Source organism: Massilia sp. Root351, from assembly GCF_001425045.1.
Lineage (GTDB): Bacteria > Pseudomonadota > Gammaproteobacteria > Burkholderiales > Burkholderiaceae_D > Rugamonas.
The window spans coordinates 1-229159 of record NZ_LMDJ01000034.1 but is presented as its reverse complement, the minus strand read 5'-3'; the positions used below and the strand labels follow the sequence as shown (position 1 = coordinate 229159).

The window sequence follows — 229159 nt, the reverse complement described above, 5'->3', positions numbered from 1 at the left end:
GGCGTACCGGGCCGGGGTGCCGTTGCGGTGTCCTACCGCCTGCCCCAGGTCGTTCACGCCGTAGGCGGCGGAGACCAGCGCGCTGCCTGGGTCGAGATTGGTCATCACCCCGGCCTTCCATTTGAAGGCCTTCTGCACGCGCGCCGCGTCGTGCGCAATGCCGACCACGGTGCCGTCTTCGGCCAGGCCCAGCACCTGGCCGGCCCCATTGGCCGCGCCCAGCGAGCCAAGCACCTGCAGCTGGCCGTTGACGTAGGCGCTGGGCTTGCCGCCCACGGTGCCGGCGATCATGCCGCTGTTATTGATAAACCAGGGAACGTCCACGCTCGCATGCGGGCCGAGGACTTGCGCCCGGTAGCTGGGGGCTGCGAGGGCCAGCAGCGGGACTGCCAGCAAACTTGCGAGCAACATGCGATTCAGCATTTTTCACTCCACGATGTGCGTATCGGGAGGTCCATGCTACGCTTGCCGGGCTGCTCAGCGCACACCGTAGCGGGTGCGGATGGCGGCCAGTGCGCCGGTCTGTTCCAGGTGCGCGATGGCGGCGTTGATGCGCTCCAGCTGCAGCGGCGTGGTGCTGGCCGCGTTCAGCATCAGGTGCACCGGCGCGCGGAAGGGGACGAACGGCAGTGCGGACAGCGCCACGCCGAGGCGGCGCGCTTCATGCCGCACGGCGGCGGCGTCGCCCATGATCAATTCGCCGCGTCCGGCCTTGAACATCAGCAGCCCTTGCTCGAAGGTGGCGAAGGTGCTGCGGCGCGCGGCTGCCTCCAGTGCCGGGATGGCTTGCTGATAGCTGTCGCCGTACCAGCCCGCGCGCGGCGCGAGCAGGGACAGGCCGCGCGCGGCGATGGCGTCGAAGCCGGCCAGGTCGCGCAGGCGGGCGGCGTTTTCAGGACTGGTGAACAGGCCCACGGTTTCATTGCGGTAGGCCGTGCTGAAGCGCGCGTAGGCGCGCCGTTCGGGTGTGTCGGAGGCGGCCAGCATCAGGTCGATCTGGCCCTGCCGGAACAGCAGCTGCCGCCGCAGCGCCGGCAGCTCGGTCGCCACCCGCAGCGTGCAGCCGGCCTGCTTCAGGATGGCTTGCACCAGCTCGTAGTCCAGGCCCGACAGCTGGCCCCGCGCATCGATGAAGATGTAGGGAGGCCAGGCTTCGGGCGCCATGGTCAGGCTGCACGCCTGCGTGGCTGCGCCCTGGAAGCACAGCGCGGCGGCAAGAAAAATGGTGCGGGCGTACATGGTCGAATTCGCCAGCCGGTAAAGCTTCAATGTGACAGAACCGGCTGGAAAGTCAAGCTTGCAAGCAGGGAGTTGCCCTTGGCTGCACGCGCATCAGGGGCGCGTCAGCGTCCACTGCTGATTGGTGCCGTTGTTTTGCGTGTACTGGATGATCTGCGCATTTTCCGCCGTGCTCTTGTTGGCGACATCCAGTACCATGCCGCTAAGCAAGTTCTTCACGACGTAGTAGCCGCTGGCCGGGCTGCTCACGCTCCAGTGCTGGCCGTTGCCGGCCCAGTAGCCCCACTGCGCGATATTGGTGCCGGCGCTGCTGGAGTTGCCGTAGTTGTCCAGGCTGAGCAGGCTGTTGGCGTTGATGAAGCTGTACTGGCCGTCGCCGTGCGCCACCGCGTACCACTGCTGGTTCCTGGCGCCGCTGTAGCTTTGCTGCTGCACCATGGCGCCGTTGACGGTGGACGAACCGGCCACCGCCAATGCCTTGCCGCTCAGGCGCGAGGTCAGCACGTAGCGCGCGTCGCTCAGGCCGCCGCAGCCGTTGAAGTCGGTGAAGTTGCGGGTCAATACCGGCCAACCGCCGCTGTAGGTCAGGCGCTGGATGTCCAGCTTGGCGTTGCCGCCGTCGTTCAGGTCGTAGTAGTGGATGGAGGCGAAGTTGCAGCCGTCCTGTTTCAGCAAGCCGACGTGGCCCGGGCCTTTGTATTTGCCGTCCACATTGGGCAGGATGGTGCGCGTGCCGGTGTAGGGGCCGGTCACGTTGGTGGCGCGCTGCACCTGCACGTAGTAGGTGCTGTCGGCCCCCTTGCAGCAGGCGCCCCGGTTCACGTACAGGTAGTAGTAGCCGCCTTCACGCACAATGTAGGGCGCTTCGATATCGGCATGGCCGCCGCCCAGGATGGGCGTGACATTGCCGGCCAGCTTGCCGGTGGCCTGGTTGATCTCGGCCACGCCGATGCCGCCGAAGAAGGAGCCGTAGGACATGTAGACCTTGCCGTCATGGTCGCGCAACAGGGCCGGGTCGATGGCGTTGATTTCGCTGGCGCCGCCGAACGATTCCACCACGATGCCCAGGTCGGTCCAGCTGGGATTTTTCAGCGAGGCTGAACGCGCCACCCCGATGGCCGAGGTGGACGTGCCGAAGGTGGACACCGAGTAGTACAGGTAGTAGTAGCCGTTCATGTGGATCACGTCCGGCGCCCAGAACGAGCCGCTGAAGTTGGGCACCTTGGCCGCGATCCAGGACGGGTAGCTGCTGAACACTGGCGCCGGGCCGCCCTGCCAGTTCACCATGTCGGTGGATTTCGAATACCAGATGCCGGTGCCGGTGGTGAAGTTGAACCAGGTATCGCCGTCCTTGGTGAGCGTGCCGGGATCGTGGGCGTTCTGCAGGCCGCCAAGGCTGATGGCGTGGGTGGCGGGGGCGGCGAGCGCGCACAGCGCCAGGCACAGGCGTGCCAGTAGCTTTTTCATAAGGTCTCCGTTTGATTTTTTATGGTGGTACTTCTTGTGCATTGCGCAGCCAGCTTAGGCCTGCCGTGCGCGCGCCACCAATCACATTTTTTTGGCGACCGATACCGGCTTTGGTATCGCGCTTTGCGACTATGCATATACGAAATGGCAAGTTGGGATTTGGATTTGCGGCGGTTAAGATCGCTGCAACCATCTTGCAAGGAGCCGCATGAACCGCCCCGCCATTCCCCAGCATTCCGTGCCAGCCACGCCGCGCCGCCTGGCGCTCGCGTGCGCCGCCTTGTTTGCGGCCGCCAGCACCGCCACCGCCGCTTCCGCCGAACTTGCCTCACCCGCCGTGCTCGAGCCGCAAGCGCCCGCAGGCGGGACCGCGGATGCCGCGCCCATGGACCAGGTGACCGTGGTTGGTTCGCGCGCTCGCAACCGCACGGTGTTCGACAGCACGGTGCCGATAGACCGCTTCGGCGCGCGCGAAGTGGGCAACGCGCTGGCCTCCGGCGACGTGGGCGCCGCGCTGCAGAACCTGTCGCCCTCCATCAATTTTCCGCGTATCGAATCGAGCGGCGCATCGGACTCGGTGCGCGGCATCCAGCTGCGCGGCCTGGCGCCCGACCAGGTGCTGGTGCTGGTGAACGGCAAGCGCCGCCACGCCAGCGCACTGCTCGACACCGAGAGCAGCTTCGCCGGCACCGTGCCGGTGGATATCAACGCCATCCCTGCGAACGCCATCGGCCACATCGAGATCCTGCGCGACGGCGCCGGCGCGCAATACGGCAGCGATGCGGTGGCGGGAGTGATCAATATCGTGCTGAAGAAGGCGCGTAGCGGCGGCGCCGCATCGGTGGGCTACGGCGCCAACCATACGGACTTCCAGCCGACCGGCCGCACGCTGACTGACGGCCGCACCAGGACCGCCAGCGCCGACTACGGCGTGGCGCTGGGCGAGGCTGGCTATCTGCGCTTCGGCGCCGAAACGCGGCGCCGTTCGCCGACCGAGCGCGCCGGTCCGAGCGACGCCGCCTGGACCTCGTGGAACGCCACACCGGCCGACATGGCCCTGGACGGCCAGGTGCTGTTCAAGTCCGGCGATGCGAAACAGGACAATGGCTCCGCCTTCTATAACGCGCTGTTGCCGCTGGCGCCCGGCGTGGACGCGTACTCCTTCGCCACGCTGAACAAGCGCAAATCCGACGGCAGCGCGTGGTTCCGCTTCCCCGGCGATCCCGCTAATGTGCCGGCCATATACCCCAACGGCTACCGTCCCGTGACGCACGGCGACAAGACCGACGCCAGCCTGGTTGCCGGCCTGCGTTTTGAGCGGGGCGCCTGGCGCCTGGACCTGAGTGCGCGCCAGGGCAGCGACAAGTTCGAATACGGCCTGTCCAATTCCGTCAACGCCTCGCTGGGCGCGCAAAGTCCCACCAGCTTCCACCTCGCCGGGTTCCGCTTCAGGCAGGGCGCCCTGAACCTGGACGCCACGCGCGAACTGGCGCTGGGCCTGCCGGCGCCGCTCAGCGTGGCGCTCGGTGCGGAGTATCTGCGCGAAACCTACCGCAGCAGCGCGGGCGATGCCGCCTCCTATGCCGCCGGCCCGTTCACCGATGCGCCGCCGGGCGCGCAGGCCGGGCCCGGCCTGCGGCCTGCGGACACGTTCGACGGCGGCCGCCACGTGGTCTCGGTCTACGCCGACGCCGAGAGCGAGCTGACCGCGCGCTTGCTGGTGGGTGCGGCCGCGCGCTATTCCGACTACAGCGATTTCGGCAGCGCCTCCACCGGCAAGCTATCGGCGCGCTACAAGCTGGCGGACGACTTTCTGCTGCGCGGCGCAGTCTCCAACAGCTTCCGCGCGCCCGCGCTGGCGCAGACCGGCTTCCGCTTCGCCACGCTGAACTTCAACGCGGACGGCAGCGGCCTGCAGACGGCGGCGCTGCTGCCAGCCGCCGATCCGCTGGCGCGCGCATTCGGCGCGCAGCAGCTCAAGCCCGAGAAGTCCACCAACGTCTCGCTCGGCCTGGCGTGGCGGCCCGCCGCCGCCACCAGCGCCACGCTGGACGCCTACCGCATCCGCATTCGAGACCGCATCACCCGCAGCAGCGATTTGCAAAGCGGCGCCGTTACCGCCTATCTGGCCGCCCAGGGCCGCCAGGACATCCAGTCCGTGGCCTTCCTTGCCAACCTGCTGGACACCAGCACGCGCGGCGTGGATGCGGTGCTGAACCACGAGCTGCCGGCGGCGGGCGGCAAGCTGAACCTGAGCGCCGCGCTGAACGTCAACAAGACCACGCTGGAATCGGTGCGCCGCAGTTCGGATGCGCTGGCGAAGATCGATCCCGGACTGTCGCTGCTGGCCGACACCAGCCTGTTCCGCATCCGCCACGCCTCGCCGAAATCGAAGCTGATCCTGGGCGCGGACTGGCAAGGCGGCGCCTGGGGCGTGCAGGCCAAGGCCACCCGCTTCGGTGCGCTGAAGGACTTTGTGTTCGACGAGGAAGCGCCGCTGGTGGATGGCGTGAACGCGCAGCACTTCGGCGCGGCGTGGTCGGTGGACCTGGAAGCGCAGTTCAAGCTGAACCGGCAGCTGACGCTGAGCGCCGGCGGCAACAACATCTTCGACCGCTACCCGGAGCGCGTGCGCCAGACCAATGCCGCCACCTACGGCGGGGCGCTGCCGTACAACTTCATCAATCCGCTGGGCGTGAACGGCGCCTACTTCTACGGTAAGCTCACTTACACTTTTTAACCAAGGAAATCCATGAATTCCCGTATCGCCAAACTGCTGGCGCTGGCCTGCTTCAGCGCCGCCTTCAGCCAGTCTCCCGCCAGCGCCGCCGACGCGCTGGTGCTGATGACCGACTTCGGCACCTCCGATGGCGCTGTCTCCGCCATGCGCGGCGTGGCCTACGGCGTCGATCCCAAGTTGTCGGTGTCGGACCTCACGCACCAGATTCCCGACTACGACATCTGGCTCGGCGCCTACCGCCTGTATCAGACCGCCAACTACTGGCCGCAGGGCAGCGTGTTCGTGTCGGTGGTCGACCCCGGCGTGGGCACCAGCCGCAAGTCGGTGGTGCTGAAGACCCGGGGCGGCCGCTATTTCGTCGGCCCCGACAACGGTTTGTTTACGCTGATCGCGGAGCGCGACGGCGTGGCCGAACTGCGCGAGATCGACGAGAAAGTGAACCGCCTGGCCGGCTCCGCCGAGTCCTACACCTTCCACGGCCGCGACGTGTATGCCTACGTCGGCGCGCGGCTCGCTTCGGGTCAGATCAGCTACCAGCAGGTGGGGCCGCAACTGCCGGTGGAAGCGGTGGTCAAGCTGGACTACCAAAAGCCTGCGCGCCAGGGCAATGTCCTGCGCGGCATCATCCCCGTGCTCGATGAAAAGTACGGCAATGTGTGGACCAATATTCCCAAGTCGCTGCTGGACGAGTTGAACGTGGGCGTGGGCGACCAGGTGCAAGTGCGCATCCTGCACAAGGGGAAACAGGTTGGCAAGTACGTGGCGCCGTTTCACCACACCTTTGGCGGCGTGCCGAAGGGACAGCCGCTGGTGTACCTGAATAGCCTGCTGGAAGTGGCCGTGGCCATCAGCCAGGGCAGCTTCGCCGCCAAGCACCATGTCGGCTCCGGCCTGGATTGGCAAGTGGAGCTGAGCAAGCCCGGCAAATAAGGTTGTGCCGCCGCCGCATTCCGCTAGAATGGGGAAAAAAGCGGGAGGCGAGGGGATGACGGAAACCACAGCTGGCGCCAGCGCGGGCACCCATGTCCATCATTTGCGGCAGGTGCTGCTCTGGCCCCTGCGCTTGATGCCGGCCACCGGCGCCGACCATACCCATCAGCGCCCCTGGGAGGTGCTGCGCGCGCTGGGCAAGGCGGACGGCGGCTCGCCGTGGCGCGAAGTGGTCGACGAATTCAATGGCGACGCCGCCAATTTCCACGAACGCCACTACAACGAGTTCGTCACCTTTCTGCCCTATGTGCAGCGCTTCCTGTACGGCGAAGCGCGCAGCGGACGCGGCGAAACCTCGGGCGCCGGCATGCGCGTGTTCCGCCGCCACGACGTAGCCAAGGTGCGCGTGACAGCGCGCGCCGGCGACGCGCCCTTGACGCTTTCCATCGTCCACACCGACCTGTACTTTTTCTTCGACGTCGACGTGGTCATGCTCAACCTCGAAGTCAGCGCCGACAACCTGGCGCTGGAGGAAGCGCAGGAGCTGCTGTACCGCTTCGGCCGCGGCTACCCGGCAGGCTGGGACGGCGAAGGCAAGGCGCTGCACTGCATGCACAGCGTGGAATGGCTGGACGCGCAGGAGCGCGTTCTGTCCCGCTCCGATGCGCAGCAGCGCGACGCTTTCCTGTCCCATGTTTGCGAAAAGCGCGCGCCGCGTATCGCCGCGCACTGGCAGTTCATGCTGGAGCCGCTGGTGTACGACCTGAGCGACCAGGCCGGCGCGCTGCGTTACCGCCAGATCGAGTACTACCGCATGCCGGTGATGGCTTACCTGTCGCTGGAAGACCCGCGCGCCTTGTCGCGCGAGGACTTCATCCGCCTTGGACTGGTCACCGGGCAGGGGCGCGGCTCGCTGCCGTACTCGGAGCAGCACCTGAACGACTTCGAGCGGCAGGTGTGCTACGACCGCTTCTGGGGCGGCAGCGGCGCCGCGCCGGACACGCGCTACCTGTGCAGCGGCCTGTCGCTGATCGTGGTGGGCGCGGCCCGCTCGGACTTCTTCTGCTGCCGCGACCGGGGCGTTCTGGCGCAGTTCCGGCACCAGCACTTCCTGCTGTTCCTGATCGCGCACTTGCAAAAATCTTCGCTGCTGATGTTTTCGGACCGCTTGGCCGAAGCGCTGAACTGCCTGAACGTGGTGGATGCGAACAGCGTGCGCCGCTTCAAGCGCCGCATCCGTTCCTCGTTCGAGGGCTTCCTGCGCTTTACCCACCGCTACTGGTTCAAGGACATCTCGGAACAGACGCTGGTGCGCGCGCTGTACGGCATGTGCGCGGCCCAGCTGGGCCTGGAGCGCCTGCACGCCGAAGTGAAGGTGCGGGTGGAGGACATGAACGGCTACCTCGAAGCGGACAGCCTGCGGCGCCAGGCCAACACGGTGGTGCGGCTGACGGTGGTCACCATCTTCGGCCTGATCGGCACCGTGACCACGGGCTTCCTCGGCATGAACCTGCTGTCCGAAGCGGACGCGCCGATGAGCCGGCGGCTGTGGATTTTCGGCGCAGTGTTCGGCGTCACCACGGTGCTCACGGCCTACACCATGATCAAGTCCAAGCGCCTGTCGGACTTCCTGGACGTGCTGTCGGACGAGCGCCTGCCGTTCTGGACCAAGATGAAGGCGCTGGCGGCGGTGTGGCGCACGGAGCAGAACTGAATCGGCGTTAACGCGGCCTGTGCGCCCTCTGCCAGCCGGCCCTCGCCCCATGCGGCCGGGGGGCGGTGCGCCGAGAACCAGGGTGCGTATCATCACTTTCGCTGTTTTTGACGTTACAGGAAAAAACACCAGCGTTTTCAGTGACAGTCACAGGGTGAATGGCCGGCCGTTCTGGTAAGGTGCTGTTTTTGACCGAACCGAAGCCGCGCCATGTCATCACAAAGCCACCGTACCAGCCAGCTGCTGCAACAAGCCGTGGGCTTGCACCAGCGCGGCGACCTGGCGCAGGCCGAGGCGCTGTATGCCGAAGTTCTGCGCCGCGAGCCGGATAATTTCGATGCACTGCATCTGATGGGCGTGCTGGCGCGGCAGGGCGGGGCGCCGCAAGCGGCGATCGGGCTGATAGGCCAGGCCATCGCCATCGATGCGGGCAAGGCCATCGCCCATTGCAACCTGGGGGCGGCCTTGCAGGACGCCGGGCGGCAGGCGGAGGCGCTGGCCAGCTACGAACGCGCGCTGGCCCTGCAGCCAGCGTATCCGATGGCGCTGGCCAACCGCGGCAATGCATTGCGCAAGCTGGGCCGCGTGGACCAAGCGCTGGCCAGCTACGATGCCGCGCTGGCCTTGCAGCCGGCGTACCCGGAAGCGCTGGGCAATCGCGGCATTGCGCTGCACCTTCTGGGACGGCGCGCGGAGGCGCTGGAGAGTTTCGGCCAGTCACTCACCCTCAATCCCAACCTGGCCGAATCCTATTGCGGCGCGGCCGTCACGCTGCAAAGCCTGGGCCGGCACGAGGACGCCAGGCAGGCCTACCGCAACGCGATCGAGGTCAAGCCGTCGTACGCCGAGGCGTGGACCAGCTACGGCACGCTGATGCAGCGCAGTGGCGACTACGCCGGAGCGCTGGACTGCCACGAGCATGCGCTGGCGCTGCAGCCGGGCAGCGCGCCAGCGCATCTGCACCGCGCCAATGCGCTGCGTGCGCTGAACCGCGCCGGCGAGGCGGCTGCCGCTTACCGCGACGCGCTGGCCTGCGGCGCGGATGCCGCGTCGGTGGCCTACCAGCTGGCCGCGCTGGGCGAAGAGGCCGCACCGGCCATGCCGCCGCCGCAATACGTCGCCGCGCTGTTCGACCAGTACGCGGACGATTTCGACCACCACTTGCAGGACCTGCTGCAATACCGCGCACCGCAATTGCTGCTGGCCGCGCTGGACGAATACGCCGGACCGTCCGGCTTGGCCGGGCTGGCCGTGCATGCGGCACCGGCGGCGCAGGCCGTTGATGGCGCTGCCGCCGCCGCGCCCGATCGCGCCGCGCGGACCGGCATCGACGTGCTGGACCTGGGCTGCGGCACCGGCTTGTGCGGCCCGCTGTTGCGGCCATACGCGCGCACGCTGGCCGGTGTCGACCTGTCGCCGCAGATGCTGGAGCAGGCGCGCCGCCGGGAGGTCTACGATGAACTGGCTTGCGCCGACATCGTCGAGTTCCTGCACGCGCGCGGTACGCCATGCGGACTGCTGGTGGCGGCCGACGTGCTGGTCTACTTCGGCGACCTGCAGCCCGTGTTCCGCGCCGCCCGCCGCGTGCTGCTGGACGGCGGCGCCTTCGCCTTCACGGTGGAAGCGCAGGAGGACGGCGCGCAGCTCATCGATTACTCCCTGCGCCCATCGGGCCGCTACGCGCACTCCCGGGCCTACCTGGAAGCGCTGGCGCAAGCCCACGGCTTCCAGGCGCGCAGCATCGCCGAACAAGTGCTGCGCAAGGACGACGGCCAGGATCTCACCGGCCTGGTCGCGGTCTTCGTCCGTTTATCTTGATCAGCCTCAACATGTAGCAGAGGCCGCTGCGTCACAGCAGGGCTTTTCGCCATTCCTGATGTGATGTAATGCATCACCATTCATGTGATAATTCGCTTCAGCATTTTGCTGCGCGATGTATTGCCGGCGCTTGATATGACTTGCACTGAATTTGCGCGCCGTCTTGGTTTTGCACGGGAAACGCTTTCTCGCATCATGCATGGCGGGGCGCCGGTTAGCCCGGATCTTGCGGTCAGGCTGGAGCGAGCGGGCATCAGTACCGCGCGTGTGTGGCTGGCTGTCCGGGCGGACTACGATTTATGGCATGCGGCCCGCAAGCTGCATCCGCCTATAGAAAAATTCGCAGCAGTCAATTAGCCAGCGCTTGCAGCGCCAGGTGCAGGCGCGGTGCGGCGTGGGTGTAGCCGTATTGGGCGGATTGCGCGTGCAGCAGCCCGAGGTGTGCGCGCAGGGTCTCGGACGGGGCCCGCAGCCAGTCGGCGTAGGCGTGGATCAGCGCGGTGTGGTGCTCGATCCAGTTGCATGACTCTTGCGCCGCGTAGACGGCCAGCTGGCCGGCATAGAATTCGGCGGCCACCGTGTCGCCATCGAGCAGCGACACTTCGGCTGCGCTCAGGTGGAAGCGGTAGGCGTTGTGCGCCAGGCAGTCGCGCGTCAAATGGGCCGCGCCTTGCAGCAGGGCGCGCTTGCGCACGGCGCCGTCCTGCGAGAACAGCGCCAGCGTGCCCAGCACCCATGGGCCGATGAAGTTGTGCAGATGCAGCCGCTCCATCTGCTGTGCCGCCAGCAGGATCTGGCGTTCGGCCAGCGCGCGGTCGCCGCGCAGCCAGGTAATGCGGGCCTGGCTCTCCATCAGGAAGGTTTCGAAGCGCGAGCTGCCCAGCGAGCGCGCCAGTTCCAGCCCGGTTTCCACCTCTTCCGTGGCCTGGTCCAGCAGGCCGTCCGCCACCAGCGCCCAGCCGGCTGTCATGCGCGCGAAGGTCTCGGCGCGGCGGTTGCCGACCCTGCTCGCGATGGCGGCCGACGCTTGCGCATCGCGCACCGCGCCGGCGGCGTCGCCGAGGTAGATGCGGGTGGAGCCGAGCGCGGCGCGGTTCGACGCTTCGATCTGCACGAATCGGTCCTGCTCGCACATGGCCAGGCATTGCTCGAACAGGTCGAAGGCTTTGCGCATGCGGCCTTGCGCGTAGTACGAGTCGCCCACGCCGCTCAGGGCGCGCGCCTGCGTCTCGCGCATGTCGCTGGCCTGCGCGTAGCGCGCCGCGTCCTCGTGCAGGCGGCGGCATTCGTTGTAGTTCCCGCGCGGGAAGTAGATATTGCCCTTCAGGTAAAGCAGCTTGCCCAGCGCGGCTTCGGCGCCGATCTCCAGGGCCAGCGGCACGGTTTCGTCCAGCAGGCGCTCTTCTTCCTCCAGCTCTTCCAGCACGTTCAGCGTGGCGGCCAGGCCCACCACGGCTTCGATCTTGTCCTGCGGCCGGCCGGCCAGCAGCATGGCGTGCTGGTAGTAGCGGCGCGCGTTGCCCATGTGGCCCATGCCGGCGCTGGCGTGCGCGCGCAGCAGCGCGAGCGGGAAGCTGCTGAAACTGGTGGAATCGGCGGTGTTGCAGGCCGCTGTCAAATCCAGCGCCGCTTCGAACTGGTGCTGTTCCAGCCTGGCGCGGATGGCCGACAGCATCATCTCGAGCGCGCCCGGGTCGGCGGCGCGGTACAGGTGGTGCGCGCACTGCACGGCGTCCCGCCCGCGCCAGGCTTGCGCCGCAGCGAGGTGCAGGCGGCGCTGCTGGGCGGGGTCGATGGCGTCGTAGATGCAGTGCATGACGAGGTCGTGCACGAAACTGTAGCTGTCGCCGCCGGCGCTGCCGGAACCGACCGCCGCGCGCAGCAGGCTGTCGCGTCCGGCCGCTTGAGGCTGGTAGTCCGGCTGGCCGAGCGCGTCGCGCAGCAGCGCCAGGTCGAAGCGGTGGCCGAGCACGGACGCCATGCGCAGCGCGTGCGCGTGCTCGGGCGGCATGCTGTCCAGGCGGGCCTGGACCAGGTGGCGCAGGCTGTCCGGCAGGTGCTGGCCGGGACTGGCCAGCAGCTGGGTCAGGAACAGCGGATTGCCTTGCGCGCGCTCCACGCAACGGGCGCGGTAGGCCGGATCGACGTCGCCGAACTGGTCGGCCAGCACCGCCGCCTCGCGCGGCGCCATCGGCGCCAGGTCGAACACGGACAGGCCCAGGTCGTCCATCTGCTGGCGCAGCGCCGATTCGAGCGGATCGTTCTCCACGCGCGAGGTGATTACCCACAGCACAGGCGCTTCGCGCGACAAGGCCAGCAGCGGGCCGAGCGCGTCGAACAGGTAGGGATCGCCCCAATGCACGTCCTCCAGCGCCACCAACTGCGGCTCGGTCATGGCCTGGCGCAGCAGCAGCGTTTGCAGCGCGTGCGACCAGCCCTGCTCACGCACCTCTTGGCTCATGGCCGAATACAGCGCATGCTGTTCGGGGCCGAGCGGCACACCGGCCAGCACATGGTAGAACAGTGCCGAGTCGGCCGGCAGGTAGAGCCGCGCTACGGTGTCGGCGATGGCTTGCGGGTTCGCGTGCGCCAGCGGCGAGCCCAGGCCGAGCAGGCTGCGCGCCAGCTGTTCCAGCGGCGCGCGCCAGCCGGCGTCGGCGCCCAGGTCCTGCACTTCGGCACGGTGGCAGCGCATGCCGTGCTGGCGCCCGATGTCGGCGAATTCCTGCGCCAGCCTGCTCTTGCCCACGCCGGCCATGGCGCGCAGGTAGATGATGTGGCCGCACTGGCTTTCTTCCATGCTCTCCACCACGGCCTTGAACTGGCGCGTTTCGGCGTAGCGGCCGATCAGCGGCGGCAGCTGGCTGGCATCGCTGGCGGCCGGCTTGCTGAAGGCCAGGTAGCCGGGATGGCGCGGTGCGTGCTGCTCCTGGTCCTGCTGTTCCTGCTCGAACAGAAAGCGGTTGTCGAGCAGCGGCAGCAGCTTGCGCTCGACATACAGGGGCAGGCGGAAGGCACGCACGCCCGGCGCGGCATGTGGCGCGTCGCCCTGGCGCAAGTCGGGCACGGGGGCGGCCGCCGTCGCGGTGGCCGCGGCGCCGCGTTCCCAGCGCGCCATGCGCAGGGCCATGGCGCGCCCGCCGTGGGTCAGCAGGTGGCGGTTCAGTTCCAGCGCGCAGCGCATGGCGCGCTCGGCGTCGCTGCGGAAGGCCTGGGGCAGGCCGAACACGGCGGACACCCGGCAACCGTCCACCTGCGCCAGGCGGCCGCCGAATTGCTGCGCCACGTAAGCCAGTTCGTGCACCGCTGCGCTGCCTGCGGTTTGCGGCGTGGCCAGTTCAATCTCCAGCATCACCACGTGACGCAGCACGCCGTCCGCTTCGGCTGGCTGGATTGCGGAGGCCTGCGTTGGCGGGAACTGCACGGTGGAAGGCAGCGCGCCGGAAACGATGGCGGCGGACGCAGACAAGGGCGGCGCGGACGCGGCCGGCACGGACGGCCCGGCCGCCAGTTCTTCCAGCGCCACGCCGAACACCTGGGCCAGGTGGCGCGCGGTGCGGTAGAGCACGATCTTGCCGGTTTCCGCGCGCTTGATGGAGGCGATGGAGACGCACAATTGCTGCTGAAAACACAAGTCCGCCAGCGCTTCCTGGCTCAGCCCGCGCGCTTTGCGCAGGCGTTTCAGCAAGGTGGCGTCGAGCAGCACGCGTCCGTCTTGCGGCAGCGGCGCTTCGGCGGGGTGGAAGGAGGGCAGATCCAGACTCATGACGCTGCCACTATAGCATTGCAATGCGGGCCGGCGCGTGCCCGCCTTGCGTTGCCTAACCGCAATATTAGTGAACGATCATTCCTGTCAGCGGCCGTAAAGGACGCAATATCCGCTTGCTGTGATTGGGCGTGGGGTCGTGCGGCGTGAAGCTGGCGGTGAGGCTGTGGGCGTTGGTGCCTAAGTAGTTTCCGCGTATCGCGCCTACAACACGGGCGCCCGATTCGAAGCGCAGCTGGCCCAGCAGCACGTAGGGCACCGACACGGTGGAATAGGTCAGCGCGATGGCGGCCCGCATCGAGGTGTGCGGCGCCACGGTGTAGGGCGTGTCGAACGCCCAGTCGGTCAGGCGGGTGGAAGCGCAGTTGGCCACGTAGAACACGGCAGCGTCCGACAGGACGAATTCGTCGCCGGATACGGCCGGCACGGCGTAGAAATACTCCACGTCCGGGCCCAGGGTGGCACCGGGCAGGTTGGTCCATGATGACGTTTCGGTCACGGCGATGGACCCGGCCAGCGTATGCACCGACGCTTCGCCGGCGTGGTTGGTGACGGTTTCGGTGTATTGGCTGGCCGGGCTGGTGCGCAGCACGCAGGCTGCGCTGAAGTCGTACTCGATGTGCAGCACTTCTTCGATGCTGATCACGCGGTCGGTCACGGTGGAGGCCCAGATCACGCCCCGGCTGTCGTCGGGGCCGGTGCCGGCGCGTACCGAGAAATTGCCGTCGTCCTGCATGGCCACGTAGAACTCCTGGCCTTGCGCGGTGACTTGGGTGCCCCAGTGCCAGCCGCAGTTGTGCGCCAGGTCGGAGCCCTGGTAGACGCAGAAGTTGCCGTCGCTCTGCACCAGTGCGAAGTAGCGGCCGTGCTGGCCGCCCTTGCGGCTGCTCCACAGCAGGCCCTGCTCGTCGTCGCCGTCCATGCCGCGGTATACGCGCAGCGTGCCGTCGCCCAGCAAGGTGGCGAAGAACAGGCCATTGGCCGACACGATGCTGTCGCCCACCTGCAAGATCTGGTTCATCGGCAAGAAGGTGTGGAAGCGGCGGCCGCCGTGGGTAGGGCGGGGCGGGCTGGCGATGGCTTCGGCGGCGATCTCGTATTGGTGCAGCAGCATGGCGGAGTCCGGCGGTGTGGAAATGGCGCCAGTATGCGGGCGCGCCATGCCGCACAACAGGGCAGCGCGGTCTCAGTTCGGTATCAGCGCCTCCGTTTTAGCAGCCGATGTAACCGCAGGTATTTTAATTCCTTATAAAGCTTTATTTTTTTGAAAACTAATTTAGAATGCCGCACGGAAATGGGGAATGAAAAGTGGAACTGGTATATAAACATGAACGCATGCTGCTCAGGGCGCTGCTGGCGGCCTCGCTGCTGATCTGGTGCGGGCTGGCGCTGGCCACGCTGGGACAGGCGCTGGCCTGTCTTGTTTTTATTTTTGCAATCACCGTATTCATGCAAGCGGCGCTTGCGGCATATTTAAAGGGCACCGGCGTCCATATCAGTTACCAGCAGTTTCCCGACCTGAAAGCGCGCATTGACGTCTGTTGCCGCCGGCTCGGGCTGGAGCGCATACCGGAAGCGTATCTGCTGCGCAGGCCCAGCGCCTTGACCGTCATGCTGCTGGGACGGCGCTACATCGTGCTGCAGGCCGGCGTGCTCGACGCGCTCGAGGAGCGGGCCGACGCCATCAATTTCTACATCGGCCACGAGATCGGCCACATCACGCGGCGCCACCAGCGCTGGCTGCCCCTGCTGCTGCCGGCCGCCGCGCTGCCGCTGCTGGGCGCGGCCTATGCGCGCGCCTGCGCCTACACCTGCGACCGCCACGGCCTGCACGCCTGCGACGACCTGCGCAGCGCCCAGAGCGCGCTGGCCGCGCTGGCGGCGGGCGGACGGCGCTGGCGCCAGCTCAACCTGGATGACTACGCCGCGCAGGCGCGCCAGGCGTGCGGCTTCTGGATGTCCTTCCTCGAACTGGTGAACAGCCAGCCCTGGCCGGTCAAGCGCATGGCGGCGCTGCGGGCGCTGGCCAGCGGCGCCGAGGCGCTGCCGGCCGCGCGCCACCGGCTGGCCTGGCTGGCGGCCATGCTGGTGCCGCGCCTGGGCCTGGCCGGCGCCGCCGGCGGCCTGCTGGCGCTGGCGCTGCTGGCCGCGGCCGCCGCGCTGGCGCTGCCACGGCTGGGCGAATTCGAGGCGCGCACCCAGCTGGCGCGCGCGGTGCGCGTGGGCCAGGACGCCACGGCGGCGGTGGACCGCTATTACTACGCCAACGGCCGCATCCCGGCCAGCCTGCGCGAGGCCGGCTTCGCGCTGGCCGATCCCGGCCTGGCCGTGGTCGACGCGCGCATCGACGGCGACAGCGGGGTGGTGCGCATCTATCCGGCCGACTTTGCGCTGCGCGGCAAGGCTATTGCCTTCACGCCCGCGCTGGCAGAAAATAAGCGCGTCGCCTGGCGCTGCGCCGGCGAGGACATTCCGGCCCGGCTGCTGCCGCCGGCATGCCAAAGCAACCAGCCTGCCGGGACTTTTTTTGACAACTAATCTGGAACTGGCCGCCAACGCGGTGATGGCGCTGTCCATCGTGCTGGCCGGACGCAACAATATTCATTCCTGGTGGATCGGCATCGTCGGCTGCGCGCTGTTCGGCGCGCTGTTCTATGGCGTGCAGCTGTTTGCCGACGTGGCGCTGCAGCTGTTCTTTATCGTCACCTGCCTGATCGGCTGGTATGAATGGGCGCGCGGCGGCGGCGGCAAGGCGCTGCCGGTCACCTCCGCGCGCAGCAGCACGCTGGCGTGGATGGGGGCGGCCGGCGTGGCCGGCACCGTGGGATATGGCTTGATGCTGCACCACTACACCAGCGCCTATGCGCCCTTTGTCGACTCGGCGGTGCTGGCCTTCAGCATCATCGCCCAGCTGCTGCTGATGGCGCGCCGGGTGGAAACCTGGCCCGTATGGCTGCTGGTGAACGCGGTGTCGGTGCCGCTGTATTCCAGCCGGGGCCTGTACCTGACGGCGCTGCTGTACGCCGCCTACTTCGTCAACGCGCTGGTTTCCTGGCGCTGGTGGCGGCGCCAGATGAGCGCGCCGGCCGAAATTGGTATATGATGACCATCATGAAGAGTAAAACCCCACCGGCCGGCGCGCGGCGCGCGGCCTCCAGCCGCAAGGAAGCGACGCACGAGCGCATCGTCGAGGTGGCCGCGCGCGCGATCCGGCGCAGCGGCTACGACGGCACCGGGGTGGCCGACATCATGAAGGAAGCCGGGCTCACGCACGGCGGCTTTTACGCGCATTTCGCCTCGCGCGAGGCCTTGCTGGCCGAGGCGGCCGACCGCGCCGGGGCCGATGCGGTGCGCGCCTCGGCCGACATCGCCGCCGCCGCCGCGCCGGGGCAGTCGCTGCAGGCGCTGATGCGGGCCTATTTGTCGCAGCAGCACCTGGAGGCCGTGGAGTATGGCTGCCCGGTGTCCGCGCTGGGCTCCGAGATGCACCGCCAGGCGCCGGAGGTGCGGCATGCCGCCACCCGCCATATCAAGGAAATGATCGACCTGGTGGCGCGCCAGCTGCCCGGCTGGGGGACGCCTGAGGCGCACCAGCAGGCCATGTTCATGGTCAGCGCCATGATGGGCACCATGGTGATGGCGCGCGCGGTGGACGATCCCAAGCTGTCCGAGGCGCTGCGCGAAGCGGCGCTCAAGCATTTTACGGAAGCAGGCAAAGCAGCAGAATAAGGCCGGCCCGGCGGCTGCGCGCCCCGGGCTTTTTTTGTATCATCAATATGATGATCGTCATATGGAGAAGTGAAATGGACAGCAAAATTGCAATCGTCACCGGCGCCTCGTCGGGTATCGGCCAGGCCGCCGCCGAGCGGCTGGCGCGTGCCGGCTACAAGGTATACGGCACCAGCCGCCGTGGCGCGCAAGGGATGCAAGGCCGGCGCGGCTTCGAGATGCTGGCGCTGGACGTGACCAGCGACGAGTCGGTGCAGGCGGCAGTCAGCCAGGTGCTGCAGCGGGAAGGCCGCATCGACCTGCTGGTCAACAACGCCGGCTTCGGCGTGGCGCCGGCCGCAGCCCAGGAAAGTTCGATGCGGCTGGCGCAGTCCCTCTTCGACACCAATTTCTTCGGCATGGTGCGCATGGTGCGCGCCGTGCTGCCGCACATGCGGCAGCGGGGCAGCGGGCGCATCATCAATATCAGCTCGGTGCTGGGCTTTGTGCCCATGCCCTATATGGCGCTGTACTCGGCCAGCAAGCACGCCATGGAAGGCTATTCGGAATCGCTGGACCAGGAGTTGCGCACGCAGGGCATCCGCGTGTCGCTGGTGCAGCCGGCCTACATCAACTCCGGCTTCGACGCCAATCAGATCCAGCCCGACGAGGCGCTGGACGAATACCGCGCGCTGCGCGCGGGACTGGACCGGCGCGTCAAGCAAGCCGTGGCGGGCGCGGACGGCCCCGGCGTGGTGGCGGACACCGTGCTGCGGGTGGCGCTCGCGGCTGCGCCGAAAGTGCGCTACACCTCGGGCGCGCTGGCCGGCCGCCTGCGCTTCCTGCGCCGCTTCGCTCCCGCAGCACTGATGGAAGCCGGCGTGCGCAAGGACTTGCGGCTCGATTCGCAGCCTGCGGTGGGCAGGCGCTAGCGGGCGCGCCGGCCAGTCATATATCCAGGCTGAATAAGCTATGCAGTTTTAATTCGTTCTATCCTGGAAACTGCGCCGGTATAGTGCTTACTTCCGCACCACCCGATTGATCCCGTTTATGTTCCGTTTCGCTCCGCTGCCCATCGTCCCAAGCCGCCACGTGCTGTACATGCTCTGCATGGCCCAGTGCATGTGCCGCGCCGCCTCGCGCTAGTCCGCGCCAAGCCCGCTCTAAAACACCAAGCCTTGCTGCATCCCGTTCCGGCCCACCAGGCCGGGATGGCTGCGCTTACCCCGGTCTTATGCGGACCGGGGCCGCCGTTCCATTCCCACCCAAGAGGAAACCCATGTTCAAACCTTTAGCCATCTCGCTCGCCGTCGCCGCGGCCTTCCCATCCTTCGCCGCTGCGCAGGAACTGGAGCGGGTCATCGTCACCGGTTCCAATATCCGCACCACGCAGAAAGAGGGCGCCAGCGCGGTCCAGGTCATCAGCGCCAGGGAAATCGCCGCCAGCGGCAAGGCCAGCATCGCCGACGTGATCCGCTCGATCTCGGCCAACAGCGGCAACAGCTACAACGAGCAGTACACCGGCAGCTTCTCGGCCGGCACGGCGGGCCTGTCGCTGCGCGGCATCGGCCAGAAGAACACGCTGATCCTGGTGAACGGCAAGCGCGTGAGCCCTTACGCCACGGCGCAGGACCTGCAGGAAGTGTTCGTCGACCTGAACAGCCTGCCGATGGCGGCGGTGCAGCGCATCGAAGTGCTGAAGGACGGCGCGTCGTCGGTGTACGGCTCGGACGCGGTGGCCGGCGTGGTCAACATCATCCTGTACAAGGAATTCAAGGGCACGGAACTGAGCGCGCAGTACGGCAGCTCGACCGAGGGCACCGGCCAGTCCGAGAAGAGCGCGGCGCTGCAGACCGGCGTCGGCAGCCTGGCCAAGGACGGCTACAGCGTGGTGTTCTCGCTGGACGCGCAGCAGCGCGACCGGCTGCAGCAGGACCAGGTGGCGTGGATGGCCGGCAGCGATTTTCGCGGCAACGCCAATGGCGCGCTGGCCTGGGTGCCGGCCAACTACCTGAACAACGATCCGACGCGCCTGCTCGGCGGCCAGCAAGGCCCGCTGCAGCTGCAGCCGTACGGCGCCATCACCCCGGGCAAGGGCGGCACCGTGCAGGCGTATAACAACGCGCAGTTCAAGACGCTGATCCCGGCCATCAGCCGCATCCATTCCTCGCTGCGCGGCACGCTGAAACTGAACGACGACACCGAAGCCTACGCCGACCTGCTGTACGGCCACTCGCGCGCCGACCAGACCTTCGGCGCCCCGCTGACGGTGGGCAGCGGCCTGCGCGCGTGGAACAACGCCAGGCAGCAACTGGACAACATCAGCGTGCTGCTGCCGGTGGGCCACCCGAACAATCCGGGCGCCACGCCGCTGCCGTTCACCGCCACCCTGTTCGACCTGGGCGCGCGCACCAAGCGCGACAGCGTGGACTTCTTCCGCGCGCTGGCCGGCGTGAAAGGCTCGCTGGCAGGCTGGGACTACGATGCCTCGGTGGGCCGCTCCGGCAGCGCGCTGGAAGAAACCGTGAACAACTTCGTCAACCGCTACGAATTCGAGAAGGTGCTGGCCGAGGGCAGCTACAACTTTGCCGACCAGTCGAAGAACAGCGAGGCGGTGCGCAAGCGCCTGCGCCTGTCGACCTTGCGCCCGGCCGAATCGACCCTGGCCACGGTGGACTTCAACGCCTCGAAGGAACTGGCCGAGCTGCCGGCCGGGCCGCTGGGTTTCGCCTTCGGCGCGCAGTGGCGCCGCGAGGCGATGGACTCGCAGACCTCGGCCGCCGTGCTGAGCGGCACCGAGCTGCGCCCGGCCATCAACATTATCCAGGGCAAGCGCGACGTGGCCGCGCTGTTCGCCGAGTTCAACGTGCCGGTCGTCAAGGACCTGAACCTGAACCTGGCCGGGCGCGCCGACCGCTACAGCGACTTCGGCTCGGCCTTCTCGCCCAAGGCCAGCGTGCGCTACCAGGCCGCCCAGTGGCTGCTGTTGCGCGGCACCGTGTCGCGCGGCTTCCGCGCGCCGTCGCTGCCGGAGATTACCAGCTCCACCTCGGTCAGCTACGGCAGCGTGATCGACCCGCGCGACCCCATCACGCCGACCCAGGCGCGCGGCGTGACCAACCTCACCATCGCCAACGCCGCGCTGCGTCCCGAGCGTTCGGGCAACCTGAACCTGGGCCTGGTGATCGCGCCCAGCGCCGACAGCAGCGTGGGCGTGGACTACTACCGCATCCGCACCAAGGGCGTGATCGACACCGAAAGCGCGGACAACATCATCGCCAACGAAAAGGCCGCGCCGGAAAAAGTGGTGCGCGATGCGCAGGGCCGCATCCAGACCCTGTACCGCCAGTACGCCAACCAGGGCGACCGCCTGGTGTCGGGTATCGACATCGACCTGCGCCACCGCATCGGCCTGCAGCAATGGGGCAAGCTGGCGCTGAACGCGCAGCTGAGCCATGTGTTCAAGTTCGAGGCGCCGCTGGCGCTGGGCGAGCCGCTCACCAACGGCGCCGGCAACAACTACTTCGGCTCCATCCCGAAATGGCGCGGCGTCACCAGCGCCACCTGGGATATCGGCGCCTGGGCCAGCACGCTGACCTGGAACTATGTGGACGGCTACGGCCAGACCACGCGCGAAAACGAGCGCGTGAGGCCGGTCGGCACGCTGGATGCGAACGTGGCGTGGAAGCTGACGCCGGCGGCGACGGTGAGCTTCATCGTGCACAACCTGGGGGACAAGCGGCCGTCGTGGGATTCGTCGACGGCGTTCTTCGATTTCACCCAGGCCGACCCGCGCGGCCGCACCGCGGCGGTGAAGCTGAATTACAAGTTCTGAGCTACTGCTTCTGATCCTGGTTGTGGTCCTGCCCCTGGCCCTGGCGGAAAGCGCTGGGGGTGACACCCATGCGTTCGCGGAAGGCGGTGGCGAAGTTGCCGGCGTTGTTAAAGCCGATCAGCAGCGCGATGTCCTGGACATCGATGTCGGTCTCGCGCAACAGCTGCACGCCGCGCGCGATGCGCTCTTCGCGGATGAAGGCGAACACCGTCATGCCGGTCTGCTCGCGGAACAGCTGCGACAGCTTTTCGCGGTAGGTGCCCACGCTGCGCGCGATCTCGGCCAGGCTGGGCAGGGCGCTCAGGTTGTCGGAAATGAGGCGCTTGGCGGCGTTGACGATCACCGCGTCCGGGTCGGGCTGCGGCGCAGGGAGCTGCACGGCGGCTGCCGGTTCCGGCTCGGGCTCGCCGCGCGTGCGCCGCATCAGGTTCAGGTGCACGTGGATGCGCGCGGCCAGTTCGCCCGGCGTGAACGGCTTGGATACGTAATCGACGCCGCCGATCGACAGGCCCATGATGCGGTCTTCGGCGGCGTCGGCGCCGCTGAGGAAAATCACCGGGATGTCGTAGGTGGCCGGATTGGCCTTGAGCAGGCGGCAGCAGGTGTAGCCGTCCATATTGGGCATGCGCACGTCCAGCAGGATCAGGTCGGGCTGGTTGGCCAGCGCCAGTTGATAGCCCTGCATGCCGTTGAACGCCACCGACACCCGATAGGGCAGCTCGCTCAGCAGATCGACCAGCATGCGCTGTTCGAACGCGGAATCGTCCACGATCAGGATGCTGCGTACATTGGCGTCGCTGGTTAAATACATGGTCGGCTGGTCAGGTTGGAGCTACCGCTGTTGCGTATTATGCCTATCTTTTAAATTTTTTTAATAGATTTCTCCGCGTGCAAAACATCTGTCGCGTCTAGCAAAAGCGTAGTTTCTCAGGATAGACAATAATTGAATCGGGTGTTGAGCCGATGCAACCAAATGTCGGCTCATAAACTTGGTTATCATGAGTTCACTCTCAGTACATGGAAAAAGAAGGTGCATGCAGCACCCAAGATGCAAGTTAGCGAAGTTCTTGCTGGCCAGTTGGTCGCGGAATGTGACTTTTAGTTTTCAGACTAATCTTGATCGAAGGAGTTGCAAAATGAAACACACTGACTTTGGACGTATGCCATGCCCGATCGCCCGCAGCCTGGGCAAAGTGGGCGAGTGGTGGAGCATCCTCATCCTGCGCGATGCATTCTATGGGCTGACCCGTTTCGACGAGTTCGAAAAAAGCCTCAAAATCGCCCCCAATATGCTGACCCGCCGCCTGGCTGGCCTGGTCGAAGGCGGCCTGATGGAGCGCCGCCAGTACAGCGCCCGTCCGCCCCGCTACGAGTACGTGCTGACCAAGGCCGGGCGCGATTTCAAGCCTGTGCTGCTGGCCTTCGTGGCCTGGGGCAACGACCACCTGGCACCGGAAGGCGCCAGCCTGCTGGTGGTGAGCCGTGAAACCGGCAAGCCTGCCGACCAGGTGCTGGTCGACGCGCGCACCGGACTGGCCATCAACGACGAGGACTACATGTTCGCGCCGGGCCCCGCCGCCAATGAATTGATGCGCATGCGCCTGGACGACATGGGCCGGCGCGGCGTCCAGTAACCCTTCATCGCCGTAGTTCAAGGCTGCAGCTGTTCGTAGACCGCGTTGGCGATCTGCGACAGCTCGGCCTTCCCCAGCGCGCCCGAGAGCGCGTATCCGTAGCTGCCATCTATCCAGTAAAACACACTGAGCGCGCCATCCCTGGCGTAGCGGAACCCGGTGTCGCGGCTGCCTGCCTGTCCCGAGGACACGTACAGGGTCAGCCGCTGTCCGCTGGCGTCGGTGTACATGAATTGCGCCACCGGGCCGTTATCGCCCGGCAGCAGCCTGCCGCCCACCAGTTCGTAGCCCAGCGGCGCCAGCCGGGGCGGATGCAGCGGCGTGCCCAGCCGTTTCGACAGCCAGGCCACCAGGTGTTCCTGCTGGTCCGCGCCCACTTCCACCGGATGCCGCACTTCGGGCGCGTACACGCGGTGCGCCAGCGCGGCGCGGTGCGCCAGCGCCGCGCTGCCGCGTGCCTCCGTTGCCAGGCCGCCGCCGGCCGCGCCGCGCGGGTCCGCAGCCGCGGCGCGGGCCAGGTCGCTGTCAGCGGTGCCCGGCTGCCCGCCGAAGCTGCCGTGCGCCACCCAGCCGAGCGCCGCACTCGACAGCATCAGCGCCACGCTGGCCGCGTAGCGCCGCAGCGGCCAGCCGTAGCGCTGCCAGCCGCGCGGACGCAGCATGCCGCGTGGAATGGCTTCGTCCAGCACCGGGCTGTACAGCGAGCGCAGCGCCACGTTCTGCTGGCGGTAGGCGCGCAAGCGCGCGGCCTCCTGCGGGTGGTGCTCCAGGTAGCGGTCGATGTCGGCGCGGCGCTCCTGCGCCAGGCGGCCGTCCACCCAGGCCTGCAGTTCGGCTTCGGTGACCGGATTCATGGCAAGGCCCTCATTTCACCACCTTCAACGTTGAGATCGGCGCCTGGCCCAGCATCAGCAGCCGCAGCCGTTCGCGCGCGCGCGACAGGCGCGACATCACGGTGCCGGGTGGAATGTTCAGGACGGCGGCCACTTCCTCGTAGCTCATGTCTTCCAGCGCCACCAGCAGCAGCACTTCGCGCTGCTCGGCCGGCAGCAGTTGCAGCGCGGCCTGCATGTCGCGGATTTCCAGGCGGTCGCCGGCGGCCGGCGCGCTGAGCGAGCCCTGCAGCTCCTCGCTCAGCTCCACCGTGTGCAGCGCCGGCTGGCGCAGCCGGTCCACATGCAGGTTGTGCATGATGCCGAACAGCCAGGCCCGCATGTCGCCGCCGCGCCGCCAGGACGGCAGCTTGTGCCAGCCGCGCTCCATGGTGTCCTGCACCAGGTCGTCGGCGCCGGCGCGGTCGCCCAGCAGCGCGCGCGCGTAGCGGCGCAGGCGCGGGATGCAGGCGGTGAGGCTGGCGCTGTCGTCTTGCATGATGGCGGGCGTGGTTGAGCGGCTGTGCGGCTTGGCGCCTAGTCCTTGACCACGTGCCACACGTCCTTGAAGTTGTCGCCGCTGCGGTCGCCGGCCTTGGCGTCCTGGACGAAGGTGTACAGGGGCTTGCCCTTGTAGGCCAGCTGCTTGCTGCCGTCGTCGCGCGTCACCACCGAGTAGGGGGCGGCCACTTTCTCCGGCGCGGCCACGGCCGGCCAGTTCTGGATGCAAGGCCCGTTGCAGGCGCTCTTGCCGCTGCCGGCCGTGTCCTTGTCAAAGGTATAGACGGTCATGCCGGAACCGGTGACAAGCACGCCGCCGTCTTTTTTCAGGTCTTGCGCGTGGGCTGCCCCGCCCGCGAGCAGCAGGGCGGCGATGGCGATCATGGTCTTCATGGATATCTCCTTGGTTTGGGTGAGTGGGTGCAACAATTGCGTATACGTAAGCTGCGGCCCCTTTATTCCATCGCGCGTAAAATTTTCTCTCCACACCTTCAAGGATAGGAGATCCCCATGAACAAGGCAAAACTGGCATTGATCACGGCTGCCCTGCTGGGCGCGTTGTCGGCACAGGCGCAGAACCTGGCCAAGTCGGACCAGCAGATGCTGCTGCAGCTGGCGCAAGGCAATATGGCGGAAATCGAAGCGGGCAAGATCGCACTGCAGAAATCGCAGAACACCGAGGTGAAGGCCTTCGCGCAGCAAATGATCGACGACCACACCAAGGGGCTGCAGGAGGTACAGAGCGTGGCCCAGAGCAAGGGCGTGACCTTGCCGTCCGAACCGGACGCCAAGCACAAGGCCATGGCCAGCAAGCTCAACAACCTGTCCGGCGACGCGTTCGACCGCACCTATCTGGCCCAGGCGGGCGTGGCCGACCATAAGAAGACCCACGCCCTGGTGCAAAAAGTGCAGTCCAGCGCCAAGGATGCCGATGTCAAGGCGCTGGCCGCCAAGCTGGAACCGACCGTGGCGCAGCACCTGACCCATGTGACGCAGCTGAACGCCAGCATCAAGGGCAGCAGCGGCACTGCCAGCGGCGCCAGCGGCAGCGAGGGCGCGACCGGCAGCGGCGCCGACGGCGCCATGGGCAGCAAGACCGACAGCGCAGCCAAGCGGCCGCGCGCCGTGCCGGACAAGGCCAGCGGCAACACCGATAATCCGGAGAACAAGCAGAATCCGACCACCCAGCCACCCGCGCCGATCAAATAGGGCGGGCTGCTGCATGGCAAGCATGGGTACAATGAGCGCCCATGCTCGCCATTCTTTCCGTCACCTTTCCTTTCTTTGCGCTAGTGCTGTGCGGCTACGTGGCCGTGCGGCGCGGCATGCTGCCGCAGTTGGCGATTCCCGGCCTGAACAGCTTCGTGCTGTATTTCGCGCTGCCGTGCATGCTGTACCGCTTCGGCGCGGGCACCCCGATTTCGCAGCTGCTGGACGTGGGCGTGTTCAGCGTCTACCTGCTGTGCGCGCTGGCCATGGTGGGCATCGCCATGGCCGCCACGCTGCGCCGCAGCGGCTGGAACGACGCCGCCTTCGGCGCACTGGTGACGGCCTTTCCGAACACCGGCTTCATGGGCGTGCCGCTGCTGCTGGCGCTGGTGGGGCCGCGCTCGTCGGGGCCGGCCATCGTCGCCATCGTGGTCGACATGATCATCACCAGTTCGCTGTGTATCGCGCTGTCGCGCATGGGCAGCGGCGCCGGGCGGGAGGCCCTGGGCCGGGCGCTGCGCGGCATGCTGGGCAATCCCATGCCCTGGGCCATCGCGCTGGGCGGACTCAGTTCGGCGGCCGGGCTGGCCTTGCCCAAGCCGGCCATGCAGACGGTGGGCCTGCTGGCCGACGCCGCCTCGCCGGTGGCGCTGTTTACCATCGGCGCGGTGCTGGCGCGTTCGCAGATGAGCGTCGGCACCGGCGCCGCCGCGCCGCAGCCGGTGCGTGCCTTGGCGCATGGCGGCAGGGACACGCGCCACGGCCCGCACGACTACGTTGCGCTGGCGCTGATGAAGCTGCTGCTGCATCCGCTGCTGGTGGCCGGCGCCGGCCATGCGGCCATGGCGCTGGGCGTGCCGCTGGACCCGGCCGCGCTGACTGTCATCGTGCTGGTCGCTTGCCTGCCCAGTGCCAGCAACGTGGCGCTGCTGTCCGAGCGCTTCGGCGCCAACACGGGGCGCATCGCGCGCATTATCCTGGTTTCAACTAGCTTGTCTTTTTTGACATTTTCAGCGGCCGTCGCTGTCCTGCGCTGAACTGTGGAATAATGCGGCATTGCGCATAGTGCGTTGCGGCAATATGGTAGAGAAGGACACGATGTAGTGGACATGTTTGCGCTCGATGAGGAATTGGCGCGCTGGGACGCGGAATTGCCTTCCCTGCAAGGCGGATTGCGCCTGCGGTGCCTGGCCAAGCTGGCCTGGCACTTGCGCCAGCGCGACGTCGCGCGGGCCCGGCAGCTGGCTGCCGAAGCGGCCGCGCTGCTGCCGTCCCTGGATGGGGAGCATGCCCATGACGACGGCCTGGACCGGTCCGTTCCGGCTTCGCTGGCGCCGCGCCTGCAATTGATCGAAGCCGAAGCCCAGTGGCTGCACGGCGCGCTGGACGCCGGCCAGGCGCTGGCGGCGCAAGCGCTGCATGCCTTCGAGCGGCAGGGCGACCTGCTGGGCTGCGCCGACGCGCACTGGCTGCTGGCCTGGATCGCCACCGACCGCGGCGACTCCGCCGCCAGCGATGCCGAGCTGGCCATCGCCTCGGCCGAAGCGCGCGCCGGCGGCGACCTGGTGCGGGCCGATATCATCGACGCCGCCGCCGCCATCTTCAGCGTGTTCCACAGCCTGCAGGAAGCCAGCCAGCGCTGGGGCCAGCGCTTCCCGGCCGACGCCGCGCTCGACCCCGGCGTCCACCCCGCCGTGTCCGGCTGGATCAGCGATTTCGACGGCATTGCCGCCTTCCAGGCGGCCGACTTCGGGCGCGCCGTCAGCCGCCTGATGGTGGCCTTCGAAGCGGCCATCGCCACCGGCCAGGTGCGCCGCGCCATCATTATCGCCACCAATATCGGCAACGGTTTCACCAGCCTGAACGCGCACGACGCCGCGCTCGAATGGATGCAGCGCGGCCTGGCGCTGGCGCGTCCCACCGGCTGGCCGATGAGCATCGGCTCCTGCCTGATGCAGAGCGCCGAGACCTTGCGCCAGCTGGGCCAGCGCGAAGCGGCCCAGGAGCTGCTGCGGGAAGCCATCCAGTTGCTGGCGCCGCTGTCCGGCTCGCGCGCCTACGCCGTCTCGCTGGAATACCAGGGCGACCTGGCGCTCGACCTGGGCGACGCGCCCGGCGCGCTGCACAGCTTCACCTTGCTGGAGCAGCGCGGCGATTCGCTGGGCCAGAGCGACTTCAAGAGCGGCGCCCGGCGCGGCCAGGCGCACGCGCTGTCGCAGCTGGACCGGCCGCAGGACGCCTTGTCGGTGGCGCTGTCGGCGCTGTCGCTGGCCAGCGAGCACCGCGACGTGTACAACCAGATCGCCGCGCTGCGCGTGCTGGCGCAGATCCACGCGCGCCACCGGCTGCCGCAGCCGCTGGGCATGGCGGCGCCGAACGCCGTGCTGCACTACCTGCAGCTGGCCATGAACCTGGCCGCCACCATCGCCGGCTATGCGGTGCCGGCGGCGCTGCTGGATGCCGCCGCGCGCGAGTACGCCGCCACCGGCGACCACGCGCGCGCCTACGACATCGCGGTGCAGGCCAACGCCGCGCGCGACCGCACCCACAGCCAGGACGCCACCAACCGTGCCATCGCCATGCAGGTGCAGCACCAGACCGAGCGCGCGCAGACCGAGGGCGAGCACCACCGCCAGCTGGCGGCGGCCGAGGCGCAGCGTGCCGCAGTGCTGCAGCGGACCAACGCCACGCTGGCGCACCTGAGCGCCATCGGCCAGGAGATCACCGCCCACCTGGACGCGGCAGCCGTGTTCCGCGCGCTGGACCGCCACGTGCACGGCCTGCTGGACGCCACCCATTTTTCCATCTTCATGCTGGAGCCGGACGGCGAGCACCTGCGCTGCGCCTTCGGCATCGAGGCGGGGCAGGAGTTGCCGGCCTCGCGCTTCGCGCTGTCCGACCCGCACGCCAATTCGGTGCGCAGCGTGCGCGAGCGGCGCGAGATCCTGATCGAGATCGACGAGAACGGCAATACGCCGAATTTGATCCCCGGCACCTTGCCGACCCTGAGCCTGCTGTTCGCGCCGCTGGCCGTCGGCGAGCGCGTGCTGGGCGTGATGACGGTGCAGTCGCTGCACGCGCGCGCCTACGGCGAACGCGAACGGCTGATCTTCCGCACCCTGTGCGCCTACGGGGCCATCGCGCTCGACAACGCCAGCGCCTACCGGCAGGTGGCCGCCACCCAGGCGCAGCTGCTGGAAAAGAACGTGGAACTGGAACGCGCCTACAAGGCGCTGGAAGAGGTGAGCTTGACCGACCAGCTGACCGGCCTGCGCAACCGCCGCTTTTTCCTGCAGCACGTGGACGCCGACGTGGCCATGGCGCTGCGGCAGTACGATTGCCCGGACGGCCAGGACCATGAGCGTGCAGCCTGCATGCACAAGGACCTGGTGTTCTTCATGGTGGACCTGGACCACTTCAAGGAAGTGAACGACCGCTACGGCCACGCGGCCGGCGACGCGGTGCTGGTGCAGATGCAGGAGCGCCTGCGCGAGGTGTTCCGCGAATCGGACTATTTGATACGCTGGGGCGGCGAGGAATTCCTGGTGCTGGCGCGCGCCACCGACCGCGAGGAAGCCAAGGTGGTGGCCGAGCGCATCCGCAGCGCGGTGGCGTTGCGCGAGTTTCGCCTGCCGGACGGCAGCCCGCTGCGCAAGACCTGCTCGATAGGCTACGCCTGTTTCCCCTTCCTGCCGTCGCAGCCGCGCCTGCTGACCTGGTCGCAAGTGGTGGAGCTGGCCGACATGGGTTTGTACATCGCCAAGCACTCCGGCCGCGACGCCTGGGCCGCGCTGTACAGCACACCGGCCACGCAGCCGGAGGATCTGTTTACGCGCATGATGAAGCAACTGGAACAGACCGTGGCCAGCGGCCAGGTGAAGATCGTCACCAACCTGGCGAACCCGCCCAACCTGGGCGGCGAACGGCGCCGCGTGGGCCTGTCCAGCGACCTGGCCTGATTACACCGGGTCCTCGATGGTGATTTCGGCGCGCAGCGAATTGGCGATGTAGCACTTGTCGTGCGCCTCGTGGTGGATGGCGTCCAGCTCGTCCTGGTCGGGCCAGTCGGTGCCGGCGAACACGATGGCGGGGCGCAGCGTGATGCTGGTCATGGCCATGCGGCCGCGCTCGTCCTTTTCCAGCAGGCCCACCGCGTGGTCGTTGTAGCTCTCCACCACGTGCCCGCGCCGGGCGGCGATGGACAGGAAGAACAGCATGTGGCAGCTGGACGCGGCGGCAATCAGCGCCTCCTCGGGGTCCACATTGTCGGCGTTCGACATCGGCAGCGGCACCGACAGCGGCGACGACGAGGCCGGCACGCGCAGGCCGCCGTCGAAGATCCATTCGTGGGCGCGGCTGTAGCGCTGGTCCAGGAAATCCTGCCCGTTGCGCTGCCACTCCAGTTTTGCTTCGAATTGCATGCCTGCTCCCTGGCTGTGTGGAAGCCCATATCTTAATGTAAACTGCGGCCATGAACCTACACCGCTGCAGCTGGGCCAATCCGGCCAATCCCAGATATATCGCCTACCACGACGAAGAGTGGGGCTTGCCGTGCCACGACGAGCTGCGCCTGTTCGAGATGCTCAATCTCGAAGGCGCGCAGGCCGGACTGAGCTGGGAAACCATCCTGAACAAGCGCGACAGCTACCGTGCCGCCTTCGACAACTGGGACGCGCGCAAGATCGCCGCCTACGGCCCGGACAAGGTGGCCGAGCTGCTGGCCAATCCCGGCATCGTGCGCAACAAGCTCAAGGTGGCGGCGGCCATTACCAACGCGCAGGCCTATCTGCGGCTGGTGGATGAGGGGAGCGGCCTGAACCAGTTCCTGTGGGCCTATGTCGGCGGCCAGCCCATCGTCAACCACGTGCAAAAGCAGGGCGACCGGCAGGCCAGCACCGAGCTGTCCGACCGCATTTCGAAGGATCTCGCCAAGCGCGGTTTCAAATTCGTCGGCTCGACGATTGTGTATGCCTACATGCAGGGCATCGGCATGGTGAACGACCACGACCACGCCTGCTTCCGCCACGCCGCATGCCAGGCGCGATGAAGCACGTCCTGCTTGCCACCGGTTTCGGCAAGGGCGAGCACTTCCTCGCGGCGCGGCTGGCCTGGCGGGGGCGCGGCGCGCTGCACTACATCGCGCTGTTGCCCGCGCTGCCGGCGGCGCAGGATGTGGCGCCGGAGCTGCGGGACGGCTGGCCGGTCAACGTGCCCGGCCTGCACCGGCTGGCGTTCGACCAGGGCCGCGTGACGCTCGATTTGCTGGCCGGACCCATCGAGGCCACGCTGCCGCAGATCGCGGCGCGCGTCGACGCGTTTTATTTGCCCGCGCCCATCGAACCGATGCGCGCCCTGGCCAAGCTGGCGCTGCCCGGCGCGACCCTGGCGCTGCACGGCGCCGGCGATGTGGCCCTCAAGGCGCTGCGCTCGGCCGGCTTCGAGTGGCAGCCGGATGACGGCCAGGGCGGTGCACCGGCCACTGTGCAAGCCGTGTTTACCAGCCGGAAACCGCAGCCGCCAAGGGCGCCGGAGCCGCTGCGGCGGGCGGTGGTGATCGGTGCCGGCATGGCGGGCGCGGCGGCATGCGAGCGCCTGGCCGCGCGCGGCTGGGAGGTGACGCTGGTCGAGCGCCACCGGCAGCCGGCGCAGGAGGCGTCCGGCAACCGCTCCGGCATCTTCATGCCGCTGCTGTCCCGGGACGACAATATTCCCACCCGCCTGAGCCGCGCGGCCTATTTGTACGCCATGCGCCATTGGCAGCAGCTCGGCGGGCTGGACGCCAATGCCAGCTTGCCGCCCGCCGAGGCGGGCGCGGCCGCCCCAGCCGCCGCGGCTGCGCGGCCGGCCATCGCCGGTGCCCAATGCGGCGTGCTGCAGCTGGCGCGCGATGCCGGGCACGCGCAGTTGCAGAAGGCGGTGGCGGCGCATTGGAACTATCCGCCCGAATTCGTGCGCTGGGTGGATGCGCAGGAAGCCGGCGCCTTGCTGGGGGCGCCCACGCCCGACGGCGGCTGGCTGTTCAGCCAGGGCGGCTGGGCCAATCCCGCGTCGATCTGCCGCGCCATGCTGGACGCGTGCGGCGCGCGGCTGACGCGCGTGTTCCACGCCGAAGCGCTGCAGCTGGTGCGTACCGGCGACCAGTGGCAGGTGCGCGCGCACGGCGGCGCCTTGCTGGCCGAAGCGCCGCATGTGGTGCTGGCCAACGGCGCCGGCGCGCTGGCCATGGCGCACACGGCAGAATTGCCGCTCTACACCATGCGCGGCCAGGTCACCCATTTGCAGGAGCAGGATTTCCCCCGCCTGCCGCTGGTGGTGTGCCGCGAAGCCTACCTGACGCCGCCGGTGCAAGGCATCGTCAGCATCGGCGCCACCTATGACAGCGATACCGGACGCGCCTTGCGCGAGGCTAGCCAGCAGGAGAATCTGTCTCGCGCACGCGACATCCTGCCCGGCGCGCTGCCGCAGGATGTGGCGCGCCATCTGCCGCTGGCCGGCCGGGTCGGCTTGCGCTGCATGGCGCCGGACCGCCTGCCGCTGGTGGGCGCGCTGCCGGACTACGGTGCCGCCTTGCGCAGCGAGCGGCTGCGCGACGTGCCCCGCCACGCCGGGCTGTATGGCTTGCTGGGCTATGCCTCGCGCGGCCTGATCTGGGCCCCGCTGGCGGCCGAGTTGCTTGCAGCGCAACTCGAGCACGAAGCGCTGCCGCTGGAGGCCAGCCTGGCCGCCGCGCTTGATCCGGCGCGATTTCTGCTCAAATCCCGCCGTGGCGGGCAGGTATAATCGCTATTCAGAAATAATTGCCCGTGGAGGCCTTATCAATGGAAGATCAAGCGGGCTCGCCCGAGCTGTTCCTGTTCCTGGCTTCAACCGCCCATGACATGAAAAATTCGATCAGCGTCCTCAGCGGCACGCTGGAGAATTTGCTGGGCAATGCCGACGAGAACGACGCGAACCATCCCGCTTATCCCAGCCTGGCCCAGATGCTGTATCAGACCAAGCGCCTGAACGACAACCTGATGCAGCTGCTGGCGCTGTACAAGGAAGTCGGCAAGCCGTCCTACCCATTCGATCCGCGCCCGCAACAGGTGGCCGAGCTGGTGCAGCAAGTCAGCGCGCAAGCCAAGGTGCTGCTGGCTTCCCGCCGCATCGCGCTGCAGACCGATTTCCCGGCCGACCTGATCTGGACCTTTGACGAGGACCTGGTGATCGGCATGCTGGCGCACGCCATCAACAACGCTGTGCGCTACACCGGCGACACCATCCGTATCGCCATCGCCGAGCGCGGCGGCGACCTGGAGCTGCGCGTGGAAGACAACGGCAGCGGCTTCCCGCAGGCACTGATCGACGCCGGCGAGTCCGCCATGAGCGGTAACACCAGCGGCGTGAACTTTCTCACCAACAGCAGCGGCCTGGGCCTGTACTTCGCGTGCGAGGTGGCCAAGATGCACAAGCACCGCCAGCGCAGCGGCAGCGTGCACCTGGAAAACGGCGGCACACTGGGCGGCGGCTGCTTCGTGCTGCGCTTACCTTGAGCGGAGGCGAGATGTCGTTTCCCACCGTCGCTCCCACCGTGCCCGACAACGTCACGGCCGCCATTGCCGCGATAGACTGGACCGCCAAGCAATACCTGATCGTCGACGATTTCGTCGGCATCCGCCAGCTGCTGCGCGAGTCGCTGCGCAACCTGGGCGCCAAGCATATCGACCAGGCCGCCAGCGGCGGCGAGGCCATGATCATGCTGGCCAAGACCCATTACGACGTGGTGCTGTGCGACTTCAACCTGGGCGAGGGCAAGAACGGCCAGCAGGTGCTGGAAGAAGTGCGCATCCGCAACCTGATGACGCCGTCCAGCGTGTGGCTGATGGTGTCGGCCGAGAAGAGCGTGGAGTCGGTCATGGGCGCCGCCGAGCACCAGCCGGACGCCTACATCATCAAGCCCATCACCGAAGGCGTGCTGCTGACACGCCTGAACCGCGTGTGGCAGAAGAAGCAGATCTTCCGCGAGATCGACCACGCCTTCGTGGAGAAGGATTACCTGCGCGCCGCGCGCCTGTGCGACGAGCAGATCGCGCACAACAAGCTGCACGAGATCGACCTGCTGCGCATGAAGGCGGCGCTGCTGCTGAAAGCCGGCGAGCCCGACAAGGCGCGCGCGGTCTACGAGCTGGTGCTGGACGACCGCGACTACAACTGGGCCCGCACCGGCCTGGCCAAGATCCGCATGGGCAACGGCGACCACGAAGCGGCGCGCCAGATGTTCCAGGGCGTGATCGCCGACAACCGTTTCTACATCGACGCCTACGACCAGCTGGCCACGGCGTTCCAGCTGATGGGCAAGCTGGAGGAATCGTGCGACGTGCTGGAGAAGGCGGCCAAGCTGTCGCCCAACTCGGTGCCGCGCCAGCGCAACCTGGGCAACGCGGCGCTCAAGCTGGGCAATATCGCCTTGGCCGAGCGCGCCTTCCGCAAGTGCATCGCCATCGGCGAGTACTCGATCATGAAGACGGTCGATGCCTACTTCGGCCTGGCGCGCGTGTGCGGCCAGAAGAACGACCCCAAGGAGGCGCTGCAGGTGCTGGCCACCGCGCAGCGCGAGTTCACCGGCGACCAGGTGCAGCTGCGCGCCAAGATCACCGAGGGGCTGGTGTACCACGAGAGCGGCGACTACCGCCGCGCCCGCAAGTCGGGCGACGAGCTGGAAGCTATGCTCAACGAAGACCCGGAACGGCCGGACACCGAGACCTGCATCGAGATGGCGACGCTGCTGTTTGCCGTCGGCGTGAAGGACGCGCCGGCCGAGCTGCTGTGCTACGTAATCCGCAACAACCACGACAACACGCTGCTGCTGGAGGAGGTGCAGAAGATATTCGACAAGGCGCGCATGAGCGAAGAGGGCGCCGCGCTGATCCAGGCTTCCCGCAAGGAAGCGGCGGACATGATGAACAAGGGCGTGCTGCTGTGGAAGACCGCCAAGCTGGGCGAGGCGGTGGCGTGGATGCGCACGGCGCGCGCGGCTTTGCCCAACAATATGCGCATCCTGTTCAATTCGGCGCAGATCCTTATTTCGCACATGCAGCAGAACGGCTTCAGCCAGCAGCTGATGGACGAAGCGAACGGCGTGCTGATGCATGTGGACCGGGTGGCGCCCGGCCAGCAGCGTTTCGCTCAGTTGATCGAGCAGCTGGCCTTGCTGATGCCCAGCCGGCAAGCGGCGGAGCCGGCACCGGAAGAAGACCCGGAACAGAGCCAGGAAGAGCAGGACGACGAGGTGTAGTTTCTTAGCAACTGAGCGAAACTTGTTTCCTGGCATTTCAATGATTACACTAAAACACAACGAGGAGAGAACCTATGCGCGATATCGCCAAAGAGGTCTACGAGAAAATGAAAGTCGGCGCCGCCGCCTGGATACGGCCGGTGGCAGTCAAGGGCGACACGCTGGAATCCTTCCAGTCCGCGCATGACGGCGCCAAGGCGCTGGCCGAGGAAGGCTTGATCAAGATTGTAAAAATACAACGCGACGATGGCGGCCTGATCGACGCGATCCGCATCCAGCGGCTGGCGTAGTTGGCACAATGATTGTATGATTTGACAATGTAGTTCGTTCTTGCAACACTGGCTGCGCTGCCGTCATCGGGACGGCGGCCCACCCTGAACAGGAGCGAACATGCGTCGTATCAAAACTGCCGCGCGTCTCACCGTGCTGGCCTTGATGTTGCAAACCCTCCCGGGCGCCATGGCCGCTGCCGCCAAGCCCCCCAAGCAATACACCATCGAGCAGTTCATGGCCACCACGTCGATCTCGGGCGCGTCGTTCAGCCGCGACGAAAAGCAGATCCTGTTTACCAGCAACGAGAGCGGCATCCCCAACGTCTACACCCAGCCGGTGGGCGGCGGCAAGCCGGTGGCGCTGACCAAGTCCACCACCGACAGCACCTACGCGGTGGGCTATTTCCGTAACGATGACCGCATCCTGTTTACGCGCGACAAGGGCGGCAACGAGCAGAACCATTTGTACGTGCGCGAGCTGGACGGCAGCGAGAAGGACCTGACGCCGGGCGACAAGCTGAAAGCCATCTTCGGCGGCTGGTCGGTGGACGGCAAGGTGTTCTACGCGCTGACCAACGAGCGCGATCCCAAGTTCTTCGACTTGTACCGCTACGATGCGAAGAGCTACGAACGCACGCTGCTGTACAAAAATGAGAACGGCATGACCCCGAGCGAGTTGAGCCGCGACGAGCGCTGGATTGCGCTGTCCAAGCCCAACACCACCTCCGACAGCGACATTTATCTGTACGACCTGCAGAAGAAGGAACTGAAGCACATCACGCCGCACCAGGGCACGGCCAGCTACAACGCGGCCACCTTCGACCCGGCCTCCAAGCGCCTGTTCTTCACCTCCAACGAGGGCGGCGAGTTCAACACGCTGCGCACCTACGACCTGGCCACCGGCGCCATCGCGGTGCACGAGAAGGCGGACTGGGACGTGTTCGGTTCCGGCTACTCGCTGGACGGCCGCTTCCGCACCACCGTGGTGGACCACGACGGCAGCCAGGTGGTGCGCGTGGTGGAAGGACCGGAAGAAAAGCCGGTGGCGCTGCCCAAGCTGCCGGGCGGCGAAATGCGCGGCGTGACGTTCTCGCCGAGCGGCAAGCTGATGGCCTTTTACCTGAACGGCGACCGTTCGCCCAGCAATCTGTTCGTCTACGACCTGAAGACCAAAAAGACCGCGCAGCTGACGCAAAGCCTGAACAAGGAAATCGATCCGAACGATTTGGTGGAAGCGGAAGTGGTGCGCTTCAAGTCCTTCGACGGCATGGAGATTCCTTCGATCTACTTCAAGCCTAAGGGCCTGGCGCCCGGCGCCAAGGCGCCGGCGGTGATCTTCGTGCACGGCGGTCCCGGCGGCCAGACGCGGCGCGGCTACAACGCGCTGATGCAGTACCTGGCCAACCACGGCTACGCGGTGCTGGGGATTAACAACCGTGGCAGCTCGGGCTACGGCAAGACCTTCAACACGGCCGACGACGGCAAGCATGGCCGCGAGCCGCTGTGGGATTGCATCGAGGCCAAGACTTACCTGGCTAGCCTGGGCCATGTCGATCCGGACCGCATCGGCATCATGGGCGGCAGCTACGGCGGCTACATGACCCTGGCGGCCATGGCCTTCCGTCCGGAAGCGTTCAAGGTGGGCATCGACATTTTCGGCGTCAGCAACTGGGTGCGCACGCTGGAGTCGATTCCGCCGTACTGGGAATCGCAGCGCAAGGCGCTGTACCAGGAGATCGGCGATCCGGTCAAGGACAAGGAGTTCCTGGTGGCGACCTCGCCGCTGTTCCACGCCAAGGAAATCCGCCGCCCGCTGATGGTCATCCAGGGCAAGAACGACCCGCGCGTGATCAAGCCGGAAAGCGACGAGATCGTGGAAGCGGTGAAGAAGAACAACGTGCCGGTGGAGTACGTGGTGTTCGACGATGAAGGGCACGGCTTCAGCAAGAAGAAGAACCAGATCGTGGCCAACGCCAAGATGCTGGAGTTCCTCGACAAGCACCTGAAGCCGGGACTGGCCGCCAGCGCCGGCAAGGCTGGCGCGGCGCAGGCCAAGCCGTAATCGGAGATCGCCCAACGGACCTGTGCCATGGTCCGTTGGGGCCGAGGGCAGATCAGGTCGAGGCAGGTCGGGGCGCAGCCCTGGCCGTAAGCCGCAGTAAGCCGCTGCCGCGCGCCGCCGGGCTTACTCCTTGGGCGGCTTGACGCTGCCGGCGCGCTTGACAGGCGCCTTGCGCGCTGCTGCTGCGGCGCTGTTCTTGCCGCCATCGCCACCGCCGGCGCCATTGCCATTTCCGTTGGCCTTCTTGGCCGCTGCCGGCTTGTCCTGTCCGGCCGGCAAATTATCCTTGTCCGCCTTGGCCAGCGGCTTGCTGGCCGCCGCCGCGAACTTGCTGGCCGCTTCCGTCGCGCGCGCCGCCGCGCCGCTGACCACGTCGGTGGTCATGGCCGTGCTCACGGCCTGCTTGAACTGTTCCTGCAGCAGATTCCACCACGCCGCCGCATTCACCATGGGCGCTGCGGCAGCCGCTGCCGCCTCGGCATCCGACATGGGCGCCGCTGGCGGAATTGCCGACGCTGCCGGCTCCGGCTTGGCTGCAGGCGACTCGGTGGGCGCCGCCGTGGCCGGAGCCGTTGGCGCTGCGGCAAACTTGAACGTATCGCCGGCCGGCCCCGGTCCCGCCGCACTCGGCGCCAGCGCGTCGGCCGCATGCTGGAAGAACGCCGACGCATACGGAATCGACTCGAACAGCGACTTCTCCTTGGCCGCCCCGGGTTGCTGCTGCACCGCGTCGGCCAGCGTCTTGCCCATGGACTTCAAGGTGGCGATGGTATTGCGCTGCACTTCCAGCGCCTGGATACTGCCGCGCACCATGCTCGAATTCAGGTTCAGCCACGCCTCCACGGCGCGCAGGTCGTTGATCTTCTTGTCCAGTTCATCGACCGACAGCGTCGGCGCGGCGATGCCGGGCACGACGCCCATGCTGCCCCACAGGTTCTTCACGAAATCGAGCGTATCCGTCATCACAGCGGCGCCCGGAATATTGGGCATTTGAGGCATGGGCATAGCGAGTCTCCTGGTGGATGGTAGGTTAGCGTAGCAGATTTGACTATGGCTGTCAGCGAACCGGGCTTGACACGCGTTAAACTAGCGTCATGACGATAGTTTCCTTCCTTGCCCGGCGCCGCCGCGTACTCGCCTTGTGCGCGGCCACCGTGGCCCTGCACTTCGTGACGATAGACTGGCTGGGTTCGCGGCTCGGCCCCCAGCAGAGCAGCGCCGTCAGGCCGGTGCCCTCCGTCATGCAGGCGCAGTTGCGGCTGGCGCTGCCGCGCCGCGCCGCGTCCGCCGAGCCGCCGCCGGAAATCAAGCCGGTAGGCCCGGCCGCGGCCAAACCGGCCCCTCGCCCGCCCGCCCGCAGGACGCTGCGCCCGGCGCCGCTGCCGCAGCAATCGGCCGTGGCCGAGCCGGCGGCGCAGGAGAGCGGCGCGCTGAGCGATCCGCTGGCCGGCATCGGGCAGGCGCTGGCCGCGCCGCCGGACCTGGCGCAGCCGGGCGCCGCTTCCGCGCCGGCTGCCGTACAATCGCCGCCGGACGCTGCGGCAGCCGTCCCTGCGCCCGGCGCCAGCGACAAGCCGGCCGCCGCCGCGCCGCCGGCGCCGCTGGCGACCCGCCGCTACAAGGTGGACCTGCCGCCGTCGGCCGAGTTCGAGATGGAATTGAAGCGCACCGACGCCAACGGCACCAGGTGGAGCGGCGTGGCGCACATGTCGTGGCAGACCGACGGCAGCAAGTACAAGGTGGGCATGGAGGCAGGCATCAGCATGCTGGTGACGCGCGTGAACCTGCTGGTGCTGGGCAGCGAAGGCGAGATCGACGATGCCGGCATCGCCCCGCTGAAGTTCACCGAGAAGCGGCGCGGCCGTTCGCAGACCGCCACCCATTTCGTGCGCGACGACGGCCGCATCACGTTTTCGGCCAGCGAGCGCAGCTATCCCTTGCTGGCGGGCGCGCAGGACAAGGCCACGGTGCCGTTCCAGCTGGGCGCGATCGGCCGGGCCGACGTGAACCAGTTCGGCAGCGACATCGACATCCTGGTGGGCGACGAGAAAGAGGCCAGCGTTTACCGCTTCCTGCTGGTGGGGGAGGAGGAGCTGGACACGCAGCTGGGCCGCATCGTCACATGGCACCTGGCGCGGCCGCCCAAGCCGGGCTCGTACTCGGCGCGGCTGGACATCTGGCTGGCGCCCGGCATGAACTGGTTCCCGGTCCAGATCCGCAATACCGAAGCGAATGGTGCGCTGACGACGCAGACCATCACCAAGATCACCCTGAGCGGCAACGCTGGAAAGTAAACATGCGCAACACAGTATTCAGCATCCTCCTCGCCACGGCCACGGCCACGGCCACGGCGGCAGGCGCAGGCGCCAATGGCGCCGCTGCCGAGCACCCGAGCGCCAAGCGCGCTTTCAGCCTGCCGCCCTCGGCGGACCTGGGCTACACCATCAAGGCGCGCCAGAAGGGCCTGGCCATCAGCGGTGACGCGCTGGTGCAATGGCGCCAGGGCGACGGCAAATACAGCATCGCCACCGAGAGCCACGCCGGCATTTTCGGCAAGATCCTGGAAAACCGCAGCGAAGGCGCGGTGGACAGCTACGGCCTGGCGCCGGCCACCTTCTACGAGAAGCGTTTCCGCAAGGAGGCCACCACGGCCACCTTCAAGCGCGATGTCAAAACCATCACGTTCAGCAAAGGCGACGAGAGCTACCCGATCAAGGGCGGCGAGCAGGACCGCACCAGCGCACCGTGGCAACTGGCCGCCGTCGCCCGCAGTTCGCCGGAGAAGTTCACACCTGGCTCCGAGTGGGCCTTCTTCGTGGCCGGCCGGCGCGACGCCGAACCATGGGTGTTCAAAGTGGTGCGCCGCGAGCCGGTGCAGACCGGCATGGGCGAGCTGGACGCGGTGCACTTCAGCAAATCGCCGCCCAAGGGCGACCAGGGCCAGCAGGTGGACCTGTGGCTGGCGCCGTCGCTCGACTGGTATCCGGTGCGCATCCTGTTCGACGACGACGGCGACACGGTGGACCAGCTGCTGGACAAGGTCACCCGCAAGTAGGCGCATCGCACCGCGCCCCTTGTAATTCCCACGCCACGCCGGGTGCCGGACGCATCCGGCGAACTGCTATACTGACGCCCCCCGCGCGCATTGCCTGCGCGGCGTGTACAAAATGGCAACTCGGAGCAGAATGATAGACATAATGGCAAATGCGGCCCTGGCCGCAGACGCAAACCCAAACGACCAGGCAACGCAGGACGCCCTGCAGGCACACTTCCAGCCGCACGTGGCGGTCGACGAGATCGAGCAGGTGTACCACCTGAAGCGCGCCCAGCCCCTGCTGCAAGTCTTCACGGCCCTGTTCCACGGCGGCTTCGAGGGCGTCGCCGTGCGCCTGCTGGTATTGCGCGAGCTGGCGTCCGACACCGCCTCCTCGACCTTCTCGCGGGCCGACATCAACACGCGCCTGGCCTATTTGCTGCCGGAAAGCCTGGAAACGGTGCTGATGCGCTTGCGCACCAACCAGCTGCTGGCCTGGGACGCGCAGCAGGCCGTGTACCGCGTCACGCCGATGGCGCGCAACGTGCTGTCGGCCATCGACAGCCTGCTGAACCTGAACCAGAACGAAGACGAAGCCGAAATGGGCTTCCTGCTGTCGCAGGTGGCCGGCGCCCAGGCCGTGGGCGGGGTCACCGTGGAGCAGCTGCAGCACCTGCTGGGCCGGCTGGTGGACCTGACCGAGGAATTCCGCGACGCCATCGCCTCCGGTTCCGAATTCCGCCTGCGCGCCTCGCAGGAAAAGTGGCACATGGCCTGCGACTGGGTGGAGAAGGGCTCCGAGATCCTGCGCGCCATCACCTCCGACGAGCGGGCCGACGCCGCCACGCACCGCGCGGCGCAGGCCATCGGCCGCGCCCAGAGCGCGCTGCTGAACATGCAGGGCATGTTCTCGCGCGCGCTGAACCAGATTGAACGCCAGCGGGTGCACCTGGGCCAGTCCGGCCTGTCCACCACCGACATCAAGCGCTGGCTGCTGGCCCATGAAGACCTGGCCCAGCTGGCCGAAGATGCGATCGACCAGCCCGTGGTGCCGCTGTTTATTACCCCTGCCGAGATGATCGACGTGGCTGAAACCGAATTACTGTCCGACCGCGCCGGCAACACGGCGCCGGGCGGCCTGCCGAGCGGGCAGGACGCGCCCACCACCATCAACGACACCCCCGCCATGCAGCGCGAGCTGGATGACTGGCTGGCGCGCCTGTCCGACTTTGCCGCGCCGGCCAGCTTCCCGAACGGCGCCGACGGTGCGCCGCAGGCCAAGCCGGTGCACGAATCGCTGCTGCCGGCCAGCTTCGCCGTGGCCTCCTACCGCGCCTCGATGCTGCCGCTGCTGGGCGACCAGTCCGAAGCGAGCCTGCAAGGCGCCACCGGCAACCTGGCGCGCCTGCCGATCTCCTTCGAGCCGACCGACGACATGGTGCAGCTGGCCGACCCGGAAGTGGCCGCCATGAGCATCGCCTCGCTGTCGCTGAATATCGATTTGAACCTAGAACAACCTGTGGACAAGGGAACCCAAGATGAATGACGATTCCCAGATCCTGATCGCGCGCCTGCTGACGCACCAGACGCTGCGCCGCGACGACCGCCTGGTCAAGCGCGTGCTGTCGGACGAACTGTTCCGCGCCGAAGTGGACCTGCGCCTGGCCAATTGCGGCATGAAGCTGCTCGACAACGTGTACGCGGACCATGTGACGCTGGCCCTGTCGCGCACCATCGAGCCGAAGATCTTCGGCGCGCGCGACGTGTGGCAGAACAATAACTTCGGCCTGGCGCGCGACGGCGTGGCTTTGCTGGTGGTGCTGTGGGCGCAGATCATCCTGCCCAAGCGCGAGCGCCAGGAAACCCACACCCACGCCGAGGACGACCAGGACGACATGTTCGGCATCGACAAGCCGCTGCCGCGCGCGGAAGACTCGTCGATCGGCATCCCGTACAAGGCCCTGCTGGCCGACTTCGGCGACAAGCTGGGCAAGAAAACCCGCATGGACATGAACCTGGGCATCCTGGGCAAGCTGGGCTTCATCGAGCGCCGCGGCGACATCATCGTCGAAGGCCCGCTGCTGGACCTGCTGATGGATACCGACCTGCTGAAAGAGCGCATCATCAACGGCGCGCTGTCGGAAGTGTTCAAGCGCGCCCCGGCGCAAGTGGTGCACATCCCGCGCGCCGCGCTGGCCGAGGCGGCCGCCTCGGCCGCCGCTGAAAACGCCGCCATCGCCGCCGCCGCCGCGGCCGACGCCGCAGGCGGCGACGCTTCCTCCGACACCCCGAACCGAGACTAAGCCATGTTTCATATCAAATCGCTAGAACTGGTCCACTGGGATTACTGGCAGCGCATCAAGAATATTCCGCTGGACGCGAAGATCATCACCATCGCCGGCCAGAACGGCTCCGGCAAGACTACCTTGCTGGACGCGCTGCGCACCCTGTTCGGCCTCGATTGCTCGATGGGCCGCACCTACAAGCACTACGCGCGCCATGCCGGCCAGCAAACCTCCTGGCTGCGCGCCGTGGTGGACAACAAGGCCATGGGCAAGCAGCTGTCGAACCGTCCGTTCCGCAGCTCGGGCTTCTTTGCCGAAGACGAAGTAACGCTGTTCTGCCAGATCCAGAAGAACGGCGGCGACTGGAAGCGCCAGTACCTGATGCGTCCGGGCAATGTGCAGATCGAGGAAGTGACCGAGGCGAACGACTTCCTCGGCGTGGAAAACTACCGCAAGCGCCTGGCCAACGCCGGCCTGTCGCCGGCCATGGCGAAAGTGCTGGCGCTGGAGCAGGGCGAAACCGACAAGCTGTGCGAATACGCGCCGCGCCAGTTGCTGGACCTGGTGTTCCAGGTGTTCGGCGACAAGGAGGTGCTGGACGCCTACGACGAAGCCAAGCGCCACCAGCGCGACACGGAAATCGAGCTGAAACGCTTCGAGGCCGAACTGGAAGGTTCCAAGACCAACCTGGAAGGCCTGCGCCTGCGCGTGGCCAACTACCACCAGTGGGAAGGGCTGACCAAGGAACGCCGCGAGCTGCAGGAAGAAGTGCTGCCGACGCTGGAATACCACGAGGCGCGCGAGAAGCAGGCCAACATCACGCGCCAGCTGCGGGAAGCGCGCAAGCCGCTGATGCTGGCCGACCAGCAGCTGTCCGACAAGCGCGCCCACGTGGCCGCGCAGGCGCAGGCGTTTACCGAGGCGCAGCAGCACGAGACCGTGCTGGAACAGGAATCGACCGTGCTGCAAGGCCGCCTGAACGCCATCAACGCCAAGCTCAAGCCGCTGGACAGCCTGCTGGAGCAGAAGGCGCGCCTGCAGAAGCTGGCCGCCGATTCGGGCTCGGATATCGCCGAGGTCAGTGCGCAGCTGGAGACCAAGGAAGCCGAACTGGCGCGCCAGAAGCAGGGCCGCGACATCATCATGTCGCGCATCGCACAAGATAAGGCCACGGTCTCCGCGCTGCAGGGCAAGACCGCCATGCCGGAGCCGGACAATGTGCGCGCCATGCGCCGCGCGCTGAACGACGCCAGGATCGGCCACGCCATGCTGTCGGACATCGTCGAGGTGACGGACCCGAAATGGCAGGGCGCGGTCGAGGGCGTGCTGGGCGGCTACGCTTCGGTGGTGCTGCTCGATAAAGCCAGCGACGCCGCCGCCGCCTACCGCCTGGCCGAGAAAGAGCGCTACCGCCACTTCATCGTGCCGGACCTGATCAGCGCGCCGAGCACCAAGGGCGACAGCCTGATGTCGGTGGTGAAGTTCTCCGACAAGGCACCGGGCTGGCTGATCGAGCAGCTGATGCGCATCACCCGCGTGGACTCGGTGGAAGAGGGCGCGCGCCAGAGCCATATCGAAGAATGGATCACGCCCGAGGCCTACCACAAGGAACGCCGCGGCGGCCGCTCGCTGTTCGTGGAAGCGTCGCGCTACCGCTTCGGCGCTGCCGGCAAGTCGCAGCGCATGGAAGCGATCCTGAAGAACCTGCCGTCGCTGGAAGCGCAGGAAGACGCCTTCACGCTCACCATCAGCAAGCTGGCCTCCGAAGTGAGCGCGCTGAAAGCGCGCCTGGCCGGCGTGGACGCGGCCAAGGAGCTCAGTGCGCGCCAGGAGGAATTCGACGAAGCGGCGCGCGCCGCCGTGCCGCTGAAGGCCGAGCGCACCGAAGTCGGTTCGCGCCTGGGCGAGCTGCAAGGCCTGATCAAGAACGCGACGATTGCACGCACCCGCGCCGACACCACCTGGCAGAACGCGCGCTTTAACCTGTCGGAGTCCGAAGCCGGCCTGCGCCTGAACCACAAGCGCGTGATCGAGCAGCGCGCCGAGCACGCCAAGTCGCTGCTGGCGCTGCGCCGCCAGTGGCGCCACATGCCGTACAACTGGCGCCGCCCTGCGCGCCGCCAGCGCCTGGTGACCGAATACGTCAACGCGCACCAGACCATTTTGCGCATCCACAGCCTGGAAGCCAGCCTGGCGCGCAGCGACTGGGAACTGGACGCGACGGTGATCGACCAGTACGCGCGCCTGAACGACCAGCTGAAGAACCGCGCCACCGAGACCGAAGAGCGCCGCTACCAGAACAACCGCGCCATCGAAGCGACCACCAATGCGCGCGGCGCCTACATGGAGCGGCTGCGCTACACGATCAAGACGTATAGCAAGAACATCAAGGAGCTGGGCGAGCTGGCCAACATCGAGGTGCATACCGACCCGGTCAAGCTGGAGAACGACGACCTGGCGCTGGCGCAGGCCGGCCTGCACGTGCGCTTCAAGTTCGACGGCAAGGGTCCGATCGGCATGAACGACGGCGAAGCCTCCGGCGGCCAGCAGGTGATGAAGTCCCTGGTGCTGCTGATCGGCCTGCTGAAGTCCGAAGACGGCTCCGGCGGCTTTGTGTTCATCGACGAACCGTTCGCCCACCTGGACATCCGCAACATCCAGCTGGTCGGCGAATTCCTGAAGAACACCGAAGCCCAGTACCTGATGACGACGCCGCTGACCCACAACACCGACGTCTACGACCCATCCGAGCTGACGCTGATCACCAGCAAAAAGAAAAAGGACACGCAATGGGCGCAACCCATCTTCGTGCTCCAGCGCCGCACGCCCGACAAGGCGGCAGCGTAGCCCTCCGGCGGACCTCCTGGTCCGCTTTTTTTTCGCCCTGGCTTTCCGAATTCGATTGACTTTGCCGGCCGGGTGGTCTTTAATTTCTGTAATGACAGAAATAAAGGAATTGCCATGCAGCTGACGCCCACCATGCAGAAGTACATCCTCCACTGGGGCGAGATGGGCACGCGCTGGGGCGTGAATAGGACCGTGGCGCAGATCCATGCGCTGCTGTTCCTGGTGAACACGCCGCAGACCGCCGAGGACATCGCAGAAACGCTGAACGTGGCGCGCTCGAACGTCAGCAACAGCCTGAAGGAGCTGCAAAGCTGGGGCCTGATCCGCGTCAGCCACGTGATGGGCGACCGGCGCGACCATTTCCTGGCGCTGCAGGACGTGTGGGAGATCTTCCGCGTCATCATCGAAGAGCGCAAGCGGCGCGAGATCGATCCCACCTTGTCGGTGCTGCGCGAGTGCGCCATCGAGGCCGAGCAGGACGCGGACCTGGAAGCGGCCACCAGGGAGCGCATGAACAACGTGCTGGAGTTCATGGAGATGCTGGGCACGACCTACAACGACTACAAGAACCTGCCGCCGGCCACCATGCTGCGCTTCCTGAAAATGGGCGGCACCGTGGCGCGCTTCCTCGGCCCCGACGGGAAGGAGAAGTAGATGAGCGTCCTGCCATCGGAGGGCGAGCTGTTCAAGCGGGTACTGGGCGCCGAGTGGAGCAAGCTGCACCCGGATATCCAGCGCCGCTTCGACAAGAACCCGGAGCCCGGCAAGCCTTTGCTGTACCACGGCCGCCTGGGCGAGCTGCGCGCGTCGCGCTTCGGCAAGCTGCTGGGCCATCTCACCCGTCCGCTGATCCAGGGCGCGCTGATCCCGTACAGCGATACCGACGTGCCGGTCGACATCCAGGTGTACTCGAAGCACGGCAGCCGCAATATCTACAAGCAGCGCATCTACCGCCTGCGCGGGCGCCAGCCGATCCAGTTCACGTCCTACATGGCGGAGAGCGACAAAGGCGAGGTGCTGGAGTACGTCGGCATGGGGCTGGGCATGAAACTGCTGCTGCGCGTGGAGGATGGCAATCTGCATTTCACCAGCGACGGCTATTTCTGGGACGTGCTGGGCTGGCGCATGCCGCTGCCCGGCCTGCTCACGCCGGGCAAGACCTTCCTCTGCCACCGCAACAACGCGCCCAACCAGTTCGACATCCGCATCGAGATCCGGCATGCGCTGTTCGGCACGGCTTTTGTGCAGGCGGGGGTTTTCCACGAATGTGAACAGGTGAAGGAAGCGGCATGAGTACGCACAAACTGGCTTTGCAGCTGATGGCTGCCCAAGGCGCGCTGGGCGCGTTCGACACGCTGTATCACCACGAGCTGACCGAGGCGCTGCCGCAACGCGCTTCTGCACGCATCGAGCTTGGCATCCACGCGGTGCGGGCGCTGATCTACAGCGTGCTGTTCGTCGGCCTGTCCGCCTGGGCGTGGCACGGCATGTGGGCGCTGGCGCTGCTGGCGGTGTTCGGCGTGGAGATTGTGCTGACGCTGTGGGACTTCGTGGTGGAGGACAGGACGCGCCTGCTGCCGGCCACCGAGCGCGTCACGCACACGGTGCTGGCCATGAACGGCGGCGCCTTCATCGCGCTGCTGGCGCTGAACACGCCGGCGTGGCTGGCGCAGCCCACCGCGCTGGTGTGGCAGACGCACGGCTGGCTGAGCGTGTTCCTGGCGGTGTGCGGCGTGGGCGTGGGCCTGTCCGGCGTGCGGGATGCCTTTGCGGCCGCCGCGCTGGGCAAGGCGGAGCGCGCGGCCGCCGGCGCCGGTGCGGATGGGGCCATAGCGTTCGGCGTGCGCAAGGAGAGCGTGCTGGTGACCGGCGCCACCGGCTTTATCGGCCAGCGGCTGGTGTCGGCATTGCTGCGGGACGGGCATCGCGTCACCGTGCTGACGCGCACGCCGAAGCAGGCCGGCTGGCTGTTCAACGGCACGCTGCGCTGCGTCGACAGCATGGATGCGCTGGCGCCGGCCGAACGGATCGACGTGGTCATCAACCTGGCCGGCGCGCGCATTCTCGGTTGGCGCTGGACGGCGGCGCGCAAGGCGGCGCTGCGCCGCAGCCGGGTGGCGCTGACCGAGCGGGTGGTGGCTTGGATCGCCAAGGCGGAATGCAAGCCGCGCCTGATGCTGTCGGCCTCCGCCATCGGCTACTACGGCGTGCAGGCCATGGGCGACAAGACGCCGCTGGCGGAGGAGGCGCTGCCGCAGCCGGTGTTCATGTCGCAGCTGTGCCAGGAGTGGGAGGTGGCCGCGCGCACGGCGCAGGCGCATGGCGTGCAGGTGGCCTGCATGCGCTTCGGGATGGTGCTGGGCGAGCAGGGTGCGCTGCCGCCGATGCTGTTGCCCATCAAGCTGGGCATGGGTGGGCCGATGGGCGGCGGCAAGCAGCGCATGTCGTGGATACATGTGGACGATTTGCTGCGCGCGATGGCGCACCTGTGGCGCCTCGGCGCGGAAGGTGGCCAGGGCGGTTCGGGGCGCACGCTGCGCGAGGCGTACAACTTCACCGCGCCTGAACAGGTATCGCAAGCGGAGTTCAGCTGTACGGCGGCGTCGCTGCTGGGGCGGCCATGCTTCATGCCGACGCCGGGCTGGCCGGTGAGGATGCTGCTGGGAGAGCAGGCGGACCTGCTGCTGGAAGGGCAGACGGTGGTGCCGGCGCGTCTGCTGGAAGAAGGCTTCCAGTTCCGCTATCCGGCGTTGCGCGGCGCCCTGGCCGCGCTGCTGGCGAAGTAGCTCAGTCCAGCTCTTTCGGCTCGGGCAGCGGCTGCTGCGTGCGGCGCCAGCGTATCATGCCGATCGAGAAGGCGGCGCAGTAGCCGGCCACCAGGCCCAGCACCACGGCGGTGGCCGGGCTTTGCACGAATTCGGTTTGCGACATCAGGTTGGGCGTTTCCACGCGGCTGATCATGTACAGCTCCAGGCCGCGATACAGCATGCGCGCGGCCAGCAGCATGAACACGGTGATGCCGATGCGCAGATTGGGCGTGAAGAAGTAGCGCTTGCCTATGGTCTCGAAGCGCGTGCCTTTCAGGCCGAACACGCCCAGCCACGCGCCGGCCAGGGCGCCCGCCGCCAGGCAGGACAGGCCCAGCACATTGTCCAGCATGGACAGCCCCAGCCACGCCGCGAGCACGGGGAAGGCGACGGCCGACAGCCAGTGGCGCCAGATCAGCGATTCCTGCCGTTTCAGCATGCTCTTGATGCGCGAATAGATGCGCCATACCAGCAGCGGTATCAGGACAAGCAGGGCTATCGTGGTCATTTCCATATCGGGTCTTCTGTGCGTGCAAAACCTCGATTGTAAAGCAAGGCGGCGCGCCATCCGCTATGCGCCACGCTGTGCGACAAATCGATACATGCCGTTGATTGACTTTCGAGTTATCAATAAGCAATATGTTCTGTCCTCTGACTTGTCCACGAGATAATAATGACCGTACGGAATTCCCTGCTGCCGCTGGCCTTGGGCCTGATGGCGGCTGCGCCGCTGGCCGGCGCCCAGAACGGCGGCTACCAGCTGCCGCCAGCGCCGCTGCAAGCCATCGTCGACGCGCCGCGCGCGCCGCTGCTGAACCTGAGCCCGAAACGCAACCTGGCGGTGATGGTGGCGCAGCCTGCGCTGCCGGGCATCGCCGAAGTGGCGCAGCCGGAGCTGAAGCTGGCTGGCTTGCGCGTCAATCCGCTCACCTACGCGGCCAGCCGTTTTTCGTTCGGCACCGATCTGACGCTGCTCGACATCGAGACCCAGAAGGAAAGCAAGATCACTGGCCTGCCGAAGGAGCTGCGCGTAACGGAACTGGCGTGGTCGCCGGACCAGCGCTACCTGGCGTTCACGCATACCAGCGATGGCGCGGAGTCGGGTAAATACGCGGGCAAGAACGCGGGCGTGCAACTGTGGCTGGTGGACGTAGCTGCGCGCAGCGCGAAGAAGCTGGCCACGCAGCCGCTGTCGGCGGTGTTCAGCCGCGGCTTCCAGTGGCAGCCGGACGGCAAGGGCTTGCTGGTGCAACTGCGCCCCGCCGGCCAGGGGGCTGCGCCGCAATTGACCGGCATCCCGTCCGGTCCCGCCACGCAGGACAGCCAGCCGGGCGCCGGCACGCGCCTGATCCGCACCTATCCGGACCTGCTGAAGAACGAGGACGACGCCAGGCTGTTCGAGCACTACATCACTTCCCAGCTGGCGCTGGTGGACCTGTCCGGCAAAACGCGCCTGATCGGCAAGCCGGGCCAGTACTCGCGCGCTTCGCTGGCGCCGGGCGGCAAGCACCTGCTCACCGCCAGCATCGCCCGTCCGTACTCCTACATCGTGCCGGTGTCGAGCTTCGGCGAGCACTTTGAAGTGCGTGAACTGGACGGCAAGCTGCAGCACACGGTGGCCAACACGCCGCTGCGCGAAGGCCTGCCGCCGGGGAACGACGCGGTGCCGACCGGCCAGCGCAACATCAGCTGGCGCGTGGACGCGCCGGCCACGCTGGTATGGGCTGAAGCCCAGGACGGCGGCGACCCGGCCAAGGCGGCCGAGATCCGCGACATCGTCTACACGCAGGCTGCGCCGTTCACTGCCCCGCCTGCGGTGCTGGCCAAGCTGGGTTCGCGCTACGCCGGCATCGCCTGGGGCCGTGGCGACGTGGCGCTGCTGAACGAGCGCTGGTACAAGACGCGCGCCGTCAAGCAGTGGAAGATCGCGCCGGACCAGCCCGCAGCCGCACCCGAACTGATTTACGCCGGTTCCGCCGAGGACCGCTACAACGCGCCCGGCTCGCCGGTGATGCGGGCCGACGCCGCAGGCTTGCCGCGCTTGCTGATCAGCGCCGACAATGCGATCCTGCTGGACGGCCCCGGCGCTACGCCGGAAGGCGATCGTCCCTTCATCGACCGCCTGAACCTGTCGACCAGGAAGAAGGAACGCCTGTTCCAGAGCGCCGCGCCGTACTACGAGAACGTGGTGGCGGTGCTGAATGAAGACGGCAGCAAGCTGCTGTCAACGCGCGAATCGCCCACCGAACGTCCCAACTACTACGTGCGCAACCTGGCGCAAAAGGGTGACGCGCAGCTGACCGCCCTGACGCATTTCCCGCACCCGCTGCCGCAGCTGAAGGACGTGCAGAAGGAGCAGATCCGCTACAAGCGCAAGGACGGCGTGGACCTGACCGCGACCCTGCTGCTGCCGCCGAAGTATGACGCCAGGCGCGACGGCCCCCTGCCGATGCTGATGTGGGCATATCCGCAAGAGTTCAAGTCGGCCGAAGCGGCCAGCCAGACCACCGGCTCGCCGTACAAGTTCAACGCGGTGAGCTACTCGGGCCCGGCGGCCTTCCTGGCCATGGGCTACGCGGTTCTGGACAATCCATCCTTCCCTATCGTGGGCCAGGGCGAGCAGGAGCCGAACGACACCTATCTGCCGCAGCTGGTGGCGGACGCGGAAGCGGCGGTCGATGAAGTGGTGCGGCGCGGCGTGGCCGAGCGCCACCGCATCGCCATCGGCGGCCACTCGTATGGCGCTTTCATGACCGGCAACCTGCTGGCGCATACGCGCTTGTTCAAGGCCGGCATCGCGCGCAGCGGCGCTTACAACCGCACGCTGACGCCGTTCGGCTTCCAGTCCGAAGACCGTCCGTTCTGGAAGGCGCAGGACGTGTACCAGGCCATGTCGCCGTTTAACAACGCCGACAAGATCAAGGATGCGATGCTGCTGATCCATGGCGCCGACGACAATAATCCGGGCACTTTCCCGATCCAGAGCGAGCGCATGTTCCAGGCGGTGAAAGGCCTGGGCGGCACGGCGCGCCTGGTGATGCTGCCGAACGAGTCGCACGGCTACCGCGCGCGCGAGTCCATCATGCACATGCTGTATGAAACCAACAGCTGGCTGGATAAGTATGTAAAAGCTGCCAAGCCGTAAGGTATGGGATGCCGCCGCCAGGCGGCGTAGAATGGGGCCATTGTTCTCACTTCGGAGTGAACCATGGCCCCGTTTTCATCCCCAGACGCCGTTCAAGCCCACCGCGCGCCGGATCCGGCGCCGGTCGATGAGCCCTTGCCGGAACCGATCCCGGCCCATCCCCACCATCCGAATCCCCCCGTGCCGCAGGACGATCCGGTGCCGGACCATAATCCCAGCTAGCCGCCGGCCTTCAATCGAAGGCCCAGGTGTACAGCACGTCAAGCGCGTTGTTGGTGCCGGTCTGGAACTGCAGCGTGATGCGCGGATTGAGCTTGTAGCGCAGCTTGACCAGGCTGGTGGCGGTGCCGGCGCCCTGTTCGAAGCTGAGGTAGGCGCGCGACGAGAGCCGCTTGCCGACCGTGACCACGGTATTTTCCAGGCCCTTGGCCTGCGAGCTGCCCGCCGCCTGCGTCACGCCCAGTTCGTCTAGCCCCAGCTTGCCGGCGATGCCGCCGCCGGTGCCGCCGAACAGCGCGCCGGCGGCCGTGCCCAGCAGCGCCATCTCGTTGCCGCCGGCGTCCGCGATGCCGTGGCCGAGCACCAGCCAGGATAGCTTGTCGCTGTCCGGCACGGACGGCGTGGACACCAGCTTGGCCTGCGGCGCCAGCGCGGTGCCGCGCACCTGCACCCCCGCCTCCACATTGGTTTCGCTCAGCTGTTCGCCCTCGGGGCGCTTGCGCACGGCCAGGATGTTCAGGCCGGGGTTGTCGTAGGCGCCGGTGAAATTGAGCACGCCGCGTTCGATGCTGAGGTTCTGGCCGTAGGCCTTGTAGGTGCCGTTGTCGACGCGTATGCTGCCGATCACGCGCGGAGGACGGCGGTCGAAAATGCGCAGGTGCACGGTGCCGGACAGGTCGGCGTCCAGTCCCTTGCCTTTCAGGTGGAAGTCCTGGCCGAGGTCCGCTTCCAGGTCCACATTGAGCGGCATGGCTTGCACGGCGGCCACCTTGCCGGGCGGCTTGCCGCGGCCCAGCACCACCACGTCGCTGCTGATGGTGGGGCCGTTTTCGGAACCGAGTTCGATGCGGGCGCGGTCGGCCTTCACCTTGCCGTCGAGCTGGAAGTGCTTCTGGTCGCGCACCAGGGTGGCCTGGCCGGTGACGGCCAGCGTGCGGTCGGGGCGGGCCAGCACCAGCAGCTTGTCGGCCACCAGCTTGAGCTGCATGGTGGCCTCGGTGTTGGCCAGCTTGACCCAGCCTTCGGCCTGGGCGCGGCCTTGCTCGCCGTCGAAGGACAGTTTCTGCAGGTTGAGCTGGTCGCCTGCCAGCCTGGCTTGCAACTGGCCGTTGCGCAGTTTGATGCCTTGTTCTGCCCAGTTCACCAGCAGCCTGTCGCCGCTGATGTCGCCGTTCAGCACCGGGTCGGCAATGGTGCCGCTGCCGGTGGCCGATACTTTCAGGGCGCCGTCCAGTTCCAGCCCGAATACGCCGGACAGGGGCGCGAGCCAGGCGATGGACGGCATATTGACGCTGCCGGTCAGGGCCAGCGGACTGCTGTTGGCGACGCGGCCGTTCTGCAGCTGGGCGGTGGCGTCGATGCGGGCTACGCCGGCGCGCGTGCCGTCCAGGGTGAGCTGCGTGCGCAGCGCGCCTGCGGCGGCGTCGGCGCGCAGTTCGAACTGGCGCAGGCCGAGGGCGATGGGCTTGTCGCCGCTGGTGACGGTGATGTCGCCGGCCTCGCGGTAGATGCGCAGCATGCCTTCAATGCTGGCGATGGCCGGTGTGGCGCTGCGTGCCGCTGCCGCAGGCGCTGTCGCGGTGCCCTTGGCCGGTGCGCCCGCCGTGGCTGGCGGCGGCAGCGTCGCTGCCGCTGCCGATGCCGGGGCGGCCTGCAGGTCGAGCGCCCAGGCGGCGCCCAGCGTGAGGTCGCTCACCACGTTGTCGCGCCATAGCTCGGACAATTGCGCCAGGTAGCTGACCGGCACGCCGGCGGCGCTGCCTTTACTGCGCCAGCGCGGGCCGTTCTTGTCCAGCGTGTCAATGCGGATACTGCCGTCCGGCAGCTTGATCACGGCGCTGGACAGCGACAGCTGCTCCGGCTTGGCCAGGCCGGCCGCGCCGCCGCCGGCTGCCCCGGCGATACGCAGCGTGGCGGGGGCTTGCAGGGTGAAGGCGTAGCGGCCCTTGTTCTGCAGCGTTTCGATGGTGCCGGTCCAGACGCTGTCGTCGGCGATGCTGCCGCCTGGCGCGGTCCGCGCCGTGGCGCCGGCGCCGCTGCTGCCGCCGCGTACTTTGATCAGCGCGTCGAACTGCGGATTGCTGCCGCTGAGCTGCAGCGTGTGCGCGGCACGGGTGCCGCTGGACTGGAAGCGCGCCTTGTCGATGCTCAGCCCGGGCGAAACGTAGCCCGCCAGTTCCACATCGCTGGTGAGCGGGTCGGCGCCGCCGAAGCCGGTGCCGATGCTGGCGCTGGCCTTGATGCTCTTGATCTGGTGTTCGGTGAACAGGCGCAGGTTGGCGCCGTCCATGCTGAACGCGAGCGCAGGCTGCGCCATGCTGCCGGTGAGCGAGCCGGTGCCGCGCAGCACGCCGCCAAAGCCCGCGCCCAGGGCGTTCAGTTGCGGCGCGTCGACTTTCCAGTCCAGCCGGTCGCGTGCGCTGCCGAAGCCGCCCTTGGCCTGCAGGCTGTTGGCCCCCAGGTGCAAGTCGATGTCGGCGCTGTCGATGCGGGTGTGGTCGGCCGCCAGTTTGGCGTAGCCGGACAGCGCCGCGCCGGACAGGGTGGACGGCTGCAGTTTCAGGTCCAGCACCGCGCGCCAGTCGGCTGCCAGCCTGGCGCTGCCGCTGAAGTCGGCGTTGATGCTGCCGGCCGTGTAGGGACCGAATGCGGCCGGGTTGACGCGCTGCGCGCTGCCCGATACGGTCAGCTCGCCGTGCTTGCCCGGCTTGCCCGGGGCGCCGGCCAGCCACACTTCGCCGGCCGCGTGCAGCACGCTACCCAGCGCGCTGTCGGGCGCCGGGCGCTTGCCGGCGCCCTGGCCTTGGACCAGGCCCAGGCCTTTGGCATCGGCCTCGAAGGTGCTGCGCGGCGCGGCGTAGGTGCCGCTGGCCACGCCGTTTGCGGCCAGTGCGCCCTGCAGGCCGCTGCCGATGGCGGACAACTGGTGCGCATCCACGCGCCACACCAGGCGCTCGGCCGGCGCGCCGAAGCCGCCGCGCAGGTCCAGCGTGTTCTGGCCCAGCGCCAGTTTGGCGTCCACGCCGCTCAGGCGCGTGGCGTCCGCCTGCAGCTTGCCGGCGCCGGACAGCGGCTGTCCCAGCAGGCGGCTGGCAGCCAGCTTGAAGTCGGCCGCCACTTGCCAGGCGGGCAGCAGTTTGCCGCCCGCGTTCAGTTCGCCGTTCAGGTCCGCCGCCGGCAGCGCGCCCAGCGCGGACGGGTCGAAGCGCGCCAGGCTGGCGTTGGCCTTGAAGGGCTGCTGGTCTTTCAGGCTGGCTTCGGCGCTCACGTTGATGCTGCCTTTGCCGGCGGTCAGGCGGGCCTGCTTGAGGCGCAGCAGGGCGTCGGCCAGCGTGGCTTGCGCTTCCAGGCGCAGTCCGGTCTGCGCCAGGTTGACCGTCAGCGTTTGCGTTTTGCCGGTACTGCCCAATGCGATGTCGCCCGCGATCCTGGTGGCGTTGACGGCGCCGTGGATGGCGTGCAGGTCGAGGCGGTCGGTGTGCAGCTGGAAGGTGGCTGCGTCCACGCCGCCGTCCACCGCCACGCGCTGCACGCGGCCGCCGCCGGTGAATGTGCCGGCCGCGCCCAGGTCGATCAGCACCTGGCCGATGGTGATGGCGGTGAGCGTTCCGCCCAATTGGCCGCTGACGGCGCGCAGCGGAATCCGGTGCTGGTCGAGCGGGCCAGCCTGGCCCCGGTTCTGTATCGATAGCTGGCCGCTGACGGCCTGATTGGGCGCGATCCTGGCTTGCAGGTTCAAGCTCAGATCGGCCTGCGGCCAGGCGGGATCGAACAAGGCCGGATTGATGCCGCGCCCGTTGATGTCGGCCGCGCGCAGGATGATGGGATCGAACGGCGCCAGGCTGATTTTGGCGTCGCCGGCGGCGTTGCTGGAGGCGCCTTGCGCGGCCAGTTCGATCAGCGCCAGGTTACCGCCGGCGGCCAGCGCGAGCTGGGCGGGCTGGGCGCCTGCGGGAATACCGGTGGTTTGCGTCAGGCTGGCCTTGGCGTCGAGCTTGAAGGGGCGCTGGGCGGCGACGCTGCCGTCCAGGGCCACGCGGCCGATGGGTGTCATGGCGCTGGCTTCGCGCACGCGCCAGGCCTGGCTGTCGCCGTCGAGCTTGAGGCGGATCGCGCTGATGACGGTGCCAGCGCCGGCGGCGGTGTCGGTGGCGGCCAGCAAGGTGAGTTTGTCGAGGCGGGCATCGGCCACGCTGAGGCGGAACGGCGGGGCCAGCGTGTCCGGCAGCTTGGCCGGCTCGCCCGGCTTGAGCGTTTGCGATACGGCGCTGGCGATGTGCAGTTCGCTGATGGCGATGCCTTCGCTGAAGTACTGCAGCGGCGACCAGTCGATCGTGATGTCGTTCGCCGTCAGCACGCTTTCCGGCGTGCGGTGAACGATGCGGTCGATGTGCATGCGGCCGTACAGCGAGCCGCTGACGCCGGTGGCGACAATCTGGCCGCCGCTGGCGCTGGCCACGCGCCGGACTATCTGCTGCAAGGTGGACTCGCGGCCCAGCAGCCATGCCAGGCCGGCCAGCAGCGCGAACAGTAGCGCCAGCGCGATCAGCGCGCGGCGCAGCCAGCGGCGCGGCGGCTTGCCGCCGCCCGGGGGCGCGCCCGTGTCGCGGGCATCGCCGCCGCCTTGGTTGCCGCCGCCGTGGCCGGGAACAGTAATGTCTGCCATCAGAACGTGAATCCCAGTGAGAAGTGCAGACGCGCCTTTTGCACGGCATGGCCGTAGGCGACATCGACGTTGATCGGGCCGACCGGGCTTTTCCAGCGCGCGCCGACGCCGTAGCCGGACTTCGGATGCAGGCCGGAGAACGAGTCGGAAGCGTTGCCGGCGTCGTAGAACACGGCGGCGCCCCAGGACGGCTTGAACCAGTACTGGTATTCGGCGCTGCCGGTGGCCAGGTAGCGCCCGCCTACGGTGGCGTCGCCCTTGCGCACGCCCAGCTCCTGGTAGGCGTAGCCGCGCACGGACTGGTCGCCGCCGGCGCGGAACTGGTAGGTGGTGGGCACGCCGTCCTTTTGCCTGGACGCCAGCGCGCCCAGCTCACCGCGCAGTATCACGGTGCTCTTCGTCCCGAAGGGGATGTACCACATGGCCTTGGTGCTGGCGCGCAGGAAGGGTTCGTCGGTGAGCAGCGGCAGCAGCGCGCCGCCCACTTGCCAGTTCAGCACATGGCCCTTGGTGGGGAACAGAAGGTTGTCCAGCTTCCTGCGCGTGACCGAATAGGTCAGCGGCAAGCTGGTGCTGCGCACATTGGGCTGGCCGGCCACGGTCTTCTGTTCGGTCAGCAGTTCCACGCCCAGGCTGCGTTCGAGCAGCGGCGTGCCCCAGGCGCGCTTGGCCGACACGGTGAACACCGTGGTTTCCTCGCCCTCGATGTCGCTGCGTTCGTAGGCGCCGCCGAAGCTGTCGCTGTAGCCGTCCGGCGTGATGGGGAAGTAGAAGTCGCCGCGCGCGGTCTGCTTCTTGGTTTCCAGCGTCAGCGCGCTTTTCATTTTCAGGCCGAAGATGGCCAGGTCGTCGTAATTGAGCTGGACGCGGTTGCCGGTGTTGGTACTGAAACCCAGGCCGGCGCTGACGTTGCGGCGCTTGTTTTCGACCACGCGCACCAGCAGCGGAAGCGGAGCCATTGGGGCCATTGCGGCCGGCGCCGGCTGCGGCGCTGCGGCGGCCGGCTGCCCGGCTTGCTCCGCCTGCTGCTGGTCCTCCTGCTTCTTCTCGGCCACTTCCAGCTGCTCGTCCAGGATGGCGCTCAAGTCGGCGCTTACCTCCACGCTGGCGAAGTAGCCGGTGTCCTGCAGGCGCGACTGGTAGGCTTGCAGCGCCGCTTCACTGTAATAATCGCCCGGCTTGATCTGGTTCAGGTTGGCCACGATGGAGGCCGGATAGCGCTTCAGGCCTTCGATGCGCAGCTCGCCGAAGCGCAGTTCCGGGCCGCTGTCGAGCACCACCCGCAGCGCGGCGGTGCGCAGGTCCGGATCGACCGTGGCCAGGCTGTCGCTGAGCTGGGCGCGCGGGTAGCGCGTCTGCACCACCTGGCGCAGCAGCGCGCGCTTGGCCTGCTCCCACGCGTCCTGGCGGAAGATGTCGCCCTTGGGCAGCGGCCACGCGGCTTGCAGCGCGGCCTTGTCGAACGGCTGCTCGCTGCTGGAGGCGAAGCCTTGCAGCACGATCTCCACGCTGCCCACCCGCACCGGCTCGCCCGGCTGCACGTCCACCACCACGGTCGGCGTGCCGCCTTCGCCTTCGCGCAGGCCGTCAATGCGGGTGCTGACCACCGGCGAATAGTAGCCGGCCGTGGCCAGCAGGGTTTTCGCCTGTTCCGGCGCGCTGCGCGCCATGCGCTGCAGCTGTTCGCGGTCGATGCGCGGGTTGCCGCGGAAGCGCAGCAGGTCCAGGTTCTCGGTCAGCAGCTCTTCCAGTTCGCCGGGCGCATTGACCCTGACGTTGTACTGCATGCCCTGCGCCAGCGCCGCGCAAGGCAGGGCGCAAACCAGCAGGAGGGCGGCCCAGGCACGCTTGCCCATTGCTTTTGTGATGAGTTGTGCCAAAATTCGAGGTCCCGCCGGTTCTTTTGATAGGGAAAACTATTCAGCATGTTACCGGATAGTCCCGAAAGATGGCGTACTACTAAGATTTATTGAAGGCAACGAAATGATCAAGACAGATGCGGCGCTGGTGCTGTTCAGCGGCGGCCAGGATTCCACCACCTGCCTGGCCTGGGCGCTGGAGCGCTATAGCCGGGTGGAGACCATCGGCTTCGACTATGGCCAGCGCCACGCCATCGAGCTGACAGTGCGGCCGCAGGTGCTGCAGGCGCTGCGCGCGCACAAGCCCGAGTGGGCGGCGCGCCTGGGCGAGGACCACATGGTGGACCTGTCGCTGATTTCGGCGCTGTCGCAGACCGCGATGACGGAGGATATCGAGATCGTGATGCAGGAAAACGGCTTGCCGAACACCTTCGTGCCGGGCCGTAACCTGATGTTCATGACGGTGGCGGCCACGCTGGCGTACCGGCGCGGCCTGAACGTGCTGGTGGGCGGCATGTGCGAGACCGATTTCTCCGGCTATCCGGACTGCCGCGACGACACCATGAAGGCGCTGCAGGTGGCGCTGAACCTGGGGATGGACACGCGCATCAAGCTGGAAACGCCGCTGATGTGGCTGGACAAGGCGCAGACCTGGACGCTGGCCGGGCAGCTGGGCGGCACGCCGCTGGTGGACCTGATCCGGGAAGCCACGCACACCTGCTACCTGGGCGAGCGCGGCGCGCTGCACGACTGGGGCTATGGCTGCGGCAGCTGCCCGGCCTGCGCACTGCGCGCACGCGGCTACCGCCAATACGCGGACGGCAGCCCGGCCGCAGCCTGAGGGATTCCTAGGGGATTCCCTTACAATCGGGCCCTGAGGCCCGATTGGGAATGGCAATGCGGCATATTGTATTGCCGCTAATCCACAACAGGGACATTGCGCGGGGCGGTCCCGGTAACGTACTATCAAATCCACTGGTATTTTGTCCCACCGCAGTTTTCCCCGCGAAAACCATGGACTCGACCGATTCCCGGCCCCAGCCTCGCCGGACGCCGCAAGACCTGCTGAGCCCAATTGTCGTGGCCGGCCTGGTGCTGGGCGTGTGCCTGGGCTCGACCTGGTGGCTGTGGCGCAACGCCAGCGCCGACGCGGCGCAGGAAATCCAGGCCGATTTCGACTTCCGCGTGCGCGAACTGGTCAACAGCATCGCGCAGCGCATGCAAACCTATGAGCAGGTGCTGTACGGCGTGCAGGGGCTGTACATCAGTTCGGATTACGTCGACCGCGAAGAATTCCACCGTTACCTGGACAGCCAGAACCTGAACCAGCATTTCCCCGGCATCCAGGGCGTGGGCTACATGCGCCTGGTGGGCGGCGGACAGCGCGAAGTGCACACGCTGGCCGTCCGGCGCGACGGCTTTCCCGGCTACGCGGTGCGCCCGCCCGGCGACCGGCCGCAGTACGCGCCCATTATCTACATCGAGCCGTTCAGCGGCAGCAACCTGAAGGCCTTCGGCTACGATCCGCTGTCCGAGCCGGTGCGGCGTGCCGCGCTGGAACGCGCGCGCGATTCCGGCTTGCCCGCCATGAGCGGCAAGATCCGGCTGGTGCAGGAGGACCAGCGCGAGGACGACGAACAGGCCGGCTTCCTGCTGGTGCTGCCGGTGTACCACAACGCGCAGCCCCGGCACACCATCGAGCAGCGCCGCGCCGCGCTGACCGGCTGGGTGTACGCGCCGTTTCGGCTCGGCGACGTGATGGCAGGCCTGGGCGGCGAGCGCGCCGCCAAGCTGGACGTGGAAATCTATGACGGCGAAGCGCTGAACGCGGGCAGCCGCATGTACGACAGCCGTCCCGGGCCGCCGCAGCCGGGCATGCGGCATACCATGCAGAAGATCAGCCTGGCCGGGCACCGCTGGACGGTGCGCATCAGCGGCCTGCCGGGCAGCGGCGTGGGCGCGGAGCGCGACGGCAAGGTGCAATTGATCGGGGGCGCCGGGGTGGTGCTCAGCGGGGTGCTGGCGGCACTGGCCTGGATGCTGGCGCGCAGCAGCCTGAAGGCGCGCCGCGCGCTGAGCCGGACGCGCCAGCTGGCCGACGAACTGAAGGAGGGCCAGGCCAGCCTGCTGGCCATGGCCGACAGCGCCCAGCGCAGCCAGGCCGTGCTGCGCAGCATCCTCGACTCCACCGTGGACGGCATCCTGGTCGACAATTTCGAGGGCGGCGTGCTCAACTCCAACCGCCGCTTCCGCGAATTGTGGAACGTGCCCGAGCACCTGGACTGGCAGCAGGACGGCGCCATCCTGCTGCAGCAGGTGGCCGAACAGCTGGCGCAGCCGGCCGTGTTTTTGGCGGCGGTGGCGCGCCGCCAGGGCGAGAACGAGGTGCAGCACGAACTGCTGCACTTGCGCGACGGCCGCGTGATCGAGCTGTTTACGCGCGGCCTGAAGCTGGGCAGCGCGCCGGCGCGATTGTGGTCCTTCCGCGACATCACCGAGCGCACCCAGAGCGAGCGCCGCGAGCAGACCCGGCGCCAGGTGCTGGAACTGCTGGCCACCGGCGCGCCGCTGCAGACCATACTCGACAGCGTGGTGCACGGCGTCGAGGACGGCCATCCGGAACTGCGCGGCGCCATCCTGCTGCTGGACGAGGAGGGGCGCCGGCTGCATGTGCGCGCGGCGCCCAGCCTGCCGCCGTTCCTGAGCGCGGCCATCGACGGCCAGTCGGTCGAGCAGCCGGGCGGCTATTGCGGCCAGGCGGTGCAGCTGGGGCGGCGCGTGATCGTGGCCGACATCGCGCAGGACGCGCTGTGGTCGCAGTACCGCGACCTGGCGCGCCAGGCCGATGTGCAGGCTTGCTGGTCCGAACCGATCCGCGCCGCCAGCGGCGCGATACTGGGCACCTTCGCCATCTTCCACCGCGCCGCGCAGGCGCCCGGGGTGGCCCAGCTGGCGCTGATGGAACAGGCGTCGCGCCTGGCCGGCATCGCCATCGAACAGGCCCAGGCGGCAGTGGCGCTGCGCGCCGGCGAGGCGCGCTTCCGCAGCCTGTACGACCACGCGCCGGTGGCGCTGTGGGAACAGGACTGGTCGGCGGTGCGGGCCGCGCTGGCCGAGCTGGAGCAGTCCGGCGTGGACGACGTGCCGGCCTGGCTGCGCGCCAACCCCAGCCAGGTGGCGCGGCTGGCCGGCCTGGTGCGCATCATCGACGTCAACGCCGCCGCGCTGGCCCAGGTGGGCGCGCCGCCCGGCAGCAAGGACGCCGCCGCGCTGACGCTGGCGCAGAATTTCGACGCCAGCGCCATGCCGGCGTTCGCCCAGGCGCTGGGCGCGCTGGCCCAGGGCGCCCACCTGTTCGCCTGCGAGAGCAGCTTCGAGCGGCTGGACGGGGTGCAGCGCCAGAACGAGCTGACCCTGCTGGTGATGCCGGGCCACACGCACAGCCTGGACTTCATGATCGTGTCCACGCTGGACATCACCGAACGCAAGCGCATGAACGACGAGCTGCTGGTGCTGGCCACCACCGATTTCCTGACCGGCCTGCCGAACCGGCGCGAATTCATGGCGCGCCTGGACGACGAGCAGGCGCGCCTGCAGCGCGACGTCGGCGAGCAGGGCGCGGTGCTGATGCTGGACCTGGACCATTTCAAGCGCGTCAACGATGAATACGGCCACGCCACCGGCGACGCCGTGCTGCGCCACCTGGCGGCGCTGATGCGCGACAGCCAGCGCAAGATCGACACGCTGGGCCGGGTGGGCGGCGAGGAATTCGCAGTGCTGTTGCCGGGCGCCGACATGGCGGCCGCCACTGCCTTCGCCGAACGGCTGCGCCAGCGCATCGCCAACACGCCGCTGGAGGCGGAGGGCCGCACGCTGCCGGTCACGGTGAGCATCGGCATCGCCGCGCTGGACCCGGCCGACGCCAGCGGCGACACGGCCCTGGTGCGGGCTGACAAGGCCTTGTACTGCGCCAAGCGGGGCGGGCGCAACCGGGTGGAGCGGGTCGACCAGTGCGGGCCGGAGGCGGAAAAAAAGCGGCCGCAGGACTTGCCCCCGGCCGCTTGACTGTGTGACTTGATCGCTGCGTCTGTCAGATGGCTGCGTGCGGGTCCATGTCCTTCAGCTTGCTCTCGCGGGCACGCTGCTTGCGGTTGCGCGCCACGATGAACCAGATGATGGCGGCGGGTATCAGCACCGGCAGCATCAGCGGCGACATCACGGCCACCAGCACCACCGCCAGCATCAGCAGGCCGGCCACCATCAGCACGCCCAGGCCGGCGAACAGGAAGCCCAGGAACACCGCCACGCAGACCATGACCACGGCGCCGATCAGCAGGCCCAGGCCACCGAAGGTGATGCCCAGCAACACACCCAGCGGGCCTTCGAATTCTTCGTCGCCCAGGTGGACCACCATGCCGCTGCTGTCCAGTGTGTTCCAGGCGGCAATAAAGAGCAGGGCGATAAGCAGGATGGCGAGCAGTTTTTTCATGAGGGTTCCCCTGGTTTGGCGAGTGATGCCGTGGTTGGTATGGGGTAACTTTACGGTGCAGCGGGGCGCCGGGCCACCGGATTGCGATGGAGCGCAGAATTCACGGGATCAATGGCGGACGGCGGCGATAAGCTGCGAAGCTTGCCCCGCCCGCGGAAAAAACCGGCGGATCCGTCCTTGAATTAAAGATATCGTTGCCTATACTGAATACCTATCCTGCACATGGAGGGCAATATGGCTTGGCTAGAACTGAGCGAGGGTCAATCGATATCCTCGGGATTCGGCAGTGCAATGCGCCAGCGTAGCGCGACTGAGTGTTCGGGCGGACCCAAGGGGCCGCCATCGGCGCCGCCTACCATTCCGCCGATCATCATCAATCCCTACACCTACCATATGCCGGAGCCGGCGATCGATCCACGCCGCACCCCGCTGGGACCGCCGATCGCGCCGCCGCCCCGGCCTGCTATGTCGCTGCTGGCTGCCTAGCGCGGCCATTCGGGAATAAACCCACTAAATAAAAAGCCCGCATCATGCGGGCTTCCGCGTTTACGGCGCTGGCCGATCCCGCGCTAGAACGCGTGCCGCATGCCGAAGGCGGCGCCCTGCAGCGTGGCCCCGGCGCTGACCGTCAGCGCGTTGATGGCGAAGTCGTGCAGCGCGTTGGCGTCGTTGTCGAGCCGCGTGTAATACGCGTACAGGCTGCTGCGCCTGGACAGCGTGTAGTCGTAGCCCAGCGTGACGTGGCTGGCGCCGGTGTCCGGCCCGCGCTTGAGGTAGCCGATTTTCTGCGTCGAGCCGCCCTTGCCGTCGCCGGCGTGCGCAAAGCCCAGGCGCAGCCCGTGCGGGCCGGCCTGGTGCGTTGCAGAAACATAGTAAGCCGTCTGTTCCAGCTTGCCGGTGGCGGTTTCGTACTTGAGTTTCTCGGCAATGACGGCCAGCCGGGTCTCGCCCAGCCGGTGGCTGAAGCGGTAGGCGGCGGCCAGCTTGGTGCCGCTGTCGTCGCGGCCCTTGCCCTGGTAGTCGTGGTGCCGCTCGTGGGCCAGCGCGGCGTACCACGGCCCTTGCTCGTAGACGCCGGCCAGCGAGGTCAGCGACGGCTTGGCGCCGCCGGCCGGACGTTCCTCGCTGATGCCGTGCGCGGTGCGCAGCGTGATGCCGTGCCAGGTGGGCGAGTACCAGCTGATGCTGTTCTGCTGGCGGCGGTCGAAAGAGGACAGGTTGCTCAGGTTGTCCACCGTCGAGCCGGCGCCGTTGCCGATGATGCTCATGTAGCCGGCCGTGGTGGGGTAAAACGGGTCCAGCCCGGAGGTGCTGTTGTTGTAAGGGGTGGTCCAATGCCCGAGGAACAGCTGGCCGTAGCCGCCTTCCAGGCCGACGCGGGTGTCGCGCTGGGCCGGGCTGCCTTCGCCGGTGTCGGGCGACAGCGTGCCTTCGATCTGGAAGATGGCCTTGTTGCCGCCGCCCAGGTCTTCGGCGCCCTTGAAGCCGAACACGGAACGGTTGTTGACCAGGCGCGTGACGGCGAGCCGCTTGCCATTGCTGGCGGCGCCGGCGGCCGAGGTTTCCATGTGTTCCATGGCCACGTTCAGGCGGCCATAGACCGTGACATTGCTCTGCGCGGCGGCGTGGCCCGCCGCGGCAGCCAGGGCCAGGGCGGCCGCGGCGGCGCAGCGCGAGGAGGTATTCGTATTCTTCATATCGTTGTCCTTAGCGGATGGCGGCAAGTTTGTCGCGGTCCAGTTCACCTTCCCAGCGCGCCATGACCACCGTGGCGACGCCGTTGCCTATCATGTTGACCAGCGCCCGCGCTTCGCTCATGAAGCGGTCTATGCCCAGGATCAGCGCCATGCCGGCCACCGGGATGGTGGGCACCACCGCCAGCGTGCCGACCAGCGCGATGAAGGAAGCGCCTTGCACGCCGCTGGCGCCTTTCGAGGTCAGCATGGCCACGCCGAAGATGGCCAGCTGCTGCAGCAGGCTCAGTTCCGTGTTGGTGGCCTGGGCCACGAACAGCGCCGCCATCGTCATGTAGATGCTGGTGCCATCGGTGTTGAAAGTGTATCCGGTGGGGACGATCAGGCCTACCAGCGGTTTGGAGCAGCCCAGCCTCTCCATTTTGGCCATCAGCGTGGGCAGCGCCGTGTCGGACGAGCTGGTGCCGAGCACCAGGAAGATCTCTTCCTTGATGTAGACCATGAACTTGATGATGCTGAATCCGGCCACCCGCGCGACCAGTCCCAGTACGATCAGCACGAACAGCGCGGAAGTCAGGTAGAAGGTGCCGATCAGCTTGAGCAGCGGCCCGAGCGACACCACGCCGTACTTGCCGACCGTGAAGGCCATGGCGCCGAACGCGCCGATGGGGGCGAAGCGCATCAGGAAGTTGATCACGCCAAAGACCGCCTGCGAACCCATATCGATCAGCTCCGTCACCGGTTTGGCGCGGCTGCCCATGGCCGACAGCGCGAAGCCGAACAGCAGGGAGATCAGCAGTACCTGCAGCACGTCGCCCCTGCCGAAGGCGTCCGCCACGGTGTTGGGAATGATGTTGAGGAAGAAGTCGGTGGGCGTCATGTGCTTGGCTTTGCCCACGTAATCGGTGACGGCCTTGGCGTCCAGCGTGGCGGGGTTGACGTTGAAGCCGTCGCCCGGGCGCACCCAGTTGCCGACCGCCATGCCGATGAACAGCGCGAAGGTGGACACCAGCTCGAAGTAGAGCAGCGCCTTGCAGCCGATGCGGCCGACCTTTTTGATGTCCTGCATGCCGGCGATGCCGCTGACCACGGTGCAGAACACGATGGGGCCGATCAGCATCTTGATCAGCTTGATGAAACCGTCGCCCAGGGGCTTCATGTCGATCGCCAGCCTGGCGTCGAAGTGGCCCAGCAGGATGCCGAGCGCGATGGCGAACAGTACCTGCACGTACAGGATGGCATAGAACGGCTTGCGGGTGCGGACGGCGGGCGGCAGCGCGCCCGCCCCGGTGGGGCTGGTGGTAATCATGTGTCTCCTCCAATGCTTCGTCGTGTGCTTCGATCAAGGTCTAGCGTATTGTTTGCGACTTATGTAGATTGGTATGGCATGGCGAGCAGGATGCTGGCCGGGTGGTTGGTATGGTTCTTTAACGCTCGCTTTTCCCCGGGCGCCAGGCGCGCGGAATCGTATTGGCGCAGCACGTGTTCGCGTAGCTGCGCGCCGTCTTCGGTGACGATGGTCACTTCGCCTTCCAGCACCAGGTACAGCTTCTCCACGCCGGAAGCGTCCAGCGTGGTGCCGCCGCCGGGCAGCAGGTGCGATAGCCCCAGCCACACCGTGTCGGACGGCCCCGCCTCGTGCCCTTGCAGCCGCAGGCAGTGCATGCCTTCGTGATTGGACGGGAAGTAGGCGGGGGCGCCGCTGTAGCGGGTGACGTTCATGGCTGCGGAGCGGGCTGCTGAACAGGCTGCAGCACGACGCGCTCGCGCGCGCCGCCCAGCACCGCGCGGTAGCCCTGCAAGGCGTCCTTCAGCGCGTAGACGGTGTCCGCCAGCACCGGGAAGGGCTTCAGCGTGCCGTCGGCGAAGCCGGGCGCCAGCGCGTCCAGGATGCGGGCGCAGGCCAGCGAATCGAGCGCCAGGGTGTCGATGCCGACATAGGTGTGCTGGCCGCGGTAGAAGGCGAAAATGTCGAACGGCACGGCGCGCTCGATGGTAGAGATGAAGATCTGCCGCCCGCCGGTGGCCAGCGCCGCGTTGGCCTGTTCGAAGTAAGGGCTGCCGACTGTGTTGTAGACGATGTCCGCGCCGTGGCCGCCGGTCTTGTCGCGCACGTAGGCGGCGATGTCCTGGCTGTCGGCGGCGATCATGTCGACCGCGCCGCTGGCGTGGCCGATGTAGGCTTCCTTGCCGCGCTCCACGGCGAACACGCGGGCGCCGGCGCGGGTGGCCAGCTGGATGGTGGCCTGGCCCACCTTGCCGTTGCCGCCCATGACCAGCACCACGTCGCCCGCCTGCGGCAGGCCGGCGCGGCGCAAGCCTTCGTAGGCGGTGATGAAGGGCACGCCCACCGCGCCGGCCTCCAGCATCGAGATGGCGGCCGGCTTGGCGCGCACGGCGGCCGTGTCCAGCACCAGGTAACGCGCGTGGGTGCCGTCGCGGCGGATGCCCAGCTCGCCGCCGCTGCCCCACACCTCCTTGCCGATCCATTCCGCCGGGCCGTCGATAACGACGCCGGCGTAGTCGCGGCCCGGGGTGCGCGGCCATACGGCGTGCGGCATGGCCCCCAGCGCGGCCTTCACGTCGCTCGGGTTGATGCCCGCGCTGTGCACTTCGATGACGCACTGGCCGGGCTGCGCCACCGGCCGCTCGGTGGTGGACAGGGAGGGGGCCAGCAAATCGATGCTGGCGGCTTTTTCGGATACGCGTACGGTGTTCATGTGGTTCTCCTCGTTGTGATCGGTTGTTCGGTCTTGCCGGGCGGGTTGGCGGCGACGCCGCGTCACCCGCGATGCAGGTTCAGCATGGTTCGCGCTTCGGCCGCGCTGGCAATGGCGCCGCCCAGCGATTCGACGATCAGCCGGGCGCGCGCCACCAGTTCCGCGTTGTCGCGCGCCAGCTTGCCCTTGGCGATGTACAGGTTGTCCTCGAAGCCGACCCGCACATGGCCGCCCAGCAGCCAGGCCTGCGCCACCATGGGAAACTCGTGGCGGCCGATGCCGAAGCCGGTCCAGGCGGCGCCTTGCGGCAGCAGGCCGCGCGCGTAAGCCATGGTTTCCGGGCTGGCGTTGAAGCCGTAGTGCACGCCCAGCACGAAGCTGAACAGGCCGGGGCCGGCCAGGGTGCCGTCGGCGATCAGGTCGCGCGCCAGGTGCAGGTCGCCGGAGTCGAAGATTTCGATTTCCGGCAGCACGCCGGCCTCGCGGATGACCTTGGCCATGCGGCGCACGTTGGCCGGCGTGTTGATGACCACATCGGCGCCGGAGTTCATGGTGTTCAGGTCCAGCGTGGCGATGTCGGGACGCAGCGCGGCGATGTGGGCCACGCGCTTTTCGGGCAGCATCAGCGTGCTGCCGGGCGCTGCCACCTGCGGATCGTCGGTGCTGGGGATGTAGCGGCCGCCCGGGCCGGTGGTGAGGTTGATCACCAGTTCGCGGTTCTGTTCGCGGATGCGCTGCATCACTTCGGCGTAGTGGTCCAGCTCCATGGACGGCAGGCCGGTGTGCGGATCGCGCACGTGGATGTGGACCACGGCGGCGCCGGCGTCGGCGGCGTCCAGGCAGGCTTGCGCGATCTGGCGCGGCGTGACCGGCAGCTCCGGGTGCTGCCCGGGCTTGACGATGTTGCCGGTGACGGCGCAAGTGATGATGGTCTTGTGCATGTGCTCTCCTTACGCCGCGCCGAGGTGGCGGCCGCCGTCGATGCGGATCACGCTGCCGGTGGCGAACAGCAGCGTGGTGGCGCAGGCTTCCACGGCGGCGGCAATGTCGTCCGGCTGGCCGATGCGCTGGAGCGGGGTGGTGGCGGCCTGCTTGTTGTTGAAGGCGGCGTCGCGGCCGGGCACGAAGTGGCTGTCCACCACGCCGGGCGAGACGTTGATGACGCGGATGTGCGGCGCCAGGGCCCGGCCCAGCGAATTGGCCATGGTGTCCAGCCCGGCCTTGGCGGCGCAGTAGGCCACGTTGCTGCCGATGCCGGTGCTGGCGGCGATGGACGAGATGTTGACCACCAGGCCATGCCCGGACGCGCGCAGCAGCGGCGCGAAGGCGCGGATGGCGGCGAACGGCGCACGCCAGTTGGCGGTGAAGATGGCGTCGATCAGCTCATCGTTCAGCGCGTCCAGGTCGGCGTGCGGCACCGGCTGGGTGAAGCCGGCCGAGTTGACCAGGATATCGGCGCGGCCGTAGCGCTCGCGCACCTCGGCGGCGGCGCGGGCCAGCGCGGCGCTGCCGGCCAGGTCGGCCTCGAGGGCGCAGTGGGCGCCGCCGGCGGACGGCACAGCGGGCAGCGCGGCGGCCTTGGCGTGCGCGTCGCCGCCGGCGCGGCCGAGCAGCACGATGCGCGCGCCCTGCCTGGCCAGCCGCTGCGCGCTGGCGTAGCCGATGGCGCCGGCGCCGCCGGCGATGACAGCCACCTGGCCGGCGAGTGGAAGTTGGGATGGCATGTATGGTTCCTTATTTGATGGGCGCTTCGGGGAAGCAGCTCTCGCCCTGTTCCAGCACGAAGTCGTAATTGAGGGTGTAGTACGCGTCCTCGCCGGGGGGGGCGTGGCGCACGAACTGTCCCACCAGCGGCTTGGTCACGCCGAAGGAGACGTCGCTGCCGAGGTGGTCGCAGTCGTCGGCGAAGACCTGGGTGATCAGCGTCTTGCAGCGCGGGTGCGACACCATGAAGTGCACGTGCGCCGGCCGCATGCAGTGGCGCTGCTGCAGGCGCAGCAGCACGCCCACCGCGCCGTGCGTGGGCACCGGATAGCCGGACGGGCGCACGGTGCGGAAGCTGTAGCGGCCGTCCTCGCCGGTGATGAAATAGCCGCGCAGGTTCATCTCGGGCTGGTGCGGGTCCTGGTTTTCATACAGGCCGGCGGGCGAGGCCTGCCACACGTCCACCTTGGCGCCGGCGATGGGCTGCCCGTCCAGGCCGCGCACCTGGCCGAATACCCGCATCGGGGTGCCGGGCGTATCGCCGCGCGCGATGGAGGCGCCGTTGTCGCACAGCGGCGCCGCGGCGCGCCAGAACGGCCCGAGCAGCGCGGCCGCGCTCTGGCCCTGGTTCTGCGGGTTGTTGCGCAGCGCCACCAGGGTGGAGATGCCCAGCACGTCGGCTGCCAGCACCACTTCGTTGTGCACGGCGTTGGTCTGCTGGCCGATGTCGGCGACGAATGTCAGCACCGTGTCGAATTCCGCTTCGGTCAGGTTCACTTCGCGTATCAGCGCGTGCATGTGCTCGACAAAGGCGGCCACCAGCTGGCGCAGGCGCGGGTCGGGCGTGCGGGCCATGGCGGCGTGCGCCACGGCGGTGACGGAGGCTTCGCCGTCGATGATATTGGCGGTGTTCATGTCCACTTGCTGTCTCCTTCAAGCTGGTTAGAATTTATGCGAACGTTCGCATCAATCTGATACTAGCAGATCGACAATCCAATTCAAGAACAAAGCGAAAATATTTGCGAACGTTCGCATCGATTCTTCCGTTTACGCTGGGCGGCAGCGGCGTGCGAAAATACGACATCGCTTATTGGAAGATGCTATGCAGCAAAAAAAGATGACGCTGAAGGGCCTGGCAGAGATCCTGGGCGTGCACACCTCCACGGTCGGCCGCGTGATGGACCCGGAAACGCGGCACATGGTGGGCGAGGAGGTGGCGCAGCGGGTGCTCAGGGAAGCGGCCAGGCATGGCTACCGGCCCAACAAGATGGCGGCGGCGCTGCGCACGCGGCGCTCCAACATCGTCGGCGTGATGCTGCCCGACATCACCAACCCGGTATTTCCGCCCATCCTGCTGGGCATCGAGGACGAGCTGCGCAAGCACGGCTATGTGGCGCTGGTGACCAATGCCGGCGAAGACCCGGAACAGCAGCGCTTCGTGGTCGACCAGCTGCTGGCGCGCCAGGTGGACGCGCTGATACTGGCCACCGCTACGCGCGACGATCCGGTCATCGGCCACTGCCTGGAGGCCGGGGTGGCGCTGGTGACCGTCAACCGCAGCGAGGACCGGGGCCGCGTATCGAGCGTGGTGAACGACGAGTATGCCGGCATGCGGCTGGCGGTGGAGCACCTGCTGGCGCTCGGCCACAGCCGCATCGTGCACCTGGTGGGGCCGCAGACGCTGTCCACCGGCCACCTGCGCCGCGAGGGCTACGAACTGGCGCTGGCGGCGCACGGCGTGGCGCGCGCCGACATGTGGCTGTTCGACTGCAGCGCCTACACGCGCGAGGCGGGACGCGCCGGCTGCCTGGCGGCGCTGGAGCGCTACCCGCAGGCGACCGCCATCCTGGCCGGCAACGACCTGCTGGCGCTGGGCTGCTACGACGCGCTGCGCGAGCGCGGCCTGCGCTGCCCGGAGGACGTGTCGGTGGTGGGCCACAACGACATGCCCTTTGTCGACATGGTCAATCCGCCGCTGACCACCATACGCATCGGCCACCACGCCATGGGCGTGCAGGCGGCCCAGCTGGTGCTGCGCCGGCTGAAGGAGGAGAAGGACGAGCAGGGCGGCGGCCAGGTGGAAATCCGGTTGAAACCGGAACTGGTGGTGCGCAATTCGACAACAGTTCCGCGCAAGGCGTAAATTGCGATATGATACGGTTTTTAACTGTATATATATCCAGTAAAGCGAGCGCCCATGACTGACGATATCCTTCTTTCCGACGACGAACAAGACGCCCTGGTGCAGGAAGACCGCCTGTGGCAAGCCAACGGCTGGACCGCGCGCGTGATCAAGAACGACGAAGACGAGGGCTGGGCCGTGGCCATGATCAAGGACGGCGAGCCGGAGCCGGCGCTGGTGGGGCCGTGGACCATGGGGCGCGACAAGAAAAACCCCAAGCCGCTCGACATCAACGCCTTCAACACCCTGGTCAAGACCGCCAACGAGGTGCTGCGCCGCCACGAGCAGCAGCTGCACGCGCAGTTGCACAAGAGCGTGCGCGTCAACACCGAGGGCGCCGCCTACATCACCGTCAACTTCGACATCACGCCGGACGAGGACGAGCCGTACGCCACCCTGACCGCGTTCGACCCCTACGGCGAAGAACTGGCCCAGGTGCGCGCGCTGCCGACCTTCAAGCTCAGTGTGGCCAGCGCCACAGCGTGGATAGAAAGCGGCTACCGCCGGCCCGGCTGAACTGGTACCATTCCTATGCTAACTTGCTCATAGGAAAATCGATGGAAAGCCGTCTCAGCCGCCTGGAAGCCGTACAAAGCATCCTGCTCGAAATCGGGCAGAAGTCGAGCACGTGCACCGACATCGCCGAATTCGTCCAGGCCGTGCACGAGGCGCTGGGCCGCATCATGTACACGGCCAATTTCTACGTGGCGCTGAGCGATGAAGGCCGTCCCAACTCGGTGCGCTTCGTGTATTTCGTCGACGAGGTGGACGAGGCGCCGGACCGCAGCGAAGTGGTGGAGCTGGCCTCGCCGGAGCAGTCGCCGACCGCCTGGGTGATCCTGAACCGCCAGCGCCTGATCATGACTGCCGAGGAGCACAACTCGCGCGGCGTGGACGGCAGCACCTGGGGCCTGGGCACCACCGCCGAGCACTGGATGGGCTGTCCGCTGGTGGACCACAACCACCAGGTGCTGGGCGCCATGGTGATCCAGAGCTATGACAAGCAGCACACCTTCAACGAGGAAGACCAGGCGCTGTTCCAGCTGATCGCCAACCACGTGTCGGGCGCGCTGCAGGGGCTGCAGAGCATGGACCGGCTGGAGCGCGCGGTACACGAGCGCACCGCCGCGCTGGAATACGAAGTGGCCGAACGGCGCCGCGCGGAAAACCTGCAGCGCGCGCTGTACGAGATCGCCAGCCTGTCCGGCGGCGCCTGGGACCGCGCCACCATGTACCAGCGCCTGCACCAGGCCATCAGCGAAGTGCTGACCGTGCGCAATTTCCTGATCGCGCTTTACCACCCCAGCAACAACGAGATCACGGTACCCTACTTCGTCGACGAGAAAGACCCGACGGCGCCGTGCACCAGCTTCTCCTACGGCGTGGGCATGACCTCCTACATCCTCAAGCAGCGCCAGCCGGTGCTGCTGGACCGCGAGGGCTACCTGGCGCTGATGGCGTCGGGCGACGTGGAGCGGCCGCTGGGCAACGAGGACATCGTCAGCTGGATGGGCGCGCCTATCCTGCTGAACGACTACGCCTACGGCGTGCTGGTGGTGCAGAGCTACGACGAGGACATGATTTACTCGCAGTCCGACCTGGACGTGCTGGCCTTCATGGCCAGCCATGTGGCGGTGGTGATCTCGCGCCTGCAGGCCGACCGCGCCATCCGCCGCGCCAAGACCGCGCTGGAAGAGCAGAACGCGGCGCTGAACACGGCGCTGACGCAACTGCAGACCGCGCAGGGCGAGCTGGTGCGGCAGGAAAAGCTGGCCTCGCTGGGCCGCCTGGTGGCCGGCGTGGCGCACGAGATCAATACCCCGCTGGGCATCTGCGTGACCGCCACCAGCCACCTGGTGCAGGAATTGAAATTGACCAAGGAAGACCTGGCCAGCGGCGCGCTGGACGAGGAGGGCTTGAACCAGTTCTTCGACATTGTCGACCAGACGCTGCGCATCATGACCACCAACACCCAGCGCGCGGCCGCGCTGGTGCGCAGTTTCAAGCAGGTGGCGGTGGACCAGTCGTCCGACAATGTGCGCAGCTTCAACCTGCGCAAATACCTGGACGAAGTGCTGCTGTCGCTGCAGCCCAAGCTGAAGGGCAAACCCATCGAGGTGCAGGTGGACTGCCCGCCGGACATCCAGATGGAAAGTTTCCCGGGCGCGGTGTCGCAGATCGTCACCAACATGGTGGTCAACTCGCTGGTGCACGGCTTTGGCGACGGCCAGTCCGGTTCGATCAAGATCAAGGGCCGGATCGAAGGCGAGCATGTGCACTTCGACTACAGCGACGACGGCATCGGCATGGACCAGGGCACCTTGAGCCAGCTGTTCGACCCCTTCTTCACCACCAAGCGCGGCTCCGGCGGCAGCGGGCTGGGCGCCCACATCCTGTATAACCTGGTGACCGGACCACTGGGCGGCACCATCAAAGTGGTCAGCGCCCCCAACATGGGCCTGCACTACAACCTGCGCTTCCCGCGCGTCCAGCACGGCAAGCCCCAGGTTTAAATACCTGGCGAAGGGGCGGTGCCAGCCCAGCGAGGGGCAGCTGAGGGACCTCGCCGGCGGTGCGCGGCAGGCGAAAGAAAACCGGCGGCAGCCGGTTTCCGCAGGGCGGGCCGGCTTAGTCCGGGAAGCGCTCGTTGATGGCCAGCGCCTTGTCGATGTTGTTGATCAGGTGCTCGACATAGACCGGGTCCAGGTGCTGGCCGGCCACTTCGCGCAAATGGCTCACCACTTGCTCCACCGGCCAGGCGTCCTTGTAGCAGCGCTTGTGCATCAGCGCGTCGAACACGTCGGCCACGGCCACGATGCGGGCGTACAGGTGGATGTTCTCGCCCCGCAGGCCCTGCGGATAGCCGCTGCCGTCGAATTTCTCGTGGTGCTGGTGCGCGATCACGGCGGCCGCCTTCAGGATCGGCCGCTGCGAGCCGTCCAGGATGGACAGGCCCACCGCCGGGTGCTGCTTCATGATTTCCCACTCCGCCGCGTCCAGCTTGCCCGGCTTGAGCAGCACCGCGTCCGGCGTGGCGATCTTGCCGATGTCGTGCATCGGCGCGGCGTGCCGCAGCACGGCCACTTCGTCGTCCGGCATGCCGCTGGCCACGGCCAGCAAATGGCACACTTCGGACATGCGCCGCACGTGGTTGCCGGCTTCGTTCGAGCGCGATTCCACCACGTCGCCCAGGCGCAGGATCAGCTCGGCCTGGGTGTCGGTGATTTCCTGGGTCAGCAGGATATTGTCGAAGGCGATCGCCACGCCGGAGCAGAACACTTCCAGCAGCTTGGTGTCGATCTCGGAAATTTCTTCCACGCCCTTGAGCACCAGCAGCGACGCCTTGCCGCTGCTGTTGGGGAAGTAGCCGACATAGGTGTCGCCCTGCACCTTGGAAATGCGGTTGCTCTTGGCGTCGTCCAGCTGGGCCAGCAGTTCGGGCGTCAGGATGTTTTCCTCGTCGCCGATCTTGGCCAGGATTTCGTATTCGTTCTCGCCGCTGATGGCGGTGGCCGCGCGCAGGCGCAGCAGCATGCTGTTTTCCAGGCGCAGCAGCGCCACCACTTGCTGCAGCAGGCCGTTGGCGAAGTCCTTCAGGTTGCGCTGCTGGAAGATATGGGCCGAGGCGGCAATCACGCGCTCCAGGCCTTCGCGGTAGTTCAGCTGGGCGATGCGGGCCTCCTCCACCTTCATGATGTCGCGGTAGGCGCGCAGCGCGGCGAAGGTGGTGGTGAACAGCTTGGTGCGGTCCAGCTCGGTTTTTTCCTTGTAGTCGTTGATGTCGTAATTGACGATCACGCGCTCTTCCGGGGCCTGGCCCGGCTGGCCGGTGCGCAGCACGATGCGGGTGAACTGGTTGTCCAGTTCCTGGCGCATCCAGCGCGCCACTTCCAGGCCGCTGTCCTCCTGTTCCATCACCACGTCCAGGAACACCAGCGCGATGTCCTGCTCGCGCGCCAGCACTTCCTTGGCCTCGGCGCCGCTGTAGGCGTGCACAAAGCTGAGTGCACGGCCGTCGAGGCGGAAGCGGCTCAGCGTGAGCTTGGTGACGTCGTGGATATCGGGTTCGTCATCGACCAGCAGAACTTTCCATGGCGCAAGCTTGGGCGACGGTGAGGACAAAAAAGACATAAGGCGTATTTCCGCAAAAAGACACTTGTATGCGCAATTTTTAGGCGCACTCTTTTGATTGTAGTCCCACAGCCAGTGGATTAACAACAGGCAATAAAAATTACACGTAAGCTTAACAACAATCGAGCAACTGCGGCAAATTTTTATACACTTTTTGACAACGTTCGCAATAGAAGCTGCGCCGCCTGGTGCGCCCCAGATGCCCCTTTGTCAAAGGGTTCTTGCACTTGGGACACATCTTTTTCGTATGCACCAGCCAGTGCTTTTTCAGTTCACAGGCTTGCTTCCAGGCCTTGAATTCGAAACTGTACTCCCGCGCCTGTTTGACGAGCGCACGCAGCTTTGCCGGCGGCAGCGCGCCCACCTCGGACAGCGGGTGTATGCGCACACGAAACAGTACTTCGTTTTTGATGATATTCCCCACGCCGGAGAAAATATTCTGGTCCAGCAAGGCGTCGCAGGCCAGCATGGCGGGCGCGGCGCGCAGCTTTTTCAGCGCCAGGGCCGGCTGCCACCGGTCCGACATGACGTCGGCGCGCCAGTCGTACAGCGCGTCCAGGCCGCCCTCCCGTCCAGTCTCGAGTGCTGCACCGAGCACGCGTAGAAGTTGAACTCGCCGCCGCCCTGGAATTGCAGGCTCAGGCGCGGCATCGCGTCCTTGCGCGCATTGATGCGGTAGCTGCCGAACAGCAGGAAATGGATCCTCAGCACCAGCTCCGGCAATTCGATCAGGAAGTGCTTGCCCCAGCTGTGCAGGGCCAGCACGGGCTGGCCGACCAGGCGGGCGTAGTCGACCGCCTTGCTGTTGCCGCCGGCGGCGGCGATGCTGCGGCCGCTGAAAGCGGCCGCTTCTTCCCTCAGGATGACGATGGATGGACCTTCGGGCATGGCGCCTCCCGCATGCGATGGCCCAGTGTGCGTGAAGTCCCGCCGCGTCCGCCGTGCGCTGACGCACCATGCAAGTCACAATGTTGTCATTTTCCTTGCATAGAATGGCCGGCGTCGCAGCCCCTCCACTCTAAAAGACAAGAACCATGAACAGCAAAGACCGCGTGCCAGCTTCCATCGATCCAGACGACATTGGCTACAACGATACCCCGAACGAACATTTCAGCACCGTGCTGGAGCAGCGTATCAGCCGCCGCAGCCTGCTGCGCGGCGGCGCCGCCAGCGCCGCCACGGTGGTGCTCGGTTCCATGGGCTTGAGCGCCTGCGGCAGCGACAACATCGTCTCGCCCACCGTGCCCGATCCGGTGATCCCGCCGCCGCCGGCTGAAAAGCTGCTCGGCTTCACCGCCGTGGCCAAGAGCCTGGCCGACGTCGTCACCGTGCCGGTTGGCTACACCGCCAGCGTGCTGTACGCGCTGGGCGATCCGCTGACCGCCAGCGCCACCGCCTTCAAGAACGACGGCACCGACGCCGACTTCGAAAACCGCGCCGGCGACCACCACGACGGCATGGAATTCTTCGGCCTGAGCGCCGACGGCAAGCCGTCCGCCAGCGCCGTCGAGCGCGGCATCCTGGCCGTCAACCACGAGGCGACCACCAACCAGCAGCTGTCGTCCTTTTTCATCCACGCCAACGGCGGCACCAACACGCTGCCGCGCCCGGCCGCCGAAGTGGACCGCGAAACCGCGCTGCACGGCCTGTCCATGGTCGAAGTGCGCAAGACCGGCGGCAAGTGGGAATACGTCAAGGATTCGGCCTTCAACCGCCGCGTCACCTGCCTGACCGAATGCGAGATTTCCGGCCCGGCGCGCGGCAACGCGCTGCTGGTGACCAAGTACTCCAAGGACGCCACCAAGACGCGCGGCACGCTGAACAACTGCGGCACCGGCAAGACCCCATGGGGCAGCTTCGTGTCCGGTGAAGAAAACTGGTCCGGCTACTTCGTGCGCGGCGCGGCCGACAATGCCGCGCGCGGCAACGACAAGAGCGTGGCCTCGCTGAACCGCTACGGCCGCAGCCAGGGCGCCGCTTCGCGCCACGCCTGGGAAACCGGCGGCGCCGACGACAAGTACGCGCGCTGGAACAACAGCAAGCTGGGCGCGTCCGCCGACGGCAGCGACGACTACCGCAATGAAATGAACGGCATGGGCTACATTGTCGAAGCCGATCCGTACAACAAGGCCAAGGCCGTCAGGAAGCGCACCGCGCTGGGCCGCTACGCGCATGAAAGCGCCGCCTTCGGCAAAGTGGTGGCCGGCCAGCCGCTGGCAGTCTACATGGGCGACGACTCGCGCAACGAGTACATCTTCAAGTTCGTCTCCAGCGCCGTCTGGAGCGCGGCCGACGCCAACCCGGCCGACATGCTGGCCACCGGCGACAAATACCTCGATTCGGGCAAGCTGTACGTGGCCAAGTTCGCCGCCGACGGTTCCGGCAGCTGGATCGAGCTGTCCATCAGCAACCCGGCCATCGCCGCCTACGCCGGCTACAAGTTCGCCGACCAGGCCGACGTACTGATCAACGCCCGCCTGGCTGGCGACGCGGTCGGCGCCACCAAGATGGACCGTCCTGAATGGTGCTCGGTCAACCCGGCCAACGGCGAGGTGTACTTCTCGCTGACCAACAACAGCAACCGCAACGTCAACCCGACCGGTTCGTCGGCGCTGGCGCCGGACAGCGCCAATCCACGCGCCTACACCGACATGAAGGGCACTGCGTCGCAGAACGGCAACCCGAACGGCCACATCCTGCGCGTGAAGGAAGCGCTGGCCGGCTCCACCGCGCTGAGCTTCACCTGGGACGTGTACCTGTTCGGCGCCGAAAGCGGCGCCGACGCGGGCAAGGTCAACCTGTCGAGCCTGACTTCGGACCAGGACTTCTCCAGCCCGGACGGCCTGGCCTTCAGCCCGTCCACCGGCATCTGCTGGATCCAGACCGACGACGGCGCCTATACCGACGTGACCAACTGCATGATGCTGGCCGGCCTGCCGGGCCAGGTGGGCGACGGCAAGAAAGTCACGCTGAGCTACCCGACCACCGGCGGCGGCACGCTGGCCGTGGACACCTACGTCGGCAAGGCGGCCACCGCCGACACGCTGAAGCGCTTCCTGGTCGGCCCGGTCGACTGCGAACTGACCGGCATCTGCGAAACGCCGGACGGCAAGGCGCTGTTCGTCAACATCCAGCATCCGGGCGAAGGCACCAGCCAGGCCAACCTGGCCGACCCGAGCAAGTACACCAGCCAGTGGCCGGCCAGCGCCGGCTACGGCGCCGGCAAGCGTCCGCGTTCGGCCACCATCGTCATCACCAAAAATGACGGCGGCCGCATCGGCAGCTAAGCGCTAACTGGCCGTAAAAAAGGCCGGCGCCAGCGATGGCGCCGGCCTTTTGTATTAATCGTAAGAAATCATTTCAAGGCGGGGCAAGGCGGCGCAAACGGAGTATATTGAAACGATCCGCTATGCTCTATGTGAAAGGAATCATCATGCGTGCATTCCGTTATACCGCCGCCGCCGTGCTGGCGGCCCTGGCCGCGCTGGCCAGCGGCGGCGCCCTGGCCGGCGCCACCGTCACCTATGTCGAACCCGAGAAGTTCCCGGACATGCCGTTCTCGCCGATCGACCGCGAGCGCGTGCTGGAAGACCTGAGCGCGCACTTCGCCGAGCTGGGCAAGCTGCTGCCCGCCGGGCAGGAACTGAAGGTGGAAGTGACCGACCTGGACCTGGCCGGCCGCATCGACATGAGCCGCCGCGGCGCCAATGAAATCCGCGTCATGCGCGGCATGGCCGACTGGCCGCGCATGGAACTGCGCTACACGCTGGAAGAGGGCGGCAAGGTGCTGCGCAGCGGCGACGCCAAGCTGTCCGACATGAACTATATGGACCGCGCCCGCATGGCCACCGCCAACGAGCCGCTGCGCTATGAAAAGCAGATGCTGGACGACTGGTTCAGCAAGACCTTCGGCGTGAAGGTGCGCGGCGCGCGCGGCTGAGCCTGCAATGCTTAGTCCAGCCAGTTTACCCGGGGGAACTTCGCCAGGAAGTCCTCCGGCATCGGCACCACCTGGCTGCTCTTGTAGTTAAAGAAGACGAAACCCGACTTGGCCATCGCCACCAGCGCCTGGTCCAGCGGGCGCGTGATGCGGAAGGTAATGTCGCCGCCGTATTTATTGAAGTCCATCACGCCCACCTCGAACAGCAAATGGTCGCGCGCATGGGCTTCGGCCTTGTAGGTGGTGGCCAGGTCGGTGACGATGATGCCGTTGCCGTCGCCCTCCGTCTCGCGCACGCCGAACTCGTACAGGAAGCGCGCGCGTGCCTCCGAGATCATGGAGATCATCGAATCGTTGCCCAGATGGTTGGCGCCGTTGATGTCGGTGACGCGTACGGTCAGCTGGGTGGAAAAGTAAAACTGGTCTTCCGGGAATTCAAGTTTCAGGCGGGCCATGGCGAAATAAGCGAAATGAGCGGGAGGGCGGGTTGCAATCCCCGCCATTTTACCTCGCGCCGCCTCAGCGGCGGACGATGCGGTATACCTGGCCGCCGCCGGCCAGCACGTACAGCTCGCCCTGCGCGTCCTGTCCGAACGACAGCACATTGCCTGGATTGTCCACCGCCCATTCCTGCGCCGCGCTGACCGTGCCGTTGCGGTAGACCAAGCTTTTCAGGTAACCCTTGCAGTAGTCCGAATAGAAATAGGTGCCCGCCAGTTCGGGGATGGCCGCGCCCCGGTACACATAGCCGCCGGTGATCGAGCAGCCGTTCACGTCGCTGGCGCCGTGCAGGTATTCAAATACCGGCAGGGTCAGGCCGGCCCGGTCGCAGCTGGCGGCGTTGTAGCAGGCCGTGCCTTCCATGATGTTCCAGCCGTAGTTCTGGCCGCCCTGCGTGGCCGCCACCGCGTTCACTTCCTCGCGCTGTTCCTGGCCCACGTCGGCGATGTACAGCAGGCCGTCGGCGCGGTCGAACGAGAAGCGCCACGGGTTGCGCAGCCCGGCAGCCCAGATTTCGCCGCGCCGTCCCGCCTGGCCCGCGTAGGGGTTGCCGGACGGGATGCCGTAAGTCTGGCCGGGCACGATGATGCCCACGTCCAGCCGCAGCAGCTTGCCCAGCAGCGAGCCGAGGTTCTGGGCATTGCGCTGCGGATCGCCACCGCCGCCGCCGTCGCCGGTGCCGATGTACAGGTAGCCGTCCGGCCCGAAGGCCAGCTGGCCGCCGTTGTGGTTGCTGAATTCGCGGTGCGGGATGGTGATGACGCGGCCCGCCGTGGCGGGATCGGCCAGGTTGGCGTTGTTGGCCGACACCTTCATGCGGTCCACGGCAATGTCGCCGTTGAGGTCGGTGTAATAGAGGAAGAAGCTGCCGTTCTGCGCGTATTGCGGGTGGAACGCCATCGACAGCAGGCCGCGCTCGCCGGTGGTGCTGGTGCGGCTGCTGATATCGAGGAAGGGCGTGGCCAGCAGCGTACCGTTGGCGATAATGCGGATGCGGCCCGGGCGTTCGACCACGAACAGGCGGTTGTCGCCGGCCGGCGCGGTCAGGTACAGCGGCTGCGCCAGCCCGCTGGCCACGCTCTGCAAGGCCAGCTGCACGGTGGCCGGCGGCGTGGGCGGCGGCGTCACGGGAGGCGCGGTGACCGGGGGCGGCGCCGGCACCAGCGGCGCGCTGACGCTGCCGCCGCCGCCGCCGCCGCCACACGCGGCCAGGCCCGCCAGGGCCAAGGACAGAACCAGCATTCTCAGCGCAGTCGATCGCATGGCAGCCTCCATATCCGTGGCAGCCATTGTAGCGGGCCGGCGCGGCCGGCGGCGCGCAGCACGGCGCTGCTTCAGGCGGTACCGGCGCTGCCTTTGCGGCGCGTCAATGCGGGCCCATTTTGCGCATGTACTGCTCGAGATAGGACTTGAACTGCTGGCCGGCAAAGGCGGCGCTGGCTGCCTTGTTGAAGCGCGCGATGGCAGCCGCGTCGGCCCGCGCCGAATACGCCCTGCAGCGGCGCCGGCACCGTGGTGCCGCCCACCCAGCCGAGCTCCATGCCGGCCAGCTGCTGCAGCGACTGCACTCCGTTCAGCGGCGCATCCCGGCGCACGGCCAGGTGCGGCTGCGTGCGCAGATAGGACCAGTTGAACATTGCCACCTCCGGCAGGTGGTCATAGCGTTCGCTGGTCACCAGCAGGATGTCGATGGCGCCGTTTTTCAGGCGCTCGATGGCGCGCCCGGCGCGCCCGTGATGATGGGCGCCACCACGAAGCCGCCCACGCGCAAGGGGCCGGCGGCGGCCGGCGGCGGCAGCAATGCCGCGAGGAATAGGAGTTTCCGTAAGGACATTGCATGATGTTAGCGCAGCGTCAGCCCATCCCTGCCTTTTGCCATAAGACGGCGCAGCGCAACAGGACTAGCATGGCTTGGCAGCGTGCTCGCTGCGCACCCCCACCATTTTGCTAAGGACCGACATCATGCTTGGACTTACACCGCTGGGCGCCGTCCACACTGCCATCAGCCTGGTCGCAGTCGCGGCCGGCCTGATCGCCTTCTGGCGCGACAAAGGCATCACCCCCGCCAACCTGCTGGGCCAGGTTTACATCTGGACCACCGTGCTCACCTGTTTAACCGGCTTCGGCATCTTCGAGCGCGGCGGTTTCGGCAAGCCCCACGCGCTGGGCGTGCTGACTTTGCTGGTGCTGGGCCTGGCCTGGCTGGCCGCGCGCGGCAGCCTGTTCGGCGCCCGGTCCGCCGCCGTGATGACGGTCAGCTACTCGCTGACCTTCTTTTTCCACATGATTCCGGCCATGACGGAAACGGCGGTGCGCCTGCCGGTGGGCAAGCCGCTGGCCGACAGCCCGGAAGCCGAATGGCTGAAAGTGGCCGCCGGCATTTTGTTCCTGGTGTTCCTGATCGGCGCCACGCTGCAGCTGCGCCGGCTGCGCCGGGCGCCGGGCGGCGAGGCGGCGCCGCGCTACGACAGGCCGGGTGGCGCGGTGGATTCCAATATGTAAGCAAGACCGTTCTGTGTCACCATGGGGCTGCCCGCAAGGGCAGACCATGGTGAAGGATGCCGGCACCCTGGCAGCGTAGCTGGGGTCGGCCGCCGGCCTGCCGGCGCTGCCGAAACGGCGGCGTGCCCGGCCAGCGGCGCCAGCCTGCGCACCATGCTCAGGGAGTGTTGAGCTGCCTCTACATCATGCCGGCGGCGACATAGCCGGCCGTCATGGCCACCACCAGCAGCGCGCCGACCGGCGTCGGCGGCGACGGGGAGGGGATGTCGAACCAGCGGCATACGCCGCCAACGGCCAGCCCCAGCAGGGCGCCTATGAAGAGCGGGCTCATTGGTTCGCCTCCTCCTGGCCGCGCTCCAGCGCGTGGCCGCCGCAGTGCTGCTTGTTCTGCGCCGGCTGGCGGGCCTGGCTGCCGGCCAGGTAGCGGTCCACCAGCCAGTAGCCGCTGCTCATGGCGAACACCAGCAGCGCGCCGCTGAGCACCGGCGGCGACGCGGCCGGAATGCCGAACAGCTTGCAGCCGGCGCCCACCACAAAGGACAGCACCAGGCCCAGCCCGATTTTCGTGTAGTTCATGGCCGCCCCCGTCAGAACGCGAAGCAGCTGCAGCCCAGCGCGCCCCAGAAGCCGCTGAAGTCCGATACCGGCACCGACGAGCGGCGCGCGCGGTCGTGCGCGTGCGCGTGCACGCCGCACGGCCCCTGGCACTGGTGCGGCAGCGCGGCGGCTGCCTGCGGCGCGGGCGCGGCCCGGCGCCAGTGTCCCGGCGTGCTGGCCACTGGCGACCAGTCCGGCAGCACCGGGATGGCCGGCGGCGCCAGCGGCGTGAACTCGGCCTGGCCGTGGACCACCTTGCCGCCGACGATGGTCAGCACCGATTCGATCGATTTGATGGCGTCCTCGTCCACCGTGAAGAAGTCGGCCGACAGCACCGCCAGGTCGGCCAGCATGCCTTCCTGGATGCGGCCCTTCTTGCCCTGTTCATTGGAGAACCAGGCGCTGCCGGCGGTCCACAGTTCGATGGCGGTGTCGCGCGAGAGCTTGGCGCCGGCGTCGTACAGGCGCATGCCGCCCACGGTGCGGCCGGACACCAGCCAGTACAGCGCGGTCCACGGGTTGTAGCTGGCCACGCGGGTGGCGTCGGTGCCGGCGCCCACCGGCACGCCGTTCTCCAGCATGCGCTTGACGGGCGGCGTGGCCTTGGCCGCTTCCGTGCCGTAGCGCTCCACGAAGTACTCGCCCTGGAAGGCCATGCGGTGCTGGATGGCGATGCCGCCGTTGAGCGCCTTGACGCGCTCGATGTTGCGCGGGCTGATGGTCTCGGCGTGGTCGAACATCCAGTGCAGGTCGCCGAAGGGGATGTCGCGGTTCACTTTCTCGAACACGTCCAGCATGCGCGAGATCGATTCGTCGTAGGTGGCGTGCAGGCGGAACGGCCAGCGCTTGCTGACCAGGTGGCGCACCACCTTTTCCAGCTCCGCTTCCATGTCCGGATTCAGGTCCGGACGCGGCTCCAGGAAGTCCTCGAAGTCGGCCGCCGAGAACACCAGCATTTCGCCGGCGCCGTTGTGGCGGTAGAAGTCCGTACCCTGGCCCGGCGTGACCATGCCGGTCCATTTCTCGAAGTCTTCCAGCTCCTTGCCCTTGTTTTGCGTAAACAGGTTGTAGGCGATGCGGATGGTGAGCTGGTCGTCGCGCGCCAGCTGGTCCACCACCGAGTAGTCTTCCGGGTAGTTCTGGAAGCCGCCGCCGGCGTCGATGGCGGAGGTCACGCCCAGGCGGTTCAGTTCGCGCATGAACTGGCGCGTGGAATTGACCTGCAGGTCCAGCGGCAGCTTGGGGCCCTTGGCCAGCGTGGCGTACAGGATCATGGCGTTGGGACGGGCGATCAGCATGCCGGTCGGGTTGCCGGACGCGTCGCGCTGGATCTCGCCGCCGGGCGGATTGGGCGTGTCCTTGTCGTAGCCCACCACGCGCAGCGCGGCGCGGTTGAGCAGCGCGCGGTCGTACAGGTGCAGCACGAACACCGGCGTGTCCGGCGCGGCGGCGTTGATCTCGTCCAGGGTCGGCATGCGCTTCTCGGCGAACTGGAATTCGTTCCAGCCGCCCACCACGCGCACCCATTGCGGGCTGGGCGTGCGCAGGGCCTGCTCCTTGAGCATGCGCAGCGCGTCGGCCAGCGAGGGCACGCCTTCCCAGCGCAGTTCCAGGTTGTAGTTCAGGCCGCCACGGATCAGGTGCAGGTGCGAGTCGTTCAGGCCGGGCACCACGCTGCGTCCGTTCAGGTCGATCACCTGGCTGGTGGGCGTGTGGTGGCGCATCACCTCGTCGGCGTCGCCCACGGCGAGAAATTTGCCGCCCTGGATGGCGACCGCGCTCGCTTGCGGCTGGGATTTATCGACCGTGTGGAAACAGCCGTTGATGAGGATCAGGACTGGGTCGGTGTCGGGCGTGGGATGGCTGGCTTGGGTACTCATGCGGTTCTCCTGCGGACTTTAGCGGTAGCCTGCAGTATGCCGCCGCGCGCGGCGGCATACTATGCGCCATTGGGGAGAGACGCGCTGCGGACGGCGGCTCAGATGGTTTCGCTGAGGAACACCAGCGTGTGGCCGTGCGCCAGGGCGGCCGGCTGCTGGCGGTAGCTGGCGCGGTGGCCGCAGTTGAAGCCGTGTTCGGCTTCGGTGTAGACGTGCACTTCCACGTTGTCGCGGTCGTCGAAGCGCTCGGCGATTTTCTTTACCGCGTCCAGCGGAATGTGGCTGTCGCGGGCGCCGAAGTGCATCATCAGCGGCACATGGATGTCGCCGGCGCGCTCGAGCGCGTTCTGGATGCCGCCGCCGTAGTAGGCCACGGCCGCGTCCACGTCGCCATTGGCGGCCGCGTGGTAGGACAGCAAGCCGCCGTAGCAAAAGCCGAGCGAGGCGATCCTGGCGCCCACGCCGGGCAGGGCGCGCAGCGCTTGCGCGGCGGCGCGGATATCGGCCTGGGCCTGGGCGACGCTGCTGGCCTGCTTGAGCTGCACGGCGCGCTGCCAGTCGGCCTCCCCGTAGCCCAGTTCGATGCGCGCGCCCTGGCGCCAGAACAGGTCCGGCGCCAGCACCACGTAGCCGTCGGCCGCGTACTGCTCGGCTACGCCGCGTATGTGTTCATTGACGCCGAAAATCTCCTGCAGCAGCACGATGCCGGGCGCGCCGCCGCTGGCGGCCGGGTTGCGCGGCAGCGCCAGGTAGGCGCCGAACACGCCGCCATCGCCCTGTATCTCTATCCACTGGGAACTGCTGTTCATGCCCGCTCCTTTATCGTTGGTGGGAAAAACGGCCATGCTACCGCAGTTCCGGCACTGCGGTAGCCGCGCAGGCTCAATGCAGTTCGCGCAGGTAAATCACCGGCGAACGGTACACGCCGTAAGTGAGGACGCCGCTGGTGCTGGGCAGCCAGGGGAAGGCATCCACGCTCAGGTTCGCTGTGCCGTTGCGGCCGGCGCCGGGTGCGGCGACGCGCAGCGAGGAGCGGCCGCCCACGAAGTTCAGCTTGGCCGCCGCGTCGGCCGCCGCCAGCCCGGCATAGCAGGCTGTGCCGGCGGCCAGGTTTTTGGTGCAGCCGCTAAATTTAAGCACGTTGAGGCCTCCCAGTGCGGTGGCGCCCTGGGTGACGTCCACTTTATTGTGCAGGAACTGGCTGCCGGTCCAATACTGCGCTTCCACGTTCACCTGGCGCCGGAGCAGTTCCGAGCCGTAGCTGTGCGCCACTTGCAGGCGGCCGGCCACCACGGCGACGCCGGCTTCCACCGCGCCGCTGCGCTGCGAACTCACGTTGTCGGCGTCGGTTGCGCGGAAGAATACATTCGTTGGCCGGGAGATGGTGTTCAGCTGCACGCCGGGAGAGGCGCTTGCGCTGAAGGCGTACTTGATGTCGCCCTGGCCAAGGCCTGCGGCGAAGGCGAACTGCCTCTCCACGGACGGGCCACCGGCACCGCTGATGCTGGTGGCCGCATTGTCCACCGGCCGGAACTCCGGATTGTCGTTGGCCGCGCCGGTGGCGCCCGCCGCGTTCCAGGCGGTGATGGCGATCGGCCGCGCGTAGCTGCCCGCGTAGTTCTGGGTCAGCGTGGGCGCAGCGCCGCCGCTCATGGCATTGACGGTCAGGCCGAACGGTTGCGCCGAGTAGACAAAGCGGTTGGCGGCGCAGGTGACGGGGAACACGCCCGCAGGGCAGAGCATGACGGGTGCCGCGTCCGGAGCGGTGAGGGCGGTGTCGAAATGGTCCGGAGTGAAGCGGCCGATATTGTAGTTGGGGAGGGTGGCCAGGCTGCCTTCTTCAAGCTTGTCTTTGTCGACCGATGCGTACAGCCCCACCTGTTCCGTAAAGGCGGTCAGCGAGATGATGCCCACCTCATTCCATGCCAGCCCGCCAATCAGGAAACGCCCCGGGGAGCCGCCATTGGCGCCGGCATTGATGGCGGCTCCGAAGGCCAGCTCATTTGGCACCGACAGCGTGCCCTTGTAGCCGCTCGCAGGCGCCGGATCGACCAGCTGGTGCGTCAGCCTGAAGCGGCCGGGCGAACTCTCTTTGCCGAAATTGGCGCTGATGACATTGTTCTTGCTCAGCGCCGTTACCCGCACCGTGAACAGGGCACTGGCCTTGGCGAACACCGGACCGGCGGCGCTGGTGGCGCCTGGATTGGCCACGCCCGCTGCGCTTGCGTTGTCGATGCCGTAGTGGTGCGGCGCCACGACGAAGGCGGCGCTTTTCCCGTCCGCGGTAACGAAGTTGGCGCCGCTGGCGGTGTATTCGGCCGACAGGGCCAGTGCGCCCACGTCGTCGTAGGCCAGCGTGCCCGAGGCCCTGCCGCTGGCGTCGAACGCCAGCGGCAGGCTGACCCCCTGGGCCGCGGTGAAGTCGCCGCTGCCGCACACCAGCGCGGCACTGGCGCCGCTGCCGTTGGTCAGGTTGACGTTGCGGCTTAGCGTATTGCTGTTGGCGGCCGGGTCCTTGTAGGCGCAGCGCATCACCACGGGCCTGGTGCTGTTGGCGATCAGCGGTATGCAGCTGGCGGGCGCCAGCTCGTTCTTTTTCAGGGCCTCGATCCTGAAACTGTCGGCCACGCCTGCCAGCCGCGGATCGGCGAATACCTGAAAGCCGGCGTCGGCGAATTTCATGGTGCACGATGCGCCGGACGGGGCGGAGCAAGTGGTGGCTGTCGCCGCTGCAGGGGTGGCGGCCGTGACAGCGAGCGCAACGTCGCCCTCGGTAGTCTTGCGCACATAGGCGCTGGCGGTGCCGCTGGCCAGGCTGAACGCGGGGGCCGGCGATTCCACCGTGTTGGGCGACAGCGTCACTTGCGCTGCGCCGGTGTACAGCGAAGTGCAGGCGGCGTTGGCGCAGGCTTTCACCGTGACGCTCTCCGGCTGGCAGGTCAGCCCCTGGCCGTCGTGGGTGATCTGGTAGTGGTGCACCGTGTTGCCGCCCGGCGGCGTGCAGACGGTCTTGTAGCTGGTGTTGGCGTAGCCGCTGTCGTCGTCCACGCAATTGCACGGGCTGGCGCTGGTGCCGTTGCGGCAGGTGACGGCCTGGTACACGCGGCCATGCCAGTTCAGCTTCAGCGTATCGACCAGCGCGGTGCCGGTGATGTAAGCCTCGGACGATTGCAACACCACCGCGCCGGCCACCACGTTGCCGTTTACGCTGCTGGCCGACGCGATGGTGAGCGAGGTGCTGGCGGTGACGTTGCCGTTGACGCGGGACGGCGACGCGTCCAGCGACACCACCGGCGACACCAGGTCGCCGGTCAGCGTGCTGCCCGAGGACAGGTTGAACGACACGCTGGCCGTCACGTCGCCCGTCAGCGAAACCGGGGAGCCGGTGGTGACCTTGCCGCCGCTGATGTCGCCGATGATGGTGGCGTGCGAGGCGATGTCGATCTGGCCGGTGGCCGTCAGCGTGCCGGTTACCTTGGTGTCCGAGCCGGTGCCGATCTTCATGCTGGCGGCGCTGATGTTGGCCGCGATGGTTTGCACCTGGGCGCCCATCCTGAACTCGCCGCTGGAGATCAGCGAGCCGCCGGTGATATTCAGGTTGCTGGTCTTGACGCCGCCGATATCGAGGTTGCCCGCCACCTGCAGCTGGGCCGTGCCGCTCATGTTGAGCTGCTGGTTGTAATCGAAGTCCATCGGCCCCGTCAGCACCACCTTGTAGCCGCTGGCGATGGTGACGTCCTGGGTGGACGAGAACGGCGCGCAGGTATAGGTGGTGGTGGCCGGCGCGTAGCTGCAGCCCACCACCAGCCCGCCGTTGAACAGCACGGCGGTGTTGGCGCGGGCGGGACCGGCCGGCCACAGCAAGGCCAGTGCCAGCACAGCGCCCAGGCAGGCGATCGAGCGTGCGAAGGTCCAGCGTACGAAGTAAGAAGCCATAGTTGACAAGCCGGGTTGTTCCCGAATGTACACGGTGACGCCATTATATGCCCAGCGGCACGATCTGATGCCGCCGCGCCAGCGCCATCCATGCTAATCTTGTGGTTTTACCAGCATCCACGACGGGTGAATCCGATTAGTGCTTCCCCCACTCCGATTTCCGCCACTTCGCAGCCGCTGCCGGGCCGCTTGACGAACTACCGCCCCATGGCGCTGGCGCTGCTGTGCGGCCTGGGCTGCACGGTGCTGCTGTCGGCCGGTGTCAGCAGGCTGGAGCGGGACAAGGTGTCGCTCGCTTTCATGCAGCGCGCGCACGCGCGGCTGTTCGTCCTGCAACAGGGCGTGGGCAACGCGCTGGCCGGCCTCAACTCGGTCAACCAGCTGTTCGCCAGCCACCAGGAAGTCACGCGCACCGAATTCCGCCTGTTCACCCGTCCCATCCTCGAGCGCGCGCCCTATGTGCAGGGCATCAGCCATCTGCGCCTGATCAGCCACGCCGAGCGCGCCGCGCTGGAAGCCGAGCTGGCCGCCGTGATTCCGGGCACCGCGCTGACTGAAATGCGCGACGGCCGGCCGGTGCCCGCCGGAGAGCGCGCCAGTTACCGCGTGATCGACTTTATCGAGCCGCTGGCCGGCAACGAGGCCGCGCTCGGCCTGGACACGGCCTGGCCGGCGCTGGACGGCGGCGCGCGCCAGCAGTCCTACGACACCGGCCTGCCCACCGCCGGCAAGCTGGTGCCGCTGGCGCAAGGTCCGGAGCCGCGGCTGGGCGTGGTGGTGTCGATGCCGGTGTACCGCTTCGGCGCGGAACCGGCCGATCCGGCCGCGCGCCGCGCCGCGCTGGAAGGCGAGACGGCGATGGTGATGCGTCCCGGCCCGATGATAGAGAAGATTTACGCCGCCGCCGGCGTGCGCGCCAGCATGGGGCTGAACCTGAAGGTGTACGCCAGCCCGACGCAGGACCCGCAGGCGCTGGTGTTCGAGGCGCAGCTGCCGCCGCCGGCGCAGGCCACGCTGCCGCGCTGGCTGTACCGTGGCGAACCGGCGCGCATGGAGCAGCCCTTCGACGTGGCCGGCAAGACCTGGCTGATGACGGCCAGCCAGCCGGACGCGGTGTACGTCAGCGACCACCTGGCATCCCTGTTCACGCTGGCGCTGGGCGCCCTGGTCAGCGTGCTGGGCGCGGCCTACGTGCACACGCTGGCCAGCCGCAACCGCGATGTGCAGCGCCGCGTGGACCAGCGCACCGCCGAACTGAAGGACGTCAACCGCGCCATGCGGCTGCGCGAGCGCGCCATCGAATCCAACGTGAACGCCATCATCATCACGGACGGCCCGCCGGGCTACGCCATGGCCTACGTCAATCCCGCGTTCGAGCGGCTGACCGGCTACAGCAGCGCGGAGCTGGTCGGGCGCAGCACGCGCCTGCTGGCGCGCGATGACCTCGACCAGCCGGGCGTGAGCGAACTGGTGGCGGCCGCGCGCGAGCAGCGCGAGGGGCACGCCGTGCTGCGCCACTACCGCAAGGACGGCACCATGTTCTGGAACGATGTCTACGTTTCGCCGGTGCGCGACGAGCACGGCGAGGTGACGCATTTCGTCTCCTTCATGCACGACATCACCGCCATCAAGGCTTACGAGACGGAGCTGCACCACCAGTCCACGCACGACGCGCTGACCGGGCTGCCCAACCGCGTGCTGCTGCTGGACCGGCTGCGCCAGACCATCACCCACTCCGAGCGCAAGGGGCATGCGCTGTGGGTGGTGTCGATCGACCTGGACCGCTTCAAGTTCACCAACAGCCGCCTGGGCCACAAGGGCGGCGACCGGCTGCTGCAAGCGGTGGCCGAGCGGCTGCAGCTGGCGCTGCGCCCGGTGGACACGGTGGCGCGCATCGGCGGCGACGAGTTCGCGCTGATGCTGCTGCCCGAGCAGGGCGCGCTGTCGCCGCGCGCCGACCAGGTGCAGCGCGTGCTGGACTGCCTGGCCGCGCCGCTGCTGATCGACGGCCAGGAACTGTTTTTCACTTGCAGCGCCGGCATTGCCGTCTACCCGGCCGACAGCGCCGACCCCGGCGTGCTGATGGAGCGCGCCGACATCGCCATGTACCGCGCCAAGGAAATGGGCGGCAACAACTACCAGTTCTACACGCCGGCCATGAATGAGCAGCTGGGCGAGCGCATGCTGATCGAGGGCGCGCTGCGCACCGCGCTGGAGCGGCGCGAACTAGTGTTGCATTACCAGCCGCAGGTGGATACGGCCAGCGGCCGCATCGTCGGCATGGAGGCGCTGGTGCGCTGGCAGCACCCGGAGCTGGGCATGGTGGCGCCGAACCGCTTCATTCCGCTGGCTGAGGAAACCGGCTTGATCCTGCCGGTGGGCGCCTGGGTGCTGCGCACCGCGTGCGCGCAGCTGATGGCCTGGCGCGCCGGCGGCGCCGTGGACGGCGCGCGCGACGCGCTGCGCATCGCCGTCAACGTGTCGGCGCGGCAGATGGCCGAGCCGGACTTTGTGCAGTCGGTGGCCGACGTGCTGGCCGAAACCGGGCTGCCGCCGGCCTGCCTGGAGCTGGAACTGACCGAGAGCCAGGTGATGAACGATGTGGAGCATGCCATCGCCGTCATGCACGAGGTAAAGAAGCTGGGCGTGCTGCTGGCCATCGACGATTTCGGCACCGGCTATTCCAGCCTGGCGCACCTGAAGCGTTTCGAGATCGACGTGCTGAAGATAGACCAGACTTTCGTGCGCGACCTGACCGTGGACCCGGACGACGCGGCCATCGTCACCACCATCATCGCGCTGGCGGCCAACCTGAAGCTGGATGTGATTTCGGAGGGCGTGGAGACGCTGGAGCAGATGGCCTTCCTGCGCCAGCATGGCTGCCGCCAGATGCAGGGCTACTACTTCAGCCGTCCGGTGCCGGCCGCCGCCTTCGAGGCGGTACTGGCCGAGAACGAGGCCCACGCGGCGGCGCAAGGGCGCAGCGTGGCGGACCGGGCGGCCGGCCAGGCCATTTGAGGACGGCGCATGGCTGAACTCCCGTCCCCCGCCTGGCGCCGCGCCGACCGCGCGGCCGAAGCCGCGCCCGCCGCCTGCGACACGCCGGAAGGCGTGCTGGCGGCCTTGCTGGACAGCGTGGAAGGCGGCGAGCTGCATGTGCGGCCGCTGCGCGCGCTGCTCGACAGCGGCCGCTTCGCGCGCTTCGCCGAGATCGGCCTGGCGCTGCGCCGCGCCTTCCGCGACCCGGCGCGGCGCGACTATTTCCTGTCCCGCCTGAGGCCGCATCTGCGCTACGTGATAGGGCTGCTGCCGGCCAGCATCCAGCGCCACGGCATGCTGCCGCCGGAGCCGGCCGTCTTGCCGCCGGACGCCTTGCAGCTGGAGCAGGTCAGCGATGCGGAGCTGCGCCAGTGGCTGGTGGACGACGGCAGCCTGATTTACGGCGAGTTCCAGCGCTACGAGCTGGAGAATTACTTCGACGCGATAGCGCCCTATGTTGCGCCGGGCGGGGAGATGATGGACCTGGGCAGCGGCCTCGGCAAAGTGGTGATGTCGGCCGCGCTGGCCCTGCCGTTCGCGCGCTGCACCGGCGTCGAGCTGCTGCCCTACCGCCACGCCATGGCCATGGAGCGCCGCGCGCAGTTGCTGGCGCGCGCCGCCGGGCTGCTGGCCGGGCTGGCGCAGCCGGCGCCGCCGTCCCCGGATGTCCCGCTGGCACTGCCCTCGGGCGGCGCCGCCACGCTGCGTCACCTGCTGGAACTTGAAGCCCGCATCGCACTGCGCGAGCAAAACATGTTCGAGGCCGACGTCAGCCGCGCCAGCCTGGTGTTCATCTACAGCACCTGCTTCGCGCCGCTGATGGACGCGCTGGCGGACAAGCTGGCGCGCGAGCTGCCGCAAGGCTGCCTGGTGAGCTGCACCACCTTCCCGCTGTCGCATCCGGCGTTCCGGCTGCTGCACCACTTCCCGTCGAATTCGGTGGCCTGGACCAGCGTGTTCGTGTACCAGCGCATCGGCGCGGCGGACGGCCCGCCGCCGTCGCCCGCCTACCTGTACGCGCCCGACCCGGACGAGTGGGAAGCCAGCGCCCGTGCCGAGTGCGCCGCCTACGACGCGGCTTAGGCGGCTCCCCTTAGCGCTTCACCTTGGCGAACGCGTCGCCCTTCCTGAAGCTGGCCATGGCCGGCGCGTTGGCCACCGCGTAGCCCAGGTTCAGCGTGAACTGCGCCTGCTGCACCATGCCCGACAAGTCCCAGTCCGCGCGGTACTCGTCCGTCACCTGGTGGTAATCCTTCTTGAACGACACCAGCCGCTCGCTGGAGGCCTGCTGGTTCTTCTCGAACTCGAAATGGCCGTCGCCGGAAAACACCGCCGAGCCCACGTTGAAGGCCGGGATGCCGGCCTTGGCGAAGTTGAAGTGGTCGGCGCGGAAGTAGGCGCCCGACAGGTCCGGAATCAGCGGCGCCAGCTTCAACCCCATCTTCCTGGCCACCTGGCCGGCCGTCTCGTACAGGCTGCTGCGCTCGGCGCCGGCCACGCCGATGTCCTTGGTGCGGCCGGCGAAGTTCATGCTGTCCAGGTTGAGGTCGGCGCTGGTCTTGTTCAGCGGCCAGGCCGGATTGGCCACATAGGCCGCGCTGCCCAGCAAGCCCTGTTCCTCGGCGGCCGGCCACAGGAAGACCTGGGTGCGCTTGGCCGGGTGCTTGACCGCTTCGGCCGCCATGGCCAGCAGTGCCGCCACGCCGGAGGCGTTGTCGATGGCGCCGTTGTAGGTATGGTCGGTCTTGTCGTCGCGTTTGACGCCCTCGTCGATGCCGAGGTGGTCCCAGTGCGCCGAATACACCACCGCCTGCTCTTTCAGCTTGGGATCGGTGCCCGGCACGATGCCGGCCACGTTGAACTGCTCCACCTGGCGGATGACGCTGCGCAGTTCCACCTTGGCGGTCGCTTTCAGGTCCACCGGCTGGAAGTCGCGCCGTTCGGCGCGGCGGCGCAGTTCGTCCAGGTCGAAGCCGGAGGCGCCCACCAGGTCGCGCGCGGTGTCCTCGTGCAGCCAGCCCTCGATGTTGTTGCCGCCTGGGTTCAGGTGGAAACGCTCATGGCTGAAGCCATTGGCCGGCACCGTCCACGGATAGGAGGCCGATGGCGTGGTGTGGATCAGCAGTGCGCCGGCCGCGCCGCGCCGCACCGCTTCCTCGAACTTGTACAGCCAGCGGCCGTAGTAGGTGTAGGCCTTGCCGGCGAAGCGGTTCGGTTCCTCGGCGGTGGGCTGCGGGTCGTTGACCATCATGACCAGGATCTTGCCCTTCACGTCCACGCCCTTGTAGTCGTCCCAGTTCTCTTCCTCGGCCTTGACGCCGTAGCCGACGAACAGCAGCGGCGCTTCGAAGCTCACGCTGGCCTTGCCGCTGCCGGTGCCGTACACGATGCCCTGGCCGGGAAGCGGCGTCAGGCGCGTGCCGCTGCCGGCGTGGAAGGCCACCGAGCTGCCGGGCAGCAGCTTGGTGCCCTGGAAGCGCACCGGCTGGCGGTAGCTGCCGTCGGCCAGCGGCTTGAGGCCCATCAGCGCGGCCTGGGTTTCCAGGTAGCGCACCGCCAGGTCGCCGCCGCGCTGGCCGGTGCCGCGACCTTCAAGCAGGTCGTCGGCCAGGAAGGACAGGTGGGCGCGCAGCGGCGCTTCGCGCACGGTGGCCTGCTGGGCGTGGACGGTGTGGGCGGCCAGGCTCAGGCCGGCGGCGATGGCGAGGGAGGTAAGACGCATTGCGGCTCCAGGTTGGTTGCTCGGGTGGCGGCTATCTTACTCCGGCCGGGCGGCATCGTGGGACACGCGGCGGTGGAAATTGGTGAGAATTCGGCTTTGCCTGCCCCGATATAATCGCCTGCTCCACGGAAATTCACAGGAGTACCATGCCCGACCACGCTGAACCCGAGGCCCAATTGCAGGCTTACCTCGACATCGGCCGCGCCGGGCTGGCCGCCATCGTGCGCCACCTGGGCGGCAATCCCGGCGCCGCCTCCACGCTGGCGCAGCTGTTCCAGCGCCTGGAGGGGCTGCGCAACCAGGCCGGCGGCTGGGAAGCGCTGGGCCAGCGCCTGGGCCTGGACCAGCAACAAACGGATGACTTTACCAAGGCGGCGCGGCGGGTGATGCGTATTGAGGGGAGTGCGGAAGGCAATACGGCCCCCGCCGCCAGCGACGAGATCGCTGCGCTGCGCTGGCTGAACTGGCTGGAGCGCGTGCAGGAGAACCAGCCGGCGGCCGGCATCGCCGTGCCGCTGCCGCCGCCGGGCGAGCCGGAGCTGCGCAGCGGCCAGCAGCAGGTGCGGGCGCTGGAACTGATACTGCGCGGCGTCATCGGCGAGAAGCATGGCGACCAGCAGCGGCTGCTGGCGCGGCTGCGCGACCTGTCCGGCGATGCCGCCGTGGAGCGCTGGCTGGCCGCAGCGGATCCGGGCGATGTGCTGAGCGGTACCATGTTCAGCGACCTGGGCAAGATCTTCGCCCACAAGCGCGAGTATCCGCAGCAGTACGAGGCGCTGTTCGCGCACAAGCCCTTCCTCACGCTGTTCAAGGACAAGCGTGAAACGCTGGCCTTGTTCCTGGAGGATGTGCGCGAGATCCGCAACCGGCTGGCCCACCACAAGCGCGTCACGCCGGTGCAGATCGCCCTGCTGGGGCACTACTACCACGAGGTGGTGAGGCCGCTGCAGGACGCGCACGACGACGGTGAACTGCGCACCAACCCGGACAGTTATTTCGACGCCACCAAGGAAGAACTGGAGCGCCACTTCAGGCGCGTGGCGGACAGCTTCGACCGCCTGGGCGAAGACGTGCAGGCGATCCGCGACGACGTGGCCGCGCTGGGCGGCACGCTGGAGGGCGTGCGCCAGACCACCGAGCGCACAGCCAGGGGCGTGGACGTGGCGGTGGAGAACACCAGCTGGCTGCGCCGCCACCAGCGCTGGCTGGGCATCGGCGTGCTGGCGCTGGGCGCCGCCTCGCTGTTTACGCTGCGCAGCACCGAGAGCATGCGCGGCTCGGTCAGCAGCATCGACAAAAAGATGGACACCGTGAAGAAGGAGGTGAGCGCAGACCCGCGCAAGGAGCTCGCCAACAATGGCGTGGCGTGGAAGGAAAGTGAATTCATCGGCGCCATCAGCCGAGGCGACACCCGCAACGTGGCGCTGTTCCTGGACGGCGGCATGCGCTGAAGCGCATGCTGAAGCAGTTCTGCAGCCGGCCGGCCGATATCGCCTACGCGCAGAACGAGTACGACACCCAGTTGAAGTACCACCGCGAGGCGCGCGCCGAGTACGACCGCCAGAAGGCGGCCGTGAAGCCGGCGGCGCAATGCGAGGCCGCTGAAATGGCAAACGAGGGCGGCCTGCTGCTGGAAGCGGGCATGTTCAATCCCATGCGTGCCGACAACAGCAATCCGCGCACCCAACTGCTGCGGGATCTATACCCCGGTGTCGCCACCGGTCTGATGGACCGCTCCAAGCTGCGCAGCACGGTGCACAAGTACTGCACCGGCCTGGTGGAAAACGAACCCAATATTGACATTAACGACTGGCTCGTGCGATCGAACGAACAAATCCTGAAGGCGGTGAAACCATGAACGACCACGTAGCGGCAATGCAGGCGCGCCTCGGCGGGCAGGCCGGCTGGTGGCTGGCGCCCGGCATCACGGTTGAGCTGAATGCTGGCGCCCGGCAGGGCGGTCCCGGCACCTTGCTGGTGGGGCTGGGCCATCCCGATGCCGATACCGGGCCAGGCGGCCAGGCCGTATGCCTGAACTACAAGGGCGACGCCGGCGGCGCGCGCTCGGTGGCTGAGCTGGTGGCCCATGCCGGGCCCGCGCGTTGGGAGGACTGGCGTGAGCGCCTGCCTTCCACGGCGGCGATCCGCACCATCGTGCTGGAGGACCTGTCGCTGGACACCTGCTGCGCGCTGCTGCTGTTCGGCGCGGCGCTGGATGGGCAGCCGCTGCCCGACCCGGCCGCCTGGGTGGCCTATGTCAGCGCCTGGGAGGGCGGCGACTACCTGGACGGCGCCGACCTGTCGCGCTCGGCCGCCTGCCTGCTCAGCGTACTGGGGCACTCCTATCTGCCGCAGCACGCCGCAGAAGTGGTGCGCGACGGCTATGCGCGCGCCGGCCTGCAAGCCTGCCTGGCGCTGATGCAGCGCATGATGGCCAGCCAGCCGCGCCCGGAGTCCGGCATCGGCTACCTGGCAGGCGCGGACTACAGCCGCGCGGTGGCCCACCTGGCGCATGAGCGGCAGATGTACGAGCTGGCGCTGCAGCAGGCCAGCCGCTGCCAGCTGCTGGTGGACCTGGCCGGCTCGGGGCGCCAGGTGCTGCTCGATGCGCTGATCCTGTCGGAAGTGTTCCCGTCCGGCGTGCTCAAGGTGATGGCGCGCGCCGACTCGGCCAACAGCTGGACGCGCAAGGGCTACTCGGTGCTGGCGCTGCACCGTCCTGGAGAAGCGGGCAACGGCAACGACATGGTGCTGTCGGTCGATCCGCGCTGTGGCGCCACGCTGGAAAGCCTGTGGCGCGCGCTGGAGGCGCTGGAGGTGCAGCGCTGGAACGGCGCCCGTCCGTCCGACGCGCCGCGCTTCCTCGCTTCCTACCGCGACCCGGCCGAGCCGTCGCGCATGGCGCCAGGCGCGCCCAACCAGCCTTGGTATGACGACAATGGCCGCCACACGCTGCTGGCCGCGCCCAAGCAGCTCGACAGCGGCGTGGCCGGCACGCGGCTGGACTGGCGGGCCGACGTGCTGCCCGCGCTGTGGCAGCAGTACTTCCTGCGCCCGGCGGCCGCGCTGGTGGAGGCGCTGCCGGATGGCCAGGCCCCCGCCGGGCTGGCGCCGGCGCAAGGACAGGGGCAAGGGCAGGCTCGGACCGTACGCGTGCTGCGCTGGAACGCCTCCGGCGCGGCGGCGCAGGGCCTGCATCCGGACCTGGCACTGCTGGAAACGCCCAGCTTCCAGGCCTGGCTGGCTTCGCACAGCCAGTCCGGCGGCCCGGCCGCCAGTCCGCTGGCGCTGCCGCCGCAGGACAGTTACGAGGTGCTGCGCTACGGCGCGGTGCAGGTGCTGGCGCACCGGCAGGGGGTGACGCTGTTCGAGGGGCCGGGGGCGCAGGGCGGGGCGCAGCGCCTGGCCCGCGTGGCCGCCGCCGTGGCCTCGGTCAGCCAGGCCTATAGCGGCTTTTTGCGCGACTACGCGGACAAGCTGGCGGAGTGGACTGCAGAGCTGGGCAGCCACCACGGCGCCGCCGCCGGGCGCGACGCGGCCAGCTGGAGCGGGCAGATGCACGAAGTGAAGGCGCGCGCGCTGGCGGTGATCGCCGGCGGCAGCATGCTGCGCGACGACTTCGACGAGAACCGCCTGGGCGAAGCGCTGCAGCGCTGGTGGGGCGTGTCGCAGCAGCGCGGCGAACTGCTGGACCTGATCGACCGCATCGACGGCCTGATGCAGCACGCCATCGCCGCCCGCACCGAGCTGCGGCAGCGCGTCTACGGTTCCATTTTCTCGGCGCTGGGCCTGGGGCTGGCGGCCAACCATATCTGGGAGCCCATCCGCGAGTGGCGCACCATGAACAGCTATGAATGGCAGCTCAAGCTGTTCAAGGAAACGCCTGCGCCGGACCTGCAGGAACTGGCTGCGATCGCGCACCAGGTGGCCAGCTACGAGCTGGCCACCGTCGGCGTGGTGGTCGGCTTCTCGCTGCTCGGCTTCGTGCTGTACTGGCGCTTCGGCATCCGGGGCGAGAGCCACTAGGAGGCCAGCGTGTTGGCCTGCATCAGGTGGGCTCGCCGTGGAAAGCCTTGTTGGCGATCTTCCAGCCTGCTTCCGTTTTCAGCAGCACGAAATAGTCGGTGAAGGTGGTGGCGCCATGCACCAGCGTGATGCGGGCGCAGGCCGCGCTGCCCTGCACGTCGATCCAGTCCACGATGCGCTCGCGCTCGGCCTCGTCGGCGGCTGGCGTGCCCTTGAACCGTTCGCAGTACACATCCAGCGGCCAGGACGTGAACACGCCTTCGCGCATCGACTCGATATGGGCGGTCGGCAGGAAGGCTGCGCGCATGTGGGCCGCGTTGTCGTTGGCGTGGCCGGCGAAATACTGGTTGATCGGGTCCAGCACCGCGGCTTGTTCTTCGCTGAACGGGGGACGGAAGATGTTGTTCATGTTCATGGGAGGCTCCTTTGTGGAGGCCCATCATGCCGGGCCGGCGCCGCGCCGAACCGCAGCGCGCGGCCATACCGGGTATGCGTCTGCACGCATGGACAAGCCGTGATAGCATTCGGCCGATGATCCGCAATGCCCTTTTTGCCGCCGTCGCGCTGGCCGCCGCGCTGCTGTCCGGCCGCGCCGGCGCCTCCTGTTCGCGTCCCATCGTGGTGCCGGCTTCCTCGCTGGGCAAGATGATGACGGTGAACCAGGCCAGCGGCGACGTGGGCGGTGTCTATCCGGAGCTGCTGCGCGAGCGTGGCCGCCGCGCCGGTTGCGAGTTCGTCTTCCCGGTGGTGCCGCGCGCCCGCGCCGAAGCCATGCTGCGCCAGGGCGACGCGGACCTGCTGGTGGGGGCGGTGCAAGTGCCGGAACGCGACCAGTGGGGCCGCTACATCCCCATGATCGGCACCGAGTGGATGCTGATCTCCACCGACCCCGATCCGCCGCGCAGCACGGAAGCGCTGCTGGCGCGCCCGGGCATCCGCCTGAACGTGGTGCGCAGCTATAACTACGGTCCGGCCTACCTGGCGCTGCTGGCGCGGCTGGACAAGCAGGGCAAGCTGGAATATGTGAAGGATCCGCAGACCATCGCGCGCAAGATGGAGATCGGCCGCGCCGACTACGCCTACATGCCGTCCAACACCTTTGCCGGCACGCTGGAGGAACTGGGCCTGCGCGATTCGCTCGGCCAGCGGGTGCATTACACGCGCCTGGCCGGCATTCCGGCCTCCACCAGCGGCGTCTACATCTCGCGCAAGACCGCGCCGGACGACGCGGCGCAACTGGCGGCCATGCTGGAGCACCTGCGCCGGGACGGCGAGCTGCTGGCGCGCACCCGCAAACTGTTCACCCCGGCCGAAATGTCGAGCAGTTTCCCCCTGCCGCGCAGCCGCTAGCGGCGCATAACCGCGCCTGGGATTTCCGAACAATTGGGCATTAGGCCGCCGGAGGGAGTAAACTAGCGCTTTTGTTTCGCATTGGGCGATTCGAACATACTTGTGAGTGACGCCATGTCTGGAACACCGAATACCGAAGTTACGCTATTTTCCGACCTTAATCTCAGCCCCGCGCTGATCAAATCGCTGAAAGAGGTCGGCTACGAGTCGCCGTCGCCGATCCAGGCCGCGACCATCCCTTATCTGCTGGACGGCCGCGACGTGCTGGGCCAGGCCCAGACCGGCACCGGCAAGACCGCCGCCTTCGCGCTGCCCATCCTGTCGCAGATCGACACCAGGCTGACCGCGCCGCAGGCGCTGGTGCTGGCGCCGACCCGCGAACTGGCGATCCAGGTGGCCGAGGCCTTCCAGCGCTACGCCGCCTACATTCCCGGTTTCCACGTGCTGCCGATCTACGGCGGCCAGAGCTACGGCCCGCAATTGTCGGCGCTGCGCCGCGGCGTGCACGTGGTGGTGGGCACCCCCGGCCGCGTGATCGACCACCTGGACAAGGGCTCGCTGGACATCTCCAAGCTGAAGACCCTGGTGCTGGACGAGGCCGACGAGATGCTGCGCATGGGCTTCATCGACGACGTCGAGCGGATCCTGAAAGAGACCCCGGCCACGCGCCAGACCGCGCTGTTCTCGGCCACCATGCCGTCGGTGATCAAGCGTATCGCCACCACCTACCTGAACAAGCCGGCCGAAGTGACCATGGCCGCCAAGACCGGCACCGCCGAAAACATCCGCCAGCGCTACTGGCTGGTGAGCGGCATGCACAAGCTGGACGCGCTGACCCGCATCCTGGAAGCCGAGCCGTTCGACGGCATGATCATCTTCTCGCGCACCAAGATGGGCACCGAGGAGCTGGCCGAGCGCCTGAACGCGAGAGGTTTCTCGGCGGCCGCCATCAACGGCGACATGCAGCAGGCCGCGCGCGAACGCACCATCGCCCAGCTGAAAGACGGCAAAATCGACATTCTTGTCGCCACCGACGTGGCCGCGCGCGGCCTGGACGTGGAACGCATCAGCCACGTGGTGAACTACGACGTGCCGCACGATCCGGAAAGCTACACCCACCGTATCGGCCGCACCGGCCGCGCCGGCCGCAGCGGCGAAGCGATCCTGTTCATCACCCCGCGCGAGCGCCCGCTGCTGAAAGCCATCGAGCGCGCCACGCGCCAGCCGGTGTCGGTGATGGAACTGCCGTCGCTGCAGGCGGTCAACGACGTGCGCGTGGCCAAGTTCAAGGACGAGATCACCGCCGTGCTGGCCAAGGGCGGCCTGGAGCACTTCCAGGGCCTGATCGAGGATTACGAGCGTGAACACAACGTGCCGGCGATCGAAGTGGCGGCGGCGCTGGCCAGCATGGCGCGCGGCGGCAAGTCGTTGCTGCTGGACAAGAAGAAGGAAACCGGCTGGCACGACTCGCCGCAGGCGGCCGCTGCGGCCCAGGCCGCGCGCGGCGACCGCCCGGAGCGCGAGCGCTTCGACCGCGGCGACCGCTTTGAGCGCTCCGACCGCATGGACCGCCCGGACCGCGGCGAGCGCGCCTTCCCGAAAAAGGAACGTGTGATCCGCGAGCCGGAAGCGGGCATGCAGACCTACCGCATTGAAGTGGGCTACCAGCACGGCGTCAAGCCGGGCAACATCGTCGGCGCCATCGCCAACGAAGGCGGCATCGACTCCAAGTTCATCGGCCGCATCGAGATCTACGACGACTACAGCGTGCTCGATATGCCGAGCGACCTGGCGCAGGACACCATCAGCCACCTGCAAGGCGTGAAAATCGCCGGCCAGGTGATTCGCCTGAGCCGCGACGGCGAGCAGGCGCCTGCCGCCGCCCCGGCCCGCGTGCCTGCCGCGCCGCGCTCCGCCCCGGCTGAACGTGCCGAGCGCGCAGCCCCGGTGGAACGCGCGCCGGCGCCGACAAAGGCCGCCAAGGCTGAACCGGAGCTGGCCCCGAAAGCCGACGACGGCGAGCCGGCCTTCGACGACGAGGCACCAAAGAAGAAAAAGAAGGACAAGCACAAGGTGACCCTGCCGATGAGCGCCTTCCGCATCGAAGTGGGCAGCAAGCATGCGGCCACGCCGTCCAACATCGTGGGCGCCATCGCCAACGAAGCGGGCATCGAAGCGAAGTACATCGGCCGCATCGAGATCTTCGACGACCACAGCGTGCTGGAACTGCCGGACGGCATGCCGGACGACGTGTTCCAGCACCTGGGCAAGGTGTGGGTGGGCGGCCAGCAGCTGCGCATCAGCCACGCCGACGCCATGCCGCCGGAATCGGCCAAGCACACGCCGCCGAAAGCGGCGCCGGGCAAGGCGCCGGCCAAGAAGGTGCCGGGCATGGACAAGCCGCTGCGCAAGCCGGGCAAGTTCAACAAGTTCAAGTAATCCGCAAGCGCCGCAAGCGCTGGCAACGCAGTAAACACGAGGGGGCCGCATGGCCCCTTTTTTTATTTCGCGCGCCTTTGCGCCAAGCCGGCAACTCAATATCGCTAAACGCGGCCCGCGCCTTGATGGACGCACGCTGGCGGTGCGCCGGCTGCTGCGGCGCACCAAAAGAATCCCGGGAAAGGGGCGGCGTTTGCTAGCGCTAACCCCGCCACGCCCCGCAAGCACTGTTTTTTGCCATCTGGCCTGGAATTTGCTTCTACAGCACTATTTTCCTGTCCAGCGAGGGTGACGTGATATCCCGAAATGACCTTCTTGAATATGCAGGACCGGATCGCAAAACGATCCGCGTGCTGTGGATAGACGCGGCGCAAACCGCCGCCTATGTGTACGACGTGCAGGCCCACAGCGCCGAGGCGGAGCTGGTGCGCATGGCAGTGCTGCAGGCCGACCTGGCGTCCGGCCGTGCGCGGCTGCTGCCGGACGATCCTTATATGGTGGTGGTCAACCAGGAGCTGCTGCCGGAGAAGCATCTGCAGCTGCGCGCCCGCGCCTGGGAGATCGTGCGCGAGCTCACCGCAATGGAGCCGGCGATCTATGAACCGCGCCGGCGCGGCCAGCTGGTGTCCGAGTACACGCTGCGCCATGGCGTCTCGCACCCCACCATCTACCGTTACCTGCGCCGCTACTGGCAGCGCGGCCAGACCCCGAACGCGCTGCTGCCCGACTACGCCAATTCGGGTGGACGCGGCAAGACGCGCGCGGCTTCCGAAGGCGTCAAGCGCGGCCGCCCGCGCAAGGAAGGCGCCGCGCCCGGCGTGAACGTGGACGAGCCGATGCGGGCGGTGTTCCGCGTCGCCGTGGCGCGCCACGCCGCCACGCATCCCATGCTGTCGCGCCGCGCCATCTTCGACCAGATGCTGCGCGACTTCTTCTGCCAGCGCAGCATCGCCTGCGCCAGCTTGCGCGTGCAGCGCGGCGAACCGCTGGCGGCGCTGCCGACCTTCGGCCAGTTCAGCTACTGGCTGGAACAGGACCACTTGCTGGAGTCGCAGCGCATGGCGCCCGCGCTGCCGGCCGACAGCGCCATTGCGCGCGCGGGACGTCCCGGCGCCGCCTTCCGGGTGGAGGCCATGCAGGCCGACGTGCAGCTGGTGTCGCGCGCCGACCGCAGCCAGGTTACCGGCAAGCCTTACCTGTATGTGGTGACGGACATCTTCAGCGGCGCCGTGGCCGGCATTTACGTCAGCATGGAGCAGCCCAGCTGGCGGCACGCGCAGATGGCGCTGGCCAACAGCGCGGCCGACAAGCGCCGCTACTGCCTGCGCCATGGCCTCGACATTCCTTCCGGCGCATGGCAGTCGCGCCACCTGCCCGAGCTGCTGTTCGCCGATGCGGCGTTGCTCGACAATGCCGACGACTGCGACGACGGCACACTGCTGAACAACTTCAACGTGCGCTGCCTGGTTGCGCCGGCGGCCGCGCCGTCGCCCTGGAGCGCGGAGCTGGGCAAGCGCTTTGCGCTGCTGCCGCACGATGCCGCCGCTGCCACCGACCCCACCGCCGCCGCTACCGCCGCCTCGGCCCAGCCGGCCGCCGGAGATGAAGCTGGCGCACTGCTGCCGTGCGGCCGCCTGGACGCGGTGCTGGACCTGGAACAGTTCACCCGCGTCGTCATCGGCAGCGTGCTGGCCTACAACCACGCGCGCCAGGCGGACGGCTACACGCCGCAGCAGCTGTGGGACTGGGGCGTGGCGCAGCGCGGTACGGCGCTGCGCCAGTACGCCGAGGAGCTGGTGCATTGCAGCCTGCTGCCAGTGCACGATGCGGTGGTCACGGCCGAAGGCATCTGCCTGCACGGCACCTACTACAGCTGCGCGCGGGCCCAGGAAGGGCGCTGGTTCGAGCGCGCCGCCCAGCGCGGCCAGTGGCACGTCAAGGTGGCCTGCGACAGCGCCAGCCTGGACACCATCTACCTGCTCGACCCGCAAGCGCCGATGCACTTCCACGCCTGCCATATCGCCGAGCGCAGCGTGGCGCACCGCCGCCTGTCGTCGGCCGAAGTGGCGCGGCTGCGCGCCGGCGACTTCCTGGCGCGCCAGCACGTCGCCCCGCCCGGCCAGTACGCCAGCTTCGAGCGCATGGTGGCTGCGCTGGCCGGCTAGCGCTTCACCCTTCCGGCGCATCGGGATGGTGCGCCGCATCAAAATAGCACATCGATAGCACATCGATAGCACATCGATAGCAACAGGCCGTGACGCTTACCCGTCACGGCCTTTTTTATCGTCCTGCACAAACTTATGCTGCGCTGAAAAATAGAGTTGCACGCGCCCGAAAAGAGTCCGTTCGCCGCCGCCGCGCCGCCGCCGAAGCGCCGCCAACGCGCCGCTCTGGCGCGACGCCGCCACGCAGCCACATTGTTTGCCCGGCCGTCCGCATCTTTATTTTATTTCGTATATGTATATTACATTTATGATTTATTGGCACGGCGATTGCTAAGTCCTCAGGGTAGTTCCAACTACCAGGAGGTTGCCGATGATAAGCAGGAGAGATTTCTTGTACCGCGCCGCAGCAGTCGGCGGCACGGGTCTGATGCTGAACACGATGAGTGCCTGGGGCATGGGCATCGAGTCGACGATGTCCGCGCCGCCCGTGCTGGGCGGCAGCGGCAAGGGCAAGAAGGTGGTGATCCTGGGGGCGGGCCTGGCCGGCATGACCGCCGCCTTCGAGCTTGGCAAGCTGGGATACCAGTGCCAGGTGCTGGAAGCGCGCGCCTTCGCCGGCGGCCGCTGCCAGACCGCGCGCAAGGGGTTCGCGCTGACGGAGCTGGGCGGCGAGGAGCAGCGCTGCAGCTTCGACCAGGGCCACTACATCAACCACGGCCCGTGGCGCATTCCGCTGCACCACCAGTCCACGCTGCACTACACGCGGCTGTTCGAAGTGCCGCTGGAGGTGATGGTCAACGATAACGACCATTCCATCGTCTACCTGGAGAACGGCGGCCCGCTGGCCCGGCAGCGCCTGCGGCCGGCGCAGATCAAGGCCGACATGCGCGGCCACGTGGCCGAGCTGCTGGCCAAGTCGGTCAAGTCGAAACAGATCGACCAGGCGCTGACCGAGCAGGACCAGCGCCTGCTGCTGGACTACCTGGCGCACGAGGGCCAGCTGGACGCCGGCGACCTGCGCTACAAGGGGCGCAGCGGCCGCGGCTACGCGGTCAACCCCGGCGCCGGCATGATGCCCGGCGCCGGCAAGGAGTCCGACCCGCTCGGCTTCAAGGAGCTGCTGGAATCGAAGGTCGGCAATATCTACAGCGCCGTGCAGGACTTCCCCATGCAGAACACCATGTTCCAGCCGGTGGGCGGCATGGACCAGATTGCGAAAGCGTTTGAAAAGCGCATCGGGAAGAACATCCGCTACCGCGCCGAGGTGCAGACCATACGCCACGGCGAAAAGCATGTGGCGGTGACCTACAAGGACACCGCCAGCGGCAAGTTCACCACCGTGAACGCCGATTACTGCCTGTGCACCATCCCGCTGTCCGTGCTGCGCATGATCGACACCGACTTCTCGCCCAAATTCAAGGCCGCCATCAAGCAGGTGGCCTACGCGCCGGTCGGCAAGATCGGCCTGCAGATGAAGCGCCGCTTCTGGGAAGAGGACGACCAGATCTACGGCGGCCACGTGCTGACCGACATCAAGGGCATCAACACCATCTCGCTGCCCTCGTCGAGCTGGCAGAAGCAGAAGGGCGTGCTGCTGGGCTACTACAACTACCAGACCTCGGCCATCGAAGTGAGCGCCATGACACCCGGCGAACGCGCCGAATTCGCCGTGGCGGCGGGCGAAAAGATCTTCCCCGCCTACCGCGAATCGTTCGAGAGCGCCTTTTCCGTGGCCTGGCACCGGGTCCAGTACAACCTGGGCGGCTGGGCCGACTGGAATGACGAGAGCCGCAAGCACGCCTATCCGGTGCTGCTGGAAGGCGAGGGCCGCGTGCTGCTGGCCGGAGAGCACCTGAGCTATCTGACCGGCTGGCAGGCCGGGGCCATCGAATCGGCCTGGCAGCAGCTGGCCAAGATCCATGAAAGGGCCAGCGCATGAAGCGTCTTTTGGCAAGCACGATGCTGGCCGCATCCGCCATCGCCGCCCTGGCAGCGGCGCCGCAAGCGCGCGCCGACGGCAAGGCGCTGTTCCAGAAGAACTGCGCCGCCTGCCACCAGGCCAGCGGCAAGGGCATACCCGGCGCCTTCCCGGCGCTGGCGGGCAATCCGCTGGTGCAGGGGCCCGCGCCGGACGTGGCCATGGTGCTGCTGCAGGGGCGCGGCGGCATGCCCGACTTCAGCGCCAGCCTGAGCGACGACGACATCGCCGCCGTGCTCAGTTTTGCCCGCAGCGCCTGGGGCAACAAGGCGCCGCCATTGAAGGGAGAGCAAATAGGCGCGCTGCGCGGCCAGCTCGGCGTGCCGCAATTCGCGAACGGCCAGATGTCCAACAAACACTGAAAGAGACCATGTACAAAGCTACCGTATCGAATGCCTGCGCCATGCTGGCGCTGCTGTCCACGTCCATGATCGCGCCGGCGCAGGCGCAGGACATCATCCGCCACAAGATTCCCGGTTCGGACTTCCCCATCGCCCAGGCGGTGACCTTGCCGCCGAGCGCCACCATCCACTTCATCAGCGGCCAGGTGCCGCCCGTGATCGACAAGGCCGCCGCGCCCGACTCGCTGGCCGCCTACGGCGACACCAGGACCCAGACCATGGGCGTGCTCAAGAAGATAGACGAGATCCTCAAGGGCATGAACCTGGCCATGGGCGACGTGGTGAAGATGCAGGTGTTCCTGGTGGGCGATCCGGCCAAGGGCGGCCGTGCCGACGTCAAGGGTTTCATGGAGGCCTACACCCAGTACTTCGGCGGCGCCCAGCCCAACCTGCCCGCGCGCGCCGTGATGCAGGTGGCCGCGCTGAACGTGCCGGGCTGGCTGGTGGAAATCGAAGTCGTCGCCGCAAAAAAATAAGCGTAAAAAAGCCAATACAACATTGAAGGGGTATCGTTATGCAGAAGGCCAGACTGAAAGCATGCGCAGCAGCCATCATGGTGCTGTACTCGGGATTGTCGTATGCGGTGGATGACGCTGCGGCCGCGGCGGCCAGCGGGGTGCAAGCCGACGCGGTGGCCGGCGCCGCCGTCACGCCCTCGTCGGCCGGCGCGGTGATCGTCACAGGCACCCGCGCCAGCGGGCTGAAAGTGGAAAACAGCGCCTCGCCCATCCAGGTGCTGGACAACGCCTCGCTGGCCCGCACCGGCCAGCCCGACCTGATGCAGGCGCTGGCGCAGAACCTGCCGTCCTTCACGGCCCAGGCCTTCGGCGGGGATACCGCCAACCTCACCCTGTCGGCCCGCCTGCGCGGCCTGAGCCCGAACAACACCCTGGTGCTGGTAAACGGCAAGCGCCGCCACGGCACCTCCAACCTGGCGGTGCTGGGCGGGCCGTTCCAGGGCGGCGCGGCGGCCGACCTGAGCTACATCCCGGTCGCCATGATCGACCACATCGAAGTGCTGCAGGACGGCGCGGCCGCCCAGTACGGCACCGACGCCATCGCCGGCGTCATCAACATCATCCTCAAGTCCAACAGCAAGGGCGGCAGCTTCAACGTCAACGGCGGCGGCTTCTCTGATGGCGGCGGCAAGACCGCCGACGCCATGGGCAACGTCGGCTTCGAGCCATTCGAAAAAGCCTTCGTCAGCCTGAGCGCCGAATCGAAATACCACGACTTCACCAACCGCGGCGGCCTCGATCCGCGCGTAGTGGATCCGGCCAACCTCAAGCGCCTGCCACTGCTGCAGGCGCCCGGCTATCCCCACCTGAACAAGATCAGCGGCGACGCGCAATACCACCTGACCGTGTTCGGCCTGAACGCCGGCTACGACATCGACGACGACACCTCGCTGTACGCCTTCGGCACGGTGGGCCGCAAGGAGGCGCGCGCCTACGAGAACTACCGCATGCCGGACCGGCTGCCGCAGGTCTACCCGCTGGGCTTCAGCCCCAAGGAAACCATCAAGGACCAGGACTACGCACTCACCGCCGGCATGAAGGGCAAGCTGGGTGGCGCCTGGAACTGGGAACTGAGCACCACCTATGGCCGCGACAAGGCCGAAATCGGCGTCGAGGACTCGGCCAACGTGTCGCTGTACCAGGACAAGGGCTTCACGCCGACCGTGTTCGCGGCCGGCGCCTTCATTGCCGGCCAGTGGACCAACAACCTGGACTTCAGCCGCGAACTGAGCCTGGCCGGTTCCAGGCCGGCCACCTTCGCGCTCGGCCTGGAGCACCGCGTGGACAAGTACGAGATCCAGGCGGGCGACGAATTCTCGCGCTACAAGGAAGGCTCGCAGTCCTATCCCGGCTTCTCGCTGACCGACGCCGGCAAGCACGACCGCAACAACAAGGCGGTGTACGCCAACCTGATCGTGTTCCCGGTGGACGCGCTGACGGTCGACCTGGCCGCGCGCTACGAGCACTTCAGCGACTTCGGCAACGCCAAGGTGGGCAAGGTCACCAGCCGCTACGACTTCTCGCCCGCCTTCGCCCTGCGCGGCACCGTCAGCAACGGCTTCCGCGCGCCGACGCTGGCCGAGCAGTACTACTCGGCCACCAATGTGTCGCCGCGCAGCGCCTTCGTGCAGCTGGCGCCCAACTCGCCGGGCGCCGCGCTGGTGGGGGTAAACGGCCTGAAGCCGGAGAAGTCCACCAACTTCAGCGCCGGCCTGGTGCTTAACCCGGCCAGCAACGTCGCGCTCACGCTGGACGCCTATCAGATCACGATCCGCGACCGCATCGTCGGCAGCGGCTCGCTGTACGGCTCCGGCGGCGCCGACAACTCGCCGGCGGTGACGGCGGCCATCCTCGCCAACGGCAACGTGCTCGACCCGACGGTGGTGCAGACCGGCATCAACATCTTCTCCAACGCCGTCAACACCCGTTCGCGCGGGCTGGAGTTCGTGGCCACGGTAAACAGCAACTACGGCGACTACGGCCGTGTGGACTGGTCGGCCGCCGCCAATTACAACAAGGTCACCGTCATCAAGGTGAACCAGGCGCCGGTGCAGCTGCGGCCGCAGACCCTGCTCGACAGGACCGCCATCTCGGACATCGAGACCGCCTCGCCGAAGGCGCGCATCAACCTGGGCGCCTTGTGGAAAAAGGGCGCCTGGAGCGTCAACCTGCGCGAAGCAATCTACGGCAAGTCGTCCGAGTGGGGCACGCCGGACGGCGCGGACTACTACAAGACGGAGATCGGCGTCACCGCCATCACCGACCTGGAGGTGAGCTACCGCATGAGCAACGGCTGGACCTTGTCGGCCGGCGGCAACAACCTGTTCAACAAGTATCCGGACCAGGTGAACGCCCAGCTGCTGGCGGTGTACCGCGCCAACCTGGACAACTCGGCCGTGACGGTTTATCCGTCGTTTTCGCCGTTCGGCATCAATGGCGGCTACTACTACGCGCGCGCCAGCTATAAGTTCTAAGGCCGCATGACAGGCGGGGCGAGGCGCGGTATGCTGCGCCTTGCCCCGTTTTTTTATGGATCGCCCATGCTGACCAACCTCCGCAAGACCCTGTGCGCCGCCGCCATCGCCGGCGCCGCCGGCGCTGCCGCTTCCTCCCACGCCGCCGCCCCCATGACGCTGCAGGACTACCTGGCGCTGTCCGGCCCCAAGCCGGACTTGCACATCGCCTATGGCGGCGCGCCGTCGCAGTTCGTCGAGCTGTTCAAGCCCGCCGGGCCGGGGCCGTTTCCGGTGGTGATCCTGATCCATGGCGGCTGCTGGACCGTGCATTTCGGCGGCATCGCGCAGATGCACAACATGGCGGGGGAGCTGATCAAAAACGGCATCGCCGTGTGGAACGTGGAGTACCGCCGGGTGGACGAGGAGGGCGGCGGCTACCCCGGCATGTACCAGGACGTGGCCACGGCCGTGGACCGGCTGCGGCAGGAAGCGGCGGCGCACCGGCTGGACCTGACGCGCGTGGCGGCGGTGGGCCACTCGGCCGGCGGCCACCTGGCGCAATGGGCCGCGTCGCGCCACATGCTGCCGCAGTCCAGCCCCGCGTGGCGCGCCGCGCCGCTGGCCATCCCGCACGTGATCAGCCTGGGCGGGCTGGCCGATTTGCGCAACGAGGAGCAGCTGATCAAGACCAGCTGCGAGCGCGACATGGTGCAGCTGACCGGCCTGCCGGGCGCCGGGCGGCCGGACGTGTTTGCCGATACGTCGCCTGCCGAGCTGCTGCCGGCCGGCGTGCGCACGGTGCTGATTACCGGGGAGCTGGACACGGTCTCGCCGGTGCGCGTGGCGCAGGACTACGCGCGCCGCGCCCGGGCCGCCGGCGACGCGGCCGAGGTGGTGGTGCTGCCCAACGCCAGCCACTACGACGAAGTGGCGGCCACCTCGCCGGCGTGGCAGCTGGTCTACGCCGAAATCCGCAAGGCGCTGGCGCTGCCGTAGCCCGCCGGCCTCAGTACTCGGTGTACTTGCGGGCGTCGCCGCGCACTTGCGCGGCCGGGTACTTGGCGCGGTTCAGTTCCATCTTCTCCAGCACCGCGCTGCGCAGGTCCACGCCGGTCTTGTCGGCCAGCTGGACCAGGTACAGCATCACGTCGGCCAGTTCGTGCCGGATACCCTCGCGCTTGCGTTGGTCCAGCTCGTGCTCGGCGCCGGTGGCCAGCCACTGGAAATGCTCGGCCAGCTCGGCCGCCTCCACCGTCAGCGCCATGGCCAGGTTTTTCGGCGTGTGGAACTGGCCCCAGTCGCGCTCGGCCGCGAAGGCGCGCGCCAGGTCGCGCAACTCGATCAGGCTGTCCTGTGCCTGCGCCGGCTGCGCCATCACTGCACCGCCTTGCGCATGAAGACGCTGAGCGGATCGTCGCGGTAGTCGCCGTAGGGGCCGCAGCGCTGGTAGCCCAGCCGCTGGTACAGCGCGATCGCCTCCGGCTGCGACGGCCCGGTTTCCAGCGTGTACAGCGTGCTGCCGCGCTGTGCCGCCTCCTGCTCCAGCAGCGTCAGCACGCGCTTGGCCAGGCCCCGGCCGCGCGCTTCCGGCCGCACATACATGCGTTTGACTTCGGCGAACTCCGGCGTCACCACCATCGCGCCGCAGCCCACCGCCGCGCCGTCGGCATCGCGCGCCACCGCGAACAGCACATTGGGCTGCTTCAGCGACGCCAGGTCCAGCGCGTACACGCTTTCCGGCGGATACAGCGTCAACTGGTAAGCGTCCAGGTCGGCGATGAGGGCGATGATGTCGGGCTGGTCCGGCGTTTCGAATGCGATATTCATGGGCGTGATGGAAGTGGGAAACGGGTGTGCCTGTCATTGTAGCGCAAGCCTGCGCGGCGCTCTGCGGGGCCCTATGCAAGGGCGCTATGCACCCCGCGCGGGGGCGAGAAAAATACTATCTCGCTGCGGCGAAAGCTCGCTATATTGAATCTTAGCGGGGCGCGAAAGCGCACCGCGCGAGCCGCAAGGAGAGCATCATGAAAAACCTGCTGTTGTTCGCGTTGCTGGGCCTGGCCTGCGGCGCCGCCGCCGTGGCGCAGAGCGTGCAGAACCCGCCGAGCGAACAGAATCCGCAAGTGCTGGAGACGGTGACCATCCCCGCCAGCGCACCGCTGAGCATCGAGGTGCCGGCGCGCCGGCTGCCCGCGTATGCGATCGATTTCGGCGCCTACAAGGGCGCCTACGACTTGAGCAACGGCGGCCTGCTGCAGCTGAGCTCCCAGGGCCGGCGCATGTATGCGCAGCTGGACGATGGGGAACGCACCGAAATCGTCGGCACGGGCAAGCACAGCTTCGTGGCGCTGGACCGCAGCGTGCAGATGCGTTTCGAACCGAAATCCAGCGGCGAGATGGGCGGCGAACTGCTGCTCGCCAGGCAGCCCGCCATCGCCGGCCAGCCGGTGCAGTACCTGCTGGTGTCGCTGCGCTAGCGATTTTTGTAGCAAGCCCCGGGCGTGTCCGCCGTCCGGGGTGTCTCCCTTTTCCGCCGGCTCCTGCGGGAGCCGGCGGCCCTCTTTCGTCCGCGAATCTTGGTATCATGTCCGACTGCGCCAGCCACAAGCTGGCCTTTTTTATAACGATGTCGGAGATAACCGCATGAAATTACGTCTGCTGGTATTGGCGGCCGCGCTTGCCGCGTCCGGTGCTCAGCACGCACAAGCCGCCCCGCGCGGCTTTACCGTGGAAGACCTGGTGAAAATGGAACGCGTCGGCAGCCCGCTGCTGTCGCCGGACGCGTCGAAAGTGGTGTACACGGTGCGCACCACGAATATGGACAAGAACCGCGGCAACACCCAGCTGTGGATGCTGGACCTGCGCGCGGCCAAGCCGGCGCCGGTGCGCCTGACCCAGGCCGACGCCAGCAGCACCGACCCTGAATGGTCGCCGGCCGGCGACGCGGTCTACTTCCTGTCGGCCCGCAGCGGCAGCAACCAGGTGTGGCGCCTGCCGCTGTCGGGCGGCGAAGCGGCGCGCGTGACCGATCTGCCGGTGGACGTGGAAAACTTCCGCCTGTCGCCGCAGGGCGACCGCCTGGCCATGAGCCTGGCCGTGTTCCGCGACTGCGCCGACCTGGCCTGCAGCAAGGCGCGCGTGGAAGCGCAAGCCAAGGACAAGGCCACCGGCAAGGTCTACGACCGCCTGTTCGTGCGCCACTGGGACACTTGGAAGGACGGCCGCAACAACGTGCTGTACAGCGCGCCGATCGACGCGGCCGGCAAGGTCAGCGCCGCGCCGGTCAGCCTGAGCGGCACCATCGACGGCGACGTGCCGTCCAAGCCCTTCGGCGACCACGAGGAGTACCAGTTCAGCCCGGACGGCAAGACGGTGGTGTTCTCGGCCCGCGTGGCCGGCAAGACCGAAGCCTGGTCGACCAACTTCGACCTCTACAGCGTGCCCGCCACCGGCGGCGCGCCGCGCAACCTGACCGCCGAGAATCCGGCCTGGGACACCAAGGCGCAGTTCTCGCCGGACGGCAAAACGCTGGCCTACACCGCCATGCAGCGTCCGACCTTCGAAGCGGACCGCTTCCACCTGGTGCTGATGGACGTGGCCACCGGCAAGAAGCGCGCGCTGACCGGCGCCTGGGACCGTTCCGTGTCCGACTACCGCTGGGCGCCGGACGGCAAGTCCCTGCTGGCCACTGCCGACGACGTCGGCCAGCACCGCCTGTTCAGCATCGACGCCGCCAGCGGCAAGGCCAGCGCCGTCTCCGGCCTGGGCTACGTGTCCGCCTTCAGCGTGGCGCGCGACACGGTGGTGATGGCGCAAGCCTCGCTCGCTGCGGGCGCGCAGCTGTACAAGTTCAAGCTCGGCGCACCATCGAAGGCCGACAAGCTGACCAATGTAAACGAGGCCGCGCTGGCCGACGTGCGCTTCGGCGAGTACGAGCAGTTCTCCTTCAAGGGCGCCAACGGCGACACGGTGTACGGCCATGTGATGAAGCCGTGGAACGCGCAGCCGGGCCAGAAATATCCGATCGCCTTCCTGGTGCACGGCGGCCCGCAGGGCAGCTTCGGCAACTCCTGGAGCTACCGCTGGAACCCGCAGGTGTACGCCGGCGCCGGCTACGCCACCGTCTTCATCGACTTCCACGGCTCCACCGGCTACGGCCAGGCCTTCACCGATTCGATCAGCGGCGACTGGGGCGGCAAGCCGCTGGAAGACCTGAAAAAGGGCATGGAAGCGGCAGCGGCCAAGTTCCCGTGGCTGGACCGCGAGCGCAGCTGCGCGCTGGGCGCGTCCTATGGCGGCTACATGATGAACTGGATCGAAGGCAACTGGTCCGACGGCTTCAAGTGCATCGTCAACCACGACGGCGTGTTCGACATCCGCGGCATGGCCTACTCGACCGAGGAAATCTGGTTTACCGAGTGGGAATACGGCGGCCCTTACTACAAGGCCGTGGAGTCGCACGAGAAGTTCAACCCGGTGCACCACGTGGCCAAGTGGAAGACGCCGATGCTGGTGATCCAGGGCGACCTGGACTTCCGCATCCCGACCGCGCAAGCGCTGGGCACGTTCACCGCGCTGCAGCGCCAGGGCGTCGACAGCAAGCTGCTGGTGTTCCCGGACGAGAACCACTGGGTGCTGAAGCCCGCCAACTCGGTGCAATGGCACCACACGGTGCTGGACTGGCTCAACACCTACACCAGGAAGTAGGCAGTTTAGAACCCCGCGGCTGCGGGGTTTTTTCTTAGTACCACTCCAGGTTGGCCACCGCGTTGTTGCGCTTGTTGCCGTCCTTGTGGCGCACGCGGCTATGGCGGGCCGGGTTGGGCAGGTGGGCTTCGGCCACCAGGTCGTGCACGAAAAACTGGCCGGTGCGGCTGCCGTTGCTGAGCGTGACGCGCAGGCCTTCCGGCATGGCCAGCGCGCGCAGGCATTTCACCTGCGGCCCGCGCGTGCGCAGCACGCGGCCGTCGCGCGAGACCACGTAGAAATCGCTGCCCTTGACCGGCTTGGTGCCGGCGGCGCGCAGCGAGTACGCCAGTGCGCCTATCAGCACAGCCACGGCGGCAAGGATCAATTCCATGCGCAGTCTCCGCTCAACCTGCCAGCCGCGCCAGCAGCGCGTCCAGCGGGGCGGGGCGGGCGTACAGGTAGCCCTGCATGCCGTGGCAGTCGCTGTTGATGAGGAAGTCCGCCTGCGCCTGCGTCTCCACGCCCTCGGCCACCACCTTCAGGCCCAGGTGGTGCGCCATCGCCAGGATGGTTTGCACGATGGCCGTCACCGACGCGTCGGCCGGCGTGTCCTGGATGAAGCTGCGGTCGATCTTCAGTTCGTACAGCGGCATCTTCTTCAGGTAGGCCAGGCTGGAATAGCCGGTGCCGAAATCGTCGATCGAGAAGCGGATGCCCAGCGCGGCCAGCTGGCGCATGCGCAGCACCGTGTCCTCCAGTTTTTCCACCAGCAGCCCTTCGGTCACCTCGAAGATCAGCAGCTCGGCCGGCGCGCCGGTTTCGGCCAGCAGCGCGCGCACCTGTTCGACGAACTGCGGCTGCCGGAACTGGCTCGGGCTGACGTTGACCGACAGCGGCAGCGCATGTCCGGCCGCCTTCAGGCGCAGCACCGCGTCGCAGGCCTGGCGCATGGCCCACGCGCCCAGCGCCAGGATCTGGCCCGACTCCTCGGCCAGCGGAATGAACTGCGCCGGCGACACCCAGCTGCCGTCGGCGCGCTGCCAGCGCATCAGCAGTTCGGCGCCGATGATCTTGCCGTCGCAGTCGACTTGCGCCTGGTAGTGCATGGCCAGTTCGCGCTGCTCGATGGCCAGCGCCAGGTCGCGCTCCAGGTTCAGGCGCTGCTCCACCTCGGCCTGCATGGCCGCCTCGAAGAAGGCGATGCCGTTGCGCCCGTCGGCCTTGGCGCGGTACATGGCGATGTCCGCCTCGCGCAGCAGGTCCTGCGCGTTCTGCTCGCCCGATGCGCCCGCCGCGCCCTTGGGCAGCAACGTCACGCCGATGCTGGCCGAGCTGCTGTAGCTCTGGCCGTCGATCACGAAGTCTTCCGCGATGGTGGCGCGGATCTTCTCGGCCACCACCAGCGCCGAATGGGCGGCCGTCGCGTACACGCCGCTCAGGTGCGCCAGCAGCACCACGAACTCGTCGCCGCCGATGCGCGCCACCGTGTCGGCCTTGCGCATCAGCTGCGCCAGCCGCGCGGCCGCGTTCTTCAGCAGCGCGTCGCCGGTGGCGTGGCCGCGCGCGTCGTTGATGTACTTGAAGTTGTCCAGGTCGATGAACATCACTGCGCTGTACTGGCTGTTGCGTTCCGAGCTGGCCAGCAGCTTGTCGATGCGGTCCATCAGCAGGCGCCGGTTCGGCAGGCCGGTCAGCACGTCGAAGTAGGCCAGGCGGTGGATGTCGTCCTCGGACTTCTTGCGCTCGGTGATGTCGCGTTCCACGGCCACCCAGTGCGTGTTGGTGCCGCCCTCGTCGGAGATCGGCACCAGCTCGCGCTCGACCCAGTACGGCTCGCCGTAGCGCGTGTAGTTCAGCAGCTCGGCGCGCACCGCTTCGCTGCGCGCCATGGCCTGGTTGATGCGGTCCAGCGTGCCGGTGGCCGTCTCCGGCCCTTGCAGCAGGCGCAGGCTGCCGCCCAGCATGGCGTCGCGGTTGTAGCCGCTGCGCCGCTCGAAGGCGCGGTTGACGAAGATGATGCGCTGCTCGGTGCCCGCCACCTCGGCGATGCTGACCATGTCGTTCAGGCGCGCCACGGCGGCCGCCGTCAGGCGCAGTTCGGCGTTCAGCGCCGTCAGCTCCTGCTGCCCCTGCTCCAGCGAGGCGGCGGTGGCGCGCAGGTCGCTGATGGATGTCTCCAGCCGCTGCAGCAGCACGCCGCAGGACAGCGTCAGCACCGCCGTGATGAACAGGTAGTTGGAGGTGATCACGCTCCATTTGAGGAAGGCGGTCAGCTCCAGCCCTTGCAGGTCGGGGATGGTGTTGGTGTAGAAGCCGATCACCAGCAGCGCCACAGTGTCGAGCGCCAGCGCCCACAGGCCGGCGCGCAGGCCGAGCAGCAGCGCGGCCAGCACTGGCACGGCCATCAGGTAGATCTGGCTGACCGGTCCCACCTTGACCAGCAGGCCGACGCCGAAAATGAAGGTCACGGCCAGGAAGTTGAGCACCCGCGCGCCGTAGGAGATGCCGGGCAGGCGCAGGATGCCGAAGATCCACACCAGCGCCACCACGTCCAGCACCACCACCGACCACAGGTTCTCGGAGATGCTCAGCAGGATGCTGGGCACGGCCGTCACCACGCCCAGCCCGAGGACGAATTGCAGGATGCGCTTAAAGATCTGGCCGCGCCAGTGCGCGACGTCGTTTAGCGCTGGCAATCGCAGCCCTCCTTCGTGGCGAGTAACATGATTATTCTTGGTGTTGTTGCTTACCAGACATGTTACCTGCAAACCCGCATGCTGTCACGGTTTGGAAGGCGAGCCGCGGTCCCGTCAATCCGGTTTGTAGATGCCGCAGCCGACGATCAGGTCTTCGTATTTTTCGATATACATCGATTTCGGCTCGATCTTCTTGGTCAGCGGATCGAGGAATTTGTAGTCCTGCCAGCCCTTGCCCTTGGTCTTGATGATCTCGATGCGCTCGCGCATGTAGTACTTGCCGTCGCCGTCGCGGATGTCGATCAGGTCCTTGCCTATCATGCGCGCGTTCTGGCCGTGCGCCAGGTTTTTGCCGTTCAGGTCATATACCACCACGTACAGGTCGCGGTCGGTGAACTGGCCGCGCGGATCGTTGATCTCGGCGAAGGCCTTTTCCCTGCCGTTGGCTTTCAGGTAGGCGATGGCCTTCTTCGCCATGGCCATGGCTTCCTCGGCCGTGCCGCGTTCGGCGGCGTGCGCCGGCAGGCGCGCCAGCAGCAGGGAGGTACCAAGAGTTAGTAGCATCAGCCGTCGTTTCATGGGCGCACCTCCGAACGTTGTGGATGTGGGTATATCTTAGCTGAAAAAAAACGCTGAAAAAAAAAGATGGCATTCGCAATAATTGGTGAGTATCTTTTGCGACGCAACAGGCAAAATTGCTGATTCGGCAAAAAAGCCGAACGCTCTATCCCTATCAGAAAGGTTGAACCCTATGCGCATGCGCCAAATTCCCGCCCTGCTGGCCGCCGCCCTGCTCACGCTGTCCGCGCAAGCGGCCAGCACCGACCGCTGGGACGTGCCGGTGCACGTCAACAAGCTCGACAACGGCTTGACCGTCATCGTCACCGAAGACCACAGCTCGCCCACCGTCGGCGTGAGCGTGGTGTACAAGGTCGGCATGCGACTGGAGCCGAAGAACCGCACCGGCTTTGCCCACCTGTTCGAGCATCTGATGTTCCAGGGCACGCCGAACGCGCCCAAGGGCGTGTTCGACAAGACCATCACCGCCGGCGGCGGCCGCAACAACGGCTCGACCCGCGCCGACTTCACCAACTACATCGAGACCGCGCCGGCCTCCGCGCTGGACGCCATCCTGTGGCTGGAGGCGGACCGCATGAAGACCCTGGACTTCAACGAGAAAACGCTGAAGAACCAGCAGGACGTGGTCAAGGAGGAGATCCGCGTCAACGTGAAAAACCAGCCGTACGGCGGCTTCATGTGGATCGACATCGGCCAGCACGCGTTCCAGAAGTGGGAGAACAACCACGACGGCTACGGCAGCTTCCAGGATCTGGAAGGCGCCAGCCTGGACGACGTGCGCGCCTTCCACCGCGACTACTACGGCCCCAACAACGCGGTGCTGGCCATCGCCGGCGACGTCACGCCGCAGCAGGGCTATGCGCTGGCCAAGAAATACTTCGGCGCCATCCCGAAACGCGCCACGCCGGCCTTCGGCGACTTCAGCGAAGGCTTGAACACGGCCGAGAAGCGGGTGCAGCAGAGCGACACGCTGGCGCAGGTGCCGGCGCTGGCGGCGGCCTGGAAAATGCCGGACCGCGGCAGCAGGGACCAGGCGCCGATGGCCGTGCTGGGTGAACTGCTGGCCGGCGGCGACGCCTCGCGCCTGTACCAGGGCCTGGTCAAGGGCCGTCAGCTGGCGCTGAACCTGTCGCCGCTGTACGGCCTGACCGGCCCGTGGGAATACGACGGCCCGACCCTGTTTACCGTATTCAGCATGTACAAGCCGACCAGCAATGCCGACGCGGTGCTGGCCGCCATGGACGAGGAAATCGCCAAGGTGGTCAAGGACGGCGTGGACGCGGCCACCCTGCAGCGCGTCAAGACCGCCATGCTGGCCGACTGGTACAACAAGCTGGAAAGCTATATGAACCGCGCCGACACGCTGGCCAAGCTGCAAACGCTGTGGGGCGACGCCAAGGTGGTCAACCGGATCCCGGACTGGATCGACGGCGTGAAGTCGGAAGACATCCAGCGCGTGGCGGCCACTTACCTGACCCCGGCCAACCGCACCGTGATCGACCGCAAGCCGGCGCCGAAGGAGGCGCCCGCCGCCCCGGCCGCCACCCCGGCACCGGCCGCCCCCGCACCCGCCACGACCGGCACGAAATAAGGACAGCACCATGAAGAAACTGATACTGGCCGTGGCCATCTCCACGTTGTGCGCCCCCATGCTGCACGCCCAGACTGCCGCCGCCACCGCAGCGGCGCCCGCTGCATCCCCGGTGCCGCCGTACGGCGCCGACAAGCCGCTGCCGGTGCCCAAGATCGGCAGGAAGACCCTGGCCAACGGCCTGGAAGTGTGGGTGGTGCCGCGCGCCGGCCTGCCGCGGGTGGACTTCGTGCTGGCCGTGCGCGGCGCCGGCTACGCCGCCGACGACGCCCGGCACCCGGCCATGGCCAGCCTGCTGGCCAACCTGCTCAACGAAGGCACCGCCAGGCGCGACTCGCGCGCCATTGCCGAAGCGGCGCAGGGCATGGGCGGCAGCGTGGCCGCCTCCACCTCCAACGACGGCATCACCGTCTACGGCAACGCGCTGGCCTCCAGTGCCGCTCCGATGGCGGCCCTGCTGGCCGAAGTGGCGCGCGAACCGGCCTTCCCGGACGAGGAAGTCAAGCTGGCCAAGACCAACGCCCTGCAGGCGCTGAAGGCGGCCGAGGCGCGTCCCGGCTTCCGCGCCGACCGCGCCATCTCGCGCGCCGTGTACGGCGACCATCCGTACAGCCGCACCACCGCCACCGCCGAATCGATCAACAGCACCGACGCGGCGCTGCTGCGCGCCGAACACGCCAAGCGCTTCCGCCCCGAGCGCAGCCTGCTGGTGATCACCGGCCGCATCAAGGAAGCCGAGGCCATGAAGCTGGCCGCAGCGGCCTTCGGCAGCTGGAAGGCCAGCGGCCCGGCGCTGCCGGAAACGCCGGCGGCGCCGGCCGCCGCGCCGCCGCAGCGCCTGCTGCTCGAGCGCGCCGGCAGCGTGCAGTCGACCCTGCGCCTGGGCCGTCCCGGCGCCGCCGCCAGCGTCGAGGATCATGTGCCGCTGCGCCTGGCCAGCACCATCCTGGGTGGCGGCTTCAGCAGCCGCGTCAACCTCAACCTGCGCGAAGAGAAGGGCTACACCTACGGCGCCTCGGCCGGGGCGCGCATGAGCCGCAACGGCGGCGCCATCATCGGCGGCGCGGACGTGCGCAACGAAGTGACCGGCGCCGCGCTGGGCGAGTACTTCAAGGAGTACCGCAAGCTGGGCACGGAGCTGGTGGGGGACGAGGAGATGAGCATGAACAAGCGCTACGTGGCTGGCTCCTACCTGATCACCAACCAGCTGCAGGGCTCGGTGGCCGCCACCCTGGCCGGCAACTGGCTGGTGGGCCTGCCGCCCGAATTCCTCGGCAGCTTCGTGCCGAAGATTCAGAAAGTGAGCGCTGCGCAGGTGCGCGAGATGGGCCGGAAGTATTTCGCGCCGGAGAGCCAGTCCATCGTGGTGGTGGGCGACAAGGCCGCCGTCGCCGAACAGCTCAAGGAGTTCGGCGAATTCACCGTCACCGACAAGTAGGCCTCACGCCAGCCTCACGCGATGGTGCGGCGGAAGTCCAGGTAATCCTGCGCGGTGCGCCTGGGCGCTTCCAGCATCGGCAGGTGGCCCACGCCCGGCATCATCACGGTGCGGCTGCGCGGGAACAGCTGGGCGAAGGCGGCCGCGCCGGACGGGTGCAGTATCCGGTCCTGCTCGCCCCACACCACCAGCGCCGGGATGGCGGCGTAGTGCGGCTGCGGCTGCAGCACCGGCGAGGCCGACACCTGGCGCAGGATGGCCGTGTGCAGCGCGAAGTCGGCCGCCGCGCGCCGGCCCAGCGCGGTGAGCACCGAGTGCGGCACGAAAGGGCGCTCGGCGGTGCAGGCGTCGACCAGGTTGGCGTAATCCTGCTCCTCGCGCACCAGCAGCGGCATGTCGCCGCTGGCCTCGTAGTGCTGCAGCACGGCCGAGCTGTGCGAGGCGTCCGTGCCGGCCGCGTCCAGCAGCCACAGGCTGGCCACGCGCTCCGGGTGGGCGGCGGCAAATTGCGCGGCGATGAAGCCGCCCATGGAGTTGCCGCCCAGGTGCACCTTGCCCGGGGCGAGCTGGTCGAGCAGCGCGCGCAGGCGTTCGGCCTGTTCGGCGATGCCGTAGCCGGCCTGCGGGTCGCGCCCGGCGTCGCCGAAGCCGGGCAGGTCGGGACAGATCACGCGGTAGTGCGGCGTGAGAAAGCGCGCCATGCGGGTGAAGTTGTCCTTGTCGCCGGCGAAGCCGTGCACCAGCACCAGGGTGTCGCCGCGGCCGCCTTCCAGGTAGGGCATGCCGAAGCCGGGCACGCTGGCCTGGCGCAGGCGCAGGCCGGAGCGCAGCCGCTCCAGCCCGATGCCGGCGCGGGCGGCGGCGGCAGGCGCCAGGCGGTCGAACAGGACCAGCGCCATCAGCAGCGCCGCGCCCAGCGAGAGCAGGGCGCTGATGAAGTAGACCAGTTGTTGTGCGTCCATTGCAGATTTCCTTTTGTTTTAACTTTGTAACTTTAACCCACACCCACCAGGAGAGCATCACCGTGAACACTTCCAATCCCTACTCGGCGCCCGGCGCCGTCTTGTCCGGCATGGATGCCGGCAAGGACAGCTACGAGCCGAAACTGTGGGCCTGGCGCGGCCGCATCGGCCGCCTGCGCTACATGGCTTACCTGTTCCTGGTCTCCATCCTGAACATGCTGCCGGTGACCATCGTCATGGGCGTGCTGGGCGCGGCCGGCATCCTGTCGGACAACCCGGACGCCATCGTGGCCATCAGCACCCTGATGTATTTGCCGCTGCTGGTGTTCAGCTTCGTGCTGGCCAAGCGCCGCTTCAACGACGTCAACCGCTCCGGCTGGTTCTCGCTGCTGCTGTGGGTGCCGCTGGTAAACATCATCGTTTCGCTGTACCTGCTGTTCGCGCGCGGCGACGAGGGCGGCAACGATTTCGGCGCCGCGCCCTCGGCCAACACGCTGATGGTCAAGATCTTCGGCCTGGTGGTACCCCTGCTGTGCATCGTGACCATGATCGGCATCATGGCCGCCTTCGGCGTGCCGGCCTACCAGCAGTACAAGGAGCGCGCGCAGGCCGCGCAGGGCAGCCAGGGCCTGTAAGCCGGCCTACAGCTGCCCGCTTTCCTTGATGTCCAGGTAGCGCCCGATCAGTGAAGCACCCAGCTGGCCGGGCGCCACGTCCACCAGCGCGTTGGCGCGCAGGCCCAGGCGCCGTATCGCTTCGCGCCGCTGCTGCAGGTACAGCATGGCGGCCGGCTGGCGCAGCGCGTCCTGGAAGCCGGTCACCGGCGCGGCGGCGGCGCGGTCCAGCGCCTGTTCGCGCAGGCTGGCGCACAGCACCATGTGGCGCGTGCCGAGCAGTTCGCAGGCGCTGCGCATGGCCTGGTCGTCCTCGTCGCGCAGGTTGGTGATCAGGACCACGAAGGCGCGCTTGGACAGTTTCTTCATCAGCGCGCCGGCCGCCTGCGTGTAGTCGGGCGCGGTTTCATCCGGCTGCACGTCGTACACCCCGGCCAGCAGGCGGTCGAAGCCGGCCCGGCCCTTGGCCGGCGCCAGCCAGCGCCCCTCGGCTGCGGCCCCGCCGAAGCACATCAAACCCACCGAATCGCCCTGTTTCTGCGCCACGAAGCCCAAGGTCAGCACCGCTTGCAGCGCGTGGTCGAAATGGCTGCCAGGCTCGCTGCCGCCAGGTCCGCCGCCGCCTTGCTCGCGGGCCAGCATGCGCCGGCCGCAGTCGAGCAGGAACACCACCTGCTGGTCGCGCTCCTCCTGGTACTCGCGGGCGATGGGCTTGCGCTGTCGCGCCGTGGCCTTCCAGTCGATCGAGCGCAGGCTGTCGCCCTGGCGGTATTCGCGCAGCTGGCGGAAGTCGGTGCCCTCGCCGCGCCGCCGCTTGCGGATGGCGCCGGCCGCCGGCGCGCGGCGGTCGGTCGCCTGCAGGGTCTGGCCCAGCAGGCGCGAATAGTCGGGAAACACCTTCACCTCCTGCTGCGGCCCGATGCGCCGGGTGCGCTGCCACAGGCCCCACGGCGTGGCGATGCGCACGTGCGGCTGGCCGAAGCGCGCGTTGCCGCGCCGGTCGGGCTTGACGCGGTAGGCCACCGACACGAAGGCGCCGCCGTCCACGGTGCAGGCGTGCGGCATGCCCTCCATGGCCCACGCGGCCGGGTAGTCGTCGAACAGGTCCAGGCGCAGCGCGCGCGCGCCGCCGTTATGCACCGTCAGCGTCACGCCGTGCCACAGCTCCACCGGCAGCACGCCGGGCAGCTGGCGTTCCAGGCGCAGCGGCGGCGCGCGCAGCGACTGCCAGGCGTCGGCCAGCGCGGCGGCCAGCAGCGCGGCGCCGGCCAGCCACCAAGCGCCGGCCAAGGCCGTGGCGAGTCCCGCCGCGGGCGCCGCGGCGAACACCAGCGCCGCGCTGGCGGCGGCGCCGAAGCCGGCCCAGGCCAGCACCAGCAGCAGCAGGCGGCGCGAAGGCGTCATGCGCGCGGCGCGGCGATCTGCTGCACCAGCGCCGCCAGCAGCTGGTCGCTGTTCAGGCCATCGAGCTCGCTTTCCGGCGAGATGGCGATGCGGTGCCGCAGCACCGGCAGGCTGGCCTGCTTGATGTCGTCCGGCGTCACGTAGTCGCGCCCGCCCAGCAGCGCCATGGCGCGCGCCATGCGCACCAGCGCGATGCTGCCGCGCGGGCCGGCGCCGATGGCGATGCCGGGCCAGTCGCGCGTGGCGCGCACCAGGCGCACCGCGTAGTTGGCCACGCTGTCGTCGACCCGGATGCGGGCCACCAGCTGCTGCAGCGCCAGCACGGTTTCCGGCTTGACCAGCGTGGCCACGGCGGCCACGTCCAGGCCGTCGCCCACGCGGTTGCGGGTCACCGTTTGCAGCATGGCCTGCTCCTCGCTTTCGCTCGGGTAGGCGATGCGCACCTTGATCAGGAAGCGGTCCAGCTGCGCCTCGGGCAGCGGGTAGGTGCCCTCGTTCTCCAGCGGATTCTGGGTGGCCAGCACCATGAACGGCGGCGCCAGCGCGTGCGCCTCGCCTTCGATGGTGACCTGGCTTTCCTGCATCGCCTCGAGCAGCGCGGACTGGGTTTTGGCCGGCGCGCGGTTGATCTCGTCGGCCAGCAACAGGTTGGCGAACACCGGACCCTTGCGCACGCTGAAGGTCTGGTTCTTCAGGTCGAACACGGCGTGCCCCATCACGTCGGCCGGCATCAGGTCGGGCGTGAACTGGATGCGCGAGAATTCGCCGGCGAAGGTCTTGGCCAGCGCCCGCACCAGCAGCGTCTTGCCCAGCCCCGGCACGCCTTCCACCAGCACGTGGCCGCCGGCCAGCATGCAGGCCAGCACCTGGTCGATCACCTCCTGCTGGCCGACCACGGCGCGGCGGATTTCCTCGGCCATGCGGCGCGCGATGTCGAGCGCCTGCTGCAGGCGCTCCGGGCTGATGTCGCTGCCGCCGGCTGCGCCGGCTACCGTGCTGTCGGCTGCGCGGTCGTCGTTGGAGACCGCCTGGTTACTGTCGCTCATAATGGATTCTCACTTGTTGGAGTAGCTGGATCTGGCGCGTGAACGCGGCCGGATGGGACGCGGCCGGGCCGTACAGGGCGCCGCGCATGTCGATCTGCTGGGTATTGCACAGGCGCGCCAGGCGCGCGGCTTTCTCGTCGTCGCCAAGCTGCAGCAGCTCCGGCGCGCGGCGCCGCAGCAGCGCCTCGGTTTCCTGGCGGGCGGCGGCCAGCAGCACCCCGCGGCCGCCTTTGGCGCGCCATAGCCAGTTGCCGCTCGCTTCGATGTGCTCGAGCAGCGAGCGGCGCTCGCCGGAAGGCTGCGGCAGCAGCGGGCCGAAGCGGCGCCCGGCGCGCCACAGCAGCAGCGCCAGCAGCACCGCCAGCGCGGTCAGCGGCATCCACGCGGCGCGCCACAGCATGGCGTACCACGGCGCCGCGTCGGCGTGCAGCACCAGCATCACGTTGCGGCCTTGCTGGTTCAGGCCGGCCACGCCCAGCAGCAGCTCGGCGTGGTCCAGGCGCGGCAGGCGCTGGTTGTTGAAATAATTGTCCGATACCATGACGACGTGGCCCCGGCCTTCGCGGTAGGCGCGCACCGACATGCCGTCGAAATCGCTCCACAGCGGCTGGTGGACCTCGCGCAGGGTATGCAGCACCTCGGTGCCGGTGTCCAGCGCGAGCGGATACTGGCCGCCGGGCAGGGTCACGCAGGTCAGCTGGCGCAGGTCCTTCGGCTTGTCCGTGGCCGTGTTTTCGTCGTCGCCGGCATGGGCGCCGTCCGCGCCGCTTGCCTGGTCGCCGGCTTCCTCGCCGGCCTGCTCGTCCTCGTCCGGCACGTCCTCGCCGTCTTCCGGCGGCAGGGCCTCGGCGGCGCCATTGACCGTGTCGCAGTTGGCGCGCAGCTTGTTGCGGTAGCTCAGGCCAACGCCGAAACGCGCGCCCAGCGGGTCCGGCTCGGTCAGCGGCGACAAGCGTTTGCCGCTGTCGGGGCGGCGCGCGTTGTCTTCCGCGCGGTACTGCACCGGCACCCACTTGGGCTGCAGCACCACGGTGTTGCCGCGCCGGGCCCAGTCCATTAGCTGCGCGGCCTGCACCGGATCGACCTGGCCGCCGTTGTCGGCCAGGATCAGCGTGCCGGCCGGCAGCCGGGACAGGCTCACGCCGCTCAGCCGCTGCTCGACCTCGACGCTGTAGCCGTGCTGCGTGAGCAGGGTGCCGGCGGCCAGCATGGGGTTGTTGATGGCCAGCGGGGACACATAGGGCACCGCAGTCGGCGAATGTTCCATGACGGCGTACCACAGCCACACGCTGCCGGCCAGCGCGCCCACGCAAGCCAGGGCGAGCAGCGTGCGCGCGCCTCGGCCCGGACGGCGCGGGACTGCTGTCTTGGCGGTGCTCATGGGCGCTCCAGGTGCGCGGCGGACGGTCCGCCAGGCAGCCCGCCGGCCTGCGCGCCGGGCTGTGCTTCAAACTGCGCCCGCCACGCGCCGCAGGCGGCGTACAGCGCGGCGCTATCGGGCCAGCGCGCACCGTAGGCGCCGTTCAGCCACAGCGTGGTGGCGGTGGCGGCGACCTGGTAGCGCGCGGCAGGCAGGGCGGCCTGCTGCGCCAGGCGCAGGCAGTCGCCCTCGGTGGCGCCCTGCGCCAGCAGCAAGCCATCCTGCTGCACCAGGCGCGACAAGGTGGCGCGGTACAGCAAGGCCAGCGCGCCGCGCCGGTCGCCCTGGTCCCACAGGCGGCGCACCGCTCCCGCCACGTCGCCGGGCAGGCTTTCGGCGCGGATGTCCAATCCGGCGATCTCGGTGGCGGCATGCATAGCCGGGGCCGGCAGCAGCCACGCGAATTTGCCGCGATAGCGGTACAGCAGCCATGCCACCAGGGCCACGCCGCCGGCGATCAGCAGTACTTTGATGACCAGGGCCAGCACGCTCAGGTCCGGCAGCTTGGGCGGGCGCTCCGGCTTCTGCTCCGCTTCGTCGAAATCCTTGAAGTGCCAGCTGTCCTCGCACTTGTAGCCGCGCAGGTCGTCGCTGTTGTACAGCCGCCGCAGTTCCGCGCGCAGCGCAGCCTGTTCGGCGCTGCGCACCGGCGCATGCTTGCCGATCTGCTCCTCCAGGTGCCGTGGCCGCTCGCACTGCAGGTCGCCCGGCGCTGCGGCGGGCGGCGGCGCGGCCGCTTGCAGCGGTTCGGCGCCGGCCGGCGCGCACAGCAGCCCAGCTGCCAGCAGCACGCTGGCCAGCGCCGCCAGCAGGGCCAGCAGCTGCGGACTGGCGCGGCCGGCCTGGGCCGATACCGGCGTTGCCGCCGGCGCAGGCGCGGCCTGCTGCGGCTGGTGGCGCGCCGCCGGCGCCTGGATCTGGCGCAGCGTGATCTCGATATCCCATGCTTCCAGCGTGGCGCGCCGGTTCAGGTACAGGGTGAAGCAGCAGGCGGTGTAGACCGGCCCCACGATGCCGCCCGAGACGGTATAGGCGGCCATCACCACCAGGTCGAGCCAGGTGCCGTTGCCGCCCGAGACGAAGACGGCCAGCGGATTGATGGCAGGGCCTTCGCTGAAGAACAGCCCGACCAGGGCCACCAGGCCGAAATTCAGCACCGCGTCGAAGTGGGCGCAGGCCAGGCCGAAGCGGTAGGCGGCGGCGCCGGTGCCGTTGCGGCCGATGACGTTGCGGCGCTCGCTGGCAGTGGCGCCGCGCGCCTGCTCGAGCTGCCAGACCGGCTGGTACAGGCCGCGTCCCGGCATGAAAAAACGCCACCAGGTCAGCAGCCGGAACCAGCCGCCGCCCAGCTGGCGCGGCCAGGCACGCAGCGCCTGGCGCCACGTCACGTCCTCGCCGAACACCTGGCGCGACAGCACGTACAGCGGGCCGCGTTCGAGCAGCGGCCGCAGCCACCAGGGCAGGAACATCCACAAGGCCGCGTAGCCGGGCGCGGCCCAGATCAGCAGCTGCGACAGGGCGCACAGGGGCAGCCACAGCGCCAGCCAGGTCTTGTACACCGGCCCGGCGTGCGCGCGCAGCAGCGCGAAGCCCAGGTCCAGCGCCTGCGGCGCGGGGCGCGGCCGCAGCGCGATCTGCAGCTTGTCAATCCGCATGCGGTGCTCCCCGGCCATGCGCGCCGCTGCGGCGGCCGGCCAGCAGGAAGAAGGCGATCACCGCCGTCCAGCACACGCCGCCCACCGCGTACTTCACTTGCGGCGGCACGGCCGCGCTGGCGGACCAGAACGCTTCCACGAAGGCGGCCAGCAGGGTCAGCATCGCCGCCCCCACGATGACCGGGAACATGGCGCGGCTGCTGGCGTACAGCGCGTGGCGCCGGCTCAGGCGCCCGGGGGCGATCAGCGCCAGCCCGAGGCGCATGCCGGACAGGCCAGCCAGCACCAGGCCGGTGATCTCGAAACTGGAGTGGGTCACCACGAAGGACCAGAAATTGGTGCGCGTCAGCGGGTCCATGCTCAGCCAGCTGGCGATCACGCCCATGTGCATGCCGTTGAAGGCCAGGCTGAGCAGCGACGGCAGGCCGCCGAAGATGCCGCCGGCGAACGTGCGGAAGCAGATCGACACGTTGTTCCAGATGTAGTGGCCGAACATTTGCAGGTCGCCTTCCTGCCCGCGCCCGATGTCGATGCGGCCGGGCTTGTACATCTGGCGGTATTTTTCCAGCTGCGCCGGATCGATGAAACTGTGCGCCCAGTACGGCTGCTGCCACACCAGCAGGCCCAGGGCCAGCGCCACGCCGAACACCGCCAGCGCCGCCAGCAGCAGCAAGCGCCATTCTGCGCGCACCCGGCACGGGAAATCGACCAGCATCCATTGCAGCAGGGCGCGCGGGCGCTCGGCCACGCTGCCGTACAGGCGCAAGTGGCAGGCTGCCGCCTGCGCGTGCAGATAGTCGGTCAGGGCCGGGGAATAGCCGCGCTGGCCGGCCAGCGCCAGGCACTGGCACAGGCGGCGGTACAGCGACGGCAGGGCGGCGGCGTCGTCCGAGCGGTTCTGCAGGATGGCGTCGACCGCTTCCCACAGCGGCGCGTGCTGCTGTTCAAACTGGGTTTGCTTCATGCAGCCGGCCTCATTGCTTCAGTCCCGCTGCGTAGGAACGCAGGCGGTCCAGCGAGGCCGCGCCGGTGAGGCCGGTGAGCGGCTCGGCGATGCTGCCCAGTTCTTCCAGCCGCGCCGGCGGCAGGCCCTGTTCGCGGTCGAACAGGTCGGCCAGCGCGCGCTGCTGCGCGGACGTGAGCGGGAAGGGCAGCGGCAGCGGCGCCGCCTCGCGCACCGCGGGACGCGGCGGCGGCCGGTCGCGGTACACCACCAGCGTGCCGGCCACGATGTCGCCCAGGCGACGGAACTGGCGGTCATACAGCATGCAGGCCAGGCCGGTGGCGTAGGCCAGCGGCAGGAAGTCGGCCACCAGCAGCAGGTTGCGCAGCGCCGATTCGCGCCAGCCCACCGGCAGCCCGTTGTCGCGCCGGACCTGCAGGCCGAGCGCGCGCTTGCCCACCGTCTGGCCCTGGAAATGGACTTCGCAAATGACGGGATAGCCCCAGTAGCTGACGAAGGCCAGCACCGCCAGCACCCCCTGCGCCATGCGCGGTCCGCTCAGCAGCCAGCTGGCCAGGCCCATGAAAGTCAGCCACAGCGCCACGTCCAGCGCCCAGGCCCAGGCACGCGGAGCCGGTCCGGCCGGGGTCAGCAGCAGGCGCGTGCCTTCCGGCGTGGTCAGCGAGAGGCGGCCGTCGATCAAGGCCGTGCGGGTGGGGTGTTCATGGGATGGTATTGTATCCAAGAACGGCTGCGGAGTTGCAAAAAAAGAAAACAGGGCAGCTTGCCAAGCTTCCCATGGCTTGTCCGGCTACGGTTCCTGCACTCCCGCTTCGCCGGCCAGCCGGCGATATTCGGCCGAGCCGCGCACCGCCGCGATGGCGTGCCAGATGGCGTCCGCGCGCTGCGCGTTGCGGCGGTAGGTGGCGCGGTTGAAGACCAGGTGCAGGTCCAGCACCCGGTAGGGCTGCGCGGCCTGCGTGATATGGCCCTGGAAGCGCGGGTCGTTGCGCACCAGCTTGCTCGCTTCGATGCCCTGCAGGATGGCGACGTCGAACATGCCGGTCAGCAGCAGGCGCAGCGCGTCGTCGGCCGACTTCACCAGTTCGCGCGGGCGGTAGCCGCGCTCGCGCAGCACGGTGCCGATCAGGTAGCCCGACTGTACCGCCACTTCCCGGTTGGGCGCCTGCAGCGTGTGCCCGTCCCAGCTGCCGCGCCCGCCCGTGCGCAGGAACACGTGGTGGCTGTCCGAATACAGCGCGCGCGCCGGATCGGCGCTGCCGTCGGCCAGCAGCGGATAGGCGCCGAAGCTGCGCCTGGCCTGGTCGTCGGCGGCGGCGATCACCGCGTCCACCGTGCCCAGGCGCAGTTCCTCGATACAGCGCCGCCACGGCTTGGCGGCGTACACGAAGCGCTCGCCCAGCTGCTTTTCCACGCGCCGCAGCAACTCGAAATTCAAGCCTGTGCCGTCGGGCGAACTCCACGGGCGCTGCGCCACATCTTCGTAGCACATGACCAGCGGCGCCGCCTGGCGTGCGCCGGCGGCGTGCGCCGCCACGGACGGCAGCGCTGCTGAGAGCCAGGCCAGGGGCAGGCACACGGACAGGAACAGGCGGGGGCGCAGGTGCGGCATGGCTCAGCGGTCCTTGTAGCTGGCGTGGATTTTCTGCAGCTCGCCGCGCTGGGCCAGCGTTTGCAGCGCCTGCCGCAGCTGTTCGGCGGCGGCCGGCGCCAGCTTGCGCGAGACCACGAAGTACAGCGCCTCCTCGCGGAACACGGTGGGCAGCAGCCGTATCATGCCGGTCAGGTGCTCGTCCGCGATGGTGCGCTGCAGCGAGCTTTCGCTGTGGTAAAAAAAGCGCCCGCGCTTGTTCAGCAGTTTGCGCAAGTTCACCTCGGTGTCGCGGCTGCTGGCGTCGAGCTCCAGCCCGGTCTCGCCTTGCAGCAGGCTTTCGTGCGCCGTGCCCCGGGAGACGATGATCACATTGCCCGGGCCCAGCTTGCGGATTTCGTCCAGTGTCTGGATCGCCACCTGGTCGTCGGCGCGCACCGCGATCCTGTGGCGCACCGTGTAGACCGGGATATCGATGTAGGTGAACCTGGCCGCGCGCGCCTTGGTGCGGATCAGCGCGCAGAACACGTCGAGCTGGCCCTCCATCAGCGCCGACTCGATGCGCGGCAGCGACATGGGCTGGGTCCAGCCGGTCAGGTGCAGCCCCGGCGACACCTGCTCGACGGCCTTGATGACGTCCACGCAGATGCCTTTGCGCTTGGCGTTCAGCTCGTACTTCAGGGGATTGTTGTCCTGCGCCGCCGTGCGCAGCACCAGCGGGGCCGCCGCCGCCGTGGACAGCAGGCCGCAGGCCAGCGTGGCGGCCAGCGCGGCCCGCGCCCGCAGAGGCAATTGCGCCGGCGGCACGGCAGGAGGCGCGGTTGGTGGCATCGCGGCGCCGCTCATGCCACGGCGGCCGCGCTGTGCTCGTCCATCCAGCGCAGCAGTTCGCGGCCCAGCACGCGCAGGCGCGCCGTTTCCACCTGGCGCCGCTTGTAGGCTTCGTGGCTGGCCGGCCCGCTCAGGCTGAGGTCGTGGCTGGCCTTGTCCATCAGCTGGATCTCGTACTCGAAGAAGAAGCCGACGTCGTAGTCCGGCTCGGCCGATTCCTGCGCGGCGGCATCCTGTGCGGCGAAAATGGGCAGGCTGCTGCCGCCGGCGTCGCTGGCGTGCAGATGGATCATTTTGCGCACCGTCACCTGGATGCTGCTGAAGCCTTCGCCGCTGTGCGGATTGTCGCTGCGGGTCTGCTGCTCCGAGTGCGCCAGCAGCTCCTGGTCCATGCGCTGCAGCAGTTCGGCAGGGTACGCCTCGCTGCGTTCCAGCATGGGCCGGTACTTGCAGAACACCTCCTTGGCGGCCTCCATGTCCAGCAGCGTGTTGCGGGTGCGTTGCGAATCGACGTTGGTGACCGACAGCAGGTGCGCGCGCTGCAGGGTCTGCAAGGCCAGCAGGCACTCGAAGCGCGTGTTGAAGATCATCCGCACGCCCAGGTGGTCGTACACGTCCGCCGCCAGGTAGGCCGCCTTTTGCAGCAGCTTGAGCAGGATGCTGTTGCGGCCCTTGTTGTTCTTGCGGTCAAAGTGCAGCAGCGGCAAGCAGGTGTCGCCGTGCGTCAGGTAATACTGGCCGCCGTCGCTGCGTATCACTTCGTCCAGCGAGGCGAACACCTGTTCGCGGATGGTGTTGAAGTGGCGCAGCTTGAGGTTGTTGTCGATGTAGAAAATGCCGTGCATGACCTTCAGCACCGCGCACGACCACATGCGCAGCGCGTCCGCCTGCAGGCCGCGCCGCGAGGCGTACACCAGCAGCTGCAAGGGGTCGTCCGGCGTGCGCACCTCGGGCGGAATCAGGGCGGCCTGGCCCGGTTCCAGGAAGGTGCTGGCGATGAAGCCCACCGCTTCGCGGTGCGCGCGGGCAATAATGGCGGGCGCGGCCGGCTGCGCCAGGTCGAAGCCGTACTCCAGCACGAACTGGCGCGCGTCGTGCAGATTGCGCAGCGCCAGCGCTCCCAGGTCGATGGCGGACACGCCGCTGGCGATGGCGTTAAGGTAGCCCCAGTTCAGCGAGAATTTGTGCGCGCACTTGAGTGACGCATGCAGTTCGGTCATGTCTCTATGCCATCAGCGCTATCCAATGAGCAAGTATCCCCCCGTGCCGGGCGGCGGTCAATCGGCGCCGCGCATCAATAGGGCCGCCGTTGCAAATGCGCCGCGAGCCAGATTCAGGCTTGATGCGCCGCAACAAGCGCAGCAACGGGCAACCAAACGGGCGTCGCACGGAGCTGGGCCGCGCTATATTTACTGCCATGAGTTCCAATCTGACAGGCACAAGCGATCCTGGCCAGCCCGGCTTGGCCCCGCCTACGCGCGCCCTCATGGCCTGCCGCGAGGAAGTGGTGAACGCGTGGATGGAGGCGATGCGCATCAACGTGCCCAAGGCGGTGCCGCTGCACGTGGCCATCCTGGCCAACACCCTGCCGGCCATTGTCGATACGCTGGCCATGCTGCTGACGGAGCCGGAACGCGCCCACGCCACCAGCGACCTGGTGGTGCTGGCCGCCGAGCACGGCGGCGAACGCGCGCGCTTGACGCCTTACGACATCACCACCCTGATCCACGAGTTGCAGCTGTTTAAGCAGGTGCTGTTCGCGCAGATGGAACAGGCCGGTACGCCGCTGGACCTGGAACAGCGCGCGCTGATCGCCGGCAGCATCGACAACATGGTCCGTGACAGCGCCAACGCTTTTGCTGCGGTGCAAGCGGCGCTGCGCGAGCAGTTCATCGCCGCCATCACGCACGACCTGCGCACGCCGCTGTCGAACGCGCGCATGGCTGCCGAGCTGATCGAGCGCATGGCCGGCGACGAGGACGTGCGCCAGCTGGCGCAAACCATCCTGCGCAGCGCTGAAAGAATCGACACCATGACGCGCGAGCTGCTCGACAGGATAGTCTTCGGCGGTTGCGGCAAGCTGGCCTTGCGCATCACCGAGTTCGACCTGGCCGGGCTGGCGCGCGAAGTGGCCGGCGCCATCGACGCGGCGCAACGTGTGGAGCTGGACTTGCCGCAGCAGCCGCTGCAGGGCCACTGGTGCCGCGAGACGCTGCGCCGCGCGATGGAAAACCTGGTCGGCAACGCCATCAAGTACGGCCGCCCCGGCGCGCCGGTACAGCTGAGCGTATGCAGCCGCTTCGAGCGCGCCAACATCGCGGTGCACAACGACGGCGACCCGATCTCGCCGGACGAATGCGAGAGCATTTTCCAGCTGTACCGCCGCGCCGCGGGCGGCAAGGCCGGGGTGCAGGGCTGGGGCGTGGGCCTGCCGTTCGCACGCAAGGCAGCCGAGGCGCACGGCGGCAGCATCGTTGTTGCAAGCAACCCACAGGACGGCACCACCTTCGTCATCGACATCCCCCTCGACGCACGCCCCTACCAGGGTGCGGCCTCGGCGGCGTGAGCCCCTGCCAAGTTTTTCCTCAATCAACAAGTTGACTATTTGACCTCGCCGCGCGCCGGGCGAAATGAATCCGCATATGATCCCAATCGCGTTGGGACGCGCTCATTTCCGAACAAAATAGATCACAAGGAAACACAATGACTAGCCGGCACCGTAGCATCACCACTCCTCCAGCCTCTCCCGCTTCACCGTCTTCTCCTGGACTAAAGCCGACCTTGATGGCCCTGGCCGTGTTCTCGCTGGCCGCCTCGCTGCAGGCCCAGGCGCAGGAAGCCAAGGCGGATGACAACGTGGTGGTCGTGACCGGTTTCCGCGCCAGCCTGAACAGCGCGCTGAACACCAAGAAGAACAGCGACGGCATCGTCGACGTGATCAAGGCCGAGGACATCGCCAAATTCCCCGACGCCAACCTGGCCGAATCGCTGCAGCGCGTGCCGGGTGTCTCGCTCACGCGCGGCGACGGCGGCGAAGGCAAGCAGATCACGGTGCGCGGGCTGAATGCGGGCTTTACGCGGGTGCGCATCAACGGCATCGAGGGCGTGACCGCCACCGGCGCCTCCGACATCAACGGCAGCACCAACCGCGGGCGCGGTTTCGACTTCAGCGTGTTCGCCTCGGAACTGTTCAACAGCCTGGAAGTGCGCAAGACCTCCGAAGCCGGTGTGGAGGAAGGCTCGCTGGGCGCCACCGTGGACCTGCGCACCGCGCGCCCGTTCGACTTCAAGGGCCAGACCTTCAGCCTGGGCGGGCAAGGCACCTGGAACGAGCTGTCGCGCAAGGCCGAGCCGCGCGTGACCGCGCTGTACTCGGACCGCTGGGACACGCCGATCGGCAAGATCGGCGCGCTGGCCTCGGTGGCCTACTCCAAGCGCACCATCCAGGAAGAGGGCTACGAGGCGGTTGAACTGCTGAGCGCCAGCCAGGACGGCGGCTTCTGCTCGCCGCTGGGCTACGCGCCGCAGAACCCGGTCAACACGCCGTCCAAGGGCATCACCGCCACCCACTGCGGCACCGGTGTGCCGCGCACCTCCAGCCTGGCCGCCTACAACGACGTGATGGGACGCACCGACAACTACGGCGGCACGGTCGCCAGTCCGGCCGCCGGTTCGGGCGCCTTCGCGCCGCGCATTCCGCGCTACCGCCGCTCGCTCACCAACTATGAGCGCACCGGCATCACCGCGTCGGCGCAATGGCGTCCGGACACCAAGACCGAGCTGAACCTGGACTTCATGGGCGGCAAGTTCGAGAACGACCGCTACGACAACTATATCTCGGCCATTTCCTTCGGCCGTACGCTGGGCCAGTCCAACGGCAAGCCGCAGTCGTCCATCGTCGATGCGCACTTCGACAGCAACGGCAGCTGGGACTACGGCAAGTTCAACGCGGTCGACATCCGCACCGAGGGCCTGCTGGACAAGTACACCACCTTGTTCCGCCAGCAAGTGCTGTCCGGCAGCCGCGAGATCACCGACCGCTTCAAGGTGGACTTCCTGACCGGCGTGTCGAACTCCGACCTGGACGAGCCGATGCGCGCCACCGTGCAGTTCGACACGCCGAACGTGAACGGCTTCGCGTTCGACTTCCGCAACAACCGCAACGTGCCGACCTTGAACTTCGGCATGGACGTGGCCAATCCCAACCTGTTCACCTTCGCGCCGCAGGAGGCGGACGGTACCTTCCACGGCCAGTTCGTCGGCCGCTACCTGCACACCAAGAACAAGCTGCGCACCAACGCCATCAACGCCAGCTTCGAGGTCAACGACAACATCACGCTGCGCGGCGGCCTGTCAAACCGCAAGAACACCTGGACCAACGTGGAGATCGGCTCGGGCGGCAACGGCCTGGCGCTGCCGGCCGGCACCACCATGGCCAGCATCACGCGCCAGATCGACGGCTTCGGCCGTGGCCTGGGCGGCAGCGGCGTGCCCACCTCGTGGACGGCCGTGGACCTGGACAAGTTCCGCGCCGTGTACGACATCGAATGCCACTGCTCGAAAGTGCCGGGCTCGGAGTACAACTACCTGGGCCAGGCCAACCGCGGCGTGGAAGAGGGCATCAACGCGCTGTACGGCATGGTCGACTTCAAGTACGACGTCGGCCCGGTCGGGCTGCGCGGCAACGTCGGCGTGCGCGGCGCCGAAACCAAGGCCACTTCGTTCGCGCTGATCAACGCCAACGGCGTGCTGACCCCGGCCACGGTCGAGCACAAATACCGCGACGTGCTGCCGGCGCTGAACGTTACCGCTTCGCTGCCGAAGGACGTGATGCTGCGCTTCTCGGCCGGCAAGACGCTGTCGCGCCCCGAGTACACCGACCTGGCGCCGTCGGCCACCCTGTCGACGCAGAACCAGTCGGTCACCATCGGCAATCCCAACCTGGACCCGATCCGCGCCCGCACCTATGACCTGCAGGCCGAGTGGTACTACGCCAAGAATGCGCTGGTGTCGGTGGGCTACTTCCGCAAGGAGATCAACACCTTCATCCAGGGCGTGTCCGAGCGCGCCGTGTTCTCCTCGCTGGGCCTGCCCGATTCGGTGCTGATCGGCGGCGGCTGCAGCATCACCGGCGGCACGCCGGCCTGCCCGACGCTGCCGGACACCGTGGTGACGGTGGGCCGCAAGGTCAACACGCCGGGCGGCCCGCTGAACGGCTTCGAAGTGAACCTGCAGGCGCCGTTCAGCTTCCTGCCGGGAGTGTGGAGCAACTTCGGCCTGCTGGCCAACTACACCCACGTCGATTCCAAGATCACCTACGTGACGCGGGTGGACAATCCGAACACGCCGGCCAACGAGCTGCTCAGCAAGACCGCCAACTTCACCGGCCTGTCGCCGAACGCGCACAACATCACGCTGTTCTACGAAGATCCGAAGTTCAGCGCGCGGGTCTCGGCGGCGCACCGCTCGTCCTACCTGCTGAACGTGCTGGGCGACGTGGCCGGGCACGACTTTACGGTGGTGGACGGCTCCACCAGTGTCGACTTCAGCCTGTCCTACAACCTCACGCCGAAGCTGCGCGTGAGCCTGGAAGGCCAGAACCTGACCGATACCCCGCTGCGCTACGGCCGCGACCTGCAGCGCAACGACACGCTGCTGTACGTCCACTCCGGCCGCACTTTCGTGCTGGGGCTGACGTACAAGTACTGAGAGGAATCGAGCGGGTCTAGCGCGCCATGCTGACGGGGGTGACCTGGCGGATGAAGAACAGCACGTCCCAGTTTACGCCCAGCCGGCCGCCGCGCTGCAGTTCGTATTCGTAGCTGAACTGGGGCTGCGGTTGCTGCGGCTGCGGCAGGGCGGCGGCGGTCAGGCCGAGCAGGGCGTGCGGCTGCTTGGCCAGGCTGGCTTCCAGGCTGTCCGGCGGTATGGCGGGCAGGGCCAGCGGACGGTTGCTCACGAAGTCCAGGATCCGGCCGCCGGCGCCGCTGAACTGCACGATCTTGTAGTCGGCGCCCCAGTGGCGGTGCATCACTTCCCCCGCTTGCAGGTTCACCGGCGTGCGCTGAAAGCCGCGCGCGGTGTGCACCGTGTGCGCCCAGATCACCACCTTGCGGCCCGGGTAGAGCCGGTCCGCCAGCCAGATGGCGTTGTCGCCCATCTGGTTGTCGCGCTGGTAGTCGTGGTCCGCGCTCCAGTAGCTGGCCGCTTGCGCGTCCACGCTCTTTACGGCTTGGCACCAGAACGCCGGGCCGCTAAACACGCTGCCCGCCGCGCCCATGCCGGCGCCCGGAGGTGCTGCCTGGCACAGGGCAGTGCGCAGCGCGGCGGCGTGTTGGCGGAAGGCTGCCCGCGCCTCGGCGGGCGGCGGCGTGCGCTGCATCTCCAGCAGCGGCTGGGCTGCTTGCAAATAGCGCTGCCATGCTTCGCCTTCGGCCAGCGCCGGCGCGGCTGTCTTCAGATAGGCCTGCAGGCGTGGCAGCAACTCCTTCTTGCTGGTCTCGCCGGTGTGCTGGCTGTCGATGCCGCCCAGCGCCATCGGCTTGCCCTGCGCCCGCTGGCGGTCGAAGTACTGCAGCATGCCGCGTCCTTCGCTGGTGTTGGCGTACATGAAGAACACATTGCCGGGCGCGATGTCGTCCAGCTTCTCGCCGCGCTCCACGCGTTCGGCCAGGCGCGCCATGTCGTACAAGCCGCTCTCGAGCAGCAGCACGTCGAAGCCCATTTTCTCGTGCAGGAATTTGAGCAGGCGCGTTTTCAGAAGGTACTCTTCGCGCCCGCCATGGGTCTGTTCGCCCAGCGCGACGATGCGGGCATGGCCGATGGCTTCTGCAAAGGGCTTCAGGTCGCCATAGTCCTCGTGCTGCGGACTGGTGCTGGCGACAGGCCAGGGCTGGCTGGCCTGCGTCTGTGCTTGTGCCTGCGGCAAAAATGCCGCCAGGGCCAGGGCGGCCAGGGCTGTGCGCTGCATGCTTCCTCCGAATATCTGAAAATACCAATGTAATACCAATATTCGGCGGAAGCAATAGTTTAGTGATGCAACTGGGCCGCGCTCGCGGCCTGGCCCGGTTGTCCGACATGCAGCGCGCGCTCGCTGGCAGCGGTGTCGTAATAGGATTGGAAGCGCTCTACCTTGCCCTCGCGCAGGGTAAAGACGTGGACCCAGGGGCTGTCATAGGTGAGCCCGGTCTGCCTGGCCAGCCAGGTCGATTCGCCGGTCACCACCACCATGTCGCCCTCGGCGATGAACTGTTTGGGTTCGAAACGGACCGATTTCACGGCCTGGTCCAGCTTCTGGAAGAACTGCGCAATCTCCGCCTTGCCGTGGAAGCGGCCGGCGAACGGTACAAACTCCGAATCGGGCCCGATCCACTCCGCATCGTCGTGGTAGCGGTCCAGCAGGTTGCGGATATCCCCGGTTTGGAACAGGCGATAGCCGTCCATCACCAGCTTTTTGTTTTCCTGTATACCCATGACATGCCTCCTGATAAGCCGGCAGTCCAACAGCAGTCGCGGATGGTCGTGCCGCAAAGAGCCGGTGTGTTCAGCCTAGTGCTAGCAAACCGGAAGTCAAGGACGGCGCCAAGGTTTGCTATGCTAGCGTCTTTCGTAGGGAGTAATGAATATGGTTTCGTTGGCAGATCAACTGCTCAAGGCCGGCCTGGTCGATAAAAAGAAGGTCAAGGTAGTCCAGCAGGACAAGAGCAAGCAGAAGAAGGAAGAGCGCCGCACCGGCACCGAAAGTGTGGACGAGGCACGCCTGGCGGCGCAGGAAATGCAGCGCAAGCAAGCCGAGCGCGCTCGCGAGTTGAACGCCCAGCGCGACGCGGCCGCCGCCCAGAAGGCGATCCAGGCGCAGATCGCGCAGATGGTGCAGCAGAACCGCCAGAACAAGGGCAAGGGCGACGTGGCCTACAACTTCACGCACGGCACCAAGATCGAGCGCATCTACGTGTCGCCGGAAGTGCAGGCCCACCTGATCGCCGGCCGCCTGGTGATCGTGTGCCTGAACGGCGCGGTGGAACTGGTGCCGCGCGTGATCGCCGACAAGATCGCCGAGCGCGACGAGTCCCTCGTGGTGCGCGTGAAGCAGACCACCACCGAAGTCGACGAGGACGATCCGTACGCGGCCTTCAAGATTCCCGACGACTTGATGTGGTAAGCCTGAAGCAGGCAGCTTAACGCACCGGCAGCTCCAGCACCTGCCCGGTGCTCATGACGGGGCCGAAAGCATCCGAGATGGCCGCCAGCGCGGCGCGGTGCAGCACTGCATGCGGCAGCGCGCCGCCCGGGCCGTCCAGGTCGCGCGTGGCGCAGGCGTCGTCCGGCACGATCACGGCGTAGCCCAGCGGCACCGCGTCGCGCGCGGCGCCGGTCACGCACATATGGGTCATCAGGCCCGACACGATCAGCGTCTTCACGCCGGCCGCCTTCAGGCGCTGGTCCAGGTCCGTGCCCTGGAAGGCGCTCACTTGCGACTTCTTCACCACCGCATGGTGCGGCGCGGGCTGCAACTCGCTGTGGAACCGCACCGTGTCGCCATCCTCCGCAAAGATAGGGCTGCCGGCCGGCGTCACATGCTGGATATGGAACACCGGCATGCCGGCGCGGTCCGCGTGCGCCACCAGGCGCTGCGTGTTGCGCAGGGCGGCCAGGCCGTCCGGGATCGGCATCCTGCCGCCGAAATACTCATTCTGAAAATCGATCACCAGCAGCGCGGTGCTGTTGGCTTCGATGCTTTGCGGGGCGCTGGCGCCGGCCATGGTGCGGATGGTGGGATGGTTCATGTGATCTCCTGGTTGGTTGTGCAGTGGGATCAGTATCGCGCCGCGGCGTGCGCCGCGAAAGTGTCCCGCAGGACAACATGTGATAGGATCGGGCCATGCCTGTATCCACTTTAGCCGCCGGCCACAGCGTCGCCATCGTTGCCTTCGAAGGCATCAGCCCCTTCCACCTGTCCGTGCCCTGCATGGTGTTCGGCGACGACCTGGCCCGCCTGGGCGGACCGCGCTACGAACTGCTGATCTGCGGCGAGCAGGCCGGCCTGATTCCCACCATGTCCGGCTTCAGCATCGACGTGCCGCACGGCCTGTCCGCGCTGGCGCGCGCCGACACCGTCATCGTGCCGGCCTGGCGCGATCCCGATGAACGCCCGTCGGAAGCCTTGCTGCAAGCCTTGCGCGTGGCGCACGCACGCGGCGCCAGGGTGGTGGGCCTGTGCCTGGGCGCTTTCGTGCTGGCCGAAGCCGGCCTGCTGGACGGCCGCGCCGCATCCACCCACTGGGTATGGAGCGAGGACTTCGCCCGCAAATACCCCAAGGTCAAGCTGGACCAGAAAGTGCTGTACGTGGACGACGGCGACATCCTCACATCCGCCGGCACCGCCGCGGCCATCGACTGCTGCCTGCACCTGCTGCGCTGCGACCACGGCGCCGACGTGGCCAACCGCGTGGCGCGCCGCATGGTGGTGGCGCCGCACCGTGACGGCGGCCAGGCCCAGTACATCGAGCAGCCGCTGCCCAAGGCCGACCATGGCGACCAGCTGGGCGCCGTGCTGGCGTGGGCGCTGGCCCACCTGGACCAGCCGCTGTGCCTGGACCTGCTGGCCGAGCGCGCCGCCATGAGCCGGCGCAATTTCACGCGCCGCTTCAAGGCCAAGACCGGCGCCACCGTCAGCCAGTGGCTGCTGAACCACCGCCTGGCCGCCGCCCAGCGCCTGCTGGAAACCAGCGACCAGGCCATCGACCGCATCGCCGAAATCGCCGGCTTCGGCTCCACCGTCTCGCTGCGCCAGCAATTCACGGCCGCTTTCGCGCTGTCGCCGGCCGCTTACCGCAAGCAGTTCCGGCCGAAATAAGCAGCCCCGAAATGAACAAGCCCCCGCGCTGGATACAGCGCGGGGGCTTGCGACCGTTTGCCTTGTGGGCGAGGGTAAAACTAAAACTGGCTGCGGCTTAGAACTGGTTCATGGTGTTGTCCTTACCGGCCGCTTTCAGGGCCGCTTCACCGCTGAAGTAATCCTTGTGGTCATCGCCGATGTCCGAGCCGGACATGTTCTGGTGCTTGACGCAGGCGATGCCCTGGCGGATTTCCTTGCGCTGCACGCCGGCCACGTAGCCCAGCATGCCTTGCTCGCCGAAGTATTCCTTGGCCAGGTTGTCGGTCGACAGCGCGGCGGTGTGGTAGGTCGGCAGCGTGATCAGGTGGTGGAAGATGCCGGCTTCGCGGGCTGCGTCGGCCTGGAAGGTGCGGATCTTCTCGTCGGCGGCGGCGGCCAGTTCGGTGCTGTCGTATTCCACGCTCATCAGCTTGCTGCGTTCGTAGGCCGACACGTCCTTGCCTGCTTCCTTCATCGCGTCGTACACCTGCTGGCGGAAGTTCAGGGTCCAGTTGAACGACGGGCTGTTGTTGTACACCAGCTTGGCGTTCGGGATGACCTTGCGGATTTCGCTGACCATGCCGCCGATCTGGGCGATATGCGGTTTTTCGGTTTCAATCCACAGCAGGTCGGCGCCGTTCTGCAGCGAGGTGATGCTGTCAAGTACGCAGCGCGCTTCGCCGGTGCCGGCGCGGAACTGGAACAGGTTGCTTGGCAGGCGCTTCGGACGCAGCAGCTTGCCGTCGCGCTTGATGATCACGTCGCCGTTGCCCAGCGCGTCGGCCGACACTTCTTCGCAATCGAGGAAGGAGTTGTACTGGTCGCCCAGGTCGCCCGGCTGCTTGGTCACGGCGATCTGCTTGGTCAGGCCGGCGCCCAGCGAGTCGGTGCGGGCCACGATGATGCCGTCGTCCACGCCCAGTTCCAGGAAGGCGTAGCGGATGGCGCGGATCTTGGCCAGGAAGTCCTCGTGCGGCACGGTGACCTTGCCGTCCTGGTGGCCGCACTGCTTCTCGTCCGACACCTGGTTCTCCACCTGGATGCAGCAGGCGCCCGCTTCGATGAACTGCTTGGCCAGCAGGTAGGTCGCTTCGGCGTTGCCGAAACCGGCGTCGATGTCGGCGATGATAGGCACCACGTGGGTCACGTGGTTGTCGATCTGTTCCTGGATGGCGGCCTTGGCAGAGCCTTCGGCGGCGTCCAGCTGGCGGAACAGGCCGCCCAGTTCGCGTGCATCGGCCTGGCGCAGGAAGGTGTACAGCTCCTTGATCAGTGCCGAGACGGCGGTTTTCTCATGCATCGACTGGTCCGGCAGCGGGCCGAACTCGGAGCGCAGCGCGGCAACCATCCAGCCCGACAGGTAGAGGTAGCGGCGGTCGGTGCTGTTGAAGTGCTTCTTGATGGAGATCATTTTTTGCTGGCCGATGAAACCGTGCCAGCAGCCCAGCGATTGCGTGTACTTCGACGGATCGGCGTCATAGGCGGCCATGTCGGCGCGCATGATCTTGGCGGTGTATTTGGCGATGTCCAGGCCGGTCTTGAACTTGTTCTGGGCGCGCATGCGGGCGGCCGATTCCGGGTTGATCGCGTTCCAGGCGCTGCCTTGCTGTTCTTTCAGGGCGCCGATGGCGTTGATGTCGTCTTGGTACTTGGACATGTGAATCTCCTAGGTAGTAATGCAAGAAAGTGAAACCGCATGCATTAATAGTAGGCCTTTTTATTGCGGCGCACCAGAGTCTTATATAAGACATATAACTAGATTTTTTTTGTTTAAATTCAATGTGTTGAGTTGCGTATTTCAGGATGCGAAACAAACTTTCAAAAAATGAGATGAATTCCACTGGGGTTTTTTTGCGCGTGTTTCACGCTATGAAATGCTTTTTCGCCTATTGAGGATGAGCGCCCGGATCGGGCGCTCCGGCGACGGCTGGCCGCGCCTCACACCCCCCACATGATGTATTCGTTTTCCCGGCTGGCCGAGCGCAGCATTTCCAGCAGCGGATAGGAGCGGGCGGAAAAGCTCACCCGCTGCAGCAGCGCGTGTTCCGTGCTCTCGCCTTGTTCCTGCTCGGGCGTATGGGCGTCATGTTCGACGTCCTGGTCCGGGTGCTGCCGGGTGTAGGCCACCTCCTGCTCCAGCAGCGCCAGTGCCTCGCTCGCTTCGGCCGCCGTGATCACGCCGCGCTGCGGGCTCTTGTGCAGCAGCCGCAGAATGCGCTCGGCGTGTTCCTGGTACATCAAGACCTCCGGGGAGGATTTGGATTTGAATGAAATTAGCATACGAACTCTTCCTGGGCCGTGTCATCGGTATGACGTTATAAATGCACTACGTTTGCCCAGGCAGCCGCTGGGATTGGTGCTGCCTGTTGCGTAGACATTAGACCCGTTCGCTTGAATTCCCAAACGAAATCCGGCCGCTTAAGCGGCTTTTAAGGCAGGGGCCGCATTGCCTGGAACCGGCTTGCAAATCCTGTTTTGCCAACTATGCTTCCTCTTTAACCTAGGGGACTATCATGAGCGAGCCAGACTATGCGGCGATCAAGGTGCGCCAGCAGGGAACGTGGGCCAGCGGCGACTTCGCCGTCATCGGCGTGACGCTGCAGATGGTGGGCGAGTCGCTGGCCGAGGCGGCCGACATCCGCGCCGGACAGCAGGTAATCGATATCGCGGCGGGGAACGGCAACGCCACCCTGGCCGCCGCGCACCGTTTTGCGAAAGTGACCTCCACCGACTATGTGCCGGCGCTGCTGGAAAAAGGGCGCGCCCGCGCCGCCGCCGAGGGGCTGGCGGTGGAATTCCAGGTGGCCGACGCCGAGGCCTTGCCGTTCGGCGACGCCAGCTTCGACGCGGCGCTATCGACTTTCGGCATCATGTTTGCGCCCAACCATGCGCAGTCCTCCAGCGAGATGCTGCGCGTGCTGCGGCCGGGTGGCCGCATCGGCATGGCCAACTGGACGCCGGAAGGCTTCATCGGCCAGCTGTTCAAGACCATAGGGCAGCACGTGCCGCCGCCGGCCGGCCTGAAGTCGCCGGCCATGTGGGGCACCGAGGGCTATCTGAACGAGTTGTTCGGCGCGCAGGCGGCCAGCATCCAGGCACAGCGCAAGGTGTTCAACTTCCGCTACGCTTCCGCCGCGCACTGGCTGCAAATGTTCCGCGATTTCTACGGTCCGGTGCACAAGGCCTTCGCCGCGCTCGACGAGGCCGGCGCCCAGGCGCTGGAACGCGACCTGACCGCCTTGCTCGAACGATGCAACACGGCCGGCGCCGCCTCGCTGATCGTGCCCGGCGAGTATCTGGAGGTGGTGATCGTCAAGCGCTGATTGCCCGTGCAGCCGCGCTCAATGCGGGCGCGATGCCGTGGCGTCGGGCGCGGCGGGCTGCGCCGGCATGGGCTGGTGTTCCGGCGGCGTGCCGTCCCTGAACAACTGGCGCAGCTGCGCGCGCAGTTCCGGTGTGTCGCTATGGCCGTGCACCGAGACTGCATGCTCCGCAGCAACTTGCAAAAGCTCTTCCTCGCTGTCGGCCGATATCGCAACCGAGCAATGCGTATCGCTCGGGAACTCACGGCAGTCGATGAATTTGCGCGTCATGATCAACTCCTTCACTGGAAAGGGCGAACGCGGTGTCCGCCCTTTTCAGTATAGCCGCGCGCCGCAGGTGATCCAGCGCTAGTAGCTAAGGGTAAGCAGCGACACCGCCTGGCGCGGCAACTGCATCTTGAGCGTCGCCTTGCCGTCCGGCGTCTGCAGTGTTTCGGCCGTGCCCAGCTGCGCCAGTTCGCTGGCCTTCTGCAGTTCGGCAACTTGCGCGGCGGTTGGACTGACCGGCGATCCCATGCGCTTCCAGGCGCTGTAGGAATTGCTGTTGTCCTGGTCGATGCGGTAGTGGCGCAGCTGCACCTGCCTGGCCGGTATGCCGGCGATGCGCAGCTCCACCGGCGAGCCGGCGTCGATGACGTCGTCGTCATGGTAGTTCCAGACCATGACGGCAATGCTGCGCCGGTCCTTGCTGGCCAGCGCATTGATGTCGGTGCGCGCGCCGCGTACACCATTGGCCATGATGCCGGCCGTGTCGTAGGCCTGGTCGCCGCCCACCGCCACGCGCTCGCCGCGCATCATGCCGAACATGCGGAACACGTTCAGCACCGGCTTGTTCACGCCGTTGGTGGCCAGGTCGCGGAAGCCGGCGAACCACGGCTGGTCCTCGAACTCGAACGACCAGTTCACCGCGCCGATCAGGTTGACGCCGCGCCGCGCAGCCAGGTCGAATTCGCGCGCGATGGAAGCTGCCGTATAGCTCGAATACAGGGTGCCGTTGCGGTAAGCGTTTTCCGGGTTGGTCTGCATGCCGCAGGCGGCGCAGCCTTCCGGATCCGACTCGCCGATGATGACCGGCACGCCCTTCAGCCCGGGATACTTTTCCACCAGCGCGAAGCCGGAGTCGAGGCGCTTGAAATGGATGCCCATGCCCATCTGCACCACGCCGTCGGCCACCTTGGGCGAGCCCTTGGCGTGGAAGGCCACGAAGTCCAGCGGCGAGCCGGTCTTGCCGGTCTTGAAGTTCTTGCCGTACAGCGCGTGCTGCAGGAAATCGTCCATGAAGCGCCCCGCGCCGGCCGTGTGCGGGCCGCCCATGCGCGCCGTCGGCAGCGCGCGCTTGACGGCGTCGGCCGCGTAGTCGTACATCTTGAAGTATTCCAGCTTGGGGTCCGGCGCGATCAGATAGTGGCCGTCCGGCTCGTTCCACACTTCCCAGTACCAGCTCTCCACCTCCTGCTGCCCGTAGCGCGCCACGCAGTGCTTGACCCACTGGTAGATCAGCTCGGCCCACTTGTCGTAGTCCTTGGGCGGGGTGGCCCAGCCGGTCATGATTTCCTGGTAAGGCGTGCCCGGCTTCCAGCGGTGCTGGTAGGGCTGCGGACGCTGCGACAGCGCTTCCGGCATGAAGCCGATCTGCGCCAGCGGCTTCATCTTGCGTTCGACATAGGTGTCGAAGATCTGGTCGACGATGGTCCAGTTGTAGATCGGCTTGCCGTCCTTGTCCTCGCTGTACATGCCGGTCGAGCCCCACTTCAGCGCGTAGCTGCCGTCGCCGGAGGTCATCAGGTTGTGCGCGCGCACGTAGACCGGCACCGGGCTCAGGGCGGCGATATCGCTGAGCAGCTTCTTGCCGTTGGGGGCGGTAGTGTAGTTGGGCTCGTCGTAGCCGAACCAGGCCCAGATCGGAGTCATCGGCCCCTTCACCTGGGCCGCATCGACGGTCAGCCGGACCGGCGCCGAGGCCGGGGAGGGCGTGGCGGCCAGGCACAGCGGCGCGCTGGCCGCAAGGCTCAGGGCGGTAAGTAGTCTCTTCATTCTTATTCTCTTGGAAAGGGCGGTGGCTCGATGGTAGGCCGCACCGAGCTGGCAGTCTAATCACAAATTTGTCCTACGCCATATCGAATTTGGCATCCCGCGTGCTTGACAACCCATAACCGTATGGCTATAGTTAATCCATAACTAACTGGCTATGAATTCTGATGACTACCCCACGCGACGCGCTCTTCCGGGCACTTTCCGATCCCACCCGGCGGGCCATTTTTGAACAGCTGTGCAGCGGCGGCGAGCAGACCGTTGGCGGGCTGACCGCGCACGCGCAGATTTCGCAGCCGGCCGTTTCCAAACACCTGGCGGTATTGAAGCAGGCCGGCCTGGTGCTGGACCGGCACCAGGGCCGCCAGACCCACTACAGCGCGCAACTCAATGCGCTGGCTCCGCTGCAGGACTGGACCAACCAGATGACGCGCTTCTGGGAAAGCCGGTTCGACGATCTCGATGACCTTTTAAAGAGGATGGACCAATAATGAACCAAGCTGCCCAACAACTCCGTACCGTCGTTGTCGAACGCGAGTTTCCGCATCCACCGGAAAAGCTCTGGCGTGCGCTCACCCAGCCGCACCTGATCGAAGCCTGGCTGATGAAGAGCGACTTCCAGCCGGTGGCCGGCCACAAGTTCCAGTTCAACGCGGACTGGGGCTCGGTCGAGTGCCAGGTGGAGGAAGTGGTGCCGCAGAAGACGCTGTCCTACACCTGGTCTGCCTATGGCGTGGAGACGGTGGTCACCTGGACGCTGGACGCCACCGGCAGCGGCACGCTCCTGAGGATGGAGCAAGCCGGCTTCCGGCTGGACCAGGAGCAGGCCTACCAGGGCGCGCAGTACGGCTGGCAGAACTTCTTCAAGCAGCTGGAGCAGCTTGTGGCGAAGGCGGCGGCATGATGGGCGAATCCACCAAACGCGCGCTGTTGCGCTGGACCCACGCCTTGCTGGCGATCCCGGTCGCCGGCTACATCTACGGGCCGATTGACCAGCTGCACAGCTACGCCGGCTCCATCCGCTACGGCTTCTTCCCGGCCATCGTGCTGATGGGATTGTGGATGTGGAAGGGCCACCTGGTGCGGCGGCTGTTCTCCCGCACCGGCGGCAGCCGCTGCTGATGCCATACCGGCGCGGCGCTAACGCGTCACTGGGCGCCGATGTGCCTGGCCAGGAAGCTTTCGATATTGCGCCACAGGTCGATGCGGTTCTTCTGCGTCGTCCAGTCCTCGACGGCCGGGGCGTATTCCAGCCATTCGGCCTGCGGGTTGCCGGCCTTGAGCGCCTGGTAGAACGCCAGCCCCTGCTTGTAGCTGACGGCCTCGTCCCCGGTGCCGTACGCTAGCAGCACCGGCCGCTTGATGTCCTTCAAGCCGGCGTCGTCCGGATTGTTCCGGTACGCCGTCATGCCGGACCAGCTGATGCCGCACTTGAAGCTGTCCGCATGTTTGAGCAAGGCCATCATGGCAGCGTAGCCGCCGTAGCCGGTGCCCGCGATGCATACGCGCGCCGGATCGGTATGGCCCTCCGCCACGGCCCATTTGACGGCGTCGGCGATGTCGTTCTGCGCCGCGCGCCCGGCCTGGCCCGCGCCCGCCTGGAAATGCTTGCTGCCGTAGCCCTTGGTGCCGCGCGGCTCGGGCTGCAGTACAGCATAGCCGCGCGACGCGAGGAATTGCACCTCGGCGTTCCACTCCCACTTGGCGCTGCGGCGCTCTTCGTCCGGTCCGAGCAGCACCACCGTGGGCAGCTTCTTCTGCTGGGCAGTATTCGGCAGCGTCAGGAAGGCGGGAACCTGCAAGCCGTCGCGCGCCTTGTAGCGCACCATCGTCATCTGCGCCATCTGGTCCGCGGCGACGTCCGGCTTGGATTGGCCCAGCAGCGTGCGCTCCTTGGTTTCAGTGTTGTAGAGGATGTAGGCGTGGCTGCGCACGTCGGCATACGCGTCGACCAGCACATAGGGCGTCTCGCTGGCAATGCCGCGCGACAGGTTGTTCACCATGCCGGGGAGGATCTGGTCGACCTCCTGCTGGAGCGCTTTCATCCGCTGGTCGAACCAGACGGTGACCTCGGCGTCGGTGGTGAAGCGGAAGCCCAGCATCTGCTTGTTGCTGATGATGAAATAGCCGTCCGTGTCGAAGCCGGGGGGCGGTGATCAGCGGCTTGGCCGCGATGGCGTTGTGCGCCAGGTCGTAGCGGTAGACCTGCGCTTCATCGCCGCCGTTGCGCGAGCGGACATACAGCACGCCGTCCACGTACAGCAGCGGATCGAAGCTGGATTCGGCCTGCGCGTCGCGGCTGTCGAGCTGGCGCCAGTCGCCGTTGTCGTGATAGAGGTTGAGCACGCGGCCACCGCGCTTGGCGGTGGCGACGCGCAGATTGCCATCGGCATCGGTCAGCCAGTTGTATGTGCCGCTTGGCGCCCGGACCGGGAACCGGCGGGCATTGCGGCTGTTGAGCCTTACCAGCGACGCTTCATCGTCGCCATCATGTTCGATGGCGTCAAGGGTTTCCCCTTTTCTGAGCGGGAAGCCACGGCGGGAGAACTGGGTCGGATAATCGTGATTGACCGGATCGCTGTCGGCGAACGATCGCTTGGCTACCAGGATCTCGGTCAGGGAAATGCGCTCCTTGCCATCGCGGTTGACCGCGTATGCGCCAGGCCTGCCGGCGTCGCCTTCATGGTCGACGGTGACCAGGGTGAAGACCAGGCGTTCGTCGCTGAGCCAGGAGAACATGTCGATGTCGGCATTGCGGAAGTTGGCGATCGCCTGCGATTTGCGCGTGGCCACGTCGAACACCGTCAGCATCGTGCGCCCATGCGCCGACAGCATGCGCAGCGCGACAAAGCGGCCGTTGGGCGACAGGGCGGCGCCGGTGGTGGCCGATTTCTTGAAGAAGGTGGAGAGCGGAATCGGCGCCGTGGCCCCGGTCTCGGCGGCGGCGACGTCCAGCGGCACTGCAACGCAAGCGGCCACTGCCAGGGTGCGAAGGATAGCATTCATGCGAAAAGTTGCAATATGAAAACATCACCATAGCGCAGTTCGGCATCCCGCGGCGAATTTTTCTTGCCGGCGCACTGCCTCGAATGGCACGAACGCCAGAAACGACAACGCCCACTTGCGTGAGTGGGCGTGCGTCGAATATGTTCTTGGTGGCCCGGGGCGGAATCGAACCACCGACACAAGGATTTTCAATCCTCTGCTCTACCAACTGAGCTACCAGGCCAAGAGCCCGCAATTATACAAACCAAAATTCGTTTTGCCAAGCCCCTCTTCGTTCTTCTTGGCAAAACGCTACCGCAGGTAGAATGGGCGGATGCAAATGTCCTTGCCCATCCTGGCCCTGGTGGCCGCTACGCTGCTGCCGCAGCCGGCCAGCGCCGGCTGCTCGCGGGCCATCCGGGTGCCCGCTTCGCCGACCGGCTATAGCGTCATCGTGCAGGGGAACAGCGTGTCCGGCGTGATACCGGATACGCTGCGCGAGCTGGGCGCCAAGGCCGGCTGCACATTTGAATTTCCCGTGATGCCGCGCGCCCGCATGGCATTCCAGTTCCTCGAATCCGGCCAGGCCGACTTGATGGTGCCCGCGTCGCGCAGCGCTGACCGCGATCTGCGCGCCACCTTTGTTCCGATGATGAAGTGGAAGGTGGAACTTATCAGCCTGAAGGCGCGCAAGCTGGCGGCGCACAGCGTACAGGCGCTGCTGGCACAGAAGAATCTGCGCGGCGTGGTGGTGCGGTCGTACTCGTTCGGCGACGAGTACGACGCGCTGCTGCGGCAGCTGGAGGCCGAGCGCCGCATCGACTACGCAGACGACCTGGCTTCCGTCGGCCGCCTGCTCAAGGCCGGCCGCGCGGATTTCACCGTGATGGCGCCAGCCATCTTCATGTCCTCGCTCAACGCCGACCCCGCCGCGCAGGCACTGCTGGCGCAGCTGGCGTACCAGCCCCTGGCCGGCCTGCCGATGACGGAGAGCGGCGCCTATGTATCGCGCCGCTCGCTGCAGGCGGCCGACCAGCGCGCGCTGCACGCTTTGCTGAACGAAGCGTCCAGGGGAGTGCTGTGGCGCTATTTCCAGCAGTACTATCCGCCGGACATGCTCAGGTTCGCCGTCGTCCCGCACTGAAACCTGCGTGTTTGGCTATGAGCTAATGCCAGCACGCCAAATAACAGTATGCGAAATGATTCGTGGTGCCGCACCGGCGGCCTCCCTATGATGCAGTCTCGAATTTCAACATTGCGAGACATACAAGGAGGCTGTGATGGCGGTAGCGAAGGCAGGGGCGGCAGTGCGGGCGGTGGCGTGGACAGCGGCGGCGGGCGTTTGCCTGATGATGGCTGCAAGCGCCGCGATGGCGGCGCCCAGCGTCTTCCCCACCGGCGTGACGCGCTACGATCCGGTCCGCGCCTATAACAGCTACGTGCTGTTCAGCGGCCAGGACAAGCGCACCCACCTGATCGACATGAACGGCAACGAGGTGCGCCAGTGGCCGCACGAGGGTTTCCCGCCGGTGCTGCTGGACCCTGCGCTGGCCGATGGAAAACGCGGCAACATCCTGCTGCAACTGGGCAGCGTGCCGGGCGCGCAGACCACTGGCAACGGCCTGGGCAACACCAGCATCGGCGAACTGGATTGGAACGGCAAGGTGGTGTGGCAATGGGGCGCCGGCGCGCAGGAGGCTTATGGTTCGGCCTCAGTGGCCAGCGGCGGCGCGCCCGGCGGCGCGGCCAAGCAGCACCACGACTGGCGCCGCCTCGCCAACGGCAATACGCTGGTGCTGGCCAACCTGGTGCACAGCGTGGCGGGCTTCCAGGCCGCGCAGGTGCTGGATGACGTGATCTACGAGGTCACGCCGTCCGGCTCAATAGCGTGGAAGTGGGTGGCCTCGGAGCATCTGGAAGAATTCGGCTTTTCTCCGGAAGCGCTGAAGCTGGTGCGCGCAGCGCAGCCGCGCTACGGCGCCGGGCCGGTGGACTATCTGCACGTGAACAATATGGCGGTGCTGGGCGCGAACAAGTGGTTCGACCAGGGCGACCAGCGCTTCCATCCCGATAACATCATCATCGATTCGCGCGAGGCGAACTTCATCGCCATCATCGACAAGCGCAGCGGCAAGGTGGTGTGGAACCTGGGGCCGGACTATCCGGCCATCGCCGGCAGCAAGGTGCCGCGCCCGGTGGACCAGATCATCGGCCTGCACGACGCGCACCTGATCGCCAAAGGCTTGCCGGGCGCCGGCAATATCCTGGTGTTCGACAACCAGGGCGAGGCGGGCTATCCGCGCGTCAGCCCCGGCATCTTTCCGCACTCGCGGGTGCTGGAGATCGATCCCATCAGCAAGCAGATCGTGTGGCAGTACACTGCGGCCGATTCCAGCCAGACCCAATGGAGCTTTTACAGCGCCTTCATCAGCAGCGCGCGCCGCCTGCCGAACGGGAACACGCTGGTGGACGAGGGCATGAACGGACGCTTCTTCCAGGTCACGCCGCAGGGCGACATCGTGTGGGAATACGTCAGTCCCTATTTCGGTAATTCCGCCGTCGGCGGTGGAGGCAAGCAGGTGAGGACCAACTGGGTCTATCGCGCGCAGCCGGTCCCTTACGAATGGGTACCACAGGGCACTCCGCGCTCGGAAAAAGCGCTCGCCGACAAGTAACAGGCAAACCAGCAGCGCCCCCGCTTGCAGCATGCCGCAACGGCAGGGAGGCGCTCGCCAAAAATTCAAACAAGGGGAGTAAAGTGGTACAGCATTTTGCAGCAGACCGTAACACCCGGCGCAGCCCATCGCGGCCGGTTCTGCAACTGGGCACGCAACTGAGCACCATCGCGCTTGCCGTCATGGCAGCAGCCGCAATGGCGGCACCGGCCCATGCCGCCGTCGCTGCGGCAGCCGGCGCTGCCGTGGCCGGCGCCGAAGCGGCTGACGCTCAGGCCGGGGCGGCCGCCAGTGTAGCCGGCGCCGCCAGCGCGGCAACTGCCGCAGCCAGCGGCGCCGAGCCGGTCATCGTTGGCGCCGTGCAGAGCGTGCTGGTGACGACCCGGCGCCGCGTCGAAAGCGCGCAGAACGTGCCCACGCCGATGACCGTGCTGGGCGAGGATGCGCTGGACGGCAGCCGCACCTACCGCGTGCAGGACTTGCAGCAGCTGCTGCCCAGCACCACCATCAATTATGTGCACGCCCGCCAGATGAGCTTTGCCGTACGCGGCCTGGGCAACAATCCGGCCAGCGACGGCCTGGAGGGCAGTGTCGGCATCTATCTGGACAACGTCTACCTGGCCCGTCCCGGCATGGCCGCCTTCGATGCGCTCGACGTGCAGCAGCTGGAACTGCTGCGCGGTCCGCAGGGCACGCTGTTCGGCAAGAACACCACCGCCGGCGTGCTCAATATCGCCACCAGGAAGCCCACCTTCAATCCCGAGCGCAGCATCGAGCTGTCGGGCGGCCAGTTCGGCTACGGCCAGGCCAAGCTGGTGCTGTCCGGCGGGCTGACGGATACGCTGGCCGGCCGCGTGTCGGCCTACAAGACCCGCGAGGACGGCTACATCACCAACCTGTACGACGGCGGCAAGGTGCAGGGCGGCGACCGCCAGGGCTTCCGCGCCCAGGCGCTGTATGAGCCGAGCCGCGACTTCAGCCTGCGCGTGATCGCCGACTACAACGAGGAAGACTCGAACAACGGCACGCTGGTGTTCTACAACGCCGGCCCGAGCGGCCGCGCGATTGCGCAAGCCAAGCTGGTGGGCGCCACGCCGGTGCTGGACCCCACGCAGCGCGCGGTCAACCTGGACTCCGGTTCGCACGTGACGGTGCACCAGGGCGGCGCCTCGGCCGAGGCCAACTGGACGCTGGCGGGCGACCACAAGCTCACCTCCGTCAGCGCTTACCGCTATTGGAACTTCACGCCGCGCAACGACGACGGCCTGGCCGTGCCCGTCACGCTGAACGTGGGCGCCTCGGCGCGCCACAAGCAGTTCACGCAGGAACTGCGCTGGGCCACGCCGTCCGGCCAGGCGCTGGAGTCGGTGTTCGGCGCCTATTACTACTACCAGGAGCTGAGCAACAACTCCTTCACCGTGAACGGCCCGCTGGCCGACGTCTACAACGGCAACCCGGCCGGCGCCTGGTCCAACTTGAGCAGCAACGCGCCGGGCCAGCTGCGCGTGAACAGCTACGCGCTGTTCGCCCAGTCCACCTGGCACGCCACGGACAAGCTGGACTTCACGGCCGGCGTGCGCGCCAGCTACGAGGACAAGACCGCGCGCGTGGTGCGTTATGCGCCCACCGGCGGCGCCGCCGTCACCGGCGCTGCGCTGGCCGCGCGCAACGCCCGCTACGGCGCCTACGATTCCGGTAGCCTGGGCCTGACCCAGTTCAGCCCTACCGCGCTGCTCAGCACCGGCTACAAGCTGACGCCGGAAGTGCTGCTGTATTCCAGCCTGTCGCACGGCGAAAAGTCGGGCGGCATCAACTTGTCCGTGCCGGGCGCGGGCGGCGTGGCCTCGATGCTGGTGGGGACCGAGCGCGCCAACGCGCTGGAACTGGGTGTAAAGAGCACCCTGCTGAACCATCGCCTGCAGCTGAACGGCAACCTGTTCGCCACCGTGGTGCACGGCTACCAGAGCAACGCGTATGACCCGGTCAGCCGCAGTTCCTATCTGACCAATGCGGGCGACGCGCGCACGCGCGGCCTGGAGCTCGAAGCCATCGCCACGCCGTTCAAGGGGCTGACCCTGCGCGCCAACGGCTCCTTCAACGACGCCAGCTATCTGGACTACCGCAACGCGCCGTGCCCGCCGGAGCGCAGCGCCACCTTCTGCGACCTGTCCGGCCGCAACGCGCTGGTGAATGCGCCGCGCTGGATCGGCAACCTGGGTGCACAGTACGCGCACGTGGCGGCGGAAGGCGTGCAAGCGTATTACAACGCCAACTACGCCTACCGCGCCTCCACCTACGGCACGCTGGATGCGTCCGAATACTCGAAGATCCCGGGTTACAGTGTGAGCAATTTCTCCGTTGGCCTGCGCACCACGCGCGGCGCCGCTTGGGACGTGTCGCTGTGGGTCAAGAACGCCTTCGACAAGCACTACTACACCAGCATGTGGAACAGCGGTTTCGGTTCCTACAACGCGGTGATCGCCACGCCGCGCACCGTGGGCGTGACCGCCCGCCACGAATTCTGAACAAGGAGCAGACATGAGCATCAATAAAAAACGCCGCACCGTGATCGGTGGCCTCGGCGGCTGGTCCACGCTGGCCGTTGCGCAATCGCTGGCCCCTACGCTGGCGCTGGCCGCCGGCAAGGCCGGCAGGAGCGCCGACCGGGCGCACGGCCAGCCCAACGTCATCTTCATCCTGGCCGACGACCTGGGCTGGGGCGACCTGAGCGTGTATGGACAGACCGACTTCCGCACCCCCAACCTGGACAAGCTGGCCGCCCAGGGCCTGCGGCTGACGCAGGCATATTCGAACTCGGCGGTGTGCTCGGCCACCCGCTTCGGGCTGATCACGGGCCGCTACCAGTACCGCCTGCGCGGCGGGCTGGAAGAGCCGATCGCCGGCGCGTCCGACACCATCGGCCTGCCGCCCGGGCATCCCACCTTGCCCTCGCTGCTGAAGAAGGCCGGCTACAACACGGCGCTGATCGGCAAGTGGCACCTGGGTTCCTTGCCGAATTTCGGCCCGCTGAAGAGCGGCTACGATTCCTTCTACGGCAACTACGGCGGCGCCATCGACTACTTCACCCACAAGCCGGGCGTGGGCCCGAACGTGAAGGAAGACCTGTACGAAGGCGAAGTGGCGGTGAGCGAAGTGGGCTACTACACCGACCTGCTGGGCGACCGCGCCGCCGCCTACGTGAAGAAGCAGGACAAGTCCAAGCCCTTCTTCCTGTCGCTGCACTACACCGCGCCGCACTGGCCGTGGGAAGGGCCGAAGGACGAGGCGGTGTCCAGGCAGATCGACAACATCTTCCACTACGACGGCGGCGACCTGGCCACCTACGCCAAGATGGTGGTGGCGCTGGACGCGTCCATCGGCCGGGTGCTGCAGGCGCTGGAGAAGCAGGGGCTGGCGGAGAACACCATCGTGGTCTTCACCAGCGACAACGGCGGCGAGCGGTTCTCCAAGACCTGGCCGTTCAGCGGCCAGAAGACCGAGCTGCTGGAAGGCGGCATCCGCGTACCCGGCATCGTACGCTGGCCGGCGCGCGTGCAAGCCGGCCAGGTGAGCAAGCAGGTGGCCATCAGCATGGACTGGCTGCCCACCCTGCTGGCGGCGGCGGGCACGCAGCCGGATGCGGCTTATCCGCCGGACGGCCGGAACCTGCTGCCGGTGCTGCTGGGCGAACAGCCCGCAGTGGAGCGCACGCTGTTCTGGCGCTACAAGGCCAACGCGCAGCGCGCGGTGCGGGCGGGCGACTGGAAATACCTGAAGATCAACGGCAACGAGTACCTGTTTAACGTTGAGCAGGACCAGCGCGAACGGGCCAACCTGGCGCGCAAGCATCCCGAGCGGCTGGCGGAACTGAAGCAGCAGTGGGAGGCGTGGGATGCGTCCATGCTGCCGATTTCCGCCGACGTGCGCACCCACGGCGTGGGCGCGAAAGCGCAGGCCGACAAGTATTCGCCTCAGGCCAACGACTGAGGCGATGTCCCACGGCGGCTATGGTTCGCGGCGGCGGTACTGGCGTGTTGCGCCGCCGCTGTCGAACAACAGCACCAGTTCCGCCATCTGCGGCCTGCCGTCCTCCCCCTTCGGCAGGCTCGCGGCGGGCGGATACCGGTACTGCCATACCTCATAGCCGCTGTCGAAGCGCAGCGCGGCCGCCGGCTCCCCCAGCGCCGCGCGCGCCGCTTCTTTGCTGGCCACCCGGGGCGGCACCGGCTCCGCCGCGTCGTCCATGTACTGGAAACTGAGCAGCGCATCGTCCGGCCAGCTGCGGTCCCACACCGGCGCATAGTAGCTGCGGTCCAGCAGGACCTGGCAATCGCAATAGGGCAGGGTGGCTTCGGTTTGCGTGCCGCCCGCGTACAAGGCCCTGAACGGCAGCGCCATCGAACGCGCTCCCGCGTGCAGCGTCACTCCGAACAGCGGCCGGTCCGCAAACTGCAGGTAGTTACCCTCCGGCGAAGCGCATACCTTGTCCGCATCGGTCAGCATGTCGTTCAGCCATGCGAACAGGGCGGAGTTGTTCGATACCAGTCCCGCCTCCATCCCGACCAGGCATTCCAGCCGCAGGTCGCCCAGCCGCCGCATCCCGGCGGGCACGCCTTCGCTGCGCACCATGGCGCGCCAGGTCATGCTGCTGGTCTTGCGGTTGGCCACCAGCGCCGCATCCTCGCGCAAGGCCTGTTCATTGCGCTCCAGCGTGAAACTGTGGTCCGGCGCCATGGCCACCGGCAGCGCGATGCTGTCGCCCACCACTTTCAGGGTGACGCCGTCCAGTTTCACGCCGGGCTGGCGCGGCAGCACCTGGAAGCGCAGTGCGGAGCGCGGCGCCAGTGCCCGTTCGCGCTGGTAGCGCTCCATGCCGCGCACCATTTTGCGGTAGGACTTGTCGACCGGGTCGCGCGTGTAGGGGATGGTCACGGTCGGCACTGCGGGTGCGGCGGCGGCAGGTGCAGCGCCGCCCGCCTGCTGCGCCATGGCGGTGCAGCAGCTTGCCAGCGATAGCACGGCTGCTGCCAGCCGTGCCGGAATGCGGTGCGGGTCCATGCCGGGATGGTACGCCGGCACGGTTTTTCGCCTCGCACCGCTGGCCCGGCAGGTTGTGAAATCGATATGGGATATGATGTCACTATGACTACATCCGTTACCTTGACCGCTGAAAGCCGGCCGCCGCTGCGCCGCATCCCATCGCTGCCCGGACCGCGCCCATGGCCGCTGGTCGGCAACCTGCTGCAAATCAGGCCGCTCAGCGTGCACCGCGACATCGAACGCTGGTGCCAGCGCTACGGCGCCTACTTCCCCGTGCATTTCGGCCGCACGCGGGTGCTGGTGGTGGCCGACCATGAAGCGGTGGCCGCCATCCTGCGCGACCGGCCGGACGGCTTTCGCCGCCCCAGCGTGACGGCCATGATCTCCGATGAACTGGGCGGCCTGCCCGGCCTGTTCATGGCCGAGGGCAGCGAGTGGCGCAACCAGCGCCGCATGGTGATGCAGGGCTTCGCGCCGCACGCCATCAAGGCGTATTTCCCGGCGCTGGTGAAAGTGGCGCTGCGCCTGCAGCGGCGCTGGGACGGTATCGCGCAGGCCGGGCAGGAGATCGACCTGGCGGCGGATTTGAAGCGCTACACGGTCGACATCATCGCCGGCCTGGCATTCGGCACGGAAGTGAATACCATCGACGGCGGCGAGGACACCATACAGCGCCACCTGGACGTCATCCTGCCGGGCATCGCGCGCCGCAGCCTCACGCTGCTGCCGTACTGGCGCTACTTCAAGCTGCCGCAGGACCGCCGCCTGGAGCGTTCGGCGGCGGCGCTGGCCAGCGCGGTCGACGAACTGATCGCTCAGGCCCGCACGCGCATGGCGGCCGACCCGCTGCGCGTGGCGCGTCCCGGCAATCTGCTGGAAGCCATGATCGCCGCCGCCGACCAGCAGGACAGCGGCGTGGACGACCGTTCCGTGGCCGGCAATGTCTCGACCATGCTGCTGGCCGGCGAGGATACCACCGCCAACACCATCGCCTGGCTGCTTTACCTGCTGCAGCGCCACCCGCAGGCCATGCAGACCGCGCGCGAGGAAGTGCTGCGCCATGCGCCGGATGCCGCATCCTTCAGCATCGAGCAGATGGATGCGCTGGACTACCTGGACGCGTGCATCCAGGAAGCCATGCGCCTGAAGCCGGTGGCGCCGTTCATGCCGCTGGAAGCGCTGCGCGACACGGCGGTGGCGGACATCGAAGTGAAGGCCGGGGATCTGGTGTGGTGCGTGCTGCGGCACCATAGCGTGTCCGACAGCCATTTCCCGCGCGCCGCCGAATTCGATCCCCGGCGCTGGCTGCCCGATGCGCAGGGGCAGATATCCGCCGACAAGAAGGTGGGCGTGCCGTTTGGCGCCGGGCCGCGCACCTGCCCGGGGCGCTACCTGGCGCTGCTGGAGATCAAGATCGCCATCGCCATGGTGCTGGCGCGTTATGAGGTGGACGCGGTGCGCACGGCCACCGGTGAGCAAGCGCGGGAGGTGATGGGCTTCGTGATGTCGCCGGAAAGCCTGTGGATGCGCCTGTATAAGCGAACACTATCGGCCGCAGGAAATTGATCAATAAATATAATTACTAGTGTGACAATTGTATAGAATCTAACTAGTTGATTGAAATATACTCCCCCACGACTAAAATGAAGCTCAGCTTTGCCCACGCAAACGACCAGGGGAGTACGACCATGAAGACCAATAAAACGATCCAGATCCAGGGAAAATATCTCGCAGCAGCCATCGCCGCGCTGGCGCTGACCGGCTGCGCCGGCACCCAGCCGCAACTGGGCGGCGGCGGCACTGTCGCCACCGGCGCTGCAGGCGGCGCCAACGCGGCCAACGCCAGCTCGCAGCTGGAAAAATGCGACAAGCCGCTCGGCACGCTGGGCGTGGTGGAAGACCAGTCCGCGCCGTGGTACCACGCGCTGTCGCAGTACAAGCTGGGCTCCACCGTGCCGGTGCTGCGCATGATGATCCAGCAGTCCAACTGTTTCGTGGTGGTCGAGCGCGGCGCCGCGCTGAAGAACATGAACATGGAGCGCGACATCCAGCAGAGCGGCGAAATGCGCGGCGGCAGCAACTTCGGCAAGGGCCAGATGGTCGCCGCCGATTACACCATGAGCCCTACCATCAACTTCAGCCAGAAGGGTACTTCCGGCATGGGCGGTGCGCTGGGCGGCTTTGGCCTGATCGGCAGCGTGGCCGGCATGGTAGCGGGCGGCATGAAATCGAATGAGGCCGCTACCACGCTGATCATGATCGACAACCGTTCCGGGGTGCAGCTCGCTGCGGCCGAAGGCAGCGCCAAGAACTTCGACTTCAATATGTTCGGCGGCCTGTTCGCCGGCGGTTTTGCGGGTGCCGGTGGCTATTCCAACACGCCTGAGGGTAAAATCCTCACTGCCGCTTTCATGGACTCGTATAACCAGCTGGTGAAAGCGGTGCGCAATTACAAGGCGCAGGAAGTAGCGGGCGGCCTGGGTACCGGCGGCGCGCTGGGTGTGCAGGGTGGCAGCACGCCGGCATCGCAGCCGGCGGCGGCGCCGGCGCCAGCCAAGGCTCCTGCCAAGAAGGACACCAAGAAAAAGTAAAGGATAGTGCATGCGTAAACTGCTTGCGGGAGGTGTGGCCATGCTGATCGCAGGCAGTGCCTGGGCGGCGCCGGTTCAGGAGGTGGGCGAACGCTACATGAAGCTGGTGCTGGCCGTGGGCCAGCATGACGCTTCCTATGTGGACGCTTATTACGGACCGGCGCAACTGCAGGAGCAGGCGGTGAAGGAGAAGCTGAGCCTGGCCGCCATCCGCAGCGAGGCGGAGGCGGCGCGCAAGGCGCTGCCCCCGGTAGCTGCCGGCGGCGACGCCGACGAGGCGCTGCGCATCGCCTTCCTCGACAAGCAGCTGCAATCCATGGTGATGCGGGTCGATATGCTGGGCGGCAAGAAGTTCAGCTTCGACGAGGAAACCGCCACCATGTACAACGCGGTGGCGCCGCGCCACGACCGCGCCTATTACCTGGAGCTGCAGGACCGCATCGGCAAGCTGCTTGGCGGACAGGGCCCGCTGGCCGACCGCGTGAAAGCCTTCCGCGCCCGCGTTGAAATCCCCAAGGACAAGCTGCGCCCCGTGATGGAGGCTGCCATCCGCGCCTGCCGCGAGCGCAGCGCGAAGTATATTTCCATGCCGGCCAACGAAAGCTTCGTGCTGGAGTTCGTGCAGAACCAGCCGTGGTCCGGCTACAACTGGTACAAGGGCGACGCGCACAGCCTGATCCAGATCAACACCGAATTCCCCATCTATATCGAGCGCGCGGTGGACCTGGGCTGCCATGAAGGCTATCCCGGCCACCACGTCTACAACGCGCTGCTGGAGCAGACCCTGGTCAAGGGCAAGAACTGGCAGGAGTTCAGCGTCTACCCGCTGTATTCGCCGATGTCGCTGGTGGCAGAGGGCAGCGCCAACTACGGCATCCTGATGGCGTTCACGCCGCAGGAGCGGCTGGCCTTCGAGCGCGACGTGCTGTATCCGCTGGCCGGGCTGGACCCGGCGCTGGCCGACAAATACGCGGCGCTGACGCAGCTGTTCGGCAAGCTGGCCTATGCCGACAACGACGCCGCGCGCGCCTACCTGGACGGCAAGGCCACGCGCGAACAAACCGTGGAGTGGCTGGTGAACGTGCTGCTGTATCCGCCCGAGAAGGCCGAGCAGCGCATCCGCTTCTATGAGGCCAACCGGGGCTACGTCATCAACTACACGGTGGGCGCCGACCTGGTGGGCGACTACGTGAAGCGCCACGCCACCTCGGCCGATCCGGAAACGGCGCGCGCCCAGCGTTGGGCCGCGTTCCGCCAGTTGCTGTCCTCGCCGCGCCTGGCCGGCAGCCTGCGCTAGGGCCGGGCCCCGGGATCAGTCGCCGGCGTTGACGTTGCCGATGCCGTTGACGGTCTTGTTCAGGTGGCGCGGCTTGCCGTAGTAGGTCAGGTTGCCCATGCCGTTTACCACCGCGTTCAGCGTGTCGCTCGCGCTGACCTTCACATTGCCGATGCCGTTGAAGTTCACGTCGGCGCGTTCGGCGGCAAGGTCCTTGGTGTCTACTTCGCCCACGCCCTGCGCCTTCAGGCGCAGCAGCTTGACCTTGCCCTGCGCGGCGAAACGCCCCGCGCCCTGGTAGCTCACGTCGAGGCGCTCGCCGGCCATGTTCTTCAATACCGTTTCGCCCGCGCCTTCGCCGATGAACTTGACCAGCGACGGCACCGTGATGATGATGCGCGGATCGCCGTTGGCGTTCTTGCCGCCGCCGTCGCGGTGGTAGATTTTCAGTTCGCCGTTCACCACTTCGGTCACCAGGTTGCCGATGAATTTGTCGGTGCCGGACAGTTTCACGGATTGCGTTTTGCCGCCCTCCACCACGATGCTGTACGCCCCCTTGCTGTCGATGGCGGTGAACGGCTGCAAGGTGCGCACCTGTTCGTCCGCGTATGCGGAGCTGGTGAAGGCGAGCGTGGCGATGGCGGTTTGAATCAAGAGACGGCGCATGGTTTTCCCTGGGTTATTCAAGTTGTCAGTGAGGCCATTGTAATTTCGCCCGCGCCGCTGTGGTGGTTTTTGCGACGAACTGCAAATTCGCGGGAGTCAATTGCAACATCGCTTGCCCCTGCCGGATGATAGGCATACCATGAGCGCGCCCTCACAGACCTGAACGACTATGCTCAGCACGGCCGCCCCCAACCGACGCCTGTCCCGCCTGTCCGTGCACCTCTGGCTGACGCTGGCGGTGTCGCTGCTGCTGGCCGCCAGCTTCGTGTTCTATGTGCGGGCCGAGAAGAAGATCGACGTTGCCAACGACGTGCGCCAGCGTTCCACCTTCCTGGCCAGCGAACTGCGCCAGTCCTCGGACGAGCTGACCCGCATGGCGCGCAGCTTCGCCGCCACCGGCGATCCGGTCTACAAGCAGCACTTCGAGCAGATCCTGGCGGTGCGCGACGGGCGCTTGCCGCGCTCGGCCAAGCATCCCGACATTTACTGGGACCTGGTGCCCGCCGGCGCCAGCTTTACCGGCCCGCCCGGCAACGCCGTGCCCTTGCACGAGCTGATACGGCGCGCCGGTTTCATGGCCCAGGAGATCGCCGTGCTGGAGCAGGCCAGGCGGCGCTCGGACGCGCTGACGGCCACCGAATTCGCCGCCATGCGCCTGGTGGAGCAGGCTGCGCCTGGCACGCCGGGCGGCGCGGCGGCCCGCGCGCGCGCCACCGCCGTGCTGCACGACGCCGCCTATCACCAGGCCAAGGCTGCCATCATGGAGCCGATCCGCCAGTTCGCGGTCATGACGGACGAGCGCACGCTGAAGGCGGTGCGGCTGAGCGAGCAGCGCGCGCTGCAGCTGCGCGTGGTGTTCCTGTGCCTGGTGGCGATGCTGCTGGCGCTGGTATGGATGGCGCGCGGCGAAGTGCTGGCGGTGCTGGGCGGCAGCGTACCGCAGCTGTACGGCCACATCGCGCGCCTGGGCAGCGGCGACTTTTCCGCCCCGCTGCCGGATGCGCCGCGCGACAGCGTGCTGGGCTGGATTGGCGAGACGCAGCAGCGCCTGGCCTACATCGACGCCGAGCGCACGCTGGCCGAGAGGGAACTGGCCAGTTACCGCAGCCGGCTGGAGCAGCTGGTGGACGAGCGCACGCGGGCGCTGGCCTCCGCGCTGGACCGCGCCGAGGCGGCCAACCGCGCCAAGAGCGTGTTCCTGTCAAATATGAGCCATGAATTGCGCACGCCGCTCAATGCGGTGATCGGATTCTCGGAACTGATGACGCGCTCGCAGTCGCTGAGCCAGGACGAGCTGGAAAACCTGCGCTTCATCCATTACTCGGGCAAGCATTTGCTGGCGCTGATAGACCAGGTGCTGGCGCTGTCGCGGATGGATGCGCAGCAAGCGCCGCCGCCGGGCGGCTTGAGCGACGTCGGCCAGCTCGGCACGCTGCCGACCGCCGCGCCGCAGCCGGTCCAGGCAGCGCGTCCGCAGCCTGGACCCGGTGACGGCAGCGGGGCCGGAGCTGACGCATCCGCAGCCGAGCCCGCGCCGGCCCCGGCGGTGCTGCTGCCGGGCGATGTGCAGGCGCTGGACGGCGCCACCTACAGCGCGCTGTGCAACGCGGTGCAGCACCTGGACCGCAAGCAGCTAAACGAACTGCTGCTGCGCGTGGCGCCGCAGCACCCGGCGCTGGCGCGCGGCATCGAGGCGATGGCCGAGCGGCTCGAGTACCGCGAACTGTGGGAAGCGCTGCAGCATGCCCGCAGCGCCGATTCCGCGGAATAGGCGGCCGGAATCCGAAAGCCGGAATTTGCAATCCGCAGTCCGGCTCAGGCGATGGTCTGCACCGTGCCGCCTTCGGCCCGGATGGCGGGACCGTTGATGACGGGGCGCCCGCTGGCCATCCGCATGGGCCCGCTGGCCGACGCCAGCTTCCACGCCCGGGTGCCGGGCCGCAGCCGGCGCGCCGTGGTGGCGGCGCCGCGCTATCTGCAACAGGGGGGCGTCCCGCAGGAGCCGGGCGGGCTGGTCCGGCACCGCTGCTTCAATTTCCGCCGCCCGCTCGATGAATGGCCGTTCCGCCTCGGCGGCCAGACTGTGCACTTGCCGGTGCAGGACGGCATGCTCACCCACAACGGTGAAACCATGCGCCAGCTCACGCTGGACGGCCTGGGCGTCAGCCGGCTGGCCATGCTCCACGTGGCGGCCGAGCTGCAGGCCGGGCGGCTGGTGGAACTGCTGCCCGGCTACAATCCGGGCGACACGGAAGAGGTGTCGGCCATTTTCCGCAACCAGCGCCATATGCCGTTGCGGGTGCGCGCGTTCACCGACTTGCTGGTGGAGAGCGTGAGTCCGCTGCTGGCGGCTTAGTGCTGGCGCCGGCGGCGGTGGAAGGTCAGCGCGGCCAGCGCGGCGGCCGAGAGCAGCAGGCTGGACGGTTCAGGGACCGTGCTGGACGGTACGCTGCCGTCCAGGCGGAAGGGCAGGCCGCCATCAATGGCGAACACGTCGCCGGTGTCTTCCTGCTGCCACAGCAAGTAGCCGTTCGGGGCGTCGGTGTTGGCGGTGCGGAATTCCAGGTCCAGGCCGTAGAAGCTCAGCAGGTAGTTGCCGGCGCCCAGGGTCAGGCCGTCGGTGGCGAAGGTGACGTCGTAGAAGGTGCTGAACGGGTAGCTGATGATGCTGTTCGGTACCGCCGTGTAGTCGCCAACGTTGAGCGTGCGGGTGTAGATGGCGCCGCCGATCGCGCCGCCGCCGGCGTCGTTGTAGATGGTAAAGGTGAAGGAGCCGAAGAACGGATCTTCCGTCAGGCCCATCTGGAAAAACACGTGCCCGATGTCGTAGGTGCCGGCCAGGCTGAAATCGTCGTACAGGCGCTGCTGTTGTAGCGCCGTGGAAAAGTAGCCGCTGCGCGGAGAGAAATCTTGTCCGAGGCCGTTGTCGAAGATGATGTCGGCGTGGGCCAGTGCGGTGCAAACGGCGAGCAGGGCCGCGAGAAAGAGGCGCTTCATACTTGGTCCCCCAGAAATATTAACAAATGAGAAATCTAAAGCATAATTTATGCCTGATTTGCAACTGTTGATAAATCAAGGGGTTGGCGTGGCGTGTCGGCGGCCCGTGTAAAGTTTCCCGACAAAAAGTATTCGCCTGGCTGCTACTTCAGGGCGCCGAACACTTTACCTATCAGTTTGCTGCCGGTACCGAGCGGATCGTTGCGGATCGCCTTTTCCTCTTCGCCTATCATGGTGAACAGCCCATCCAGCGCGCGCTGGGTCACATAGTCTTCCACCGTGCCGGCCGGCGCCAGTCCCATTTTCGACACCTGGGACAGGGCGCCGTTGTACTTGGCCGAGAGGTCGGACTTGTCGGTCACTTTTTTCACGATGGGCAGGAATTTCACGCTCAGCTGGGCTGCCGTCTTCTCGCGGAAGAACTGCGTCACCGACGTGTCGCCGCCGCTCAGGATGTTCTTGGCGTCGGTCAGCGTCATGTTCTTGACTGCGTCCACCAGCAGCGGCTTGGCCATCGGCACGGCCGCCTCGGCCGCGTGGTTCATCGACACCACCAGGTCGTCGAGCTGCTGCGCGTGCCCCGTCATTTTCAGGATGGGCCGGGCCTGTTCCAGCACGCGTGGCAGCTGGATTTTCACTTTCTCATTGTTGAGGAAGCCGTTCTCGGCGCCCAGTTTGCTGACCGCGGCGGTGGAGCCCCGTTCCAGCGCGGCTTTCAGGGCGCCGTTGACGTCCTTGTTGGACAGGTCGGCCAGCGATACCGCCCAGGCACTGGAAGCGGCCAGCAGCAGGGGCAGCAGGCGGATGGATTTGAACATGGCGGTCTCGCGGTGTGGTGGGGATGTTGCAGATGGTACGCCATGCGCCGCGCCGCGGCTAGCCGTGGCCCCGGCCTTGCTCCGCCAGGTAGGCGTGCACCAGCACGCCAAGCTGGCGCCGCAGGGCCGCCGCGTCCGTGCGCGGGCCGTCTTCCATGACGCGCTGGGTGAGCACGCTGTAGGACGCGGTGTGCACCACCCAGGCCGCCTGCGCCGGCAGCGCCGCGCGCGCCAGCGCGGCTGCCCACATGTCGGTGGCCAGGCGGTACAGCCGGGAATAGGCTTCCGGCGTGGAGATGCGCCGTTCCAGCTGCAGCAGCGCCTGCCACTCCGCCGCGCGGCCCGCAAAGCGCTCCACCATGCGGTCCAGCAGGGCGTCCACCAGGCCGTGCACCGGCCCGTCCGCGCCGGCCAGCGCGGCCAGCTCCGTCACCACTGCCTTCATGCGCATGCGCAGGCAGACTGCGGCCAGCGCTTCCTTGTTGGGAAAGTACTCGTAGAACGTACCGATGCCCACACCTGCCACCGCCGCCACCTCGCGGATGGTCACGCCGTCGTAGCCGCGCGCCAGCAAAACCCGAACAAAGGCTTCCTGCACGGCCAGCGAAGTGGCCCAGGAGCGTGCCTGGCGCGGCCTGCGGCGGGGCTTCTGGCGCGCCGCGCGGCTGGAATCTGTCATGGGTGGAATCCGAACATGCTGAACACACTTTAATCCTATACTAATTCGATCGGATCAATCGACCGGACAACGGAGACCGCCATGCAATGGGAAACCCACGAGATCAGCAACCAGGCTGCCGAGCTGAAAGACTACAACCTCTACCTGACCGACCCGCTGCTGCGGGACGCCGTGACGCGCGGCGGCGCAGGCTGGCATGCCGACGCGCTGGCCGGCCAGGGCGCACTGCTGGGCAGCGAGGCCGTGATCCGCATGGGCGAACTGGCCAACCGCCATCCGCCCGAGCTGCACACGCACAGCCGCACCGGCGAGCGCATCGACGTGGTGGAGTTCCATCCCAGCTGGCACGAATTCCTGGCCATCACGCGCCGCCACGGCCTGGTGTCGCAGCCTTTCACCGAACAGCGCGCCGGCGCATGGACCGCCTACGCCGCCGGCCAGTACCTGCACAACCAGATCGAAGCCGGCTCCTTCTGCCCGGTGAGCATGACGTTTGCCTGCATCCCGGTGCTGCAGCAGGAACCGGCGCTGTTTGCGCAGTTGCAGCCGCTGCTGTTCTCCAGCGAGCATGACGCGCGCGACCTGCCGGCCGCCGCCAAGCAATCGATCATGGTCGGCATGGGCATGACGGAAAAGCAGGGCGGCACCGACGTGCGCTCCAACACCACCCGCGCCACCCACGCCGGCGGCGCGGCCGGGCGCGGCGGCGAATACAGCATTGTCGGCCACAAGTGGTTCTTCTCCGCGCCCATGTGCGACGCGCACCTGGTGCTGGCGCGCACCGATGCCGGCCTGTCCTGTTTTTACGTGCCGCGCTGGCGCCCGGACGGCAGCAAGAATCCCATCCACATCCAGCGCCTGAAGGACAAGCTGGGCAACCGCTCCAATTCCAGCAGCGAAGTGGAGTTCCACGGCGCCTGGGGCGTGATGGTGGGCGAGGAGGGGCGCGGCATCCCCACCATCATCGAGATGGCCACCAACACGCGGCTGCACAACAGCATCTCCAGCGCGGCCTTCATGCGCCAGGCGCTGGTGCAGGCGCTGAACCACACGCGCCAGCGCAAGGCCTTCGGCCGCACCTTGTTCGAGCAGCCGCTGATGCGTTCCGTGCTGGCCGACATGGCGCTGGAAAGCGAAGCGGCGCTGCGCGTGTCCATGCAGCTGGCACACGCGTTCGGCCAGCAGGGGGAGGCCGCGCAGGCGTGGAAGCGCATCGTCACGCCTGCCGCCAAGTTCTGGATCTGCAAGCGCGCGGTGGAGATGGCGGGCGAGGCGATGGAAGTTTTCGGCGGCAACGGCTACGTGGAGGACGGGCCGATGGCGCGCCTGTTCCGTGAAGCGCCCGTCAATTCGATCTGGGAGGGCTCGGGCAATGTGATGTGCCTGGACGTGCTGCGCGCCATCGCACGCCATCCGGACAGCATGCAGGTGCTGCTGGACGACCTGCAGCGGCGCGCCGGCGACGAGGCGCGGCTGCGCGGGGAAATCGCCGGGCTGCGCGACGCGCTGCGGCAGCCGCCGGAACAGCTGGAAGCGGGCGCGCGGCGCTACACGCAGAAGCTGATGCTGGCGGCGCAGGCGGTGCTGATGCGCGAGTCGGCTTCGCAGGCCAGCGCGGAGGCCTTCCTCGCCAGCCGCTACGACAGCGAGTGGGGGCGGGTGTTCGGTTCGCTGGACGCGCGCGCCGATTGCGGCGCGGTGCTGGCGCAGGCGTGGCAGGACTAGCGCCGCCGGCCGCGCCCGGCGGGTGACGCGGTTCCCGCTGACCCACCCTGCGTGGCCGTGCCAGCACGGTCTGCGCACAAACGCTACACTCCCATCTCTCACTGAAGATGGAGACCACCATGTCCGACCTTGTCATTGCCCAGCGCTGGCCCGCCCAGCACCCCGAACGTATCCAGTTGTATTCGCTGCCGACGCCGAACGGCGTCAAGGTATCCATCATGCTGGAGGAAACCGGCCTGGCCTACGAGCCGCACCTGGTCGACATCATGAAGGACGAAAACAATACCCCGGAGTTCAGGTCGCTCAACCCGAACGGCAAAATTCCCGCCATCGTCGACCCCGACGGTCCGGGCGGCAAGCCGCTGGCGCTGTTCGAATCGGGCGCCATCCTGCTCTACCTGGCCGAGAAAAGCGGCCAGTTCCTGCCGGCCGGCCCGGCCGCCCGCTACGAAACCATCCAGTGGGTGTTCTTTCAGATGGCCGCCATCGGCCCGATGTTCGGCCAGGTGGGCTTCTTCCACAAGTTCGCCGGCCGCGAATACGAGGACAAACGCCCGCTGCAGCGCTACGTGAACGAAACCAAGCGCCTGCTGGCGGTGCTGGAGGCGCGCCTGGAAGGCCGCGACCACATCATGGACCACGGCTATTCCATCGCCGACATCTCCATGATAGGCTGGGTGCGCAACCTGATCGGCTTCTACGGCGCGGGCGAGCTGGTGGACTACGCCAGCCTGTCGCGCGTGCCGGCCTGGCTGGAACGCTGCCTGGCGCGACCCGCCGTGCAGCGCGGCCTGGATATCCCGAAGCGCCCAACTTAACAAGACTAAGGAAGACATAGTGCTGAAACATCGCTCCCTAATGGCGGCCGGCCTGCTGGCCCTGGCGGCCGGCGCGCACGCGCAAAATGCGCAAGACATCCGCGCCGACAAAAACATGATCAGGGCCCACCTGACCTTCCTCGCGGACGATTTGCTGGAAGGCCGCGAAACCGGCAGCCGGGGCTACGACATTGCGGCGCACTACGTCACCACGCAGTTCCTGCAATACGGCCTGGCGCCCAAGGGCGACCAGGGCAGCTTCCTGCAGCAGGTGCCGCTGCGCGCCACGCGCCTGGTGCAGGAATCGCCAGTGCTGGAGCTGAGCGGCAAGGCCGGCACTGAAAAGCTGGCCTACCTGGACGAGTACGTAACCTCCGGCAGCCTGCTGGAAGACCAGTCTGCCGTTGGCGCGCCGCTGGTATTTGTCGGCTACGGCATCGAGGCGGACCGTCTCAAGCACCACGACTACGCGGGTGTGGACGTGAAGGGCAAGATCGTCGTGGTCCTGTCCGGCAAGCCGCGCAGCTTCCCCACCGAGGAAGGCGCGCACTTCGCCAGCGGGGAGCTGAAGCGCGAAGCGGCCGCTCGCCACGGCGCCGTCGGCATGATCACCATTCCCACGCCGGGCTCGGAAAAAGCCGTGCCGTTCGCCAAGCTGAAGGATTACCGCTACATCCCCAGCATGAGCTGGGTGGACAAGAACGGGGTGGCGGCGCACCAGCAGCCGACCTTGCAAAACCGGTACAGCCTCAGCATCCCGGCCGCGCGCAAGCTGTTCGCGCAGTCCAGGCTGAAGCTGGATGCCATCTACGAGCAGGTGGCGGCCGAGAAGCCGGTGCAGCGCGGCGACCTGGGCGTGTCGGCCCGCATGGCCTCGCAAAGCACGCGCAACGACCTGAAGAGCAGCAACGTGGTCGGCATGATCGAGGGCAGCGACCCCAAGCTGAAAAACGAATACGTGGTGTTCAGCGCCCACCTGGACCACCTGGGCCAGGTGAAGGAAAAGAGCGGCGACAACATCTTCAACGGCGCCATGGACAACGCTTCCGGCGTGGCCACGCTGATCGAAACGGCGCGCCTGTTCAGCCAGGGCCAGGTCAAGCCCAAGCGCTCCATCCTGTTCGTGGCCGTCACCGGCGAAGAAAAAGGCTTGCTGGGCGCAGACTACTTCGCCACCAACCCCACCGTGCCGGCCGGCGCCATCGTGGCCAACGTCAATCTCGACATGCCCTTGCTGACCTTCGATTTCAAGAACGTGATGGCCTTCGGCGCCGAGCATTCCAGCCTGAAGGGCAACCTGACGCGCGCGCTCAAGCCGATGAATTTGGAGCTGATTCCCGACCCGTGGCCGGAGCAGGGCCTGTTCACCCGTTCCGACCACTATATGTTCGTGCGCCAGGGCATCCCTTCGATTTTCCTGGCCACCGGCATGGCCTCGTTCCAGAAGGGCGAAGACGGCGCCAAGCAGTGGGAGCATTTCCTGAGCACGAACTACCACCAGCCGACGGACGACCTGAAGCTGCCGTTCAATTTCGACGCCGCTGCGCGCTTCGCGCAGCTCAATTACAACATCGCGCTGGAGATCGCCAACGCCGCCGACAGGCCAAGCTGGAACAAGGGCGATTTCTTCGGCGACACATTTAGGAAATGAAATGGCAAGTGAAATGACATACGAAGAGTATCTCGACGAAGTGACCACGCTGATCGTCGAGAAGTACCACCTGGCCGACGCCGCCGCCATCAAACTGGTAGTAGCCGCGCAGGACGCCGAGTTCTTCGTCAAGCACGACGAAGACCAGGCCTTGCGCAACATCGACCAGGCCCACAAGGACGCGAAGACCCTTTATTCCGCAGGCTCCGCAGCGCAAAAAGCACCGAAAAACGCGCCGGGCAAGCCGCGCCGCTGACCCGACGGGCCGCCGTTCGCGCGGCCCGATTTTCCCCGCAGTCGCACCAAAAAAATAAAGTGGTATCGTCCGCCGCGCGGACGGGGTGCGTCCTCATCTTACACAGGAAAAGTACCAAGTATCACAACACTTTTCGCGAAATGTCGCGGAACGTTGTATTCCTGCTCCCATAACCTTTATGAATGGACTCATAGCAATGTTACATATTACATTCAGCCTCGTAACACCCGCCACAAGCGCCTACATACCTAGAAAACACCGTTACAAGAGAGAAGATCCATGAAGAAGAGCTTTCCATTTGCAGTGTTGATGTTGTCCGCCAGCCCTTACATCCTGGCGCAGGAAGTCAAGCCCGCCGCCACCGCACCGGCTGCCGCCGAAGCACCGGCGGACGACATCCAGAAGGTGGTAATCGTTTCTACCGGCAGCCGTGGCGCACAGCGCACCCTGGTCGACACCCCGGTGCCGATCGACATCCTGGGCGCGCGCGAACTGACCAAGACCGGCCAGAACTCGCTCGACAAATCGCTGCAGTTCCGCGTGCCGTCCTTTAACACCGTGCAAACCCCGGTCAACGACGCGACCTCCTTGCTGGATCCCTACGAGATCCGCAACATGGGGCCGAGCCGGGTGCTGATCCTGATCAACGGCAAGCGCAAGAACGCCAGCTCGCTGATCTACACCCAGACTTCTCCCGGCCGCGGCGAAAGCGGCGCCGACATTTCCGCCATCCCGACCGACGCCATCAAGCGCATCGAAGTGCTGCGCGACGGCGCGTCCGCCCAGTACGGCTCGGACGCCATTGCCGGCGTGGTCAACATCATCCTGAAGGACGCGGCCGAAGGCGGCTCGCTGACGGCGCGCGCCGGCATCACCCATGAGCGCGACGGCGAGATGGGCGGCCTGAGCCTGAACAAGGGCCTCGCGCTGGGCGACCAGGGCTTCGTCAACTTCACGCTGGACGTGTCCAAGACCAAGCTGTCCAACCGCCCCGGCGTTGTCAACGCGCGCGGCGAAACCTCGGACTTCATGGACAAAACCGACGTCTTTGCCGACTTCCTGAAAAACAAGGTCGAGCCTTTCCTGGCGCTCAAGCCGGATGCGGGCAACATCAACGGCGCGCCGGCCACCGAGGCCGCCAAGGCCCTGGTCAACAGCCGCTACGAACTGAGCGACGGCGTGTCCATCTACGGCAACGCCGCCTACATCCACAAGAAAATCGACAGCTACGCCAACTACCGCACGCCGTACTGGCGGCCGACCGACTACGGCCTGCTGCACGCGGCCGGCACGCCTTACCTGGGCTATGTGCCCAGCTTCATCGGCAAGCTGGACGACTACAACGCCACCGGCGGCGTCAAGTTCCCGCTGGGCGACTGGAGCGCCGACGTCAGCCTGACCTACGGCGGCAACGAGCAGGAATACGGCGTGGCGAACTCGATCAACCGCGGCATGGCGGCGGACTTCGCCTCCGGCGCCAGCAAGGTGCAGTCGCCCACCAGCTTCCATGCCGGCGGCGTGAAGTTCGAACACTTCGTGCTGAACGGCGACGTGTCCAGGCAAGTGGCCAGCAATGTCAGCGCCTATGCCGGTACCGAGCTGCGGCACGAAAAATACGCGGTGCTGGCCGGCGAAGAAGCCTCCTACATCAACGGCGGCGCGGACTCCTATGCCGGCAACGACCCGCGCAATTCCTTCCCCTCGTCGCGCTCCAACTACGGCGTGTACGGCGGCGCCACCTGGGACATCAGCGACAAATGGCTGGTCGACGCTACCGGCCGCTATGAGAAATACACCGACTTCGGCAGCGCCTTCGTCTGGAAAGGATCGACCCGCCTGAAAGTGAGCGAGCAGCTGACCTTGCGCGGCTCCGCCTCCACCGGTTTCCGCGCGCCGTCGCTGGCGCAGACTTTCACGCAGAAGAAACAGTACTCCTTCGTGGCGGGCAAGGGCATCCAGGTGTCCGGCCTGATCAACAACGTGTCGCCGGAAGCCAGCGCGCTGGAAGTGCCGAAGCTGAAGGCGGAGAAATCGAACAACATTACGGTGGGCCTGGGCCTGAAGCCGGACAACGACACCAGCATCACGGTCGACTTCTACCACATCAAGGTGAAGGACCGCATCGTGCTGGGCAAGGAAATCGTCCCGACCGGCGATCCGACCAAGAAACTGGACCAGGAACTGGCCAAGGCCGGCATCGTGTCGGTGAGCTTCTTCGTCAACGCCCTGACCAGTGTTACCTCGGGCATAGACTACGTGCTGTCGCGCAAGAATATCCCCTTCGCGGACGGCAAGCTGACGCTTAACCTGTCGGGCAACTATTCCTTGAAAAACGAGCGCGACGGCGCGGTCAACAATCCGCCGCCGATCGCCAGCGCCGGCCAGTCGGTGCTGGACGCCACCCAGGAGGCGCTGATGTTCACTTCGCGTCCCAAGTTCAAGACCATCGTCGGGGCCGACTGGGACTACAAGGACTTGAATCTGTCCTTGAACAACACCGTGTTCGGTCCGACCTATTTCCGCCAGGCTGGCCTGGACAGCAACCTGGAAACGGCCTTCAAGACCAAGACCTTGACCGACTTCGCGCTGAACTATAATCTGAGCAAGTCGATGACCCTGTCGTTCAACGTGAACAATATGTTCAACGTGACGCCGCAATGGAACATCCGCGCGCTGAATGCGACAGGCCAGGCCATCCTGGACGACAAGACGGCTAACGCCACCACCGGCCTGACCCCGGCCGAAGTGCAGCGCAACCTGATCACGTTCAACGGCCGTTATTCGATGGTGACCTACGATGGTTCGCAGTTCAGCCAGCTGGGCCGCACCTTCGCCGCGTCGCTGAACTACCGCTTCTAAATCCCGACGCAGTCCCAGGGGCATGCCCCCAAGCCGCCCGGTGCAAGCCGGGCGGCTTTTTTCGTTTGACAGGATGCGGCCGCAGGCTTATATTCCAACTTGGTTATATACTAAGCGACGCCATGCACTCCGATGCCCTCAACCGCGCCTTTGCGGCGCTGGCCGATCCGACGCGGCGCGCCATCCTGGCGCGGCTGGCGTCGGGCCAGGCCACCGTCAACGAACTGGCCGAGCCGTTCGCCATGACGCAGCCCGCCATCTCCAAGCACATCAAGGTGCTGGAGCAGGCGGGACTGGTGTCGCGCGGCCGGGTGGCGCAAACGCGGCCGTGCAAGCTGGAGACGGCGCGGCTGAAAGACGTGTCGGACTGGCTGGACACCTACCGCGGCATGTGGGAGGACCGCTTCGACCGGCTGGGCGACTACCTCAACAAGGAAGGGAACGAAACATGAAGCAAGCATTCACCATTACCCGCCAGTACCCGCAGCCACTGGCAACGGTGTGGCAAGCCTGGACCGAAGCCGAACGCCTGCAGCAGTGGTGGGGGCCGCAGGGCTGCAAGGTGGAAGTGAAACGGCTGGAACTGCGCCCCGGCGGCTTCTTCCACTACGCCATGCATTTCGCCGGCGCCCCGGTCATGTGGGGCCGCTTCAACTACCGCGAGATCGTGCCGCAGCAGCGCATCGTATGGCTGAATTCCTTCGCCAACGAGCACTGCGGCATCGAGCGCGCGCCGTTCAGCCCGGCCTGTCCGCTGGAGATCGAAAACACGGTGGTGTTCAGCGAACAGGACGGCGTCACGACCGTGTCGCTGAGCGCCATCCCCTTCGGCGAAACGGCGCCCGAATACCAGTTCTTCGACGAGCTGCGCCCGTCGTTGCAGCAAGGCTACGGCGGCACCTTCGACCAGCTGGAAGCGCACTTGCGCGGTCCGGCGCTTTGATAAATATCAAAGCGGCGTTCGCCGGGATTGCTACGATGAAGGTCTGGTTGGCGGTTGGAGGAGACAACCGGACATAGCGTACAAAGAGACGCTACTACCGGGGCCGGCGGTCGGGAAATATACCGGCACCAACAATGAGAAAGCCCGCACAGTTTGCACTGTGCGGGCTTTTCTCATGGCGCACGCTTGTTTCGCTTATTTTCGCTTATTTTCTCTTACTTGCGCTCTGGTCGCGGATGGCGCGGAACTCGGAGTCCTTGCCCCAGTTCGGCCAGTCCTTGGAGTCGGCCAGGTCGCGGCCAACCGTGTACAGCAGTTCCAGGTCGCGCGCCAGGCCGGTGAACGGCCACTGCGCGCTCCACTCGTCGGACGGCTGGTGGTAGTTGTTGGTGTTGTACGCCACCTCGGCGGCCTTGCCTGCCGCCAGGCCGCCGTCGATCCAGTCTTCACCCGAGCCGATGGAGAACGCCGGCACGCCGCGCTTGGCCATCGAGAAATGGTCGGAGCGGAAGAAGTGGCCCGCTTCCGGCTTCGGATCCGGCGAGTAGGCCATGTTCCAGCGCTTGGCTTTCTCGATGGTCTGGTCGATCAGTTCCAGCTTGGCGCTGCCGGAAATGGTGAAGTTGCGCGACGGTCCCATCGGGCTCAGGGCGTCCATGTTGATCACGCCTGCGGTCTGCTCCAGCGGGTACAGCGGGTTGGCGCCGTAGTATTCGGAACCCAGCAGGCCTTTCTCTTCAGCCGTCACGGCCAGGAACACCACGCTGCGCTTGGGTGCCGGCTGCTTGCCGTACACGCGCGCCAGTTCCAGCAGCGCGGCGATGCCGGTGGCGTTGTCCACCGCGCCGTTGTAGATCTTGTCGCCTTTGGCGTCCGGCAGGCCTACGCCCAGGTGGTCCCAGTGACCGCTGTAGATCACGGTCTGCCTGGGACGCTCGCTGCCTTCCACCAGGGCCGCCACGTTCTTCGACTTGATCACCTGCGTGTCCACGGCATAGTGCGCCGACAGGGACAGGCCGGTCAGCGGGACCGGCTTGAAGTCACGCGTTTGCGCCTGTTTCTTGGCCGCCTCGAAATCCAGGCCGGCGCGCTTGAACAGGTCGACGATCACGTCGCGCTGGATCCACGCTTCCATCGGAGCGTGCGCCTTGCCCGGCTGCTTGCGCACGATGTCGTACATGGTGTTGGTGTTGGAGTTTTTCACCGTCGGCCAGCCGTAGGAGGCGGGTGCGGTTTCGTGCACGATGATGGTGCCCAGCGCGCCACGGCGCGCCATCTCTTCATACTTGTAGGTCCAGCGGCCGTAGTAGGTCATGGCCTTGCCGCCGAAATCGCCGTCGCCGGTCTCGAAGTCCGGGTCGTTGATCAGCACCACGGCCAGCTTGCCCTTCAGGTCCACGCCCTTGAAGTCGTCCCACTTGCGCTCCGGCGCGTTCACGCCGTAGCCGACGAACACCAGCGGCGCCTTGTCGAAATCGACCCGCTTGGCGCCGTTCATGGCGGCGCGCACGGCCATCTGGTCGCCCTGCAGGAAGAGCTGGCTGCCCTTGGCGTCGTTCAGCGACAGCGTGACCGGGCCCTGGATTTCGAAGCGGCCCAGCGGCACTTCCTGGGTCCAGCTGCGCTTGCCCTTCACCAGGTCGCCGCCCGGTTTCATGCCGGCCGCCTTGAACTGCTCGATCAGGTAGTCCACAGTTTTGGTTTCGCCGGCGGTGTTCGGCCCACGGCCTTCAAAGTCGTCCGATGACAAGACTTTCACGTCCTGCGACAGGCGCTGCGGGTCGAACTTGGGCGTATCGTTGGCCTGCGCCGCAGCTGCGGATAGCAGCAGGGTGGCTAGCATGGCGTTTTTCACTGTGAACCTCCTTGGGTAATGGATAGGCAAAAACGCTGCAAGTATCGGCCTAAACATTGCGAAGGTCAAACCCTGATCGCTGTGTCGTAGCGCTTGCCGGCTATCGTGACGTCGCTCAGCACGACGTTGCGCACGTTGTGCACGAACCAGGGTTCCCCGGCGCGCGGCGTGCCGAAATTGCAACTGCTGATGCTGACGTTGGACAGCGGCAGCAGCGGCACGCCCGCAGGTCCGTTGTAGCTGTGCGCCACGGGACCGAGCAGCACGAAGGCCTGGTAGCAGGAGTAGGCGCCGTCCCCGGTCTGCACGTCGGACACGCGCACGTCCGAGATGTGGATCTCCGATACTTCCGGCGGCCGGGTGCGCACACTGTCGAAGGCCGGCGTGTAGTCGCAGTCGATGGTGATGATGGCGCCGCCGCTGGTGGAGACGGTCCTGGGCGCGATCGCGCCGCCCGGGATCGGCGTGTAGAAGCCCGGCTTGGTGCGCACGCCGTTGGCCAGGGTCAGGTGGCGCACGTAGAAGTGGCGCAGGAAGCCGCCGCGGTTCATATTGGTCTTCATGCGGATGGCGGTGCCGAGCGGATCGGTGGCCCAGTGCATATTGCGCACATCCAGGTTCTGCGCGTAGACGTGTTCTATGCCGGCCGCCATCTCGCTGCCCAGCGTGATAGCGCCGTGGCCGGTGTTCATGATGCTGTTCTGGACCACCATGTCGCGCGTGGGGCCGTACTGCACGTCGGTGTTCTTGCCGGCCTTGATGGCGATGCAGTCGTCGCCGGTGTTGAACAGGCAGCCGTTCACCAGGATGGTGTCGCAGGATTCGGGATCGAAGCCGTCCGAGTTCGGGCCCATGCTTTCCATGCGCACCTTGTTGATGTGCACGTTGCGGCAGTTGACGGGGTGGTGCTGCCAGAACGGGGTGTTGACCAGCTGGTAGCCCTGCATCAGCACGTCGGTGCAGCCGACGAATTCCACCATGCAGGGCCGCAGGTAGTGGCCGATGCCAAACACGCGGCGCTCGGCGGGCACGCGCGCCTCCGACAGCGCGGGCAGGTATTTCTCGTCGCTGCGCCAGTCCGCGTGGCTGCCCTTGATGGCCGTGAGCTCGGCTGGCGTGAGCTGCGGCGCCAGCGCGGACAGCGAGGCCGGGTTGGCTTCGTTGGTGACGTTCTGGCGCGCGGCGACGCCGGCCGGCTTGCGCGCGGCCCAGCCCCACCAGCCGCCGCCGCCGGCGCTGGCGTCCTCGAACGGCACGTTGCCCTGGCCGTTCAGGATGCTGGTCCAGTCCTCGCCGGTAAGGGCGATGTTGGCCTGGTTGCGGGCGTACACCATGGGCGAGTAATTCAGGCAGTCGTTGCCCTGCCAGCGCGACAGCACCAGCTTGCCGTTCGGGCCGCAATCGAAATCGCCGTCGCGCGCATAGTCGGCCGGGTTGGCGCTGAAGTGCACGCGCGCGCCTGCCGCCAGGTGCACGTTCACATTGGACAGCAGCACGATGGGGCCCTTGCAGTACCAGTCGCCGGCTGGGATCAGGACGCGGCCGCCGCCGGCCTTGCTGGCGGCGGCGATGGCCGCGCGGATGGCGGGCTGGCTGTCCGGCGAGCCGGGCGCCGGGGACGGCTGCGTGGCTGATGGCGTGCCGTGTGCGCCGGCCATCGGCGTCACGTCGGCCATGGCGCAGGGCCTGGCGCCGTGCGCGGTGATGACGAAGTCGCGCGCCGGGAAGGACAGCGGCTTGGCGAACTTGGCGACAATGCGTTCGGCACGCGCCCACGGATCGCCAGGCGCGGCTGCGGCGCCCGCAGCGGCGGGTGCATCGACAGCACCGGCGTTGGCCAGGCCGGGAGCTGCGGCAGCCAGTGCGGCCGCAGCGGAAGCGCCTTTCAGCAGCGCGCGGCGGCGCTGGTCGGTAATGGTTGTATTCATGCTTTTATGTCTCGGTAATTAACTCAGCGGCTAAGTCTGAAATAATCCACGTCCAGGTGGCCCGGGGCGGCAGGCGCGGTCCCGCTGCCCACGCTGAACAGGCCTACTTGCGCGCCCACCCAATGCCCCTTGGTGGCGGAAAACGGCGCGCCGGCTGCAGCGTACTCTTTGCCATCCACGCTGTAGTGGAACTGTGCCTTCGCGCCGTCGGACATGACCATGCGCAGTGAGAGCGCGGACGGCGCTTGCGGCAGCAGCACCGTGCTCTGTTCCTTGCAGCGCGGGGCGAACGGCGTGCAGGTGGTGTAGACCAGCTGTGTGTCGCCGTCCTGCTTGCGCAATCCCAGCCACGCGTAGCTCATGCCGTTCAAAATCAGCCCGGCGCGGTCGCCTTCGGCCGCGTTGCCCAGTTCGATGCGGGTGTCCACGGTAAATGTGCCGGCGGGCAGCTTCTGGCCGACGATGTTGGGGGCAGCGCGCACATAGCCATCGGCTTGTGGCGCAGCCAGCACCGGCAGGCGCAGATGCCCCGGCCGCGCGCCCAGCGCGTGCCAGCCCTGCTGCGGATTGGCGTTCCACTGCCACTGCAGGCCTAGCGTCCTGCCGCCGAATTCGTCGCTGGTGGCGGGCACTTTGACGGCCTGCCCGGCCACCGGCTTGCGGTAGGTCGCCACCGGGTTGCCGACGCCGGGCTTGGGACCGGGCTGGCCGATCAGTGGCCAGCCGTCGGTCCAGGTCATCGGCTGCAGGTGCACCACGCGGCCGTAGGCCTTGCGGTCCTGGAAATGCAGGAACCAGTCCTTGCCGTCCTGTGCGCGCACCCACGCGCCCTGGTGCGGGCCGTTGACCGCCGTGGCGCCCTGTTCGAGTACGATGCGGTCCTCGTATGGCCCGTCGATGCTGCGCGAGCGGAACACCGTCTGCCAGCCTTCCTCCACGCCGCCCGCGGGCGCGAACACGTAGTACCAGCCGTCCTGCTTGTAGAACTTGGGCCCTTCCAGCGTCCGGTAGCCTGGCAGCTTGTTGCCGTCGATGACCACTTTGCCGGCGGGGTCCAGCACGCGCTTGCCGTCCGGCGCCATCGGATGCAGCGTGAGCACGTTGTTGAAGCCCGCGCGGCTCTTGGCCCAGCCGTGCAGCAGCCAGGCCTTGCCGTCCTCGTCCCACAGCGGGGTCGGGTCGATCAGGCCGCGCCCCGGCAGCAGCAGGTGCGGTTCGCTCCACGGCCCGCTGAAGTTCTGCGCGGTGATGACGTAAATGCCGAAGTCCGGGTCGGGGTAGAAGATCCAGAACTTGCCGTCGTGGTAGCGCAGGCAGGGCGCCCACACGCCGGCGCCGAAGCGGGGCACGTCGAAGTGCGCGGCCGGCACCTGCTTCGGCAGCGCGTGGCCCACCAGTTCCCAGTTCACCAGGTCCTTCGACTGCAGCAGCGGCAGGCCGGGGGCACTGTTGAAGCTGGACGAGGTCATGTAATACGTGTCGCCGACGCGCACCGCGTCCGGGTCCGAGTAGTCGGCGTTCAGCACCGGGTTCTGGTAGCTGCCGTTGCCCAGGTCCGCCACCCATGGCTCGGCCGCGTGGGCCAGGTTCAGCGCCGCCAGCAGCGCGCAGGTCAATAGTGGTTTCATCATGGTTAGAAAGTGTAGTTCACGCGCACGTTGTAGGCGCGGCCGATTGGCTTGGAGACGTTTTGCGCGAACACCACGCGCGAGCCCAGGCGCTGGTTCGACAGCGGCGGATCCTTGTCCAGCAGGTTGTTGATGCCGAACGTGATCTTCAGCTTTTCCTTGACGCTGTAGCTGCTGGTCAGGTTGTACAGGATGTAGGGATCGATCACGTTGAAGAAGGGCTGGCCCGGCTTCTGCGTCGGCAGCGCGTTGGTGTCCTCGTAGCGCGAAGTGTAGGCCTGGGTCAGCTGCAGGCCGAAGCCCTTGTGGCTCCAGGATGCGCGCAGGTTGTGGCGCCAGCGGTAGACATAGGTGTTGGCCGAGGTGGCGCCGGTGGCCAGGGAACCCGGCTTGCCGACGCTGTCGATCCAGGTGCCGCCGGCTTCGTTCTGGCCTTCGTAGCGGTCCACATAGGTGCCGTCCAGGCTCAGGCCGAACTTGCCCCAGTCGGTTTTCGGCCAGGAGTAGCTCATGCTGGTGTCGATGCCGCGCGTGCGCAGGCCGCCCATGTTCAGGCGTGTCTTGACGATGTAGTCCAGCGTGCCGTCGGCGTTGCGCACGAACAGGTCGTTGTAGCCGGCCGTGTTGTTGAAAATGGTGTCCTCGCCGATCTGCGCGATGGTGCCCTTCATCTTGATCGACCAGACGTCGAACGACAGCATCATGTTCTTCACCGGCGCCAGCACGATGCCGGCGGTGACGGTGCGCGCCTTCTCGGGGTCCAGGTCCGGGTTGGCGCCGGTCAGCGTCACCAGCGTGGTGTTGCATACTTTGCTTGGGTCCAGGTTCAGGCCTGCGTATTTGGGGTCCTTGGTCACCGAGCCGGTGCCGGGGATGGAAGGCGTGGCGCTCGGGCACAGCAGCGGGTCGTCCCATTTTCCGGTCGAGCTGGTGCGGGTGCGCGGCGTGCCGTACAGCTCCGGCAGCGTGGGTGCGCGGAAGCCGGTGCTGGCGGTCCCGCGCAGCATCACTTCCTGCGCCGGCTGCCAGCGCACGCTCAGCTTCGGATTGACGGTGTTGCCGAAGTCGCTGAAATGGTCGGCGCGCACTGCGGCCGTGATGTCCAGCGTCTTGGTCAGCGGCGCATCCATTTCCATGTACAGCCCGGCCACGGTGCGCGAGGCGCTCGGGTAGGTGTTGGGCGTGCCGGACACTTTGTACACCACCTCGTTGGCGACCGGATCGGTGCCGTCGTTGTAGATCTCCTTGTGCCAGTCGCCGCCCACCGCCAGCGCGAGCGAACCGCCGGCCAGCGGCATCAGGTTGCGCGTCAGGTTGAAGTCCGGGCCGAAGTATTCCACCGTGGCGCGGCGGTAGGTGGTGCCGTCCGCGCGGATGCTGTCCAGGTAGGCCTGGCCGGCGGCGTCCTGCTTGCCGAAGGGATTGAGCACGCCGTCGGCCACGCCCTTGTAGATGCCGGCGGTGGTGAAGAAGCCGCTCTTCCAGCTGACGTCGCGCCGGCTGCGCGAGGCGTTCATGCCCACGCGGTAGTCCCAGCCCATCACTTCGCCCTCGTCCGCCACGATGATGCGGGTGGTGTGCTGGCGGTCGTCGGTGATGGCGGGGCCGGCTTCGTCCAGGCTCCAGGTCAGCGCCAGGTCCTGGCCGTTCACGCCTGCCACGGCGGGCACGCCGCCGCTGCCGCCCGGGTACCACTTGCTGGTCTTGGTGATGAACAGCGGCTTGCGCAGGCCGGGGTTGTACTTGTCGTAGTCGGTCTGCGCGCCGAAGGGCTGCGGCGGATTGAGCGCGTCGATATAGGACTCGGTGGCCAGCAGCTCCATGGTCAGCAGCTTGTTGTCGCCGTGGCGCAGCGTAGCCTTGGTAAACAGCGTGGCCTGCATGGCGTCGGCCAGCAGCTGCGGGTACAGGTCCGGATCCAGGATGCAGGTCTTGCTGCCAGCGCCGGAGGCCTTGGTGGAGGCCAGCGCGTACTGCGCGTCGTACGGGCCTTTGCAGCCGGCCGCGAAGTAGGGGTTGCCGGTGGTGGTGGTGGCCTTGCCGTTCTGGTACACGGTGAAGTTGGCCGGCGCGGACGAGGAGCCGGAGGTGTTGGTGCTGAAGGGATTGCCGCCCAGTTGCGCGATCAGATTCGGGTCGCTGATGTTGGGGCGGTCCTTCTGCAGCAGCGAGTCGCGCTTCTGCACGTCCAGCGCGGCGTAGACGTTCCAGCCTTGTTCCTGCAGGTCGCCCCAGCCCGAGATGATGCTAACGCGCCGCTGGTCGCCGCCGCCGTGGCGCTCGGGCTGCACCAGGCCGCCGCTGATGGTGGTGTTCTTGAAGCTGCGCTTGGTGATGAAGTTGACCACACCGGCAATGGCGTCGGTGCCGTAGATCGAGGAGGCGCCGTCGCGCAGCACTTCGACCCGCTCGACGGCGCTCATCGGCATCACGTCCACGTTGATCGAGCTGTCGCCGATGGCCTCGTTGGGCAGGCGGCGGCCATTGAGCAGCACCAGCGAGCGGTTGGTGTTCAGGCCGCGCAGGTTGATCTGGGTGCCGCTGCCGCCGCCGCCCACCGGTTCATTGGTCGCGCCCACCGTCAGCGAGGTGGCCACTTCGGACATGGTGGTCAATCCGCGCGCCACCAGTTCCTCGGCGTTGATGGTGGTCAGCGGCAGGGCGTTTTCAGCGGCCACTTTGCGGATCGACGAACCGGTGACTTCAACGCGGGTCATGCTGCCGGCAGTGCTTTGCGCGGACGCGCCGGTGGTCAGCGTGAGGACTGCCAGGGCGATGGCGGACAGCGCCAAACGGCACTGCGTGTGCTTGCTTCGGGTCATAAGGTCTCCTATAATTTTTGCTGGTCAGGCCGCAGGGTTATTGGCCTGACCAGATTTTCCAGAGCATGCGCGAAGAAGCATGATTGCGCAAACATTATTTTGTAAATTTGTCAGAAAATCACTACATTGCGCAGAGAGAAGCTCATCCTGACTGTGAAAAACGCTGGCGCCAAGTGGTCAGGCCAGTTAAAGTAACCCGCTCGTCCTTCACCTGGAATCCCGATGCCCAGCCGCCTTGTTTCCTTGTTTTTCATGTTTGCCGCCGCTCCCGCACACACTCATGCGCAGGGGCTGGAGGCCTTCGCCGCCACCGGAAAAGTGCAGCTGGCGCAAGCCGCCGGCGCGGCTGGGCACATGCCCGCCGACAGCTATGTTGAAAGCCGTTTTCGTCCCCTGCAGGCCGGGGCCGGCCAGTTCTACGTGGTTGGCCGCTACCGGGACGAGGGCAACTGGTACGGCGCCGGCCTGGCGTTCGCCCCATCCGGCAAACGCATGCAGGTGGAAATCGTGCGCATGCAGGACGGCGTGCTGACGCGCCTGAAGCAGTTCGGGCGCGAGGCGGCCGGCGACGGGCGCCTGTATGCCGTGCGGCTGGAAATGGCGGGCCAGATGCTCACCGCTTATCTGAACGGCGAGAAAATCACCAGCGTAGCGGACAAGGCCCTGCCGCAGGCCGGCGGCAGCGGCGTTATCGCCAGCGGCGCCGCGTTCGAAGCGAGCGCACCGGCTAGCGGGGACGCCGCCGACAAGCCGGCCCGCATTGCGCTGGCGCGGGCGCCGCAGCGTTTGCGACTGCAGGCCGGCGAGGCGCCGCTGCGGCTGCAAGTGAGCGCGCTGCGCGGCGGCGAGGGCGCGCGGTTGCCGTTCACGGCGCGCGCGGCCAATGCGGCGCTGCTGCGGGTGGAAACCCAGGGCGCGGAGCTCATCCTGTCCCCGTTGGCCGCCGGCTCCACCACGCTGACGCTGGCCAGCGAACAGGACCCCAATGTCTTTAATGTGGTGGCGGTGGATATCGAGGCGCGGGCGCCTGCGGCGGAGCCGGTGGCTGCCGCTGCCCAGGCCTTGCGTACTGCGGCGGTCCCGGAGGCGGGCGCGCGCAACGTTCCTTACGACACGCCGTTGCGGCTGCGCTTCGACCACCCGCCGCTGCTGGGCGCCCAAGGCGCCATCCGCGTGCTGCGCAAACGCGACAATATGCTGGCCGATACCATCCGCGTTGCCGATGAATACGATGTGCTGGGCTACGAAGGCCAGCCGTACCGGCGCGCGGTGCGGCGCCAGCCGATTGCCATCGAAGGCCGCAACGTCACCATGCACCTGCACAGTGCGCGCCTGCAGCCGGACGAAGAGTACTACGTCACCATCGACGACGGCGTGTTCGCCGGCACGCTCAACGGCCTGCCGTTCCGTGGCGTCGCCAAAGAGCAGGGCTGGACCTTCCGCACGCGCGCGGCGGTGCCGCGGCGGCAGCGCATCACGGTGGACGACGATGGCGCGGCGGACTTCCGCACCGTGCAGGGCGCGCTGAACCACGTGATGCGGCAGCCGCAAGGCGCGCGGCCGGTCACCATCGCCATCCGCGACGGCCGCTACCGCGAATTGCTGTACCTGCGCGGCAGGAACGCGGTCGCGCTGCGCGGCCAGAGCCGCGACGGCGTGGTGATCGAGGCCGTCAACAGCGACGGCATCAATCCCGGCTCGGGCGCCGGCCAGGCGGCCGATTCTCCGGCCATCAACGGCGGGCGTTCGCTGTTCCTGGTGGAGGACGCGGACCTGCTGACGCTGGATACGTTGACCCTGCGCAACAGCGCATTGCGCGCCTCGCCTGCCGGCGGCCAGGCCGAAGCGCTGTTCTTCAGCAGCGAAGGGCGGCTGGCTGTGAAGAACGCCAGCCTGTACAGCGAGCAGGATACGGTGCAGGTCAAAGGCTACGCCTGGTTCTACCGCACGCTCATCGCCGGCAATGTGGACTACGTGTGGGGCAACAACCACGCAGCCCTGTTCGAGGACAGCGAGTTGCGCACCGTGGGCGACAGCGGCAATCCGGCGGGCGGCGGCTATGTGCTGCAGGCGCGCACGGTGGGACAGCAGGACAAGGGCTTCGTGTTTCTGAACAGCCGCCTGACGCGCGGCCGCGGCCCCACCGGCAACCTGGTGCCGGACGGCGCCACCTGGCTGGCGCGCAGCGCAGGCTATGAAACCAGCTGGGACCACGTCGCTTTCATCAACTGCAAAATGGATGCGCACATCGCGCCGGCCGGATGGGCGGGCAAGGGCGTGGGCAGGCAGCCGGCGCCGAATCCGGCCCAGGGCAGCGCAACGGCGGGTTGGCGCGAGTACGGCAGCACGGACCTGGACGGCAAGCCGCTGGACCTTGGGGCGCGGCGCCATGTGCGCCTGCTGACCGCGGACGAGGCGGCTGCGCAATTCGGCAGCCGGGCGGCCGTTTTCGCCGGCTACGGCGGCGGCAGTGGCTGGAATCCGCAGCCGTAGCGGCGACGCCGGCGGGCGCGAATGCCCGAGTCAGGCGGCGGCGGCCCCAGTGTCCTGCTTGGCAGCGTACATGGCCTGGTCGGCGTGGCGCAGCAGTTGCGCCATGTCGCTGCCGTCTTCCGGGAAGTGGGCAATGCCGATGCTGGCGCTGACATGCAGCGTGCCGCCGTCGCCGATATCGACCGGCGCGGCCAGCGCCTGGTGGATCTTCTCCTTGACCAGGGCGGCCGCTTCGGGCCGCGCCAGCTGCTCCAGCACCACCACGAATTCATCGCCGCCGATGCGCGCCACGGTGTCGGCGTCGCGCACGCAGTCCTTGAGGCGGTGCGCCACGATTTCCAGCAACCGGTCGCCGGCATCGTGGCCGTACAGGTCGTTGACCTGCTTGAACTTGTTCAAATCCACAAACAGCAGCGACAGGCGCGATTGCTGGCGCTGGGCACGCGCGATGGCGGTACTCAGCCTGTCATGGAACAGGCGCCGGTTCGGCAGCCGTGTCAGCTCGTCGTGCTGGGCCATGAAGTGCAGGCGCGCTTCCAGCTGCTTGCGCTGGATGGCGGTGGCAACCTGGGTCGAGACGAACAGCAGCAGCTCCTGGTGCTGGTCCGTGTAGCCCGCGCAGCCGGCCGAAGACAGGCCGGCGGGCGCGTCCTGCAGCACCAGCGCGCCGATGGTGCCCTGCGGCGTGCTCAGCGGCACGCCCAGCCAGCACGCCTGCTGCGTGCGCGCCGCCGTCGCCAGCTGGGGTGGCAGCGCGGACATGGTATCGGGCGCCACGCGCAGCGGCAGGTTGCGCCGCAGGGCTTCCTCGCACAGCAGCACCGCCAATTGCGCGTCCGATTCCGGGCCGCTGGCGTTGGCGTGGTAGGCGAAATACAGCGATTCGTGCGGCGCGTCCCGCAGCACCACGGCAAACGATTGCACCGGCAGCAGGCCGCCGATGATCTGGTGCATGCGCTGGTACAGCGCCGCCAGGTCCTCCGCCGCGTGCGCCGATTCGGAGATGGCGTACAGCGCGGCCTGCATCGCCTCCGCCTGCTTGCTGGCGGTAATGTCGCGCGCCACCGCCACGCGCAGCTGGTCGGCCTCGGACCAGCGCGCCGTCCACATGATGTGGACGATGCTGCCGTCCTTGCGCACGTAGCGGTTCTCGAAGCGGGAATTGGGCTGGCCGTCCATGATGCGGCGCGCCGCCGCCAGCGTGCGTTCGCGGTCGGCCGGGGCGACCAGGTCTATCATCGCCATGCCTATCATCTCGTCCTGCCGGTAGCCGAAGATGCGCTCGCACGCCGCACTGACAAAAACGAACTTCCCGCCGGCGTCCACCATGCAGATGGCGTCGAGCAGGAGATCGGTGAAGCTGGCGACGGGTGCACTGACTAGCGGATTCATAGTGACCTATTCTATTCGCAAACGCCTGCCCATGCCGGATTGCTCAGCGGGTTGATTACCCGGCATGGTGATAACAGGATAGCATCGAAGGCCCGTATTCATATCATGGACCTGAAAGGCGACGATGATCTCATTCCGCAAGCCGCATCTGACGTTGGCACTGTTGCTGGCGCTGCCATTGTGCGCCGGTGCGCAGCAAGCCCCGGGTTCCAGCGTGGTAGTCAAGGGCCAGCGCGGCGCGGCGGGCGATCCACGCGAGGTTGTGGCGGCGAAAAGCAAGGTCCTGTCGCGCGACCGGGCCTCCTCGTGCGCCTTCATGAGCGGCTACAGCAGCAGCGACGACGAGACCATGCTGCGCTACATGGAGGATTTCAACCACACTGCCACGCTGGGCGACCCGGCCGAATACTTCCACGAGAACAGTCCCGACGGCGACGCTTCGAAGGGCGCCGACGGCAGCCCGTCCGCCGACTTCGCCGCAGCGCCCGACCCGTACGGAAACAGCACCGCCTGCGGCCAGGCCGACCGGCGCTTTGCAGCGGGCCGCAACCGCATCTTGCGCAAGGACAAGACGCTGACCAACGCCTTCGCGGCGATGGACAAGCAGGACTACGCCACCGCCATGGCCCAGTTCAAGGCCGCCTACGACAAGATCGGCTACGACGCCGCCGCGCTGATGCTGGCGAAAATGCACTTGTACGGCATGGGCACGCCGCGCGACGCCAAGCAGGCCATCTACTGGCTGCAACAAGTGGTGGACACGCGCTACCATCCGACCTTCGACCGCATGCGCTTCGACCCGGCCGCGCCCGACATGATCAATGAGCGGGTGGAAGCGATCATGCTTCTGGCGAAGATCAACCTGCTCGGCATCGGCGTACCGAAGAACGCGGAAGAAGTGCGCAAGTGGTACGCCAAGGCGGCCGATGTCGGCTACACGCCCGCCGCCAGCATGCTGGGCATGGCTTACCTGAACGGCTTCGGCGGGCGCAAGGACGTGGCGCAGGCGCGCGCGCGGCTGCAGGCGGCCGGCGAGGAGGGCTATGTGCCCGCGCTGTACGAGCTGGGACGCCTGTACTACAACGGCGACGACGGCCTGCCGCAGGACTACAAGATGGCGGGCGCCTATTTCAGCGCCGCCGCCAAGGCGGGCCACGTCGAATCGACCTACGCCGCCGCGCGCATGTATGACCTGGGCTACGGCGTGGCGCCGGACCAGCAGCGCGCCATCGCGCTGTACAAGCAGGCCGCCGTCAAAGGCCATCCGGCCGCCGAGGGCGCGCTGGGCACCTACTTCTACGAAGGCAAACTGGTGCCGCAGGACTATCCGACGGCACGCAAGCTGTTCAACGAAGCGGCCAAGCAGGGACAGGCGGACGCCATGTTCAACCTGGCCGTGATGACGATGGAGGGCCAGGGCGGCAACAAGGACCTGGCGCTGGCCTACATCTGGTTCAGCCTCGCCAAGTCCGCCGGCTATGCCGACGCCGACGCGGCGCTGAAGGCGGTGGCGCCGCAGCTGACGGCGCAGGACAAGGTGCGGGTGGACGCGGTGCTCAAGCCGGCCTCCAAGCGCTGAGCCGGAGGGGCGCTGCCCGTATGCCGAACACGGGATCGTCCAGCAGCGCGAACTGGGCCACCAGATAGTCAACCAGCAGGCGCGCTGCGGGCGGCATGCCGCGCCGGGTGGGAAACACGGCGTAGATGACCTGCGGCTGCGGAGCCCAATCCGGCAATACCTGCACCAGTTCGCCGCGTGCAATGTGGTCGTGCACCAGCGCCGTGGACATTTGCGCGACGCCCACACCGCTCACCGCCGCCGAGCGCAGCATGGCCAGGCCATGGGTGACCAGCTGCGGGCGGTGGGGGATGGCGGCCTGCGTCCCGTCCGGCCCGCGCAGTGTCCAGCTGTAGTCGCGCTGCGGGCTACCGTGATGGAGGAAGGGAAAGCGCTGCAGGTCGTCCGGCGTGCGCGGCTGGCCCAGGCGCTCCACCAGCGCGGGACTGGCAACCAGGCATTGCTGGCGCTGCGACAGCACGCGCGCCACCAGTTCCGAATCCTGAAAAGGCGGGGTCCGCACGCACAGCGCGATGTCGACGCCCTCTGCCACCACATCCACGTTGCGGTCGCTCGACTCCAGGTGCAGCTGCACACGCGGATGCGCGGCCATGAAGCGGGCCACCATGCCGCACACGCACACCTCCAGCAAGGTCACCGGGCATGACAGGCGCAACAGGCCGCCCGGTTCGGCATGCGTCATCGCCACTGCAGCTTCGGCCGCCTTGGCCTCGCTCAGCATGGCGCGGCAGTGGGCGTAGTAAGTGTGGCCCAGCTCCGTGACCCTGAAATTGCGCGTGTTGCGGGCGATCAGGCGCACCCCAAGCCGCTGTTCGAGCAGGGCAATGCGGCGGCCCAGGCTGGATCTCGGAATGTTGAGTGCACGCGCGGTCGGCGCGAAGCCGCCGTGGTCTATCACCATCACAAAATACTGCAAATCGTTGAGATCGTACACAGGCGGTTCTTCTTGTCTATACAAGTTGCCATTATACGAACCGAAGCCATCCCACGGATGGGAAAGTCCTGCCCGCTTTTGCCCTCTACTGCAGCGTCTCAAGCGCTCATAGACTGGCGCGCACCCTTAACGAACCGGAAACAGTATGATCGATATCGAGAAAACCTATGACTTTGTCATCCTCGGCGGCGGCTCGGCCGGCGCGGTGCTGGCGGCGCGCCTGTCCGAAAGCGGGGGGCACCAGGTGCTGCTGGTGGAAGCCGGCCGCGCTTTCGATCCCGATGAATATCCCGAGCAGATCTACAGCAGCAACATCATCGCCGCCAACGGCGACGCGCGCTACGAGTGGGGCTATTTCGCCAAACCCGTGGCACAGGGCGCTCCGGTGTACGCGCCCCGCGGCAAAACGCTGGGCGGCAGCTCGGCGATCAACGGCGCCGTTGCGTGCCGCGCCTTGCCGTTCGACTTTGCCCGCTTGAGCGCGAAAGGCTTGCGAGGATGGAGTTTCGAAGAGGTTCTGCCCTACTACAAGAAGATGGAAAGCGCTCCGCACGGCGACGAGCGCTGGCACGGCCGCAGCGGGCCGCTGCCTATCCACCAGATGTCGATGGAATTCATCACGCCGGTGCAGCGCGCCATGGTGGCGGCGGCATGGACGCTGGGCGCAGGCCGGGTCGACGATTTCAACAACCCAGAAGCCAACAACGGCGCCGGTCCCAACCCGATGAACGTGGTGAACGGCGTGCGCGTAAACACCGGCATGGCCTACCTGACGCGGGCGGTGCGGCGGCGGCCCAACTTGGCGATCCTGGACCTTAGCGTGATTGACAAACTGCGCTGCGCCGGCGGCAAGGTGCAGTCGGTACAGCTGGCGGACGGCCGCCAGCTGCGCGGCAGGGAAGTCATCCTCTGTGCGGGGGCCTACGGCTCCGCAGCCATCCTGCTGCGTTCGGGCATCGGCCCCAAGGCGGATCTGGCGGTGCTGGACATTCCGCTGGTGCGGGACGCGCCAGTGGGTACACGTCTGCTCGACCATGCGTTCTACTGGATGAATTTCAGTGGCAAGCCGGAGCTGAAAGGCCAGGAGCATCCGGTAGTCGGCGCCCAGCTGTGGACCAACTCATCCTATGCCAGTTCAAGCGCGGAACTCGATATCGGCATCTCGCCTTCGCACCTGCTCGATCCCGCCAGCAGTCCCACCGGCGTGGCGTTCTCGCTCGGCCTGGAACTGATGCACTGCACTTCCGAAGGCCGCTTGCGACTGAAAAGCCGTAATCCGCTGGATGCGCCCATCATCGAACTGAATCACCTGACCAGCGAGGACGACATGCGGCGTATGGTGGCGTGCTTCCGCCTGGCGCGCAAGCTGGCCCGCACCGAGCCGCTGAAGAGCCTTATCGTGGACGAGCTGTATCCCGGCGCCGCCACCGGCGACAGCGACGCGGAAATCCGCCGTGCGCTGGCGCAAGGGGTGGGCACCTTGCAGCATCCGTGCGCCACCGCCGCCATGGGCTTGCCGGACGATCCGCGCGCGGTGGTCGATGAACAGGGCCGCGTCTACGGCGTGCAGGGGCTGCGCGTGATCGACGCGTCAATTCTGCCGGAGATCCCGCTGATCAACTTGAATCCTACTGTCATCATGATGGCGGAGAAGCTGGCTGAGGCCATTCTGGCAGCAGCTACGCCGGCCGCAGCGCCAGCGCCGTAAAGCGTGCCATCTGTTCCAGCGCAGGCGTCCCGGCGCCGGCGCGCGCGGATACCCGCATGCCGGCCATGCTGGACGCGATGAAGCCGGCGGCGGCTTGCACGTTCAGGTCCGCCGCCACTTCGCCGGCGGCGGCGGCGCTGCACAACTGGCGCTCCAGCGCCGCCAACTGGCTGCGCGAGCTGGCGCCGGTGAGCGCGGCCACGTCAGGGTCGGACTGGCCGAACTCGAGCACCGCGCCGACCCCCATGCAGCCTTCGCAGCCGGCGCCGGCGCGGCGCGCAAAGCCATGCAGCGCCGCTTCCAGCGCGCGCAGCGGCGTGCCGCCTGCTTCCATGTCGCGCACGAATTCCGCCACGCTGTCGCTGTTGTAGCGCTCCAGCGCGGCCAGGTACAGGCCGCGCTTGTCGCCAAAGGTGTCGTACATGCTCTGGCGGCCGATGCCCATGGCGCCGAGCAGGTCGTCCGTCGACGCGCCCGCGTAGCCCTTGTCGCGGAACAGGGCGATGGCGCGCTGCAGCGCGGTGTCTCGGTCAAATGCCTTCGGTCGGGCCATGGGATGCAATCGGTGCTGGGAGGCGGCCATTATACGGCTAGCCGGCCACGCGCTCAGGCGATCAGGCCGCCATCGATGGTGAAGCTCGATCCGGTCACGTAGGCCGCTTCGGCCGAGGCCAGGTAGGCCACCATGCCGGCGATTTCCTCCGGCTTGCCCATGCGGCCAACCGGCAGCATGTTGACCAGGGTGTCGATGTACTCGGCCGGCACGATGTCGGTCTGGGTGGGGCCGGGCTGCACGTTGTTGATGGTGATGCCGCGCCGCCCGATGTCGATGGCGATGCCGCGCACCATGGAGGCGAGGGCGCCCTTGGTCATCGCGTACACGCTGCTGTTGGCGAAGCCGGCCCGCACGGCGGCCATGCTGCCGATGGTGACGATGCGGCCGCCGGGCTGCATGTGGCGCAGCGCTTCCTGGATGGCGATGAAGGCGCCGCGCACGTTGATGGCGTAGCTGCGGTCCAGCTGCGCGATAGGGAAGCTCTCCACCGGCGCCATCTCCAGCACGCCAGCGCTGTTGACCAGGATGTCGAGCGAGCCGAAGGCTTCTACTGTGCGGTTCACGGCGGCGCGCAGTTGCGCCTCGTCGGCGCTGTCGGCCCTGATGGCCAGCGCGCGGCCGCCTCCAGCCTCCACCGCAGCCGCCAGTTCCCGCGCCGCCGCCCCGGACGACGCATAGGTGAACGCCACGGCGGCGCCGTCGCGCGCCAGCCGTTCCACAATGGCCTTGCCTATGCCGCGCGAACCGCCCGTGACCAGCGCCGCCTTTACCGCCTCTGCTTGTGCTTGTTGCATGACTACCTCCAGGTTTATTCTGGACTAAATTGTCAAGAATTGCCCCGAGTGTAGTTTGTTTTGGATCGAACAGTCAATAATAATTTCAGCGGCCCGTAAAATCACAAGCGCGACAATTCCGGCCCGCTGCGGCGTCCCAGCCAGGTGGCGTCGAAGCGTTTCTGCGCGGCAGCCAGGGCGGCCTGGTCGCCGCGCTGGCGGTACACCTCCATCAGCCCGCGCAGCGCCCAGCCGTTGCTGGGCGTGCGCGCGAAGGAAGTGCGGAAAGCGGTCTCCGCGTCGTCCAGCCGGCCGGCGCGCAGCAGGGCCGCGCCGAGCGACTGGCGCACCGGGTAGTACCAGTAGGGCGGTTCCGTGTACGGCATGCTGTCCTGCACCGACACGCCCGTCTCATAGGCCTTGATGGCGGCAGGCAGGTCGCCGCGCGCCTCGGCCAGGCGGCCGCTGGCCACCGCGTGCGCGGTGCGCACAATGTCCGGCGCCGGCACGCCCCAGCTGGTGATGGAAGAGAAGTCGGCGGTGCGCCCGATGGCCGCCAGCGTGTCGATTTCCTTCTGGCTCTCGGCGTGCGCCCCCTTGCGGGCGTAGCCGACGGCGCGCGCATAGTGCCACATGGCGCGCACCAGCACATGCTGCGGATCGGGCGCGGGCAGGGCGATCAGCTGCGCGGGGCTGCTGAACTGCACATGCGAGAAGTAGGGCGCCGCCTTGACCGGCTGCAGCATGCCAAAGCTGGGCAGCGCTTCGGCCGGGATCGACTGGTCCAGTTTGGCGGCCGCCGCCAGCGCACTGGGGCCGTCGCCGCCCATCAGCGCGGACACCATGGCGAAGTGGATGTTGTGCGGGTAGTAGGCGCCCTTGTAGACCGCGTCGCTGTCGGCCCTGGCGAAGTACTTCTCGTCGATGGCGATGGCGTCCAGGTTCGATTGCAGCGCTTCCTTGTACAGCCCGACGCGGTAGTAGATATGCGACGGCATGTGCACGATGTGGCCGGCGCCCGGGATCTGGCGCGCCAGGCCGCGCGCATAGGGCAGCGCCTTGTCCGGATGGCTGGACGCTTCCACCGCGTGGATGTAGTAGTGCACCGCGCCGGGGTGGGTCGGATTGCGCTCCAGCACGCGTTCCAGCGCGTCCACCAGCTCCGGCGTGCGGCCCTTGCCGCGCGCGCCGCCCGCTTCCCAGTAATCCCACGGCGACAAGTCCATCAGCGCTTCGGCGAACAGCACCTGGATGGTGTCGTGGTTGGGGAAGGCGCGCGCCGCGTCCGTCATGCCGGCCGCATAGGCGGCGTCGAGCGGGGCGCGGTCGGCCGGCGCCGGCGACTGGTAGCGCATGGCCACTGCCCGGATCAGCGCCTGCTCGGCCGGCGTGGCGCGTGCGGCAAGGCTGGCGGCCTTGGCTGCCGCTGCGGCGGCGGGCGCCACCGCTTCCGGGAACATGGGCGCGTTGATGTTAGGCCCCAGCACCAGGGCTTCGCCCCAGTAGCACATGGCGCAGTTGGGGTCCTGGCGCTGCGCGGCGCGGAAGGCGCGCGCCGCTTCGGCGTGGTTGAAGGCAAAGGTCAGGCGCAGGCCCTGGTCGAAATAGGCCTGCGCCTTGGCGCTGGCTGTGCTCACCTGCAGGTGCAGGCTGCCCAGGTTGGTGTACAGGGGCGGATCGGCGGCGGGAGCGGTTTTGCGCTCCTGCTGCGCGGGGCGGAAGGGCGCCGTTTCGGTCTGCAATGCCAGCATGGCCAGCAGCAGGGGCGGGCGGCCGGCCTTGTCCGGCGTGCAAAGCGCCTGGTCGAACAGAGGGTCGAATCCTGTGCTGGCGCGTTCCGCTTGCGTCAGCGCCACCGGGCACAGGGATAGCAGTGCGGCGGCCGCGAGGGTGCGGGTGCAGGGCATGGTGCCTCCTCTTTTTGTCATGGGACGCATAGAGTTTAGGTGCGCGCAGGGCAAACGCAAGGCAAAATAGAGGGCTGAGCTCACTTGAAAGGCCGACATGTGCCCCCGTTTTGCCATTGCGCTGCTACCGCTTGCCATCCTGACCGCCGCCGCCCCGGCTGCGGCCGTTCCGATGGCCGCCCCGAAGACCGCGCCCGCGGCGGCGTCTGCCCGCAGCGCCCCCGCCAGTGCCGCGTTCGACAAATGGTCGGAGGCGTTTGCGGCGGACTACATGCGCCTGAACCCCGAGTCGGCCACAGCGAGCCAGTATTTTTCCGGCGCGGAACAGGATGAACTGGACCGGCGCCTGTCGCCCATCACCCAGGCCACGCGCGACAGGCAGGCCGCGCTGGCGCGCAAGGGCATTGCCAGGCTGGACGCCTTCCTGGCCGGCCCGCTTGGCGCCACCCAGCGCGCCTCGGCCGAAACCATGCGCTGGACGCTGTCGAACGAACTGGCCGGCCGCCCCTTCCAGGACCACCTGTTCATCTTCTCGCAGCTGGGTGGCCCGCAGGTGGGCCTGCCGCGCCTGATGACCCAGGTGCACCCGCTGCGCCGCGCGGCCGACGTGGACAGCTACCTGGCGCGCCTGGAACAAATTCCGGCCCGCATGGACGAAGCGGCGGCCATGGCGCGCGCCGCCGCCGGCCGCTCGCTGCTGCCGCCGCGCTTCATCCTGGAGAAGGCGCAGCAGCAGGTGGAAGCCTTCCTCAAGCCTGAGCCGGAACAGAACGTGCTGGTCACTTCGCTGGCCGAACGCAGCGCCGGGCTGGCCGGCCTGTCGCCGCAGACGCGCAGCGCCGCCATCGGCCGCGCCACCCGCGTCGTCGCCGAACGCGTACGGCCCGCGTATGCGCGCGTGCAGGCCATGCTGGCCGAGCTGCACCCGCGCACCGGCAACGAAGCGGGCATCTCGCGCCTGCCCAACGGCGCGGCCGCCTACGATTACCTGCTGGCCCGCAACGCCGGCACCAGCCTGAAGGCGGACGAGGTGCACGCCATCGGCCTGCGCGAAGTGGCGCGCATTGAGGCGGAGATGGACAAGTATCTGCGCCAGCTCGGTTTCGCCGAGGGCAGCATCCAGCAGCGCATGGTCAAGCTCGACAAATCGCTGCAGCCGCCGGCCGAGCCCGATCCGCGTCCGGCCATCCTGGCGCGCTACGCGGAACTGGTGCGCGACGCCGAGCAGCGCAGCGCAAGCCTGTTTAACCTGAAGCCGCGCGCGCCGATCGAAGTGCGGCGCGAACCGGCGCTGACCGAAGCGACCGGCTCGGCGCGCTACAGCGCCCCGGCGCCGGACGGCAGCCGCCCCGGCGTGTTCTGGATGCCGCTGCCCGGCCCGGAATACGAGATGGTGGTGATGCGTACGCTGTCTTACCACGAGGGCGTGCCGGGCCATCACTTCCAGATCGCGCTGCAGCAGGAGATGACGGACCTGCCGAAGTACCGCGCGCGCCGCATCTTCAGCGGCGGCAGCGCCAACAGCGAAGGCTGGGCCTTGTACGTTGAACAGCTGGCCATGGAGCAGGGCTGGTACGACGGCGACACGGTGGGCATGCTGGGCGGGCTGGCAGAACAGCTGTTCCGCGCGCGCCGGCTGGTGGTCGACACCGGCCTGCACACCAAGGGCTGGACGCGCCAGCAAGCCATCGACTACGGCATGCCGGCTTCCGAAGTGGACCGCTACGTGGCCAATCCCGGCCAGGCCTGCTCCTACCTGCTCGGCATGCTGCGCATCCTGGCACTGCGCGAGCAGGCGCGCAGTGCGCTGGGCCCGCGCTTCACCCTGCCGGGCTTCCACGACGTGGTGCTGCGCGCCGGTTCGGTGCCGATGGACGTGCTGGCCGGCATCGTGGAGCAGTGGGTCGAAGAGCGTAAAGGCAAGGCGGCATCGTGACGATCGACTGGTTCTCGCCGGCCCAGTACGTCGGCTATGTGGCTTTTGTGCTGGGCGTCGGCTCCTTCATGCAGACCGACGACCGCCGTTTCAAGCTGTTCATGGCGGGCGAGTGCCTGGCGTACGTGCTGCACTTCGCCCTGCTCGGCAACTCCACGGCGGTGGCCAGTTCCAGCATGTCCTTGCTGCGCTCCCTGCTGGCGCTGCGTACCCGTTCCAAATGGGTGGCGGCGGCGGTGATCGCGGCCAACCTGGCGCTGGGGCTGGCGCTGGCCAAGCAGGCCAGCGACTGGCTGCCGCTGGCCGCGTCCTGCCTCGGCACCTATGCGCTGTTCCAGCTGCAGGGCGTGGCCATGCGCCTGGTGATGCTGTGCGGGACAGGGCTCTGGATCGCCAACAACGTGATCGCCGGATCGGTGGGCGGCAGCGCGCTGGAGGTGGTGGTGGCGGCCGTCAACATCGTCACCATCTGGCGCATGGTGCGCCTGGCCAGGGCGCAGGCCGCCTGAGAGCTAGTTATTTCGCCGGTACCGGCATTTCGCCGCCGCTGCCGGCGCCGCCCTCGACATTGCCGAAGTAGACTTCCAGGTCTTGCGCCGGCTTGAAGTTGCGCAGGCGGACCTGGTAAGTCTTCGCGTCTGTTTTCTTGAACGTGCCGGGGAAGCACAGGCTGACCAGTTCGGACGGATGGCTCTTGACGACGTTGAGCGTGAAGTCTTCGATGCCGTTCTTCCAGGTATTGGCGGTCTTGAGGATGTAGGACACCTTGGCGGCGTTCAGATAGCTGCCGCCCGGATCGCCGTTGCGCGCCGCCAGTTTTTTCCACGATTTGAGGAAGGCCGCGTCGGCGCAATAGCGGCGCGCGGTGTCGTCGTCCATGCCCGACTCGCCCGGCCCGGCCGAGACGAAGGGCCGGTATGCGTGGTGCACGCGCACTACCTTGTTGGCCGGGAACTTCTGCTTCCACACGTAGTTGACCTGGATGTCCCACACCGGCCCGATGGAACCGGCCGCCCCTTCACCTATCAGTTTCAGCCTGACCAGCTGCTGGCGCTGCTGCGCGGTGAACGGCGCCACTTGCGTGTCCGGCGCGAAGCTGGGGTGGAAGGCGATCTGCGCGTCGCTCAGGCCCAGCTTCCTGAGCTGGGCCGTCACGTCGGCGCCGTCCAGCGCGGCTTGCACCACGGTGCGGTAGCCCACCGGCTTGCCGTCCACCTCGATGGTGAACCCGCCCGGACGGCCGAAATAGGTGTCGCTGGGTTGCTCGGAGGCGGGGTAGGCGGGCAGCGGGAAGATGATGGTTTCCTCCACATCCGCCGGGGATTCGTTGACGAACTCATAGTCCACGCTGATCAGTTCATGGCTGACGTTGAGGACTTCCTTCTTCATGGCGATGGCGTCGGTCTTGCGGAACACGATGCCGCCGGCGCTGACGCCGCCGATGCCGTCGTTGGCGAAGGCCAGGGAAGGCAGCAGCAGGACGGCGAGTGCGGATTTAAGTATTGTCATCCAGTCATGTTACCACCGGCCCCGCCTCCCGTCCGCCGCGCGGGCGCCTAATAGATCGCGCCGCCGGCCTGGGTGGAGCTGAGTACGCCGTTGACTGCGGAGATGCTGTAGTTGACCGTGCCGCCGTCGTAACTGGCCCAGTTGCGCATGTCGAAAGCGCCGCCGCCGGACAGGCGCTGGGTGGTGACGTTGCGGTAGGTCAGCGGCGTTTTGGGCTTGCAGACTTCCGGCAGGCCCACGGTGCGCAGGAAATAGACCGAGCCGGCCCCCACGCGCGTGGCCTGGCCGCCCTCGATCAGCAGCGCGGTCTCGACGTCCACCCCCACGCCATGCACGCTGCCGCTCCAGCCGTCGTTCACGATGCGCGCCATGAAGGTGATCAGGCGCCCCATGCGGTCGCGCGCTTCCAGGTGCGGATCGGCGACCAGGCCGCCCATGTCGGGCAGGGACAGGAAATCGCGGCCCAGGGTGATGGTCTTGTCGTACGGATTGGCCAGCGCCGATGGCGAGGTGATGGTGCCGTTCAGCGCGGTGAACGCGAACTTGCTCATGACCGCCATGCCGGCGCTGGTGCCGCCGATGGGGATGTTCCTGGCGGCCAGCGCCTCGATGGCCGTCTGCACCGGCGTGCCTTTCCAGAATTTGACGTAGTCGCTCTGGTCGCCGCCGGCGATGAACAGCGCCTCGGCGCCCTGGATGCGCGCGATCACGAAAGGATCGCTGGCGGCGTCGCGGCTGGCGATGGTGATGGTTTCCACCGAAGTCACGCCGCCCATCGCATACACATAGGGATTGTAGGCGTCCGTGCCGCGCGAGCGCAGGATGACGAAATTGCCGCCGCCGGACTTGCGTATCATCCATTTGAAGGCGTCGTCCACGTCCGGCCCGCCGCCCATCAGCACCAGGGCAGGCAGGGCCGGCGCCGGCCGCGTCACGTTGGCCGGGTCGCCCACCACCGCATAATCATAGGGTTTGCCCGCCGCTGCGTGGCAGGGCATGAGCGCCGCGAGCGAGAAGAACAGGGCAGACAACAGACCGCGGGGGACAGGTGTACGCATCACAGGCTCCGGCAAGGGGGAAAGGTGCAGTCGATTGTACGCCTATCCCAGCAGGCGCGAGCCGCTTTTCAGAACCAGTTCCGGCTGCGGTACCAGCCGACCGTATCGGCGACGGTCTGTTCCAGTGGACGGAATTTCAGTGCCAGTTCGCGTTCGCTCTTGGCGTGATCGAAGTGGGTGCGCCCGGCTTCTTTCACCATCAGCCGCACCGTGGCCAGGCTGAGCATGATGGGCCGGCCGGTCAGGCGCGCATAGACTTCCTGCGCCGCCGCCAGCACGTACAGCAGCGGCACAGGCAAGCGGCGCGTGGGCGTCTTGACGTTCGCGACCTTGCCCAGCAAGGGCACCAGCTGGCGCATGGTCATGTGGCGCCCCGCCGCCAGATAGCGCTCGCCGCGTTTCCCTTGCAGCGCTGCCGCGATGTGCGCCTGCGCCACGTCGCGCGCATCGACCACGGAAAAGCTGCCCGGCACCAGCCCCGGCAGCTTGCCCAGCACCACGTCGTTGACGAACTGTCCGGACGACGTGGGGCCGATATCGGCCGGCCCCCACATCCAGCCGGGCAGCACCAGGCTGGCATGCATGTCCGGGTGGCGCGCCAGGAAGCGCAGCACGGCCTGGTCTGCCAGTATTTTGCTGCGGTAATAGTCGTCGGCGTCGCCCAGCTCGCGCAAGCAGGTTTCGTCGATGGGCACGCCGGGTTCGCCGTTGAGCACGCCTATCGACGAGGTCTGGACAAAACGCCGGACGCCGGCGCGGTAGGCCTGCGCGATCAGCGTCGCGGTGCCGTCCACATTGATGCGTTCAAGCTCCTCCCGGTGGCTGCCGCCCTTGTAGTTGTCGCGGAAGAAGGCCGCCGTGTGGAACACCGCGTCGCAGCCCTGCAGCCTGGCGGCGAAGCCGCCCACGTCCGCCATGTCGCCCGGCACCAGTTCCACGCCCGCCAGGCCGTCGAATTGCTGGCGGCCCTTGTCCAGCGAGCGTACCAGCGCGCGCACGGCAACGCCGCGCAGGACCAGTTCGCGCACCAGGTTGTTGCCGAGCAGGCCGGTGGCGCCGGTGACGAATGCGGACTTCAATGGATTTGGATTTTGCATGATGGTTGAATTTCAAAGTTCGAATGAAATCCAGTTTGGCGATGCGGCATTGAAATGTCAACTGATATCTGAATTGGCGCTATCCGAAGTTCGTGTGATATCTTTACGGCCATGAGCGAATCTCCACCCAGAAAGCGGCTAAGCCGCGAAGAAAGCCAGGCCCAGACCCGCACCCGCCTGATCGATACCGCGCAGCAGCTGTTCGTCGCGCACGGCTATGGCGGCACGTCCATCCGCGATATCGCGGAGCGGGCCGGCTACTCGCAGGGCGCGTTCTACTCGAACTTCGCCAGCAAGGAGGAGGTGCTGCTGGAACTGCTGCGAGGACATATGGAGGCGGAGGGGGCCCAGCTTGCCAGCGTCATGGACAGCGACGGGCGCATGCCTGAGCAGATCTTCGCGGAATTGGAGCGCTGGGCGGCGACCCTCAATCGCGATGCCAGCTGGTCCATGCTGTCAATCGAGCTGCAGCTGCACGCCAAGCGCAGCCCGGCGTTCGCGGCCAGGTACCAGACCGTGTGGGACGCGCACCGGGCCAGGCTCGGCCGCGTGATCGGCAAGCTGTTCGCCACGCTGGGCCGCACCCCGCCGGCCGACCCGGAAGAACTGGCGGCAGCCTTCATGGCGCTGACGCATGGCCTGGCGCTGCAGGGCACGGGCAAGCGGCCCGATCCGTCAGGGCGCATGATCCTGGTATTTCTGCGCGGGCTGGTCGCCAGCGCCGGCGCATAGGAAACCGGCAGGGCCCGGACTCCAATGCGGGTATGATCGTGCCAATTTCATCTGCAATTGGACATTCCCATGGTCATCGTGACTCACAGCGGCAAATTTCATGCGGACGACGCATGGGCGGTCGCGGTACTGAACATCTTATTTCCCGATAACGAAATCGTCCGGACACGCGATGCAGCGGCTGTCGAGGCGGCCGACTTCGCGGTCGATGTCGGCGGCATCTGGGACCCTGCCAGCGGCCGTTTCGACCACCATCAGAAAGGCTTCAACGCGACCAGGCAGACCGGCGTGCCCTATGCGAGCGCGGGGCTGGTCTGGCGGGAATACGGCACGCGCTGCGTCAGCGCCCTGGCCGCCGCACACACCGGGCAGCAGCTGGCCGATGACAAGGCGCGTGAAATGGCCTACGCCATCGATGCCGACATCGTGCAATACCTGGATCTGTCGGACGTGGGGGCCGCGAAGAATGCGCCCGGAGGCTATGGACTGTCGGCGGTGGTTTCGGGCTTCAATCCCAACTGGCTCGACGAGGAAAGGCTGGGCTATGGCGAGGCCGCCGACGCCTACCGCCTGGAGCAGTTCCGCAAGGCGATGGCCCTGCTGACCGACGTCATGATCAACGCAGTGAAATACCGCGTCGGCGCCTTGCTGGCGGTGGAGCAAGTACGGCAAGGGGAAATACTGGAGGACGGCCAGATCCTGCTGCTGCAAAACAGCGCGCTGCCATGGACCCAGGTGGTGCGCAAGGAAATGCCCAAGGTGCTGTTCGTCATCAGCCACAGCCCTGCCGAGCAGCGCTACATGCTGCACACCGTGCCGGTCAGCCCGGAGAGTTTCAAGGCGCGGGCAGATCTGCCCGAGTCATGGGCGGGCCTGCGCGACGCCGAACTCGCGGCGGTCACCGGCGTGCCGGACGCGGGTTTTTGCCACAACGGCAGATTCATCGCGGCGGTCAAGTCCTACGAGGGTGCGCGCGCCATGGCAAAGCAGGCGCTGCAGGCGCTGGAACGCGGCGAGTAAGCGGCAGCGGACGGGCGGGCAGCCTGGGCTGCCCATCCGGCGCGGCCTCGCCGTGGGGATCAGTGCAGCTTTTTCAGCATGGCCAGAGCAACCGCCTTGGCCGACTGCGGATTCTGGCCGGAGATCAGCTCACGGTCTTCGACGACGTTTTCGCTCCACGCCTTGGCTTCGACGAAGTTGGCGCCGGCGGCAAGCAGGCCATCCTGGGGGAACAGCTTCATCTGGCCGCCGTTCAGGAAGCCCTTGGCCTGCTCTTCCTCTTCATTGGTGAAGGCCGTCATCTTGTAGCCCTTGTAAATCCACTGCGCAGGCTGCGGACGCTGGCCCGCTTCCAGCTTGCCCACGTAGCCGCGCGCATCCGGGATGGCGGACAGCAGGGCGATGGTGCCGTGGCAGGTCAGGCCGGTAACTTTGCCATGGTTGTGGAAGCTGGTGAGCAGTTCGCCCAGGTCCTTGTTCTTCAGCAGATCCTGCATCGGTATATGGCCGCCGGGAACGAACACGGCGTCGAATTTGTCGTAGCCGGCTTTTTTCACCTGCGCCAGGCTGATGGCGGGGGAGCCGGTCTTGGCTGTCAGTTTGAGCGTCGCCAGCAGCGCCTTGCTTTCCTGGCGCGCTTGTTCATTGCCGCCCCAGAAGGTCACGTCATCCGATTTCTGGTCGGCGGACGGCGCCTTGCCGCTGGGCGTGGCGAACACCACCGTGTGGCCGGCGGCGATGAACGCCTGCACCGGCTCCATCAACTCGTTGAGGAAAAAGCCGGTCTGCATGACTTTGCCGTCCTTCAGGTCCAGCCTGTCCTGGTCGGACACCACCACCAGCACGGTGCCGGCACTGGCAAAATTGGCGGCGGCAGCCAGCAGGCCGGCGATAAGGGTTTTTTTCATGTTCAACTCCTGAGTGAAAGGGCAGCTTGCCCTCGGATAACGACAGCGTATTGCACGCGCAGGAAGCCGTAAATGCCCCCAGACTTACTTCACTTGTTACATGGGGTAATAAGAAAAAGTCGCGCGGCTTCACGCCTGGCCGCAGCTCAGGTTTTTGACATGGAAACGCCACCGTCGGCGAACAGGGTGGCGCCGGTTACAAAACTGGACGCGTCCGAAGCCAGAAACAGCACCGCCTTGGCGATCTCAAGCGGCTGAGCGAGACGTTTCATCACGTGGAGGTTCTCAACGAAAGCCAGTGCCTCCGGGCTGGCTGCAGCGGCGTGTCCCATTTCGGTATCCGTTCCGCCGGGCATCAGGGCATTGACCCTGAGGCCGCGCCCGCCGTATTCGACTGCCAGCGTGCGCGCCAATCCCACCAGGCCAGCCTTGCTGGCGCTATACGCGAGCATGCCCGGCATGCCGATGGTGTACCCGACAAAAGACGAGGTGAAGATGAGCGATGCCTTGCCACGCTTGAGCATCGCGGGAACCTGGTACTTTGCTCCGAAAAAGGCGCTGCTCAAGTTGGTGTCGATGGTGTCGCGCCAGTCCTCGGCGCGCATGGCGGCGAGATCGCCTGTCGCGCCCAGCGTACCCGCGTTATTGAAGGCGATATCCAGTCCGCCGAAATGCTCGATTGCAAGCTCAACGCCTCTTTTGGCGAGGTACTCGTCCTTGACGTCGCCCACCAGGGCTACCGCCTTGCCGCCCGCAGCGACTATCCCGTCCACCAGCGAGTGGAGCTGTTCGCTTCGGCGGGCGACCAGGACGACGCTGGCGCCTTCACTTGCGAACAGCTTCGCCGTCTCGCAGCCGATGCCGGAGCTGGCGCCAGTGATGATGGCGGTCTTACCTGCCAGAATGCCCATGTATTCTCCCTCAATATGACGCCGGCTCGCGCTACCCGGACACATCCCGGCTTTATGTCCATAGCAACAGGGTACACAGGGAGGACAACGTGGAAACTCCGTTTCTTGCTTTCACGTTCGCTGAATGAAAGCCCGGACACGGGCGGGTCCTGTTAGAATTTCCAGCAGCCTTGTGGCGCCATTTGCAGGAGAATCCAAATCCTACGTTTCATAGTCGCAGCGGCGATACGCGCGCCAAAGCTAGCGATCGCTGTTGCTTTATTCGTGCTCGCGGCCTTGGCGGGCACGATTAGCTACACCGGGCTCCTTGTCGTCGGCGTGTTGGCCGATTATCTCGGCACGGGGCGGGTGATCGCAGGCCTGCTTCTTGGCGTTTTGTTCGCAAGATTTCCCTGGATAAGCAAAGGTAAGCCGCGCATGGTTGGCCTGTTGCCTAACCCGCTCCGCCGGCCGCTCGTGGTCGGCATGCTCGCAGTGTGCCTGGTGAACTTTCTGTCGAAAGGCGAATCCGTGCCCGCATTGTTCACAGCTTTCGTTGCCGCGTTTCTTCTCGGCTACCCCTGGTTGAGGCGAGCTGTTTTTGATCGGATCTTATCGTCAGTCCTCAAATTTACCGGCCAGCACCCTCGCAACAGCACTGACGACAAGGTGATCGATGGCGAATTCAGGGAGAAGAAGGAATGAGTTTGACTGGCTGACGCTGCAACTTCGGAAACGAAAAAGCCAACCTGCGTGGGTTGGCTTTTCTTGTTTGACACTGTTCTTGGTGGCCCGGGGCGGAATCGAACCACCGACACAAGGATTTTCAATCCTCTGCTCTACCAACTGAGCTACCAGGCCAAGGAGCAGAATTATAGCAGATCATTTCGGGTATGCAAGGAGCTTTTTTGAAAATGGCGGGATAGGCGTGCGCAGGCGTTGGCATTCCGGCGTGGCTGCAGCCGTTCTTGACTTAGCGAACTGCCGGGCTAAACTGGATTTTGCAATTTTGACACTATCAATCCCGAAGTCCAGTCCGCCAAGAGGAGCTAGTCATGAAAGGTATACGCCGCACTTTCGCCAGCGCCATCGTTTCCGCCGCCTTTGCTGCCGCCGCACCGCCGGCACTGGCGGCGCCCCAGGTTGAAGTGATCGCCAAGGGCTTGAGCAACCCGCGCGGCCTGGCGTTCGCCCCCAATGGCCAGTTGTTTGTGACCGAGGCCGGGCGGGGCGGCGACGGCAAATGCATCGTACTGGCCGATTCGCGCAGCGCCTGCTATGGCGAGACCGGCGCGCTGACGCGGGTGGACCCGACCGGCAAGGCGGCGCCGGTGCAAGTGATCAGCGGCTTGCCGTCGATGGCGGCGCCGGGCGGCTTTGGCGCGCTGGGGGCGCAGGGCATTGTGTTCACGGGCGCGGGCAATGGGCGCCTGGCGATGGGACTGGCCGCCGACGCGTCCGCCCGAGCGGGCTTGGGCGCCAAGGCCAACTTGCTGGGGCAGGTGCTGCAGGTCGGCGCCACCGGCAACTGGAAGGTGTCAGCCGACATTGCCGCGTTCGAGGCGGCCAACAATCCTGTCAGCGGCGGCACCGACAGCAATCCTTATGCGGTGGCCGCGCTGGGCCAGCAGCACATCGTGGCCGACGCCGGCGCCAATGCGCTGTTCTCGGTGGCGGCCAACGGCAAGATCACCACGCTGGCCAAATTCGAGGCGCGGCCGGTGCCGGCGCCGCCGTTCATCGGCTTGCCGGCGGGCGCCACCATTCCCATGCAGGCCGTGCCCACCAGCGTGATCGACGGCCGCGACGGCTGGCTGTACGCCGGCCAGTTGACCGGCTTCCCGTTCCCGGCCGGCGCCGCCAATGTGTACCGCGTGTCGCCGCACGGCGGAACGCCGGAGGTGTTCGCCAGCGGCTTCACCAACATCATCGGCCTGGCGTTCGACGCCAGCCATCGTCTCTACGTGCTGCAGGTGGGCAGTGGACTGGCCGGCGCAGGCGGGCCGCCGCTGCTGCCGCCGGGGCGCCTGATCCGGGTGAATGCGGACGGCAGCCAGACCGTCATCTACCAGGACTTGTATTACCCGGGCGGCTTGACGATAGGGCCGGACGGCGCGGCGTATGTCACCAATTTCGGCATTGTGCCGGGGCCGGTGGCGGGCAGTTTCCCGGATGGCGGGCAGGTGCTGCGCATTACGCTGGATTGAGTTATTTGCGCTGGAGGCAAATATAATTTGAGGTTTGCGGGGTTTTTCTCAACAAAGGGTGAGGGCATAGTGTAGCCATCATCTGAACAAGGAAAACCCCATGAACCACAGCACCATCCCCGCAATCGGCCTCGGCACCTTCCGGCTGCAAGGCCAGGTCGTTATCGATTCGGTACGCAATGGCCTGGAGCTTGGCTACCGCCATATCGATACCGCGCAGATCTACGGCAACGAGGCCGAAGTTGGCCAGGCCATGGCCGACAGCGGCGTACCGCGCGCCGAACTGTTCGTCACCACCAAGGTCTGGACCGAGAGCCTGGACGGCGGCAAGCTGATTCCCAGCCTGAAGGAAAGCCTGCGCAAGCTGCGCCTGGAGCAACTGGACCTGGCGCTGATCCACTGGCCGTCGCCGGGCGACGCGGTGCCGGTGGCCGAATACATGGCGGCGCTGGCGGAGGCCAGGGAGCAGGGGCTGTCGAAGCAGATCGGCGTGTCCAACTTCACCGTCGCGCATTTGCAGCAGGCCGTGGCCGCGGTCGGCGCGCAGCAGATCGCCACCCAGCAGATCGAAATTCATCCCTTCCTGCAAAACCGCAAGGTGGTGGAGTACGCCCGCAGCCAGGGCATCCACCTGACCGCTTACATGCCGCTGGCTTACGGCAAGGTGATGCAGGAGCCGGTAATGGTGCAGATCGCACGCCGCCACAACGCCACCCCGGCGCAGGTGGCGCTGGCCTGGTTGCTGCAGCAGGGCTTCGCGGTAATCCCGTCGTCGACCAGCCGCGCCAACCTGCAAAGCAATCTGGCGGCGCGCGGGCTGGTGCTGACTGGCGACGACATGGCGGCCATCGCCGCGCTGGAGCGCAACGAGCGCATCGCCAATCCTGACGGCCTGGCGCCGCAGTGGGACTAGGCTTCTGCCCGCCGGCGGCGGCGCTGCCCGCGCGCCAGCCGCCGCCGCTATAATGGCTGGATGAATAATCCATCCTCCCCCGCTTTGCAGCGCGTCGTTCAAAGCGATATTTGCATTGTTGGCAATGGCGCCATCGCCAAGACGGCGGCGCTCGGATTTGCCCAGGCCGGGCAGAGCGTCACCTTGCTCTGCCCTCCATCCGCTCCCGTTTCGTCCAGCCCGGCCGTGCAGGCCAGCTGGGACGTGCGCGTCTATGCACTGAACCACACCGCGAACAATCTGCTGTCGTCCTTGAAGGTGTGGGGCGCGCTTGATGCCGCGCGCGTGGCGCCGGTGGACGCCATGCTGGTCAACGGCGACGGCGGCCAGCCCGGCGGCCTGGCGTTCGACGCCTACGGCGCTCATACCGGCACGCTGGCCTGGATAGTCGAAGACCGCAACCTGAACCAGGCCCTGGACGCGGCGCTGCGCTTCGCCAGCAACGTCACCACCGTCAGCGGCCGCGCCATCGGCCTGCTGCGCGGCGCCGACGACGTCGCCGTGCTGCTGGAGGACGGTTCGGCCGTGCGCGCCGAGCTGGTGGTGGGCGCGGACGGCGCCGAATCGTGGGTGCGCGGCCAGTGCGACATCGGCATGGATTACCGCTCCTACGGCCAGCACGCCATCGTGGCCAACTTCCATTGCGAGCATCCGCACCACGGCGCGGCCCAGCAATGGTTCACCGGCGCCGACGGCATCGTGGCGCTGCTGCCGCTGCCGGGCAATCTCGTGTCGCTGGTGTGGTCGGCGCCGGAAGCGCTGGCGGACCGGCTGCGCGAGGAGGGCGCCCAGCGCCTGGCCGAACGGCTGGCGGTCTACGCGCAGGAAAAGCTGGGCAAGCTCACGCCGGTGCAGCCGGAGATGGTGCGCGGCTTCCCGCTGCGCCTGATGCGCCCGCACGCCATGGTGGCGCAGCGCGTGGCGCTGGTGGGCGACGCGGCGCATGTGGTGCACCCGCTGGCCGGCCACGGCATGAACCTGGGCTTTGCGGACGTGGAGCAGCTGGTGCGCATCGTCAACGAGCGCGAGCCGCACCGCGGCATGGGCGACGAGCGGGTGCTGGCGCGTTATGGCCGCGCGCGCAAGGAGGATGTGCTGCTGATGCAGCTGGCCACCGATGGCCTGGACCGTTTATTCGGGACCGATCTCGAGCCTTTGCGCGTGGTGCGCAATTTGGGATTAAACTTGCTGGACAAATTGCCGGGCTTGAAGCGCCGGCTGATTTCCCACGCACTTGGTAAGTGATCACCGGAGCTTTTATGAAATTCAGCAAGACCGTACTATTGTTCGCCTCCGCCTTCATGGCATCCTGCGTCGGCGCCGAAAACCCGACCGAAGCCAGCATCAAGAAAGCCATCGAGCCCCGCCTGGGCAATAACGTCAAAGTCGATTCGGTCAAAGAGACGCCGTACGCCGGCCTGTACGAAGTGCGCATCGGCGACGAAATCCGCTACACCGACAAGACCGCCAGCTACCTGATCGTCGGCCACGTGTTCAATCTGAAGACGTCCGAAGACCTGACCCAGGCCCGCATCGACGACATCAACAAGATCAAGTTCTCCGACCTGCCGCTGGAAATGGCGCTGAAAACCGTGAAGGGCAACGGCAAGCGCGTGATGGCGGTGTTCGAAGATCCGAACTGCGGCTACTGCAAGCGCTTCCGCCAGCAGGCGCTGAAGGATGTGGACAACGTCACCATCTACACCTTCATGTACAACATCCTGTCGGAGGATTCTTTTACCAAATCGAAGAACATCTGGTGCTCGGCCGACCGCAACAAGGCCTGGGACGACTGGATGCTGTCCGGTAAAGCGGCGCCGGCCGCGCCGGCCGGTTGCAACACGCCGAACGAAAAGGTGCTGGCGCTGGGCCAGAAGCTGCGCATCAACGGCACGCCGAACATCTTCTTCGCCGATGGCAGCCGCGTACCGGGCGCCATCGACATCAAGACGCTGGAATCCAAGTTGTCCTCTATTAAACAGTAAGGAGCGCGGAAGATGATCACTTTGAATGTCAATGGCAAGGACGTGCAGGTAGACGCGGATCCGTCCACCCCGGTGCTGTGGGCCCTGCGCGACAACCTGAACATGACCGGCACCAAGTTCGGCTGCGGGATGGCGCTGTGCGGCGCCTGCACCATCCATATCGACGGCAATCCGACGCGCGCCTGCATCACGCCGATTTCGGCGGTGGCGGGGCAGAAGATCACCACCATCGAGGCGATGGAGGGCGATGCGGTGGGCAAGGCGGTGCAAGCCGCCTGGGTCAAGCACGACGTGCCGCAATGCGGTTACTGTCAAAGCGGCCAGGTGATGAGCGCGACGGCGCTGCTGCGCACCAACAAGGCGCCGAGCGATGCCGATATCGATAGCGCCATGGCGGGCAACATCTGCCGATGCGGCACCTATCAGCGCATCCGCGCCGCCATCAAAGACGCTGCAAAAACCATCGCCTGAGGAGAACGCCATGCGCAAAGAATGGTTGAATCAAGGGACCGCGATGGCGGATGTCAGCGCGGCAGCGGTAGCAGCCGTGGCGCCTGCCGCGCCGCAAGGCGGCGTGTCGCGCCGGTCGTTCATGAAGGCGGGGGCGGTCGCCGGCAGCGGCCTGGTGCTGGGTTTCTTCGTCAGCGGCGGCAACAAGATGGCGCGCGCGGCCGACGCTGCGGCGCCTGCCAAAGTCTATGAGCCGAACGCCTTCCTGCGCATCGCGCCGGACAATACCGTCACGGTACAGGTGAACCGCCTGGAGTTCGGCCAGGGCGTGCAGACCTCGCTGCCGATGCTGATCGCCGAGGAGCTTGACGCGGACTGGGCGCAAATGCGCGGCGAACTGGCCGACGCGGGCGAGCAGTACAAGGATCCCGCTTTCGGCATCCAGATCACCGGCGGCTCGGGCTCGATCGCCCACTCCTACGTGCAGTACCGCGAAATCGGCGCCAAGGCGCGCGCCATGCTGGTGGCCGCTGCCGCTGCCGAGTGGAAGGTCAGCCCGGACCAGGTGCGCACGTCGAAAGGGATGCTGATCGGTCCCGCCGGCCAGCAGGCCAAGTACGGCGCCTTCGCCGACGCTGCCATGAAGCAGCCGGTACCGGCCACCGTCAAGCTGAAAGACCCGAAAGACTTCGTCATCATCGGCCAGCCGGTCAAGCGCCTGGACGCGCAGGATAAATCGACCGGCAAGCAGCAGTTCGGCATGGACTTCAAGCCGGAAGGCACCATCGTTGCCGTGGTGGCGCGCCCGCCGGTGTTCGGTGCCAAGGTGGCCAAGCTGGACGCCAGCAAGGCCAAGGCCATCCCGGGCGTGATCGACGTGCTGGAAGTGGCTACCGACCGTGGCGGACGTGGCGTGGCGGTGTTCGCCAAGGGTTACTGGCCCGCCAAGCAGGCGCGCGAAGCGCTGGTGCTGGAATGGGATACCAGCGCGGTTGAGAAAGTGAGCACCGCCAGGCAGATGGCCGAGTACAAGGCGCTGGCGCAGAAGCCCGGCCTGCCGGTGAAGAAGGCCGACATGTCGAAGCTGGCCAAGGCGCCGAAGAAACTGACCGCCGTCTACGAGTTCCCTTACCTGGCGCACGCGCCGATGGAACCGCTGAACTGCGTGATCGACCTGAAGGCGGACCGCTGCGAAGTGTGGGCCGGTTCGCAGTTCCAGACACTGGACCAGGCGGCCATCGCCCGCACGGCGGGCTTGAAGCCTGAGCAGGTAACGCTGCACACCATGATGGCCGGTGGCGGTTTCGGCCGCCGCGCCGTGCCAAGCTCGGACTACCTGGTGGAAGCGGCCAATGTGGCGCTGGCGTACAAGGCGGCCGGCAAGTCCGGCCCGCTGAAGATCATCTGGAGCCGCGAGGACGACATCCGCGGCGGCTACTACCGCCCTGCTCACGTGCACCGCGCGGAACTGGGCTTCGACGCCAAGGGCAAGCTGCTGGCGTGGAACCACAGCATCGTGGGCCAATCCATCATCACCGGCTCGCCCTTCGAGCCGATGATGGTGAAGGACGGCGTGGACGCCACCATGATCGAAGGCATGGGCGAACCGTACGACCTGCCAATGAACCTGTCGGTGCACAACGCCAAGGCCAACGTGCCGGTGCTTTGGTGGCGCTCCGTGGGGTCGACCCACACCGCCTTCGTGATGGAAACGCTGATCGACGAGGCCGCGCACGCCGCCAGGATGGACCCGGTGGCCTACCGCAAGCAGGTGATCGACGCCAAGCACGCGCGTCATCACGCCGCGCTGGACCTGGCGGTGGCCAAGTCCGGCTACGGCAAGAAGGCCCTGCCGAAAGGCCAGGCCTGGGGCGTAGCGGTGCATGAATCGTTCGGCACCGTGGTCGCCTACGTGGTGACCGCATCGGTCAAGGACGGTGTGCCGCATCTGCACACGGTTACCGCCGGCGTGCATTGCAACACGGCGGTCAACCCCATGACCATCGAAGCGCAGGTGCAGGGCGCCGTGCTGATGGCGGTCGGCACCACGCTGCCGGGCGCCGCCATCACGCTGAAGGACGGCGTGGTGGAACAGCAGAACTTCGGCGACTACGTGGTGGCGCGCATGCCGGACATGCCGGTGGTGGACGTGCACATCGTGCCGTCGACCGATGCGCCGACCGGCATGGGCGAGCCGGGCTTCCCGCCGCTGGCGCCGGCCTACGCCAACGCCATCTTCAAGCTCACCGGCAAGCGGCTGCGCAAGCTGCCGTTCGACCTGGCCAAGACGGCCAAGGCCTGAGCCTGGCCGGCGCTCGCCGCACCGTGGGCGGCCAGGTGGGGATCTGCGGCATTCTGCTGGCGGCCGGGAGGGGCAAGCGTTTCGACCCTTCCGGCCAGCGCAACAAGCTGCTGCAGTCGCTCGGCGATGAGCCCGTGGTGGTGCGCAGCGCGCGCCACATGCTGGCCGCGCTGCCGCGCGTGGTGGCCGTGGTGCGGCCCAGCGATGCCGCCGGCGGCGACCCCGTGGCGGCCCGGCTGCTGGCGCTGGGCTGCGAAGTTACTATCTGCCAGCAAGCCGACACCGGCATGGCCGCCTCGCTGTCGCACGCGGTTGCGCATGCGGACAAGGCCTTCCCGGATGCACAGGGATGGATCGTCGCGCTCGGCGATATGCCCCATGTGCGGCCATCTACAATACAATCACTGAAAACCGCCCTGGAGCAAGGCGCAGGCATCGCCGCGCCCATGTACCGGTGCCAGCGCGGCAACCCCGTCGGGTTCAGCCGCCACTACCTGCCGCAGTTGCTGGCGCTGGAGGGCGACCAGGGCGCGCGCGGCATTTTGAAGCACTCGGCAGTGACGGAGCTGGAGGTGGACGACAGCGGCATCCTGCAAGACATCGACACACCGGCCGACCTGCCCCCCAAGGACAAGACATGAAGAAAACCGCATCGAAGAACAAGCCAGGCGTCAGCTACGCCATCGTCGGCAAGGACCTGGCCGGCCATATGTTTGAAGTAACGCTGACCGTGGAGCAGCCGGCGCCGGAAGGCCAGTTGCTGGCGCTGCCGGCCTGGATACCTGGCAGCTACATGATCCGCGAATTTTCGCGCAACATCGTCCGGATTCGGGCGGAATCGGGCGGCGCCGAAGTCAGGTTGGCCAAGGTGGACAAGCATACCTGGCAGGCCGCGCCGGTGGCGGGCAAGCTGACCGTGGTCTACGAAGTCTACGCTTGGGACCTGTCGGTGCGCGCCGCCCACATGGACCGCACCCACGCCTTCTTCAACGGCACCAGCGTGTTCCTGCGCGTGGCCGGCCAGGAGGATGCGCAGCACGTGGTGGACATCCAGCGTCCGGCCGATCCAGCAGCGAAGGCCTGGCGCGTAGCCACCTCGCTGCCCGAGCTGAAGGCCAGGCGCTACGGCTTCGGCACCTACGCCGCCGCCAGTTACGATGAGCTGATCGATCATCCGGTCGAGCTGGGCGACTTCGCGCTGGCCACCTTCAAGGCGCACGGCATCCCGCATGACGTGGTGATCACCGGCCGCGTGCCCGGCCTGGACATGGCGCGGCTGTGCGCCGACCTGAAAGCCATCTGCGAAACCCAGATCGCCTTCTTCGAGCCGAAAACCAGGCGCGCACCGATGGACCGCTACGTCTTCATGACCATGGCCGTGGGCGACGGCTACGGCGGTCTGGAGCACCGTGCCTCCACCGCGCTGATCTGCGCGCGCGCCGACCTGCCCACCGCCGCCACGCCGAAGGGCGCGGAGATCGGCGAAGGCTACCTGAAATTCCTCGGCCTGTGCAGCCATGAGTACTTCCACACCTGGAACGTCAAGCGCATCAAGCCGGCGGCATTCGCGCCGTATGACCTGAACGCGGAGGGCTACACGCCGCTGCTGTGGCTGTTCGAAGGCGGCACCAGCTATTACGACGACCTGATGCTGGTGCGCGCCGGCATCATCGGCGAGCCGGCCTACTACAAGCTGCTGGGTAAAACCGTGGGCGGCGTGCTGCGCGGCGCGGGGCGCCTGAAGCAGAGCGTGGCCGATTCCAGTTTCGACGCCTGGGGAAAGTACTACCGCCAGGACGAGAACGCGGCCAACGCCATCGTCAGCTACTACACCAAGGGTTCGCTGGTGTGCATGGCGCTGGATTTGACCATCCGCACCAAGACCGCCGGCAAGAAGTCGCTGGACGACGTGATGCAGGCGTTGTGGCAGCGCTATGGCCGCGACTTCTATGAGAACCAGGCGCGCGGCCAGGGCGTGACGCCGGCCGAAGTGGAAGCGCTGTGCGACGAGGTGGCCGGCGCCAAGCTGAAACCGTTTTTCGACAAATACGTGCGCGGCACGGAAGATCTGCCGCTGGCCAAAATGCTGGCCCCGTTCGGCGTGAAGTACAGCGACGAGCGCAAGGCGGCCAAGCCCAGCCTGGACGCCAACCTGGGCCGCGATGGCGCGGACGCCAAGCTGTCCGCCGTGCACGAAGGCGGCGCGGCCCATGCGGCCGGCCTGTCGGCGGGCGACTTGCTGGTGGCGGTCGACGGCCTGCGCGTCACCCCCGGCAATCTCGATGGGCTGCTGTCGCGCTACAAAGTCGGCGCCACCGTCGAGGTGCACGCCTTCCGGCGCGACGAGCTGCACACCTTCAGCGTGCGCCTGCAGGGCGACCGCGTGCCCGCAGTGACCCTGGCCGTGGCTGCCGACATTCCCGGCAAGAAGCCCGCCGGACCAGCCCGGCCTAGCGCGGTCCGCTGATGACCCCCTGGCCGGCGCCGCTGCTGCAATTGGATCTGCGGACTCTGCTGCTGATGACGATCGTGATGAGCGGCGTCATGAGCGTGGTGATGTACTCGGTACACCGCAGCTTCCGCGGCGAGGTGCGCGGCCTGGACCGCTGGGCGCTTGGCCTGCTGTGCGTGGTCGGCGCCGGCGTGTCGTTCGCGTTGAACGGGTGGGCCGGCAAGATCGGCCTGCTGGCGGCCAACATGCTGCTGTTCTGGGGCGTGGGCCTGTCCATGATAGGCACGCAGGAGTTCTTTGCGCGGCGGCCGGGCTGGGGTTTGTTCCACGGCGTCTGGCTGGTGGGCGGTGTGCTGACCGTCTGGTGGCTGTACCTGCAGCCGCACCTGGGCGCGCGCATCGCCGCGTTCTCGCTGGGCGCCTTCGTGTTCTACGCAATGCAGTGCTGGCTGGTGTGGCGCCACGGCCTGCGCCATTTCTCCTATTGCTTCTTCGGCGTGCTGGTGACGCTGCAGGCGCTGACGGTGCTGGCGCGCCTGTTCATCGCGCTGCGCACCGACGCGGTCACCGACGATGTGCTGCGCAACGGCGCGCTGGTGAACGTGTTCATGGCGCTGGCCAGTTTCATGTCGCTGATGCTGGCGATTGCCTTCCTGATGATGGCCATGCGGCGCTTGCAGAGCATCCTGGAAGACCGTTCCACGCACGACCCGCTGACCGGGGTGCTGAACCGGCGCGGCTTCGACATTTTTTATGGCAAGCAGCGCGTGCAACTGGGGCGTGAAGGCCGGCCGCTGTCGCTGATGAGCATAGACCTGGACCGCTTCAAGGCCATCAACGACCGCTATGGCCACGTGGTGGGCGACCGGGTGCTGGTGCAGATTGCCAATATCATCAGCGGGGCCCTGCGCGAAAGCGACTACGTGGCGCGCTTCGGCGGCGAGGAGTTCGTGGTGCTGCTGCCGGACGCGGAAGTGCCGCGCGCGATGATGGTGGCCGACCGTATCCGCACCGCGTTGCGCACCGACTGGGACGACCAGCTGCCGCCATGCACGGTGAGCATCGGCATCGGCACGCATGTGTCGCGCGAGGAAACGCTGGACAGCCTGCTGGGCCGCACCGATGCGGCGCTATACCGCGCCAAGGAAAATGGCCGCGACCGGGTGGAACTGGCCGAGACGGCGGAAATACGCTAATGGCGTCACTGCACCGGCGCCAGCGTGCGGATCTGGAAGCGGTATTCCTTGTTGAACAAAAAGGTCTCGGAAACATCGAAGGTCTTGTGATGCCCGGCCATCAGCTTGCCCGGCTTGGGGAAAGGCGCCGCCGCACGCATGGCCGCCAGCGCCAGGCCGCTGGCCTTCTGGTCGCGCGAGCGCGCCACGCGCAGGCTGACGATGTCGCCGTCGCGCCCGATCTTCGCTTCCAGCACCACAATGGAGGTCAGTAGCGGCGGTAGCGCCCCGCTGAAGGCCGAGTCGGGCGTGGCGGCCAGGATTTTGGCGGCCAGCGCGCGCTTGTAGTCGTCCAGGTTGTGGATGGGAGCAGGCAGCGGCGGCACCGGTACTTGCTCGGATGGCAGCGGCGTGCGGGGGATCTCGGCGGGCCGGGGCGCCGCTTCGCGGCGCGGCGGTTCCTTGCCGCAGGAGGCCAGAAGGGAAGCGCACAGCAGCGCCGCGAGGGCCACTGCGGCGGAGTGCTGTAACTTGCCCATGGCGGGCCTCCCGGTAAAGATGAGCGCAACAAGCTAGCTGAACAGGCGGCGCAGTTCCGCGCCTGGATCCGGCGCGCGCATGAAGGCTTCGCCCACCAGGAAACTGTGGACGTTCGCGTCGCGCATGCGCTGCACATCGTCACTGTTGAGGATACCCGATTCCGTGATCACCAGGCGCTCTGCTGGGATGCGGGCGAGCAGGTCCAGCGTGGTGTCCAGCGAGGTTTCGAAGGTGCGCAGATTGCGGTTGTTGATGCCGATCAGATTGCTTTTCAGCTTCAGCGCGGCGCTCAGTTCGTCGCCGTCGTGCGACTCGATCAGCACCCCCATGCCCAGTTCGTGGGCGCAGGCCTCCATCTCGGCCATCAGGCCGTGGTCCAGGGCGGACACGATCAGCAGGATGCAGTCGGCGCCCATCGCGCGCGCTTCATAGATCTGGTACATGTCGATCATGAAGTCCTTGCGCAGCACCGGGATGTCGCAGGCGGCGCGGGCCTGTTTCAGGTACTCGTCGGCGCCCTGGAAGTAGTGCACGTCGGTCAGCACCGACAGGCAGGCGGCGCCGTGCCTGGTGTAGCTTTCGGCGATCTCGGCCGGGCGGAAGTCGGCGCGCAGCACGCCTTTGGACGGCGACGCCTTTTTCACTTCGGCGATCACGGCGGCGTTGCCGGCCGCGATATGGCTGCGCAGGCTGGCTTCGAAGCCGCGCAAGTTGGCGCGCAGTTCGGCGTCGCCTTCCGCTTCGGCGCGCACGCTGGCCAGGCTGCGGTGCTTCTTGGCTGCCGCCACTTCATCGGCCTTGGTGGCCAGGATCTTGTTCAGGATGTCGGACATGGTCGTGCTTTCAATGTTGTTCGGACAGCGCCAGGCGCGCGCCGAGTGCCAGGAACAGGCCGCCTGTAATGCGGTTCAGCCACAGCGCCACCAGCGGTTTGACTTTCAGGCGCGCGCTGGCGAAGGCGGTAAACACCGCCAGCCCGTTGCACCACAACATGCCGTTGAAGTTGAAGATGCAGCCCAGGATCAGGAAAGCCAGCGCCTTGTTGGGCGTATTGGCCGAGATGAATTGCGGCACGAAGGCCAGGAAGAACAGCGCAACCTTCGGGTTCAGCACATTGGTCAGGAATCCCTGCGCGAAGATCTTGCGGTAGGAGGCGGCGGGCGGCGCCGCCGTCTGCGCGCCCGGCGGGCCGCCGTCGCCGGTCTTCAGCCTGGCGCGCAGCATGCCGATGCCGACGTACACGATGTAGGCCGCGCCCACCCACTTCACCACGCCGAACGCCATGGCGGAAGTGGACAGCAGCGCCGACAGGCCGACGGCGGCGGCGGTGACGTGCACCATCGTGCCGGCGCCAATGCCCAGCGCGGCGGCGCAGCCGGCGCGCCAGCCCTGGGTGGCGCTGCGCGCCATGATGAGCAGGGAATCCGGCCCCGGCATGATGTTGAGCAGCAGGCCGGAGATGATAAAGAGCGTCAGGTCGTGAATGCCGAACATGGCGGGCTCCTTAATTGGCCGCGCCGAGCTGCTGCGTCACCGACACGAACTGCTCCACCTTGGCCAGCGCCGCGCCGGAGGCGATGGCGGCGCGCGCCTTGGCCAGCCCGTCCTCGATGGACGAGGCCACGCCGGCCGCGTACAGCGCCGTGCCGGCGTTCAGGGCCACGATGTCGTAGGCCGCGCCGGCTTCGCCGCGCAGCGCTTCCATCATCCTGGCCTTCGATTCGGTGGCGTCGGCCACTTTCAGGTTGCGGCTGGCGATCATCTGCATGCCGAAGTCTTCCGGGTGGATTTCGTATTCGCGGATTTCGCCGTTCACCAGTTCGCCCACCATGGTGGAGGCGCCCAGCGACACTTCATCCATATTGTCCTTGCCGTACACCACCACCGCATGCTGGGCGCCCAGGCGTTGCAGCACGCGCACCTGGATACCCACCAGATCCTGGTGGAACACGCCCATCAGGATATTCGGCGCGCCGGCCGGATTGGTCAGCGGGCCCAGGATGTTGAAGATCGAGCGCACGCCCAGTTCGCGGCGCACCGGCGCCACGTGCTTCATGGCGGCGTGGTGGTTGGGCGCGAACATGAAGCCGATGCCGGTCTGCGCGATGGACTGCGCGATCTGCTCCGGCTTCAGGTTGATGTTGGCGCCCAGCGATTCGATCACGTCGGCCGAGCCGGACGAGGACGACACGCTGCGCCCGCCGTGCTTGGCCACGCGCGCGCCGGCCGCCGCCGCCACGAACATGGCGGTGGTGGAGATGTTGAAGGTGTGCGCGCCGTCGCCGCCGGTGCCGACGATGTCGAGCAGGTTGGTGGTGTCGGCCATCGGCACCTTGGTGGAGAACTCGCGCATCACCTGCGCGGCGGCGGCGATTTCGCCGATGGTTTCCTTCTTCACGCGCAGGCCCATGGTCAGGGCCGCGACCATCACGGGCGACATTTCGCCGGACATGATCTGGCGGAACAGGTGCAGCATTTCGTCGTGGAAGATCTCGCGGTGCTCGATGCAGCGCAGCAGCGCTTCCTGCGGGGTAATCTGGTGCGTATTTTTAGACGTAGGCATGGCGTTTCCTCTTCAATTCGTATTGAGCTCGGGACGGATTTCGGGCCAGGGTTGTGTCGGCGCGCGCTGGCGCGCCGGCCCGGTCAGCGTTCCAGGAAGTTCTTCAGCAGCGCGTGGCCGTGTTCCGACAGGATGGACTCGGGGTGGAACTGCACGCCCTCGATGTCGTATTCCTTGTGGCGCACGCCCATGATCTCGCCGTCGTCGGTCCATGCCGTCACTTCCAGGCAGGACGGCAGCGAGGCGCGTTCGATTGCCAGCGAGTGGTAGCGGATCACGGTGAAGGGGCTGGGCAGGTCCTTGAAGACGCCCACGCCGGTATGCGCGATAACGGAAGTTTTGCCATGCATGACCTGCTTGGCGCGGATCACCTTGCCGCCGAACGCTTCGCCGATGGCCTGGTGGCCCAGGCACACGCCGAGGATAGGCTTCTTGCCCGCGAAGTGCTTCAGCACGTCGATGGAAATGCCCGCCTGCGCAGGGTCTTTCGGACCGGGCGAAATGCAGATGCGGTCCGGGTCCATCGCTTCGATTTCAGCGATCGTGATTTCGTCGTTGCGGAAGGTGCGCACATCCTCGCCCAGCTCGCCGAAATACTGCACGATGTTGTAGGTGAAGGAGTCGTAGTTGTCGATCATCAGCAGCATCTCAGAACTCCCCATCCAGGCCATCTTGCACTTGTTCGGCGGCGCGCAGTACGGCGCGCGCCTTGTTTTCAGTTTCCTGCCATTCCATTTCCGGTACCGAGTCGGCCACGATGCCGGCTGCCGCCTGCACGTACAGCATGCCGTCCTTGATCACGCCGGTGCGGATGGCGATCGCCACGTCCATTTCGCCGCCGAAGGACAGGTAGCCGCAGGCGCCGCCGTAGATACCGCGCTTGGTGATTTCCAGCTCGTCGATCACTTCCATGGCACGCACTTTCGGCGCACCGGTCAAGGTGCCGGCCGGGAAGGTGGCGCGCAGCACGTCCAGGTTGGACATGCCTTGCTTCAGCGTGCCTTCCACGTTGGAGACGATGTGCTGCACGTGCGAGTACTTCTCGATCACCATGCGGTCGGTGACCTTGACGGTGCCGATGTCGGAGATGCGGCCCAGGTCGTTGCGCGCCAGGTCGATCAGCATCACGTGCTCGGCGATCTCTTTCGGGTCGGCCAGCAGTTCCCTGGCCAGCTCGGCGTCGCGTTCCGGCGTGCCGCCGCGCGGGCGGGTGCCGGCGATGGGGCGCAGCGTGACCTTCTTCTGGCCGTCCGCCGCGGTCTCGTTGCGCACCAGGATCTCGGGCGAGGCGCCGACGATCTGCATGTCGCCGAAATTGTAGAAATACATATACGGCGACGGGTTCAGCGAACGCAGCGCGCGGTACAGCGTCAGCGGCGAATCCACGTAGGGCTTGCGCAGGCGCTGGCCGATCTGCACCTGCATCAGGTCGCCGGCCATCACGTACTCGTGGGCGCGGGCCACCGCCTTCAGGTAGTCTTCCTTGTCGAAGTCGCGGATGGTTTCGGTGCGCACCGAGGCGCTCGTCACCGGCGCGTCCACGCCGCGGCGCAGCAGGGCGCGCAGGTCTTTCAGGCGCTGGCGCGCTTTCGAATACGATTCGGGCTGGGTGGTGTCGGCGTAGACGATCAGGTACAGCTTGCCGGAGATATTGTCGATCACCGCCAGCTCTTCGGTCACCATCAGCTGGATGTCCGGCAGGTTCAGATCATCCCTGGGCGCGCCGCCGGCCAGCTTTTTCTCGATGTGGCGCACCGTGTCGTAGCCGAAGTAGCCGGCCAGGCCGCCGCAGAAGCGCGGCATGCCGGGGCGCAGCGCCACCTTGAAGCGGGACTGGAACTGTTCGATGAAGTCGAGCGGATTGCCTTCGTGCGTTTCGATGACGGCGCCGTTCTTGACGATTTCGGTGAGGTTGCCGTGCGTGCGCAGCAGGGTGGTCGCGGGCAGGCCGATGAAGGAGTAGCGGCCGAAGCGCTCGCCGCCCACCACCGATTCGAGCAGGAAGGTGTTCTTGCCGTGGTTCTGGGTCTGCGCCAGCTTCAGGTACAGCGTCAGCGGGGTTTCCAGATCGGCGAAGGCTTCCGCGATCAGGGGGATACGGTTGTAGCCTTGCGTGGCCAGCGATTTGAATTCGAGTTCGGTCATGTTCTCTCCATGCCGCCCAAAGCGATAGGTGGAGTTCGGGCGGGAGTAGTTCAAAAAACCTGTCGGCGCACGAAAATGCGGGCGACAGCAATCAGCGCGGGTCAGTTAGCCCAGGATTGCCAGCGTCGCCATAGCCAGGCCTCAATCGAGCCCTGGTGCGTGACATTGTGTCTTTTGTTGAGAAACATGCTGTGTTTAGGATCAGTTTGCTATCTGGTTGTGCAAGCGTATCAAGTCGGCCGCGTGTAGCAGCGTGTCAACTATACCATCGGAATCTGTGTCGTGTATAGACTCGCCGTGATTGTAGCCGTACGGCACTGTCAGGACCGGGCAGCCGGCCGCGCGCGCCGCCTGCGCGTCGTTCGACGAGTCGCCGATGGCCACCACCTGGGCCGGCGCCAGCGAAAAATCGCTGCACACCTGCAGCAGCGGCATGGGATGCGGCTTCTTCTGCGGCAGCGAATCGCCGCCGTAGACCACCTCGAAATAGCCGGCCAGGCCTTTCTGCTCCAGCAGCGGCCTGGCGAAGGCGATCGGCTTGTTGGTCACGCAGGCCAGGCGCAGGCCGCTGGCCTTGAGCGCGTCCAGTCCGGCGGCCACGTCCGGATACAGCGCGCTGTGCTCGCCGTTGATGTCCAGGTAGTGGCGCTGGTAGGCTGCCATGGCGGCCGGGAAGCGCTGCGCCACGCCGGCGGCGTCGAAAAACACGCCCAGCACCAGGCGGATCAGGTGTTCCGAGCCTTTGCCCACCATCCGCTCGATCCGTTCGACGGCCAGCGGCGCCATGCCGATGTCGGCCAGCATGCGGTTGATGGCGACATGGAAGTCCGGCATGGTGTGCAGCATGGTGCCGTCCAGGTCGATGATGGCGGCCCGTACGCCGCGCAATGGTGCAGGGGCCGCCGTCGTCATTACACGCCCGCCAGCTGTGCGCGCATGGCGTCGATCACTGCCTTATAGTCCGGCTGGCCGAAGATGGCCGAACCGGCGACAAAGGTGTCGGCGCCGGCCTTGGCGGCGGCGGCGATGTTGTCGATCTTGATGCCGCCGTCCACTTCCAGCAGGATGTCGCGGCCGGACTCGTCGATCATGCGGCGCGCTTCGGCGATCTTCTTGAGCGCCTGCGGAATGAACGATTGGCCGCCGAAGCCGGGGTTGACCGACATGATCAGGATCATGTCGATCTTGTCCATTACGTGCTCCAGGTAGCTCAGCGGGGTGGCCGGATTGAACACCAGGCCGGCCTTGCAGCCGTGGTCGCGGATCAGCTGCAGCGAGCGGTCGATGTGGTCGGACGCTTCCGGGTGGAAGGTGATGATGTTGGCGCCAGCCTTGGCGAAGTCGGGAATGATGCGGTCCACCGGCTTGACCATCAGGTGCACGTCGATCGGCACGTCCACATGCGGACGGATGGCCTGGCACACCAGCGGGCCGATGGTCAGGTTGGGCACGTAGTGGTTGTCCATCACGTCGAAGTGGATGATGTCGGCGCCGGCGGTGACGACATTGCGCACTTCCTCACCCAGGCGGGCGAAGTCGGCGGACAGGATGGACGGGGCGATACGGAAGGTAGTCATGGATGGGCCTGCGATAAAAAGATGCGCTATTTTACGCTGACCCTTGCGCCCGCGCCGGATTTGCGGTGCAATGTCAGATAGACGATAACAATTCGTTACGCTTGCACGAAGAACTACTGAGGAATTACTAAGGATTGCAGATGGCCACTTATGAATTCACTGTTTCGGTCAGAACCCAGTATCTGCCCGAGCAGTCCGATCCTGAACGCACCAACTTCGTGTTCACTTATTCGATCACGATCAAAAACACCGGCACCGTGGCCGCGCAGCTGATTTCGCGCCACTGGGTCATCACCGACGCCAACAACCATACCGAAGAGGTGCGCGGCCTGGGCGTGGTGGGCCACCAGCCGCTGCTGCAGCCGGGCGAGCAGTTCGAATACACCAGCGGCACCGCGCTGGCCACGCCGCAGGGTTCCATGGTCGGCGAGTATTTCTGCGTGGCCGAGGACGGCCACCAGTTCGAAGCCAGGATCCCGGAATTCGTGCTGTCGCTGCCGCGTACGCTGCACTAAGCGGCCAATCAAGCCTGGCTGTCGTCCTTGCCGCCTGCATCGGGACCGGGCAGCGGCTTGGCGGCCGGCTTCTTCTTGGATGGCAACGTCCACCAGACGATGAACACCAGCAGGAACAGCGCCACAAACGCTTCCAACATCAACACCCACATATCCAGTCCCCCATGTTATTTGCACGCAGTAGTTTAATCCTTTCCCTGGGCGCCGTGGCGCTGGCGCTTGCGGGCTGTACTTCCCCGCTGCCCAAGCCGGGCGCGCCGCCGGCCCAGCCACGGCCGCCCGAGCAGTCGGCCGCACCGGTTCAGCCGGCGCCGCCAAGCCAGCCGGTGCAGCCGGCGCCGTCCGCCGTGCCGGCCACGCCCGCCGCGCCCGCCGCCATCCGCTTCGTGCCGGCGACCTTCGCGGCGCTGCCCGGCTGGGAGCGCGATGACGTACGCGCCGCCTGGCCGGCCTTCATGGCGTCCTGCGCGGTGCTGGGCAAGCGCGCCGAATGGAAAGAGCCGTGCGGCGTGGCGCGCCAGGTCAACGCCGGAGACGAAAAAGCCATCCGCCTGTACTTCGAGAGCTTCTTCGAGCCGCAGCAGGTGATCGCGCCGGACGGCGCGGACACCGGCCTGGTCACCGGCTACTACGAGCCGCTGCTGCGCGGCGCGCGCAAAAAAGGCGGCCCCTACCAGACCCCTCTCTACAAGGTGCCGGACGATCTGCTTACCGTGGACATGGCCAGCGTCTATCCGGAGCTGAAAGGCATGCGCCTGCGCGGCCGCCTGCAGGGCAAGAAGGTGGTGCCGTATTCGACCCGCGCCGACATCGAGAGCGCCAGCTTCACCGGCAAGGAACTGATGTGGGTGGACGACTCGGTGGAAGCCTTCTTCCTGCAAGTGCAGGGTTCCGGCCGCGTGCAGCTGACCGACACGCTGGAAACGGTGCGCGTGGCCTATGCCGACCAGAACGGCCACCCGTACAAGTCGATCGGCCGCTACCTGGTGGAAAAGGGCGAGCTGACGGCCGACCAGGCGTCCGCGCAAGGGATCAAGGCCTGGATCGCCGGACATCCGACGCGCCAGGCCGAGCTGTTCAACGCCAACCCGTCCTATGTGTTCTTCAAGGAAGAAAAGCTGCCGGACCCGAAAGTGGGGCCGAAAGGGGCGCTGGGCGTGCCGCTCACGCCGCAGCGTTCTGTGGCCATCGACGCCTCGCAGCTGCCGCTTGGCGCGCCGGTGTTCCTGTCCACCACCCAGGCCAACAGCGACATCCCGCTGCAGCGCCTGGTGATGGCGCAGGACACGGGCGGCGCCATCCGTGGCGCGATCCGGGTCGATTACTTCTTCGGCTTTGGCACCGAAGCGGCCGAAAACGCTGGCCGCATGAAGCAGCGCGGCAGCGTCTGGGTACTGATGCCCAGGCAGGTGCCGCCGGCCGCTTCCGCCAAGCCGTCCCGCAAATCCTGACGCCGGGCCCGCAGGGCGGGTGCGCGGGCCTGGCCGCGTCACCCGCCGGCGCCGGCGCCGCCGCTAGCGCAGCACCAGCACGGGCAACTCCGTGTGCGCCAGCACCTTCTGCGTTTCGCTGCCCAGGAACAGCTTGTTCAGCCCTTTCCTGCCGTGCGACGCCATCACGATGGCGTCGCAGCCGTGCTTCTCGGCTGCCGCCACGATCTCCTGGTACGGGCTGGGCGACAGCGCCACCAGGCCCTCGAACGGCACGCCCGCCGCGCTGGCCGCCGCCGCCACCTTGTTCACATTGTCGCGCGCGGCGCGCTCCATCTGCCCCTCGAACACCTCCGCGTCCGGCGCCACGATGCCGCTGTCGCCGCTCAGGGTCATGAACGGGAAGGGCTGGATCACGCTGATGGCGGTCACCCGCCCGCCGTGCACGCGGGCCAGCTCCAGCACGCGGGCCGCCGCTTTGTCCGACAGTTCGGAACCGTCGGTGGGAAATAATATGTGGGTAAACATGGCATCCTCCTGGTCGTGGTCGGCGATGAACCAGTGTAGGCGCGATGACTTCCCGCGCGGCGCACGGCAGCGGCAGAAAATTTCCAGGTGACAATTTGTGATATTTGGATGGCATGGTTGCGCTTACAATCTCGTCAACTTCAAACAGTGAGATTGCATGGCCACCCTCGACGACTACTCCTCCGACACCAGCACCACCGGCGTTCTGCAAGCCGGCGGCCAGACCTCCGCCAGGTTCGATCAAAGCGGCGACACCGACTGGTTCCGTGTCACGCTGGCGGCCAATAGCTACTACACCTTCCAGCTGGAGCTTGCGCCGCAGGCGGGCAGCAGCATCTATTCTTCCCTGTCCCTGCGGTCCCCGCAGGGCAGCTACCTGTCGTCGCAGAGCTCCAGTTCCAGCGGCGCGAACACCGTGGCCACCTTCAAGACCGGCACCGCCGGCGACTACTTCATCAGCGCCGGCACCTCGTACTACAGCGGCACCCAGTCCTACGCCTATACGCTCAAGGCCAGCGCGGGCACTGCCGATGCGGTTGGCGATACTGCGCAGACCGCCGCGCCCATCGTGCTGGGCGTGCAAACGGGCGGCGTATTCGAAGGGCCGTCGGACACCGACGTCTACAAGATTGCGCTGGAAAAGGGTGTCAGCTATCAGATCAAGCAAACCTTTACCGGCATTTCCGGCAACTACTCCAGCATAGGGGTGACCAACGCGGCCGGCCAGAGCATGCAGGGCGGCAGTTCGATGAACGGGATCTTTACTTTTACCGCCGGCGCCAGCGGCGACTATTACATTTCCACGCGCGGCGGCGGCAACGAGGCGCAGGGATACAACCTGCTGGCCGCGGCGGCGGCGGACGACTACAAGGCCGTGGCGGCCGGAGCGGGAGCACTGCAGGTAGGCGGCAGCGTCAAGGGCAAGCTGGAAGTGGGCGGCGACCGCGACTGGTACGCCGTCACGTTGAACGCCAACACCGTCTACTGGTTTACCGCCAAGACCGATCCCGCCAGCAGCGGCGCCGGCTACAGTTCCAGCAGCACGCAGCTGAAGCTGTTCGACAGCGCCGAGCAGGTAATGGCCTCCATCAGCGGCTACAACAGCCAGGCCGTGCTGCAGTTCGTGCCGACCAAGACCGGCACCTATTACTTCGAGGTGGGCGATAGCTATGGCTACACGGGCAATTACCTGGCCAGCGCCGGCATCGGCGTGCGCGACGACCATGGCGACACCAAGGCCGCAGCGACGGCCATTGCGGTGGGCAGCACCGCCAGCGGCAAGCTGGAATTGCCCACCGATAGCGATATGTTCAAGGTCGCGGTGAAGGCCGGCGCCACCTATGTGTTCGAGCTGGTGGCCAAGAGCACCGGCAACAACATCGATATGAACCTGTCCGGCCAGGACGCGAACGGCTATTCCTCCAACCTGGTCACCTACTCGAAGACCGGCGTTGCCGAGTACCGCGTATATACCGCCGCGACGACGGGTGATTTTTATCTGACGGTTAGCAATGGTTACAGCGGCGGTACGCCCGGCTATACGCTGCAGGTCAGCACGCCGGCCGCCGACGATTTCGCCGCCAGCGCGGCCACGGCCGGCGCGCTGGCCACCGGCGAGAAGGTGGCCGGCACGCTGGACTATGTCGGCGATGTCGACTGGATCAAGGTCAAGCTCGCGGCGGGCAACAAGTATGCGTTCGTGCTGGAGGGGGCGGCCAGCGGACAAGGCACGCTGGACGTATCGAACGTCGGCATGTCGCTCTTGAACAGCCAGGGCGGCGGCTACTACAACCTGCAGGGCTTTAGCGGATTGAAGGGCAGAGGCTACAGCTTCACGTGCGAAACGGGTGGCGACTACTACCTTGCGGTGACGCCGGGGAGCTATTACGGAGCAGTTACCGGGACCTACGCGGTCAGCGCGTACAACCTGAGCGGTGACAAGGCGCTGCCGGGCCTGGTTTCCTTCGCACCCGGCAGCGGCAGCACCGGCGCCAGCCTGACCGGCAATATCACGCTCACTTTCAATGAACTGGTGCGTGGCGGCGAAGGCTACATTCGCCTGGTTAATGCCGTGGGTGACGTGGTCGAATCATTCTACCTGTCCAGCTCCGAGAACCGGATCCAGGTCAACGGCAATGTGGTCACCATCAATCCGACGGCCAATCTCCAGCCCGGCACCAAATACACGCTGGAAGTGCCGGCAGGCTCGCTGCTCGACTATGCGGGCAACAAATTCCTGGCCAGCTCGGTATACAGCTTCACCACTGTCGAGACGGTGGCGCAGGGCGGCAGCGGCAACGATCTGCTGTCCGGCATCGGCACCAATGTGCGCCTGTCCGGCGGTGACGGCATCGACACCGTGATTTATGGCAGTACCTGGTCCAACTACGACGTCGGCATCAGTGCCGGCGAGGCAAGCGTACGCTACCGCTACGGCGGCAGCTCGGGCACGGGGGACAGCCTGACCGGCGTGGAGCGCCTGCAGTTTAGCGACCGCAGCATCGCGCTGGATGTGAACGGCCACGGCGGCCAGGCTTACCGGCTTTACCAGGCAGCGTTCAACCGCGCACCGGACAAGGAGGGGCTGGGCTTCTGGATGGCGCAAATGGACAACGGTTCGTCGCTGAATGCGGTGGCCAATGCCTTCCTGGGCAGTACGGAATTCCAGCAGCGCTACGGTAACCTCAGTAATGAGGAATTCGTCAACAGCATGTTTGAGAACGTGCTGCACCGCGCGGGGAAACCGGCCGGCATCGCGTTCTGGGTGGGGCAGCTGGACAATGGCGCCACGCGCGCCGATGTGCTGATGGGATTCAGCGAGAGCGCCGAGAACAGCGCCGAGATCCTGCAAATCATCGGCAACGGCTTCGAGTATACGCCTTACGGCTGATCCGGCGCCACGCTGCGCAGCGGCCGCGACATCAGCAGCGCCGCTGCCAGGGCCACGCCGCCCACAGCCATGCAGACCATGCCGGTGCGGATGCCGTACTGGTCGCCCAGGTAGCCGGCGGCCAGCGCCCCGACCGGCCCGGTGACGCCGGTGAGGAAACGCATGGTGGAGATTACGCGGCCGCTGTATTCGTCCGGCGTGGCTTGCAGGCGCAGCGCCATGAACGGGATAAAGAACAGCATCACCGCGCAGTCGAACAGGAACACCATCATACCGTAGGCCACGGCGCTGTATATCGGATTGCCGAACAGGGCGGCCGGTATTGCCGGCGTCAGCACAAAGCTGGCCACGGTGCCGCAGGTGCCCACCAGGAAGGTCTTGCCCGCGCCGTAGCGGCGGTTCAGCCGCTTGACCAGTACCGCGCTGACAAACACGCCCAGCCCGCCCAGCATCTGCGCCGCGCCCAGCATGCCCGGCGTCATGCCCAGTTCACGGGTGGCCAGCAGGATCAGCAGCGCGCTGTAGCCGAACATGAACACATGCCACAGTGCCGCGCCCCAGGCCAGCGTGCGCAGCAGCGGTTCATGCCAGATGAAGGCGAAACCGGAAGCGATGTCGCGCAGCGGGTGCTTTTCCGACGGTACCGGCGCCGGCTCCACCACCTTCGTCTTGCGCAAGCTCCATGCCGATACCATGAAAGTGACGGCGTCGAACAGCACCGCGACGGGCGCAGTCAGCCACTGCACCAGCAGCCCGGCCAGCCCCGGCGCCACCAGCCGGGTGACCGATTCGGTGGTGGCGAACTTCGATTGGGCCTCGACCAGTTGCTGGCGCCCGACCATCAGGTTCAGGTAGATCTGCTCGGCGGCGCCGCTCAGCACGCCGCAGCTGGCAAACAGAAAGGTGGTGGTATACAGCCAGGGCATGGACAGCAGTCCCAGCCACCAGCCCAGCGGAATGCTGGCCAGCAGCAAGCCTTGCAGCACGCGGCTGGCGAGCAGGATGGGCAGTTTGCGGTGGCGGTCCAGCCACACGCCGGCCGGCAGCGCGAACAGCGCATACGGGATGGCCTGGCAAGCGATAATGATGCCCATCTGGCCGGGCGTGGCGTGCAGCAGCAGTGCCGAGCACAGCGGAATGGCCAGCGTGCTGATTTGCGCGCCAAAGCTGGTCAGGATGCTGCTGAACCAGTAGCGGCGGAAATCGGCGTTGCGCAGCAGGGGATCGTCGGCGGAGAAGAATGGCATCGGCGCGAATAATACCAGCGCTCTTGCAAGAACAGCTACAATCGCCCGATATCCCGCTTTAATAAGGAGACCTCGATGCAATATGAAGACCTGATCGTAGAAACGCATGGCAAGGTTGCGCTGATCCGCCTGAACCGTCCGAAAGCGCTGAACGCGCTGAACGACCGCATGATGAATGAGCTGGGCGAAGCATTCCGCATTTACGACGCGGACCCGGAGATCGGCTGCATCATCCTGACCGGCAGCGAAAAAGCCTTCGCGGCCGGCGCCGACATCGCGGCCATGGCCGATTACACCTATCAGGACACTTACCGCGACAACTACATCACGCGCAACTGGGAACACATCCTCAAGGTGCGCAAGCCGGTGATCGGCGCCGTGGCCGGCTTCGCGCTGGGCGGCGGCTGCGAACTGGCCATGATGTGCGATTTCCTGATCGCGGCGGACAGCGCGAAATTCGGCCAGCCCGAGATCAAAGTCGGCGTCACGCCCGGCGCCGGCGGCACGCAGCGCCTGCCGCGCGCCATCGGTAAAGCCAAGGCCATGGACCTGCTGCTGACCGCACGCATGATCGATGCGGCGGAAGCGGAGCGCATCGGCCTGGTGTCGCGCGTGGTGCCGGCGGATAAGCTGATCGAGGAAACCCTGGCGGCGGCCACCACCATTGCCTCCATGTCCACCTCGGTCGCGATGCAGATCAAGGATGCGGTTAATCGCGCCTTCGAAACCACGCTGACCGAAGGCGTTAACTATGAGCGCCGCCTGTTCCACGCAGCGTTTGGCACCCCGGCGCAGCGCGAAGGCATGCATGCTTTCCTGGAAAAGCGTCCCGCGAAATTCGACGGACTCTGAAATTAGGTGTTGACGAGAGGAGGGCGAAGCCCCATACTCTCGTTTCTCTGCTGCTGACGAACAAAACGCTTCGTTGGAAACGGCAGGTTCTTTAAAAATTAACAGTCGATAAGTGTGGGCGTTTGATGATGATGCCGGAGGCGCAAGCCTCTTAGCTCAAATTATTAAACGCTCAACAAAAGAAATAAACGTGACAACGCAGAATTCTTTAAAAATTTACAATCGATAAGTGTGGGCGTTTGATGATGATGCCGGAGGCGCAAGCCTCTTAGCTCAAATTATTAAACGCTCAACAAAAGAAATAAACGTGACCTTCGCAAGAAGGAATCGTCAGTTATTTTGAAGAGCGATTTCATGCCAGTGGCATGAAATCGACACAAGATCTGAAAAGATTTTGAAAACAGAGATTGAACTGAAGAGTTTGATCCTGGCTCAGATTGAACGCTGGCGGCATTGATGATGCCGGAGGCGCAAGCCTCTTAGCTCAAATTATTAAACGCTCAACAAAAGAAATAAACGTGACCTCGCAAGAGGAATCGTCAGTTATTTTGAAGAGCGACCAAGTCAGCAATGACTTTAAACAGAGATTGAACTGAAGAGTTTGATCCTGGCTCAGATTGAACGCTGGCGGCATGCTTTACACATGCAAGTCGAACGGTAACAGGGAGCTTGCTCCGCTGAC

At 67.0% G+C, this 229159-nt stretch carries 191 protein-coding genes, 2 tRNA genes and 1 rRNA gene (1 of these 194 cut by a window edge); 102 read left to right on the top strand and 92 right to left on the bottom strand.

Annotated elements, in window-relative coordinates; translation table 11 throughout:
* From ASD15_RS27695 to ASD15_RS27685, 3 genes are all read right to left on the bottom strand, one after another.
* Nucleotides 1-423, bottom strand: partial view of a PEP-CTERM sorting domain-containing protein gene (locus ASD15_RS27695; protein ID WP_057158257.1) — the start only. It extends 654 nt beyond the left edge of the window; only the first 423 of its 1077 coding nucleotides appear in the window; it begins with the start codon at nucleotides 421-423; its stop codon lies beyond the left edge, outside the window.
* Between the two features lie 54 nt (nucleotides 424-477).
* On the bottom strand, nucleotides 478-1239 hold the full coding sequence (locus ASD15_RS27690) for an ABC transporter substrate-binding protein (protein ID WP_057158367.1): 762 nt from the start codon (nucleotides 1237-1239) through the stop codon (nucleotides 478-480).
* Nucleotides 1240-1332: 93 nt separating this feature from the next.
* Complete coding sequence (locus ASD15_RS27685; protein WP_229418367.1) at nucleotides 1333-2706, bottom strand: family 43 glycosylhydrolase; 1374 nt, start codon at nucleotides 2704-2706, stop codon at nucleotides 1333-1335.
* A gap of 208 nt (nucleotides 2707-2914) precedes the next feature.
* Here ASD15_RS27685 and ASD15_RS27680 point away from each other — a divergent pair, with 208 nt between their 5' ends.
* The 5 genes from ASD15_RS27680 to ASD15_RS32030 all read left to right on the top strand — a co-directional run bounded on the left by ASD15_RS27680 (nucleotide 2915) and on the right by ASD15_RS32030 (nucleotide 10265).
* Nucleotides 2915-5446 (top strand): TonB-dependent siderophore receptor, encoded by a 2532-nt coding sequence (locus ASD15_RS27680; protein WP_057158255.1) that lies wholly within the window; start codon nucleotides 2915-2917, stop codon nucleotides 5444-5446.
* 12 nt (nucleotides 5447-5458) lie between these two features.
* Nucleotides 5459-6376, top strand: coding sequence for an S-adenosyl-l-methionine hydroxide adenosyltransferase family protein (locus ASD15_RS27675; RefSeq protein ID WP_057158254.1), 918 nt, complete (start codon nucleotides 5459-5461; stop codon nucleotides 6374-6376).
* Between the two features lie 55 nt (nucleotides 6377-6431).
* Entirely contained in the window at nucleotides 6432-8090 is a 1659-nt protein-coding gene (locus tag ASD15_RS27670; RefSeq protein ID WP_057158253.1) for a hypothetical protein, read from the top strand.
* Between the two features lie 210 nt (nucleotides 8091-8300).
* Nucleotides 8301-9908 (top strand): tetratricopeptide repeat protein, encoded by a 1608-nt coding sequence (locus tag ASD15_RS27665; RefSeq protein WP_082552198.1) that lies wholly within the window; start codon nucleotides 8301-8303, stop codon nucleotides 9906-9908.
* A gap of 84 nt (nucleotides 9909-9992) precedes the next feature.
* Nucleotides 9993-10265: a HigA family addiction module antitoxin gene (locus ASD15_RS32030; RefSeq protein WP_267877842.1), complete on the top strand. Its 273-nt coding sequence runs from the start codon at nucleotides 9993-9995 to the stop codon at nucleotides 10263-10265.
* Here the strand turns inward: ASD15_RS32030 and ASD15_RS27660 are convergent.
* Nucleotides 10258-13674, bottom strand: a complete 3417-nt coding sequence (locus ASD15_RS27660) for an AAA family ATPase (protein ID WP_057158251.1) — start codon at nucleotides 13672-13674, stop codon at nucleotides 10258-10260. The two genes, ASD15_RS32030 and ASD15_RS27660, sit on opposite strands and share 8 nt — an antisense overlap.
* 67 nt (nucleotides 13675-13741) lie before the next feature.
* Nucleotides 13742-14788, bottom strand: coding sequence for a hypothetical protein (locus ASD15_RS27655; RefSeq protein ID WP_157201172.1), 1047 nt, complete (start codon nucleotides 14786-14788; stop codon nucleotides 13742-13744).
* Nucleotides 14789-14982: 194 nt separating this feature from the next.
* Here ASD15_RS27655 and ASD15_RS27650 point away from each other — a divergent pair, with 194 nt between their 5' ends.
* The 5 genes from ASD15_RS27650 to ASD15_RS27630 all read left to right on the top strand — a co-directional run bounded on the left by ASD15_RS27650 (nucleotide 14983) and on the right by ASD15_RS27630 (nucleotide 21217).
* Nucleotides 14983-16212, top strand: a complete 1230-nt coding sequence (locus ASD15_RS27650) for a M48 family metallopeptidase (RefSeq protein ID WP_057158249.1) — start codon at nucleotides 14983-14985, stop codon at nucleotides 16210-16212.
* A complete protein-coding gene (pnuC, locus tag ASD15_RS27645) occupies nucleotides 16202-16777 on the top strand; it encodes a nicotinamide riboside transporter PnuC (protein WP_082552197.1) in 576 nt (191 codons plus the stop codon). Before ASD15_RS27650 ends, pnuC begins: the two co-directional genes overlap by 11 nt.
* A complete protein-coding gene (locus tag ASD15_RS27640) occupies nucleotides 16774-17403 on the top strand; it encodes a TetR/AcrR family transcriptional regulator (protein ID WP_057158247.1) in 630 nt (209 codons plus the stop codon). The genes pnuC and ASD15_RS27640 overlap by 4 nt, the downstream gene beginning before the upstream one ends.
* A 74-nt stretch (nucleotides 17404-17477) precedes the next feature.
* The gene (locus tag ASD15_RS27635) at nucleotides 17478-18314 is read left to right on the top strand and encodes an oxidoreductase (protein WP_082552196.1); all 837 of its coding nucleotides are present in this window, start codon (nucleotides 17478-17480) and stop codon (nucleotides 18312-18314) included.
* A 347-nt stretch (nucleotides 18315-18661) separates the two neighbouring features.
* Nucleotides 18662-21217: a TonB-dependent receptor gene (locus ASD15_RS27630; RefSeq protein ID WP_057158245.1), complete on the top strand. Its 2556-nt coding sequence runs from the start codon at nucleotides 18662-18664 to the stop codon at nucleotides 21215-21217.
* A 1-nt stretch (nucleotide 21218) separates the two neighbouring features.
* On the opposite strand, the gene ASD15_RS27625 is transcribed toward ASD15_RS27630, so the two are convergent.
* Complete coding sequence (locus ASD15_RS27625) at nucleotides 21219-22028, bottom strand: response regulator (protein WP_057158244.1); 810 nt, start codon at nucleotides 22026-22028, stop codon at nucleotides 21219-21221.
* A gap of 325 nt (nucleotides 22029-22353) precedes the next feature.
* On the opposite strand from ASD15_RS27625, the gene ASD15_RS27620 reads away from it, so the two are divergent.
* Nucleotides 22354-22851 (top strand): helix-turn-helix domain-containing protein, encoded by a 498-nt coding sequence (locus tag ASD15_RS27620; protein ID WP_056404007.1) that lies wholly within the window; start codon nucleotides 22354-22356, stop codon nucleotides 22849-22851.
* A gap of 17 nt (nucleotides 22852-22868) precedes the next feature.
* Here the strand turns inward: ASD15_RS27620 and ASD15_RS27615 are convergent, their stop codons facing one another.
* The 3 genes from ASD15_RS27615 to ASD15_RS27605 are packed head-to-tail and all read right to left on the bottom strand — an operon-like array spanning nucleotide 22869 to nucleotide 24617.
* Nucleotides 22869-23705 carry an anti-sigma factor gene (locus tag ASD15_RS27615; protein ID WP_057158243.1) on the bottom strand — a complete coding sequence of 279 codons (837 nt, stop codon included), beginning with the start codon at nucleotides 23703-23705 and terminating at the stop codon, nucleotides 22869-22871.
* A gap of 10 nt (nucleotides 23706-23715) precedes the next feature.
* A complete protein-coding gene (locus ASD15_RS27610) occupies nucleotides 23716-24222 on the bottom strand; it encodes an RNA polymerase sigma factor (RefSeq protein ID WP_057158242.1) in 507 nt (168 codons plus the stop codon).
* Between the two features lie 38 nt (nucleotides 24223-24260).
* The gene (locus tag ASD15_RS27605; RefSeq protein ID WP_057158241.1) at nucleotides 24261-24617 is read right to left on the bottom strand and encodes a hypothetical protein; all 357 of its coding nucleotides are present in this window, start codon (nucleotides 24615-24617) and stop codon (nucleotides 24261-24263) included.
* Nucleotides 24618-24734: 117 nt separating this feature from the next.
* Here ASD15_RS27605 and ASD15_RS27600 point away from each other — a divergent pair, with 117 nt between their 5' ends.
* From ASD15_RS27600 to ASD15_RS27590, 3 genes are all read left to right on the top strand, one after another.
* Entirely contained in the window at nucleotides 24735-25433 is a 699-nt protein-coding gene (locus tag ASD15_RS27600; RefSeq protein ID WP_082552195.1) for a DUF4142 domain-containing protein, read from the top strand.
* Nucleotides 25434-25474: 41 nt separating this feature from the next.
* Complete coding sequence (locus ASD15_RS27595; protein ID WP_057158240.1) at nucleotides 25475-26470, top strand: AEC family transporter; 996 nt, start codon at nucleotides 25475-25477, stop codon at nucleotides 26468-26470.
* A 72-nt stretch (nucleotides 26471-26542) separates the two neighbouring features.
* Nucleotides 26543-29392, top strand: coding sequence for a sensor domain-containing diguanylate cyclase (locus tag ASD15_RS27590; protein WP_057158239.1), 2850 nt, complete (start codon nucleotides 26543-26545; stop codon nucleotides 29390-29392).
* Here ASD15_RS27590 and ASD15_RS27585 read toward each other — a convergent pair whose 3' ends face one another.
* Nucleotides 29393-29854, bottom strand: coding sequence for an OsmC family protein (locus ASD15_RS27585; RefSeq protein WP_057158238.1), 462 nt, complete (start codon nucleotides 29852-29854; stop codon nucleotides 29393-29395).
* 50 nt (nucleotides 29855-29904) lie between these two features.
* On the opposite strand from ASD15_RS27585, the gene ASD15_RS27580 reads away from it, so the two are divergent.
* The 6 genes from ASD15_RS27580 to ASD15_RS27555 all read left to right on the top strand — a co-directional run bounded on the left by ASD15_RS27580 (nucleotide 29905) and on the right by ASD15_RS27555 (nucleotide 37041).
* On the top strand, nucleotides 29905-30480 hold the full coding sequence (locus ASD15_RS27580) for a DNA-3-methyladenine glycosylase I (RefSeq protein ID WP_057158237.1): 576 nt from the start codon (nucleotides 29905-29907) through the stop codon (nucleotides 30478-30480).
* On the top strand, nucleotides 30477-32213 hold the full coding sequence (mnmC, locus tag ASD15_RS27575; protein WP_057158236.1) for an FAD-dependent 5-carboxymethylaminomethyl-2-thiouridine(34) oxidoreductase MnmC: 1737 nt from the start codon (nucleotides 30477-30479) through the stop codon (nucleotides 32211-32213). Before ASD15_RS27580 ends, mnmC begins: the two co-directional genes overlap by 4 nt.
* Before the next feature lie 38 nt (nucleotides 32214-32251).
* Nucleotides 32252-32965, top strand: coding sequence for a sensor histidine kinase KdpD (locus ASD15_RS27570; RefSeq protein WP_057158235.1), 714 nt, complete (start codon nucleotides 32252-32254; stop codon nucleotides 32963-32965).
* A gap of 11 nt (nucleotides 32966-32976) precedes the next feature.
* Complete coding sequence (locus ASD15_RS27565; protein ID WP_057158234.1) at nucleotides 32977-34707, top strand: tetratricopeptide repeat-containing response regulator; 1731 nt, start codon at nucleotides 32977-32979, stop codon at nucleotides 34705-34707.
* Nucleotides 34708-34781: 74 nt separating this feature from the next.
* Nucleotides 34782-34997: a hypothetical protein gene (locus ASD15_RS27560; protein ID WP_057158233.1), complete on the top strand. Its 216-nt coding sequence runs from the start codon at nucleotides 34782-34784 to the stop codon at nucleotides 34995-34997.
* Nucleotides 34998-35097: 100 nt separating this feature from the next.
* Complete coding sequence (locus ASD15_RS27555; RefSeq protein ID WP_057158232.1) at nucleotides 35098-37041, top strand: S9 family peptidase; 1944 nt, start codon at nucleotides 35098-35100, stop codon at nucleotides 37039-37041.
* Between the two features lie 123 nt (nucleotides 37042-37164).
* On the opposite strand, the gene ASD15_RS27550 is transcribed toward ASD15_RS27555, so the two are convergent.
* Nucleotides 37165-38046, bottom strand: coding sequence for a PhaM family polyhydroxyalkanoate granule multifunctional regulatory protein (locus ASD15_RS27550; RefSeq protein WP_057158231.1), 882 nt, complete (start codon nucleotides 38044-38046; stop codon nucleotides 37165-37167).
* 89 nt (nucleotides 38047-38135) lie between these two features.
* Between ASD15_RS27550 and ASD15_RS27545 the strand changes: the two genes are divergently transcribed.
* From ASD15_RS27545 to ASD15_RS27510, 8 genes are all read left to right on the top strand, one after another.
* The gene (locus tag ASD15_RS27545; RefSeq protein WP_057158230.1) at nucleotides 38136-39335 is read left to right on the top strand and encodes a DUF3108 domain-containing protein; all 1200 of its coding nucleotides are present in this window, start codon (nucleotides 38136-38138) and stop codon (nucleotides 39333-39335) included.
* A gap of 2 nt (nucleotides 39336-39337) precedes the next feature.
* Entirely contained in the window at nucleotides 39338-40096 is a 759-nt protein-coding gene (locus ASD15_RS27540) for a DUF3108 domain-containing protein (RefSeq protein ID WP_057158229.1), read from the top strand.
* 142 nt (nucleotides 40097-40238) lie between these two features.
* A complete protein-coding gene (locus ASD15_RS27535; protein ID WP_157201171.1) occupies nucleotides 40239-41621 on the top strand; it encodes a hypothetical protein in 1383 nt (460 codons plus the stop codon).
* Nucleotides 41614-42378 (top strand): hypothetical protein, encoded by a 765-nt coding sequence (locus ASD15_RS27530; RefSeq protein WP_057158227.1) that lies wholly within the window; start codon nucleotides 41614-41616, stop codon nucleotides 42376-42378. Before ASD15_RS27535 ends, ASD15_RS27530 begins: the two co-directional genes overlap by 8 nt.
* 3 nt (nucleotides 42379-42381) lie before the next feature.
* The gene (locus tag ASD15_RS27525; protein WP_057158226.1) at nucleotides 42382-45207 is read left to right on the top strand and encodes an ATP-binding protein; all 2826 of its coding nucleotides are present in this window, start codon (nucleotides 42382-42384) and stop codon (nucleotides 45205-45207) included.
* A gap of 114 nt (nucleotides 45208-45321) precedes the next feature.
* Nucleotides 45322-45861, top strand: coding sequence for a GbsR/MarR family transcriptional regulator (locus ASD15_RS27520; protein WP_057158225.1), 540 nt, complete (start codon nucleotides 45322-45324; stop codon nucleotides 45859-45861).
* Nucleotides 45862-46500, top strand: coding sequence for a DUF4166 domain-containing protein (locus ASD15_RS27515; protein ID WP_057158224.1), 639 nt, complete (start codon nucleotides 45862-45864; stop codon nucleotides 46498-46500).
* A complete protein-coding gene (locus tag ASD15_RS27510; protein ID WP_057158223.1) occupies nucleotides 46497-47993 on the top strand; it encodes a TIGR01777 family oxidoreductase in 1497 nt (498 codons plus the stop codon). The genes ASD15_RS27515 and ASD15_RS27510 overlap by 4 nt, the downstream gene beginning before the upstream one ends.
* 1 nt (nucleotide 47994) lies before the next feature.
* Here ASD15_RS27510 and ASD15_RS27505 read toward each other — a convergent pair whose 3' ends face one another.
* Nucleotides 47995-48522, bottom strand: coding sequence for a hypothetical protein (locus ASD15_RS27505; protein ID WP_229418366.1), 528 nt, complete (start codon nucleotides 48520-48522; stop codon nucleotides 47995-47997).
* Nucleotides 48523-48687: 165 nt separating this feature from the next.
* On the opposite strand from ASD15_RS27505, the gene ASD15_RS27500 reads away from it, so the two are divergent.
* Nucleotides 48688-51159: a S9 family peptidase gene (locus ASD15_RS27500; protein WP_057158221.1), complete on the top strand. Its 2472-nt coding sequence runs from the start codon at nucleotides 48688-48690 to the stop codon at nucleotides 51157-51159.
* A gap of 63 nt (nucleotides 51160-51222) precedes the next feature.
* Nucleotides 51223-51381, top strand: coding sequence for a hypothetical protein (locus tag ASD15_RS32995; RefSeq protein WP_200954105.1), 159 nt, complete (start codon nucleotides 51223-51225; stop codon nucleotides 51379-51381).
* 10 nt (nucleotides 51382-51391) lie between these two features.
* On the opposite strand, the gene ASD15_RS27495 is transcribed toward ASD15_RS32995, so the two are convergent.
* Both ASD15_RS27495 and ASD15_RS27490 read right to left on the bottom strand, forming a co-directional pair.
* Complete coding sequence (locus ASD15_RS27495) at nucleotides 51392-56044, bottom strand: translocation/assembly module TamB domain-containing protein (protein ID WP_082552194.1); 4653 nt, start codon at nucleotides 56042-56044, stop codon at nucleotides 51392-51394.
* The gene (locus ASD15_RS27490; protein WP_057158220.1) at nucleotides 56044-57900 is read right to left on the bottom strand and encodes an autotransporter assembly complex family protein; all 1857 of its coding nucleotides are present in this window, start codon (nucleotides 57898-57900) and stop codon (nucleotides 56044-56046) included. The genes ASD15_RS27495 and ASD15_RS27490 overlap by 1 nt, the downstream gene beginning before the upstream one ends.
* Nucleotides 57901-58027: 127 nt before the next feature.
* On the opposite strand from ASD15_RS27490, the gene queC reads away from it, so the two are divergent.
* On the top strand, nucleotides 58028-58744 hold the full coding sequence (queC, locus tag ASD15_RS27485; protein WP_057158219.1) for a 7-cyano-7-deazaguanine synthase QueC: 717 nt from the start codon (nucleotides 58028-58030) through the stop codon (nucleotides 58742-58744).
* 173 nt (nucleotides 58745-58917) lie between these two features.
* The gene (locus ASD15_RS27480; protein WP_057158218.1) at nucleotides 58918-61968 is read left to right on the top strand and encodes a CHASE domain-containing protein; all 3051 of its coding nucleotides are present in this window, start codon (nucleotides 58918-58920) and stop codon (nucleotides 61966-61968) included.
* Between the two features lie 25 nt (nucleotides 61969-61993).
* Here ASD15_RS27480 and ASD15_RS27475 read toward each other — a convergent pair whose 3' ends face one another.
* From ASD15_RS27475 to ASD15_RS27440, 8 genes are all read right to left on the bottom strand, one after another.
* A complete protein-coding gene (locus tag ASD15_RS27475; RefSeq protein WP_057158217.1) occupies nucleotides 61994-62392 on the bottom strand; it encodes a hypothetical protein in 399 nt (132 codons plus the stop codon).
* Nucleotides 62393-62961: 569 nt separating this feature from the next.
* Nucleotides 62962-64089, bottom strand: a complete 1128-nt coding sequence (locus tag ASD15_RS27470) for a porin (RefSeq protein WP_057158216.1) — start codon at nucleotides 64087-64089, stop codon at nucleotides 62962-62964.
* Between the two features lie 10 nt (nucleotides 64090-64099).
* Entirely contained in the window at nucleotides 64100-65395 is a 1296-nt protein-coding gene (locus ASD15_RS27465; RefSeq protein ID WP_057158215.1) for a dicarboxylate/amino acid:cation symporter, read from the bottom strand.
* A 59-nt stretch (nucleotides 65396-65454) separates the two neighbouring features.
* Nucleotides 65455-65808, bottom strand: a complete 354-nt coding sequence (locus ASD15_RS27460) for a cupin domain-containing protein (protein ID WP_057158214.1) — start codon at nucleotides 65806-65808, stop codon at nucleotides 65455-65457.
* The gene (locus ASD15_RS27455) at nucleotides 65805-66806 is read right to left on the bottom strand and encodes a zinc-binding alcohol dehydrogenase family protein (protein ID WP_057158213.1); all 1002 of its coding nucleotides are present in this window, start codon (nucleotides 66804-66806) and stop codon (nucleotides 65805-65807) included. Before ASD15_RS27455 ends, ASD15_RS27460 begins: the two co-directional genes overlap by 4 nt.
* Before the next feature lie 62 nt (nucleotides 66807-66868).
* Nucleotides 66869-67747 (bottom strand): 3-keto-5-aminohexanoate cleavage protein, encoded by an 879-nt coding sequence (locus ASD15_RS27450; protein ID WP_057158212.1) that lies wholly within the window; start codon nucleotides 67745-67747, stop codon nucleotides 66869-66871.
* Between the two features lie 9 nt (nucleotides 67748-67756).
* Entirely contained in the window at nucleotides 67757-68530 is a 774-nt protein-coding gene (locus tag ASD15_RS27445; RefSeq protein WP_057158211.1) for an SDR family NAD(P)-dependent oxidoreductase, read from the bottom strand.
* Nucleotides 68531-68540: 10 nt separating this feature from the next.
* Nucleotides 68541-69425 (bottom strand): dioxygenase, encoded by an 885-nt coding sequence (locus tag ASD15_RS27440; RefSeq protein WP_057158210.1) that lies wholly within the window; start codon nucleotides 69423-69425, stop codon nucleotides 68541-68543.
* 187 nt (nucleotides 69426-69612) lie between these two features.
* Between ASD15_RS27440 and ASD15_RS27435 the strand changes: the two genes are divergently transcribed.
* The 3 genes from ASD15_RS27435 to ASD15_RS27425 are packed head-to-tail and all read left to right on the top strand — an operon-like array spanning nucleotide 69613 to nucleotide 73205.
* Nucleotides 69613-70653 carry a LacI family DNA-binding transcriptional regulator gene (locus tag ASD15_RS27435; RefSeq protein WP_057158209.1) on the top strand — a complete coding sequence of 347 codons (1041 nt, stop codon included), beginning with the start codon at nucleotides 69613-69615 and terminating at the stop codon, nucleotides 70651-70653.
* Nucleotides 70654-70707: 54 nt separating this feature from the next.
* A complete protein-coding gene (locus ASD15_RS27430) occupies nucleotides 70708-71208 on the top strand; it encodes a hypothetical protein (RefSeq protein ID WP_057158208.1) in 501 nt (166 codons plus the stop codon).
* Nucleotides 71209-71249: 41 nt separating this feature from the next.
* Nucleotides 71250-73205: a GAF domain-containing protein gene (locus ASD15_RS27425; RefSeq protein ID WP_057158207.1), complete on the top strand. Its 1956-nt coding sequence runs from the start codon at nucleotides 71250-71252 to the stop codon at nucleotides 73203-73205.
* Between the two features lie 115 nt (nucleotides 73206-73320).
* On the opposite strand, the gene ASD15_RS27420 is transcribed toward ASD15_RS27425, so the two are convergent.
* The 3 genes from ASD15_RS27420 to ASD15_RS33440 form a co-directional block, all read right to left on the bottom strand.
* Nucleotides 73321-74823 (bottom strand): HD domain-containing phosphohydrolase, encoded by a 1503-nt coding sequence (locus tag ASD15_RS27420; RefSeq protein ID WP_057158206.1) that lies wholly within the window; start codon nucleotides 74821-74823, stop codon nucleotides 73321-73323.
* 112 nt (nucleotides 74824-74935) lie between these two features.
* On the bottom strand, nucleotides 74936-75349 hold the full coding sequence (locus ASD15_RS33445; protein ID WP_229418365.1) for a hypothetical protein: 414 nt from the start codon (nucleotides 75347-75349) through the stop codon (nucleotides 74936-74938).
* Nucleotides 75316-75711, bottom strand: a complete 396-nt coding sequence (locus ASD15_RS33440) for a DNA-formamidopyrimidine glycosylase family protein (protein ID WP_229418364.1) — start codon at nucleotides 75709-75711, stop codon at nucleotides 75316-75318. The genes ASD15_RS33445 and ASD15_RS33440 overlap by 34 nt, the downstream gene beginning before the upstream one ends.
* Before the next feature lie 146 nt (nucleotides 75712-75857).
* Here ASD15_RS33440 and ASD15_RS27410 point away from each other — a divergent pair, with 146 nt between their 5' ends.
* Together ASD15_RS27410 and ASD15_RS27405 are read left to right on the top strand one after the other, a co-directional pair.
* Nucleotides 75858-78110 (top strand): PhoX family phosphatase, encoded by a 2253-nt coding sequence (locus ASD15_RS27410; protein WP_057158205.1) that lies wholly within the window; start codon nucleotides 75858-75860, stop codon nucleotides 78108-78110.
* Between the two features lie 146 nt (nucleotides 78111-78256).
* Complete coding sequence (locus tag ASD15_RS27405; protein ID WP_057158365.1) at nucleotides 78257-78763, top strand: DUF3016 domain-containing protein; 507 nt, start codon at nucleotides 78257-78259, stop codon at nucleotides 78761-78763.
* Nucleotides 78764-78774: 11 nt separating this feature from the next.
* On the opposite strand, the gene ASD15_RS27400 is transcribed toward ASD15_RS27405, so the two are convergent.
* The 4 genes from ASD15_RS27400 to ASD15_RS33590 form a co-directional block, all read right to left on the bottom strand.
* Nucleotides 78775-79218, bottom strand: coding sequence for a thioesterase family protein (locus ASD15_RS27400; protein WP_057158204.1), 444 nt, complete (start codon nucleotides 79216-79218; stop codon nucleotides 78775-78777).
* Between the two features lie 64 nt (nucleotides 79219-79282).
* Nucleotides 79283-80527 (bottom strand): sorbosone dehydrogenase family protein, encoded by a 1245-nt coding sequence (locus tag ASD15_RS27395; protein ID WP_082552193.1) that lies wholly within the window; start codon nucleotides 80525-80527, stop codon nucleotides 79283-79285.
* 71 nt (nucleotides 80528-80598) lie between these two features.
* Nucleotides 80599-80901, bottom strand: coding sequence for a hypothetical protein (locus ASD15_RS27390; RefSeq protein WP_229418363.1), 303 nt, complete (start codon nucleotides 80899-80901; stop codon nucleotides 80599-80601).
* Between the two features lie 65 nt (nucleotides 80902-80966).
* Complete coding sequence (locus tag ASD15_RS33590; RefSeq protein WP_267877841.1) at nucleotides 80967-81098, bottom strand: hypothetical protein; 132 nt, start codon at nucleotides 81096-81098, stop codon at nucleotides 80967-80969.
* A 128-nt stretch (nucleotides 81099-81226) separates the two neighbouring features.
* On the opposite strand from ASD15_RS33590, the gene ASD15_RS27385 reads away from it, so the two are divergent.
* Nucleotides 81227-81766: a hypothetical protein gene (locus ASD15_RS27385; RefSeq protein ID WP_057158201.1), complete on the top strand. Its 540-nt coding sequence runs from the start codon at nucleotides 81227-81229 to the stop codon at nucleotides 81764-81766.
* A gap of 178 nt (nucleotides 81767-81944) precedes the next feature.
* On the opposite strand, the gene ASD15_RS27380 is transcribed toward ASD15_RS27385, so the two are convergent.
* The 5 genes from ASD15_RS27380 to ASD15_RS27360 form a co-directional block, all read right to left on the bottom strand.
* The gene (locus ASD15_RS27380) at nucleotides 81945-82097 is read right to left on the bottom strand and encodes a DUF1427 family protein (protein WP_057158200.1); all 153 of its coding nucleotides are present in this window, start codon (nucleotides 82095-82097) and stop codon (nucleotides 81945-81947) included.
* Complete coding sequence (locus tag ASD15_RS27375) at nucleotides 82094-82342, bottom strand: DUF1427 family protein (protein ID WP_057158199.1); 249 nt, start codon at nucleotides 82340-82342, stop codon at nucleotides 82094-82096. The genes ASD15_RS27380 and ASD15_RS27375 overlap by 4 nt, the downstream gene beginning before the upstream one ends.
* Before the next feature lie 11 nt (nucleotides 82343-82353).
* Nucleotides 82354-84243 carry an amidohydrolase gene (locus tag ASD15_RS27370; RefSeq protein WP_057158198.1) on the bottom strand — a complete coding sequence of 630 codons (1890 nt, stop codon included), beginning with the start codon at nucleotides 84241-84243 and terminating at the stop codon, nucleotides 82354-82356.
* Nucleotides 84244-84341: 98 nt separating this feature from the next.
* On the bottom strand, nucleotides 84342-85052 hold the full coding sequence (locus tag ASD15_RS27365; RefSeq protein WP_057158197.1) for a dienelactone hydrolase family protein: 711 nt from the start codon (nucleotides 85050-85052) through the stop codon (nucleotides 84342-84344).
* A 73-nt stretch (nucleotides 85053-85125) separates the two neighbouring features.
* Entirely contained in the window at nucleotides 85126-88179 is a 3054-nt protein-coding gene (locus ASD15_RS27360; protein WP_057158196.1) for a DUF6701 domain-containing protein, read from the bottom strand.
* A 189-nt stretch (nucleotides 88180-88368) separates the two neighbouring features.
* Here ASD15_RS27360 and ASD15_RS27355 point away from each other — a divergent pair, with 189 nt between their 5' ends.
* Both ASD15_RS27355 and ASD15_RS27350 read left to right on the top strand, forming a co-directional pair.
* Nucleotides 88369-91197 carry an EAL domain-containing protein gene (locus ASD15_RS27355; RefSeq protein ID WP_229418362.1) on the top strand — a complete coding sequence of 943 codons (2829 nt, stop codon included), beginning with the start codon at nucleotides 88369-88371 and terminating at the stop codon, nucleotides 91195-91197.
* A gap of 9 nt (nucleotides 91198-91206) precedes the next feature.
* Complete coding sequence (locus tag ASD15_RS27350) at nucleotides 91207-92301, top strand: histone methylation protein DOT1-like protein (protein ID WP_057158194.1); 1095 nt, start codon at nucleotides 91207-91209, stop codon at nucleotides 92299-92301.
* A 10-nt stretch (nucleotides 92302-92311) separates the two neighbouring features.
* On the opposite strand, the gene ASD15_RS27345 is transcribed toward ASD15_RS27350, so the two are convergent.
* Nucleotides 92312-93940, bottom strand: coding sequence for a M28 family peptidase (locus ASD15_RS27345; RefSeq protein WP_057158193.1), 1629 nt, complete (start codon nucleotides 93938-93940; stop codon nucleotides 92312-92314).
* Between the two features lie 146 nt (nucleotides 93941-94086).
* Here ASD15_RS27345 and ASD15_RS27340 point away from each other — a divergent pair, with 146 nt between their 5' ends.
* The 3 genes from ASD15_RS27340 to ASD15_RS27330 are packed head-to-tail and all read left to right on the top strand — an operon-like array spanning nucleotide 94087 to nucleotide 97966.
* Complete coding sequence (locus ASD15_RS27340) at nucleotides 94087-95391, top strand: STY4199 family HEPN domain-containing protein (protein ID WP_057158192.1); 1305 nt, start codon at nucleotides 94087-94089, stop codon at nucleotides 95389-95391.
* 5 nt (nucleotides 95392-95396) lie between these two features.
* Nucleotides 95397-95798: a hypothetical protein gene (locus ASD15_RS27335; RefSeq protein WP_057158191.1), complete on the top strand. Its 402-nt coding sequence runs from the start codon at nucleotides 95397-95399 to the stop codon at nucleotides 95796-95798.
* Nucleotides 95795-97966: a hypothetical protein gene (locus ASD15_RS27330; RefSeq protein ID WP_157201169.1), complete on the top strand. Its 2172-nt coding sequence runs from the start codon at nucleotides 95795-95797 to the stop codon at nucleotides 97964-97966. Before ASD15_RS27335 ends, ASD15_RS27330 begins: the two co-directional genes overlap by 4 nt.
* Before the next feature lie 22 nt (nucleotides 97967-97988).
* Here ASD15_RS27330 and ASD15_RS27325 read toward each other — a convergent pair whose 3' ends face one another.
* Complete coding sequence (locus ASD15_RS27325; protein WP_057158364.1) at nucleotides 97989-98375, bottom strand: nuclear transport factor 2 family protein; 387 nt, start codon at nucleotides 98373-98375, stop codon at nucleotides 97989-97991.
* A gap of 122 nt (nucleotides 98376-98497) precedes the next feature.
* On the opposite strand from ASD15_RS27325, the gene ASD15_RS27320 reads away from it, so the two are divergent.
* The 8 genes from ASD15_RS27320 (at nucleotide 98498) to ASD15_RS27285 (ending at nucleotide 110269) form a co-directional block, all read left to right on the top strand.
* The gene (locus ASD15_RS27320) at nucleotides 98498-99316 is read left to right on the top strand and encodes an ABC transporter substrate-binding protein (protein ID WP_057158189.1); all 819 of its coding nucleotides are present in this window, start codon (nucleotides 98498-98500) and stop codon (nucleotides 99314-99316) included.
* A 114-nt stretch (nucleotides 99317-99430) separates the two neighbouring features.
* Nucleotides 99431-101755 carry a DEAD/DEAH box helicase gene (locus ASD15_RS27315; RefSeq protein ID WP_057158188.1) on the top strand — a complete coding sequence of 775 codons (2325 nt, stop codon included), beginning with the start codon at nucleotides 99431-99433 and terminating at the stop codon, nucleotides 101753-101755.
* 350 nt (nucleotides 101756-102105) lie between these two features.
* A complete protein-coding gene (locus ASD15_RS27310; protein WP_057158187.1) occupies nucleotides 102106-103920 on the top strand; it encodes a hypothetical protein in 1815 nt (604 codons plus the stop codon).
* A 370-nt stretch (nucleotides 103921-104290) separates the two neighbouring features.
* The gene (locus ASD15_RS27305) at nucleotides 104291-105859 is read left to right on the top strand and encodes a flavin monoamine oxidase family protein (RefSeq protein ID WP_057158186.1); all 1569 of its coding nucleotides are present in this window, start codon (nucleotides 104291-104293) and stop codon (nucleotides 105857-105859) included.
* A 20-nt stretch (nucleotides 105860-105879) separates the two neighbouring features.
* Nucleotides 105880-106260 (top strand): cytochrome c, encoded by a 381-nt coding sequence (locus tag ASD15_RS27300; protein WP_229418360.1) that lies wholly within the window; start codon nucleotides 105880-105882, stop codon nucleotides 106258-106260.
* A gap of 41 nt (nucleotides 106261-106301) precedes the next feature.
* A complete protein-coding gene (locus tag ASD15_RS27295) occupies nucleotides 106302-106775 on the top strand; it encodes a RidA family protein (protein ID WP_200954113.1) in 474 nt (157 codons plus the stop codon).
* Between the two features lie 38 nt (nucleotides 106776-106813).
* On the top strand, nucleotides 106814-109291 hold the full coding sequence (locus ASD15_RS27290; RefSeq protein ID WP_057158183.1) for a TonB-dependent siderophore receptor: 2478 nt from the start codon (nucleotides 106814-106816) through the stop codon (nucleotides 109289-109291).
* A gap of 66 nt (nucleotides 109292-109357) precedes the next feature.
* Nucleotides 109358-110269 (top strand): S9 family peptidase, encoded by a 912-nt coding sequence (locus ASD15_RS27285; RefSeq protein WP_082552190.1) that lies wholly within the window; start codon nucleotides 109358-109360, stop codon nucleotides 110267-110269.
* A 10-nt stretch (nucleotides 110270-110279) separates the two neighbouring features.
* On the opposite strand, the gene ASD15_RS27280 is transcribed toward ASD15_RS27285, so the two are convergent.
* Entirely contained in the window at nucleotides 110280-110648 is a 369-nt protein-coding gene (locus tag ASD15_RS27280) for a nucleotide pyrophosphohydrolase (protein WP_057158182.1), read from the bottom strand.
* Nucleotides 110648-111100, bottom strand: a complete 453-nt coding sequence (locus ASD15_RS27275) for a GNAT family N-acetyltransferase (protein WP_057158181.1) — start codon at nucleotides 111098-111100, stop codon at nucleotides 110648-110650. The genes ASD15_RS27280 and ASD15_RS27275 overlap by 1 nt, the downstream gene beginning before the upstream one ends.
* 197 nt (nucleotides 111101-111297) lie before the next feature.
* On the opposite strand from ASD15_RS27275, the gene ASD15_RS27270 reads away from it, so the two are divergent.
* Complete coding sequence (locus ASD15_RS27270; protein ID WP_057158180.1) at nucleotides 111298-111750, top strand: hypothetical protein; 453 nt, start codon at nucleotides 111298-111300, stop codon at nucleotides 111748-111750.
* A 166-nt stretch (nucleotides 111751-111916) separates the two neighbouring features.
* Nucleotides 111917-113980 carry a S9 family peptidase gene (locus tag ASD15_RS27265; protein ID WP_057158179.1) on the top strand — a complete coding sequence of 688 codons (2064 nt, stop codon included), beginning with the start codon at nucleotides 111917-111919 and terminating at the stop codon, nucleotides 113978-113980.
* Nucleotides 113981-114014: 34 nt separating this feature from the next.
* Here the strand turns inward: ASD15_RS27265 and ASD15_RS32990 are convergent, their stop codons facing one another.
* From ASD15_RS32990 to ASD15_RS27250, 3 genes are all read right to left on the bottom strand, one after another.
* Nucleotides 114015-114353, bottom strand: a complete 339-nt coding sequence (locus tag ASD15_RS32990; protein WP_057158178.1) for an HNH endonuclease — start codon at nucleotides 114351-114353, stop codon at nucleotides 114015-114017.
* A 13-nt stretch (nucleotides 114354-114366) separates the two neighbouring features.
* A complete protein-coding gene (locus tag ASD15_RS27255; RefSeq protein WP_057158177.1) occupies nucleotides 114367-116658 on the bottom strand; it encodes a bifunctional diguanylate cyclase/phosphodiesterase in 2292 nt (763 codons plus the stop codon).
* 114 nt (nucleotides 116659-116772) lie between these two features.
* Entirely contained in the window at nucleotides 116773-117237 is a 465-nt protein-coding gene (locus ASD15_RS27250) for a cache domain-containing protein (RefSeq protein WP_057158176.1), read from the bottom strand.
* Between the two features lie 172 nt (nucleotides 117238-117409).
* Between ASD15_RS27250 and ASD15_RS27245 the strand changes: the two genes are divergently transcribed.
* A complete protein-coding gene (locus ASD15_RS27245) occupies nucleotides 117410-118828 on the top strand; it encodes a pitrilysin family protein (RefSeq protein ID WP_057158175.1) in 1419 nt (472 codons plus the stop codon).
* Between the two features lie 10 nt (nucleotides 118829-118838).
* On the top strand, nucleotides 118839-120266 hold the full coding sequence (locus ASD15_RS27240; protein ID WP_057158174.1) for a pitrilysin family protein: 1428 nt from the start codon (nucleotides 118839-118841) through the stop codon (nucleotides 120264-120266).
* Between the two features lie 14 nt (nucleotides 120267-120280).
* Here the strand turns inward: ASD15_RS27240 and ASD15_RS27235 are convergent, their stop codons facing one another.
* The gene (locus tag ASD15_RS27235; RefSeq protein WP_057158173.1) at nucleotides 120281-121228 is read right to left on the bottom strand and encodes an alpha/beta fold hydrolase; all 948 of its coding nucleotides are present in this window, start codon (nucleotides 121226-121228) and stop codon (nucleotides 120281-120283) included.
* A 62-nt stretch (nucleotides 121229-121290) separates the two neighbouring features.
* On the opposite strand from ASD15_RS27235, the gene ASD15_RS27230 reads away from it, so the two are divergent.
* Nucleotides 121291-121863, top strand: coding sequence for a DUF805 domain-containing protein (locus ASD15_RS27230; RefSeq protein WP_057158172.1), 573 nt, complete (start codon nucleotides 121291-121293; stop codon nucleotides 121861-121863).
* A 6-nt stretch (nucleotides 121864-121869) separates the two neighbouring features.
* On the opposite strand, the gene ASD15_RS27225 is transcribed toward ASD15_RS27230, so the two are convergent.
* From ASD15_RS27225 to ASD15_RS27185, 9 genes are all read right to left on the bottom strand, one after another.
* Nucleotides 121870-123246 carry a DUF58 domain-containing protein gene (locus ASD15_RS27225; protein ID WP_057158171.1) on the bottom strand — a complete coding sequence of 459 codons (1377 nt, stop codon included), beginning with the start codon at nucleotides 123244-123246 and terminating at the stop codon, nucleotides 121870-121872.
* Nucleotides 123243-124292, bottom strand: a complete 1050-nt coding sequence (locus ASD15_RS27220; protein ID WP_057158170.1) for a MoxR family ATPase — start codon at nucleotides 124290-124292, stop codon at nucleotides 123243-123245. Before ASD15_RS27220 ends, ASD15_RS27225 begins: the two co-directional genes overlap by 4 nt.
* Nucleotides 124279-125673 (bottom strand): DUF4350 domain-containing protein, encoded by a 1395-nt coding sequence (locus tag ASD15_RS27215; protein ID WP_057158169.1) that lies wholly within the window; start codon nucleotides 125671-125673, stop codon nucleotides 124279-124281. The genes ASD15_RS27220 and ASD15_RS27215 overlap by 14 nt, the downstream gene beginning before the upstream one ends.
* Complete coding sequence (locus ASD15_RS27210; protein ID WP_157201168.1) at nucleotides 125670-127367, bottom strand: hypothetical protein; 1698 nt, start codon at nucleotides 127365-127367, stop codon at nucleotides 125670-125672. Before ASD15_RS27210 ends, ASD15_RS27215 begins: the two co-directional genes overlap by 4 nt.
* On the bottom strand, nucleotides 127357-128331 hold the full coding sequence (locus tag ASD15_RS27205; RefSeq protein WP_057158167.1) for a stage II sporulation protein M: 975 nt from the start codon (nucleotides 128329-128331) through the stop codon (nucleotides 127357-127359). Before ASD15_RS27205 ends, ASD15_RS27210 begins: the two co-directional genes overlap by 11 nt.
* A 10-nt stretch (nucleotides 128332-128341) precedes the next feature.
* Nucleotides 128342-129055: an RDD family protein gene (locus ASD15_RS27200; RefSeq protein WP_157201167.1), complete on the bottom strand. Its 714-nt coding sequence runs from the start codon at nucleotides 129053-129055 to the stop codon at nucleotides 128342-128344.
* A 66-nt stretch (nucleotides 129056-129121) separates the two neighbouring features.
* Nucleotides 129122-129943: an ABC transporter substrate-binding protein gene (locus ASD15_RS27195; RefSeq protein ID WP_057158165.1), complete on the bottom strand. Its 822-nt coding sequence runs from the start codon at nucleotides 129941-129943 to the stop codon at nucleotides 129122-129124.
* 3 nt (nucleotides 129944-129946) lie between these two features.
* Entirely contained in the window at nucleotides 129947-130753 is an 807-nt protein-coding gene (locus tag ASD15_RS27190; RefSeq protein ID WP_157201166.1) for an ABC transporter substrate-binding protein, read from the bottom strand.
* Between the two features lie 11 nt (nucleotides 130754-130764).
* Nucleotides 130765-131973: a TIGR04552 family protein gene (locus tag ASD15_RS27185; RefSeq protein WP_057158163.1), complete on the bottom strand. Its 1209-nt coding sequence runs from the start codon at nucleotides 131971-131973 to the stop codon at nucleotides 130765-130767.
* Between the two features lie 266 nt (nucleotides 131974-132239).
* Between ASD15_RS27185 and ASD15_RS27180 the strand changes: the two genes are divergently transcribed.
* Together ASD15_RS27180 and ASD15_RS27175 are read left to right on the top strand one after the other, a co-directional pair.
* Nucleotides 132240-133319 carry a sensor histidine kinase KdpD gene (locus tag ASD15_RS27180; RefSeq protein WP_057158162.1) on the top strand — a complete coding sequence of 360 codons (1080 nt, stop codon included), beginning with the start codon at nucleotides 132240-132242 and terminating at the stop codon, nucleotides 133317-133319.
* Between the two features lie 218 nt (nucleotides 133320-133537).
* Complete coding sequence (locus tag ASD15_RS27175; protein WP_057158161.1) at nucleotides 133538-136462, top strand: TonB-dependent receptor; 2925 nt, start codon at nucleotides 133538-133540, stop codon at nucleotides 136460-136462.
* Between the two features lie 16 nt (nucleotides 136463-136478).
* Here ASD15_RS27175 and ASD15_RS27170 read toward each other — a convergent pair whose 3' ends face one another.
* Nucleotides 136479-137723: an erythromycin esterase family protein gene (locus ASD15_RS27170; RefSeq protein WP_057158160.1), complete on the bottom strand. Its 1245-nt coding sequence runs from the start codon at nucleotides 137721-137723 to the stop codon at nucleotides 136479-136481.
* Between the two features lie 59 nt (nucleotides 137724-137782).
* Complete coding sequence (locus tag ASD15_RS27165) at nucleotides 137783-138226, bottom strand: nuclear transport factor 2 family protein (protein WP_057158159.1); 444 nt, start codon at nucleotides 138224-138226, stop codon at nucleotides 137783-137785.
* Nucleotides 138227-138377: 151 nt separating this feature from the next.
* On the opposite strand from ASD15_RS27165, the gene ASD15_RS27160 reads away from it, so the two are divergent.
* Nucleotides 138378-138914: a DUF2058 domain-containing protein gene (locus tag ASD15_RS27160; RefSeq protein ID WP_057158158.1), complete on the top strand. Its 537-nt coding sequence runs from the start codon at nucleotides 138378-138380 to the stop codon at nucleotides 138912-138914.
* Nucleotides 138915-138930: 16 nt separating this feature from the next.
* Here ASD15_RS27160 and ASD15_RS27155 read toward each other — a convergent pair whose 3' ends face one another.
* Nucleotides 138931-139539 (bottom strand): cysteine hydrolase family protein, encoded by a 609-nt coding sequence (locus ASD15_RS27155; RefSeq protein WP_057158157.1) that lies wholly within the window; start codon nucleotides 139537-139539, stop codon nucleotides 138931-138933.
* A gap of 95 nt (nucleotides 139540-139634) precedes the next feature.
* On the opposite strand from ASD15_RS27155, the gene ASD15_RS27150 reads away from it, so the two are divergent.
* Nucleotides 139635-140609, top strand: coding sequence for a GlxA family transcriptional regulator (locus tag ASD15_RS27150; RefSeq protein ID WP_057158156.1), 975 nt, complete (start codon nucleotides 139635-139637; stop codon nucleotides 140607-140609).
* A 97-nt stretch (nucleotides 140610-140706) separates the two neighbouring features.
* On the opposite strand, the gene ASD15_RS27145 is transcribed toward ASD15_RS27150, so the two are convergent.
* Entirely contained in the window at nucleotides 140707-142287 is a 1581-nt protein-coding gene (locus ASD15_RS27145; RefSeq protein WP_057158155.1) for an isocitrate lyase, read from the bottom strand.
* Nucleotides 142288-142568: 281 nt separating this feature from the next.
* Nucleotides 142569-142910 (bottom strand): DUF1840 domain-containing protein, encoded by a 342-nt coding sequence (locus tag ASD15_RS27140; protein WP_057158154.1) that lies wholly within the window; start codon nucleotides 142908-142910, stop codon nucleotides 142569-142571.
* A 233-nt stretch (nucleotides 142911-143143) separates the two neighbouring features.
* On the opposite strand from ASD15_RS27140, the gene ASD15_RS27135 reads away from it, so the two are divergent.
* A complete protein-coding gene (locus tag ASD15_RS27135) occupies nucleotides 143144-143953 on the top strand; it encodes a class I SAM-dependent methyltransferase (RefSeq protein WP_057158153.1) in 810 nt (269 codons plus the stop codon).
* Between the two features lie 18 nt (nucleotides 143954-143971).
* Here the strand turns inward: ASD15_RS27135 and ASD15_RS27130 are convergent, their stop codons facing one another.
* Nucleotides 143972-144223 (bottom strand): DUF1059 domain-containing protein, encoded by a 252-nt coding sequence (locus ASD15_RS27130; protein ID WP_057158152.1) that lies wholly within the window; start codon nucleotides 144221-144223, stop codon nucleotides 143972-143974.
* Nucleotides 144224-144301: 78 nt separating this feature from the next.
* Nucleotides 144302-145987, bottom strand: coding sequence for a beta-xylosidase (locus tag ASD15_RS27125; RefSeq protein ID WP_057158151.1), 1686 nt, complete (start codon nucleotides 145985-145987; stop codon nucleotides 144302-144304).
* A gap of 164 nt (nucleotides 145988-146151) precedes the next feature.
* Between ASD15_RS27125 and ASD15_RS27120 the strand changes: the two genes are divergently transcribed.
* Genes ASD15_RS27120 through ASD15_RS27110 form a run of 3 tightly spaced genes read left to right on the top strand, consistent with a single transcriptional unit; the run spans nucleotide 146152 to nucleotide 147106 of the window.
* Entirely contained in the window at nucleotides 146152-146475 is a 324-nt protein-coding gene (locus ASD15_RS27120; RefSeq protein ID WP_057158150.1) for a helix-turn-helix transcriptional regulator, read from the top strand.
* The gene (locus ASD15_RS27115; protein ID WP_057158149.1) at nucleotides 146475-146888 is read left to right on the top strand and encodes an SRPBCC domain-containing protein; all 414 of its coding nucleotides are present in this window, start codon (nucleotides 146475-146477) and stop codon (nucleotides 146886-146888) included. The genes ASD15_RS27120 and ASD15_RS27115 overlap by 1 nt, the downstream gene beginning before the upstream one ends.
* Nucleotides 146885-147106: a hypothetical protein gene (locus tag ASD15_RS27110; protein ID WP_057158148.1), complete on the top strand. Its 222-nt coding sequence runs from the start codon at nucleotides 146885-146887 to the stop codon at nucleotides 147104-147106. The genes ASD15_RS27115 and ASD15_RS27110 overlap by 4 nt, the downstream gene beginning before the upstream one ends.
* Nucleotides 147107-147132: 26 nt before the next feature.
* Here the strand turns inward: ASD15_RS27110 and ASD15_RS27105 are convergent, their stop codons facing one another.
* The 3 genes from ASD15_RS27105 to ASD15_RS27095 all read right to left on the bottom strand — a co-directional run bounded on the left by ASD15_RS27105 (nucleotide 147133) and on the right by ASD15_RS27095 (nucleotide 149213).
* The gene (locus tag ASD15_RS27105) at nucleotides 147133-147813 is read right to left on the bottom strand and encodes a S9 family peptidase (protein WP_229418372.1); all 681 of its coding nucleotides are present in this window, start codon (nucleotides 147811-147813) and stop codon (nucleotides 147133-147135) included.
* Nucleotides 147814-147883: 70 nt separating this feature from the next.
* A complete protein-coding gene (locus ASD15_RS33435; RefSeq protein WP_229418358.1) occupies nucleotides 147884-148990 on the bottom strand; it encodes a hypothetical protein in 1107 nt (368 codons plus the stop codon).
* A 147-nt stretch (nucleotides 148991-149137) separates the two neighbouring features.
* Nucleotides 149138-149213, bottom strand: a tRNA-Phe gene (locus ASD15_RS27095).
* 96 nt (nucleotides 149214-149309) lie between these two features.
* Between ASD15_RS27095 and ASD15_RS27090 the strand changes: the two genes are divergently transcribed.
* From ASD15_RS27090 to ASD15_RS27075, 4 genes are all read left to right on the top strand, one after another.
* Complete coding sequence (locus ASD15_RS27090; protein ID WP_162249951.1) at nucleotides 149310-150113, top strand: ABC transporter substrate-binding protein; 804 nt, start codon at nucleotides 149310-149312, stop codon at nucleotides 150111-150113.
* Between the two features lie 136 nt (nucleotides 150114-150249).
* Nucleotides 150250-151644 carry an aryl-sulfate sulfotransferase gene (locus tag ASD15_RS27085; RefSeq protein ID WP_229418357.1) on the top strand — a complete coding sequence of 465 codons (1395 nt, stop codon included), beginning with the start codon at nucleotides 150250-150252 and terminating at the stop codon, nucleotides 151642-151644.
* A 182-nt stretch (nucleotides 151645-151826) separates the two neighbouring features.
* Nucleotides 151827-154169, top strand: coding sequence for a TonB-dependent receptor (locus ASD15_RS27080; protein ID WP_082552184.1), 2343 nt, complete (start codon nucleotides 151827-151829; stop codon nucleotides 154167-154169).
* A 13-nt stretch (nucleotides 154170-154182) separates the two neighbouring features.
* On the top strand, nucleotides 154183-155631 hold the full coding sequence (locus tag ASD15_RS27075) for a sulfatase (protein ID WP_082552183.1): 1449 nt from the start codon (nucleotides 154183-154185) through the stop codon (nucleotides 155629-155631).
* Between the two features lie 18 nt (nucleotides 155632-155649).
* On the opposite strand, the gene ASD15_RS27070 is transcribed toward ASD15_RS27075, so the two are convergent.
* Nucleotides 155650-156723, bottom strand: coding sequence for a hypothetical protein (locus ASD15_RS27070; protein WP_229418356.1), 1074 nt, complete (start codon nucleotides 156721-156723; stop codon nucleotides 155650-155652).
* A 63-nt stretch (nucleotides 156724-156786) separates the two neighbouring features.
* Between ASD15_RS27070 and ASD15_RS27065 the strand changes: the two genes are divergently transcribed.
* From ASD15_RS27065 to ASD15_RS27055, 3 genes are all read left to right on the top strand, one after another.
* Nucleotides 156787-158250: a cytochrome P450 gene (locus ASD15_RS27065; protein ID WP_057158143.1), complete on the top strand. Its 1464-nt coding sequence runs from the start codon at nucleotides 156787-156789 to the stop codon at nucleotides 158248-158250.
* A 122-nt stretch (nucleotides 158251-158372) separates the two neighbouring features.
* Entirely contained in the window at nucleotides 158373-159275 is a 903-nt protein-coding gene (locus ASD15_RS27060) for a CsgG/HfaB family protein (protein WP_057158359.1), read from the top strand.
* 10 nt (nucleotides 159276-159285) lie between these two features.
* Entirely contained in the window at nucleotides 159286-160572 is a 1287-nt protein-coding gene (locus ASD15_RS27055; RefSeq protein WP_157201165.1) for a hypothetical protein, read from the top strand.
* 15 nt (nucleotides 160573-160587) lie between these two features.
* On the opposite strand, the gene ASD15_RS27050 is transcribed toward ASD15_RS27055, so the two are convergent.
* On the bottom strand, nucleotides 160588-161217 hold the full coding sequence (locus ASD15_RS27050) for a GIN domain-containing protein (RefSeq protein ID WP_057158141.1): 630 nt from the start codon (nucleotides 161215-161217) through the stop codon (nucleotides 160588-160590).
* Nucleotides 161218-161386: 169 nt separating this feature from the next.
* Between ASD15_RS27050 and ASD15_RS33710 the strand changes: the two genes are divergently transcribed.
* Entirely contained in the window at nucleotides 161387-162988 is a 1602-nt protein-coding gene (locus ASD15_RS33710) for a histidine kinase dimerization/phospho-acceptor domain-containing protein (protein WP_057158140.1), read from the top strand.
* A 96-nt stretch (nucleotides 162989-163084) separates the two neighbouring features.
* A complete protein-coding gene (locus tag ASD15_RS27040; protein ID WP_162249950.1) occupies nucleotides 163085-163573 on the top strand; it encodes a LysR substrate-binding domain-containing protein in 489 nt (162 codons plus the stop codon).
* Here ASD15_RS27040 and ASD15_RS27035 read toward each other — a convergent pair.
* From ASD15_RS27035 to ASD15_RS27025, 3 genes are all read right to left on the bottom strand, one after another.
* On the bottom strand, nucleotides 163570-164214 hold the full coding sequence (locus ASD15_RS27035; protein WP_057158138.1) for a PEP-CTERM sorting domain-containing protein: 645 nt from the start codon (nucleotides 164212-164214) through the stop codon (nucleotides 163570-163572). The genes ASD15_RS27040 and ASD15_RS27035 overlap by 4 nt on opposite strands.
* 143 nt (nucleotides 164215-164357) lie before the next feature.
* Entirely contained in the window at nucleotides 164358-165032 is a 675-nt protein-coding gene (locus ASD15_RS27030) for a DUF4197 domain-containing protein (protein ID WP_057158137.1), read from the bottom strand.
* A 58-nt stretch (nucleotides 165033-165090) separates the two neighbouring features.
* On the bottom strand, nucleotides 165091-165711 hold the full coding sequence (locus tag ASD15_RS27025) for a TetR/AcrR family transcriptional regulator (RefSeq protein ID WP_057158136.1): 621 nt from the start codon (nucleotides 165709-165711) through the stop codon (nucleotides 165091-165093).
* 81 nt (nucleotides 165712-165792) lie between these two features.
* Between ASD15_RS27025 and ASD15_RS27020 the strand changes: the two genes are divergently transcribed.
* The 7 genes from ASD15_RS27020 (at nucleotide 165793) to ASD15_RS26990 (ending at nucleotide 173963) form a co-directional block, all read left to right on the top strand.
* A complete protein-coding gene (locus ASD15_RS27020) occupies nucleotides 165793-167436 on the top strand; it encodes an isovaleryl-CoA dehydrogenase (protein WP_057158135.1) in 1644 nt (547 codons plus the stop codon).
* Nucleotides 167437-167555: 119 nt separating this feature from the next.
* Nucleotides 167556-168254: a glutathione S-transferase N-terminal domain-containing protein gene (locus tag ASD15_RS27015; RefSeq protein WP_057158134.1), complete on the top strand. Its 699-nt coding sequence runs from the start codon at nucleotides 167556-167558 to the stop codon at nucleotides 168252-168254.
* 19 nt (nucleotides 168255-168273) lie between these two features.
* Nucleotides 168274-169905: a M28 family peptidase gene (locus ASD15_RS27010; RefSeq protein ID WP_200954104.1), complete on the top strand. Its 1632-nt coding sequence runs from the start codon at nucleotides 168274-168276 to the stop codon at nucleotides 169903-169905.
* 13 nt (nucleotides 169906-169918) lie between these two features.
* Nucleotides 169919-170161, top strand: a complete 243-nt coding sequence (locus ASD15_RS27005; protein ID WP_057158358.1) for a hypothetical protein — start codon at nucleotides 169919-169921, stop codon at nucleotides 170159-170161.
* A gap of 309 nt (nucleotides 170162-170470) precedes the next feature.
* Nucleotides 170471-173020, top strand: coding sequence for a TonB-dependent siderophore receptor (locus ASD15_RS27000; RefSeq protein ID WP_229418355.1), 2550 nt, complete (start codon nucleotides 170471-170473; stop codon nucleotides 173018-173020).
* 122 nt (nucleotides 173021-173142) lie between these two features.
* Nucleotides 173143-173472, top strand: a complete 330-nt coding sequence (locus ASD15_RS26995; RefSeq protein ID WP_057158131.1) for a helix-turn-helix transcriptional regulator — start codon at nucleotides 173143-173145, stop codon at nucleotides 173470-173472.
* A complete protein-coding gene (locus ASD15_RS26990; RefSeq protein ID WP_057158130.1) occupies nucleotides 173469-173963 on the top strand; it encodes an SRPBCC domain-containing protein in 495 nt (164 codons plus the stop codon). The genes ASD15_RS26995 and ASD15_RS26990 overlap by 4 nt, the downstream gene beginning before the upstream one ends.
* Before the next feature lie 205 nt (nucleotides 173964-174168).
* Here the strand turns inward: ASD15_RS26990 and ASD15_RS26985 are convergent, their stop codons facing one another.
* The 4 genes from ASD15_RS26985 to ASD15_RS26970 all read right to left on the bottom strand — a co-directional run bounded on the left by ASD15_RS26985 (nucleotide 174169) and on the right by ASD15_RS26970 (nucleotide 182196).
* Entirely contained in the window at nucleotides 174169-175806 is a 1638-nt protein-coding gene (locus tag ASD15_RS26985) for a M28 family metallopeptidase (RefSeq protein ID WP_200954102.1), read from the bottom strand.
* 77 nt (nucleotides 175807-175883) lie between these two features.
* Nucleotides 175884-177746, bottom strand: a complete 1863-nt coding sequence (locus tag ASD15_RS26980) for a glycoside hydrolase family 28 protein (RefSeq protein WP_057158128.1) — start codon at nucleotides 177744-177746, stop codon at nucleotides 175884-175886.
* A 23-nt stretch (nucleotides 177747-177769) separates the two neighbouring features.
* The gene (locus ASD15_RS26975) at nucleotides 177770-179377 is read right to left on the bottom strand and encodes a glycoside hydrolase 43 family protein (protein WP_057158127.1); all 1608 of its coding nucleotides are present in this window, start codon (nucleotides 179375-179377) and stop codon (nucleotides 177770-177772) included.
* A 2-nt stretch (nucleotides 179378-179379) separates the two neighbouring features.
* Nucleotides 179380-182196, bottom strand: a complete 2817-nt coding sequence (locus tag ASD15_RS26970; RefSeq protein WP_082552181.1) for a TonB-dependent siderophore receptor — start codon at nucleotides 182194-182196, stop codon at nucleotides 179380-179382.
* A 222-nt stretch (nucleotides 182197-182418) separates the two neighbouring features.
* On the opposite strand from ASD15_RS26970, the gene ASD15_RS26965 reads away from it, so the two are divergent.
* Nucleotides 182419-184689, top strand: coding sequence for a pectinesterase family protein (locus ASD15_RS26965; RefSeq protein WP_157201164.1), 2271 nt, complete (start codon nucleotides 182419-182421; stop codon nucleotides 184687-184689).
* 30 nt (nucleotides 184690-184719) lie between these two features.
* Here ASD15_RS26965 and ASD15_RS26960 read toward each other — a convergent pair whose 3' ends face one another.
* Nucleotides 184720-186081 (bottom strand): diguanylate cyclase domain-containing protein, encoded by a 1362-nt coding sequence (locus ASD15_RS26960; protein WP_057158124.1) that lies wholly within the window; start codon nucleotides 186079-186081, stop codon nucleotides 184720-184722.
* A 124-nt stretch (nucleotides 186082-186205) separates the two neighbouring features.
* Between ASD15_RS26960 and ASD15_RS26955 the strand changes: the two genes are divergently transcribed.
* Nucleotides 186206-187660 carry an SEL1-like repeat protein gene (locus ASD15_RS26955; RefSeq protein WP_057158123.1) on the top strand — a complete coding sequence of 485 codons (1455 nt, stop codon included), beginning with the start codon at nucleotides 186206-186208 and terminating at the stop codon, nucleotides 187658-187660.
* On the opposite strand, the gene ASD15_RS26950 is transcribed toward ASD15_RS26955, so the two are convergent.
* Entirely contained in the window at nucleotides 187638-188594 is a 957-nt protein-coding gene (locus tag ASD15_RS26950; protein ID WP_057158122.1) for a LysR substrate-binding domain-containing protein, read from the bottom strand. The two genes, ASD15_RS26955 and ASD15_RS26950, sit on opposite strands and share 23 nt — an antisense overlap.
* 145 nt (nucleotides 188595-188739) lie before the next feature.
* Between ASD15_RS26950 and ASD15_RS26945 the strand changes: the two genes are divergently transcribed.
* Nucleotides 188740-190302, top strand: coding sequence for a GMC family oxidoreductase (locus ASD15_RS26945; protein ID WP_057158121.1), 1563 nt, complete (start codon nucleotides 188740-188742; stop codon nucleotides 190300-190302).
* Here ASD15_RS26945 and ASD15_RS26940 read toward each other — a convergent pair.
* From ASD15_RS26940 to ASD15_RS26930, 3 genes are all read right to left on the bottom strand, one after another.
* Nucleotides 190274-190855 carry a TetR/AcrR family transcriptional regulator gene (locus ASD15_RS26940; protein WP_057158120.1) on the bottom strand — a complete coding sequence of 194 codons (582 nt, stop codon included), beginning with the start codon at nucleotides 190853-190855 and terminating at the stop codon, nucleotides 190274-190276. The two genes, ASD15_RS26945 and ASD15_RS26940, sit on opposite strands and share 29 nt — an antisense overlap.
* Before the next feature lie 53 nt (nucleotides 190856-190908).
* Nucleotides 190909-191652: an SDR family oxidoreductase gene (locus ASD15_RS26935; protein ID WP_057158119.1), complete on the bottom strand. Its 744-nt coding sequence runs from the start codon at nucleotides 191650-191652 to the stop codon at nucleotides 190909-190911.
* Nucleotides 191653-191753: 101 nt separating this feature from the next.
* Entirely contained in the window at nucleotides 191754-193538 is a 1785-nt protein-coding gene (locus ASD15_RS26930; protein WP_229418354.1) for a lipopolysaccharide assembly protein LapB, read from the bottom strand.
* Nucleotides 193539-193635: 97 nt separating this feature from the next.
* Between ASD15_RS26930 and ASD15_RS26925 the strand changes: the two genes are divergently transcribed.
* Both ASD15_RS26925 and ASD15_RS26920 read left to right on the top strand, forming a co-directional pair.
* Complete coding sequence (locus tag ASD15_RS26925; RefSeq protein ID WP_057158118.1) at nucleotides 193636-195474, top strand: DUF885 family protein; 1839 nt, start codon at nucleotides 193636-193638, stop codon at nucleotides 195472-195474.
* Nucleotides 195471-195983 (top strand): YgjV family protein, encoded by a 513-nt coding sequence (locus ASD15_RS26920; protein ID WP_200954100.1) that lies wholly within the window; start codon nucleotides 195471-195473, stop codon nucleotides 195981-195983. The genes ASD15_RS26925 and ASD15_RS26920 overlap by 4 nt, the downstream gene beginning before the upstream one ends.
* 7 nt (nucleotides 195984-195990) lie before the next feature.
* On the opposite strand, the gene ASD15_RS26915 is transcribed toward ASD15_RS26920, so the two are convergent.
* The 3 genes from ASD15_RS26915 to ASD15_RS26905 form a co-directional block, all read right to left on the bottom strand.
* On the bottom strand, nucleotides 195991-196983 hold the full coding sequence (locus tag ASD15_RS26915; RefSeq protein ID WP_057158117.1) for a DUF4424 family protein: 993 nt from the start codon (nucleotides 196981-196983) through the stop codon (nucleotides 195991-195993).
* Between the two features lie 47 nt (nucleotides 196984-197030).
* Nucleotides 197031-198041, bottom strand: a complete 1011-nt coding sequence (locus tag ASD15_RS26910; RefSeq protein ID WP_082552180.1) for a cyanophycinase — start codon at nucleotides 198039-198041, stop codon at nucleotides 197031-197033.
* A 68-nt stretch (nucleotides 198042-198109) separates the two neighbouring features.
* Nucleotides 198110-199138 carry an SDR family oxidoreductase gene (locus tag ASD15_RS26905; RefSeq protein WP_057158115.1) on the bottom strand — a complete coding sequence of 343 codons (1029 nt, stop codon included), beginning with the start codon at nucleotides 199136-199138 and terminating at the stop codon, nucleotides 198110-198112.
* A 111-nt stretch (nucleotides 199139-199249) separates the two neighbouring features.
* Here ASD15_RS26905 and ASD15_RS26900 point away from each other — a divergent pair, with 111 nt between their 5' ends.
* Together ASD15_RS26900 and ASD15_RS26895 are read left to right on the top strand one after the other, a co-directional pair.
* Nucleotides 199250-199870: a TetR/AcrR family transcriptional regulator gene (locus ASD15_RS26900; RefSeq protein ID WP_057158114.1), complete on the top strand. Its 621-nt coding sequence runs from the start codon at nucleotides 199250-199252 to the stop codon at nucleotides 199868-199870.
* 69 nt (nucleotides 199871-199939) lie between these two features.
* Nucleotides 199940-200890, top strand: a complete 951-nt coding sequence (locus tag ASD15_RS26895; protein WP_057158113.1) for an MYG1 family protein — start codon at nucleotides 199940-199942, stop codon at nucleotides 200888-200890.
* A 59-nt stretch (nucleotides 200891-200949) separates the two neighbouring features.
* Here ASD15_RS26895 and ASD15_RS26890 read toward each other — a convergent pair whose 3' ends face one another.
* Together ASD15_RS26890 and ASD15_RS26885 are read right to left on the bottom strand one after the other, a co-directional pair.
* Nucleotides 200950-201777 carry a type 1 glutamine amidotransferase domain-containing protein gene (locus tag ASD15_RS26890; protein WP_057158112.1) on the bottom strand — a complete coding sequence of 276 codons (828 nt, stop codon included), beginning with the start codon at nucleotides 201775-201777 and terminating at the stop codon, nucleotides 200950-200952.
* 146 nt (nucleotides 201778-201923) lie between these two features.
* Entirely contained in the window at nucleotides 201924-202688 is a 765-nt protein-coding gene (locus ASD15_RS26885) for an SDR family oxidoreductase (RefSeq protein WP_057158111.1), read from the bottom strand.
* Between the two features lie 264 nt (nucleotides 202689-202952).
* Here ASD15_RS26885 and ASD15_RS26880 point away from each other — a divergent pair, with 264 nt between their 5' ends.
* Nucleotides 202953-203372 carry a hypothetical protein gene (locus ASD15_RS26880; RefSeq protein WP_057158110.1) on the top strand — a complete coding sequence of 140 codons (420 nt, stop codon included), beginning with the start codon at nucleotides 202953-202955 and terminating at the stop codon, nucleotides 203370-203372.
* Between the two features lie 80 nt (nucleotides 203373-203452).
* Here the strand turns inward: ASD15_RS26880 and ASD15_RS26875 are convergent.
* Nucleotides 203453-203528, bottom strand: a tRNA-Phe gene (locus ASD15_RS26875).
* A gap of 194 nt (nucleotides 203529-203722) precedes the next feature.
* Here ASD15_RS26875 and ASD15_RS26870 point away from each other — a divergent pair.
* The 9 genes from ASD15_RS26870 to ASD15_RS26830 all read left to right on the top strand — a co-directional run bounded on the left by ASD15_RS26870 (nucleotide 203723) and on the right by ASD15_RS26830 (nucleotide 214211).
* Nucleotides 203723-204874 (top strand): ScyD/ScyE family protein, encoded by a 1152-nt coding sequence (locus ASD15_RS26870; RefSeq protein ID WP_057158109.1) that lies wholly within the window; start codon nucleotides 203723-203725, stop codon nucleotides 204872-204874.
* 100 nt (nucleotides 204875-204974) lie between these two features.
* Nucleotides 204975-205787 carry a 2,5-didehydrogluconate reductase DkgB gene (dkgB, locus tag ASD15_RS26865; RefSeq protein ID WP_057158108.1) on the top strand — a complete coding sequence of 271 codons (813 nt, stop codon included), beginning with the start codon at nucleotides 204975-204977 and terminating at the stop codon, nucleotides 205785-205787.
* A 60-nt stretch (nucleotides 205788-205847) separates the two neighbouring features.
* Complete coding sequence (locus tag ASD15_RS26860; RefSeq protein ID WP_057158107.1) at nucleotides 205848-207071, top strand: FAD-dependent monooxygenase; 1224 nt, start codon at nucleotides 205848-205850, stop codon at nucleotides 207069-207071.
* A gap of 14 nt (nucleotides 207072-207085) precedes the next feature.
* Nucleotides 207086-207811, top strand: a complete 726-nt coding sequence (locus ASD15_RS26855; protein WP_057158106.1) for a DsbC family protein — start codon at nucleotides 207086-207088, stop codon at nucleotides 207809-207811.
* Nucleotides 207812-207823: 12 nt separating this feature from the next.
* Nucleotides 207824-208282 (top strand): (2Fe-2S)-binding protein, encoded by a 459-nt coding sequence (locus ASD15_RS26850; RefSeq protein WP_057158105.1) that lies wholly within the window; start codon nucleotides 207824-207826, stop codon nucleotides 208280-208282.
* Nucleotides 208283-208292: 10 nt separating this feature from the next.
* The gene (locus tag ASD15_RS26845; protein WP_057158104.1) at nucleotides 208293-210563 is read left to right on the top strand and encodes a xanthine dehydrogenase family protein molybdopterin-binding subunit; all 2271 of its coding nucleotides are present in this window, start codon (nucleotides 208293-208295) and stop codon (nucleotides 210561-210563) included.
* 35 nt (nucleotides 210564-210598) lie between these two features.
* Entirely contained in the window at nucleotides 210599-211204 is a 606-nt protein-coding gene (locus tag ASD15_RS26840) for an NTP transferase domain-containing protein (protein WP_057158355.1), read from the top strand.
* Nucleotides 211201-213030: a M61 family metallopeptidase gene (locus ASD15_RS26835; protein ID WP_057158103.1), complete on the top strand. Its 1830-nt coding sequence runs from the start codon at nucleotides 211201-211203 to the stop codon at nucleotides 213028-213030. Before ASD15_RS26840 ends, ASD15_RS26835 begins: the two co-directional genes overlap by 4 nt.
* Entirely contained in the window at nucleotides 213030-214211 is a 1182-nt protein-coding gene (locus ASD15_RS26830; protein ID WP_229418353.1) for a GGDEF domain-containing protein, read from the top strand. Before ASD15_RS26835 ends, ASD15_RS26830 begins: the two co-directional genes overlap by 1 nt.
* Nucleotides 214212-214216: 5 nt before the next feature.
* On the opposite strand, the gene ASD15_RS26825 is transcribed toward ASD15_RS26830, so the two are convergent.
* The 8 genes from ASD15_RS26825 to rpe all read right to left on the bottom strand — a co-directional run bounded on the left by ASD15_RS26825 (nucleotide 214217) and on the right by rpe (nucleotide 221015).
* Nucleotides 214217-214729 (bottom strand): hypothetical protein, encoded by a 513-nt coding sequence (locus ASD15_RS26825; protein ID WP_057158102.1) that lies wholly within the window; start codon nucleotides 214727-214729, stop codon nucleotides 214217-214219.
* A 33-nt stretch (nucleotides 214730-214762) separates the two neighbouring features.
* Nucleotides 214763-215563, bottom strand: a complete 801-nt coding sequence (gene trpC, locus ASD15_RS26820; protein WP_057158101.1) for an indole-3-glycerol phosphate synthase TrpC — start codon at nucleotides 215561-215563, stop codon at nucleotides 214763-214765.
* A 10-nt stretch (nucleotides 215564-215573) separates the two neighbouring features.
* Nucleotides 215574-216224 (bottom strand): LysE family translocator, encoded by a 651-nt coding sequence (locus ASD15_RS26815; RefSeq protein ID WP_057158100.1) that lies wholly within the window; start codon nucleotides 216222-216224, stop codon nucleotides 215574-215576.
* A gap of 10 nt (nucleotides 216225-216234) precedes the next feature.
* A complete protein-coding gene (trpD, locus tag ASD15_RS26810) occupies nucleotides 216235-217293 on the bottom strand; it encodes an anthranilate phosphoribosyltransferase (protein ID WP_057158099.1) in 1059 nt (352 codons plus the stop codon).
* 83 nt (nucleotides 217294-217376) lie between these two features.
* The gene (locus ASD15_RS26805; protein ID WP_057158098.1) at nucleotides 217377-217940 is read right to left on the bottom strand and encodes an aminodeoxychorismate/anthranilate synthase component II; all 564 of its coding nucleotides are present in this window, start codon (nucleotides 217938-217940) and stop codon (nucleotides 217377-217379) included.
* Nucleotide 217941: 1 nt separating this feature from the next.
* Nucleotides 217942-219438, bottom strand: coding sequence for an anthranilate synthase component I (trpE, locus tag ASD15_RS26800; protein WP_057158097.1), 1497 nt, complete (start codon nucleotides 219436-219438; stop codon nucleotides 217942-217944).
* A gap of 201 nt (nucleotides 219439-219639) precedes the next feature.
* Complete coding sequence (locus tag ASD15_RS26795) at nucleotides 219640-220350, bottom strand: phosphoglycolate phosphatase (protein ID WP_057158096.1); 711 nt, start codon at nucleotides 220348-220350, stop codon at nucleotides 219640-219642.
* Nucleotides 220350-221015 carry a ribulose-phosphate 3-epimerase gene (gene rpe, locus ASD15_RS26790; RefSeq protein ID WP_057158095.1) on the bottom strand — a complete coding sequence of 222 codons (666 nt, stop codon included), beginning with the start codon at nucleotides 221013-221015 and terminating at the stop codon, nucleotides 220350-220352. Before rpe ends, ASD15_RS26795 begins: the two co-directional genes overlap by 1 nt.
* Nucleotides 221016-221155: 140 nt before the next feature.
* On the opposite strand from rpe, the gene apaG reads away from it, so the two are divergent.
* A complete protein-coding gene (apaG, locus tag ASD15_RS26785; RefSeq protein ID WP_057158353.1) occupies nucleotides 221156-221530 on the top strand; it encodes a Co2+/Mg2+ efflux protein ApaG in 375 nt (124 codons plus the stop codon).
* Nucleotides 221531-221538: 8 nt separating this feature from the next.
* Here the strand turns inward: apaG and ASD15_RS33585 are convergent, their stop codons facing one another.
* Nucleotides 221539-221670, bottom strand: a complete 132-nt coding sequence (locus ASD15_RS33585) for a hypothetical protein (protein ID WP_267877840.1) — start codon at nucleotides 221668-221670, stop codon at nucleotides 221539-221541.
* Between the two features lie 24 nt (nucleotides 221671-221694).
* Between ASD15_RS33585 and ASD15_RS26780 the strand changes: the two genes are divergently transcribed.
* Entirely contained in the window at nucleotides 221695-222981 is a 1287-nt protein-coding gene (locus ASD15_RS26780; protein ID WP_057158094.1) for a murein transglycosylase A, read from the top strand.
* 63 nt (nucleotides 222982-223044) lie between these two features.
* On the opposite strand, the gene ASD15_RS26775 is transcribed toward ASD15_RS26780, so the two are convergent.
* Nucleotides 223045-223488, bottom strand: a complete 444-nt coding sequence (locus tag ASD15_RS26775) for a universal stress protein (RefSeq protein ID WP_057158093.1) — start codon at nucleotides 223486-223488, stop codon at nucleotides 223045-223047.
* A gap of 157 nt (nucleotides 223489-223645) precedes the next feature.
* Here ASD15_RS26775 and ASD15_RS26770 point away from each other — a divergent pair, with 157 nt between their 5' ends.
* Entirely contained in the window at nucleotides 223646-226378 is a 2733-nt protein-coding gene (locus ASD15_RS26770; protein WP_057158092.1) for a DUF4214 domain-containing protein, read from the top strand.
* On the opposite strand, the gene ASD15_RS26765 is transcribed toward ASD15_RS26770, so the two are convergent.
* Complete coding sequence (locus ASD15_RS26765; RefSeq protein ID WP_229418352.1) at nucleotides 226369-227625, bottom strand: MFS transporter; 1257 nt, start codon at nucleotides 227623-227625, stop codon at nucleotides 226369-226371. The genes ASD15_RS26770 and ASD15_RS26765 overlap by 10 nt on opposite strands.
* Nucleotides 227626-227700: 75 nt before the next feature.
* Between ASD15_RS26765 and ASD15_RS26760 the strand changes: the two genes are divergently transcribed.
* Both ASD15_RS26760 and ASD15_RS26755 read left to right on the top strand, forming a co-directional pair.
* Nucleotides 227701-228477 carry an enoyl-CoA hydratase gene (locus ASD15_RS26760; protein ID WP_057158091.1) on the top strand — a complete coding sequence of 259 codons (777 nt, stop codon included), beginning with the start codon at nucleotides 227701-227703 and terminating at the stop codon, nucleotides 228475-228477.
* A gap of 589 nt (nucleotides 228478-229066) precedes the next feature.
* Nucleotides 229067-229159 (top strand): 16S ribosomal RNA (locus tag ASD15_RS26755); the annotation flags it as partial.

Bases quoted from the DNA above. Each gene is read 5' to 3' on its own strand.
- ASD15_RS27690 (WP_057158367.1), bottom strand. From the start codon at position 1,239: ATGTACGCCCGCACCATTTTTCTTGCCGCCGCGCTGTGCTTCCAGGGC.
- ASD15_RS27685 (WP_229418367.1), bottom strand. From the start codon at position 2,706: ATGAAAAAGCTACTGGCACGCCTGTGCCTGGCGCTGTGCGCGCTCGCC.
- ASD15_RS27680 (WP_057158255.1), top strand. From the start codon at position 2,915: ATGAACCGCCCCGCCATTCCCCAGCATTCCGTGCCAGCCACGCCGCGC.
- ASD15_RS27675 (WP_057158254.1), top strand. From the start codon at position 5,459: ATGAATTCCCGTATCGCCAAACTGCTGGCGCTGGCCTGCTTCAGCGCC.
- ASD15_RS27670 (WP_057158253.1), top strand. From the start codon at position 6,432: ATGACGGAAACCACAGCTGGCGCCAGCGCGGGCACCCATGTCCATCAT.
- ASD15_RS27665 (WP_082552198.1), top strand. From the start codon at position 8,301: ATGTCATCACAAAGCCACCGTACCAGCCAGCTGCTGCAACAAGCCGTG.
- ASD15_RS27660 (WP_057158251.1), bottom strand. From the start codon at position 13,674: ATGAGTCTGGATCTGCCCTCCTTCCACCCCGCCGAAGCGCCGCTGCCG.
- ASD15_RS27655 (WP_157201172.1), bottom strand. From the start codon at position 14,788: ATGCTGCTGCACCAATACGAGATCGCCGCCGAAGCCATCGCCAGCCCG.
- ASD15_RS27640 (WP_057158247.1), top strand. From the start codon at position 16,774: ATGATGACCATCATGAAGAGTAAAACCCCACCGGCCGGCGCGCGGCGC.
- ASD15_RS27635 (WP_082552196.1), top strand. From the start codon at position 17,478: ATGGACAGCAAAATTGCAATCGTCACCGGCGCCTCGTCGGGTATCGGC.
- ASD15_RS27630 (WP_057158245.1), top strand. From the start codon at position 18,662: ATGTTCAAACCTTTAGCCATCTCGCTCGCCGTCGCCGCGGCCTTCCCA.
- ASD15_RS27625 (WP_057158244.1), bottom strand. From the start codon at position 22,028: ATGTATTTAACCAGCGACGCCAATGTACGCAGCATCCTGATCGTGGAC.
- ASD15_RS27620 (WP_056404007.1), top strand. From the start codon at position 22,354: ATGAAACACACTGACTTTGGACGTATGCCATGCCCGATCGCCCGCAGC.
- ASD15_RS27615 (WP_057158243.1), bottom strand. From the start codon at position 23,705: ATGAATCCGGTCACCGAAGCCGAACTGCAGGCCTGGGTGGACGGCCGC.
- ASD15_RS27610 (WP_057158242.1), bottom strand. From the start codon at position 24,222: ATGCAAGACGACAGCGCCAGCCTCACCGCCTGCATCCCGCGCCTGCGC.
- ASD15_RS27605 (WP_057158241.1), bottom strand. From the start codon at position 24,617: ATGAAGACCATGATCGCCATCGCCGCCCTGCTGCTCGCGGGCGGGGCA.
- ASD15_RS27600 (WP_082552195.1), top strand. From the start codon at position 24,735: ATGAACAAGGCAAAACTGGCATTGATCACGGCTGCCCTGCTGGGCGCG.
- ASD15_RS27595 (WP_057158240.1), top strand. From the start codon at position 25,475: ATGCTCGCCATTCTTTCCGTCACCTTTCCTTTCTTTGCGCTAGTGCTG.
- ASD15_RS27590 (WP_057158239.1), top strand. From the start codon at position 26,543: ATGTTTGCGCTCGATGAGGAATTGGCGCGCTGGGACGCGGAATTGCCT.
- ASD15_RS27585 (WP_057158238.1), bottom strand. From the start codon at position 29,854: ATGCAATTCGAAGCAAAACTGGAGTGGCAGCGCAACGGGCAGGATTTC.
- ASD15_RS27580 (WP_057158237.1), top strand. From the start codon at position 29,905: ATGAACCTACACCGCTGCAGCTGGGCCAATCCGGCCAATCCCAGATAT.
- mnmC (WP_057158236.1), top strand. From the start codon at position 30,477: ATGAAGCACGTCCTGCTTGCCACCGGTTTCGGCAAGGGCGAGCACTTC.
- ASD15_RS27570 (WP_057158235.1), top strand. From the start codon at position 32,252: ATGGAAGATCAAGCGGGCTCGCCCGAGCTGTTCCTGTTCCTGGCTTCA.
- ASD15_RS27565 (WP_057158234.1), top strand. From the start codon at position 32,977: ATGTCGTTTCCCACCGTCGCTCCCACCGTGCCCGACAACGTCACGGCC.
- ASD15_RS27560 (WP_057158233.1), top strand. From the start codon at position 34,782: ATGCGCGATATCGCCAAAGAGGTCTACGAGAAAATGAAAGTCGGCGCC.
- ASD15_RS27555 (WP_057158232.1), top strand. From the start codon at position 35,098: ATGCGTCGTATCAAAACTGCCGCGCGTCTCACCGTGCTGGCCTTGATG.
- ASD15_RS27550 (WP_057158231.1), bottom strand. From the start codon at position 38,046: ATGCCCATGCCTCAAATGCCCAATATTCCGGGCGCCGCTGTGATGACG.
- ASD15_RS27545 (WP_057158230.1), top strand. From the start codon at position 38,136: ATGACGATAGTTTCCTTCCTTGCCCGGCGCCGCCGCGTACTCGCCTTG.
- ASD15_RS27540 (WP_057158229.1), top strand. From the start codon at position 39,338: ATGCGCAACACAGTATTCAGCATCCTCCTCGCCACGGCCACGGCCACG.
- ASD15_RS27535 (WP_157201171.1), top strand. From the start codon at position 40,239: ATGGCAAATGCGGCCCTGGCCGCAGACGCAAACCCAAACGACCAGGCA.
- ASD15_RS27530 (WP_057158227.1), top strand. From the start codon at position 41,614: ATGAATGACGATTCCCAGATCCTGATCGCGCGCCTGCTGACGCACCAG.
- ASD15_RS27525 (WP_057158226.1), top strand. From the start codon at position 42,382: ATGTTTCATATCAAATCGCTAGAACTGGTCCACTGGGATTACTGGCAG.
- ASD15_RS27520 (WP_057158225.1), top strand. From the start codon at position 45,322: ATGCAGCTGACGCCCACCATGCAGAAGTACATCCTCCACTGGGGCGAG.
- ASD15_RS27515 (WP_057158224.1), top strand. From the start codon at position 45,862: ATGAGCGTCCTGCCATCGGAGGGCGAGCTGTTCAAGCGGGTACTGGGC.
- ASD15_RS27510 (WP_057158223.1), top strand. From the start codon at position 46,497: ATGAGTACGCACAAACTGGCTTTGCAGCTGATGGCTGCCCAAGGCGCG.
- ASD15_RS27505 (WP_229418366.1), bottom strand. From the start codon at position 48,522: ATGACCACGATAGCCCTGCTTGTCCTGATACCGCTGCTGGTATGGCGC.
- ASD15_RS27500 (WP_057158221.1), top strand. From the start codon at position 48,688: ATGACCGTACGGAATTCCCTGCTGCCGCTGGCCTTGGGCCTGATGGCG.
- ASD15_RS32995 (WP_200954105.1), top strand. From the start codon at position 51,223: ATGGCCCCGTTTTCATCCCCAGACGCCGTTCAAGCCCACCGCGCGCCG.
- ASD15_RS27495 (WP_082552194.1), bottom strand. From the start codon at position 56,044: ATGGCAGACATTACTGTTCCCGGCCACGGCGGCGGCAACCAAGGCGGC.
- ASD15_RS27490 (WP_057158220.1), bottom strand. From the start codon at position 57,900: ATGGGCAAGCGTGCCTGGGCCGCCCTCCTGCTGGTTTGCGCCCTGCCT.
- queC (WP_057158219.1), top strand. From the start codon at position 58,028: ATGATCAAGACAGATGCGGCGCTGGTGCTGTTCAGCGGCGGCCAGGAT.
- ASD15_RS27480 (WP_057158218.1), top strand. From the start codon at position 58,918: ATGGACTCGACCGATTCCCGGCCCCAGCCTCGCCGGACGCCGCAAGAC.
- ASD15_RS27475 (WP_057158217.1), bottom strand. From the start codon at position 62,392: ATGAAAAAACTGCTCGCCATCCTGCTTATCGCCCTGCTCTTTATTGCC.
- ASD15_RS27470 (WP_057158216.1), bottom strand. From the start codon at position 64,089: ATGAAGAATACGAATACCTCCTCGCGCTGCGCCGCCGCGGCCGCCCTG.
- ASD15_RS27465 (WP_057158215.1), bottom strand. From the start codon at position 65,395: ATGATTACCACCAGCCCCACCGGGGCGGGCGCGCTGCCGCCCGCCGTC.
- ASD15_RS27460 (WP_057158214.1), bottom strand. From the start codon at position 65,808: ATGAACGTCACCCGCTACAGCGGCGCCCCCGCCTACTTCCCGTCCAAT.
- ASD15_RS27455 (WP_057158213.1), bottom strand. From the start codon at position 66,806: ATGAACACCGTACGCGTATCCGAAAAAGCCGCCAGCATCGATTTGCTG.
- ASD15_RS27450 (WP_057158212.1), bottom strand. From the start codon at position 67,747: ATGCACAAGACCATCATCACTTGCGCCGTCACCGGCAACATCGTCAAG.
- ASD15_RS27445 (WP_057158211.1), bottom strand. From the start codon at position 68,530: ATGCCATCCCAACTTCCACTCGCCGGCCAGGTGGCTGTCATCGCCGGC.
- ASD15_RS27440 (WP_057158210.1), bottom strand. From the start codon at position 69,425: ATGAACACCGCCAATATCATCGACGGCGAAGCCTCCGTCACCGCCGTG.
- ASD15_RS27435 (WP_057158209.1), top strand. From the start codon at position 69,613: ATGCAGCAAAAAAAGATGACGCTGAAGGGCCTGGCAGAGATCCTGGGC.
- ASD15_RS27430 (WP_057158208.1), top strand. From the start codon at position 70,708: ATGACTGACGATATCCTTCTTTCCGACGACGAACAAGACGCCCTGGTG.
- ASD15_RS27425 (WP_057158207.1), top strand. From the start codon at position 71,250: ATGGAAAGCCGTCTCAGCCGCCTGGAAGCCGTACAAAGCATCCTGCTC.
- ASD15_RS27420 (WP_057158206.1), bottom strand. From the start codon at position 74,823: ATGTCTTTTTTGTCCTCACCGTCGCCCAAGCTTGCGCCATGGAAAGTT.
- ASD15_RS33445 (WP_229418365.1), bottom strand. From the start codon at position 75,349: ATGTCGGACCGGTGGCAGCCGGCCCTGGCGCTGAAAAAGCTGCGCGCC.
- ASD15_RS33440 (WP_229418364.1), bottom strand. From the start codon at position 75,711: ATGCCCGAAGGTCCATCCATCGTCATCCTGAGGGAAGAAGCGGCCGCT.
- ASD15_RS27410 (WP_057158205.1), top strand. From the start codon at position 75,858: ATGAACAGCAAAGACCGCGTGCCAGCTTCCATCGATCCAGACGACATT.
- ASD15_RS27405 (WP_057158365.1), top strand. From the start codon at position 78,257: ATGCGTGCATTCCGTTATACCGCCGCCGCCGTGCTGGCGGCCCTGGCC.
- ASD15_RS27400 (WP_057158204.1), bottom strand. From the start codon at position 79,218: ATGGCCCGCCTGAAACTTGAATTCCCGGAAGACCAGTTTTACTTTTCC.
- ASD15_RS27395 (WP_082552193.1), bottom strand. From the start codon at position 80,527: ATGCGATCGACTGCGCTGAGAATGCTGGTTCTGTCCTTGGCCCTGGCG.
- ASD15_RS27390 (WP_229418363.1), bottom strand. From the start codon at position 80,901: ATGTTCAACTGGTCCTATCTGCGCACGCAGCCGCACCTGGCCGTGCGC.
- ASD15_RS33590 (WP_267877841.1), bottom strand. From the start codon at position 81,098: ATGTCCTTACGGAAACTCCTATTCCTCGCGGCATTGCTGCCGCCGCCG.
- ASD15_RS27385 (WP_057158201.1), top strand. From the start codon at position 81,227: ATGCTTGGACTTACACCGCTGGGCGCCGTCCACACTGCCATCAGCCTG.
- ASD15_RS27380 (WP_057158200.1), bottom strand. From the start codon at position 82,097: ATGAGCCCGCTCTTCATAGGCGCCCTGCTGGGGCTGGCCGTTGGCGGC.
- ASD15_RS27375 (WP_057158199.1), bottom strand. From the start codon at position 82,342: ATGAACTACACGAAAATCGGGCTGGGCCTGGTGCTGTCCTTTGTGGTG.
- ASD15_RS27370 (WP_057158198.1), bottom strand. From the start codon at position 84,243: ATGAGTACCCAAGCCAGCCATCCCACGCCCGACACCGACCCAGTCCTG.
- ASD15_RS27365 (WP_057158197.1), bottom strand. From the start codon at position 85,052: ATGAACAGCAGTTCCCAGTGGATAGAGATACAGGGCGATGGCGGCGTG.
- ASD15_RS27360 (WP_057158196.1), bottom strand. From the start codon at position 88,179: ATGGCTTCTTACTTCGTACGCTGGACCTTCGCACGCTCGATCGCCTGC.
- ASD15_RS27350 (WP_057158194.1), top strand. From the start codon at position 91,207: ATGGCTGAACTCCCGTCCCCCGCCTGGCGCCGCGCCGACCGCGCGGCC.
- ASD15_RS27345 (WP_057158193.1), bottom strand. From the start codon at position 93,940: ATGCGTCTTACCTCCCTCGCCATCGCCGCCGGCCTGAGCCTGGCCGCC.
- ASD15_RS27340 (WP_057158192.1), top strand. From the start codon at position 94,087: ATGCCCGACCACGCTGAACCCGAGGCCCAATTGCAGGCTTACCTCGAC.
- ASD15_RS27335 (WP_057158191.1), top strand. From the start codon at position 95,397: ATGCTGAAGCAGTTCTGCAGCCGGCCGGCCGATATCGCCTACGCGCAG.
- ASD15_RS27330 (WP_157201169.1), top strand. From the start codon at position 95,795: ATGAACGACCACGTAGCGGCAATGCAGGCGCGCCTCGGCGGGCAGGCC.
- ASD15_RS27325 (WP_057158364.1), bottom strand. From the start codon at position 98,375: ATGAACAACATCTTCCGTCCCCCGTTCAGCGAAGAACAAGCCGCGGTG.
- ASD15_RS27320 (WP_057158189.1), top strand. From the start codon at position 98,498: ATGATCCGCAATGCCCTTTTTGCCGCCGTCGCGCTGGCCGCCGCGCTG.
- ASD15_RS27315 (WP_057158188.1), top strand. From the start codon at position 99,431: ATGTCTGGAACACCGAATACCGAAGTTACGCTATTTTCCGACCTTAAT.
- ASD15_RS27305 (WP_057158186.1), top strand. From the start codon at position 104,291: ATGATAAGCAGGAGAGATTTCTTGTACCGCGCCGCAGCAGTCGGCGGC.
- ASD15_RS27300 (WP_229418360.1), top strand. From the start codon at position 105,880: ATGCTGGCCGCATCCGCCATCGCCGCCCTGGCAGCGGCGCCGCAAGCG.
- ASD15_RS27295 (WP_200954113.1), top strand. From the start codon at position 106,302: ATGCTGGCGCTGCTGTCCACGTCCATGATCGCGCCGGCGCAGGCGCAG.
- ASD15_RS27290 (WP_057158183.1), top strand. From the start codon at position 106,814: ATGCAGAAGGCCAGACTGAAAGCATGCGCAGCAGCCATCATGGTGCTG.
- ASD15_RS27285 (WP_082552190.1), top strand. From the start codon at position 109,358: ATGCTGACCAACCTCCGCAAGACCCTGTGCGCCGCCGCCATCGCCGGC.
- ASD15_RS27280 (WP_057158182.1), bottom strand. From the start codon at position 110,648: ATGGCGCAGCCGGCGCAGGCACAGGACAGCCTGATCGAGTTGCGCGAC.
- ASD15_RS27275 (WP_057158181.1), bottom strand. From the start codon at position 111,100: ATGAATATCGCATTCGAAACGCCGGACCAGCCCGACATCATCGCCCTC.
- ASD15_RS27270 (WP_057158180.1), top strand. From the start codon at position 111,298: ATGAAAAACCTGCTGTTGTTCGCGTTGCTGGGCCTGGCCTGCGGCGCC.
- ASD15_RS27265 (WP_057158179.1), top strand. From the start codon at position 111,917: ATGAAATTACGTCTGCTGGTATTGGCGGCCGCGCTTGCCGCGTCCGGT.
- ASD15_RS32990 (WP_057158178.1), bottom strand. From the start codon at position 114,353: ATGGAATTGATCCTTGCCGCCGTGGCTGTGCTGATAGGCGCACTGGCG.
- ASD15_RS27250 (WP_057158176.1), bottom strand. From the start codon at position 117,237: ATGAAACGACGGCTGATGCTACTAACTCTTGGTACCTCCCTGCTGCTG.
- ASD15_RS27245 (WP_057158175.1), top strand. From the start codon at position 117,410: ATGCGCATGCGCCAAATTCCCGCCCTGCTGGCCGCCGCCCTGCTCACG.
- ASD15_RS27240 (WP_057158174.1), top strand. From the start codon at position 118,839: ATGAAGAAACTGATACTGGCCGTGGCCATCTCCACGTTGTGCGCCCCC.
- ASD15_RS27235 (WP_057158173.1), bottom strand. From the start codon at position 121,228: ATGGACGCACAACAACTGGTCTACTTCATCAGCGCCCTGCTCTCGCTG.
- ASD15_RS27225 (WP_057158171.1), bottom strand. From the start codon at position 123,246: ATGACGCCTTCGCGCCGCCTGCTGCTGCTGGTGCTGGCCTGGGCCGGC.
- ASD15_RS27220 (WP_057158170.1), bottom strand. From the start codon at position 124,292: ATGAGCGACAGTAACCAGGCGGTCTCCAACGACGACCGCGCAGCCGAC.
- ASD15_RS27215 (WP_057158169.1), bottom strand. From the start codon at position 125,673: ATGAGCACCGCCAAGACAGCAGTCCCGCGCCGTCCGGGCCGAGGCGCG.
- ASD15_RS27210 (WP_157201168.1), bottom strand. From the start codon at position 127,367: ATGCGGATTGACAAGCTGCAGATCGCGCTGCGGCCGCGCCCCGCGCCG.
- ASD15_RS27205 (WP_057158167.1), bottom strand. From the start codon at position 128,331: ATGAAGCAAACCCAGTTTGAACAGCAGCACGCGCCGCTGTGGGAAGCG.
- ASD15_RS27195 (WP_057158165.1), bottom strand. From the start codon at position 129,943: ATGCCGCACCTGCGCCCCCGCCTGTTCCTGTCCGTGTGCCTGCCCCTG.
- ASD15_RS27190 (WP_157201166.1), bottom strand. From the start codon at position 130,753: ATGCCACCAACCGCGCCTCCTGCCGTGCCGCCGGCGCAATTGCCTCTG.
- ASD15_RS27185 (WP_057158163.1), bottom strand. From the start codon at position 131,973: ATGACCGAACTGCATGCGTCACTCAAGTGCGCGCACAAATTCTCGCTG.
- ASD15_RS27180 (WP_057158162.1), top strand. From the start codon at position 132,240: ATGGCCTGCCGCGAGGAAGTGGTGAACGCGTGGATGGAGGCGATGCGC.
- ASD15_RS27175 (WP_057158161.1), top strand. From the start codon at position 133,538: ATGGCCCTGGCCGTGTTCTCGCTGGCCGCCTCGCTGCAGGCCCAGGCG.
- ASD15_RS27170 (WP_057158160.1), bottom strand. From the start codon at position 137,723: ATGCAGCGCACAGCCCTGGCCGCCCTGGCCCTGGCGGCATTTTTGCCG.
- ASD15_RS27165 (WP_057158159.1), bottom strand. From the start codon at position 138,226: ATGGGTATACAGGAAAACAAAAAGCTGGTGATGGACGGCTATCGCCTG.
- ASD15_RS27160 (WP_057158158.1), top strand. From the start codon at position 138,378: ATGGTTTCGTTGGCAGATCAACTGCTCAAGGCCGGCCTGGTCGATAAA.
- ASD15_RS27155 (WP_057158157.1), bottom strand. From the start codon at position 139,539: ATGAACCATCCCACCATCCGCACCATGGCCGGCGCCAGCGCCCCGCAA.
- ASD15_RS27150 (WP_057158156.1), top strand. From the start codon at position 139,635: ATGCCTGTATCCACTTTAGCCGCCGGCCACAGCGTCGCCATCGTTGCC.
- ASD15_RS27145 (WP_057158155.1), bottom strand. From the start codon at position 142,287: ATGTCCAAGTACCAAGACGACATCAACGCCATCGGCGCCCTGAAAGAA.
- ASD15_RS27140 (WP_057158154.1), bottom strand. From the start codon at position 142,910: ATGCTAATTTCATTCAAATCCAAATCCTCCCCGGAGGTCTTGATGTAC.
- ASD15_RS27135 (WP_057158153.1), top strand. From the start codon at position 143,144: ATGAGCGAGCCAGACTATGCGGCGATCAAGGTGCGCCAGCAGGGAACG.
- ASD15_RS27130 (WP_057158152.1), bottom strand. From the start codon at position 144,223: ATGACGCGCAAATTCATCGACTGCCGTGAGTTCCCGAGCGATACGCAT.
- ASD15_RS27125 (WP_057158151.1), bottom strand. From the start codon at position 145,987: ATGAAGAGACTACTTACCGCCCTGAGCCTTGCGGCCAGCGCGCCGCTG.
- ASD15_RS27120 (WP_057158150.1), top strand. From the start codon at position 146,152: ATGACTACCCCACGCGACGCGCTCTTCCGGGCACTTTCCGATCCCACC.
- ASD15_RS27115 (WP_057158149.1), top strand. From the start codon at position 146,475: ATGAACCAAGCTGCCCAACAACTCCGTACCGTCGTTGTCGAACGCGAG.
- ASD15_RS27110 (WP_057158148.1), top strand. From the start codon at position 146,885: ATGATGGGCGAATCCACCAAACGCGCGCTGTTGCGCTGGACCCACGCC.
- ASD15_RS27105 (WP_229418372.1), bottom strand. From the start codon at position 147,813: ATGGTGCGCTACAAGGCGCGCGACGGCTTGCAGGTTCCCGCCTTCCTG.
- ASD15_RS33435 (WP_229418358.1), bottom strand. From the start codon at position 148,990: ATGAATGCTATCCTTCGCACCCTGGCAGTGGCCGCTTGCGTTGCAGTG.
- ASD15_RS27090 (WP_162249951.1), top strand. From the start codon at position 149,310: ATGTCCTTGCCCATCCTGGCCCTGGTGGCCGCTACGCTGCTGCCGCAG.
- ASD15_RS27085 (WP_229418357.1), top strand. From the start codon at position 150,250: ATGGCGGTAGCGAAGGCAGGGGCGGCAGTGCGGGCGGTGGCGTGGACA.
- ASD15_RS27080 (WP_082552184.1), top strand. From the start codon at position 151,827: ATGGCAGCAGCCGCAATGGCGGCACCGGCCCATGCCGCCGTCGCTGCG.
- ASD15_RS27075 (WP_082552183.1), top strand. From the start codon at position 154,183: ATGAGCATCAATAAAAAACGCCGCACCGTGATCGGTGGCCTCGGCGGC.
- ASD15_RS27065 (WP_057158143.1), top strand. From the start codon at position 156,787: ATGACTACATCCGTTACCTTGACCGCTGAAAGCCGGCCGCCGCTGCGC.
- ASD15_RS27060 (WP_057158359.1), top strand. From the start codon at position 158,373: ATGAAGACCAATAAAACGATCCAGATCCAGGGAAAATATCTCGCAGCA.
- ASD15_RS27055 (WP_157201165.1), top strand. From the start codon at position 159,286: ATGCGTAAACTGCTTGCGGGAGGTGTGGCCATGCTGATCGCAGGCAGT.
- ASD15_RS27050 (WP_057158141.1), bottom strand. From the start codon at position 161,217: ATGCGCCGTCTCTTGATTCAAACCGCCATCGCCACGCTCGCCTTCACC.
- ASD15_RS33710 (WP_057158140.1), top strand. From the start codon at position 161,387: ATGCTCAGCACGGCCGCCCCCAACCGACGCCTGTCCCGCCTGTCCGTG.
- ASD15_RS27040 (WP_162249950.1), top strand. From the start codon at position 163,085: ATGACGGGGCGCCCGCTGGCCATCCGCATGGGCCCGCTGGCCGACGCC.
- ASD15_RS27035 (WP_057158138.1), bottom strand. From the start codon at position 164,214: ATGAAGCGCCTCTTTCTCGCGGCCCTGCTCGCCGTTTGCACCGCACTG.
- ASD15_RS27030 (WP_057158137.1), bottom strand. From the start codon at position 165,032: ATGTTCAAATCCATCCGCCTGCTGCCCCTGCTGCTGGCCGCTTCCAGT.
- ASD15_RS27025 (WP_057158136.1), bottom strand. From the start codon at position 165,711: ATGACAGATTCCAGCCGCGCGGCGCGCCAGAAGCCCCGCCGCAGGCCG.
- ASD15_RS27020 (WP_057158135.1), top strand. From the start codon at position 165,793: ATGCAATGGGAAACCCACGAGATCAGCAACCAGGCTGCCGAGCTGAAA.
- ASD15_RS27015 (WP_057158134.1), top strand. From the start codon at position 167,556: ATGTCCGACCTTGTCATTGCCCAGCGCTGGCCCGCCCAGCACCCCGAA.
- ASD15_RS27005 (WP_057158358.1), top strand. From the start codon at position 169,919: ATGACATACGAAGAGTATCTCGACGAAGTGACCACGCTGATCGTCGAG.
- ASD15_RS27000 (WP_229418355.1), top strand. From the start codon at position 170,471: ATGTTGTCCGCCAGCCCTTACATCCTGGCGCAGGAAGTCAAGCCCGCC.
- ASD15_RS26995 (WP_057158131.1), top strand. From the start codon at position 173,143: ATGCACTCCGATGCCCTCAACCGCGCCTTTGCGGCGCTGGCCGATCCG.
- ASD15_RS26990 (WP_057158130.1), top strand. From the start codon at position 173,469: ATGAAGCAAGCATTCACCATTACCCGCCAGTACCCGCAGCCACTGGCA.
- ASD15_RS26985 (WP_200954102.1), bottom strand. From the start codon at position 175,806: ATGCTAGCCACCCTGCTGCTATCCGCAGCTGCGGCGCAGGCCAACGAT.
- ASD15_RS26980 (WP_057158128.1), bottom strand. From the start codon at position 177,746: ATGAATACAACCATTACCGACCAGCGCCGCCGCGCGCTGCTGAAAGGC.
- ASD15_RS26975 (WP_057158127.1), bottom strand. From the start codon at position 179,377: ATGATGAAACCACTATTGACCTGCGCGCTGCTGGCGGCGCTGAACCTG.
- ASD15_RS26970 (WP_082552181.1), bottom strand. From the start codon at position 182,196: ATGACCCGAAGCAAGCACACGCAGTGCCGTTTGGCGCTGTCCGCCATC.
- ASD15_RS26965 (WP_157201164.1), top strand. From the start codon at position 182,419: ATGCCCAGCCGCCTTGTTTCCTTGTTTTTCATGTTTGCCGCCGCTCCC.
- ASD15_RS26960 (WP_057158124.1), bottom strand. From the start codon at position 186,081: ATGAATCCGCTAGTCAGTGCACCCGTCGCCAGCTTCACCGATCTCCTG.
- ASD15_RS26955 (WP_057158123.1), top strand. From the start codon at position 186,206: ATGATCTCATTCCGCAAGCCGCATCTGACGTTGGCACTGTTGCTGGCG.
- ASD15_RS26945 (WP_057158121.1), top strand. From the start codon at position 188,740: ATGATCGATATCGAGAAAACCTATGACTTTGTCATCCTCGGCGGCGGC.
- ASD15_RS26940 (WP_057158120.1), bottom strand. From the start codon at position 190,855: ATGGCCCGACCGAAGGCATTTGACCGAGACACCGCGCTGCAGCGCGCC.
- ASD15_RS26935 (WP_057158119.1), bottom strand. From the start codon at position 191,652: ATGCAACAAGCACAAGCAGAGGCGGTAAAGGCGGCGCTGGTCACGGGC.
- ASD15_RS26930 (WP_229418354.1), bottom strand. From the start codon at position 193,538: ATGCCCTGCACCCGCACCCTCGCGGCCGCCGCACTGCTATCCCTGTGC.
- ASD15_RS26925 (WP_057158118.1), top strand. From the start codon at position 193,636: ATGTGCCCCCGTTTTGCCATTGCGCTGCTACCGCTTGCCATCCTGACC.
- ASD15_RS26915 (WP_057158117.1), bottom strand. From the start codon at position 196,983: ATGACAATACTTAAATCCGCACTCGCCGTCCTGCTGCTGCCTTCCCTG.
- ASD15_RS26910 (WP_082552180.1), bottom strand. From the start codon at position 198,041: ATGCGTACACCTGTCCCCCGCGGTCTGTTGTCTGCCCTGTTCTTCTCG.
- ASD15_RS26905 (WP_057158115.1), bottom strand. From the start codon at position 199,138: ATGCAAAATCCAAATCCATTGAAGTCCGCATTCGTCACCGGCGCCACC.
- ASD15_RS26900 (WP_057158114.1), top strand. From the start codon at position 199,250: ATGAGCGAATCTCCACCCAGAAAGCGGCTAAGCCGCGAAGAAAGCCAG.
- ASD15_RS26895 (WP_057158113.1), top strand. From the start codon at position 199,940: ATGGTCATCGTGACTCACAGCGGCAAATTTCATGCGGACGACGCATGG.
- ASD15_RS26890 (WP_057158112.1), bottom strand. From the start codon at position 201,777: ATGAAAAAAACCCTTATCGCCGGCCTGCTGGCTGCCGCCGCCAATTTT.
- ASD15_RS26885 (WP_057158111.1), bottom strand. From the start codon at position 202,688: ATGGGCATTCTGGCAGGTAAGACCGCCATCATCACTGGCGCCAGCTCC.
- ASD15_RS26870 (WP_057158109.1), top strand. From the start codon at position 203,723: ATGAAAGGTATACGCCGCACTTTCGCCAGCGCCATCGTTTCCGCCGCC.
- dkgB (WP_057158108.1), top strand. From the start codon at position 204,975: ATGAACCACAGCACCATCCCCGCAATCGGCCTCGGCACCTTCCGGCTG.
- ASD15_RS26860 (WP_057158107.1), top strand. From the start codon at position 205,848: ATGAATAATCCATCCTCCCCCGCTTTGCAGCGCGTCGTTCAAAGCGAT.
- ASD15_RS26855 (WP_057158106.1), top strand. From the start codon at position 207,086: ATGAAATTCAGCAAGACCGTACTATTGTTCGCCTCCGCCTTCATGGCA.
- ASD15_RS26850 (WP_057158105.1), top strand. From the start codon at position 207,824: ATGATCACTTTGAATGTCAATGGCAAGGACGTGCAGGTAGACGCGGAT.
- ASD15_RS26845 (WP_057158104.1), top strand. From the start codon at position 208,293: ATGCGCAAAGAATGGTTGAATCAAGGGACCGCGATGGCGGATGTCAGC.
- ASD15_RS26835 (WP_057158103.1), top strand. From the start codon at position 211,201: ATGAAGAAAACCGCATCGAAGAACAAGCCAGGCGTCAGCTACGCCATC.
- ASD15_RS26830 (WP_229418353.1), top strand. From the start codon at position 213,030: ATGACCCCCTGGCCGGCGCCGCTGCTGCAATTGGATCTGCGGACTCTG.
- ASD15_RS26825 (WP_057158102.1), bottom strand. From the start codon at position 214,729: ATGGGCAAGTTACAGCACTCCGCCGCAGTGGCCCTCGCGGCGCTGCTG.
- trpC (WP_057158101.1), bottom strand. From the start codon at position 215,563: ATGTCCGACATCCTGAACAAGATCCTGGCCACCAAGGCCGATGAAGTG.
- ASD15_RS26815 (WP_057158100.1), bottom strand. From the start codon at position 216,224: ATGTTCGGCATTCACGACCTGACGCTCTTTATCATCTCCGGCCTGCTG.
- trpD (WP_057158099.1), bottom strand. From the start codon at position 217,293: ATGCCTACGTCTAAAAATACGCACCAGATTACCCCGCAGGAAGCGCTG.
- ASD15_RS26805 (WP_057158098.1), bottom strand. From the start codon at position 217,940: ATGCTGCTGATGATCGACAACTACGACTCCTTCACCTACAACATCGTG.
- trpE (WP_057158097.1), bottom strand. From the start codon at position 219,438: ATGACCGAACTCGAATTCAAATCGCTGGCCACGCAAGGCTACAACCGT.
- ASD15_RS26795 (WP_057158096.1), bottom strand. From the start codon at position 220,350: ATGACGACGGCGGCCCCTGCACCATTGCGCGGCGTACGGGCCGCCATC.
- rpe (WP_057158095.1), bottom strand. From the start codon at position 221,015: ATGACTACCTTCCGTATCGCCCCGTCCATCCTGTCCGCCGACTTCGCC.
- apaG (WP_057158353.1), top strand. From the start codon at position 221,156: ATGGCCACTTATGAATTCACTGTTTCGGTCAGAACCCAGTATCTGCCC.
- ASD15_RS33585 (WP_267877840.1), bottom strand. From the start codon at position 221,670: ATGTTGGAAGCGTTTGTGGCGCTGTTCCTGCTGGTGTTCATCGTCTGG.
- ASD15_RS26780 (WP_057158094.1), top strand. From the start codon at position 221,695: ATGTTATTTGCACGCAGTAGTTTAATCCTTTCCCTGGGCGCCGTGGCG.
- ASD15_RS26775 (WP_057158093.1), bottom strand. From the start codon at position 223,488: ATGTTTACCCACATATTATTTCCCACCGACGGTTCCGAACTGTCGGAC.
- ASD15_RS26770 (WP_057158092.1), top strand. From the start codon at position 223,646: ATGGCCACCCTCGACGACTACTCCTCCGACACCAGCACCACCGGCGTT.
- ASD15_RS26765 (WP_229418352.1), bottom strand. From the start codon at position 227,625: ATGCCATTCTTCTCCGCCGACGATCCCCTGCTGCGCAACGCCGATTTC.
- ASD15_RS26760 (WP_057158091.1), top strand. From the start codon at position 227,701: ATGCAATATGAAGACCTGATCGTAGAAACGCATGGCAAGGTTGCGCTG.